Raw genomic sequence first — 230,686 nt, 5'->3', positions numbered from 1 at the left:
ATCTCTAGAGAAACCTACATTTCTGCAAAAGACTTCTACATCTTCCAGAATTGCAGGACACAAGTCCTTAGTTAACTCTACCCATTTGTCATTACGAAGTTGTTCAATTTTAATTTTTTGATATTTTGCCAGTGGATGTTTTTTAGGCATAATAACATTTAGAGATTCTTTCCGGAAAACCTGATAATCCAAACCTTTAAAAACTAGCGGTAAAGTAGTAATTCCAATATCTATATTCCCTTTAAAAAGCGCTTCTTGCACTGATACCACTGTAGAACATTCTATTATTTTAAAAGTGGTTTCAGGAAACTTCAGTTGTAACTTTTGTAATACTGCTATAACCTCACTTGTAGGAGACATTTTAGGGATGCCCAGTTTTAATTGTTTACTTTTTTCACTATTTATCTTGGCACTTTTAATTGTTCTGTCTAGTAAATCTATTACACGACTTACTTCTTTCATTAAATAAGCACCCGCTTCAGTCAATTCAACTTTTCTATTATTAACCCGTTTTACTTTGTCAAAAAGTTCAAAACCCAGCTCGTTTTCCAATTGCTGAATTTGATGTGTTAAGGCCGGTTGAGTAATATTTAATTTTTCAGCAGCTTTACCAAAATGCAATTCTTTTGCAACAACCAGAAACGATTTTAATTTACGTAATTCCATTAATATTGTATTATAAAGATCCTCTAAGAATCAGTTCAAACGGATTTTCGATATGTTCTTTTGAAGAGTTTAACACCAGCTGTGCCGCAGATTTTCCCATTGTAGCAAAATCGGTTGAGATAGTGGTAAGTCCATTCATGATAAATTTCTTGAGAGGTGTTTCATTATAAGAAATTACCCCTACTTGCTCCCCTACCGTTAAATTCAAGGTGATGATTTTATCCAAAATTTTCACTAAATCTTCTTCCATTAAATTAATATATACTTCACCTTCATTTACTTCTTCCTGATCCAGATTATGTACGATTTTATAATTGAAAGCATAACTGTAACAAAAGTTTTTAAACCCTTTTATTATCTCATCTGGAAAATAACTATTGTCAGGAAAAATCAATTTTATGGTATGGTATTTACTCAAAAGGTCTAAAGCTTTACTGAGCGCATTGTAAATATCTTCTTCGAAATTCTCGTAAACTGCACCATAATTTCCCGTAATACCTTCAATTTTTTTACCTACGATAATTAATTTTTCTTTTGGAATTTCTTCAATCAACAATTGATAGCCTTCTGCTTTTTCAATAAAATGGGGAATGATAACATAGTGGGTATAAATACTTTTTTGTTGGTTCAATAATTTTTTGAAAAGACCGTAATCATTATTATAAATATAAAAATCAATAGCTGCTTTTTCGCCCAAAGTCTCTACAAAAGCATCATAAATAATTTTCTTGTGCGCACTCAATTTATTAAACATCAGGAATATTTTCAAATCTTGTGATACATCCGTATTGGCAATAAAGTAGCCTTTTCCATGAAAGGCTTCTAAAATGCCCATTTTTCGTAACTTATTATATCCTTTTTCAATCGTAACCCTAGATATTTCGTATTGAAAACTCAATTCATTGATAGACGGCATCGCATCCCCTTTTTTAAGAATACCTTGCTTAATGGCATTCAAAACTGCGTTGACCAGCTGCTGATACTTTGGAGTGGCAGAAAGCTCATCAATTCTAAGGCTATCAATTTTTGACATTTTTTTCATACGAACTTATTTTTTGTATTTTTAAATGATGAATTCAAATAAATTTCAAATTATTTGGAATCAAATTTATAAGAAGATATTTTTATTCACTTATGAAATACTATTTACAATTAAGTAAACATACTTAATTTCTATTTAAAAGTAAAACCTTAATAAAAGTCGAAATTTAATACATTTATAGTTGAACGCAACAAAATCAATGCTTTTTAACGCATTAATTTGTAAACACTCAAAAAACAACAAGAAATTTTTGAAGTTTTTTATACGGTGGTTGCATTCGGTTCCTTAATCCTTTTTAGATTTTTTCTGAAATCCACCTACAGTTAAGATATCGGTATCATATTATCTATTTTTTACAATATTATATTATAAAATTAAAATAACAAACGAGTGTAAAATCTGAATTTTCCTTAATTTTGTATAAAATAATTTGGGTATGGAAATCAAAATCGAAGCTGTTCAAATTGCGGAGTTCTTCAATATGAAGAAATTTCGTGCCGATTTTCGTGCCGAAATACATTCAGGTTCTACTACTGAAGTATTTTATGCATTGGAAGAAAATGAGCGCTATTTATATGTTTTTGATTATGGTGTTGTGGTCTTCGCCAATTATGATGCGGTAGCCAAAAGTGAATTGATAAGCTTTATAAAAAATTATGCAACAACTTTAGTTGACATCCATTTATCAGAAGAATACCGAATTGAAACTGATGAAAAACTGCAAAAAGTCACCGTAAAAAACAATTATGTAACCGTTCCTCAAATAGACTCTTCTATATTGCGCATTGTGATGCTCAACATTGGCCAATCAGTAGCATTAGACTATTATGAGGTCTTAACTGATGAACTTATTAGTTCCTCTAAACACTACATTCTGGAATTAGAACAACACGGAAAACTCAGTATCTCCAAAACTAATTTGCTCAAATACATAGGCAAAGTGCTGAATGTAAAAAATAGTATTGTCGATAATTTATACATTCTTGACGACCCAAATCTCGTTTGGGACAATGAAGAGCTCAATCTCCTCAACCGTCAACTCAAAGCTAATTTTGATATCAACACCCGCTTCAAAGACCTTGATTATCGCCTGCAAATTGTAGAAAATAACCTAAGACTGTTTACTGATGTATTGAACGTGAGAGAAAGCTCTCGTTTGGAATGGGTAGTTATCATATTAATTGGACTGGAAATTGCAATAGCTTTATTTTTCCATTAAAAAACTAAAATTCATGCAGCAAATTCTCACTTACTTCACACACTAAAATCAAAATATTTCTTTGATTCTTTATTCTATAAACAAAGTCATTTTAGCTATTTTTGCTTTTGAAAGATAAAATAACTAGAGAATAAACTAAATTATACTCTTTTTTAATATCGACCAGCTGCTTTTAAAGCAAGAAATGAGAAAATAGCCCTATAAAACATTAAAATGAAAACCTATTACATTCATAACGGAACTGAAAACAGTGGTCCATTTCTCTTGGACGAATTAAAGGCTAAAAAAATAACAAAAACAACATTAATATGGTTCGAAGGCATGGACGAATGGAAATATGCCGGAGACATTCCTGAATTAAGAAGTATTTTGGCCGTAATACCACCACCTTTGAAAAACATTCCACCTTTGCCAAAAGAAAAGGAAAAAGTAGTAAGTCAAACTATTTTAGGAATGGACAAAAGCATCTTTTTTTGGGCTTGTGGAATTTCAACATTAATTGTTGCAACACTGATTTTCAATACCTATCAAGACAACAGAAGTTTAGAATTAGAAGAGAAAAATAAGCAAACTGAATTTCAAAATCAACAAATTGAAATGCAGCAAAAACAAACGGACGAAGAAAAAATACAAATTGCTATTCAAGAAAAAATAAACAACGATAGACTTTCAAAACAAAAAAAAGATTCTGTAAACAACAGAATATCAGAAATCAAGGAGTTACTTATTGTCAATAATGCCAATTTAGAAGAAGATCAAAATAAATTAATAGATGCTAAGGATTTTAAGTTATTAAGATCCGAAAATGAAAGAGAGGATCAAATTAACTTGATAGAAGATGATATTATCCACTGGCAAAAAGAAATTAAAAAATTAGAAAATGAAGTTGATCGACTGTATTTAGAATTAGAAACAATACATTAATTATTATTTTCCTTTAATACAGATTTCTATAGACAACAAAAAACTCCAAAGCAATGAAGCTTTGGAGTTTTGTTTTTATATACTTTTTTTAATTTTTCAAATTTTCAAAACTTTCTAAATTTTCTAAAGTCAAATTCGAAATCACTGATTTATCTTCTTGCAAAACATCATCATTACAAGCAAATTGATCATTTTTTTTTATCAAAAGCCACGTGTTTTCGTCTTTTGTGTTAAGTTCCACCAATGCAAATTCCCCTTTGAGTTTTTTGCCGTTTAGAATAAAACTAAGGTGTCCTTTCTCAAAATCTGATTTCAACTTTTTTTCAACATTATCCGCACCTTCTTGATCAGCTAAAGTATAGGTTCCATTATCCCAAATCATAACAGTTCCTGCGCCATAATTTCCATCGGGAATAATTCCTTCAAAATCTTTGTAATCATACGGATGATCTTCCACCATAATCGCCAGTCTTTTATCCACAGGATTCATCGATGGCCCTTTGGGTATTACCCAACTTTTCAATACTCCGTCCATTTCCATACGAAAATCATAGTGCAAATGAGATGCAGCGTGTTTTTGTACAACAAAAACTAATTCTGTTATTGATTTTTTAATTACGCTTTCAGGTTCAGCAGTAGTATTAAAATTACGCTTTTGATTGTATTTATTTAAAGATATCATGTTAAATAAAATTAGAGTTAAAATAAATCTAAAAGGCAAGGGATTGATAAACTCGTGAAATAAGTCAACAAACTAAAAAATCATTTAGATTGGGTTCAACTTTTTCCTGTATTCTCGTCTAAATTGCTGTGATTATCACCACCAATACTGTAATTGTTATTCTCTTCATCCTCACTCCCGGTATCTTCCTGATCATCATCAAATTCTGATCCGGGAACGTCTAAATCACTTCCAGATTCATCTTCTTCAAAATCTTTTTGATTCAATTCCCTGACATTATTTATTTCAACCGGCACCTTCTTTTTAGTAATATCTTCTGGGTCAATTTCAATTTCTTTTTGGAACTGGCTATATATATCTTCACTTGGAGGATATAAAAGAGAATCCGGTACTTTATTTTTATCTTTCTTATCCGGTTTCATTTTATTTAAATTTAACTCATCATCTATATTTTCCATATTTATATTTTATTAAACTGACTTACAGAACACTAAGTTAATGATTTTTTAACTAAAATGTATTTTATAAGTAAAAAAAAACACTTACTAGTTCTCATTTTATCTTAAAATATATTTTGAATATTCATTTAAATTTAAAATTTTATAATCTACAAATAATTAATTCCATCCATCGAGAGGAGGCACTATCTGATAAACAAAATTCATTTATTGCTGAATTTCTTAAAATAAAATTAAATAACATTCTTTGGTTTTATAATCAAGCTGGTTTCTGTTAAATTTACAAAAACTTTTTTTTTATATTTCACAAACAACTACAAAATTACACCAATGGAAACCCAAGAAAAAGATCAAAATGAAGTAATGAATCCATTTTTTCAGGTCTATAATACCCCTTATAATGTTCCGCCTTTTGATAAAATAAAAAATGAACATTTTAAACCCGCTATTTTAGAAGGAATTAAACTGCATCAAATACAAATAGATCAAATTACGGATAATACAGATATCCCAACTTTTGAAAATACCATTCTCGCAATGGAAAATGCTGGGGAATTTCTTTTGAAGGTCAATATGGTATTTTCTAATTTGAACGGTGCTAATACAAACGATGACCTTCAAAACATAGCCAAAGAACTGGCTCCCAACTTAGCTGCGCATAACGATAATATCTATTTGAACGAAAAATTATTTTGGAAAGTAAAGTCACTTTGGAATGAAAAAGAAAAACTAAATCTGAATATAGAGCAAGCAAAGGTTTTGGATAATTTGCACAAAGCATTTGTACGAAGTGGAGCAAATTTAGCTGATTCCGACAAAGATAAACTGAGAAAAATAAACGAGGAACTTTCGCTGACTTCGCTAAAATATGGTCAAAATGTTTTAGCTGAAACCAATACATACAAATTGGTTATTGAAGATAAAAACGATTTATCAGGATTACCACAGGAATTAATTACTGCCGCTCTTGCAGATGGAAAATCAAAAGGAAACGAAGGTAAATGGGTTTTTACCTTATCTAATTCCAGCGTAATTCCGTTTTTACAATACAGCGCCAACAGAAGTTTAAGACAGCAAATCTGGGAAGCCTATCAAACTCGTGCCAATCATGATGACGATTTTGATAATAAAGAAAATGCCTTGAAATTAGCGAATCTTCGTGGCGAAAAAGCGCGCCTTCTTGGTTATGAAACGCATGCTCATTATGTTCTTGAGGAAAGCATGGCCAAAACTCCTGAAAATGTTTACAAACTTTTGAATGATTTATGGAAACCTGCTTTAGAAATTGCCAAAACGGAAGCAGCAGACATTCAAGAAATGATGAAAAAAGATGGAATCAATGATGTAGTTCAGCCCTACGATTGGCGATTTTACACTGAAAAAATCCGAAAAGAACGTTTTGATCTGGACGAGCAGGAACTAAAACCCTATTTTAGTTTAGAAAACGTCACAAAAGGTGTTTTTCAAGTTACCAAAAACTTATACGGCTTACAATTCAAACCCTTACAAGAAGTTCCAAAATACCATCAAGAAGTGGATGTTTGGGAAGTTTCAGAGTCAGACGGAACGCTTGTAGGTATTTTATATATGGATTTTTTTCCTCGAAATTCAAAACGTGGCGGTGCCTGGATGACTTCCTACAGAACCCAAAAAACAATTGACGGACTGCGACAAGCTCCAGTGATTTCTATTGTTTGCAATTTTTCTAAACCCACAGAAAATAATCCAGCTTTATTGACTTTTGACGAGGTGACTACTTTTTTCCATGAATTTGGCCACGCTTTACACGGATTATTGTCGAATGTAACCTACCGAAGTTTAGCCGGTACTAACGTGCCAAGAGATTTTGTTGAATTGCCTTCGCAAATTATGGAAAATTGGGCAGGAGAACCAGAAGTTTTAAAATTGTATGCTAAACATTACCAAACAGGAGCAGTCATTCCCGATGATTTGATTAAAAAAATGCAGGAATCCAGCACTTTTGATCAAGGATTTATGACAACAGAATATTTAGCCGCTTCCTTTTTAGACTTAAAGTATCACACTCAAAAGTCTACAATTACCATAGATGCCAATACTTTTGAAAAAAATGCAATGAACGAAATAGGGCTAATACAAGCTATTATTCCAAGATATAGAAGTACGTATTACAATCATATTTTCTCTGGGGGTTATTCGGCTGGATATTACAGCTATATCTGGTCAGGCGTTTTGGATACGGATGCTTTTGAAGTTTTCAAAACAGCCAACTTATTCAATCCTGAAAAAGCAAAATCATTTCGCAAAAACATTTTAGAAAAAGGGGGAACCGAAGAACCAATGGTTTTGTATAAACGTTTTCGCGGTGCAGAACCTAGTGTTGAACCGCTATTGAGAAAACGAGGTTTGGACAGAAAAGAAACCAGCAAATCCTAAAAAAATCCAAAGATTAATTGTTCCAATAAATAAAATATCCTATTCTTAAATTAATTAGAATAGGATATTTTACTTTTTAAACGGTTTTAGTAAACTGTAGCATTTTTTAATTCCCCCAAATTCTATTTTTGAAAACATCAAATGTTTGTCTTAAATGTTGATTAAGCAATAGAAAAATAACGACAATAACCATTAAATAACCAATAACGGTGAAGATTTCCATATTGGACAATAAAACCGATTGTTTTGAAACCGAACTAATGATTTGTTTCATCGCTAATTTATTGGAATCATCTATCGAATAGCCTTTAGCCATAAAACTTCTGGTAATTTGCTCGACACGTATTTGTGTTTCCGGACTTTCGGGAAGGATAAATTGTCTGAATTTTGTAAAATGGGTGTTTTGCAAAAACAATCCTGCGTTTTGAATCATCGCAAAACCCATTATACTTCCCCAAAAACGCCCAGCAACGCCAACAATTCCAGCAAACGGAGCAAAATGTGTAGGAACAGCAGATACGGTGAATAAGACCAACGGAACAAATATTATTCCAACAGCCACACCTTGCAACATATACGGAATCGCAATATCCGAAAAGGAAGCATCCGGCACAAAAAGCAAAGTAAACCAGAAATGAAATACTGCCAAAAGTGAAAATCCTATTATAAAAATATAGCGGGAAGAAACTGATTTAGCCAAAAAGAATCCAGTCAAAATCATTCCAATTATGTTTCCTGTTAAATTTAAATATTGCACATGAGCCACTCTAGAAGGTTCCCAATTCCAAACTACAGCCATCGTACTGTGACAAATATTCAATGTTGCTCTGGCAATATAAAAAACCACTGACAACAACAATCCGGTTCGTAAATTCGCATACCGAAAGACTCGCATATCAAAAGTAGGTCTCTTCACCAGCATTTGTCGGGCGATAAAAAAACCTCCTGTTATTAGTGCAATAATAAGTGCTGCAACAATTTGAGGCGATTCAAACCAATATTTTTTTTGGCCATAAACCACAAAATAACTGCCACACAAAACAGCGGTAAGCACCAAAATAAAACTGGCCCAATCGATTTGATACAACGGAATTTTTTTATGAAAACGATTGTTATTGAAGGTAATCATGACCAAGGCTACACACACAATTTGGAAAAAAGCGGAACCATACGCCATATATTTCCAATCGTAATTCTCTAGTAACCAAACCGCAATATTCATTATAAAAGGAGAAGCCAGCATCAAAGCACCATAATTAAGCGTAAAAGCGATAATTACAGCATTTTTAGACTTAAACCGAGCAATCAAAAACTGTCGCAAAGGTAAAACTGGCAATGCCATCAAGATTCCTTCGGCCATTCGTAACATAATAAACAAAGAAAAATTTTGGGTGTAAGCCGTGAGTATAAATGTTAGCGCAGCTAAGCCATAAATAACCAGAAAATATTTCTTGGTTGGAAAAAACTTAAAAAACCGACTTTCGATAAGAATAGTAGCTAAAAAAGTTCCATAAGTAACACACATGGAAAACTGCAAATCTTCTACTTCTACATCCAAAAAACTTGCCGCATAGGTCACATTAGAAGTATATACTCCCAATAAAACCATGGAATGCAGCATGCAGAAAAAGATAATTGCAATAATAGCCCAATTGGGAACCCAAGATTTAAAAACACTTACTTCTGACATCTGATTATTTGTGTTCGGCGATAACGGTAACATTCATACCGGCTCTAAGAAAGTCCGTTTGTGCATTATTTTCTTTTAATTTTATTCTAACTGGAATTCGTTGTTCTATTTTTATAAAATTACCCGTTGCGTTATCAGGAGGCAATAATGAAAAACGAGCCCCACTGGCTGGCGACAAAGATTCAATTATTCCCACAAAATCTCTTCCGCTTATTGCATCTGCCTTTAGCTCCACTTCTTGTCCAATAGATAAATATTGCAGCTGCGTTTCCTTAAAATTAGCGGTAATCCACTTTTCCTTGCTCACAATAGAAACTAAGGTTTGTCCTTCTTTTATCATCTGTCCTGGTTGCATCATTTTTTTACCCACCCAGCCATCATAAGGCGCCGTAATTACGGTGTAAGAAAGAAACAAAGTCGCATTATCAGCAATCGCTTGTTTGGATTGAATTACTGTCTGAGCTGTTGGAATTTTAGCCGAAGCTTCTGAGGTGTTCAATACTGCTGATTGAATTGTGTTGGCAATTTCCTGATAATGTGCCTGCGCCAACTCGTAATCGGCTTTTACTTTTTCAAGCTGCTGCTCAGTGGCCGCTTCCTGACTTACCAATCCTTTATAGCGATTGTATTCCAGTTTGGTTTTCCAAACTTCCGTTTTTGCAGCTTCTAATTGTGCCTGTCTAACTGAAGTTGTATTAGAAGTTGTTGCGACATTTTTTGCTATCACAATACTATTACTTTTTGCATTTTCAACATCAGCCAATGCCATGTCTAAATGTGCTTTATATTCCCTATTGTCAATTATCAGCAATGTGTCCCCTTTGTGAACAAATTGATTTTCATTATAGCGCACTTCGGTAACATAACCCGTAATTCGAGCCATAATTGGCGTTACATACTGATCCACCTGAGCATCATTAGTTTCTTCGTGATTTTTATTAAAAATATAAAACCAAATCCCTAAAACAATTCCGCCGAGAACCAGCAGACTGGCAATTACGGTGATTAATCTATGAAATGATCGATGCGCTCTTGATGAATTATGAACTTTTACCATATAAATTTGAAACTAAATTATATTAAATTGAAATTATTATTTGTTGAGTAATCCTGCTGTATGAAGCAATTCATACTGTTTCATAACGACATCAATTCTAGTGGAAACTTTGTTGAATTTTGCCTGAAGCAACGCATTATCCGCATCAACCATTTCCGTAATTAAGACCAGCTGATTCAAGTATTTTACTTTTACAATACGGTAATTCTCATTGGCTAAATCCAGTGCTTTTTCCGTAACCGGTAACTTGTCCAGTATTTCCTGATATTGGGTATGATTTCTAAATACTTTATCCACCATCTCATTTTTTACAAGTTCAGATTCATTTTCTTGCAATTCTACTTTTAAATTGGCAACCTGAACTTTGGCTTTATTTTTATACAAACCCGATAAATTATAACTAGCCTCCACTCCTATTTGCCCTATAGTATAGAGATACGGACGATTCAGCGTAAATAACATATAATCAGGATATTTCAGATTATAATTCCCAAAGAAACTCACTTTAGGATAATAGCTTCCTTTGACTATTTTTAACGCTGTTTTTTTAATGTCCACTTCCCTATTTGCGATACGCATTTCTTCGTTTTGAAGCGTCTCTTTAAAATAGAAATCATAATCTTTAAGCGGAGCAATATCAAGCAAACCCGTTGTGTCAATAGCAATTTCTGCTTCTTCGGGCAACTGTAATATTGTTTTTAACTCTTGAAGCGCAATCCTGATATTTTTTTTATTGGTCAATGAATTGAGTTCTCGGTCTGAAAGTTGTAACTCGGAACGTAGCACTTCATTTTTAGTAACCGTTCCAAAGGTTTTAAAAGCTTTCACTTCCTTTAATCGTTCCTGTTCTTCTTTAATGCTTTCGTCAATGATTTTCTGAAGTTCCATCATTTTATAAATTCCCAAAAAAGTTGCTATAACTTGTAATTGAATGTCATTCTGTGTCTTTTCTAGTTTGATTTTGGCAATTTCGTTTTCCTCTTTCGACTTTTTAATTGCATTATTAATTCTATTACCGGCATAAAGCGGCACGTCAAATTTTGTAACTGCATCATATATTACGGTACCAGGTTCTGGCGTATAGGTATGCTTATCCGAGAAAAAACCGCCTTCGTATTCCGTCAAATCTGATAATCGGGAATACATCGCATTAAAATTAACTTCAGGTAAACGAAGATTTTTTGTTTCGGCAATCTCTTTTTCCGAAATATGCTGTTCGATATGAGATTTCTGAATGGTCTTATTATTTTCTTTAGCGATTTTTAAAGCATCATTTAAAGAAATTGCGGTAGCTTGTTGTGCTTGTATTGAAGTGATTCCATGAAAAAAGAGGAATAATAACAATGCATTTTTTGAAAAATTAATTTTCGATTGGCTCCAAAGAACCCATTTTTTAAGAAACATAATATAGATCAAGGATTATGGCGCAAAGTTCCCCAATTTAATTCATGCCTTAAAATCAACTATAGCCAACTATTTATCTATTTCGGACAAATACAAAGCAATAAAATGACTATAACGATTGCAGAAAAGAATGCTACAAAAATTACTTTTTTAATATTTCAATCCCTTTTAAATAATCAGATGGGCGTTGTCCTAAAATTTTGAAAAAAGTATTACTAAATGTTGGAACGCTATTATATCCCACCGCTTGTGCCACTTCATTTACAGAAATTTTTTTTTCGAGTAACAATTCAATTGCTTTTAAAATTCTTCGAATCGTGAAATATTGAATGAATGACATACCTAAATCTTTTTGGAACAAGCGATACAAAGAGCGCTCACTAAACCCAAATCGATTGGCCAAATCAGAGAACAAAATAGGTTCACCCAAGTTTTCATCTAAATAGCTAATGATCTTATTGAGTCTAATATCCTTTGGTAAAGGCAACGATAAAGGTAAATTAGTCAGACAGATTTCTGGCAAAATAGCTTTTATGGCATTGGCAATAGTAAAATTTCTAGTTCCTATTTTCAAATTTCCGTTCCAGCGGTTCGTGAAACGCATCATTTGGAGCAATAAATCATTAATGGGATAAATACCCTCTTTTCCATAAAAGGGATGTTCATTATAATCTATTGGAAAATACAAATTACGCATAATAACATCCTCTGAATTGGGATGAATACTGTGCTTTATCCCACCTGGAATCCAGATAAAATGGCGAGCGGGAAGAAAATACGTTTTGGTTTCAGTGGTAACATAAACAATACCTCCTTCGGAATATAGCATTTGCGCTTTTTCATGCTTATGGGTTGGAATAAATAATTCACCCATCAAATCATGATGGCAATAAATACTTTTTTTATCCGTATCAACCTCTTTTATGTAATATTTTTCTTCTAAAGTTTCAGATGAACCCATGTGACTGAAATGAATATTTTTACGACTTATTACTATATTTATCCAACTCTAAATTTTACTAAAATTGAATAGACAGAAGTCTTATTCTACTAATTAATTTTGGTGTTTTTTTACCAAAAATGCAATTGTGCAGTTGGACAGCATTAGATTTCAAAGTTACAAATACAAAGTTATTGCTGTACAAGAAGTCACTTTATTTTTCAAAAATAAAATGACTTTATGAACCAGTAGATTTACAAAATATTCAGCAAATAAATATTCAGTCCAAAATCCAAAAAGCGATATTTTTCTATTCTATTTTTCTAATTCATACGACATAAATAACTAACTTTGAATAACTTAACTAACATTTATATAAATACAGCTAAACAAGATTCCTAATCTTAAAAATTAAAAATATGAGCGCATTAAAAGACAATGTAATTCCAGGAAATCATGGTCAAATTTTTGGAACAAATGCTATTGAAGAAGTAGATTTGATTTCGATTAAATCGAGCCTATTGCAATTAGGCGGAATAAAAGACGTGCTATTGAACGCTGAAATCTTTCCCAGAGAATTTACCGTACACACCTCAAAAATGGTAGCTATCACTGACATTGAAAACAAAGTAAAATCAGTAGGTTTTCATGCCATTCCAAAAGATTTATTTCAACTTTAATATTTTGGAATAAAAAACCCTTACTATTTTGCTTTTTGCAATTTTCAATAAAATAAAAAAACAACTCCAACGCAATTAATCGCAAACTATTTAAAAAAGACTAAAATGGAAACTAAAAAAACAATTTATCAACTACATGAGGAACATAAAACGTGGCTAAACAAACTTTTGTTTTACAAAGATGAGCTTAAAATTATGGATAAGCGAATTATGGAAGTGGCGGAAAAAAATACTTCTAATGAGGTACGCTCCTTAGCGGATCACTTTAATAACCTGATAGTCATCCAAAAGGAACAAATTGACATCTTAACTCACGAGATTAAAAGTCACGAATTGTTTCTTGAGGCTGCAGTGTTAGATAATCCCAATGCCATTGATAATGAAAAATTTTCTGACCATAAAAAGCATAGAAAAAGTATCGCTGTTTTTGAGAAATTATTTAAAGATTTGAGAGAAGATTTGATCGATTTCTTATCGAAATGGATGTGAGTAGTCTAATTGCAAAAATTAGAAACATATTTTCAAAAAAAGGGTGTTTTCTTCAGCAGTTTTTATTTTCGAATAAATTTAAAATTTTAGCGTTAGGCGTTTCCTTATGAAACACAACTTCAAAATACTTATCGTACTAATGAGAATAGCCAATTAAAAATTTAACCAAAAATTAGTATTCAAAATTTGGTTTTTATTTACCTATATCGTAATATTGCAATATAAATATATAACAATGGGAATTACTAAGTCAGAACATTTCACAGATGAGCAAAACGAATTGGCAATATTGGCGAAAGCCATAGGTCATCCGGCGCGAATTGCCATAATAGAACATCTCATAAAAGTAAACAGTTGTGTATGCGGTGATATCGTAAACGAATTACCATTGGCACAACCTACTGTTTCTCAACACTTGAAGGAGCTTAAAAATGCAGGACTTATTAAAGGTAATTTTGAAGGAAATGCGATTTGTTATTGCCTCAACGAAGAAGGTTTTAATAAAATGAAAGGCTTTTTTCAACATGTCAATTCCTATTTAGAAAACAAGAAAAATCAATGTTGTTAATTTTTAAATTATACAAAAATGAAACTATCAGAAATTAAAAAACAGTTGAGCACGCTAGATAACGTTGCTTTTGAATTGCCAAACGGTAGCTATGTACCAGAGCATTTTCACGTAACTGAAGTGGGTTTAATCACCAAAAACTTTATTGATTGCGGTGGAAAAGTTCGAAAAGAAACCGTAGTAAATTTCCAATTATGGGATGCCAATGACTTTGAACACCGCCTAAAACCACAAAAACTTTTAGACATCATCACACTTTCAGAAAAGGTATTGGGTATTCAAGATTATGAAGTGGAAGTAGAATATCAAGCCGAAACTATTGGAAAATACGACATTGGTTTCAACGGAACAGCATTTACTTTATTAAACAAACAAACCGCTTGTTTAGCACAAGACCAATGTGGCATTCCAGCCGAAAAACAAAAAGTGAAATTATCCGAAATCCCTACGCAATCAAGCTGCTGCACTCCTGGAGGAGGCTGTTGCTAATTTTTTAAAAACTACAATATGACTTTAACCAAAACCATCCTGTTTCCAGAAATTCAAAAAACAATTAGCGCATTAAATTTAGAAAACATAACAGTCGAACGCAAAATCACTTTACAACCGCTTATTGATTTTATTCAAAACAAAGTTACGAACCAACAAGAAGTTAGGTTGAACTTGATTTGTACCCATAATTCCAGAAGAAGCCATTTATCACAAGTTTGGGCACAAACAGCTGCGGCACATTTCAATATAAACAATGTATTTTGTTATTCTGGCGGAACTGAAGCTACAGCATTATTTCCTATGGCTGCCAAAACACTAGAACAATCAGGATTTAAAATCAAGACCATTGCAACAGGAAACAACCCTATTTATGCCATAAAATATGCTGCAAATGAGCATCCTATTATTGGTTTTTCTAAAACTTATGATGATGATTTTAACCCACAAAGCGAATTTGCAGCAATATTGACTTGCTCACAAGCAGATGGTGGTTGCCCATTTATTGCTGGTGCTGAAATGCGTATTCCTATCACATTTGATGATCCAAAAGCATTTGACAACACACCACAACAAGCAGAAAAATATCAAGAACGCAGTTTGCAAATTGCAACCGAGATGTGTTATGTATTCTCCAAAATAAAATCAGAATAATGGCGGCTAAAAAAAGATTAAACTTTCTCGATAGTTACCTTACACTTTGGATATTTCTGGCAATGGCTATTGGTGTTTCTATTGGCTATTTTATACCTTCAAGCAGCGGTTTTATCAATTCTTTTTCAAGCGGGACGACAAATATTCCTCTTGCAATCGGGCTAATATTAATGATGTATCCGCCTTTGACTAAAATTGATTTTTCAAAAATCCCTTTAATGTTTGAAAAACCCAAATTACTGTCGGCTTCTTTTTTAATAACCTGGATTGTCGGGCCGTTTTTAATGTTTTTACTGGCAACATTCTTTTTGAAAGACTATCCGGAATACATGACCGGCTTAATCATAATTGGAATTGCGCCTTGCATTGCAATGGTAATTGTCTGGAATGAATTAGCCGAGGGAAATAGAGAATTAACCGCTGGATTAATTGGAATTAATAGTTTGCTTCAAGTGTTCTTTTTTGGTTTATATGCCTATTTCTATTTAGAAATCATGTTACCCTTATTCGGGATAAAAGGATTGGAATTAAATATTACGGTTGCTCAAATTGCTACAACAGTTGGAATTTATTTAGGGATTCCTTTTGCATTAGCAGTAATTAGCCGCTATGCCATCAAGAAATTCATTGGCGACAAATGGTTCAACCAAAAATTCATACCTTTTGTCTCTCCAATTACATTGATTGCTTTGCTTTTTACAATCGTTGTCATGTTCAGTTTAAAAGGTGAAATGATTGTTGATTTGCCACTGGATGTAATTCGAATTGCCATTCCCCTAGTTATTTTCTTTACCATTATGTTTTTCCTGATGTTTTTTGTTTCAAAAAAAATCGGAGCCAATTATAGAGATGCTGTAGCGCTTTCATTCACAGCATCAGGAAATAATTTCGAACTGGCAATTGCAGTTTCCATTGGTGTTTTCGGTATCAATAGCGGACAGGCATTTGCTGGAGTTATTGGACCATTAGTAGAAGTTCCGGCTTTGATAATTTTAGTGAATGTGGCTTTTTGGTTAAGAAAAAAATACTACCAATCTAAGTAATTTAAAAATAATAAGTACACCGCTTTAAATTAACACAAAGCTCCCAAACACTTTTGGGAGCTTTTTTTTATCCAAATATCATTTTACCTCCCAAATACAGAATGTTTATTTTAATAAAATGGCTCTTTTATTATAAATACCCTATTTAAAACATCCTTTTTTGAATAATTACTAATTAATTTTAAAAACACACAATTAAGTATCTTAATTAAGTATTAATACTTATATTTGCGTAATAATACTTAATTAATGAGATTATGATTAAAGTAATAGTAGTCGGAAACGGCATGGTAGGTTACAAATTTTGTGAAAAATTTATCGCAAAATCAGGACAAGAAGAATATCAAATCACCGTATTTGGAGAAGAACCAAGACGCGCATACGATAGAGTTCACTTGAGTGAATACTTTGCGGGTAAAAGTGCTGACGACTTATCATTATCAACATCAAATTGGTACGAAGAAAACAACATTATTCTAAATACCTCTGAATTAATCACTGATATTAATAGAGATCAAAAAACGATTCATACCCATTTAGAAAAAACACATACTTACGACTACTTAGTTTTAGCAACTGGCTCGGCTGCTTTTGTACCGCCTATTGAAGGTGTTGATAAAGAAGGCGTTTTTGTATACAGAACTATTGAGGATCTGGATGCGATTATGGCTTACGCCAAAAAAATAAAACAAAATGGTGCTACAGAAGCTGCCGTCCTTGGTGGTGGATTGTTAGGACTTGAAGCTGCTAAAGCAGTATATGATTTAGGTTTAAATCCACACGTTGTGGAATTTGCGCCTCGATTGATGCCAAGACAGCTTGACAAAGGGGCGAGTGATATGTTGCAATCAAAAATTGAGGAACTCAATATTAGCATTCACCTGAACAAATCAACACAATATATTGCTGGTGAAGATACCATAACAGGAATGATGTTTGAAGGAGAAAAACTCCTAAAAGTAGACATGTTGGTAATTTCTGCAGGGATTAAACCTCGAGATGAACTAGGAAGAGTTTCCGGACTTGAAGTAGGCGTACGAGGAGGGATTGTTGTAAACAACAAAATGCAATCTTCTGATCCTTATATCTATGCGATCGGAGAAGTAGCACTTTACAATCATATGATATATGGTCTTGTAGCTCCAGGATATGAAATGGCTGACGTAGCTGCTGAACAAATCCTGAAAGGGGCAAAAACGATGAGGGAAACCATCGATATGTCTACACAATTAAAATTAATTGGTGTTGAAGTTGCGAGTTTTGGTGATCCTTTTATAGAAAATGAAGAGGTAACCGCCATTGTTTACGAAAACAAATTCAACGGAATTTACAAAAGAATAAATGTTACCAAAGACGGAAAAACACTTTTAGGCGGGATTTTAGTAGGTGATTCCAGTGATTACAATGCATTATTCCAAATTTACAGCAATGCGATGCCGCTACCTAAAAACCCTGAAGATTTAATTCTTGGTTCACGAGGTGGTGAAACTGCATCTTTTGGAAGCGCAATGGATTTACCTGATACTGCCGTAATCTGTTCTTGTGAAAATGTAACAAAAGGAGCTATTTGCTGCTCTATCATTGATGAAACCTGCACTACTTTTGGAGATGTTGTAAAACATACTAAAGCGACAACAGGTTGCGGTGGATGTAAACCGATGGTAGTTGACCTTGTGAAAGAAACTCAAAAATCATTAGGAAAAGAAGTAAAAGATGTGATTTGCGAGCATTTTGCATACAACAGACAAGAATTATACGACATAGTAAAAATCAATAAATTTACTACCCATGATGAAGTTTTAGGAGTTGTGGGAAAAGGAGATGGATGCGAGGTTTGCAAGCCCCTTGTCTCTTCCATATTCTCCAGTATTTATAATGATACTGCCAATAAACACGTAACAGCACAGGATTCTAATGATAGATTCCTGGCAAATATTCAACGTAACGGAACGTACTCCGTGGTTCCTAGAATAGCAGGTGGAGAAATTACTGCCGACAAACTTATCGTTATAGGTGAAGTTGCAAAAGAATATAATCTTTATACGAAAATTACCGGGGGACAACGAATTGATTTATTTGGAGCTCAACTAAATGATTTACCTAAAATATGGAAAACTCTTATCGATAATGGTTTTGAAAGCGGTCACGCATATGGAAAATCATTACGTACCGTAAAAAGTTGTGTAGGTAATGCTTGGTGCCGCTACGGAATGGATGAAAGTGCCGGTTTTGCTATTGAATTAGAAAATAGATACAAAGGACTTCGTTCTCCTCATAAATTAAAAGGTGGTGTTTCTGCTTGCATCCGCGAATGTGCTGAGGCCAGAGGAAAAGATTTTGGATTAATCGCTGTTGAAGGAGGTTGGAACTTATACATCTGCGGTAACGGCGGAGCTAATCCTAAGCATGCCGTATTACTGGCAGAACAAATTGACAGAGCCACTTGCATCAAATACTTAGACCGTTTCTTAATGTTTTACATCCGTACTGCCGGCCCATTAGTACGTACTTCTACTTGGTTAGAAAAACTGGAAGGTGGATTAGATTACTTAAAAGAAGTGGTTATAGAGGATAGTTTAGGAATTGTAGAAGCATTAGAAACAGAAATGCAAGGCTTAGTGGATACTTTTGAATGCGAATGGAAACAAGCCATTGAAGATCCTGAAATGATGAAACGTTTTAGCCATTTTACCAATTCTGATGAAGCAGACGACAACATTGTTTTTGTGCCATTAAGAGACCAAAAAATGCCTAAATCTTGGTAAGCTTCTGTTTTTAAAACAAATAACTACTACACAAAATACAACTAATTAACTGTTTTCAGCCTATAACTCCTCTCTAAAGAGAGGGATTAAAAGCGAAAAAATTAAAAGATTATTCAAATGGAAAATATTCTAAATCAATACCAAACCGTTTCTCAAAGCGAAGTAAAAATATGGTTCAAGGCAGGAAAAACAACAGATTTTCCAAGTAATGGTGGTGGATGTATCAAATACAAAAACAAGCAGATCGCTATCATAAAATTTGACCGAAGAAACGAATGGTACGCTTGTCAAAACTTATGTCCTCATAAAATGGAAATGGTACTTTCAAGAGGAATGATTGGTTCAGTTGATGAAATTCCTAAAATAGCTTGTCCTATGCACAAGAAAACATTTTCGCTTGTAGACGGATCAAATTTGAATGGTGATGATTTAAAAATTGCAACCTACCCCGTAAAAATTGTAGAAGACGAAGTATTCGTTGGCTTTTTGGAATAATTATGTATCTTTGATTTTAAACATTTCAAATGACAACAACACCATTCCAGAACGCAAGTACATGGATTGATGCAGAGAATGCTCAAGATCCAAACCAGGAAATATACCAATCTACAACCTATCCTAAAGAATTATTATATTCGAATCGAATGTATGAAAGACTAATGGATTTTCATCCAAATGCTTCAGAAGCAATTCAAATCGCCTCTAAAGCACAACATATTTGCCGATGGAAAATAGCAAGAGAATCTTACCCGATGGATCGTGTAGGCTATTTAAAATGGCGCGAAGATTTGAAAAAATTTCATGCTAAAACAACTGCTGCTATTTTAGAAAAAGCAGGTTACACAGAAGAATTTATCGCAAGAGTTTCATTCCTAATCGAAAAAAAATTACTTAAAAAAGACGAGGAAACGCAACTTTTAGAAGATGTTATCTGCTTAGTCTTTCTGGAGTATTATTTAGACCCTTTTGTTCACAAACACGACAGGGAGAAAATGAAAAATATCATTCTGAAAACTTGGAATAAAATGTCTGAAAAAGGACATCAGGAAGCACTAAAAATAAATTTCATTCCTGAAAATCTTGAATTAATAAAAGAAGCTCTTGGACTGTAATTTGACTTCGTTATGAAAAGCAAAGCCAAAGAGTCCGTTGATAAAAGTACTTTCAAAAAATTAAGGCGATTGTATATATTCGCTCTTTTGACTATTGCTATTACAGTAGTATTGAGTCAACTTCTTATTCAATACAACCTTAAAAGGCAGCTTAGTGATTCCCGAATAATAAACATTTCGGGAAAACAAAGAATGTTAAGCCAGAAATTGACTAAAGAAGTTTTAATCTTAAATTTCGTATCTGACAGTACCAAAAGCAAACAAGAAATCTTTCGCATTAATGAAACACTTTCGCTTTGGAAAAACACACATTACAATTTAGAAAAAGGAAATGACAGCCTGGGTTTCCCTAAAGAAAAAAGTGCGAATCTTTTAGCACTATTCACTTCCATAAAACCTCATTTTGATACTATTGTAAGTGCAACCACACAATTTTTAAAAAATAATAAAGAGCATAAAAAGGAAAAAGATAATAACAAATTAGTTCAGACTATCCTTGAAAATGAAGGTGTTTTTCTTTTAAAAATGAACCAAATTGTAAGTGAGTACGACCAGGAAGCACTGGACAAAGTAACACTGCAACGCAAAACAGAATACGTAATATTTGGTTTTACATTATTGATTTTATTTTTAGAATTAATTTTTATTTTTAAGCCTACAAACCAAAAAATAGAAAAGCTAATTTCTAAGCTGCTCCTATCTGAAAAAAAGGCTTTAAAACTGGCCTATAATACGGAGATAATCAGCGAAATAAAGGAAAACTCTGTTAAAGAATTGAAATCACTCAATTATGCCATGGAAAACACATTGCTCTATTGCCGTGTTGCACCAGATGGTTCCCTAATTCATATTGGAGAAAAATTCTCAAAATTACTTCAGTACAACCCCTTTATTTCCGACAAAAAATTCTCGCAAGTATTAACCCCAATAGAAAAAGAACAACATACAATCAATAGGATTCTTGCGGAAAAACAACGCAGTGGCTGGCAAGGAGAACTCAATATTACCAATAGAAAAAGAGAATTACTTTGGCTGGATATATCAATGGTTCCTGTAACCATAAAAAAAGACGAATCCGAATTGTTGATTATCTGTTTTGATATTACCGAACGTAAAAAAGCAGAACAGGAAGTCGAACGATTGAATACCGAAAATGTAACTGATAAAATCAATCAGCAGAAAATAATTTCGAGTAAAATTGTTGAAAATCAAGAAAACGAACAAAATAGAATTGCTAGAGAAATCCACGACGGTATTGGACAAATGCTTACTGGCTTAAAATTCAGTCTCGAAAGCATCAATCTGGATGATAAAGAAAAAGCAGCTCAAAAAATAGAGTACCTGAAAAAATTATCGCTTGACATTATAAAAGGAGTACGAACAGCCACTTTCAACTTGATGCCTCCTGAATTAAGTGACCATGGCATTAATTCTGCTTTGGCTAAACTCGCACAAGAATTATCCAAATTGACTGGGAAAAATATTCTTTTTTATAATAAAACCAATTTTGATCAACGACTGGATTCCTTAATAGAAATCAATATTTACAGACTAACACAAGAAGCGATTAACAACGCTATTAAATATGCTGATTCTACACATATCATAGTTCAATTGTCTCATAGTAATTCTATTTTGAGTATTACCATTGACGATAATGGAAAAGGATTTGATATAAATACAGTCGAGAAAAAGAGAAATAGTGAATCCGGAATGGGATTACTTTTCATGAAGGAACGAATTCAATATATTAATGGTAGGGTTTTTATCAACTCGATTCCAAATGAAGGAACACGCATTACTTTCAATATTCCTATATAATCCTCAGAAATTTACAAAATTCACACTTTTTTCAATTCAAATAAAATAATTTCATTAGAATACGTATCTTAGCCTTAATATTTAGGTTAATATACGTAATAATCAAATTTAAAAATTAAGTAAGTCATGAGTAATACTATTCGAGTTGTTTTGGCAGATGATCATGTATTTGTAAGAGATGGTATCAAATCATTATTAGAAAACGAAGTCAATATAGAAGTTGTAGGAGAAGCCACAGATGGTTTAGAAGCCCTAAAAATAGTAGAAACAACTCAACCTGACTTACTGATATTAGACATTCGTATGCCTAATATGACTGGCATTGAAGTAGTCGAAAAACTAAGAAGTCAAAACAATATGGTTAAAATTGTTATGCTTTCTATGCACGAATCAGAAGAATACGTACTAAAATCTATCAAAGCTGGAGCAGATGGATATTTACTTAAAGGTTCCAGTAAAGAAGAGTTCCTCAAGGCAGTTCATACAGTTGCTAATGGCGGAAAATATTTTAGTGGTGATATTTCTTCTATATTAATTGGTCAGCTTAGTAATCCGGCAGGCACAATAGAAACAAAACAAACATTAGACGAAGAACAGTTGATAACCAAAAGAGAAAAAGAAATTCTTAAACTTTTATTGTCCGGAAAAGGCAATAAAGAAATCGCTGAAGCTTTGGACATTAGTAAACGAACAGCTGAAGTACACCGTTTTAATTTGATGAAAAAATTGAAAGTAAAAAATCTTATGGAACTTTCAAATAAAGCAACTGAATATTCTTTACTCTAATATCCTTTTAAAGATAATTTTTTGCCCCAACCAAAAAAATACGTACTAAATAATATAAAAATACGTATAAATACTTAATTATTATTTAAAACCTGCTTTTTCGCAGGTTTTAAATAAGCTATAATACTTAATTTTGACAAAAAATATAAGTATTATGAAAAATTCAAACTCATTATCCCAATCGCATAAAATTTTGTTTTTAAATACACTTGCATTTACTATATGTTTTGCTTGTTGGACTTTAAATGGTGTTTTAGTTACCTTTTTAGTAGATAATGGTATTTTTAAATGGAGCGTTGTCCAAGTGGGCTGGCTTCTTGGAATTCCAATTCTAACAGGATCTATTATGCGTTTACCAATAGGTATTTTAACTGATAAATTTGGTGGTAAATACGTATTCTCCATATTATTACTCCTCTGCTCTATTCCCTTATTCTTACTTCCATTAGCTGATAGTTTTTTTATGTTTGCCCTTCTAAGCTTTTTGTTTGGTATGGTAGGAACCAGTTTTGCAGTTGGAATTGGATTTACTTCTATTTGGTATCCAAAAGAATGGCAAGGTAGAGCGTTGGGAATTTTTGGAATGGGAAATGCAGGAGCTGCTATCACCACATTCCTTGCCCCTTCCTTATTGAATCATTTTTCAGTAGAAGACCCTCAAAATGGTTGGAAATTATTGCCTGTTATTTACGGTGCAGCCTTGGTAATCATTGGTATTGTTTTCTTGATTTTTACAAAAAATAAAAAAATAGAGAACCAAACAAAAACAGTAACCGATATGCTTCAGTCTTTAAAAAGCGCTAGGGTTTGGAGATTTGGAGCGTATTATTTCTTAGTTTTTGGATGCTTCGTTGCCTATTCCCAATGGTTGTTGCCTAACTTTATGAATGTGTATCAAACCAGTTTAGTTATGGGTGGTTTGTTTGCTACAATGTTTAGTTTACCTTCGGGTGTGATTCGTGCTTTTGGCGGTTATTTATCAGACAAATTTGGTGCCCGAAAAGTGATGTATTGGGTATTATCATCTTCAGTAGTATTAAGTGCTTTGCTGATGGTTCCAAAAATGGATATCACAACTTCAGGTCCAGGTGTTATGGCAGGTAAAAAAGGAACTATAACCGCTGTTACTGAATCGAATGTAACAGTAGGTGATAAAGATTTTCCAATCAATAAAAAGGTTGAAAAAGTAGCCGAAAGTTCTATTTTTCCAACTAAAAATTCTTGGCAAGAAGTCGTTGTTACGCAAAACCAAGATGTTAAGAAAAAAGAATTATTAGCCAAAGGAATTACAGCAATCCATTTTGATGCAAATATGTGGGTATACTTAGTTTTAGTCATCCTGATTGGTATTTCTTGGGGAATTGGAAAAGCAGCCGTTTACAAACACATTCCTGAATATTTCCCGACAGAAGTAGGTGTTGTAGGTGGAATGGTAGGAATGATAGGTGGCCTTGGTGGTTTCTTTGGACCAATTATCTTCGGCTATTTATTGACTGCAACAGGTATTTGGTCAAGCTCTTGGATATTTGTACTTCTGTTTTCAGCAATATGCTTGGTTTGGATGCATTATACAGTAACTAAAATTATGAACGAAAAACAACCTGCTTTATCAAGAGAAATGGAACGTAAAAAATAAAAATATACTTTTTTAAATGGATTATTTGGGTTAAAAAAATTGTTAATAGACACAATAATCACACATTTAAAAAAGAGTAGCAAAACTTTCAATTCCTCTAGAAAGTTTTTACTTTATACACAGGCGTAACACTTTTAATTAAGCTTTATGCCTTGTGTTGAAGCTACAAAAATTAACCGCAAATTCACAGCTTTAAAATCTGTGAATTTGCGGTTTTTGTTTAAAATCGTATTTAAGAAATAATGAAATTAATTTAAGTGTATATTTGAGTTTGATACTAAATGCTTGTGACTTATAAGTTGCGTGTATTTATCAGTTGAACGACAGTTGCCAATAAAACCTTTACTATAACAAACTAATACAAAGGAATGAATTCTAAAAAATATATTATAAAAGGAGATGGATTGCCAAATTGGACAAATCCAATAAGTCACGGAGTCGTAGCAAATAATATGTGTTTTGTTAGCGGACAACTATCGGTAAACGCCGAAGGACAATATGTTTGCGGAACTGCATTAAAAGAAACAGAAATTGCATTTGAAAACTTTTTTGCTGTATTAAAAAATGCTGGATTTGAGAAAGAAGACACTGTATTTATTGACATTGCATTTAGTGATTTAGAAAATTTAACTGAAATAAATCAATTATTCATTAGTTTGTTTCCAGAGAATAGGCGTCCAGCAAGAACTGTTTATGAAGTTCAGAAATTACCATTTGGAGGAAAAATAAAGATTGCAGGAACTGCAGTCAAAGATGTAAAAACAAAATAATGAAAAATTACGGATGGACTACTCTAAGCTCCGCAAAGTGCAAGACTTTGCGCAGCGATAGAGTGATTCCATTCGCAAATAATTTATCTCTTAACGCTATGTTTTAGGTTACATTTTGATCAATCGAATATCAATTTCCCTGTCCACATAATTCCATTCTTCTGTTTTACGAAGTGCTGCTAAAAGATCTTCAAAAGCAGCTGCATCAGCCGGAGCATATTCAAACCAGGTCAAAAAATCAAAAGGTTCACCAATATCTCTTGAATGGAATAACTTCCTGGCAATTGCAGGCAAATATTTCATCCCTATTTGGGTATGCTGCGACTTATTTTCCATTATTTTTCTACGTTCGTCTTGTGCAAGATTCCACCATGCTTCTGATTTTCGGATGGGAATAAATGCAGCTAAAGTAGCTTCGGGTCGACCTAAATCTTCTTGTATAGCAAGTAACTTCTCTTTATCTTCTTTCTCAGTATATCTAAGGTTACTAACAATTCCTTTAAGAGACCAAATTCCTTCATTAGATAAAATTAAGGAACTTGAAACTCTTTTTATGTGAGAAACCGGCTCGATTGATTCTCCTTTCAAAGCAACCATTAAAGTTACTTTCCATTCCCCTGTAGTATCACCTATAAAATCAAAAATTGTAGTATTCATATTGTTTTATTATTACAATTAGCATTTAGTATTTATATAAAAAATCCCTGAAATGGCTCAATATCTCAGGGATTCTTAAATTAACTAAACAAATTAAACTAAACCAAAAAATTAACTTTTATACACCATTCCCATATCTTCGATAGAAAATTTATCGGTTAATAGATGTAATAATTTATCTCTTAACTCTATATATTCGGGCATTTTTACGATTTCGATTTTGTTTCTTGGTCTTGGCAAATGAACCTCAACTATTTCTCTGATAGTGGAAGCCGGACCGTTATTTAGCACCACAATTCTATCCGATAAAAATAAGGCTTCTTCAATATCATGCGTAATCATGATAATTGTTTTGTCTCTGTTATTTAAGTTCCATAATTTCAGTACTTCGAGTTGCATGGAACCTTTGGTTAGGGCATCCAGCGCTCCGAAAGGCTCGTCCAATAATAAAACCCCCGGATTTATTGAAAATGCTCTTGCTATTGCTACTCTTTGTTTCATTCCTCCAGATAATTGTCCTGGCAATTTATCTTTGTGCTCGTATAAATTAACCATTTTAAGGTTCTTCTCTACAATTTCATGTTTCTCTTTTTTAGAACAATTCATTACAGAATCAACTGCTTGAAAAATGTTTTGTTCTACCGTTAACCAAGGCAATAAAGAATAATTTTGAAATACAATTCCACGATCTGGTCCTGGTCCTTTTATTTTTTGATTGTCTAATTCAACCGTTCCGCCTGTTGGCGTAATCATTCCTGCAATAGCATTCATAATGGTAGATTTTCCACATCCTGAATGCCCAATGATGGATACAATTTCTCCTTTTTTGATAGAAAGATTAATATCTCTTACTGCAACATATTTCCCTTTTGGAGTTGGAAACGAAATTTCCAAATCTTTGATTTCTAAATAGCTCATGATCTTTATATTTATATGATTTAATGATAAAAAATTAAATCGATGTTGGTTTATAGTGAATTGCTCGTTTTATGGGTTTGCGTGAGTGATGGCAGTGGAGCTCTTTTATATAATTGTACCGCCTGAAAAGGCCGTTCAATTATATAAAAAGCGGGAACGTACAGCACGACCCGTAGTTTTTACGGAGGGGCACGCCCAGATTATTATGCTTTGTAAGCTACTTTATTTTCGATATAAGTAAATAATTTGTCAAAAAGCAATCCTACAATACCTATGATGATAATGGCTGATATTACTTTTTCTAAGCTTAATGCATTCCAGCTGTCCCAAACAAAGAACCCAATTCCTGCACCACCAGACAACATTTCGCCGGCAACAATTACCAACCATGCAACACTGATACTTAAACGCAATCCTGTAATGATATGTGGCAAACTGTACGGAATTAAAATTTTGGTCAGGTAACGCATTTTGGAAAAACCAAAAGCTTTTGCTACGTTTTTATGGTCTTGCGGAATCGATGCTACCCCAAAAGAGGTATTAATAAGTGTAGACCACAATGAGGTAATGAAAACAATAAATATGGTTGCCATACCAGTATCTTTGAACACAACTAAACCTATAGGAAACCAAGCCAACGGGGAAACAGGTTTTAAAAGCTGAACGATTGGGTAAAAAATTTGTTTACATATTGAACTTGCTCCCATCAATATCCCAATAGGAATAGCGATTAAAGAACCCAATAAAAATCCCATTAGCACTGTTTTTATGGAACTGAATAATTGTAATCCAATTCCTTTATCATTAGGACCATAATCATAAAAAGGATCTCTTACCATTTCATACAAAACAGTCAAAGTAGCTTTTGGACCAGGAAGAGCATCTTTAGTATAATAACTAAGTAAACTCCAAAATCCTGCAAAAACGAACAAACCTAAACTGGCTAATGCCAATGATTTTATTTTTACAAGTGCTATATTAAGGATCAATTTGAATTTAATATTTTCAGATGCTACAGCAGTATTGCTTTCGGTCGAAACGCTATTTACTTGGTCTAAGGCATCAACGGTTAATGTGTTTTTATCAGACATTTTATTAAAATTTAGTTCAATTGTGTGTTTTGTATTCTTTAAAAACCCGCTCTATTTTACTGTAGCCACACACTGGAGTGCATTGCTACAGTAATTAAGGATTCCGTTTATTATAATCTATCTTTTTACAACTTTTAAGTACGCTGCAGGGTTTGATGGGTCAAAAACAGTTTTATCCATTGTAAGAGAAAAAGGTTTCATATCATCATTTGGAATTTTCACTTTCATGCTTTTTGCTACTTCTTCATATAAATCTTGTAATATCAATTTATCAGCAATTGCAGCATAATTAGGAGCTTCTTTCAAATAACCAAATCTTACAAACTGTGCCATAGCCCATATAGCATATGATTTTCTAGGATAGTTTACCATACCCCCTTTGTGAAATAACATGTAATTATTAGTATACACTTCTGTCCCTTGATTGCAACCTAAATTATAATCGCCCATCAATCTGGCTTCAATTACATCAGCCGGAGCGTTTACATAAGGTGCTCTACCAATGATTGCAGCCGCTTTTTTGCGATTTGAAGGATTGTCTAACCAGATACATGCTTCCATAACTGCTTTCATAACTTTAACTAAATCAGCCTTACGTTTAGTGCTAAAATCTTTATTTACCACCAAAGCTTTTTCTGGGTGATCTTTCCAAATATCTTGAGAAGCGATTTGAGTAAAACCTATTCCTTGTTTTACAGCAACGCCACCCCAAGGCTCCCCTACACAAAATCCGTCCATATTACCAACTTTCATATTAGCAACCATTTGTGGAGGAGGAATTGTAATGATTTTTACCGCTTTTTGATTTAAACCTGCAATTGACATCCAGTTACGCAACCATAAATCATGCGTTCCACCAGGGAATGTCATGGCAAAAGTCACTTCTTTTTCGGCTTTTAATTTAGCAGCAACCACCGGTGCTACTTTATTCATTTGCTTGAAGCCTACTTTTCCACAAAAATCATTAGAAAGCGTTATGGCTTGACCGTTCACGTTTAACATCATAGCAATTTTCATTTCAGATCCTGCTTTTCCTCCTACTCCAGTGTACACTGAAAAAGGCATGGTATATAAACAATGTGCTCCGTCTAATTCACCTGTTAGGATTTTGTCACGAACATTTGCCCATGACGATTCTTTGGTTACTACAACCTCAACTCCGTATTTTTTGAACAGCCCTAGTTCCTTAGCCATAACAATTGGCGAACAATCCGTTAAGGGAATAAAACCCAATCGTACTGGATCATTTTGAGCATTTATTGTTGTAAAAGCCGAACCCAATACTACTAACAAGGCTAACGCAACTCTTTTGAAAACCTTTGTTATTTGTTTATTTGAATTTTTCATTTTATTTGTTTTAAAAATTGAATACTATAATTTATTTTTTGGCTAAAAAGTTTGGTTTAATATTTAGCATCACATAAGCAAATTGTGGGCTAAGATCTGGGTTTGTAACATTTTTAACTGCTGCAGATGCCATTGAATTAGTAGCTTTCATAATAGAATATCCCGCTTCTATGTTGATCATTTTAGTCATGTTATATTTAACTACCATATCTACTTCAGTACCTAAATAAGAACTTAATTTTCCTCCAGCGCCATTTGATAATGTATTCGCCGCTTCAAAACCATGAAGATCTAATTGTAAAATAAGGTTGTCTCTCATATTGTATTTAGCTTTGAAGAAGTAGTTTAACAATCCTTGTTTTCCAAAACCATTAGCAGCGTAGAAATAATCCATACTTCCCCAGAATTTGTGAGGTGTTCCGTAAAGTGGGTCAAAACGATTGTTATCAGTTGTAGCAGTAACTGTTTTTGTCCCGTCATCACCAGATAAATAATCAATTCCAGGTCCTACAAATAATTTTCTTCCTACTTGTAATGTTGATGTTACAGAAGCTAGATTAGCACTTATAGATCTTCCGTCTTTGTCATGTCCTCCTTGGTGGTATGCGCTTCCAGTTAGATTGAATTTTCTGGTAACATTAGTATTAAAGTAAAAACCAGTAGTATTGCGACTCCAAACTCCTTCTCCATAAACTTTAGTCGTTACTGCAGGTGTCCCAGAAGTTACAGTAGTATATTTATTAAAGTCATCTTTAAAGAATAAAAACGAAATATCACCAAAAGAAAGTTTCTTTCCTAAATACGCATATTGAAATGATTTATACATCGTACCAATTCCATTTGTACCAGCGCCATAAGCAGTAGGAACTCCGTTGTAAACATTACCAGTGTTCAGTTCTTTATTTTGGTTAAATGCAGCTCCAACATCAGCAATCCAACCTTTATTTGCAAATTTGAATACAATTGCATCATGTCTTCTACCTTGTTGCAACCAATCTAAACCTCCTAATACTTTTTGGTCATCATAAGAAATTTCCTGACGACCTATTTTTAAAGATAAATTTTGAATGCTGCTAATTGTATCGTTTAACATAATCTCTCCCCAAGCCTCGTGCAATAGAATCCCATTATTTGCTTCAGTAGTTGTTCTGTTTATAGAAGAAGCATCCTGACCCCAAACACGTACGTCTTGTAATGCCATAAATACTTTAAATCTATACCCAGTGAATCCTATATTTAATCGTGCTCTTTGAGAATTGAACAAACCGGCTTTTTCTCCATCTTTTTGCAAAGTTCCTTGACCTGCTCTTATTTCGGTTCTCTCTCTAATTTGTCCTGTTGCAGTTAATTGAGCTTTCGCTTCATTATGACTTAAAAATGTTAAGGCGATTCCCAAGAAAATAGATTTTGAAAGATTTACTCTTGAAACTTTTCCAATTTTTAATCCTTGAGCATCCAGTAATGTGGTTTTAAACTTTTGCATAATCATATGTTTTAATTAGTATGAAGCAAATTTACGTAAGTACTAATACTTAGATGCAATATAGAAAACAGATACAAATAGCTTTTTAACACCGTGAAATAGAGAAGTAAGACAGTTTATTAACTGCTAAAAAGCAGTTAATAACACGCATCCCGACTATAGCTTGACTTGAGCAGAATTAAATACGTAGAAAAAAATACGCATTTATAAAATTTGATTGGGTAGTATTTTAATAATTGACTTTTAAAAGTAGCTGAGATCAATTATTTTGTAGAAAAAAAAATAGGAAGAGTAAAAAACATAATAGGTCTAAAAAAACAAAAATCTAAAGGTATTTGTGTTCCTCTATTTCCATTTTTAATTTATCGGTATTAATTAATCCGATTTTCTTGCCAACGGTTTTAATAAGTAATTCTCTTTTCAAGCTTGAAATCACCCGTATTACTTGCTCTTCAGTAGTTCCAGCAAAATCAGCGATTTCTTTTCTGGACAAATCAACTCCTATTACACCATTGGACTGACCAAATTTCCTATCAATATACAACAAGGTATCAATTACTCTTTCTCGTACATTCATATGTGCAATTTTCCGAATATTATTCTCGCTTTTATTCAGTTCTTCTGCATAAAAGAGCATTAAATCAAAGGTTAAATCAGGAACATTATGAAGTATTTCCAGCATATCTTCATTACTAAAATTACATAACACTGTGTTCTCTAAAGCATAAGCTCCGATAAGATAACGCTTGCTGGTACCAAAACCTCTAAAACCTATTGTATCTCCGTCCTTAGTTAATCGCACAATTTGTTCTCTTCCGTTGATACCTGTTTTTACCGTCTTTACCTTTCCTTTGTAAATAAAGTACAAACCTTGAATTGGCGCGCCTTCAATGATAAATTGTTGCGTTTTTTTACAGGTAAAACTGCGTTTTCTATCAATATAATTTTTCATTTGTTCTAAATGAATGTGTTTCTTAATAAAACAATTTTCATTTACACAGGTACTACAAGTAGCTAATTCTTCTTTCATACGAAACTAATATTTGTTTTTAAAAAGCAATATCGCATCATCATTTTTATAAGTATTTCTACTTTGAAACAAGGCGATTTCTTAGGTAAAATTTAAAATCGGTCCCAAATAATTTGGCACTAAATATTTATTTTACCCAAAAATATAAAATAAAATTCAATTAATACGTATTAATACGTAAAAATACTTATTTTTACACTTTCGTAAGATACTAACAGATCATTATACTAAGCTTTCATTATTAATAAAGAAATTCAATAATGCAAAATTCAGAAATCAAAACTACGTGTTCCTATTGTGGAGTAGGATGCGGAATTATAGTAACCAATGATTCTAAAAATGGAGTCACTGTCAAAGGCGATAAAGACCATCCGGTAAACAGAGGTATGCTTTGTTCCAAAGGAATGAACCTACATTACGTAGTCAATGATACTTCCGACCGAATCCTGTATCCAGAAATGCGATGGAGTAAATCCCACCCTATGGAAAGAGTGAGCTGGGATACCGCTCTGGATCGCGCAGCAGCAGTCTTTTCTTCCATCATAAAAAAACACGGCCCGGATAGTGTAGGGTTCTATATTTCCGGACAATGCCTTACTGAAGAATATTACTTGGTTAACAAACTGGTAAAAGGATTTCTGAAAACCAATAATATCGATACCAACTCCCGTTTGTGCATGAGCTCAGCGGTGGCAGGATACAAAAAAACATTTGGTGAAGATTCTGTACCAATCGCTTACGACGATATTGAACTGGCAGATACTTTTTTGATAACCGGAGCCAATCCTGCTTGGTGTCACCCTATTCTTTTTAGAAGATTGGAACAACACAAAGAAAAAAATCCGAAAGTAAAAATTATCGTTGTTGATCCTCGTAAGACGGATTCAGCCTTAGCTGCCGATTTACATTTACAAATCATTCCGGGCACAGATATTATTTTATACCATGCTTTGGCTAAAAGGCTAATCGAAAAAGGATATGCCGACAATGATTTTATTAAAAACCATACTGAAAATTTCAAATTATATAAAGACCTTGTTCTTTCCAGCTCTTTAGAAAAAGCTGCGAAACTTTGTGGCGTCCCCTTGAATGACATCAAATTAGCTGCTGACATCATTGGTAAAGCCAAAGGATTTCTTTCGCTTTGGGCAATGGGACTAAATCAAAGCGCTATTGGCGTAGACAAAAATACCGCATTACTCAACCTTTCTTTACTAACCGGACATATAGGAAAACCAGGATCCGGACCATTTTCATTGACTGGACAACCAAACGCAATGGGCGGCCGTGAAGTAGGCGGAATGGCTAATTTACTTGCTGTTCATAAAGAACTCAATAATCCCATACATCGTAAAGAAGTTGCTGATTTCTGGGGAGTTGATGGGATTTCTGAAAAACCGGGATTAACGGCAACAGAGATGTTTGAAGCTTTAGAATCTGGAAAAATGAAAGCGATTTGGGTTATTTGTACCAATCCGTTAGTGAGTTTACCCGATTCTCGCAGAGTCGAAAAAGCATTGGCAAATGCCAAATTTGTAGTGGTTCAGGATATTTCTCATAACGCTGATACATCAAAATTTGCCGATTTATTATTGCCGGCAGCAGGTTGGTTAGAGAAAGAAGGAACAATGACCAATTCTGAAAGACGAATTTCTTATTTGCCAAAAGGCATCAATGCACCAGGGGAAGCATTACCTGACGTGGAAATTCTGACTCGTTTTGCTAAAAAAATGAATTTTACCGGATTCAATTTCAACAGCACTGAAGATATTTATAAGGAACATTGTCTAATGACAAAAGATACAAACATTGATATTTCCTTTTTAAATTACAATCGTCTAAAAAACGAAGGTACTTTTCAATGGCCCGTACCTGATTATGGACATCCTGGAACACCTCGTTTGTTTACTGATAAAAAATTCTACACGCCTTCACAAAAAGCTATTTTTAATATCCCAACGGCTATTGAAAATACATCACAACAACCTAATAATGAGTTTCCGTTTATCTTAACTACAGGACGTATTCGTGACCAATGGCATACGATGACTAAAACTGGTAAAGTATCCAGATTGATGACGCATATCCCAAGCCCGGTACTTGAAATAAATCCTATTGATGCCTACAAAGCATCTATAAATATTGGAGATATCGTAGTGGTAACCAGTAAAAACGGAACTGTTCGGGTAAAAGCAAAAGTTACTGATACCATTAAAGAAGGGGTTGTTTTCTTACCGATGCACTGGGGAAAACAATTGGAAAATGATTTGAACAGAACCAATAATTTAACCAACACGCTTGTAGATCCTGTATCAAAAGAGCCTGATTTTAAATTCACCACTGTTGCTGTTGAAAAATATATAAAACCTTTCGAAAAAATCGCCGTAGTAGGTGCTGGAGCAGCTGCCTTCCGATTCATTCAAAACTACAGGGAAATCAATACTTCCGATGAAATTATTGTTTTTTCGAATGAGGAAAATCCGTTCTACAACAGGGTTTTACTACCGGAATATGTAACTGCGGAACTTTCTTGGAAACAACTTTTGAAAATAAAAGATGATTCTTTAAGCAAGTTAAATATCACCATGAGATCCGGTGTTTCAATTGACAACATCAACACCAAAGAAAATATAATTCTCGATAGTAATGGCATCACCCATTCTTTTGATTCTTTAATTTTAGCAACCGGAAGTAGGCCTTTTGTTCCTGAAAATGCACAGTTGCATTTGCCTGGACGATTCACTATCAGAAAAAAAGAAGATGCAGACCGATTAAAAAACTATCTGGATAATACTAATTTAACTCCCGAAGAGCAACATGTAGTTATTGTAGGTGGTGGATTATTAGGATTAGAATTGGCCGCAGCCTTAAAACATAAAAAAGTAAAAATCACGATAATTCAAAGGGCTTCCCGTTTAATGGAACGTCAACTAGATAGAATTTCGAGTAAATTACTTGCTGAAGAAGTACAACTACGTGACATTCAAATTTATTTTGATAATGAAGTCAGTACTGTATTCGAAACCGACAATCAAAATGAAATAGAAATCGCCCTGAAAAGTGGTCGAATTATCACTGCCAATGCTATTGTGTATACTATTGGTACCATTCCAAATATAGAAATAGCCAAAGAATCCGGGATTTCCTGCGGACGTGGTGTAAAAGTAAATCAGTATTTACAATCATCGATTCCAAACGTATTCGCCATTGGTGAAATAGCCGAATTCAACAATCAGTTATTCGGAATTACTTCGGCTGCTGAAGAACAAGCGGATGTATTGGCAAATTATATGGCCGGAGATATCAGCAGTTTTTATAAAGGTTCGGTTTTGATGAATATCCTAAAACTGGAAGACATTAATTTATGCAGTATAGGAGAAATCGAAATCCCGGACAATGACGATTCGTATGAAGAAATTGTGTTTGCTGATTTAGGAAAAAGATATTATAAAAAATGTATCGTCAAAAACGACTTATTAGTTGGTGCAATTTTGATGGGGGATAAAAATGAGTTTGCCGAATTCAAAACCATGATTGAAAGCAAAATCGAATTATCTGACAAAAGAAATACCTTGCTTAGAGGAAGTTCGAATACGAAACCAGTAATTGGTAAATTAGTTTGTTCCTGCTCCCAGGTAGGAAGCGGAAATATTGAAGAAGCCATAAAAAGTGGCGTGACCAATTTCACCGAATTATGCAAAACTACTGGTGCCGGATTAGGTTGTGGAAGTTGCAAAACAGAAGTTAAAGAAATTTTAGCAAAAATTAAATAGTTTTTGTTTCAAGTTTAAGGTTTAAATACGAAACCTTAAACTTGAAACCTTAAACTTGAAACTATATAAATTATGGAATTGACAAGACTAATAGTAAAAGGAGGCGTTATTTCACCGGGTGAATTACGTGGAATTGTAAACATGGCTTTAGAACAGGGATTGGAATCTATCTCCTTTGGTTCTCGACAAGATATTATATTCCCTAAAGGTTTTACCCTAATTGAAAAGGAAAAAACAGGTAAGAATCATTTTGTTTATCCCAATGAAAAAAGTGGAAACAACATTGTTTCTTCCTATGTTTCTACTGATATTTTCAGAAATACACCTTGGCTTACCGGAAATAAGTTTTTATATATTCTAGAGCAATTTAAGGAACAACCCAAGTTAAAAGTTAACATCACCGATCCAAAACAACAATTAGTTCCTTTGTTTACGGGACACATCAATTTTATTGCTTCGGACCATGAAGATTATTGGTTTCTATATATTCGTTTGCCTAATTGGGATAAAATGGAAATGTATCCCGTACTGATTTACAGTTGGAATATAGCCGAAGTATATTATGCCATTGAAAAAATACTCGAAGAAGAACCTGATTCTGTCGATATGATTTTTCAATTGCTCAGCGATGCTTTGGACACTAATAACAGAACTATTGACAAACCATTGAACATTCCGTTTTATCCATTTCCGTATTATGAAGGAATGAACCGATTGGGAATTGATCAATATTGGTTGGGATTATACTGGAGAAACAATCTATACGATTTAGATTTTTTGAAAGAAATGTGCGATTTATGTTTTGATTGCAAAATTGGTAAAATATGCATCACACCATGGAAATCTTTTATCGTAAAAGGGATACCAAAAGACAGAAAATTAGATTGGGAAAAATTCTTGGGAAAAAAAGGAATTAACGTGCGTCATTCTTTATTGGAACTCAACTGGCATTTACCGGTTGCGATGGAATGGGCATTAAATCTGAAGACTTTTCTGGTTCGAACGCTGGATCAGTTCGACATTAGTACCTACGGACTTACCTTTGGTTTATCAGAATACAATAGGGACGGACATTATTTCACTTCGATTGTAGTTGAAAAAAATGAACTGCCAAAAGACTTAGAATCCATCAAAATTAGAGATACGTACAATGTTTTGTATGCCAAAAATTTTGACCCCAATACCAAAGACTATATTGTTCATACCCAAGACGTAGATAAACTGGAATTACCAACCATTTTGATTGAATTGAGCCGAAAATATTTTGAGGATTTAGGAAATCAAATTGTTGAAGTACCTACCACAGCCACCAAAAAAGAAAAAGCAGCGCAAGATATTCATCAATGTCCAGAGTGTTTGACGGTTTACAATTCAGAATTCGGAGATGTAATTCAAGGAATTGAAAAAGGGGTTTTATTTAAAGATTTACCGGAAGACTATTGCTGTTCTTTATGCGAATCACCTAAAATAAATTTTATAGCTTTGACAGGAGAAAAACTTAACACGCTATAAAAAAGCTTTTTTACAAACATAAACAATTCATAAAATGAACACTACTTTCAAAACAGTAAGTTCCTCTCATATCACTATTTCTGAGTTAATGTTGCCTTCGCATACTAACTTTAGCGGCAAAATACATGGAGGTTATATTTTATCACTGCTCGATCAAATTGCTTTTGCCTGTGCTTCAAAATTCTCCGGCAATTATTGCGTAACAGCTTCTGTAGACACCGTGAATTTCTTGAAACCTATTGAAGTAGGTGAACTCGTTACTATGAAAGCCAGTGTAAATTACGTGGGAACGAGTTCGATGATTATTGGTATTCGTGTAGAAGCTGAAAATATTCAAACCGGAGTCATAAAACATTGCAATTCTTCCTATTTTACAATGGTTTCCAAAGACAAAGACGGAAAAAATGCCCCTGTTCCCGGATTAATCCTTACGAATCTAAAAGAAGTAAGTCGGTTTCAAAACTGTGTCAAACAAATCGCTCTGAAAAAAGAAAGAGAATACCAAAAGAGCGTTTCTACCTTTGGATCCATCGAAACTATTTTGAGTTTAAATCAATATAATGTAAAAGTGGAGTTGCAGTAGTGACTATTGGTTTTCTAAAATAAAACAACAACATTTTACCTATTAGACAATTTAGCAGAACCCCGTTACAAACGCTATATTTAGTTTTTGTAAGTAGTAGTTTCTCGTTGCATACAAGAACCAGTGGCTGTTTTATTGTAATTTTTGTTTTAATTTTATTTCCATTTTTTCAAGCGTCGCATTACTAATTGCATCAGAAAAATGTCGATGAATATAAATATTTTCAAATTTATTTAAATCACTTATGCTCATTTCACTTTTATCTAACTCGGCGAATTTTATAAATAATCCCGTTTTTCTGTACAAGAATTTAAAATCTTCTATCAATCCCCAAGCGATGAATATTGTTTTGTCAAAGTCGTTTAATAAATTATCTAATTCGATTAAGTGATTTCTATTTTCTTCTGAAATTAAATACTCTAAGAAAATTTTATTATTTGTTTTCGCCATTCCTGTAGTTGGAAATCCAATTAGTTCAACGAATGATATTTTGCTTGATGCTTCGTTGTCAACTTTTAGTTTAGAAAATATTTTATGATATCGTTTTCCGTCACCTTTATAGTTTGGCAGCAAAAAAGGGTGATGTATATTATGCGTTTTCCAAAAAGTTACTCCATCAGTTAAATATTCAGAAACGAAATTGAACATTTCTTTACTTTCTACATCAACTGCCCAATTTGGATCTCTGCCAACAAATAGAATTTTTGCATCAACTGGATTTGCTCCTTGATAATTTCTTTTTGAATAAAGCTCATTTAGTAATTTTGACGGATGCTTTTCGAATATCGATTTTTCCACTTTTTAAGATTTTTATTGCATTAAAAGTCTTGATTTTTCTTCGGTTTAAAAAATTACCGCTAACATATACACGCAACATTAGAGAGCTTTTTTACCTCGCTAATTTATACTATTATATATTACAATGAGCAAATTACCCCATTCTTTCTATTAAAACCCTAAGAGTTAACTTTAATCTCCAGATACTCCGATTTTCTTTTATTTAACCCGTTGGGTGTAATTAATTTTTGATGATAATTTTCGTCATTTCGAGTGATTTTCGATAGAAAATTATATCGAGAACTAGAAAGTTATTATTAAAAACGGTTCTCGATACATTTTTTGTTCCGTTTTACTCCACAAAAAACACTCGAACTGACGTTTTGAATAATTGCACCCAACGGGTTTATTTAATAATTTCCATAAGCTGATTGCATAACGGATAGCAGTTACTGTTATAGTTTTTATCTATTAATAAAATATTTTTGATAAATAAAAATAGCTAAATTAGCATAGGAATTTATAAAACATCTAATCAATCATATTATGGAAAACAACAATTTGGACACATCAGCAGGTAAGTGTCCGTTTTCAGGGGACAGTACTCCAAAACAATCTGCAGGTTCAGGAACCAGAAACAGTGACTGGTGGCCCAATCAATTGAAATTAAGTATTCTTCGCCAACACTCATCCCTAACTAATCCTATGGGTGACGAATTCAATTATGCAGAGGAATTCAAGAGTCTTGATCTGGATGCGGTAAAAAAAGACCTATTTGACTTAATGACTAGTTCTCAAGAATGGTGGCCGGCAGATTATGGTCACTACGGACCCTTTTTTATTCGTATGGCTTGGCATAGTGCAGGAACGTATCGTATTGCTGACGGACGTGGTGGCGCAGGTTTTGGTACCCAACGATTTGCACCGCTAAACAGCTGGCCTGACAATGCCAACCTAGATAAGGCTCGTTTACTATTATGGCCAATCAAACAAAAATATGGTAAGAAAATTTCATGGGCCGACTTGATGATTCTTACTGGAAACTGTGCGCTGGAGTCGATGGGCTTCAAGACCTTTGGTTTCGCTGGCGGCCGCGCCGATGTTTGGGAACCAGCCGAAGATATCTATTGGGGTTCTGAAGGAAAATGGTTGGACGACAAGCGTTATACTGGTGATCGCGAATTAGAAAATCCACTTGCGGCTGTTCAAATGGGGCTTATTTACGTGAATCCTGAGGGACCTAACGGTAACCCTGATCCGTTGGCTTCTGCTCGAGACATTCGGGAGACGTTTGCGCGTATGGCTATGAATGACGAAGAAACAGTAGCGCTTATGGCCGGCGGACACACTTTTGGGAAAACCCATGGTGCTGCCGATCCAAACCAATACGTGGGTCCAGAACCTGCAGCAGCGCCTATTGAGGAGCAAGGTCTTGGTTGGAAAAACACATTTGGTACCGGAAATGGAGAAGATACGATTACCAGTGGTCTTGAAGGTGCTTGGACTACTACGCCTACTAAATGGAGTAACAATTACTTCGAAAACCTTTTCAAATTCGATTGGGAACTATCCAAAAGTCCAGCTGGTGCGCACCAATGGAAACCAAAAGCTGGTGCTGGTTCCGGTACAGTTCCGGATGCTCACAACCCTTCAAAAAGTCATGCACCAACGATGCTAACAGCGGATCTCGCCTTGAGAGTTGATCCTATTTACGAACCCATTTCAAGGTATTTCCACGAGAATCCTGATAAGTTTGCTGATGCATTTGCTCGTGCTTGGTTCAAATTGACGCACCGCGATATGGGACCAATAGCGCGTTACCTTGGTCCGGAAGTCCCTACTGAAGAACTAATTTGGCAAGACCCAATTCCGGCCGTTACCCATCAGCTAATTGATGACAATGCCATTGCTACACTTAAAGCAAAAATACTTGATTCAGGATTATCTGTATCTCAATTAGTCGCTACTGCTTGGGCTTCGGCAGCAACGTTTCGTGGCTCTGATAAACGTGGTGGTGCAAACGGTGCTCGTATTAGATTGGCTCCTCAAAAGGATTGGAAAGTCAACAATCCTGGGCAACTGGCTAAAGTATTGAATACCCTTAGTGAAATCCAAACTGCATTCAACAGTTCTCAGTCTGATAATACATTAGTTTCAATGGCTGACTTAATAGTTTTGGCAGGATGTGCAGGAATTGAGAAAGCTGCAGTAGCTGCAGGTCAGTACGTAAAAGTTCCTTTTACTCCCGGAAGAGCCGATACATCACAAGAACAAACAGATGTGGAATCCTTCGCAGTCCTTGAGCCTGAAGCAGACGGTTTCCGCAATTACGCTAAGACGAAATATACGGTATCTGCCGAAGAAATGCTGGTTGACAAAGCACAATTACTGACCTTGACCACACCAGAAATGACGGTTCTTGTTGGTGGTTTGCGTGTTCTTAATGCCAACTTTGACCAATCACAAAACGGTGTTTTCACGACGCGTCCAGAAGTGCTGACCAACGATTTCTTTGTCAACCTACTCGATTTGGGTACAACTTGGAAAGCGGCTTCAGAAACGGATGATTTGTTTGTAGGCAGTGATCGCAAAACAGGCGGATTAAAGTGGATTGGAACTCGTGTTGATCTTATTTTTGGTTCAAACTCTGAGTTAAGAGCATTAGCTGAAGTTTATGCTAGTGCTGATTCGCAGCAGAAATTCGTAAGTGACTTTATAGCAGCTTGGAACAAAGTGATGAACCTGGATCGTTTCGACTTGGTTTAATTTCAATCTTGCATTATAATACAAAAAGGTGGTCTTAACGGACCACTTTTTTTGTTTCCAAATCACTATTTATAAATCAAAAAAGTGAATCGGTGGCAAATAAATCGCTTTCAAAAAAGAAAGTGAATACCCAAGTAGCATTGCAGTAAATTCGACCTATTTTAAATAAAAAAATGGGTATTTATTTTACAAAAACTGATTGTAAAATAAGTACCCATTTCTACTATAAAAACTTCAATTATCAAGAACTGAAGCCCCAGTAATAAACTTCTTTCTATTTCAAAGCACTGCTATCCACTCTTGACGGTGTATCTTTTCCGTTAATGATACTAGAAGAACTGATGGCAATAGCTTTGATAATTTCAGTCATGTTATCCATATCCAAAGTTTCTATTTCATCACTTGCTTTGTGGTAATTCGGTTCGCTGTCCATTTTAGACGTAGAAATCGTATGTGCAGGAACACCCAGTTTTGCCAGAGTCGCGTTATCGGAACGATAGAATAATTGTTGTTCCGGATAAGGATCCGGATAAAATTTAAACGCTGATCCCTGTAAATTTTTCTGCAATATTTCACCCATATTTGATTTCTCAAAACCAGTAATATAAGCCGAATTTTTACCCCATTTTGATTCGGTTCCAATCATCTCCAAGTTAAACATAGCCATAACTTGATCCGGGTTTAATTGTTTCGAAAAATATTGAGAACCATAACCGCCTATTTCTTCTGCTACAAATGTGGTAAACAATATCGTACGCTCATTATTATTAAGTTTCTTGAAATATTTGGCCAGCATGATTACGGCTGTAGTTCCGGCGGCATCATCATTGGCGCCATTATAAATAGAATCCGTTGCATCATGTTGCTCTCCTTCTGCAGGCGAACCCACACCCAGATGGTCGTAATGTCCAGAAAACACCACATATTCATTGGGTTTGCTTTTGCCTTTCAAAACGCCTACTACGTTATTCAATGCTTTTTTTGTAATGGTATTGATGCCTTCTATTGAAAACTGAGTCGCTTCAGTTGGTCCAAAAACAAACACCACCGTATTTCCTCCAGGACTAGCAGTCATTTGCGGAATGTGTTTCACATTTGGGATTCGGGATTTAAAAGAAGCATCCACAAGAACCAACAGGTTTTTAGCGCTCTGGTAATATTCGTAAAACTTCGGGCCAAATTTATCTCCGGCATTTATTTTTACAACCTGAACATCACTTTTTTCAGTCATAGCCATTTGTGGTTGGTAGGAAAAAGAAACCACATCGTCTTTATCTATCGCTTTACCATCGATTAAAACATTTAAGGAAACATTTTTAGACTCCGTCATAGAAAATTCCTGCTTGAAATCTTTCGCACCGTTAAATGTTTGCAGTCCTATTTTCTTAAATTCAGACTCAATATAAGCGGAAGCCTTATCGATACCGGGAGTAAACGCTCTGCGGCCTTGCATATCATCTGCCGAAAGCACTTTCTCTATCTCGGTAACGTCTTTTATTTTGATAATTTTATTGATGTTCTGCGCCTGCAACATATAGGCCGAGCAAAGTACAACGGCACTTAAAACATTTTTTTTCATAAAGTATATCGTTTAATGACAATAGATGCTACAGTAAGAGTGCAGTATTGAAATTGTGTTACAGTAAAACTACTAAAAAGATTTCAGGACGTGTTTATAATTTGGAGCAGAACGATTGCAGTTTTCAAGAACGAATCCTCCCGCTGTCCGCTGTATCTCGTAGTCCCGACGCTTCGGGACTACGAGGATGCCGCTACCATCAGGGCTAGGAATTACGAACTATTTTCATAATGACATTTTCACAATCTGGTCATTATCAACAACGCTACCGCACGAATCCTTTCGTGTGGTTCGTTGTCGTTAAATACCAAACATTCTAAAAACAACTACATCATCAATTAATCCTTTTTGACCTGAATAATCAATGGCACTACTGTAAACGTAATCTTCTGCTTTATAAACTAGGCCTCCTTCTACAGGATTATTGTGTACATAGTCTATCTTTTGTTGAATAACGGCATTGCTCCACAACTCAATAGGTTGATTATCATGACGCCAAAATTGATAGTGTTTTACATTTGAACTTTTTTCAGCTTCTTTTTTAAAAAAATCCAATAAGAATTCTTTTCTGCTTTCTCTTGGGTTTTCTTGTATACTTTTTACAATTGATTGACTGGTAAACCGTTTTAAATCACCAATCATTAATTCAGGCTTCTGATCCTTTATACTCCTAAAAACTAAATGCACATGATTGCTCATAATACACCAAGCATGAATTTCTAATCCTTTATTTTTTTGACAAAATGCTACACTTTCAAGAAATAAATCTTTGTACTCATTACGAGTAAATACATCTAACCAACCTACAACCGCAAAACTAATAAAGTACAAACCCTCTGGATTATGAAATTTATAATTTCTACTCATAGTTACTGTTTTTTAGATTAATATAGAAAGTTTAGTTTTAATTTACACGAACCACACGAAAGGATTCGTGCGGTAGCGGGGGATAGCGAGGGCAATACTAGTTTGCTTTCCAAATAGTAAATGCTTTTCTCATTTCATCCCAATAGACTTTGTCTGCTATTTTGGGATAGGACGGATGATAAGCATTAATACATAGTTTATCAGAAGAAACCTCATAAAACGCTGTGTTATGAGTACTATCATCAACATATTTTTTTTCTGTATTTGAAATACTCCATCCAATTTTGTCTAAATCTTCAAACTCAAAATACTTAAGTGTATTTCCGAATATTATTATATTAGGGTTTAAATCAGCTATTTGTTTTATAAGATCTTCCTTATTATCATCGTACGCTTTTTTTATATCCACGTCATTAGACAATGAGCTTGCGGGATATTTGTTAATATTGATGTAGGCAATTTTTTTAACAACCTCATAAGCTTCTTCGTTAGCAAATGGCACATTTTGCCACTCAACACTTGGATTCAAAATACCATAAGTTGCATATATCATTTTTCTAAATGTTGGAACAGATAAAGCATTTTTCATATGCCAATCTTCGCGAAAGCCCGCACATACATCTATCTCTTTGTCTTTGTCTTCTTGAGAGACATTTGCTTCTTTCAAAATCCATAGAATTTTACACAATGAACTGTCATATTGATTCTCATCAATTTTTCCATCAATTATTTTTATCATTTAATTTAATTTAATTTACAAGTTTAGTTTTAATTTACACGAACCACACGAAAGGATTCGTGCGGCAGCGGGGAAATAATTCGACCATCAGGGCTAGGAATTACGATTTTTTTTCATAATGACATTTTCAATAGAAACCACACGAAAGGATTCGTGCGGTAGCGGTGAATTATTATTTGCTTAAACCATAGTAATCGGGGAGTCCTACTTGTAGCATTAGATTGAAATATCATTTGTAAATTCTTCATGTAATCCATAATTATTAAAGTCCATTAAAACTTCAATCTGCTGAGGGAATTTTATTATCAAAGTCTGTTCGTCAACTTTGAGCTTAGATTTTACCATTTGTAAAAACTTTGATTCACTTTCTTCAACTTTTCCATCTGCTTGAATAACTCTTAAAAGTATTTCAATAATTAAAAGTTCTTGATGTTCATTTAAGTCGTTCGATACAATTTCCTGCAAATAAAGGTTAATGGCATTTCTCCCATTAACCTTTATATTATCAATATTGACTTTTAAAGGTTCTTCAAAATCGTAGCCCAAAAAATAAATTTCATTAGCTACTATTTTTTTTATTTCAATAACTTCTTCGTCCGCAATATCTCCATCACAAGCCATAGCCATCACAGCTGACTTGAAAAGGAAATTTTTAAAATCTAAATTTTTCATTTTACTTATTTTTAAAGTCCAAAACCAATTCTAGTTGTTGCCTCTTTTTCTGCACCTTTAGGAAGTAGATTTAATAAACCACTATTTATTTCAGACAGTCGTTCCCAATTACTACTCTCAACTGCAAAATTTCCCGCATCTATCAAACTTTTTGATTGCGCTTGGTCGTTCATTCTAGTTTGATTGTTTTTACACCATTGGAAAATATCTGTTAAAAAATCTGGAGTTCTCCAGCGTATGCGGGACATAATGCTACGTATTTCATCTGATTTCTCTTGAATTTTTATTGGACTGTTTGTAGCAAAAAAGATATTTTCCTGAGCCACAATATCATTAAATGTTTTTCTCTCATGGTCATTGCCATTTTCATCTAACATAATTTTACACTCATCTTTTATCTCAAAATAATGTGTTTTTACTTGCTGAATTCTTTTATTTTTTGTTGCACTATCAATTTCTTGAGCGATTTTTCTTTTTTTATCTTCCAATTGGTATCGTTTATCTGTAACGTCATCACTCGTTAAAGATTCTGTTTCAATACTTACGGTTTCCATTTCTTTCTTTAGTTTACTCAAAGTACTTGCCGTCTCATAATCTTCTTTATCTGTAGCTTCTTGTATTTCACTTTCTAACTTTTCCGATAAATCTTCAACTTGTTCTTTTAAAAAATCAACTGGAATATGTCTTTCTTTAGGATTGAAAGTTTGCTTAAATTCTTGGTCTGCCATATTTAGGTAAGCAGATATAGTTAAGTCTCGTGATTCTGAAATAGTAACAGTTATTTCAATATCAGAACCTTTGCTTATATCCCGTTTTAAATTTTTACCAGTAATAAACATAAACCCAATACCTTTATTTGCTTCAGGCAAAGCCAAATGAGACCCTTCTAAAAGATTAACATTTATTACTTCGTCTTCAGTCCCTTTTATTATCGTTTTATTTAAAGGGAATGTAAGTGTTTTTTTTGAAGGTAATATTGTATTTTTCTGAAATATTAATTGCAACCTTGTTTTACCTGGGTTATCATAATCATCAACCTCTAAACAAATATCCTCTGGTATCGGTTGTCCACTAATCCCAAAACCACTATTAATCCCGATTGGTTCAATGTCAGTTGCGATAATATTATTTTGACCATCATATACCACAAGGGAAAAGAAATTAAATGCTCCATCAACTAATGGTAAATCTTCACTGATTCTCTCTGATAATTTTTTTATACCACTATCAAAACCACCGTCTTGCCTTGTAATTCTGTATGATAATCCATCAATTACACCTGTAACTCTCGCAGAAAATAATTCATCCTTTTCTTTTGAAGCTTTGTTGTAAGCAGTTTTTATAGAAATACTTGTTTTAGCTTTGGCATCAGTTTTCTCTAATTCTTTGGCTTTTGTTGCAGAATAATATGCAGCACCAATAGCAACTGCGGTAGTTGGGTCAATTTCACAATTGACTGGAATTTGCAAGACTTCTTCTACACGGCTACGGACGTAAGGAATATATGTAGAACCACCAACCATTAAAGTGAACTGAAGGTCTGATGGATTTAAAGAATTTCTTGTAAGGATTTGTTTAATCATTTCAATTGTTCCATCAATATTTGGTCTTATCAATTCGTTAAATTCGGAACGAGTTATAATAATTTCCATATCAACCTCATTACCATCTTCATCTTCAAATCCATCCACAACAATTTCTGCTGATGTTTTTGATGATAATGTAATTTTCGCTTCTTCAGCTCTACGCAATAATACATAATATTTTGCATTGAATTTACCTGATGCGCTTTTCATATCGTCTTCTAAATTTGAGAAATTAAATTTTTCACAAATTTTCGGAATAACTAATTTCTCCACTATCATATTATCAAAGTCGGCACCACCTAAAAAGTTATCACCTTCATGGTCTAAAACTTTCATTTCGCCGTCTTTTATTTTAATCAAGGCTACGTCAAAAGTTCCCCCTCCTAAATCATAAACCATCCATTGCCCATCCTGCAGCTCTCTTTCTTTCTTCATATTAGCATAAGCCAAACTTGCCGCAATAGGTTCTTGCAATAAAACGACTTGTTTAAATCCTGCTTGTATTCCTGCTTCTTTTGTTGCGTTTGATTGAATGGTATCAAATGATGCTGGAATTGTAATTACAACTGCGTCTAAATTATCGCCAGTATTAACAAAAGTTTTTAGCTCTTTCAAAACTTGAGTTGATAATTCAATAGGTGTTTTGGATTCGTTTATAGATTTTATTTTAAAACTTTCTGATGTACCCATTTTTCTTTTAAAAACACCAACAACACTTTTCGGGTCTTTTTCTAAAAACTCTTTGGCTTTGTTTCCAACCGTAATTTTATCTTTCTTATAAGATACGACTGACGGTAAGGTGTTTCTGCCATAATCTTGGGGATTTGAAAAGATGATAACTTCACCTTTTATAAATTTAGCAATAGCACTATTGGTTGTGCCTAAATCAATTCCGTAATTAATTGTATTTTCCATAATTATTTGAGTCTATTTATTTATGAATATTTTTTGATTGAACTATCACTACCGCTGGCTGTGCAATTATTTTCATAACATTTCCATTTTCTTTGTAAGTGTAAAAAATAATTGGTTTAATTACCTCTACAATTTCAAGATTTTCAATACTTGTACCAGAAATTGTTGCTTCACAGTCAGTTCTAGTATCAGAATAATTTTCACCTAACGGGTTATAAGAAGATAATCCCACATCATTAAAAATACCGTCTTCTAATAAACCATTAATTTTATTAATGTTGCGTTGAATTGAGTTTTCTTCTTTTAGATTTAAAGTCTTTTTTTCAATTTCAAATATTTGATTCATTAAATCAAGGTAAGCCTGAGGAACTTTTACTGTAACTTTTTTTATTTCTTGCATTTGATTTTTTATTTAAGTTTTACGCGCTTGGTTTTGAAAATGACCATCCTTGTTTCATTCTTTCTATTAATAATGGGTGGTTGTATAATGTGGAATCGGATGCCTCTTTTACTCCTTCTTTATTTGATGTTGCGCTTTCCATAAGATTTCCCGCAACAAAGCCAAAAATAAATCCTATAATTCCTCCAATAAAAAAATGTTCATCAATCATAGCACCGATTATCGCACCTAGTACAATTCCTCCAAACAAAAACAAATAATACTTAGTATTCCCATTTGAATGAATCGTACTACAGGACGCACAACGTGGAATATCAACATTCAAATAAGAAAATTGAACTTTTCTTGGAATGTAGCTTCTATAGGTTTCTTTATAAATTGTTTTAATTATTTTACTGCCTTCATTTGGCGCATTCTTGTCACAAAAATGACAAACTAAAACTCCTTTAAATTTTTTTTCAATTTCGAATAGTTCGGCTTGGTCTTGCCTAAATTTTTCACTTACCTCTTCATTTACATTAATTTGTATAGCCAGATTAATAGCAGCTAATGCACTTTTTATATCGCTTTGCTTATTCCATATTGCAATTGATAGGCTTCTAATAGAATAACCTATTTGAGTTCTAATTTCATTTGCAAAAGGAGGTAAAGCATTTAATTCAGTAATATTGAGTATACTATTAATTCTTTCTTGAACTAATATAGAAGTTATTGTTTTGTTGTCAACTTCTGTAATTAATTTTCTTAAATCTAGAAGTAAGTTTGCCCATTTTTTCAGTAATGGCGCATTTTTCGCTTGTTCAATTCTTTCGTCATTTTTCCTTTTTACAATTTTAAAATTGCTTTCAAATGTTGGTTTGTCTAAGCCTCCAATATTTAGTGTTAAGAGGTATTCTAACAAGTCATTTGGAACTTGTGAGTTATCAAAAGCATCCCAAATAGCTAGCTGTAGAAAGTTTATTGACTTTGCAATTTTTAAAATTTGACTTTGAAAGTATAGAGGTAAACTATTTATTACTTGTGAAGGAAAATGTTCTTTTACGATATCTAAAACGTCTTCTATATCTGAATCATCATAGATGCTTTCTTCATTTTTAATATCTTTTGTAATTTCATCTATTTCTGAAATCTTATTTTGAATATTAATTGAAACATTCTTGTAGGCAATATTTATATCCGCATTTGAAATTAAGATAGAAGTATTTAAAATGGCTTTTGTTTGTTCCACACTTTTGTTTTCAAAAGCTGATAATAATGCTTTGTCAAATTTTGGCGCAAAATATGGGCTTATAAATTTTATAAACTCTGGCAGTTTAAAAATACTATCTTGTTTGAAGTTTGTAAAAACTTCATCATTACCATTCACTAAAAAATTATTGAGTTTTTTGTTTGAAGCCAAATACAAATAAAACTCTTTCAAGTCATTATTTGCAAGCTCATCAATTGCTTTTTCACAGTCGCCTTTTGTTAGTTCAAGCCCGCAATATTCAAAATGTCCGTTGTCCGATAAGTCAATGTCGGCAAATAGTTTTCGTTTAGCCTTTTTTACAATTTCATTATCAATACTCGTTGCGTCTCTAGCATTTGATAATCCTAATATTTCAATTGGGTTGATGTATTGCATTTACTTATTCGTTTTATAGTTTTTGACAATTAATTCATTTTCAAAAATAATACCTTCTTAATTGTAAACTTTACGGGAAACCTCATTCACGTTATTTTTTCTACAAAATCCCTAGCCCCGGTAGCAGTGAAAACCCCATGCAGGTAGAAAACCACTTTTTCTGGTGGTGACAGAGCGATCGCAGGAAGCTCCTGCCAGCACCTAGAAAAAGGGTTGGAGACCAAATGGGTTGTAACGAATAACGGACCCGAGTGAAACGAACAGACGAAGTAAATAGCTTCTAAAAAAAAGCGTAGTATTAACCGCCAATAGCAATCATGCTGCGGTTATCTTGATTCAAAGCGGGATTATTTACATCCTCGATAGTAGTCATTCCTGCGCGTACTTTCTTTTTATTTTTAATGGCAAAAGCAATCAAGTCTTCTATCGCTTCGCCATTTCTGAAAGGCGTCAGTAAATCTGTTTCGGAGTTGGAGAACAGACAGTTTTTTATTTTGCCATTGGCCGTAAGGCGAATTCTATTGCAACCCTCACAAAAAGGATTGGTTATCGAACTGATGATACCAAAACTTCCCATGTAGTTTTTTATTTTGAATTCTCTGGCGGTGAAGTTTGTATCGTCTTCTAATTTCTCTACATCCGATTCCTGAAAATGATGTTGTACCTGATCCAGAATCTCCTTTTGAGAAACCATTTTGCTCTTGTCCCACTCATTTCCTGCAAAAGGCATGAATTCTATAAACCGAATCGAAATGGGCAAAAACTGAGTGAGCTTAATAAAATCAATGATTTCATCGTCATTGAATCCTTTAATCAAAACCACATTGACTTTGATTTTGAAATCATTGTTCAGCAACAAATGCAAATTATCAATTACACTCTGAAACTGGTTTCTAAGCGTAATGGAATGGAATTTTGAAGCCACCAAAGTATCTAAACTCAAGTTGATTTTCTTGACGTTAAATTGCTTTAAAACGTCTATATGTTTGTTAATCAGAATTCCGTTTGTAGTGATGGAAATCTCGGTTTGAAGTGAAGCCAGTTTGGCTATAATTTCAGGAAAATCTTTTCTTAACAACGGTTCTCCGCCGGTCAATCTTATTTTGTCAACACCATTATTGACGAATGTTTGGGCGATGGCGTGAATTTCGTCAGCCGTCATCAAGCTCGCTTTTGGACTTAATACAATTCCATCGGCCGGCATGCAATAGGTACAACGCAAATTGCATTTTTCAATTAAGGAAATACGCAAATAGTTGTGTTTACGTCCAAAATCATCCGTTAAAACAGCATTATTTGGTGTCATGATTATTGCCTTTTAAAATATGAAAAACATGCAGCACATGAGGAAATATGGCATCCATAGATTCTTTTGCGCCATTGGTTGAACCCGGCAAAGCCAATACCAAAGAATTTCCTAAAGTTCCTGCAACGGTTCTGGAAAGCATGGAATACGGCATGCGTTCTTGCCCATAATTGCGTATGGCTTCCTCAATGCCCGGAATTCTGGTTTCTAATAACGGTTCCAATGCTTGCGGTGTAACATCTCTTGGCGAAAGCCCGGTTCCACCGGTAAAAATGATCAATTGATTTTCTTTGGCGAAAGCTTTAGTCCGCTCTTGAATCATATCAATTTCATCCGGTATAATTTCGTAATGCGTAGTTTCCACTCCGCTAATTTCCAGTTTCTCGACAATTATTTTACCCGAACGATCTTGTTTATCTCCTGCAAAAATAGAATCGGAACAAACGAAAACCGCCGCTTTAATGGCGGATGGAAATCTATTTTTGAAAGAAGATTTTCCACCTTCTTTATTGATTAATTTAATGGTCGAAATCTCGATATTTTTGTCAATTGGTTTCAGCATATCGTACATCGTAAGTGCCACAATGGAAGCACCGTGCATCGCCTCGACCTCAACTCCGGTTTTGTAAACCGTTTTCACGTTGAAAATAATATCGATGCTTAATTCGTTGATTTCATATTCCACCGATGTAAATTCAATTGGAATAGGATGGCAATCCGGAATCGATAAATGTGTATTTTTCACGGCAAATAACCCGGCAGTTTTAGCCATTTCCAGTACGTTTCCTTTTGGAACCAGATTATTTACAACGGCATCAATAGTTTCTTGCTTGCTAACTATAACTGTTGCCTTTGCGGTTGCGGTTCGGAGCGTACTTATTTTATGTGTGATATCAACCATTTTTATGTGTCTAAAGTTTTAAAGTCAAAAGTTGCAAAGTCAGCCTCTTGAAACAATAAAACCGTTATTTTTTAATTCGTTTGGATTATACTATTTATAGTATTCAAAAAGACTTCAGGCCAATCCACTTTAAGACTTTCGACCTTCGACTTTATGACTTTTATGACTACAAACTGTTTTTCTTCCAAGTAAAAGTACTATTTTCAAAAATTTCTTTACCAAAAATAGGCACATCAGTTTTTATCCAATTCACAATCGTTTCCGTGGCTTCATACACTTGTTTTCTTCTGGTTGCCGAAACAAATACAAACAAACAGATTTCGCCTGATTTCACCGTACCCAAACTGTGATAAATGTGCATGCAAATTAAATCGAATTGCGCGAAAGCTTTCTCTCTAATTGCGTTCAGGGCTTCGTCTGCCATTTCTTCGTAAGCGGTGTAATCAATTGCAGCTACGATTTGCCCATCAATTGCATCGGCTCTCACCTGACCCAAAAAAATATTATGTGCGCCAATAGTGGTTTTCGATTGGTGTTTCGCAATCGACTGCCCTATAAATTCTGAAGAAATTGGTCCTTGAATGAAAACAGTTTTCTTACTCATGATCTTTATTTTTATATTTTAGGAAACAGAAACCGTTACCTTATGCAGCACTACATCCAATGCTTTAGCGCCACCGGTAATACTTTTGGCAGTCTTAAAATTATTATTTCTAAGAATCTCCACTGCCTTTTTACTTCTAATTCCGGATTGACAAAAAACAAATATTTCCGCATTACTATTCAACTGATTTAATGCAGATTCTAAACGATCCAACGGAATTTGAATCCCGTTTTGGATTGTTATTTTTGGATACTCCTCTGAATTTCGAACATCAAGAAAAACAACATTTTTATTATTTATTTGTTCCAATGCAAGAGCAGCACTAATTTCAATTGTTGCAGTTTCTACTGAGCTATATTTATTTTCGAAAGCTACTCTATCGATCGTATTTGTGTCTGTTCTTGAAAACTCAAATTTCTGTTGTTCGTTATTCAACATATTATAAACCAATAATTTTCCAGACAACAACTCCCCTATTCCCAAAACCATTTTCAATACTTCATTTGCCTGAAACATACCGATTATTCCCACCGATATTCCCATAACACCTGCATCATTACAGTTTCTCACTTCGTTATTTTCCTCTGGAAACAAACAGCGGTATGTTGGTCCGTTTTCATAATTAAAAACCGAAACCTGCCCTTCAAATTTATAAATAGAACCGTAAACAAACGGTTTGTTGGTTGCGCAACACGCATCGTTAATCAAATATTTAGTAGTTAGATTATCCGTGGCATCAACCATAATATCATAGTGTTCGAATAATGAAATTGCGTTTTTCGAGTCTAATTTTTCAGTGATTGCATTTATTTTTATCGAAGGATTGAGTCCCAAAGCCATTGCTGCCGCCTCAAGAGCTTTACTTTTTCCCACCGAACTGCTTTTGTAAATCACTTGGCGTTGCAAATTGGTCACTTCGATTCTATCATCGTCAATAATCCCAATTTCCCCTATTCCGGCTGCAGCCAAATAAGGTAAAACAGCCGCACCCAATCCGCCGGCACCAATAATCAAGACTTTGGCTTGTTGCAGTTTTTGTTGCCCATTAATACCTACTTCAGGAAGTATAATTTGTCGGTTGTATCGTGCTGTTTCCATAAATTTAGTCTATTATAATTCCCCTTTAGGGGTTAGGGGTTCTAACCTCCTGCAAATGGTGGTAATAAAGCAACAATATCATTGCTTTTCAGAATATAATTTGCTGTATCCTGTACTATTTTTTGGTTAATTGCAACACTAAAAGAAAGTTGACTCAATTGGTACTTTTGCTCTAATGATGCTAATAATTGATGTAAAGGTAAATCAGAAAAAGAAATTTCTTCTCCTTGACTTTTGGTTTTTTCGGCTATGGCGCCAAAATATTTCACTGCAATCATGCCGTTAAATTTAAGTTTTGAAAAATGAACTCATCTTCTGATAATTCCTCTTGAAAATAAGTCGTTAATTTTGAAGCATTTCGCACCACCTCACCAATCACAATAATTGCAGGAGACGAAAGTTGGTGCTCTTCGACTAATTTCGTGATTGAACTTATGGTTCCAATCACTTTTTTCTGGGTGTCTTTTGTTCCATTTTGAATAATGGCAACAGGCAAATCATCGGTTCTGTTGTTTTTATAAATCGAAATAATTTCGTCCAATTTATTCATTCCCATCAAAATAACGACCGTTGCTGAGGATTGTGATGCCAAAGCCACATCTTTAGACAATTTATGATCCGAAGTAGTTCCGGTAATGACCCAGAAACTTTCGGCAACTCTTCTTTGTGTTAAACTAATTCCATTAGATGCTGGAACACCTAAAGCCGATGAAATTCCGGGAACAATAGCGGTTTCCAAATCAAATTTTTCGGCGAATTCTATTTCTTCGCTCCCTCTTCCAAAAACAAATGGATCACCACCTTTCAATCGAACAACATGACCAAAACGTTTTGCCATCGATACAATCAATTCATTAATTTGATCCTGACTGTAGGCGTGACAACCAAAACGCTTGCCCACAAAAATGATTTCTGCATTCGACGCATATTGCAACAACTCTTCATTTACAAGCGCATCATACAAAACTACATCGGCACTTTCCAGCGCTTTGATAGCTTTTAAAGTAATCAACTCTACATCTCCGGGACCTGCCCCAACGATTGTCAATTTTGGTGTATTTGAATTTTTCATTTTAACTGGGATAAATTGGTATTCAATTCGTTCAACTCGGTAACAGAATTTATATTTTTAAAAAAATCTCTTTTGGCATTCGGAATCGGAATCAATTGATGGTTTACTGTTGAAATGAAGCGCATCATTTTCAATTCATTGCCATCAATTGCCTCTTTTAAAATAGGTAGTATTCTTTTCGAATATATTCCTATTAAAGGATGAATCCGATTCGTATCTTCAAAAACAGAAACATCAAAATTGATACCATGATTTTCAATCAATTCCATGAGTATTTCGGTAGAAATTAATGGAATGTCGCAACTCAATATCAAATTCATCTCTGTTTCCGAATGAACCAGCGCGGTGTATATTCCGCCCAAAGGTCCTTTATCTACTATTATATCTTTTATTTTCTTGTATGCTAAATAATCATAATCGTTTGTATTGGTAATCAACTGAATGTTTTCCGAAATTGGCAAAACCGCTTCAATAATGTGCTCGATAAAAGGTTTATTTTGGTACAACACCAAGCCTTTCTCCGATTGCATTCGGCTGCTTTTTCCTCCACAAAGAATCGATATTTTCATATTTTCTAATATATTGACTAAACAATCAACTTCACGCTCGCTAATAATATTACCGTTGCCAATACATATTTCAACACTTTATTGGAAAAATATCCGCTCCCGTAATAAGCTCCTAATATCCCTCCGAAAACTGCTATTGGAACTAAATAAAAACTTTCTGTTGGAAACGATTTGTCACCCATAAAATAACCTGAAAGTCCTGCAATAGAGTTCACCAGAATAAATAAACTGGAAATAGCTGCTGTTTCTTTTAACGTTGCCCAACCCAGTAATAAAATAATTGGACTCAAAATAACGCCTCCGCCAATACCTAACATTCCGGATAACATCCCTATTCCGAAACCTATTCCCATAGCTAGCGGAATATTTATTTTGGTACTTTCTTTTTCTTTTGAATTAAAAAAACCAAACAATCGCAACGCTGCCAGAATCAATACAATTCCTAACATTATCTTATAAAAACTATTTTCTAATGGAATCATCCCTCCAATAAAAGCAGCCGGTACCGAAGTTATCGCAAAAGGATAAAACAGTCTGGGCTTGAAGAAATCTTTTTTATAATAAAAGAAAAAAGAAATTCCGGAAACAAACAAATTAAGCAATAAAGCAGAAGGTTTCATCACCGAAACTGGGAATGCAAAAATCGCCATCAATGCCAAATATCCCGAAGCACCGCCATGTCCCACACTAGAATACAAGAACGCAACCACCGCTAATAATACGCCGAATACAATCAAAAAATCATTATTTACTATTGACATCTTTACGCTATTAATTAAGTGGTATAACCAGTACTTCCTGATCTTTTTCAATATTTACGGCATCATAGGGCAAACAAATTAAAGCATCTGCTGTTGCAAAAGTATTCAGCATGGCGGAACTTTGACTCTCTAAAACCGTCACTTTTTCATCATCAAAAAACGCTTTCAAGAACAATGTTTTCCCAGTTGTATTTTCAAATTGGGTGGTTATTTTTCGTTTGATTTTTGGCAAATGAACCGCTTCAAAACCCATATTTATTTTTAGTGCCGGATGAACATAAATATAAAAACTGGTCAATGTCGAAGCTGGATTTCCAGGCAAGGCAAAAACTATCGTTTTGTCTTTTTTTCCAAAAAATAATGGTTTTCCAGGCTTTTGATTAATTTTATAAAACAACTCTTCAACTCCATTGGACAAAAGTGCTTCTTTGACAAAATCATAATCTCCAACCGAAATTCCGCCCGAAACAAGCACTACATCAAAAGCAGCAAGACAACTTTTCAAAATTCTTTTTGTCGCTTTCAAATTATCCTTTACCCGGAATGTTTCTATTTTTTTAATCCCGATTCCCTGCAAAGCAGCTTGCAGCATAATCGAGTTACTTTCATAAATCTTTCCTTCAGGTAATTTTTTGCCCACTTTTACCAATTCGTTTCCAGTAACCACAATTGCTACTTTTGGTTTCGCATAAACAGTGATTTCAGTGATTCCTAAACAGGCTAAAAAACCTACAGCTGCGGGAGTAATCACTGTATTTTTTTCAAGTACAAGTTCGTTTTCTTTTATTTGCTCGCCTTTGTTCCTAACATTAGCAAACTGTTGCGGCATTTTTACAATTTCAAGCGTTTGATTTGCAACCGTAGTATGCTCCTGCATCACAACCGTATCCAAATTATCCGGAACATAAGCACCTGTGAATATTCGGATTGCCTCTTCTTTTTTTATTTTTTTATTCGAAAAATCACCGGCTTGTGAAGTACTTACCACATTAAACTGTTGCAATTCACTAAATGCAAACGCATATCCATCCATCGCTGATTGACGGAAAGGCGGCATATCCATTGGAGAATAAATGGCTTCGGCCAAAATAAAACCAAGTGATTTAGCCACTTTAATTTTCCTAATAGGCATCTTGCAACTATTTTCTGCAATAATCGATAAGGCTTGGTCTACTTGTATCATACAAATTCGAATAAAACTAAGTAAAAATACTTATTGCAAATATACGTAAATTTGTGAAATCGAACCAACAATTAACTATAATTACATGCAAAATGAATATAGCACGATTTAAAGCGTTTTATTTATTAAAAAACGAACAAAGCAATACCAAATCTGTAAAATCCGTAAAAAATAAATCCCAAAATCAAGATAGATTTTGGGATTTTATATACGTATTCTATATTTCAATGCTATTCAATAGGTAAAACAAGTGTTGAAGTAACAGCCTCCAAAACTTCAAAAGCAGTTTCTGCCATCTTATTCCCTTTAGTGTCTAAAAGTGGGTTTACTTCCACAACTTCAAAGCAAACTACTTTTTTACTTTCGATAATCTGATTAATAATTCGAATTACTTCATATTGATCAAATCCTTTAGAAACCGGAGTTCCTGTCCCGTAAGAAATCATGTCACAATCCATCGAATCCACATCAAAAGAGACATAAATCATATCACAATGAGACAGTTTAGTCAACGCTTCAGCCACACAGGTTTGAAGCCCTCTATAACGCACTTCATGAACCTTATAATTCCGAATATGCAATTTCTCAATCTGCCTATCTTCGGCTTCTTCAGTATCGCGTACACCAAAATAAATAATGTTTTCAGCTAGGACTTTAGCACCATTACAACCTATATTTTTCATATCCTCCCAATGCTGTTGCGTTTCAAGTGGCACTTTATTATTCTGACAACTTAAATTGTCATCTGCAAGTGCCGCTGATAATGGCATCCCATGAATATTTCCCGAAGGCGAAGTGTAAGGAGAATGCAAATCAGCATGAGCATCAATCCAAACAACTCCTAAAGTCTGTTCCGGATAAGCTGCTTTTATACCGCTTATGGTTCCTAATGCTGAGGAATGATCTCCTGATAAAACGATTGGGAAATAATTTCGTTCCAAATTTTTCTTCACCGCGTGACAAACTCTGGTACACTGCTCTACAACATGCTCGATTCTTTTGGCTGAAGTGCTTCTATTTTTATCATAAATAGATTCGTTATGTGTTTTTACATCTTCAAACTCAAATTGATTAAAATAATCGCTGTTTTGATTAATAGCGGCTATTTCAATAGCATCAATCCCTAAATCTGAACCTCGCGTTCCAGCACCAATATCAGACCTATTTTTGATTAATTTTATTGCTTTTTCCATGATAATTAAATTATCTGAAATCATTTAATGCTCTTTCGATAATTCCTAAACACTCATGAATTTGAGTCTCAGTAATCACTAATGGTGGTGCCAAACGTATTTTATTTCCATGCGTAGGTTTTGCTAACAAACCATATTCACTGAATTTCATACAAATATCCCAAGCTAAATCTGAATCCTCATCACAATTAATAACAATTGCATTAAGCAATCCTTTACCACGTACCAATGTTATCAAAGGGTTTCTAGAAGCGATTTCGGTAAGGCCCGTTCTCAAAATAACACCTAAATAAGCCGCATTTTGTGCTAAATTTTCATCACGAACCACCTCAAGTGCCGCAATAGCTACAGCTGCCGCCACAGGATTTCCTCCAAAAGTAGAACCGTGTTGACCTGGCTTAATTACATTCATAACCGAATCATTTGCTAAAACTGCCGAAACCGGATAAACACCTCCTGAAATAGCCTTCCCTAAAATTAAAATATCTGGTTTTACTTCGGGCTTGTTTTCACATCCTTTTTTACAAGAACATTCTCCACAGGTTGCCAATAATCTTCCGGTACGCGCAATTCCTGTTTGCACCTCATCTGCAATAAACAAAGCATTGTGTTCTTCGCAAAGTGCTTTGGCTTTTGCCAAATAACCGTCGGCAGGAACATAAACTCCGGCTTCTCCCTGAATTGGCTCCACTAAGAAACCAGCAATATTTTTAGTTGATTTTAAAGCAGTTTCCAAGGCTTCAATATCATCATAAGGTATTTTTATAAATCCAGCTGTAAAAGGACCAAAACTTTTACGTGCGTTTTCATCATTCGAAAATGAAATAATTGTAGTTGTTCTTCCGTGAAAGTTATTTTCACAAACAATTATTTGCGCTTGATTTTCAGGAATTCCTTTTACTTCATAAGCCCATTTTCTACAAATTTTCAAAGCAGTTTCAACAGCTTCGGCACCTGTATTCATTGGTAAAACCTTATCAAAATCAAAATATTTAGTTACAAAATCTTCATAAGGTCCTAATTGATCGTTGTAAAAAGCACGGGAAGTCAACGTCAATGTTTGTGCTTGTTTTACCATTGCTCCAACAATTTTTGGATGACAATGCCCTTGGTTTACCGCTGAATAAGCCGACAAGAAATCATAATATTTTTTTCCGTCTACGTCCCAAACATATACGCCTTCTCCTTTTTCTAAAACTACGGGTAAAGGATGGTAATTGTGTGCGCCATACTTATTTTCTTTTTCTATAAATGCTTCAGATTTTGAAGAAAGTGCTTGATGTGATTGTTCCATGACTTGTTATGTATTAATATTTTAAACAAAAATATATAATATTTTTTATTTTACAGCAAAAAATACTAATTTTGACTTAATTTAATGATTTAAAACAAATAATCACTTTTATTTGTACGAAAATAAGTCATTATAAAACAAAGCCAACTGGTTTTCCATTTCAGTCAGATGAAAAAATAATCGTTACTTTTATAAATAATAGAAAATACCTTTTCAATTTAAAATAAATTCCATGGATGCATTAGATGAATTCGATATCAACATCATTAAAGAGTTAGAAAAAGATGGTCGCATGGCATTTTCTGCTATTGCCACTACGCTGAAAATATCCAATACAATGGTTCATCAGCGCGTAAATCGATTGACAGAACAAGGAATTCTGGTCGGAATAAAACCTATTATAAACGAAAAAAAAATTGGGTACGACTGGGCTTCTTTTACTGGCATAACGTTAAATAAAGACCAAGATTCAAACAGAATTATTGAGGAACTAAAGAACATTCCTGAAATCACAGAATGTTATTACGTTACTGGTTCTTTTACGCTCTACATCAAAATAGTAGCTCAGAATCATGAACACATGAGAAAAATCCTTTATGAGAAAATTGATAATATCCCGGGAATTTCAAAAACAGATTCCATTATAGAATTGGGCTGTGCTTTCAAGAGAAATATAACACTATAACTCACCAAATCACTTTTAGCGATTCTTGTTATAAAAAAATCAAAAAGAGCTTGTTTTTTGCAGAAAAATCACAATTTATTTTAGATATTTGTGTAAAAAATAAACCATTATGAAAAATATAACCTTATTCCTTTTAGGAATACTTCTCTATTCTAATAGTTCTTTTGCACAGCTGAAGCCAGTAAAATATAGCGATGCCACTCAGGTTTTAAATGGCTTTCAAATCCAGCCAATGAAAAAAAGCCCTCAAAAACCGGGAATTCTAATTCTTCCCGCTTGGAAAGGAATTGATAAACATGCAAAAACTACAGCCGAAACTTTGGCTAAAATTGGATATTATGCCTTTGTAGCAGATATTTATGGCGCTGGAAATTATCCAAAAGACAATGCAGAAGCAGGCCAAAAAGCTGGATTTTACAAAACAAACTACAAGGAATACCAAAAACGAATTTCATTAGCATTAGAGCAATTGATTAAATCCGGTGCAAATCCTAATAATATTGTGATAATGGGATATTGTTTTGGAGGAACGGGAGCGCTTGAAGCTGCTCGTGCACACCTAAATGTAAAAGGGGTAGTTTCTTTTCATGGGGGATTAGGAAGAGATGCTTCTCGTCCTACTGAACCTATAACTGCTAAAATTTTAGTTTGCCACGGTGCGGATGATCCTTATGAATCCAAAGAAGAAATCACCGCTTTCCAACAAGAAATGAGAGACACAAAAGCCGATTGGCAGATGATTTATTATGCTAATGCCGTTCATTCTTTCACAGATCCTGATGCAGGAAACGACAATTCAAAAGGAGCTGCCTACAATGAAAAAGCGGACAAACGCTCTTTTGAACATTTCAAAATTTTCCTTAATGAAGTTTTGAAAAAATAATTCAGACTCGATTATAAAAAACGTTTTTAGAAAGTAAAATAATTCTTAATAGTTTATAAGCGAGCTCCAATTAATTTACATTAAATAACATGAAAAAAATAACCATATTAAGTTTACTGTTCGTTTTAAACATAAGTTGCACGACTCAAAAAAAGAGTGTAACTGCGGTCGAACCTACAAAATACATGAATACCATCACGGCCAGTGATTTAAAAAAACACCTTTACGTCGTCGCTGCAGATTCTATGGAAGGACGCGAAACAGGCTCTTCAGGTCAGAAAAAAGCAGGTGTTTATCTTATCAATCAATACAAGAAAAACAGCATTCCTTTCCCTAAAGGAGCTACGTCATATTATCAAAAAGTTCCTGCAGAATTCATGAACAAAAAATACGGAGAAAAATTAAGCGATTCAGAGAATATCTGGGCATTCATCGAAGGTTCCGAGAAACCAGAAGAAGTTCTGGTTATTTCAGCTCACTATGACCACGTAGGCATTAAAGATGGTGAAGTCTACAATGGTGCCGATGATGATGGTTCCGGAACAGTAGCTTTACTGGAAATTGCGCAAGCATTCGAAACAGCCAAAAAAGAAGGTCATGGTCCAAAACGTTCTATTATGTTTTTCCACGCAACAGGTGAAGAACATGGATTACATGGTTCCCGATATTACTCAGAAAACCCTTTATTTCCTGTCGCAAACACAATTACCGACATCAACATTGACATGATTGGCCGTCGTGACGAGGCACATGCAAATACAAACAATTATGTATATCTAATAGGCGCAGATCGTTTATCAACTGATTTAGATAACATTTGCACCATTGCAAACGCCAAGTATATCAAAATGGATTTAGATTATAAATTCAACGACCCTAAAGATCCAAACCATTTTTATGAGCGTTCTGACCATTATAATTTTGCCAAACATGGAATTCCGGCTGTATTCCTTTTCAATGGCGTACATGCGGATTACCATCAAAAAACAGATGAAGTTGACAAAATTGAATTTGATGCTTTGGCCAAAAGAACCCAGCTTGCTTTTGTAATCGCTTGGGAATTGGCAAACAGAGAAAATCGCCCTGTAGTCGATAAAAAATAGTTTTAGCATTAGGGCACATCCCGCCGAAAAAAGCGGGTCGGGCTATCCGTTGCAATCTTTTTTGTGATGAAAAATCACAAAAAAGGATTTCCACTGCTATCCCTTGTGCACACCCAATACAATAAGAGCTTTGAAGGAATTCAAAGCTCTTATTCGTTTATATAAAAACAAACTGCTATTCTTTCTTCGAAGTCGCTATAAGCCTATTATTTCTGGACCACTCACTCCAGGAACCAACATACAATTTTGGAATTTCAAGACCTGCATAAGCAATTGACAAAAGTGTATGGCAGGCTGTTACACCGGAACCGCAATGCACGATGACATTTTCAGCTGCCCTATCTCCAAATTCTTTTAAATAATTATTCTTCAATTCCTCCGGCGATAAGAAAAACCCATTGGCATCTAAATTAGTGGTAAAAGGAATATTTATGGCACCCGGAATATGTCCTGCGACTAAATCGATAGGTTCTTTTTCTCCATTGTATCGTTCTTCATCGCGTACATCTACAACCAGAAAATCAGTATCTAGTGCTACTTGATCAACTTCGTGAATATCAGCTAACGGTAATAACCAATTTTCAATTTTATACGGTTCCTTTTTCAATGGGATTTCTATTTTTGAACTTGTGGGAAATCCAGCTTTAATAGCCGCTTGATATCCGCCATCGAGCACCTGAACCTTCTTATGACCAATAGATTTTAGCATCCACCAAAACCGAGCTGCAGCGTTAGAACCATTTTTATCATCATAAACCACTACATGACTTGCAGGAGTTATGCCAAGACTCGTTAAAGTTTCAGAAAATTGTTCAACCGTAGGCAAAGGATGCCTACCTCCTATCGATACATCTGCTTTTATATTGGCTAATTGCGTGTTTAAATCAACATACAATGCGCCTTCTAAATGTTTAGTAACATAATTTTCTTTAGCACCATTTCCATTACTGGCATCAATGATTACTAAATCACTTTCCTGTTTCAGTGCAATTAGTTCATCAGGTTTTATGATTGGTGAAATGTTTTGAGGCATATTTTTAAAATTTTACAATTAGTATAATTATTTTTTCTACTCATATACTACTAAGTTTATATCAGGCACAAACTAAAAAACAACTTATACGTACTGCTAATTTATACTATTATTTACAATCCCCAAAATAGAAATTAAGTCCAAAACAATCAAGATAGATTGCTCTTACAAGATTTACTCCATAAAAAAAGCCCACTTATGTGGACTTTAAAAATATTACTCTTTTAGTTTATCAGTTGACATTCATGATCATTTTAATTTTGAATCTTTATTTAAGCATTCTCATCAAACACGATCTGATCACTGCTATCTATTTTGATTGGTTTGTCAATTGGCAACGTAAAATAGAAAGACGAACCTAAACCTTCCACACTTTCTACCCAAATTTCACCACCATTTTTTTCTAAAAACCCTTTAACTAATAATAAACCAATTCCTGCTCCTTTATTTTCAATCCTAGCTTTAGAAAGAATATTCATCTGCGGCATAAAAAGTTTTTCCTGAATTTCTTTTGACATACCAATACCAGAATCTTTTACCTGCACTATTATTTTATCATCTGCAGTTTTTGCTGAAACCGTAATTTTACCACCTGGAAGTGAATGTTTAATCGCATTTGAAACTATATTTTGAATTACAGACAACAACATCTTTCCATCTGCAAAAACAGCAGTATTCTCGTCAACTTCACAATGAAGATTTATCGTATTTAAAGAAGCTGTATCATTTAAAGTCTCAAAAACTTTTTTTACATACTGAATAAGTTCAATTTTCCTTGGAGAAAAAACCTCTGCTGCATATTTTATTCTTGCCCATTCTACTAAGTAGTCCAGCATATTTAACTCATCTATTGATGCTTTATGAAGGAGTTCCAGCATTTCTCTAACTGTACTTGGATCCATTCTTTCAAAATTCGCTTTCAAATATCCAGTAGTTGCAATTATGCTTGATAAAGGAGTTCTCAAATCGTGGGAAAGTATTGCAAGAACACTTTCTTTATGAGTGTTTAAATCTTCCAATTCTTTTACATAATTTTTTATCGCATCTTCAGATTTTTTTCTTTCTGTTAAGTCACGAAGAATTTTAACATACCCTAACAATTCTCCATCTATTCCAGTTAGCGGGAAAACTAAGCCATAAGCATAAAATACATTTTTATCCTTACAAATATGCCATCGGTTATCAGTTGCGCGTCCTTCTTTTAATGCAGCTTCAATTTCATTTTTAGGAATACCATTCTTTATATCTTCTTCGGTAAAAATTATATCAAAATGTTTTCCTAAAATTTCATCTGTATCCCATCCAAAAATTTTTGCTGCTCCTGAACTCCAACTATTAATTATAAATTCATTATCAAGAGTAAAAATGGAGTAATCTTGTAAACTATCTATAATCTGGCTATAAAATTCAGCAGTTGGGATGTATTTTTTTTTAAGAATTTTTGAATTAATTTGTTCGTCTTCCATTTGATGAATTAAATGATATTTAAAATTTTGAGTACAAAATAGTATTTGAAAATCAGGTATGAATGCACTCAAAGATATACAAAAGGATGACTGCATATTGAAAAATATTCACCGAAAATGAATCTCCCTCTACTACACACTCTATTCCTGTATTAATTCTCCAATTTATGTTTACACTAACTGTTTTATGTTTGCTAAAGAACTATTCGCAGCAGTATTTTATTTAATTTTTCAGAAACATTAATTTGCTTATAAAATCCTAAACGCCTTTTTTAATCTCCACTAATTTATCCTATTAGCTTTCTCTTTAGCAATATTCAAGCCAATTAATAAAACAAGGCAAATCTCACGAAAGTTTATCCCACAAAAAAAGCCTCGAATTTCTTCGAAGCTTTTGCTTTCTGGGTGGGAGACGGGGCTCGAACCCGCGACCCTCGGTACCACAAACCGATGCTCTAACCAACTGAGCTACAACCACCATTTGCTTAGCGGTGGCAAATATACAACATAAGTTTACTTCTGCAAATATTTTTTTTAAAAATTTACATCAATTTTACATCAAATCTCCTAAACTATTGACTGCCAAATGTCTTTCAACTGTAAAACCTTCTCCAACTTCAACCCCCACTAACCTTCCTAAATCCCTAGAACGATAATTCAGACTTTCTAAAAAGTTTTTACTCGTGATTGGAGATTCTGGTTCATTCGAGTTGGGGTCATAAAATTGCGAACGATAAGCCAAAATAGAGTCAATTTTCTTATCAGTAAAACCGGTAATATCAACAACAAAATCAGGTTCTATATTTTTCCACTGTATATAATGATATACTAGTTTAGGTCTCCAGGCAGCTTGATTTTTGCCATCAACTGAGGTTTCTATCTTTCTCAATCCTGATAAAAAACAAGCGTCCGAAACTAATTTACTTCCTTTAGCATGATCAATATGTCGATCATCAACGGCATTACACAATACAATTTCTGGTTGATACTTGCGTATCATTTTTATGATTTCCAATTGGTGTTTTTCATCATTTACAAAAAAACCATCGCGCATTTCCAGATTCTCACGTACAGAAACTCCTAGAATTCTTGCGGCAGCACTCGCTTCTTGATCTCTAATTTCAGCCGAACCTCTCGTACCTAATTCACCACGGGTCAAATCAATAATTCCAACTGTTTTCCCTAATGAGATTTCTTTTAAAATAGTTCCCGCACAACCTAATTCCACATCATCTGGATGCGCACCAAAAGCTAGTATGTCTAATTTCATATTCTTCTTTATTACTATTTTGTTATTTTTTTATTTTTATCTTTAATCAACAATACCTTTTTCATCGTCATTGATTTATTGATGCTTTCACCCCACTCCTTTTCTGGAATACTGTCTTTAGTGATGCCGCAACCCATATATAAATGCGCTTTGGCTTCGGTAACTTCAGTAGCAACCTCAATTTGCATACAGCGTAAATTTACAAACAAATCAGAACTTACAGTATCATTTGCAAAACTGCTGTTTAATTCTCCTAAAAAACCAGTGTAAAAACTCCTGCCGTAATTTTCATTTTCCAAAATAAAAGCTTTCGATTTTTCTTTGGGTAAACCACAAACTGCTGGTGTTGGATGCAACAAATCAATCACTTGATTCAAACTGAAATCGGAATTCAAAACACCCGAAATATCCGTTCTAATATGCCAAATACTTCCTGCTTTGATGCTATACGGTTTAGAAACCAAAACTTCCGAAGCTACGTTTTCAAGTTTAGTCACTATATAATCTGTAACAATTTGTTGTTCTTCTTTTTCTTTATTTTCCCAAATAATCTCTACTAAACCATTGTCTTTCTGTGTTCCCGCCAAAGCGATCGTTTTAAATACATTGTCATTGGCTTTCAATAATTGCTCTGGAGTTGCTCCAAGCCAAATTCCAATTTTTGGATGATAAAAGCAATAAACAAAAGTGGAAGGATACAATTGCACCAAATTCTCAAAAGTTGCTCCTAAATCGAATTCAAACAAATCAACCGTTTCCTTTCGAGACAAAACTACTTTCTTGAATTCGTTATTTTCAATGGCTTGAATTCCTTTGAAAACTAATGCTTCAAATTTTTTTTTTGCTTCTTCATCAAAACCACTAAATTGCTTTTCAGAAACAATCACTTCATTTTTTTCCAAAACAACTGTTACAATCTCTGACTGATTATCAGGAATTAAATAGGTTTGATTACCATCAAAAGAAGCAAAAACAAAGCCTTTCTCTGTAAAATCATTTGCATTATACAATTTATCATTTTGCTGAAAAAGCCCTATAACTGTATCCGAATTAGGCTTACAATACAATACAAAAGGTAAGTTTTGTAAAAATTGATTTTTGGCTTTATCTAAAATCGTGTCCATTATTGGTCTTCACTTTTTCTTTTTGGCAAAACCATATTCGTCAATTTACAAAGTGAAATCAAACTGTCTTTTTCATCTGTAATTCGTATTTCCCATAGATGAATACTCTTCCCTTTGTGCACTATTCTTGCTGTTGCCGTTACCATTCCGTCACGTTTTGCTTTCACATGATTGGCAGAAATTTCTATTCCGCGCACTTCACTATGTTCTGTATTAACAAACAAAAAAGAAGCGGCACTTCCCACACTTTCAGCCAAAGCTACCGAAGCACCTCCGTGTAATAATCCCATAGGTTGATGTACTGATGGATTAACAGGCATAGTGGCTACTAAATAATCTTCACCAGCATCAGTATATTTAATATTCAGAGTTTGCATCAATGTGTTTTCTGAAATTTTATTACAATATTGAAGGATTTTTTCTTTGTCGAATGTCATCTTTTTAGCTTTAAAAATGTAAAATTAAATAAAAGATAAGTTACAAAATAGCAAATGCAATTGTTATTCTAAATTGAAAATTAAAAATCGTTTCTTATCCAAATTAGATTTTACCTATTTTTACAAAAAAACTAACGAAATGCGTCCTTTAACTCTACTTCTTTTTATTGGAATATTGCTTTCTATTTGCGCCTGCCGTTCTGATTTTGAGAGCGTAGCCAGCACAGGCGATTTGGCTTTTTCGAAAGATACTATCTACTTAGACACCGTTTTTGCCAACATCGGCTCCAGTACCTATCGACTTAAAGTGTACAACCACAGTAAAAATGATATTACCATTCCAACCATAAAATTAGGAAAAGGATTGAGTTCTAAATATAGAATGACAGTCGACGGAATGCAAGGAACCAACGGAAAAATATTCAGCAATGTTGACCTTCTTGCTAAAGACAGCTTATATATTTTCATAGAAACCACCGCTACAATTGCTGATACCAATCCAACTGACTTTTTATACACAGACCAAATCCAATTTGATAGTGGTGAAAATTCACAAAAAGTAGAATTAGTGACACTCATTCAGGATGCCGTTTTTCTATATCCAAAACGTTTTGAAGATGGAACTACCGAAACACTTCCTATTGGCGAAGAAAAAATTGATGGTTTTTACCTTGATGAAAATGATGCTGTAAATGGTAATGAATTGCATTTTAAAAACACAAAACCGTATGTCATTTATGGTTATGCAGCAGTTCCTTCTGGAAAAACGGCAATTTTTGATGCAGGCGCAAGAGTTCATTTTCATGCAAATTCCGGTCTTATTGTGTCTAACAATGCGTCAATTCACATAAATGGATCCGCTTCAACGACTGATAAACTGGAGAACGAAGTCATTTTTGAAGGAGATCGATTAGAACCTGAATATTCAGATGTTCCGGGACAATGGGGGGCAATTTGGCTTACGAATGGCAGCACCAATAATCAATTAAATCATGCCACCATCAAAAATGGAACTATCGGATTACTGATTCAAAATAATGACGGAACGACCACAACTATTAAAAATACTCAAATCTACAATTCAGCTAACTATGGTATTTTGGCGCAGACCGCAAAAATTAATGGCGGAAATATGGTCGTCAATAATGCAGGACAAGCGAGTTTAGCTTGTGTTTACGGCGGAAATTACAACTTTACGCATTGTACGTTCAATAACAATTGGAATAGTTCCGAACAAGTGGCGGTTTTGTTGAGCAATTACATTTTAGGTGCAGTTCCGGAAGTAAAAGATTTAACCGAAGCAACATTTAATAATTGTATTATTTACGGTTCTTATTCCAATGAAATGATTTTAAATAAAAAAACAAGCGCAGCTTTTGCATACCAATTCAATAATTGCCTCTTAAAATTTGACAACAGCACTAATCAATTCACGACCAATCCAGACTATCAATTTGAAACGGATGCGACACATTACAACGCAATTATTTTAAATAAAGACCCTAAATTCCTGAAGGTTTCCCTAAACAAATTCAATATTGACTCAACTTCTGCCGCTGTCGCAAAAGGGAATTCGGCATATCTGATTCCGTTGGATATTATGGGCAACATGCGAACTCTACCACCTGATTTAGGAGCATATCAAAACAAACCGTTCCCTAAATAATTTTTCAAAGTCTTTCCTTTTCACATTTGCTCGTACTATTTATTTAAACTAAATTTGCATCGCAATACAACAAACTAAAAAACAATGATCCATTTCTTTGAAAACCAAAGCAAAACTGTTTTTGCAGTGCAAACGCAAAACGAAATTTCGGCTCAAGACATTTCAAAACTCAACTGGCTTTTTGCCAACTCATATAAAATAGAAAAATCCGTACTGACGGATTTTTTTGTTGGTCCTCGCGCCACTATGATAACGCCGTGGAGTACCAATGCAGTGGAAATTACTCAAAACATGGGAATTTCCGGAATCATCCGAATTGAAGAATTTCACAAAGCAACAGCTGATTTTTCTGATTTTGACCCGATGCTTTCGCAAAAATACGCCGAGTTAAATCAAGATATCTTCACTATCAATGTACTCCCGGAAGCAATTTTGGACATTGATGATATTGCAGCCTACAACAAACAAGAAGGATTGTCTTTAAGTCCGGAAGAAGTAGCATATTTAGATAATTTGGCTACCAAATTAGGGAGAAAGCTAACAGATTCTGAGATTTTTGCTTTCTCTCAAGCCAATTCAGAGCATTGTCGCCACAAGATTTTCAACGGAACTTTTGTAATTGATGGTGTTGAAAAAGAAACGTCTCTTTTCAAATTAATCAAAAAAACATCCCAGGAAAACCCTAACGATATTGTTTCGGCTTACAAAGACAACGTAGCTTTTGTAAAAGGACCAAGAGTACAACAATTCGCTCCAAAAAGTGCTGACAAACCTGATTTTTATGAAGTAAAAGAATTTGATTCGGTTATTTCATTAAAAGCAGAAACTCATAATTTTCCAACAACTGTTGAGCCTTTCAATGGAGCAGCAACAGGAGCTGGTGGAGAAATTAGAGATCGTTTGGCTGGTGGCCAAGGTTCTTTGCCAATGGCAGGAACTGCGGTTTATATGACTTCTTATTCTCGTTTGGAAGAAAATCGTCCTTGGGAAGATGCTGTAGCTGAAAGAAAATGGTTGTATCAAACCCCGATGGATATTTTGATAAAAGCCTCCAATGGAGCATCGGATTTTGGAAATAAATTTGGGCAACCGTTGATTACAGGATCAGTTTTAACTTTCGAACACGAAGAAAACAACCGCAAAATTGGTTATGACAAAGTAATTATGCAAGCGGGTGGAATTGGTTACGGAAAACTGGATCAAGCCATCAAACACAAACCACAAGAAGGCGACAAAATCGTTATCCTTGGAGGAGAAAATTATAGAATTGGAATGGGTGGAGCCGCGGTTTCTTCTGCCGATACTGGAGCAATGAGTTCTGGAATCGAGTTGAATGCGGTACAACGTTCGAACCCAGAAATGCAAAAACGTGCTGCGAATGCCATTCGTGGTTTGGTAGAAAGCGACCATAATCCAATTGTTTCCATTCACGATCACGGAGCTGGTGGACACTTAAACTGTCTATCAGAATTGGTGGAAGAAACAGGAGGATTGATTGATTTGGATAAATTGCCAGTGGGTGACCCTACCCTTTCGGCTAAAGAAATTATTGGTAACGAATCCCAAGAAAGAATGGGATTGGTTATTGGCAAAAAGGACATTGATTTACTTCAAAAAATTGCAGATCGTGAGCGTTCTCCAATGTACCAAGTGGGTGATGTTACAGCGGATCACCGTTTCACTTTTGAATCTAAAACTACAGGTCTAAAACCTATGGATTATGCTTTGGAAGATTTCTTCGGAAGCTCACCAAAAACCGTAATGACAGATAAAACTGTAGATTATAACTATCCTGCATTAGAATATAGCGTAAAAAACATTTCTACCTATTTAGAGCAAGTATTACAATTAGAAGCTGTTGCTTGTAAAGACTGGTTGACCAACAAAGTTGACCGTTGTGTAGGTGGAAAAGTTGCCAAACAACAATGTGCTGGACCTTTACAATTACCATTGAACAATTGTGGTGTAATGGCTTTGGATTATCAAGGAATCGAAGGTGTTGCAACATCGATTGGGCACTCTCCTATTGCTTCCTTAATTGATCCTGTGGCAGGAACAAGAACAGCTATTGCTGAATCTTTATCGAATATTGTTTGGGCACCAATAAAAGACGGAATGAAAGGGATTTCTCTTTCTGCTAACTGGATGTGGGCTTGTAAAAACGAAGGCGAAGACGCGCGTTTGTATGCTGCTGTTGAAGCTTGTTCTGAGTTTGCCATTGAATTGGGAATCAATATTCCAACTGGAAAAGATTCACTTTCGATGAAACAAAAATATCCAAACGACGAAGTGATTGCGCCGGGAACAGTAATTATTTCGGCAGGTGGAAATTGTATTGATATTAGAAAAGTAGTAGAACCTGTGTTGCAAAAAGACGGCGGTTCGATTTATTATATCAATTTGTCACAAGATGAATTTAAATTAGGTGGTTCTTCATTGGCACAAACTTTAAACAGTATTGGTAATGAAGCACCAACTATTAAAGATGCTGCTTTCTTCAAAAATGCATTTAATACATTACAAGAATTGATTTTAGACAATCAAATCTTGGCGGGTCACGATATTGGAAGTGGTGGTTTGATTACTACTTTATTAGAAATGTGTTTTGCTGATGTGAATTTAGGAGCTAAAATAGATTTCTCTGTTTTCGAAGAAAAAGATATTATCAAATATTTATTCTCTGAAAACATCGCTGTGGTTTTCCAAGCGAAAGACGATAACACAGTTGAAAATGTATTGAATACCAAAGGCGTTTCGTTCGACAAATTAGGAACAGCTACAAATGAAGCGACTTTAGATTTTGGTCCTTGTAAATTAGATATTGCTAAATACAGAGATATTTGGTTCAAGACTTCCTTCTTATTAGACCAAAAACAATCGAAGAACGGAACGGCTCAAGCACGTTTTGATAATTACAAAAAACAAGCTTTAAACTACACTTTCCCTGCCCATTTTACAGGAAAAGCACCAGTTATTGACAATTCTAAACCAAAACCTAAAGCAGCTATTATCCGTGAAAAAGGAAGTAACTCAGAACGTGAAATGGCAAATGCGATGTACTTAGCTGGTTTTGATGTAAAAGACGTTCACATGACTGATTTGATTTCAGGTCGTGAAACTTTGGAAGACATTCAGTTTATTGGAGCTGTTGGTGGATTCTCTAATTCAGATGTTTTAGGTTCTGCTAAAGGTTGGGCCGGAGCATTTTTATACAATGAAAAAGCAAAAATAGCTTTAGACAATTTCTTTAAGAGAGAAGATACATTGTCAGTTGGAATCTGTAATGGTTGCCAATTGCTAATGGAACTAGAAAAAATAAATCCAGAGCATGAAGTTCATGGAAAATTGCTTCATAACGAAAGTCATAAACACGAAAGTATTTTTACATCAGTAACGGTACAGGAAAACAATTCAGTGATGCTTTCTTCATTAGCAGGAAGTACACTTGGAGTTTGGGTTTCCCATGGTGAAGGAAAATTCAATTTACCATTAGCCGAAGAAAACTATAATATTGTTGGAAAATACGGCTATGATAGTTATCCTGCAAATCCAAATGGTTCTGATTACAACACAGCGATGCTTTGCGACAAAACGGGTCGTCACTTGGTCATGATGCCACACATTGAGCGTTCTACGTTCCAATGGAATTGGGCGTATTACCCAAAAGACAGAGACGATGAAGTTTCGCCTTGGCATGAAGCTTTTGTAAATGCCAGAAAATGGATGGATAAAAAATAATTTTATTTTATAATAGATTTTATAAAAGCGTTCCTGAAAAGGAACGCTTTTTTATTGTATATATTTGGTCAAAACATAATGATATCTTAGATTTGAAAAGAATCCCATTATTATTACAAACCACACCAAATGACAAGATATAAAAATATTTTTATCGCAATAGTAATGCTTTTGACAATAAACATTTTCGCTCAAAAAATCGAAAAAATCACCTCCAAAGACGGGACCCATTACATCACCAAAAACATTGATTATCCTATAACCGGAACCTACCTTTCTAAAGGTGGATCAGAACCCATTGTACAATTAAATCCAGATGGAACCGGTATATTTCAGTTGGATGATTTATCAAAAACAACAATGGTTTGGGGAATGGAGTGTTTTGAAGACGGTACCCCAAAATACCAAAAAGGATTTAATTATGCCGTTTACTCACTTTGGTATAAAAACAAAGAAGCAAATTCAGAAATAGAAGCTAAAGAAGAATGGACTTATGCTCATTTCTCTATTCATTTTGAAAAAAATAAAATGTTCATCTTAGGAGAAAGAAGCAAAGACTATATAAAGTAATCTAGAATAAATGAAGTGCATTTCAGCTTAAAACCTATTGCATAATCTCAATTTAAAGAAAACGATTTCGTAAAATAACGCGATTCTGGTTTAATTTCTATTTAATTTTTTTTGAATACTAATTATTATCATTAATTTTTAATTAATTTGCGATAAAATTCAACCTCAGAATAATGACTTCTATAACAAGACTTTTTGATTTCCCTTATTATCAGCAAGATAAATATACTTCAATTTCAGATGCTTTAGCAACAAAGCAAAACGGGATTTGGATAAAAACTTCTACACAAGAATATATTGCTAAAGCTAACGCAGTATCACGTGCATTGTTGAAATTAGGCGTACAAAAAGACGATAAAATTGCCATCATTTCCTCTAATAACAGAACGGAATGGAATATAATGGATATTGGTGCATTGCAGACAGGTGCACAAACAGTTCCTATATACCCTACCATCTCTGAAGATGATTATGAGTATATCTTAAATCATTCTGGTGCTATTTATTGTTTTGTATCCGATGCTGAAGTCCTTCGAAAAGTAAATTTAATTCGGGATAAAGCACCTTCTGTCAAAGAAGTTTATTCGTTCAACGAAATTGAAGGTTGTAAAAACTGGAATGATTTACTCATTCTTGGCGATGACCACAGCAATCAAAATGAAGTTGAGATCCGTAAAAATAACGTAAAAACCGATGATTTAGCGACTATTATTTATACGTCGGGAACAACTGGAAAACCAAAAGGCGTTATGCTTTCGCATAAGAATATTGTTTCAAATGTTTTGGACAGTGCCTCAAGAATTCCTTTTGAAGCAGGAAAAACTCGCGCTTTAAGCTTCCTTCCTATTTGCCATATTTTTGAAAGAATGATTTTGTATTTATACCAATATTATGGCGTTTCCATCTATTTTGGTGAGTCGATTGAAATGATTGGAGAAAACATTAAAGAAATAAAACCAAACGTAATTACAGCAGTTCCAAGACTGCTCGAGAAAGTGTATGATAAAATATACGCCAAAGGAACTGAATTAACCGGCATCAAAAAGAGACTATTCTTTTGGGCAATTGATTTAGGATTAATCTATGAACCCTATGGAAAAAATGGTTTATGGTATGAGTTCCAACTCAAAATTGCCCGAAAACTGATTTTTAGCAAATGGAAAGAAGGTTTGGGCGGAAACCTAGATTTGATGGTTTCTGGAAGTGCCGCTTTGCAAACCAGATTAGCCAGAATTTTTGCAGCCGCAGAAATCCCAGTAATGGAAGGATACGGATTGACAGAAACCTCACCGGTAATCTCTGTCAATGACATGAGGAATCACGGTTTCAAAGTAGGAACTGTGGGGAAAGTAATTGATAACGTAGAAGTACTAATTGCCGAAGATGGTGAAATCCTTTGTAAAGGACCTAACGTGATGATGGGATATTACAAAGATGAAAAATTGACCAACGAAGTAATTACAAACGGGTATTTCCACACGGGAGACATTGGAATATTTGATGAAGAGGGATTCTTGAAAATTACCGATCGTAAAAAAGAAATGTTCAAAACATCCGGAGGGAAATATATTGCGCCACAATTAATTGAGAATACAATGAAACAATCCCGTTTCATTGAACAAATAATGGTGATTGGTGACGGTCAAAAAATGCCGGCAGCATTTATCCAGCCAAATTTTGATTTCATTAAAGAATGGGCCGTAATTCATGGTATTGATGCGGGAAAAAGTAATGAAGAAATTATCTCAAATGAAAAAGTTATTGCAAGAATTCAGGAAGAGATTGATACTTTAAATGAAAAATTTGGCAATTGGGAGAAAATAAAACGTTTTGAATTGACCCCGGACATTTGGTCTATCGAAGGCGGACAATTAACTCCAACACTGAAACTGAAACGAAAAATCGTAATGGAGAAATATATCGATTTATTTCATAAAATATACGGTTAGCATTTCATAAAATCCATATAAATCATGAAACTAAAAGCTCTAATTTGTTCCGTAATAAGTTTATTCTTTTTTTCTAATTGTCAAGAAAAGGCAAAGGAAGATCCTATAAAAGCAAATTATTTAGATTTCTCGAAACGGGACGACCAGCTCACTGGCGGTATCAAAATGATTCCGATTAAAACACCAAAAGGAACTTTCAAAGTCTGGACAAAAACAGTTGGAAATAATCCAAAAATAAAAGTGTTGCTCCTTCATGGTGGCCCCGGATTGACACATGAACTGTATGAATGTTTTGATGGGTATTTCCCTAACGAAAGCATTGAATATATCTATTACGACCAGTTGGGCTCTTATTACAGCGACCAACCCAAAGACAACACTTTGTGGACTAATGAACGCTTTGTGGAGGAAGTCGAGCAAGTGCGGATTGCTTTGGGTTTAGACAATTCCAATTTTTACCTCATGGGACAATCTTGGGGCGGAATCCTAGCTATGGAATATGCATTGAAATATCAAAAAAACCTAAAAGGCTTGATAATCTCTAATATGATGGCGAGCGCTCAGGAATATAACGCCTACGCAAAAGATGTTCTGGCACCACAAATGGACCCTAAAATCCTAAAGCAGTTGCAGGATATCGAGAAAAACAATGATTTTGAAAATCCAAAATACAGCGAATTATTGTTCAAATATTACTACACAGAACACATTTTAAGAAAACCACTAGAAGAATGGCCGGAATCTATTAACCGATGTTTCAAACACATCAATCCTGATGTCTATGTATTTATGCAAGGCCACAGTGAATTTGGTATCACCGGAAATGCCTCCTTGAAAAATTGGGATGTCAAAGCCAGATTGAAAACCCTTAAGGTTCCTACGTTGAGTATTGGTTCTAAATACGACACAATGGATCCCGAACACATGAAATGGATTGCTCACGAAGTCCAAAACGGACGATTCTTATTTTGTCCTAACGGAAGCCATCTTTCACAATACGATGACCCTAAAAATTATTTCACAGGCGTGATTACGTTTTTAAAAGATGTGGATAATGGTACTTTTAAAAAATCTTAAAAATTTACCTTTAATAACTCTTACTCCTCAATAGTTGAGGATTTTTTTAATATTAAAATAGAAACATCCCGCAACAATTACATTATTTCTTATCACCACAAAAAAATATACACAATTGTTATTTAAGCATTTAGACACAATTTTTTAATATCTTTATTGTATCAACCATAAAATTAAAAAATCATGAATGTGAAAAAATTTTTAGTTTCAGGTATTGCAGGTGGTATAATCAACTTTCTTTTAGGATGGATTCACTACGGAATCCTTTTTAAAAACACATTTCCTTCTAATGGAAATGAAAACATCTCATTTATATTTTTAGGGTGCCTTACTTTTGGATTATTCACAGCCTATATTTTTACAAAATGGACAGGGATTTCAAATTGGATAACCGGTTTTGGTGCTGGTACCATAATTGGATTATTTATAGCCTTATATATGTTTTTTTTGCCAATGCAATGAAACCAACACCTGGTATTACTTTTCAGATTATGGCATTGGATATTGTAATCACTATAGCAATGGCTGCTTTTACCGGAGCAGTTATTGCTCTTGTTAATGAAAAACTAAAATAAATGAAAATTCTTACTAAAAAAATCGTCGTTTTATGTGTGATTTTTTAATTTAGATAAAAAAACCAAAAAATAATTCAACCTATTATGCATGCATAGTATTTTTTTTATTATATTTGAAATCGATATAGTTAGAGATATGAAAGATAAAACAATAGATTATATTTTAAGAGCAACTTGGCAGGCAGTTTCAAGAATGTACAATGAAGAAGCATCTAAATATGGTGCAACCATGGCTACAGGTTTTGCATTGCTGAGTATGGATAAAGACAAAGGCACTCCCTCTACTGCTTTAGGTCCAAAAATGGGTATGGAAGCGACAAGTCTTACCAGAACCTTAAAATCGATGGAAGATAAAGGCTTAATTATCAGGAAGAAAAACCCTTATGACGGTCGCGGTGTATTGATTTACCTCACTGAATTTGGAAAAGAGAAAAGAGAATTGTCAAAAAACACCGTTTTGAAATTCAATGAAACTGTAAAAAACCACATTTCTGAGGAAAAATTGCAACATTTTATTGAAGTGGCTGAAACTATAAACGAATTAATTCAAGATAAAAATATATTTAATCAACAAGAAAACAGTAATGATGACATCGCTAAGATTCAAAACCATTAAAATAATGAAAAATTGCGTTCCAACATTCCTATAAAAAATAAATAAAAACTACTTATGAAACGCATAATTAAAAAAGTTGCGGTAATTGGATCCGGAATAATGGGTTCTGGAATTGCTTGCCATTTTGCAAACATTGGTGTTGAAGTTTTGCTTTTGGACATTGTTCCAAAAGAACTCACGGAAGCTGAAACTAAAAAAGGGCTGACTTTAGAAAATAAAATTGTCAGAAACAGATTGGTGAATGAGCATTTAACAAATTCTCTAAAATCGAAACCATCTCCTATTTACAATCAGAAATTTGCCAGCAGAATTACCACTGGAAATACAACTGATGACATGGCAAAAATTGCAGCTGTTGATTGGATTATTGAGGTTGTAGTGGAACGTTTGGACATCAAGAAAATGGTTTTTGAACAAATCGAAAAATTCAGAAAACCGGGAACTTTAGTAACTTCAAACACGTCTGGAATTCCGATTCACTTTATGAGTGAAGGAAGAAGCGACGATTTCCAGAAACATTTCTGCGGGACACACTTTTTTAACCCTGCGCGTTATTTAAAATTATTCGAAATCATTCCTGGCCCACAGACTTCAACAGAAGTATTGGACTTCCTTACTATATATGGAGAGAAATTCTTGGGTAAAACTTCGGTTGTTGCCAAAGATACTCCGGCGTTTATCGGGAATAGAGTTGGTATTTACGGTATTCAGAGTTTGTTTCATTTGGTAAAAGAATTGGGACTTACTATTGAAGAAGTAGATAAATTGACTGGTCCAGTTATTGGCCGCCCAAAATCGGCTACTTTCAGAACCGTTGACGTAGTTGGATTGGATACTTTGGTACACGTTGCCAATGGAATCTACGAAAACTGCCCGAATGACGAACAACACGAGTTGTTCAAATTACCAGATTTCGTCAACAAAATGATGGAAAACAAATGGCTGGGAAGCAAAACGGGTCAAGGTTTTTATAAAAAAGTAGACAAGGATATCCTTTCTTTGGATTTAGATACTTTAGAATACCGTCCGGCTAAAAGAGCTTCTTTTGCAACTTTAGAACTGACAAAAACGATAGATAAACCAATTAACCGTTTTAAAGTTCTGGTAAAAGGAAAAGACAAAGCAGGAGAATTCTACAGAAAAAGTTTTGCAGGAATGTTTGCTTATGTTTCGAACAGAATTCCTGAAATCTCAGACGAATTATACAAGATTGACGATGCTATGAAAGCCGGTTTTGGATGGGAAAATGGTCCTTTCGAAATTTGGGATGCTATTGGTGTCGAAAAAGGAATCGAAATGATGAAAGCGGAAGGTCTTGAGCCAGCTGCTTGGGTAAATGATATGTTGGCTTCTGGAAGTTCTAGTTTTTACTCTATAAAAGAAGGTGCTACTTTTTTCTACAATATCCCTACAAAATCACACCCGAGCGATAGCGAACTGGCGAAGCAAACTAAAGTTCCAGGTCAGGATTCATTTATCATCTTGAACAACATTCGCGAAAGCAAAAAAGTGTGGAGCAATAGCGGAGCAATCATACAAGATTTAGGAGACGGAATTTTGAATTTAGAATTCCAATCTAAAATGAATACGATTGGTGGCGATGTTTTGGCCGCTATCAATAAAGCGATTGACTTATCTGAAAAAGAATACCAAGGATTGGTTATTGGAAATCAAGCAGCGAATTTCTCTGTTGGTGCCAATATTGGAATGATATTCATGATGGCAGTCGAGCAAGAATACGATGAGTTGAATATGGCCATCAAAATGTTCCAAGATACCATGATGCGTGTACGTTACTCCGGAATCCCTATTGTAGTTGCTCCTCACGGAATGACTTTTGGAGGGGGTTGCGAAATGAGTTTACATGCTGATAAAGTAGTTGCCGCAGCCGAAACCTATATGGGATTAGTGGAGTTTGGTGTTGGAGTAATTCCAGGTGGTGGAGGTTCGAAAGAAATGGCATTGCGTGCATCCGATTTATTCCATAAAAATGACGTGGAGTTGAATGTGTTGCAAGAATATTTCTTGACAATTGCTATGGCAAAAGTGTCTACTTCTGGTTACGAAGCTTTTGATACCGGGCTTTTACAACAAGGAAAAGACATCATTGTGGTAAACAAAGACCGCCAGATTGCCGAAGCGAAGAAACACGCTTTACTTATGGCCGAAGCCGGTTATACACAACCAATACGCAGAAGCGACGTAAAAGTTCTTGGAAAACAAGCTCTTGGAATGTTCCTTGTAGGAACGGACCAGATGGAAGCCGGGAAATACATCTCGGAACACGACAAAAAAATTGCTAACAAACTAGCGTATGTAATGGCGGGTGGAGATTTATCAGAACCAACTTTAGTAACCGAACAATATTTATTGGATTTGGAACGTGAAGCTTTCTTGTCATTGTGTACGGAAAGAAAAACATTGGAAAGAATCCAATTTATGTTAACCAAAGGGAAACCGCTAAGAAACTAAAAAAATGAAAACAGCCTATATAGTTAAAGCATACAGAACAGCCGTGGGGAAAGCTCCAAAAGGCGTGTTCAGATTTAAACGTCCTGATGAATTGGCAGCAGAAACGATTCAGTTTATGATGAATGAGTTGCCTGATTTCGACAAGAAACGTATTGACGACGTGATGGTAGGAAATGCAATGCCCGAAGCGGAACAAGGATTAAACGTGGGACGATTAATCTCTTTAATGGGATTGAAAATCGAAGACGTTCCGGGTGTAACTGTTAACCGTTATTGCGCGTCAGGATTAGAAACAATTGGTATGGCTACAGCCAAAATCCAGTCTGGAATGGCGGATTGTATCATTGCAGGTGGAGCCGAAAGCATGAGTTTTATTCCAATGGGAGGTTACAAGCCTACTCCTGATTATGCTGTTGCAAAAGCTGGAAACGAAGATTACTATTGGGGAATGGGACTAACTGCGGAAGCGGTTGCCCAACAATTCAATGTATCTCGTGCGGACCAAGATGAGTTTGCTTATAACTCACACATGAAAGCCCTAAAAGCGCAAGCCGAAGGTAAATTTGACAAACAAATTGTTCCTATTACTGTGGAACAAACGTTTATCAACGAAAATGGTAAAAAAGAAACTAAATCGTATATCGTAAATAAAGATGAAGGTCCTAGAGCAGGAACGTCTGTAGAAGCTTTGGCAGGTTTAAGACCCGTTTTTGAAGCGAACGGAAGTGTAACTGCAGGAAACTCTTCTCAAATGAGTGATGGAGCAGCATTTGTTCTAATCATGAGCGAAGAAATGGTAAAAGAATTGAACCTTACTCCTATTGCCCGTTTGGTAAACTTCGCATCAGCTGGAGTAGAACCAAGAATCATGGGAATTGGACCGGTAAAAGCGATTCCAAAAGCATTGAAACAAGCGGGATTAACCTTAAACGATATTGATTTAATTGAGTTGAACGAAGCTTTTGCATCACAAGCATTAGCCGTAACAAGAGAACTAAACCTAAATCCAGATATTATTAATGTAAATGGTGGAGCGATTGCATTAGGTCACCCACTGGGTTGTACCGGAGCAAAATTGTCTGTTCAATTATTTGACGAGATGAAACGCAGAGGAAGCAAATACGGAATAGTTTCTATGTGCGTAGGAACCGGTCAAGGTTCAGCAGGGATTTACGAACTTTTATAGTTAAAGAATCTTCACCAATTTTAAGAATTACCTATAGTGATTTTTTTGTCGGAATTGCAATTCGGAGATTTAGATTCTAAATAAAAACATTTTAAAAAATAAAAAAAATGGCAGATACAATTGAAAAAAACGTAACCCGTGGCGGTCAATTTTTGGTTAAAGAAACAAAGTGCGAAGATGTTTTTACTCCTGAAGATTTCTCAGAAGAGCAATTAATGATGCGTGACTCTGTAAAAGAATTTGTAGACAAAGAAATTTGGCCAAATAAAAATCGTTTTGAAAGCAAAGATTATGCTTTTACTGAAGAAAGTATGCGTAAGGCTGGTGAGTTAGGGCTTTTAGGAGTTGCTGTTCCTGAAGCTTATGGAGGGTTAGGAATGGGGTTTGTATCCACTATGTTAGTTTGTGATTATATTTCAGGAGCTACAGGATCATTTTCTACTGCTTTTGGAGCACATACCGGAATTGGTACCATGCCAATTACCTTATATGGAACAGAAGAACAAAAAATGAAATACGTTCCTAAATTAGCTTCTGGTGAATGGTTTGGAGCCTATTGCTTGACAGAACCAGGTGCAGGATCTGATGCCAATTCCGGGAAAACAAAAGCTATTTTATCAGATGATGGAACACATTATAAAATCACAGGACAAAAAATGTGGATTTCGAATGCTGGATTTTGTTCTTTGTTTATCGTTTTTGCCCGTATTGGAGATGACAAAAACATCACTGGGTTTATCCTTGAAAATACAAATGATAACGGAATTTCAATGGGTGAAGAAGAGCACAAATTAGGAATCCGTGCTTCCTCTACTCGTCAAGTTTTCTTCAATGAAACTAAAATTCCGGTTGAAAATATGCTTTCTGAAAGAGGGAATGGTTTCAAAATTGCTATGAATGCTTTGAACGTGGGGCGTATTAAATTAGCAGCAGCTTGTTTAGATGCACAAAGAAGAGTGATTTCTGGCTCTGTAAAATATGCTAATGAAAGAATCCAGTTCAACACCGCTATTTCTCAATTTGGTGCTATTCGTTATAAATTGGCCGAAATGGCTACTAGCTGCTATGCTGGAGAAAGCGCTTCTTACCGTGCTGCAAAAGATATTGAAGATAGAATTATGTCGCGTGAAGCTGAAGGATCATCGCATCAGGAAGCAGAATTAAAAGGGGTTGAGGAATATGCTATTGAATGTTCTATCCTAAAAGTAGCCGTTTCTGAAGATGTACAAAACTGTGCCGACGAAGGTATTCAAATCTTCGGCGGAATGGGATTCTCAGAAGATACTCCAATGGAAAGCGCATGGCGAGATGCTAGAATTGCCCGTATTTACGAAGGAACTAACGAAATCAACAGAATGCTTTCTGTAGGTATGTTGATCAAAAAAGCCATGAAAGGACATGTTGATTTACTTGGACCAGCTTCAAAAGTACAGGAAGAGTTAATGGGCATTCCATCATTTGAAACTCCTGATTATTCTGAATTATTTGCTGAGGAAAAAGAAATGATTGGCAAATTGAAAAAGGCATTCTTAATGGTAGCCGGTGGAGCTGTTCAAAAATATGGTCCGGATTTAGATGCACACCAACAGTTATTAATGGCCGCTTCAGACATCTTAATCGAAATCTATATGGCAGAAAGTACGATCCTTAGAACTGAAAAATTAGCGAAAAAAGAAGGTGAAGCTAAAGTGCAAGAGCAAATTGCCATGGCAAAATTATACTTATACAAAGCGGTAGATATCGTTACTCAAAAAGGGAAAGAAAGCATAATCTCTTTTGCTGAAGGCGATGAACAACGCATGATGCTAATGGGATTACGCCGTTTTACAAAATACACTAACATGCCTAATATTGTTGGCTTAAGAGAAATAATTACTACTAAATTAGTAGCAGAAAACGAGTATTGTTTCTAAGAAATAAAGATAGTTTTTAGTTTATTTATTTGTTAAAAAACCGCCTTGTTCCTGAAAATAAGGCGGTTTTTTTATGGCTAGATAAAATTTAAAATTTATTTAATCTCCTTTTTTTCTATTGGACTTATTTCTCCACTATAGGAAATGGTACTGCGATTATTTGAATTTATCGATAGCGAAGCGCTACCGTCAAAAAAAATGGATATAAATATTGTATATAAATCATTTTGTCCTTTAACTACCGCTTTTATTTGATATGCTTTCTTTTCTTTTTTAAAAGTATATTGTTGTGGTTTTCCTTCAAAATTTAATCCGCCATCACCTCCATACGCAGCACCGTTATAGGCTGTGCCAAAAAAAGGCATTTCACTTTTGATAAAATCCGGTTGGAATTTTAAATAATTGGTATTGGAAGTTAAATCTACATTCCTAAATCCGTGAGGCGAAGCATTCCTTGCTACAAAAACAAATTCTTTAGAATTCATTAAGATTTCAGTCTGTCTTTTTTTTTCCAGTTTACGATCTTCTCTTAACTGTTTTCTAGTTTTTTCCTGAGCAAAACTAATACTAACAACAGTTGAAAATAACAAGACTAAAAATATATTTTTCGTTTTCATGATTTCTACTTATTTTGATTTCTATAACTCCTATAAGTAACTAATAAATAAGCAATAAGACTAAAATAAACAACTAATTTATTTTTTATCGAAACGCATCATGGTAGTATCTCCCATAATAAAATTCAAGGTTTTCCCATCATCGGAAATTGAATAAGAATCAATTTTTTGCAGACTTGACATGTAAACGGATTCACCTTGAATATCCATACACATCATTTTAGTCATTGCAATTGGATCTTTGAAACTGATATTATTTCCATCAACATTTAATTTTCCACTGTATCTATTACAACTAGCATTACCCAAAACTCGATTTTCTTTTAAATCAAAAATGATGTTTGGTTTTTTGTTTGGATATAATCCTCCAAATGAAATTCTTGGCCCCGCAATGTAATTCAATTCCCAAGTTCCATCAAGCGAAGCTGTTTTAGCATTTGAAGTTTTAATTGTATTGCAGGAAATAAATACCATGCATAAAATAGTTAGCGATAAAATTAATTTTCTCATGAGTGTTGTTTTTATTCAAATAAAATATTGAAAAAATAGAATCAATAATGCTGCCAAAACACTACAATTTAGATAAAATAATAGTTGTACAAAAAACCAAATTAGACCATTCCTTACTCGTCCAAAATCAAAATTACAGCAATCTATTTATCAATTTCTGTTACCTCAATTTTAATTTCAACTGCATATTCATTAGGAACAATTTTACCGCCATGTAAGTTGGCATAAACTTTAGTAAATTCAGCACCAAAATATAAAATGATAGCAGAATAATAAACCCATATTAAAATGATAATTACTGAACCAGCAGCCCCGTAAACTGTTGCTACAGTAGAATTCCCTAAATAAAACCCAATTGCAAATTTACCAAACATAAAGAAAAACGACGTAAAACTAGATCCTATTAACGCATCTCTCCACGAGATTTTACCATCAGGAAGTGTTTTAAATATAATTGCAAATAATCCAGTAGTCGTCGCAAATAAAATTAAAATATTTACTATATATAACAAATAGACCGTTAAGTCCGGAAAAGATTGAAACAATCGCTCATTTACAATGTCCATAACTGTATTCACCATCAAACTGACCATCAACAAAAAACCAAGTGAAGCAATCATTGAAAAAGACATCACACGGTTTTTGATAAACTTCATGATACCTTTATTCGGTTTAGCTTTTAATCCCCAAATAAAATTAATGGAGCTTTGTATTTCAGCAAAAACTCCGGAAGCTCCTATCAACAGCATAATACCGCCAAATATTGTAGCAAATGTTATACTGTCAGAAAGTTCTATATTCTTAATCGTTTCCTGAATTTGAATTGCAGCCTCATTTCCAACCATACCATTTATTTGACCGAAAAACCTACCTGTAACAGCTTCTCTTCCGAAGAAAACACTGAAAACAGACATAATAATTATTAATAATGGCGGCAGTGAAAATATTGTATAATAGGACAATGAAGCACTCAATTTTATTGCATTATCATCATCAAATTCACGATAGGTTCGCTTTAATAGATCCCAACTTAAAATGGCTATTTCTTTTTGCTTCATTTTTTTAAATAATTATATTTTCCAAAATAAAATTTAAACTTATTAAACCCCTTTTATTTGATTCTAAAGTACCGAAAATAATTCTTTTTATTTCAATTGCAACTGCAATCAAAACTACAATTAAATTGACTAGGTATTTAAAATGAATCTTACATAATTCCCATTAAACTGAATTATAAAAACTAAATCTTTTATCTACAATACAAAAATTTCTTACCTTTGAAATAAAACATATCATGAAAAAAATATTCTTATCTATTGTGCTAATTATAGTTGTTGTAATAGGTTGCAAAACAAGCAGCGATTCAAGTAATTCAAAAAAACTAAATATTGCTTTTGAAGCTAAAAGTAATAGTACTGTTTCTGGAACTGCAACTTTTGAAGAAAAAAATGGCAAAGTTACTTTCGTCGCAAAATTAGCAGGGCTTAAACCAGGTGAACATGCAATACATATTCATGAGAAATCAGATTGTACTGCAGCAGACGGAAGTTCAGCTGGTGGACATTGGAACCCAACATTCAAAAAACATGGTAAATGGGGCGTTGGTGAATACCACAAAGGTGACATAGGTAATTTTACTGCCGATGAAAAAGGAAATGGAACCATTACATTAACAACTGATGAATGGTGTATCGGTTGTGGAGACGCAACTAAGGATATCCTTGGAAAAGGATTAATAGTCCATCAAGGTACAGATGATTATGTTTCTCAACCCGCTGGTAATGCTGGTGCAAGAGTAGCATGTTCAGCTATTATCAAGTAGTTATAGAAACCCGTTGGGTGCAATTAGATTATTTGTGTTTTAATATTGTTTATTGGTCTTTCAAAAATAAATTTATTAATGAATTGTACCAAAGTTAATGCTGTTATTTTAGCTAAAATTCTTGTTTTAAAACCTTGAAAAGATTTAGCATAATTTCGTCTAATCATAAATTGATCACACAATTGAGAGAATAATGTCTCTATTCTTTTTCTTGATTTTCTAAATATGTAGGGTTGTTTTTTATACCCAATTTGATTGATTCTCATTGGAGTTTCTAATTTTATATTTGCTGTTTCAAACAAATCTAATTGTAATGGTGAAGACAAATAACCTCTATCTCCAAGAAGCACACAATCAGACATTTGATATTTTAAATCTTTTAATAAATGTACATCGTGAACACTTGCTTTTGTAATATCTATTGATTGAAAAACCCCAGAAACAGTACAAACTCCGTGAAGTTTGTAACCATAAAACCAAGAGTTTTGTGATGCACAAAAACCTTTATCTGGCGCAGTCTGAAAATCACCCTTACAAATTTTAATCCTATTATGACGAGCCATTTTACAAATCTCAAGTGGCATACTATCAACAACAAAATAGTTCTCAAATTCTGTGAATTTTGAATATAAATGTTGTCTGATTTCTTCAGCAAAATGGAATAATTTTTTCCTTCTCTTATTATACTGACTTCGTTCAATTAGATTAGAAATTTGTCCATTTTGCAACTGATTAAAAAATGAATTTTCACTGTCAATAGACATAAATTCAGATGTTAAACTTAAAGCAACTACTTCTAAATCAGACATTTTAAACTTTCTTCCAGCTCGAATTTCTGTATTAAATGCAATATTCAAAGAACTTATAACTTCTAAAACTCTAAAATAATTTTTTACTATATTTGACATAGATATTGGTTGTTTGACGACTTCAAGATACTGAATTTCAGTATCTTGACCAATATCTAATCAATATTTTTTACTTCAAATAATTACACCCAACGGGTTTATAGAAATAAAAAAAATCAACTGGAAGATAAAGAGCACCACTATTTTAAAAATAAAGAAGAATGGCGAGATTGGTTGCACCAAAATCATCATTCTTCAAAAGGGGTGTATCTCATTTTTTACAAGGTAAATAGTGAATTTGAAAGTATGCGATGGGAAGAAGCGGTTCAAGTTGCCATTTGTTTTGGGTGAATCGATTCAACTGTAAGAAAAATGGATGAACATCGTAGAAAACAAGTTTTTTCTCCTAGAAAAGATAAAAGCGTTTGGAGTAAACTCAACAAAACGTATATCGAAAAACTCCTGATAGAAAATCAAATGCATGAAAGTGGATTAGCCAAAATTGAAATTGCTAAAAAAAATGGTTCTTGGACTTCATTGGATGCTGTAGAGGATTTGATAATCCCAATAGACCTCCAAATAGCTTTTGAGAAAAATAGTACTGCATTCGAAAACTATAAAAGTTTTAGTCCTTCATACAGAAAAAGTTATCTTTATTGGCTTAACCAAGCAAAAAGAGAAGATACCAGAAACACTAGAATATGTGATATTATAAATCTTTGTTCCCAAAATAAAAAATCGAGAGATTAATATTTTACCACTAAATAATTAAAACTTAACTTAAAATCTTCTACACAACCATAAAAAAACATAGCTTTGTAGCTTCAAATTAAAGTAATGATTAACCCTTCGGCAACAGGTTGGATAGATAAATTTTTTATTGAACAAAAATTTTCAAAAGAAACTGTTTCTAAAACTACTGATTCATTTTATCAAAAAGTTAGAAATACAGGATTTATATACGGTCACATCATTACTCTTGAAACTGTTACTGAAATTGAGACAAAAGGCTGGTTCAAGGAAGAAATTTCGAAAGTTGCTTTATTAAATACTTTATATGATGTTTTTTGTTTGACTAGAGGAGAAATAAGCTCTGAAAAATTCATAAAAGAAGCTGTTACTTTTTATAACCAAATGAACCCTCAAGGATTTAATTTTTTCAAAAAAATACTTCCTAAAAATTCCCTATCCTTAACTCTGGAAAAAATAATTGGTGAGCGTGTACAAACGAATGACACCATCATCAGTAAAAATTTCTCTCATCTCGTTACCAATGCACTTTTATTTATTGACATTGTTGCTTTTCGCCAATATTTAATTAATGGCGAAATTCCTGAAAAATACCTAAAGAAAATTGAAGAGACGATTGTTAACATTGTTACGCTTGCATTAAAAGTTAAGTCTAACAAATCACAATATGATGATTTATTAATTAAACTTTTTGAAGCTTCTATTCGCTATAGCAAATTTTCAAAAGTTTCTGTTCAAACTCTGGAAACACTTCAACTGGATTATTTTACGCATGAATTAGAAAAATATTATTTAATAGACATTGCCGGAATGGCACTGTGGAGTGATGGACTAATTGAAAACAATGAAGCCTATTTTTTACATACATTAGCGGGGACATTATCTATATCAGATGATTTTGTTGATCAAAGTATATATAGCACTAATGGATTCATTAACAAACATAAAAAAGAAATCCCCTATTTTAATTACTCAAATCCCGTCAAACACTTTTACGATCAAACTACTCAAAGCGTTGCAACTTTAGTAAGCCGCAACAAAAGTAGATTGATAAAAGAAATTATTCAAAGCAAAGAATTAATGCTTCTGTTAGCTTATTCTACCCGAAGAGATTTAGATGAAAAAGAAAAGAAAAAAGTAAAAAAACAATTATTGGATATTTGCAAAACCATTCCTTCTTTGACTATATTTTTACTACCGGGTGGAAGCTTATTACTTCCCATCTTAATAAAATTTATCCCTACCCTATTGCCTTCTGCTTTCAATGAAAATCTAGAAGAAATCGAATAAAAAAATCGCCAAAAGCGATTTTTATTATTAGAATTTCAATTGATAAACATCATCCAAATCTTTATCTGAACTGATATTTACATTTAAATCTGTAACAAATCCCGAATTTAATCCATAGGCCCAACCGTGCAAAGTCAATTCCTGTCCATTTTTCCAGGCAGATTGCACGATAGATGTTTTAGCTAAATCAAATACTTGTTCCTTCACATTAATTTCAACAAAAGCATTAAAACGTTCGTTTTCATCAACGATAGAATCTAAATATTCATGATGGAGGCGATAAACATCTTTTATATGACGAATCCAGTTATCAATAATCCCAATAGATTCATTTCCCATAGCTGCTTTTATTCCTCCACAACCATAATGACCGCATACCAGTACATGTTTTACTTTCAAAACATTCACGGCATAATCCAGAACACTCAGCATATTCATATCAGAATGAATCACCATATTAGCAATGTTTCGATGCACAAAAACGTCCCCCGGTTTTGCACCAACAATTTCATTTGCAGGAACCCTGCTATCTGAACAACCTATCCACAATAAAGGTGGCGTTTGCCCTTTGGCTAAATCTGCAAAATAATTCGGATCACTCGCCAGAGAGGTTTCGACCCATTTTTTATTATTGTCTAATATTTTTTTATAAAAATCACTCATAAAGAATTGCTGTCTTAGTTAATTCAAATGTAAAATAAAATTAGTTGGTTTATTTACTTTAAAAAAAATCATTAGCCATAATATTGATTATTTCACATAAGCTTTGATAATGTTACAATTTATTCTAAATTTTTAATAGGTAACCCTGTTTTTTTGTTTTCAATATTTTTATTTTGAACAAATTTTCATCAGAAAAAAAACTTCTTTGTATTATAAATTAAATTGATTGTTTTTATATTTGCATCAGATATTACTATAAACATGACAATTACTCAATTAAAATATGTTTTGGCTGTAGCCGAACATAAAAATTTCACACTTGCAGCCGAAAAATGTTTTGTAACTCAACCTACATTGAGTATGCAAATTCAGAAAATAGAAGAAGAATTAAGTATTCAAATATTTGACAGAACAAAAAAGCCAATTCAGCTTACTGATATTGGACAAAAAATTGTAAATCAGGCGAAGAACATTGTTAATGAAGCTGATAGAATTCAAGATATTGTAGAGCAACAAAAAGGATTTATTGGAGGTGAATTCAGATTAGGAATTATACCAACGATAATGCCTACACTATTACCAATGTTTTTAAATAATTTCATCAAAAAATATCCAAAAGTAAAACTCATAATCGAAGAGTTAAATACAGAAGAAATTATTATAAAACTCAATAATGGCCATCTTGATGCAGCAATTGCCGCAACACCGTTGATGGAGGAAAAAATCAAAGAAATAGTTTTATACTTTGAACCTTTTGTCGCATATATTCCGGAAAATCATCATAATTTTCAAAAAGAAGAAATAGAAGTCTCTGATTTAAACTTAGATGAAATTCTATTATTGCAGGATGGACACTGTTTTCGAGATGGAATATTAAACTTGTGTAAAAATACAGGAGGAAGAAATGAAATCAATCATTTCCAGATTGAAAGCGGAAGTTTTGAAACTTTAATAAAATTAGCAGATGAAGGTTTGGGGACAACATTGCTTCCCTATTTACATACTTTAGATTTGAAAGAATCTGACAAAACAAAACTGCGTCATTTCAAGGAACCAAAACCAGCAAGAGAAGTTAGTTTGATTTTCCCAAAAAGCGAATTAAAAATTCAAATAATCGATGCATTAAGAAGCACAATTGCAGGTGTTATAAAAGGAGCAATTGTTTTTCAAAATGTACAAATTATAAGTCCACTTCAAAAAAAATAAAAAAAGGAACCGAAATTGGTTCCTTTTTTTTTTATGAATTAACGATAAGAAGACATTGTTTTAATTCTGGTTTCCCAATTGTAAAATTTAACAACCATTCTCGCAATTGCTCCATTTCGTATGGTAATAACGTTTTAATTGCTTTCTCCAATTCCTTGCAAAAAAGCATCGGATTAAAACTTACCCTTTCAAGCACTGATTTTGTGTAATCGAACATGATTTTCGACATAATAAATTAAGATTTTGGGGTTATCAAATATTATTAACTTCTGTAAAAGTACATTTTTAAAATAGACGACATAACAAATTAACGTTCTTTTTAGTATTTTATTTTATTTCAAAGAAAGTAGCTATTACACTCAAAATTTCTTTTTTTTCTATTTCTTACTAGCGCGAAACATTTCTCTTTTCCCTGGAGGACCTGCTAATTTCTCAACTGTAAAACCTACTTCTATCATACTTCTTTTCACTACCCCACGCGCAGCATAAGTAACCAATATTCCGCTGGGCTTAAGCGCATTATACATTTTATTAAAAATTTCAGTACTCCACAATTCAGGTTGAACCCGATAACCAAAAGCATCGAAATAAATCAAGTCAAATTTTTCAAAATCATCTATTTCTTCAAAAAACTGCTTCCTTTTCGTTAAAGAAAAATCACCGCTTAGAACAATCTTTTCTTGCCACTTACTTTGATGCATTTTCTCAAAAACGGTACTTTCATTATTGGCATTAAGCTCTTCAACGTAATTCATTGACAAAACTTCCTGAGTTGATATTGGGTAGGCCTCAACACCTGTATAATCTATTGATTGATTCATTTTGGATGCTTCCAAAAAGGTAATAAATGCATTTAATCCTGTTCCAAAACCAATTTCCAAAATTGAAACTTGTCTGTTTTGAAATAAAGACAACCCATTTTTTATAAAAACATGTTGTGCTTCCTGGATTGCTCCGTGTTTAGAATGATAGCATTCATCCCATTCCTGTAAATGAATTGTTGTAGAACCGTCAAGTGTTTTGATTATTTCTCTTTTCAAAATTATAATTTGAAGTTATTTTTTGCTTTATAGTTGTACCAGATGGTCAAATTTAATCAAAACTAAAGTGTAATAGTCTCAAAAAATCTATATTTTTTATAAATTTCATATAAATTGACGCTATTTAATTCCGTTTTTTTAAATATAAACAAATCACAGTTAAATGCTATAATTAATAGAATAATCATAAGCATTTCAGTGATTTTTATTTAATTTTGCAAAGATTAAAGTTCGTTTTATAAAAACCAAAGATTTTTAATGCTCAAGCATATCACTTATAAAAAATAAAAATAAACAATACCTTATTATGAGTACAACTCAAACTAGCAAAATTGAAACAATTAAAGCTCCTACTTCAAAAATAAATGAAGTAGATTTTGAAAACTTAAGCTTTGGTTCTGTTTTTACAGATCATTTATTCGAATGTGATTATAAAAATGGTGAGTGGCAAAAACCAGTCATTAAGCCTTATGCTCCGTTTTTGGTAGATCCATCTACAAGAGTTTTTCATTATGGCCAAGCTATTTTTGAAGGTATGAAAGCATACAAGGATAACAATAATGATATTTGGCTTTTTAGACCTGATGAAAACTATAAACGTTTCAACACTTCAGCTGTAAGAATGGCCATGCCAGAAGTTCCAGAAGATATATTTATGAATGGCTTAAACCAATTATTGCAATTGGATGAAGCTTGGGTAAAAAAAGGAAAAGGAAATTCGATGTACATTAGACCATTTATGATTGCTACAGGAACTGGAGTAATTGCAAATCCGTCTGATGAATATAAATTCATGATTATTTTATCTCCTGTAACAGCTTATTATTCTGGTGATGTAAAAGTACTTATTGCAGAGCATTTTAGTAGAGCTGCAAATGGTGGTATTGGAGCTGCAAAAGCTGCAGGAAATTATGCTGCACAATTTTATCCTACAAACCTAGCTAATAAAGAAGGATTCCAACAAGTAATTTGGACTGATGATGCAACACATACTAAGCTAGAAGAAGCGGGTACAATGAATGTGTTTTTCAGAATCAATGACACTTTATTGACTGCTCCAGTTAGCGAAAGAATTCTAGATGGTGTAACTAGAAAAACCTTGATTGATTTAGCTAAAAGCGAAGGTATAAATGTAGACGTACGTCCCGTTTTAGTTTCTGAACTTGTCGAAGCTTCTAAAAACGGAACGTTGAAAGAAATTTTTGGAGCTGGAACGGCTGCTGTGGTTAGCCCTATTTGCGGATATTCTTATCAGGACGTTTATTATGAATTACCAAAAATTGAAAATCCAATTGCATTACAACTAAAAGATAAATTGACCAATATTCAAAACAAATTGGAAGAAGACACTTTTGGATGGACTGTTAAAGTATAGATTCCAGATTTATCGAAATAAAAAAAGCGATTTTCAATATGAAAATCGCTTTTTTTATTTTAATCAACAAACCCAAACTCTTTATCTTTCCTCTAGTATTTTTGAAAAATCCGGTTTAAAATAATTAGGCCCTTTCATTACTTTTCCATCTTCACGATAAATAGGTTTACCATCTTCGCCTAATTTACTCATATTACTGCGTTGAATTTCATCAAAAACCGCTTCTATTTTATGCTGTAAACCATGTTCTATAATAGTTCCACATAGAATATACATCATATCCCCTAAAGCATCTGCAATTTCTATTAAATCATTGTTTTGAACTGCTTCCAGATATTCTTCATTTTCCTCTTTCATTAAATTATAACGAAGTGTGTGTTTATTTTCTCCTAAATCAGCTGTTGGAATTTCTTTATGACCTATTTTAAATGCAGTATGAAATTCTTTAACGGAGTCTATTTGTTTTTGCATCTTTTTATTTTATTAAATGTAATTGCAAATTAGCAACTATTTCTAAACAATTAACTAAATTTGACCGAAATAATTTAAACTATGTTTAGTCAAGGACAATTAATATTTGCAGGCTGTTTTTTTGTTGCTTTTGTTATTGCAGCAATTTATTCCTACCGAAAAGATTTGGGAATACATAAAGAATATTATAAAGGAAATTACAAAATATTAATAGGTTTCTTAATATTTATTGGACTCCTGTTTATGATAAAAATATTTTTCAAACGTTAAGACCTTTGTCTTTTAGAATAATAAAATGCCTGCTATAAAGTGGGCATTTTTTTTGAGAATTAAACACCGATTCCCGATATTGAATTAAAAAAAATCTAGAAAAACACAATCAACTTGAAAGCACGATTTTATAATTTTTTATTACTTTCAATCCTATATTAATAAAATTTCTAACTTTACAAGATAAACAGCCTATTCATCATGAGAATTTTAAAATATATCTTTCTTTTACTATTACTTAGCTTAGTTGCTTTATCCATTTTCATCGCTACACAAAAAGGAGATTTTACTGTCGAAAGGAGTAAAATCATAAATTCTCCAAAACCAGTAGTATATAATTATGTAAATGATTTTAAAAACTGGCAAGATTTTGGTTCTTGGGCTGTTGAAGATCCTGAAATAAAAATAACTTATCCTCAAAACACGATTGGAAAAGGCGGATCTTATTCTTGGGAAGGAAAAGATGGCAACGGTGATATGAAAACAATTTTTGTAAAAGAAAACGATAGTATTTCACAAAAAATGAATTATAACGGAACTTTATCTGATGTTTTTTGGAGTTTTAAAGATACTGTTGGAGGTACCAAAGTAACTTGGAAAACAAAAGGAACAATGAGTTTTCTTTTCAAAATTTATACTGCTTTTAACGGGGGTGTTGAAAAAATCATAGGTAGCATGTACGAAAAAAGTTTGTCTAACCTTGACAAAACCTTAGATTATGAAATAAATACCTATTCAGTAAAAGTAGATGGATTGGTAAAAAAACCAGAAACATTTTATTTACATCAGACTTTTACCAGTAAAATTGCTAAAGTTGCCAAAAACTTTAAAATCGTTGTCCCAAAAATCATTGCTTTTTGTACAAAAAATGAACTTATAATTACAGGAAAGCCTTTTATAATTTATCACACTTATGACATTGTAAATGAACTTACTAAAATATCTATTTGTGTACCAATTAAAAATCAAATTTATACAAGTGAAGGAAGTGATCTTTACTCGGGAAAATTAGAAGCGTTTGAAGCCGTAAAAACTACTTTAACGGGTGATTATTCCCACATGAATAAAGCTTTGGAAAAAACCACGCAATACCTTAACACTAATCATCTCGAAGCTGACGCTACAGTTTCTCATATTGAAATTTATTCAATCAGTAAAAACGAAGTGAAAAACCCATCAAAATGGGTTACTGAAATTTATTATCCAATAAAACCAAAAGTAGAAGCAATAAAAATTTACAAACCAGCAGTTATAAAAACTGATGAAGCGATAAAAACTGAACCTGCAGTAAATACAGTTCCGGTTACAAAAACAGAACCCATTACAAATACTAAAGCTGCTGTAAAAACGAATCCTGTTGTAAAAACTAAACCTGTAGCACAACCTAAGCCAGTCATAAAAGTGGAACCAATTGTAAAAAAGCCAACTCCTACAAAAAAAGAAGAAGAACAATCTGAATTTTAATTTTTTTTCACTGCTGATTAAACCTATTTGATAAATTCCATTCTAACTGATAAATAATAGCTTTGCAAGAGGAAAAGGAATTCATTCAAAAACTATTGAACCCAAAAACGCAAAACGAAGCGTTTCAACAACTCTTGCAAGATTATCAAAAACCGTTGTACAATCATATTCGTACTATTGTATTAAGTCATGATGATGCTGATGATGTTTTGCAAAACACCTTCATAAAGGTATTTCAACATTTGAAAAACTTTAAAGGCGAAAGCAAACTTTTTTCTTGGATGTATCGTATTGCAACTAATGAAGCGCTAACTTTTTTGAATCAAAAAGCAAAAACAAACGGAATTTCTTCTGAAACATTACAAAACAAAACTATAGATAATCTAAAAGCTGATGTTTTCTTTGATGGAAATGAAATTCAAATAAAACTGCAAAAAGCCATAGCTTTTTTACCTGAAAAGCAACAATTAGTTTTCAAAATGAAATATTTTCAAGAATTAAAATATGAAGAAATCTCAGAAATTTTAGGAACATCTGTAGGCGCTTTAAAAGCATCATATCATCACGCAGTCAAAAAAATTGAAGCATTTGTAACAACAAATTAAACCTTTTGAATTTAATTAAGTCTAATAAATATTATGAAAGCATTTAATTTAGAAAACGACCCAAAAATTGAATCTGGATTTAAAACTCCAGACCATTATTTTGAAAATTTTTCAGCAAAAGTTTTACAACAATTGCCAAAAGAGGAACCAAAAGTAATTTCTATTTTTCAAAAAAGAAAGACTCTAATGATGATTGCAGCCATTTTAGTCTTAGCCTTGATGATTCCAATTTTAAATACGTATTCTACTAAAACCAAAGAATTAGATTCAGCCACTTTAGAAAATTATCTGACCGAACAATCTAATATGACGCAATATGATTTGATCAGTGAATTACAACCTGAAGATATCAATAAAATGAAAACGACCGTAATTATAGAAGACAAGACTGTAGAAGATATATTAGCTACAAACTCTAATTTAGAGCATCTTATATTAGAATAAATATACACCTGAATTCTTTCTATTAAAATTGAATAAAAAATTAAAAAAAAATGAACATTAAAAAATTTTTACCTGTACTCTTTTTACTATTATCCTTTACTTTTTACGCTCAAGGCGAAAGAATGAAAGAAAAAAAGGAGCAAATCAAAGCATTGAAAGTAGCTTTCTTAACCACCGAATTAGATTTAACCACAAGTGAAGCCGAAAAATTTTGGCCAATCTATAACACTTTTGATGACAAACAATTTGAATTGAGACATCAAAAAATGAAAACTTTAATGAATAGGATGGATAATGGCGGTCTTGATAAAATGACCGAAAAAGAAGCTAGTGCTTTTCTAACTCAAATGGAAAGTAACGATGAAGAACTATTTTTTTTACGAAAAAAATTTACCGCTAATCTTAAAGGGATTATTCCAGCGATTAAAATCATAAAACTAAGAAAATCCGAAGAAGATTTCAATAGAAAACTATTGCAACAATACCGTGACAAAGGCCCGAGAAAATAAAATAAAGTTTTATTAATTCAATAATCACACCTTATATAATGGTTCATACTATTAAATAGGGTGTTTTATTTTTTGAAATTTATGCGAACAATTTTATTTTTTCCAGCAGCTATTGCAGTATGATTGTCTAAAAAACGAATTGTAAAAAGACTGCTATCTACCGCTAATTGTCTCCAGGATTTACCACCATCTGATGAGTAACACAAACCGGATGCACCTACTGAAACTAATCCTTTTCCATTGCTATTTGGCACATATTGCACGCAAGAAGTATATCCAAAACCTTTGTTTTCGTCTTGCAGTTTCCATGTTTTACCACCATCAGTTGTAGCTGCTTTATTTCCAAAATTCTGGTTTGGCAATTCATAATTTCCTCCAGCAATAAATCCAATTTTCGAATCGTAAAAATCAGCCGTAAAAATTCCAGTCATGGTTTTTCCTTGAACTATTGGCGTGTCATATACTTTCCAATTATTTCCTTTATCAGATGAATAAAAAACTCTGGCTTTTTTTCCACCCGAAACAATCCAAGTTTTATTTTCTTTAATAACAATATTAGTATTGCTTGCTGCAAAAGCCGCTTCCCCATCTACTATTTTAGGCAACTTAGCTGATGCAATTTTATTCCATGAATTTCCGCCGTCACGAGTAATTATTATTGAAAAAGAATCCTTTATAGGATCTCCGATAGCTATTCCTTCTTTATCGTTCCAAAATTGCATACTATCATAAAAAACTTTTTTGTTATTTTCTTGATACACTAATCGCACTTCTGAGCTGTCTTTAGCAATTTTATATAGTAATGCAGGATTGGAAACGTTTAGAATAAAAACAGCCTCCGAAGTTTGAGCAATACTTCTGAATTCCAACTTTAGATTATCATTACTAATAATGCTTTCTTTTTTTTTATTTTGAGCCAAATCATAAAAACCAAATCTGGAATTATCTGCAGCATACCAAATTTTATTTGTATCAATTAAAATAGCCCTAATACTTATTTTATCTTGAATTAACGTATCGATTTTAACGGCTTTAAAATCCATATTACTTTCAGCAACCTCAATATAACCTACTGTTTTACAAGATACAAACAAAACAAAACTCATCGAAATTAAAAAAAAATTTCTCATTTATATATAAATTTTCAAGGCTAATTTACAATTAAAAATATAAATACAAACTAGCCTCTTTATTTATTGGCACAGTAATTGGATAATCAAAAAATATTAAACTTAATAACATTAATCATGAAAACTAAACTACTCCTTTTAAGTCTATTGACTTCTGTTTTCGCCACACAAATATATGCGCAGGATAGAACTACAGTAAATGCAATGAATACTGAAATTAGTGACAACTTAGATTTACGAGCTGTCGCATCCATTTTTGGAGATTCAAGAGATCTTCAAGATTTTGAAAGACGGTTGAATGATCCAAAACTTCAAATATCAAATTTAGATTTGAATAACGATGATGAAGTTGATTATTTACGAGTAATCGAATCCGTAGAAAACAGAACCCACGTCATTATCATACAAGCAGTTATCGATCAAGATGTATACCAAGATGTAGCTACAATCGATGTTGAGAAAGACAGATACAACAATGTTCATGTACAAGTTGTAGGAGATGTATATATGTATGGTCAAAATTACATTTATGAGCCAGTGTATTACAACACACCGCTTATCTATGCTTCTTTTTGGGCTTCTAACTACCGTCCTTATTATTCAACATGGAATTGGGGATATTATCCTTCTTATTATTATACTTGGAATCCTTTCCCAGTATTCAGATATAGAAACAACATCAACGTTTGCTTGAATGTAAATAACAATTACAATTATGTTAACAATAGAAGAAGCAGTATTGCAATTGAATTATATAGTTCCAGACGTTCCAATGGATATGAAAGACAACATCCAAATTATGCTTTTTCAAGAAGAAATTCACAAGTAACAAATCGTTATGAATTAGATCAAAGAAGAGGATCAAGAAATGTTGGTTTAAGAAATGATAACCGTTATTCTCAAAACAGAATAGGTTCATCAAGAGATTATTCTCAAAACAGGACTAATTCTTCAAGAGAAGCAGGTACACAAAGAACTCAACAAGAAAGAGATTATTCTCAAAACAGAACTAATCCTTCAAGAGAAATAGGTACACAAAGAGCCCAACAACAAAGAGATTATTCTCAAAACAGAGCCAATCCTTCAAATGATGCCGCTCCACAAAGAGCCCAACAACAAAGAGATTATTCACAAAACAGAGCCAATCCTTCAAATGATGCCGCTCCACAAAGAAACCAACAACAACGAGATTATTCACAAAACAGAGCCAATCCTTCAAATGATGCCGCTCCACAAAGAAACCAACAACAAAGAGATTATTCACAAAACAGAGCCAATCCTTCAAATGATGCCGCTCCACAAAGAGCACAACAACAAAGAGATTATTCTCAAAACAGAGCCAATCCTTCAAATGATGCCGCTCCACAAAGAGCACAACAACAAAGAGATTATTCTCAAAACAGAGGAAATTCTTCTACACAAGCAGCTCCACAAAGAATGGAACAACAAAGAGGTAATTCTTCAAGAGAAGCAGCTCCACAAAGAATGGAACAACAAAGAGGAAATTCTTCATCAAGAAATGAAAATAGAAGGTCTTAAAATTCATTCAATTAAATTTAAAAAGCACAGTTGTAACAACTGTGCTTTATTTTGTCATTTTATTAAATAAAGAGCTCTAATTTATTTAAAAAGAGTAAATTTGACAAGTTTTTTAAAAATATTACATGAGCGCATCGCACAAAGACCTGCATACTAAATTAACATTAGGTGGGTTATTAGTTTCATTAGGAATAATTTACGGTGATATTGGAACTTCACCATTATATGTAATGAAAGCCATACTTGGCAATCATATTATTAATGCAGATATCGTTTTAGGTGGTATTTCAGCTGTGTTTTGGACACTTACATTGCAAACTACCATTAAGTATGTAATCATTACGTTAAGTGCTGATAATCATGGAGAAGGTGGGATTTTTGCATTATATGCCTTAGTCAAGAAAACAAAAATTAAATGGCTAATTGTCCCCGCTATTATAGGAGGAAGTGCATTACTCGCTGATGGAATCATAACCCCCCCCATATCCGTATCATCTGCTGTTGAAGGAATTAGAACCTATTACCCTCAAATAAACACAATACCAATTGTAATAGGTATTCTCTTTGTGCTGTTTGCAATCCAACAATTCGGGACAAAATTAGTCGGTAAATTTTTTGCTCCAATGATGCTTATTTGGTTTGGAATGCTTGCTATTTTGGGCTCTATACAAATCGCACAACACACTGAAGTTTTCAAGGCAGTGAACCCATACTACGCTTATCACTTACTATATATTCACCCTGAAGGTTTTTTTGTATTAGGTTTTGTATTTCTTTGTACAACGGGCGCTGAAGCATTATATTCAGATATGGGACATTGCGGTCGAAAAAATATTAGAATTAGCTGGATTTTTGTAAAAACAGCTTTAGTTCTTAATTATTTTGGACAAGCAGCTTATTTAATCCATCACGAAGGAGAAACATTACAAAGTTTAGGTGGAAAAAATGGAAATCCATTCTATCTTATCATGCCGGATTGGTTTCAACCTATAGGAATTATAATCGCTACACTTGCAGCTGTAATTGCATCACAAGCATTAATCAGCGGCTCATTTACATTAATAAATGAAGCGATGCGATTGAACTTTTGGCCAAAAGTAAAAATAAAATATCCTACTGAATTAAAAGGACAATTGTACATTCCGTCAATAAACTGGTTATTATTCTTTGGTTGTGTAGGTATTGTATTGCACTTCGAAGAGTCTGGTAATATGGAGCATGCCTATGGACTGGCAATTATATTATGTATGATAATGACAACCATTTTACTAAATTTTTATTTGATAATGAAAAGAGTAAAATTGTATTTCATCATGCCATTAATTACCATTTATCTAATAATCGAATTTAGTTTTCTAGCAGCCAATATTACAAAATTTGCCGAAGGTGGTTATGTAACACTTTTTATAGCGACACTTTTAATTACTGTAATGACTATTTGGTATTTAGCTAAGAAAATTAACAAGAGCTACACCAAAATTGTTAAGATTGAAGATTACAAAAAAGTACTTGTTGAACTAAGCGCGGATTTATCGATACCAAAATATGCAACGCATTTAGTTTATATGACTAATGCCAGCAGAACTGATGAAATAGAAGAAAAAGTAATGTATTCCATTTTACAAAAAAGACCTAAAAGAGCTGATATTTATTGGTTTGTGCACGTGAATATACTAACTGAACCATACAAAACAGAGTATAAAGTAACCGAAATTGTTAAAGATGATTTGTATCGTGTTGATTTCAATTTAGGTTTTAGAGAGCCTACTAAAATAAACTTGATGTTTAAAGAAGTAATTAAAGACATGGTACAAAAAGGAGAGATGGACATAACCAGTCGCTACGAATCTTTGAACAAAAACAACATTATTGGTGATTTCAAATTTGTATTATCTGAAAAATTCCTTTCAAATGATAGTGATTTAAGATGGCATGAGAAATTAGTAATGAATTCTTATTTCTTTATTAAAAAACTAAGTTTATCCGAAGAAAGAGCATTCGGTCTAGACAGCAGCTCTGTTAAAATAGAAAAATTCCCAATGGTACTTCATCCTCCTGAGAATATTGGTTTAACCAGAGTTAAATAATGATTTTAAAACCTAAATAATTTATAAAAAACACTGTTTTGAAAACAGTGTTTTTTTATGTCAAAAAATTTTAAAACAACATTCATTATTAAAAATATAACATTCAATCAATTAATAGTACCTTTGCACCTCAATTATTTAAAATGAGATTACACAGAAATTTAGTTTATACTACCATCGATGCTTTGAACGCCATATTTAATGAAGGCGAATATGCTGATAAAGTGGTAGCAAGATCCTTAAAAAAAGACAAACGTTGGGGAAGCTCTGACAGAAAATTTGTTGCAGAAACCATCTACGAAATTGTTCGTTGGAAAAGATTATATGCAGAAATAGCCGAAGTAAAAGAACCTTTCGACAGAGACAATCTTTGGAGAATGTTTTCGGTATGGGCAGTTTTAAGAGGCTACCCTATTCCTGACTGGCGTCAGCTGGAAGGAACTCCTGAAAGAAAAATTAAAGGACGTTTTGACGAACTATCCAAAGTAAGAGCTTTGAAAGAATCTATTCCGGACTGGATGGATGAATTAGGAGTTAAAGAATTAGGAGAGAAAGTTTGGGCAACTGAAATAACGGCTCAAAACCAACCTGCTAAGGTAATCCTAAGAGTAAACACACTTAAGACAACTAGAGAAGCACTACGTGCTATTTTGATGGATTTAAACATCGAAACAGAAACATTGAAAAATCAACCTGATGCTTTAGTGCTAAAAGAAAGAGCCAATGTTTTCTTGACTGATGCTTTCAAACAAGGTTTCTTTGAAGTACAAGATGCCAATTCACAATTAGTAGCAGCGTTCCTTGATGTAAAACCTGGAATGCGTGTTGTTGATACATGCGCTGGTGCAGGAGGAAAAACATTGCATATTGCTTCTTTGATGGAAAATAAAGGACAATTAATCGCTATGGATTTGTATGAAAGCAAATTGAAGCAATTAAAAATCAGAGCCAAAAGAGACGGTGCTTTTAATATTGAATACCGCATCATTGATTCTACAAAAATCATCAAAAAACTACACGAAAAAGCAGACCGTGTTTTAATTGACGCACCGTGTAGTGGTTTAGGAGTACTGAAAAGAAATCCGGATGCTAAATGGAAATTAAAACCGGAATTTATTGATAACATCCGCAAAGTACAATCGGAAGTTTTAGAAAGCTATTCTAAAATTGTAAAACCGGGGGGGAAATTAGTATACGCCACTTGTTCTATATTACCTTCAGAAAACCAAGAACAGGTAAAACGCTTTTTAACAACTGACATTGGAAAACAATTCAACTTCATAAAAGACCAAAAAATATTGGCTTCCGAATCTGGTTTTGACGGATTCTACATGGCGTTGTTAGAGCGTAAAGAGAACTCAGAACAGAAAGAAAAAAGAGTACAGAAAGAAATAGAATAGAATATAGATTTAGACTTCAAAATTCACAAAAAAGTCCTCGAAATTCGAGGACTTTTTTTATGCGTATTATCTATATCTTTATTTAATTTTACTATTCTTAATCATTCATTGAGATTAAAAACTCCTCATTATTCTTCGTTTTCTTGAAACGATCATTAATAAAATCCATCGCTTCTACTGGGTTCATATCCGAAAGGTATTTTCTCATAATCCACATTCTTTGCAATGTTTTTTGATCCAATAACATATCGTCTCGTCTTGTACTTGAAGAAGTCAAATCGATAGCCGGGAAAATACGTTTGTTTGCAATTTTTCTATCCAATTGCAATTCCATATTACCAGTACCTTTAAATTCTTCGAAAATAACTTCGTCCATTTTTGAACCAGTTTCAGTCAATGCAGTAGCGATAATACTCAATGAACCTCCGTTTTCTACATTACGGGCAGCTCCAAAGAAACGTTTTGGTTTTTGCAATGCATTTGCATCTACACCTCCACTTAATACTTTACCTGAAGCTGGCTGAACTGTATTGTAAGCTCTCGCCAAACGCGTAATAGAATCTAATAAAATCACAACATCATGACCACATTCCACCAATCGTTTTGCTTTTTCAAGTACAATATTCGCAATTTTCACGTGCTCTTGTGGTTCTCTGTCAAACGTAGAAGCAATTACTTCCCCACGCACACTGCGTTGCATATCTGTAACCTCTTCGGGGCGTTCATCAATCAACAAAACAATTAAATACACTTCAGGATGGTTCGCAGCAATTGCATTGGCAATTTCCTTAAGCAACATGGTTTTACCCGTTTTAGGTTGCGCCACAATCATTCCACGTTGGCCTTTTCCTATTGGTGAAAACAAATCGATAATTCGTGTTGAAATCGTACTTTGCTTCTCCGCCAATTTAAATTTCTCTGAAGGGAAAACAGGCGTTAAATGTTCGAATGAAACTCTATCACGAACCACTTGAGGATCGTGCCCGTTTATTTTTAAAACGCGTACTAATGGGAAAAATTTCTCTCCTTCTTTTGGTGGACGGACCACCCCTTTTACAGTATCTCCAGTTTTAAGACCGAACAATCTGATTTGAGAAGTAGATAAATAAATATCATCTGGTGAAGCCAAATAATTATAATCTGAAGAACGCAAGAAACCATACCCATCAGGCATCATTTCTAAAACACCTTCACTTTCTATAATTCCATCAAATTCAAAATCAGAAGCAGCAAAATTACTTTTCTTATTTTTAAAATTTGGATTTTGATTCCCGTTTTGATTTGGGTTTTGATTTGAGTTTTGATTTGGATTCTGCTTATGTAATTGATTTGGATTTATCTTTTTTACCGGTGCGGCTGGAACTTCCGTTTTATCTTCAGTAGCTACATCTGTAGCTTCTACATTCTCTTTGGTTGCTTCTTTTATTTCTTCCTTATCTTTTTTTAAAGCAATTTTCTTTTCGTAAGCTGATTTATTAAATTTAATAATTTTACCAACTTTTTTCTCTCCATCTACTGGTTGCTCTACAATTGGGCTAACCTCCTCTTGTTTTGGTGTTGGTTCAACTGAAGGAATATTTTCTTCAACTGGAGTACTTATTTCTTTTGCAGTTTCTTCTTTTTCAAAAAGAGTATTTTTTACTACTTTTTGTATTGCTACTTTTTTTACAGGAACGATTCTGGCTCTTTTGGGTTTATCGTCTTCAACATTACTTTCCTTTTTAGAATCTAAAGCTGAATCAACGTTAGTAGCTACTTGATGCTCTAAAATTTGACTAATTAAAGTATCTTTTTTTACACCGTTAAACTTTATGGTTTTAGCTGATTTAGCTATTTCTTGAAGCTCAGATAGCTTCATTTCTTTTAATGCAGAAATATCAAACATGAATGTTCTATGAGTTTAATTATTTTGGAAAATTGTAAAGATAGGTGGTAAACTTTTTTATTTTGAATCAACCGCAGTATGAAGTGCTTACGGTATTGTGATGCAATAATACGAATAAAATTTTATCATACAATAGCATTTATAAAAAAGAAAATATATTTTTGTGGAACAAATTCAAACCATGATACAAAGAATTCAAACCATTTATTTATTTCTTACTTTTGTAGTAACAGGAATTTTACCATTTTTTATTCCTTTATGGTCTATGAATAATGGTACTGATTTTTTATTCATGCAAGATCAAGTTTATGTAATTTTATTTGGTTTAAGCACAACACTTAGCTTAGTGAGTATTGTGTCGTATAAAAAAAGACAAAATCAATTTGTTATTGGCAGATTGAATATAATATTAAATTTAATTTTATTAGGATTGTTTGTATATCGTTCACTAAACTTATCTGGAGAAACACTGGCTGTTTCAGAGAAAGGTATTGGGATGTTTCTTCCGGTAGTTGCTATCGTATTATTAGTCTTGGCTAATAAGGCCATCAAAAAGGATGAAGATCTTGTAAAATCTGTGGATAGATTGAGGTAAACCTATAAACTTAATTTATTAGTGCGAAGAAGACCCGGATGTAACAGTTCGGGTTTTTTTGTGCTTATAAAGACTAAAAATCTTATTAAATAATTCATTATATTTTTATAAATTTGAAACGTAGTAATTTCATTATGAAAACAAAAGTTAGAATCCATTTAGCAGACGATCATCAAATCCTTATCGATGGAATCAGTACTTTACTGCAAACCATTCCTGATTACGAAGTGGTTGGTTATTCATTAAGCGGAGCCACTATTTATGATGACGTTACAAATAATAAAACGGATATTCTTATTTTGGACATCAGTATGCCTGAAAAAGACGGTTTTGAAGTCATTAAAGAGTTTGCTGAAAAAGGTTTTCCCTGCAAGGTTATTATTCTTTCCAGTTATGACGACCTGAAACTGATTAAAGAAATCATGAAACTTGGCGCTAGTGGCTACTTAACTAAACAATGTGCCGGCGAAAATATTGTAGAGGCCATTGAAGCTGTTTCTGCAGGGGAAGAATATTTCTGCCAATATGTTAGAGAAAAAATCTTTAATTCATTTACAAAAAACAATCCAAAACTGAATAAATCAGAACCAATAAAAAACTCCATTTTAACTGAACGCGAATTAGAAATTATCATTTTGATTTCTTTAGAATATAGCGGTAAAGAAATTAGCGAACAACTTTTTATCAGTGTCAATACCGTTGAAACGCACCGCAAGAATATAATGAAAAAATTAGATGCAAAAAACACTATTAGCTTAGTAAAGTATGCGCTTAAAAACAATTTGATTAAGCAATAAAAGCTCTTTTTATGCCTAAAATTAGAATTAACATTGTATTCCTTCTATTATTATTAGTTTTTAACGCTTCTCTTTTTGGCCAAGAAAAAACACCTTCCAAAAAAGAAATCACATTATTAGCAAAAGAAGCTAACAAATACATGAAATCCGGCAATTTCGAAAAATCTCTTGTTAAATCAAGATTTGCTTTACGTTATGCCATAGCTATTAAGGATGATAATCTCATCGCTACTATTTACAACACCATAGCAGCAAATTTTGATGAATTAACAGAATCCGACAAAGCCTTTTTTTACTACAAAAAAGGCTTATTTTATGCCAAAAGAACCAATAATGACGAATTAAAAAACTGGCTCTATAACAATCTTGGGAACATTTATTGCTTTGACAAAAAGCAATATGAAAAAGGAATTATTTGCTACAAAAAATCATTAGAATACAGTCAAAAAATAAATGATTTTGAACAAATTGTTTTTACGAAACTCAACATTACTTGGGCTTATTTTGACATTGGTCAATTTGACAAAGGTTACCCCTATTTAGAATACATAAACAAACACCACCAAAAATATGGTGATGAATCAACAATAGTTGCGCTAAACATGCTTAACGGCATGTATTACAGCTATAAAAACGAACCTAAAAAAGCCAACTTATTTTTTCTAAATGCTATAAAATATGGAACAAATTTAAATGAAAAATCAGATTTATCTTTTTCACATCTGGAATATTCCAAGTTTTTATTAAAAAATAAAGAGTTCAAAAAAGCATATGAAAACCTGGCTCTTTACAACTCGATTACAGCTGAACTTAATTATGAAGAAAAGCTAAAAAAAGTAAATATTACGGGAATTAACCTTGAAATAGATCGCTACAAAAGAGAAATTGACAACATAGAAACCAAATACAAAACCAAACAAAATTTACTAATAGAGACACAAAATAAAAATAGAAAAATTAGCATTATCGTCATTTCATTATTACTTCTAATCATCATTCTTTTTTATTTTTTATTTCAAAATACAAGATTAAAACAAAACAACAAACTGAAAGACTTACAAAGTAAAATTCAAGAAAACATAATCAACGCATCCATCAACGCACAGGAATTAGAAAGAAAAAAAATCGCCTCTTTTTTGCATGATAATATTAGTGCTTTACTATCTTCAGCAGGATTACATTTAAATGTTTTCACTTCACAAAACCTCTACCCGCCCCAAGAAATACTAAAAACAAAAGCTATTCTTGCTGAAGCTCATGATAAAGTTCGCGATTTATCACATGAACTGATGCCCTCACTTTTAGCGCGATTTGGTTTATTTTATGCACTTGAAGATTTATGTGAAAAAAATTCAAATTCTGTAATAGAATTTAAATATTCAAGTTCCGTATCTACAAAAACACGTTATAATGAAGAATTTGAAATGAAAATTTATTTTATCGTCAGTGAACTTTTAAATAATATAATAAAGCATAGTAATGCAAATTCTGCTAAAGTTACTATTCAGGAAAATAATAATCAACTTCAAATCCATGTTTATGACAACGGAAGAGGTTTTGACCATATTCATTTTCATATCCTTGAGGGTTTTGGCCTGAATCAGATACAAGCGAGAATAAACAATTTAAAGGGAGGCATTTCGATTGATTCAAAACAACATACCGGAACTTCAATCTATTTCGTCGTACCTATTGCAATTAAATAAAAATCACCCCTTTTTCTCTATTTCTATAATTTCCAAATCCTTTATTTTATCCCCTTCAATCACAAAACGCAACATGGTACGCACCTGATGAAAACCGCTTTTTCCAGCTGCTCCAGGATTCATATGCAAGAGATTGTGCTTTTTATCAAACATTACTTTTAGAATATGAGAATGCCCGCAAATAAACAATTTTGGAGGATTCGACACTATCTCCGCTTTAATATTGGGATTGTATTTCCCAGGATAACCGCCAATATGCGTAATCCAAACATCCACAGCCTCACACATAAAACGGTTGTGCAAGGGGAATTCTAATCTGGCTTTAGCATCATCAATATTGCCATAAACACCACGCAACGGCTTTAGTTTTTTTATCGCATCGGTTACAGCTAAATCCCCAATATCGCCTGCATGCCAAACTTCATCCGACTGAGCGACGTATTTCAAAATAGTATCATCAATATGACTGTGCGTATCCGAAAGGAGTAATATTTTTTTCAAAACAGGTTTATTAGGAGCTATTTCCTGCTTTTCTCTTCAATCTTTTTATCCGCCAAAAAGGCGAATAAAAAGGATTTTCGTTTCAATCAGGGCTAGGATTTTGTGGTAAAATTAAACATTCGAATTCCAAATAAAAAATCCATTTAAAACTTAACATTTTTTTTGCGCCATAGCAACTTCGTGACACAAAAATTAATAAGTATCTTTGCTACTTTATTTGTGTAAAACTCGATTTCGTTCAGAACAATCTGAAATCTGAAATCTGAAATCTGAAATCTAACCTTGAGGTACTTCATAAAATTAGCATACAACGGAACCCTTTATCATGGCTGGCAATACCAACCTAATGCGGCATCAGTTCAAGAAACAATGAACAAAGCATTTTCAGTATTATTGAATACCGAAATTAATCTTATGGGAGCCGGACGCACAGATACTGGTGTTCACGCCAAGGAAATGTTCGCCCATTTTGATTTTGAAAAACCATTTGATATTCCAAATTTAGTTCACAAACTCAACTCCTACTTGCCCAAAGACATTGTTGTTTATACTATTATTCCCGTTCACGACGAAGCGCACACCCGTTTTGACGCGACTAAAAGAACATATGAATACCATATCAACACGTTTAAAGATGTTTTTTCGCAAGAGCAAAGTTGGTATTTCCATCAAAAATTAGATGTAGATTTAATGAACGAAGCGGCCAAATTATTGTTTAATTTTACTGATTTTCAATGTTTCTCTAAAGTAAATACCGATGTGAATACATTTGACTGCACAATTTTTGAAGCGTATTGGACTCGAGGCACAGCCGAACAGGGCGCAGACAAACAAGAAAATGGCAGCCTTATTTTTACCATTTCGGCAAATCGTTTTTTACGCAACATGGTTCGCGCAATTGTGGGAACATTAGTGAATATAGGATTACACAAGATTACACTAGATGATTTTATTGCCATCATAGAAAGTAAAAACCGAGATAAAGCTGGTTTTTCGGTTCCGGCGCATGGTTTATATTTAACCAAAATAGAATACGATTACATTACGCAATAGCCCAGATTACCTCACTAACTTTTTATTTTTATAGGAGTTCAGTGAATGTAAATATTTGCAATGAAAATCCTTTTATGTTTTTTCTTTAAAACATAAAAGATTGAAACGAATAGCAGGACACGAACAAAGTGAACTGACAAAGTAAATAGCTCCTGAAAACAATTAGGATAAATTAAAAAATATGAAAGCTAAAGCATTTGATACCCGATTATTCAAACGAATATTACAATATACCAAACCGTACCAATTCCGTTTCAATGGCGTGATTATTTTTGCCATATCGCTTTCAGTATTTGCGGCTTTGCGTCCTTACTTATTAAAGCAAACCGTTGATGGTTACATAAAAACCCACGACCAACAAGGATTATTAATGTATGTGATCCTGATGGGAATGGTGCTGTTGATGGAAGTATTTTCGCAGTTTTACTTTGTATATTGGGCAAACTGGCTTGGTCAGGATATCGTGAAAGACATTCGAACAAAACTATTCAAACATTTGTTGAGTTTTAGAATGAAGTATTTTGATTTGGTACCTGTGGGGCAACTCGTAACACGTTCCGTATCAGATATTGAGGCAATTGCCCGAATTTTCAGTCAGGGATTATTTATGATCATCAGTGACCTAATGAAAATGCTTGTTGTACTTCTTTTTATGTTCTACATGAACTGGACACTGACTTGGATTGTAATTGTGGCTATGCCAATTCTGGTTTTCTTCACCCGAATTTTCCAAAAGAAAATGCAAGTCGCATTTGAAGAAGTGCGTACGCAAATTGCCAACATGAACTCCTTTGTTCAAGAACGTGTGACGGGAATGAAAATTGTTCAACTTTTTAACAGAGAAGATATTGAATTTGAAAAATTTAAAAGCATCAATGACAAGCACAACAGAGCTTGGATAAAAACCATTCTTTATAACTCTATCTTCTTCCCTATTGCCGATATTATTTCCTCATTGACGTTAGGATTCATAGTGTTGTATGGTGGAATTAAAATATTAAATGGGGATCATTTCACCACTTTTGGAGATTTGTTTTCTTATACGATGTTCATAGGAATGCTATTCAATCCATTGCGCCAAATTGCGGATAAATTCAACGAAATGCAATTAGGAATGATTGCTGCCAATCGTGTTTTTGATATTTTGGACACTCAAGACCAAATACAAGATACTGGAACAATTGAAGCGCCGATTTTCAAGGGAGATATAAAATTTGAAAATGTTCGTTTTGGTTATATACCTGAAGAATACGTTATCAAAGGAATAAATCTTGAAGTAAATGCAGGTCAAACTATTGCTATCGTGGGTTCTACAGGAGCAGGTAAATCAACAATAATCAACTTGTTAAACCGTTTTTATGAAATCAACAACGGTTCCATTTTTATTGACAATCACAACATTGAACATTATACTTTAAGTTCATTGCGTACGCAAATCGCGGTAGTTTTGCAGGATGTTTTCCTTTTTGCCGATACAATTTTCAATAACATCACCTTGAATAATCCAGTTATCAGCAGAGAACAAGTTTTGGCTGCGGCCAAAAAAATTGGCGTTCATGATTTTATTATGAGTTTGCCTGATAATTATGATTTTGATGTAAAAGAACGTGGTGTTATGCTTTCGTCAGGACAGCGGCAGTTGATTGCTTTTTTGAGAGCGTATGTGAGTAATCCAAGTATTTTAATTTTGGATGAAGCTACTTCATCAATTGATACCTATTCCGAAGAATTGATTCAACGTGCCACTGAAACAATTACTAAAGGCCGAACTTCAATTGTCATTGCTCATAGACTCGCAACTATTGTCAATGCTGATAAAATTGTAGTAATGGATAAAGGATTAATTGTAGAGCAAGGAACACATCAGGAATTAATCAACCTTGAAAATGGGTATTACAAAAACCTGTATGATTCTCAATTTTCGGTAGCTAATTAGTTTTAACGCTAATATTTTTTCCCTTTAGACACAAAGCCGCTTCGTTTTTAAATTCAATTAAAAATTTGTGAATACCTAGCTAAAAAAGGATTCCTGTATTGACAATACTGCAAGCCTTTTTAAAATAAAGATGTTTTTTTGAAATTTTGTTAGTTTATTACTTTATTACATTGAAATTTTCTCAAAACAGAATAAATCCTTAAATTCGCCTCACAATTAATTTAATAAAAAACGGACCTAAAATGAAATGAGCTTTTTGCAAATTCCATTTTAATAACTAAAAATATAAATACTTAAAAAATGAAATGAGTTTTTACGAATTCATTTTTACAAAAATTTAAATATAAAAAACAAAATGACACGAGCGTTAGCGACTGCATTTCACCAATAAAAAACAAATAAAAAACTTTGAAATGAAATACGATATTATAGTTTTAGGAAGTGGCCCAGGCGGTTATGTTACAGCCATTAGAGCATCACAATTAGGCTTTAAAGTAGCCGTGATTGAAAAAGAAAACTTAGGCGGAGTATGCTTGAACTGGGGTTGTATCCCAACAAAAGCGTTACTGAAATCAGCTCAGGTTTTTGATTATCTAAAACACGCTTCTGATTACGGATTGACTGTTTCATCATTTGACAAAGACTTCCCTGCTGTTGTACAACGCAGTCGTAGTGTTGCTGACGGAATGAGCAAAGGAGTTCAATTCTTGATGAAAAAAAATAAAATTGATGTGATTGATGGTTTTGGAAAACTAAAACCAGGAAAAAAAGTTGACGTTACAGACAAGGACAATAAAGTTACTGAATACAGTGCTGACCATATCATTGTTGCAACTGGAGCACGTTCTCGTGAGTTACCAAACTTACCACAAGATGGTGTAAAAGTAATTGGTTACCGTCAAGCAATGACTTTACCAACACAACCAAAATCGATGATTATTGTAGGTTCCGGAGCAATTGGAGTAGAATTTGCACATTTCTACAATTCTATGGGAACTGATGTTACCATTGTAGAATTTATGCCAAATATAGTTCCCGTTGAAGACGAAGACATTTCAAAACAAATGGAGCGTTCTTTGAAAAAAGCAGGAATCAAAATCATGACGAACTCATCAGTAGAACGAATTGATACATCCGGAGCTGGAGTTAAAGCATTTGTAAAAACAGCAAAAGGAGAAGAAGTGCTGGAAGCAGACATCTTGCTTTCTGCAGTTGGAATCAAAACTAACATTGAAAACATAGGGTTAGAAGAAGTTGGTATTGCTACTGACAGAGATAAAATCCTAGTAAATGCATACAATCAAACTAATATTCCTGGATATTACGCTATTGGTGATGTTACACCAGGACAAGCATTAGCGCACGTAGCTTCTGCTGAAGGAATCAACTGTGTAGAGAAAATCGCAGGACTTCACGTAGAACCTATCGATTACGGAAACGTACCAGGCTGTACCTACGCAACTCCTGAAATTGCTTCAGTAGGTTTGACCGAAAAACAAGCGAAAGAAAAAGGATACGAATTGAAAATTGGTAAATTTCCATTCTCAGCTTCAGGAAAAGCAAAAGCTGCCGGAACACCGGATGGTTTTGTAAAAGTAATTTTTGATGCTAAATATGGCGAATGGTTAGGATGTCACATGATTGGAGCTGGAGTTACAGATATGATTGCTGAAGCAGTTGTAGCTCGTAAACTAGAAACCACAGGACATGAAATCTTAAAATCAATTCACCCACACCCAACAATGAGCGAAGCTGTTATGGAAGCTGTTGCTGATGCGTATGGCGAAGTAATCCATTTGTAAATAAACAACACGTAAATACGCATTACAATACGTATTTACATTATTATATAAAATCCGATTTGTGTAAGCAAATCGGATTTTTTTTATGTTTTTTAAACAAATAAAAAATAAGAATATCATTAAAATATATTAATTTTTTAACAAATAAATTAATATAAATTCGTAAATTTGATTTAATATATAGATTTTTTAATAGAAATATGTTAAAAATTTAATAATTTAATTTATTTACTATGAAAACACTACGACAATTCAGTTTAAAGCCGGTATTGATAATTATTTTAATTACTCCTGCTTGCACTCCAAGTTCAGATGATTTGAAAACCGACAATCGATTAAATGGTGTAACTCCAATAGACAAACAAAATAATGTCACTATTGTTGTTACTGGCGGAACTTTGAAAATAGATCTTTATTGCGATTCTGATAGCAATGAAGCGATTAATTTCAATAGGTTTAATTTTAGTTTTGGAGCTAAAAACAAATTAACAGCCACTGACGGTACAACTACTTTTAATGGAACTTGGTCGCTAACTGACACAACGGGCTATATTGATAATTTATCCGAAATAAAATTTGACATTAGTTTTACATATCCAATACATTTTGTGGAAACAATAAACAATTGGGAAATCATTGATCAATCAAAAGGTGATGTAAAATTAAGTGATGTTATTTATGGTAATGGGCAAACAGATTTTTCTATAGTTAGTAAAAATTAAAATCTTGGTTATCTACTGTGATAACGTAAAACAAAACAGTTGCAAAATAACACTTCATACAATTAAAATAATACGCACAACAAAACAGTATTTATTCAGCATCTATTCATTAAAACCTGACACAAAATCAGGATCATAAATAAGGAACTGTTTTTAAACAAATTGTTGCCATTGATAATACTAATAAACCTGTTTTTTATTATTTTAAAGAAGAATAAAAAACAGGTTTATAATGAATTTACTACTCATTGTATTCTATACAAAAAAAAACACACAAAACACTACAAACCAATACATTGACACCACAAAAAGACACCTTAATTCACTATTGAGATGTTTTTTTTTGTAAATTAGTAGCCTTTAAAAACGAGACACTTAAAACGTCTCCATATTCAAAAATTAAACGAATTAGACCGCCAAAACTCATCGTGACTCTAAACCAATTAAATGTTGGTTTAAAAAACTACAAGCTACTACGGACAAACAAGAACACCTATCATCCAGCTATACGATTCTTGTACATGCCGACGCACAACAAAAATAAAACACAAAAAACAGCAACTACTTAAATACTGGCAAAACAAAAGGCCAAACAAGTAGAAAAAAAATTAAAATAATTAGAATTTTAAATTTTAAAAAGATGAAAACAATCAAAATGATTTCAGTGATACTACTCTATGGATTATTCCTACTACAAGGAGCTAGTTTGTATGCACAAAATCCCATGAAAGCATCTCCAAATGTGTATAAAAAAATACTACTTGAAAACGACAAGGTCAGAGTAATGGAGGTTGAGTTCAAGCCAGGAGCGGTAGCTGCATGGCACAGTCATCCTAACCATACTATCTATGCTTTAACCAGCGGAAAAATAGAAATAACTGAAAAAGGAAAAACAGCAACTACAATGGAAATCAACGCAGGTAGCGCCACGTATATGCCTGCAGTAACCCACATGGGCAAAAACGTTGGAACCACCACAATCAAATTAATTGTGACCGAAATTAAACCAATGATGCAAAAAAAGACGAATCCAATGATGGCTCCCACCAAGAAAAAATAACAAGTCCAACTCATTTGGCTAAATAATTCATTTGATTCTATTTTTTGAATACGATTTAAAAACACTAAAATCCGTCTCGTTTTCATAAGACGGATTTTTTATGGGCATGTCCTTGTTGCAGAACTATTGCAAAAAAAACATTGTCTTTATATGCAACAAGTTCAGGCTGTACGCTTCAATCTCCCGAAGAAAAATCGGGAGGATTTCCACTGCCATCCTTCATGCAAATCTACTGTGACGACAACTAAAATTGTCACCATGTAAATTCACAAAGCATCCAACAGACAAATAGTTCTTTTAATAATATATAAGAAAATTTTAATATATTTGAGAATAACTGAATACTGGTGCTTATAAAACAAAGCGACCAAATTTAGGGATGATAAGTCGGACATCGTCAAACTTATATACAAGTTGGCGTTAATAAATGCAAAAAAAATAAAATGGAAATGAAAAAGACTTACATATTAATAATTATAATATTTACACTTTTTGTACAAAATTCATATTGTCAGACAAATGAACTTTACAATGAAATGTTTAAGTGGAAAATATCAATTCCAACTATTTTTGAAAATGTTAATATAGTAGAATCTGAACAATTTAAAGATTCAGGAAAAAAAATGTTTGAAAACTCAACGGGACAAAAAATTGTAAATAAATCAATCAAAATATATTCACTTAAAAACGAAAAATATAATCGTTTTATTGCCAATTATCAACCTACTGATTCAAAAAAAAACTATTCAGAAACTTTTAAGAGCGTTTATGAATTAATGAATGATGCTTTAAAAAAACAAATGCCGACAGCAGAAATAGAGTTTTCAATATCTTCAGAAATGATAGATAAAATTAAATTTGAAACTTGTAATATGAAAATTACTTATCCAAATAAAATGATTGTCAACCTAATCTCTTATAGTACAATCATTAAAGATAAAATTCTGAATGTTCAAATTACTTATGAAAATGAAGAGAAAGGACAATTATTATTAAATGCTTTTAAAAAGTCAAAATTTGATAAATAAATTTTACTATTGGCAAAACTTGCTACAATTGATTTTGGCAATTGGCTTAATTTGAAAATAATTTCACCTTTAAAAGTTTAGTGACAACCGAAAAATAAATGGTAATTTAGTTTCTAAAACTAGAGTAAAACTACTGCGACGTTAGGCTCAATCTAAATCAATATTATGCTAACATTTAATAAAAATTACTTCTGCTTCGCAATACTGATTTTTTTTATTGAAGTCTTGATTGCCCTTTTTGTCCATGACAGTTTTGTCAGACCTTATCTCGGCGATGTTTTGGTTGTTATTTTAATCTATTGCTTTTCAAAATCTTTTTTGAAATTACCCGTTTTAACAGTTGCGCTTTTTGTATTGCTTTTTTCTTTCACTATAGAATTTCTTCAATTTTTACATATTGTTGAAATACTACATTTAGAAAAATCAAAAATTGCTAAAACCATTATTGGAACTTCATTCTCTTGGATTGATTTACTAACCTATATTATTGGAATAGCTATTGTAATTATTATCGAAAAATATTGGCTTAAAAGCGAAACAAAACCAGTAGCTAACAACATATTAAACAAATAGTTATTAGACAAAAACAAAATTGTTAATCCGAACAAATTGACAACGAATTAATAAATTTATTTGAATTTAGAAAAACAGTATCTTTAGCAATATTTTTTTTTAAAACTTCAAAAAAACACGATTCACATGAAATGGAAACTATCATTTTTCTTAATAATAAGTATTAGTATATTAGGTTACAGTCAAAAAATTGATGAGTCTGAATTAATAAAAAAATTACTTGAAAAAGAATCTGCAACATGGAGAGCAGCTGATAGTAAGAGGCATTCAGAATGTTGGTATATTCAGCCCTACAGCAGAATTTTAGTTTCCACTGCAGACGGAACCACTATAGATGTACCTCCAACGGCTATGATCAATACAAATCCAAATTCAATGGGCAAAGGTGGTTATTCCTTAAATACAAACTACAAAATAAGCATCAATGGGAATACTGCTTGGGTAAGCCATGATGAAGAATCTACTTCGAGTGATGGAAAAAAAACTTTTTCTTATGAAATCAGGATGTTAGAGAAAATAAAAGGAGAATGGAAATTAGTAGGACAATCTATTCATATTTATAATCCAAAATAAAATAATTTTATTTACAACTCTCTCATGCAGAGGTTTTAAACTACAATGATAAATTATAAAAAACTCCTTTTTGTCAAACAAAAAGGAGTTTTCATTTCAATAAAAGTCTTTTAATTCTGACTATCAATTCATTAGGACTAAATGGTTTTGTAATAAAATCATCTGCACCAAGTTCAAAAGCCTTAAGCACCGTTTTTTCTAAACCTACTGATGATAATATAATTATTGGAATATTTAATTTTAACTCCACTTTTACTTTATTCACAATATCTAAACCTGAGGCAAAAGGCATTTCTATATCTGAAAGAATCAAATCAGGATTTTCTAAAACTATTTTATCTAATGCATCATTACCGTTTAAGCATGCGATAACTTCATATCCTTCGCGCAGTAACTTAAACTCCATTGTTTTTAACATCATTTCATCATCTTCGGCTATTAATATTTTCATATTTCAATAATTTATTAGGGTTGCAACATATTTTTGAAAACCAACATTTTATAGTTGTAAAAAGCGCATAAGCTTTTCTCAAAAATAACCTTTTTTAAACGCTTTGTAGTATTAATACATCATATATTTATTATGAAATTACTTCATTTATTAAAAATACTATATGTAATACTATATACGTTTTTAAACCCAATTCAGTTTTTAATTAATTACTCTATTTTGGAAAAACCATGTATTGTTTCTAATTCATTAAAAACAAGTTGGCAAATGTGATAAAAATTCTCAACTTCTTCTTTGCGCTTTTGTCCCAAAGGATTTATTTCAATTTCATTTTCAATAATTTCAATACATTTTGATGCTTTTTTTATTCCTAACAAACTAATAGAAGATTTCAATTTATGAATTTCAGCTTTTAAAATTTTAATATCATCAATATCATTTGATATTAGTATTGTTTCTAAAGCTTCCGGTGCATTATGCAGAAATAAGGAAACCATTTTTTGAATAAAGACGGTATCACCGTCAGCAAATTCGTTTAAGTAATTAAAGTTAATTAATTTTTCAGAAGGAAGTTCTAATTCTGGTAAATCAAAACATTTATTATTGTCGTTATTCATTAAATTTTTATGTAATTTTTCAAGCAACACATTAAAATCAAAAGGTTTAGATAAATAATCATTCATTCCATTATCTAAACTTCGTTTTTCTTCTCCTAATGTTGCATGAGCTGTTAGTGCTATTATTGGGATATCTGATTTAGATCCCATGTTCGTTCTTATATATTTAGTAAGTTCAATCCCATCCATTTCTGGCATTTGAATATCCATCAAAATAATATCATAATTATTTAGTTCAATTTTATCAATGGCTATTTTTCCATTATCGGCAATATCAATTTCTTTTTCCCATTTTTCGAATATTTTAATGGCCAGAAGTTGGTTTAACTCATTATCTTCTACTAAGAGTATTTTAATATCTTTCAGAAAATTAGACGATAACGGTTCTTTTTTTGTGTCAATTGGTTCAATAATTCCTTTCAGAGCCTTTTTATATTCCAATAAAAATGAAAACTCACTTCCTCTGGCAACTTCACTTGCCACACTTATTATCCCTCCTTGCAATTCAATAAGCTTACGAGTAATTGTCAGCCCCAAACCGGTACCTCCAAATTTTCTAGTTGTTTCATTTGAAGCCTGATTGAAACTATCGAATATAGAATCTATCTTATCTTTTGGAATACCAATACCTGTATCTACAACTGTAAATCGTAAAAAACAATTTGATTCCGATTCTTTTTCCTGTGAAACTATTAACTCAACATACCCTTTTTCAGTAAATTTTAAAGCATTTCCAACTAAATTAATTAATATTTGAGATAATTTGGTTGAATCACCAATTAAAAAATCATTGATTTGAGGGTCAATTTCGCATAATAATTTTATTCGCTTCTCATTTGAAATTGGAGAAAGCAGTTCAATTACAGCGTTAATTGTTTTTGTCAAGGAAAAATTAACATCTTCAAATGTCATTTTATCAGCATCAATTTTAGAAAAATCAAGAATGTCATTTATAATTGTCAATAAATTATTGCTGGCTCTTTGAATCGCTTCCACACTCTGTTTTTGATTGTAATCTAGAGTTGTACTTTCCAGAATTCTTGTAAATCCAATGATTCCATTCATTGGTGTACGAATCTCATGACTCATATTAGTCAGAAATTGTTCTTTAACTCTAACGGATTGTTCTGCTATATCTTTAGCCTTTATCAATTCTTTCTCAATCCGTTTTTGATCACTAATATCTTGTATGGTTCCTAAAATTTTGAATGGCTCATTGTGTTCATCATTCAAACATTTTATAAACTCATTAATGTATTTAATCGTTCCTTTTTTACCCAATAAACTATGGCTGAACTGAACTTCCGAATTATTTTCTTTTACATAGCTAAGGTTGTTTTCAAAAAGCTCAATATCATCTGCATTCATTAAGCACGATTTCATAAGATCAACAGAAGCAGAAGTATTTTTATCTATTTCAAAAATGTTAAAAACTTCTTCCGAGAAAAAAACTTCTCCATCATTTAGATTTATTTCCCAACTTCCAATTTTTGCCAATTTTTGCGCCTCCAAAAGTCTGTTCGCATTTATTTTTAAAGCTAATTCTGTTTTCTTTCTTTGTATGAGACTTTCATGCAATTTAAGCGCATTTCTGATGCTTTGGGAAACACCATCAGGAGTTAATAATGTTTTGGGAATATAATCTGAAGCACCCCCTAAAATTGCCTGACTCGCAATTTTTTCATCTCCTTGAGAAGTCACAAAAATAACTGGAGTTTCAATGCCTATATCTCTTAGACTTTTTAAAAAAGAAATTCCGTCACTATCAGGCATCATATAGTCCAGAAAAATTAAGTCATAATGAAATGATTTTATCTTTTCAATACCTTCTTTGGCGGAAAAAGCACTTTCTACATCTGCAATAATACCAGAATGAGATATGGAACGAATAATGGTAATTGAATCGACTTTGTCATCATCAATTATTAATATTTTTAAAGCAATAGCCATATAATTTATCTTTTTTCACTTGAAAATTCAATGATATTCCAATAGTCATTAAGTATTGAAAAAAAATCTGTGGTATTTTTACTTTCAAATGGTTTATGCATATATCCAGCTATGTTTAAATCTAAAGCGGCAGCTTTATTTAATTCATTATCAGTTCTTGTCATTACAAACACTAAAGTCGATTTTAAATCTGGGTGGATTCTCATTTTATTCAATAAATGTAACCCGTTGATGCCTTCTGCATTAATATCAATTAGCACGATTTTAGGAATTGGTGATATTTTATTAACTCCTTGTAACATAGACCAAGCCTCTGTGTCATTTTTAGCCAGATGCAGGGTAGATTTAATTCCAATTTCATAAAATGCATTTCTCACATTTTCAAAATAGTCATTACAACTCTCTATTAATAAGATATTTGAACTCACCATGAAATAAATTTACAAAAAAAATTACATTTCACATAATTGCCAAAAATTATTAAGTGTTGAAACAGACACTACAAATTTTTCGAAAGACAATGGTTTTAAAATATATCCGGCTACATTCAAATTATAGGCTTTAATTTTATCACTATCCTCATTTGAAGTTGTCATAACGAAAACTGATATATTTTTCAATTTTTCATTTTCCCTTATATTTTTCAAGAATTCTATTCCATTCATCTTTGGCATATTAATATCCAGAATAATGATTCTTGGCAAAGGAACAATCTTATTATCAAGCATTTCTAATGCTTCAACACCATTACCTGCTACAAAAAGCGGATTTTTAATATTGTTCTTAGAGAATGCTCTTTTTACATTCATTACATCGACCTCATCGTCTTCTACCAATAAAATATTTACTAATCTATGTGTCATAATTTTAATTTATTATTATTCTTATTTGGGCCAATTAAATTTAAAAAGAGAACCATTATTTATAGTCGGTTGATACGTTAAAACTCCTCCAACCATTTTAATTATTTTAGTACTAATTGCTAATCCTGCACCTGTCGAATCTACGACATCTTTCGAATTTACGGTATAAAATATAGAGAAAATTTTTTCTTTTACATCTTCTGGTATTCCTGGTCCATCATCACTAACTTTTATTACATATTGCGTTTCTTCCTCACTTATCTCTACAAATACATTCTTTTTTTCTTTATCATGAAATCGAACCGCATTATCCAGCAGATTGTATAGTACTTTTTGAAGTTTTTTACCCAGAAGAATAGCGTTTTCATTGATGAGATTGTACGACAAATGGAATTCAACCTCTAATTTATTATCGATTGTTTCAATACAATCAGCAACTAATTTAGGAATATTGACTTCATATAATTCCATTTCAGTTCTATTGACTCTAGAAAGTTCCAATAGTGCATTCATCATTTTTTCAAGACGTTCCACTCTATTCTTCAGCAATTTGAAGTTATCTAAAACACCATTGTCAACATGGGTTCCCAAATCTTCTTCTATCCAAGTTGTTATATTTGAAATTGCTCGCATTGGGGTTTTGATATCATGGGAAACTATATAAACAAACTCTTCAAATTCATTTTTAAGGGCAATTAGTTCCTCATGATATTTTTTTTCAGAATCAATCATATTTATTTATTTAGGTACCGTAAAAATAAAACTTGTTCCATTATCATTCTCAGATTCTATATAAATTTCGCCTCCTTTTTCTTCAATTATTTTTTTAACAATAGACAATCCTATACCAGTACTTTCTTTTTTATCACGTGCCTCAATAGTTTGAAAAACTTCAAATACTTTTTTACGGTACTCTTCAGCTATACCAGGGCCATTATCTTTTATGGTAAACTGGTGAAAACCAGGTAACGCTTTATACAAACATTCTATTTTACCAATTGGTTTATCATTATACTTGACTGAATTGCTTATTAGATTACTAAAAACCTGCTGAATCAATATTTTTTCTGTTAGAATAACAGGAAAAGTATCCTCGACAACAATCTCAAATCCTTCAAGTGGAACAATCGAATCAATGATTTGACTCAATACCCTTTTTAAATCAGTTACTTCTTTTTCAATTTTAGTTTTTCCAACTCGGGAATAGTCCAAAACACCATTTATTAAATTTTCCATACGTTGAATACGACCTCGCAATAATTCAAAATTACTACTAACCACTTCCGGCATGTCTGGCATGTCCTCAACAATCCATTCCGAAAGATTATTTATAGCTCTTAGAGGCGCTTTAAGATCATGGGAAACAACATACGCATACTGATCCAATTCTTTATTCTTTTTTTCAAGATCAACTAATGCTCTATTTAAATTTTCTTTGGCTAACTTTTCTTCAGTAATATCCGTACTAATGGCTATATACTGATACGGTTTTCCTTCATCGTTTAAAAAAGGAACAATAGTGGTATTTTCCCAATAAAAAGATCCGTCTTTTGCTCTGTTCTTTACTTCTCCTTTCCAGACATTTCCATTAGATATTGTCCTAAAGACATCTCTTCTAAATTCTATTGAATGATCGCCCGTACTAATAATTTGTTGATCATTGCCTATTAGTTCCTCTTTAGAATATTGAGAAATAGTACAAAAATTCTCGTTAACATATGAGAAAACGCCTTTTTGATTCGTAACAGCTACAATTGCAGATTCATCAAGCGCCGATTTAATATCTCTAATTTCTTTTGTTTTTCTATCTATTTTTTGTTGAGCTAACGTCCTTTCTGTAATATCCTGAATAGTTCCCTGAATCCCGATTATTTTACCACTACTATCCATAAATGGTTTCCCTATACCTACAAGATACTTCAATATTCCATTAGGGAGAAGAATTCTATGATTATAAAACAAATCTGAACCCTTCGTCTTTGTATTTTCAATTTCTTTATCAAGTTTTAACAAATCATCAGGATGTATCCTACTGCGGTATGCTTTAAATAATTCATCTGAAGGTAATTCTTCTAAATCAAAAATTTGATAGTGACCTTTGGACCAAATAAGCTGATTTGTTACTAAATCAAACTTCCAGCTTCCAATTTTTGCTATACTTTGCGATTCGTCTAATAACTTATTGCTTCTAATTAAATTTAGTTCTGCTTCTTTCTCTTTGGTAATATCCTTTGATATACCTAAATAACCTGTTACTTCACCCTGACTATTCTTTATGGCTGTAACTGATAAAACTATTTTAATCAAACTGCCGTCTTTCCTCACGTAAGTCCATTCATTTGAGTCAGCAACTCCTAGTTCTCTAGCTTTTATAACAAATGTGTCATATCCAGGCGTTATTTTAATTCCAAACTCTTTTGTTAAATCTTCCGTTCGTTTAACTACTTCGTCCCATACATGAAAAATAGATGGATTAGTCTTTCCTACAACTTCTTCTGATTTATATCCTAGTAATTTCTCTGCGCCTCTATTGAATTGTTTAATCGTCCCATTTAGACTGGAAGACACTATAGAAAAGTCAGTAGAATTTAGGATTGCCGATAATTCGCTACTTGTTTTAACCAATTCCTCTTTTTGCTGATACTCAAAAGTCATGTCCCTTGCAATGCAATATAAATATCCAGTATCAGGATCTGGGGATGTATTCCAGCTCAATAGAATATAATCTCCATTTTTACAACGATATCGATTTTCAAAACTGACGTTTATTCTTTGTTCAAAAAGTTTCTCTATTTCTCTTAATGTTTTATCTAAATCCTCTGGATGAATAAAATCTATAAGTGGCACTCCTATCAGTTCCTCTGCAGAATATCCTAATACATCTGTAAAAGCAGGATTCACTTTATGAAAAAAGCCATCCACATTTGCAATACAAACTAAATCCTTTGAAAGTTCAATAAAATTCTTAAATTCCCTTTGAGATTTAATCAAATCGGTATTCTTTTTTCGTAAATCCAATAATAAAACCACTTGATGAGCAAGTAATTTTAAAGCATTTTTTTGTTCACTAGTCAATATTCTAGGCTCCGTATCTACAACACAAAGTGACCCTAAATTAAAGCCATTTGCATCCTGAAGTGGTGCTCCTGCATAAAATCTAATATTAGGATTCCCAGTCACTAAAGGATTATCAGCAAATATCTCATTTTCTTTTGCATCATTAACTTCATATATATCATCGCCCATAATTGCATATTGTCAAAAAGATATATCTCTTGAAGTTTCAGCAGCATCTAATCCAACACTAGATTTAAACCACTGTCTTTCTTCATCCAACAAACTGACTAAGGCTATAGGGGTTCCACAAATATAAGAGGCTAATTGAGTGATAGCATCATATTCTTTTTCTGCTAAAGTATCCATTATGGAATACTCTTTAAGCGCTTTTAGTCTTTCGATTTCATTTTCCGGTATAGGATTTTTTTTCATCAATTTGTGGCTTTTTCTTTAATTACAATAGTACAGAATTTATAAGTCTAAACAACTAATTTTACAGTTATACTTACATTATTTATTTAAAACTTAATTATTTGTAGCTCTACAAAAATAATTTATTTATTTCACTATAAATAATTTTCAAACTTAATATTCGCAACTTTTACAATAATTTTTCTTACATAAAAGAGCTACAAATTTTTAATGCTTTGTTTTTAAATTTAATGTGAAAAAGGAACCTAAACATCTTTCACTTTAATTATTTTTTGCAAACAAATAAAAATCACAAAATACTGTAAAACAATCATTTAAATTAAAAATATATTCATTTTTATTCCCTTTGAAATAATTATTTCATTAAATTTACAATATGGGTTTCAAACAATTAGGAAAGCCTACTTTTCTGATTTATACCTAAAAAAATAGTACGCAAATTTCAAACCTACTTTTGAATTAAAAATTTGCTACCTGATTAACAAAAAAAATGCGCCTCAACTATTTTCTATTATTACTGTTTTAACAGGCAAATAATGGTCTGTTTTTATTCTAAAAACATGCGAAATGGCAAAGTACAAACACATCCTTTTTTTTAACCAAATTGGCATCGAAGCCATTAGTAAAGTTGGTGGTAAGAATGCTTCTTTAGGCGAAATGTACAATCAGCTTAATCCAAAAGGCATTAATATTCCTAATGGTTTTACGGTCACGGCTAATGGGTACCGTCTCTTTAGAAAAATGAATAATCTGGAAAAAACATTGAAAGATTTACTACTTTCATTAGATACCAAAGACTATTCAAATCTTTCTTCCATTGGAGAAAAAGCTAGAAATCTAATTTTATCAGCAACAATTCCGGATGAAATTCAGGTCGAAATCGATACTGCATATCAATACCTTAGTAAACAATGTGGCGTAAACAATCTTGATGTAGCTGTACGCAGCAGCGCAACTTCGGAGGATTTACCTACGGCCAGTTTTGCCGGACAAATGCAATCTTTTTTAAATATCAACGGTACAAAACAGTTAATCGACGCCGTTCATCGTTGTTACGTATCCTTATTCACGGACCGCGCCATAAAATACCGACATGACATGGGTTTTGCAAACCTGGACATTGCGATTTCTGTAGGCGTTCAACAAATGGTGCGAAGTGACAAAGCAGCATCTGGTGTAGCATTCACTATTGATCCGGATAGCGGTTTCGATAATACCATAATCATCAATAGTATTTGGGGATTAGGAGAAAATATTGTTCAAGGGACGGTCACACCAGATGAGTGGATTGTCTTTAAACCTACTTTGAACAATTCAGATCTAAATCCTATTCTAAAAAAACAATGTGGACGAAAGGAATTCACTATGATTTATACTGATAAGTCCTCCAATTCATCCGCAGAAAATACAATTAGTAATACCGATACTCCCCTAGAAAAGCAAAACCAGTTTTCGTTGAACGATTCAGAAGTAATTCAACTTGCACAATGGTGTTATACAATTGAAAAACATTACAAAAAACCAATGGATATTGAATGGGCTAAAGACGGCTTGAACAACCAACTTTATATCGTTCAGGCACGTCCGGAAACTGTTCATGGTAAAGCAAATAAGCGCGTTAGAGAAATCTATAAACTAAAAGAGGAAGGAACGATTCTAACACAAGGAATAGCTCTTGGCGATAAAATTGCTTCCGGGAAAGTGCGTATTTTAAATAGTCCGCAAGATGGCCATTTGTTGCAAGATGGAGAAATTATAGTTACTGATTTGACAAATCCCGATTGGGATCCTATCATGAAAAGAGCTTCGGCAATTATTACCAATAAAGGCGGACGTACCAGTCACGCTGCCATTGTAGCACGAGAACTGGGAACGGTAGCAGTAGTAGGTTGCGGCAATGCGACATCAGTACTAAAAAATGGACAGGAAATCACTGTCTCTTGTGCCCAAGGCAAAGAAGGAACTATATATGACGGACTACTGAAATGGGAAATTACAGAACAGGATTTCAGCAAACTTGCGATGCCAAAAACAGATCCCATGCTTATTCTTGCCGATCCCGAAAGAGCATTTGAATTAAGCCATTATCCTAATCAAGGTGTGGGATTAATGCGAATGGAATTTGCTATTTCGAATACCATAAAAATTCATCCGTTGGCATTATGCGAACCTGAAAAAATAACTGATGAAACTATTATTGCCCAAATAGCAACATTAACAAAAGGCTATGATGATCCTAAAAATTATTTCATTGATAAACTAGCCGAAGCCGTCTCTATTGTTGCTGCCGCATTTTATCCAAAAGATGTAATTGTACGAATGAGTGATTTTAAAAGTAATGAATATGCCAACCTCATTGGCGGAAAATATTACGAACCTAAAGAAGAAAATCCCATGATAGGTTTTCGGGGAGCTTCCAGATATTACAGTGATTTTTATCGAAAAGGTTTCGCCTTAGAATGTGAAGCAATGAAAAAAGTACGCAATAAAATGGGACTCCATAATGTAAAACTCATGATTCCTTTTTGCAGAACAGTGGATGAAGGTGAAAAAGTCCTTACTGAAATGGCTAAAAATGGATTAACACAAGGTGTCAACGGATTGGAAGTATATGTAATGATTGAGATTCCAAGTAATGTACTAATGGCCGATGAATTTGCAAAACTATTTGATGGATTTTCTATTGGTTCCAATGATTTGACCCAACTAACATTAGGCTTGGATCGGGATTCAGCATTAGTAAGTTATTTATTTGACGAAGAAAATCCTGCGGTTAAATATTTAATTAAAGAAACCATTCGGGTAGCCAAACGTTTTGAAATAAAAGTGGGTTTGTGCGGTCAAGCACCCAGTGACATCCCGAATTTTGCTAAGTTTTTAGTTAACGAAGGCATTGACAGCATCTCCTTTAATACTGATGCGCTTATAAAAGGCATTGAAAACATTTTGGAAGCAGAAAAGAAAACAAAAAGAAAAATTCTAATGTAAGAGAACTCGATTATGGAAACAACATTCAAGAATAAAGTAGCCATTGTTACTGGCGGTTCATCAGGAATTGGAAGTGCAACTGCACTCGCTTTCGCAAAAAAAGGAGCAAAAGTTGTCATAGTCGATTGGAAAGAAAACGAGGAAATGCTTCACCTTATTAAAGATTCAGGAGGAGAAGCCATTTTTATCAAATGCGATGTTTCAAAAACTGCTGATGTAAAAGCGATGGTTAAAAATACGATTGCTGCATTTGGAAGGTTGGATTATGCTTTCAACAATGCTGGAATTGAAGGAAAGTCAGCTCCTACACAAGATTGCACCGAGGAAAATTGGGATCAAACCATTAGTGTAAACCTAAAAGGAATCTGGCTTTGCATGAAATATGAAATCCCCGAGATATTAAAACAAAGAAAAGGCGTAATTGTCAATTGTGCCTCCGTTGCAGGATTAGTAGGATTTGCCGGTTTACCAGCTTATGTCGCCTCTAAGCATGGTGTAATAGGATTAACCAAAACTGCTGCTTTAGAATGTGCACAACTGGGAATTCGGGTGAATGCTGTTTGTCCTGGAGTAATACAAACTCCCATGATTGATCGCCTTACCGGAAAAACAAAAGAAGCAGTAGAACAGTTCACAGGGCTGGAACCTATTGGTCGTTTTGGTCAACCCGAAGAAATAGCTAATGCGGTCGTTTGGATGTGTTCTGACGAAGCCTCTTTTGTAACCGGGCTCGCAATGGCTGTAGATGGCGGTTTTGTGGCCCAATAATTTCTAAATTTAATTATCACCTCTAAAACACATGAAATATGCATCAATACGAAGTAAACTTAAAGTGGATAGGAAATAGAAAAGGGGTTTTAAGTTCTCCCATTATACCTAAAAATATTGAAGTAGCTATACCCATTGATTTTCCAAAAGGAATGGAAGAAATTTTGTCTTTTGAACTTTTATTTCTTTCCTCAATAAATAGTTCCCTAATGAGCACTTTTTTAGCAATTGCTAAAAATACGAATCTCAAATTTATAAGCTTTGAAAGTAATTCTACTTGCAACGTAGAAACAATTAACAGTAAGCACACTATAACAGAAATAGTCCTGAAACCAAAAGTTGTTATTCCTTTTTTTCAAAAACCAGAACAAGTAAAACATATTTTAAAAATAAGTGAAAAATCCTGTGCAATCGCTAATGATACCAAAACAATAATCCGATTAGAACCAGAAGTAACAGTTGCACTGACTCTTATTTCAAAAGAAGAAAAATATGATTTTCATCAACAATAAAGAAGAGTACCATCTTTGGGATTATGAAAAAGTTCTCGCTTCTTTTTCTTGGGATACAATTGCCCAAGAATTAAATGGGCTTCCTAATGGAAAAGGGCTAAATATCGCTCATGAAGCTATCGATTGTCATGCTCAAAATCAGCTGAAAGATACGGTTGCTTTTCGTTTTATTCAAAAAGACAGGAGTTTTAAAGACCTCACTTATGCTGCATTACAAGTTCAAACCTCAAAATTTGCTAATGTACTTGACAACTTAGGTATAAAAAAAGGAGAACGCATTTTCTCATTAGCCGGAAGAATTCCTGAATTGTACATTACTGCCTTAGGAACGTTGAAATATACGGCTGTATTTTGCCCGTTATTTTCTGTTTTTGGACCTGAGCCCATTTTTCAGAGGCTCAGTAGAGGTGATGCTTCGGTTTTAGTGACAACTTCTATTTTGTTCGAAAAAAAAATAAAACAAGTACTGGAAAGATTGCCTTCGCTTCGTTTTATAATTATCATCGATGCAAAAGAACATATTTCAGATAAAATTTTATCTTTTTCTAAATTGATGCAATCAGCAAAAGAGGAGTTTTCTATTCCAGAAACAAATCCGGAAGATGCCGCTTTACTTCATTTTACAAGCGGAACCACAGGAATGCCAAAAGGCGTTTTACATGTTCATCAAGCTGTACTGACGCACTATATTACCGGAAAATATGTTCTCGATTTTCATCAAGGAGATATCTATTGGTGTACTGCTGATCCGGGTTGGGTTACCGGCACGTCGTATGGGATTATTGCACCATTACTGCATGGAATCACTAGTATTATTGATGAGGAAGAATTTGATGCCGCAAGATGGTATTCCATCCTGGAAGAACATAAAGTAACAACTTGGTACACCGCTCCTACTGCCATCAGGCGATTAATGCGAATGGATATTAAACCTATTACAGCATATCATCTTGAAAAGCTACGGTTAATTTTAAGTGTAGGCGAACCACTTCATGCCGAAGCCGTGATTTGGGGTCAGGAGAATTTTGGTTTCCCTATTCTGGACAATTGGTGGCAAACCGAAACCGGAGGTATCATGATTGCTAATTATCCTTCCATGAAAGTAAAACCAGGCTCGATGGGGAAACCTATGCCCGGAATTGACATTGCGATTGCAACAGTACATGAAAACCAACTAAAAATAATTACAGAGCCTAATATCCAAGGTCATCTAGTTTTAAAAAAAGGATTTCCTTCCTTATTTAGGGCGTATTTGCATGAAGAAGAACGCTATAAAAAATGCTTTATCGGGGACTGGTATCTCAGCGGGGACTTAGCGAAAAAGGATGCTGATGGATATTTCTGGTTTATCGGTCGTGCCGATGATATTATCAAAACTTCAGGACATATGGTAGGGCCTTTTGAAGTTGAAAGTACCTTAATGCGACATCCTGCAGTGGCCGAAGCGGCAGTAATTGGAAAACCTGAACCTACGATTGGTGAGTTAGTAAAAGCATTTGTGGTCTTGAAAACCGGGAAACTGCCCAATGAAGAAACTAAAATGGACATTATGGGTTTCGCCCGAAAAGAAATGGGTCCGGCAGTTGCTCCAAAAGAAATTGAATTTGTCGACAGCATTCCTAAAACTCGAAGTGGGAAAATTTTACGTCGATTACTAAAAGCCCGAGAACTGGGTTTACCGGAAGGAGATATTTCAACATTGGAACAATCCTAGATAATTTAAAAATTGGAAACTGTTTTTTTAATATTATGATGGAAAACTGAAACAATATTCAAACATCAAAGAGGGATTTTTAATTACTTCCTTAAATAATAGACCTCTATCAACTGTTAGGTCTTTTATTGAAGCTGTAAAATCCCAACAAGGTGCCATAATGCTTGAAAGAAAATATGCCGGCGACCTTACTTTCTACTACTATGCCTTTGGAATGTAAAAATACAATTCATTAAAAAAACAGACGATGCATCTTTAGAATAGCCATTACCATCATACATAAGATTTACTAACAAAAAATAATAATTATGGTACAGCCAGCAACAATACCAAGCCAAATGGATGAAAAAAAAGGACTTTTGCTTTTGTATCAAATGCTGCTCATCAGACGCTTTGAGGAAAAAGCTGCTGAACAATATACCAAAGCAAAAATTAGAGGATTCCTGCATTTATATATTGGAGAAGAAGCTGTAGCCGTAGGTATAACCCAAGCATTGACGGATGATGACAATGTATTAAGTACCTATCGTGAACACGGTCACGCATTAGCACGAGGCATTGATGCTGATATTATCATGGCTGAAATGTATGGCAAACAAGAAGGCTGTAGCCGAGGTCGGGGCGGTTCCATGCACTTGTTTGATGCTTCTAAAAAATTTTATGGAGGTAACGCAATTGTCTGCAGTCATCTTCCTTTAGCAGTAGGAATGGCACTGGCTTCTAAAAAACAAAAAAAAGCAACAATTACCTGCTGTTTTTTTGGTGAAGGTGCTGCTGCCGAAGGAGAATTTCACGAAGCATTGAATTTAGCAGCACTATGGAAAGTTCCTGTTTTATTTGTTTGTGAAAACAATCTCTACGCTATGGGAACGGCCTTAAAATACACACATGCAATGACTGAACTGGAAAAAAAAGGAGCCAGTTACGGAATTGAATCAGCAGCAGTCGACGGAATGGATTTGATGGCGGTAGTTGAAGCCGCAAATATAGCTGTCGCAAAAGTAAGAAGCTCGAGCAAGCCCTATTTATTAGTTTGTAATACGTACCGTTTCAGAGCCCATTCCATGTTTGATGCCGAGTTATATCGTGATAAAAAGGAAGTTGAAGAATGGAAAAAAAGAGACCCGATTCCACAATTCGAAAACTATCTTTTGCAAAAAAATTGGATAACTGAAACGGAAATTGCAGCGTTTGAAAGTAAAATAGAAATGAAAATAAAACTCGCAGTAGCTTTTGCGGAAGCAGGAACCTGGGAACATCTGGACCAATTGACAAAATTTGTTTACAGCGAAAGCTAAATTTTGAATGAATACAAAAAAAAAATGCAAATTATGTAGAAATAACCAACTAAAAAATAACATCATGAAAATCAATGCATTTTGCCAAAGTTGTGGTATGCCACTTAGCACTGAGGAAATAAAAGGGACAGAAGAGAATGGTGCAAAAAACAATGATTATTGCAGGTATTGTTATCAGGACGGTGCATTTAAAAATCCAAAAATGAACTTGGACGAAATGAAAGACAAAGTCCAAAATAAAATGGAGAAAATGAAACTTCCCAATTATATGATCCAAAAAGCGGTTACTATTTTACCTGCCTTAAAACGTTGGAAAAGTAAACAAATATAATCCATTTAGTCCATGGAAAATAGTGTAAGGAAAATAAAAATAACCTATCGAGAAGCTCTGAAACAAGGCCTTCGAGAAGCATTGCAAAATGACGATCTCGTTTTTCTGATGGGAGAAGATGTAGGTCGTTATGGCGGTGCATTTGCAGTAAGCAAAGGACTTCTTGAGGAATTTGGAAAAGAACGTATTATGGATGTACCGCTTTCCGAAGCTGGATTTGTAGGAGCCGGAATTGGAGCCGCAATGGCTGGAATGAAACCTATTATTGAAGTCATGACCGTTAATTTCAGTTTACTTGCCATGGATCAAATTGTTAACAATGCAGCTACTTTACAACACATGTCTGGTGGACAATTACACAACCCTGTTGTCATACGAATGGGATGTGGAATCGGGCGGCAATTGGGCGCGCAACATTCCCATAGTTGGGAACCATTTTATGCGCACATACCGGGATTAATTGTTTTATCCATTGGTACGCACGAGGACGCGCGAGGTATGTTACAGTTGGCGCTTCAAAGTCCGGATCCGGTTATTTTATTTGAATACACATCTATGCTTAATCTAGAAAAAGAAATACAGACTAATGTTAAAGCAGTCGCTATCAATAAGGCAAAAGTACTTAGAGAAGGAACTGCAATCACCATCATTACGTATGGAACTGGTGTTTATAAATGTCTGGAAGCAGCAACAGAATTAGCAACTGTAGGAATTGAAGCTGAAGTGATTGATTTACGCACATTACGGCCATTAGATGAAAAAACATTCCTTGATTCAGTGGCCAAAACTCATCGGGTGCTTGTTGTAGAAGATGCATGGCGTTCCGTAAGTATTTCGTCTGAAATTAGTGCCCGAATTATGGAAAAAGCCTTTTATGACTTGGATGCCCCTGTACAACGATTGTGCGGCATAGAAGTTCCTATTCCTTATTCAGCACATCTTGAAGAAGCGGCAATTCCGCAAAGAAATGATATTGTTAATACAGTAAAAAAAATGATACGCCATGATTGAATTTCTAATGCCAAGTTTGGGCGCAGATATGGAAGACGGTACTTTAATAGAATGGAAAAAAAAACAAGGTGATACCGTAAAGCGAGGTGATATTATTGCCGAAGTGGAAACACAGAAAGGCCTTATTGAGATTGAAGTATTTGACGAGGGAATTATAGACCAATTGCTCATTAAAGAAGGAACTAAAGTCCCTGTGGGTACTGTAATGGCTTTAATAAATTCAAGCGAAGTTGAATTGGAAAGCAAAGAAGATCCAAAAATTACTCTGGATGTACCAATAGCGTTACAACCTATAGAGGAAAAGATATTGGAACCAATTAAAATTGAAAAAACAGTAGAAACGATTATCAAAGCGTCTCCATTAGCCAAGAGAATTGCTGAAGACAACAAAATTGATCTTTCTAAAATAAAAGGAACCGGTTCTGATGGAGCTATAACCAAAGAAGATGTTGATAATGCGATTGAAGAACGTGAAAAAATTGAAATCGAAAATACGCAAACACTCCCACAAGAGAAAATTACCAAACCTGGTGAGGCAATTCGGACTGCTGTAGCCGCGGCGATGAGTAAATCTAACCGGGAAATCCCCCATTATTATTTGGAGAAAAAAATCAATCTGACAAATGCATTGGCTTGGTTACAAGTAGCAAACGAGCATCGGGTCATAAAAAAAAGATTGTTGCCCGTTGTATTATTGATTAAAGCAACTGCAAAATCGCTACTTGAATTTCCGGATTTGAATGCTATTTGGGATAATGGTTTACAACTAAAGAAAAATATTAATATTGGTTTTGTGGTTTCGCTTCGCACGGGCGGTATAATTGTCCCGGCTATTCATCAAGTTGACAAGAAAAATGTTGATGAAATCATGGATAGTTTAAGTGATATTATTCCAAGAGCAAGAGCTATGAGATTACGAAGTTCAGAATTGAGCGACTCCACTATAACATTAACGAATATTGGTGATGGAGGAGCCGACTCTGTTTTTGGTGTAATTTATCCGCCACAAGTCGCCATAATTGCTTTTGGAAGTGTACTCGAACAGCCACTTGCCGAGAACGGTATGATAGGCATAGGCTCCTTTGTAAACGTAACATTAGCAGGTGATCATCGTGCTACGGATGGATTAACAGGCAGTCGATTTTTAGTTACCTTAAACAAACATTTGCAAAATCCTGAATTATTATGAGTCCTGAAAATATTAAAAATATAATTTTTCAATTACTTAAAAAAATTGCTCCGGATACAGAACCTTCGGAATTAAAACCCGATGAAAACATCAGAGAAACGCTCAATATCGATTCTTTTGATTCATTGCAATTCATTGTTGCATTAAATGAAAAATTAGGAATTGAAATTCCGGAAGAAGATTATGGAAAAATCACTACCTTATCATCATTAATCTCCTATCTTACAGCAAAAAACAACAAAAATGAAAGTATTAGTTTATAGTATATTGGGCTTTGACAGACCTTTCTTGGAAAGAGCAGCGCACGGTAATCACGAATTTGTTTTTACAGAGCAAACTTTAAATGAAAATACCGTAAATCTTGCCAAAGGCTTTGATGCCGTTTCCCTTTTCACCTCGGATGATGCCTCAGAAACTATAGTAGAAAAACTATATTCCTATGGTGTCAAATACATTGCGCTCCGCTCTGTAGGTTATGACCATGTCGATTTAGCAAGAGCAAAATCACTGGGAATAAAAGTGGCAAACGTACCTGAATATTCACCTTATGCCATTGCTGAACTTGCCGTTGCGCTATTAATGGCTTTAAACAGAAAACTGGTTTTAGGTCAAACGTTAATGCAAATTGGAGATTATCGTTTAGACCATTTAGTGGGTTTTGATTTGCACGGAAAAACAATAGGCATTGTTGGTACTGGAAAAATAGGGGCCGCATTTGCCAGAATCATGCATGGTTTTGGATGTAAAATTTTAGCTTTTGATAAGCAGGAAAACAAAGAACTGATGAGTGCAATCCCAATTTCCTATGTTTCAATCGAGGATTTATGTGCTAATTCTGATGTGATTTCTGTTCATTATTTACTCAACGGGACTACAAATCATTTGTTTAATAAAACCACTTTTTTACAAATGAAAAAAGAAGTTATTTTTATAAATACAGCCCGTGGAGGCATTGTTAACACAGAAGATTTATTGGACGCGATTGAAAACAAAATGATTGGCGCAGCAGGATTGGACGTTTATGAAAAAGAGAAACCTATCTTTTTTCAAGATCATACGGATACTCCTATAAAGGATTCCTTATTTCTAAAACTCCGTTCCTATCCCAATGTAATGATTACTGGACATCAAGGTTTTTTAACAACTGAAGCATTAGAAGGAATTGCCCACACCACTGTTGCAAATTTAAATGCTTGGGCATATAAGGGTATTTCTGAAAATGAAATAAGCTAAAAAAGCACTGTTTATAGCAAATACAAGCTATTGATTTTTATTATTTACACGTTTTTTTCTAATCGTACTAGGGCTAATTGTATTAAAAAATTCAAAAAATGAAAGGATCATTTAAACTCGGAAAAGTAGCTGGTATTGGAATATTTATTCACTGGACATTTTCATTAATTATTCTATTTATCATTTTCATGAACTACAGAGCAGGCCAAAATACCACACAAATAATTTGGTCAGTTGTATTTATTTTATGCATTTTCATTACTGTTTTATTGCACGAATTAGGACATGCATTAGCCGCAAAAAACTACAATATAAAAACAAAGGACATCACCCTTTTACCCATTGGGGGTTTAGCACGGTTAGAAAGAATCCCTGAAAAACCAACAGAAGAATTAATTGTTGCTTTTGCAGGACCATTAGTAAATATTGCTCTGGCATTTATTACGGCACTTTTTATTTCGATTCCTGAAGATACGGGCAAGTTAATGGCTGAACTATCCGATGGCGTTAATGCCAATAATTTCTTTTTGAACTTTTTTTTAGTCAATTTTTGGTTGGCAATTTTCAATTTAATCCCGGCATTCCCTATGGATGGCGGCAGAGTTTTACGGGCTTTATTATCCTTTAAACTTCCTCGAAATGTTGCGACTAGAATCGCCGCTCGTATTGGTCAATTCTTAGCATTATCTTTTATTATTTTAGGCTTTTTCACCTCTCCTTTTTTAATTTTTATAGGCATTTTTGTTATCATAGGCGCACAAATTGAAGCTGATTATACCGAATCAAAATTTATTCTGAAAGGCTTTAAAGTTCAAGATGTGGTTATGAAAGACTATCAGACAATAAATTTAGATGAGAAAATAAAAAAAGCAATAGAATTATTACTGGACAGCCAAAACAAGAATTTTTTAATTACTGAAAATAACATTCCTGTTGGAACACTGAATCGGGATCAAATTATAATGGCACTTTCTAAAAAAGGGGATGACGAATTTATTTATAATGTTATGGATCGAAATTTAATTATCCTCGAAAGCAATTCTCTTTTAGAAAATGTTTTTGAGTTAATTCAACAAAATAAATCAACATTAATGCTCGTTATGGACAACAATGAACTTATAGGAACGGTAGACATTGAGAATATTTTGGAATTTATCCTGATTAATGAGGTTAAAATAAAAAAATCACATGATTAAAAGTAAAATTAGCCTCATTGCTCCTAAAAATCTGGAGCTTGTATATAGTGGCGAAGATTATTTTTCAAGATTGGAAACTATTATCCGTAACTCCCAGATAGAACTTCACATCCAAATGTATCTTTTTGAAATTGATACAACTGGAAAAAGAATTATTACAGCAATAAAAGAAGCAGCTTCTCGAAAAGTTAAAATTTTCATTCTTTTGGATGGTTTGGGATCTTTATCATTCCCTTCTGAAATAATAGATGAACTGAGACGAAGCGGAATACAGATTCGTTTTTTTGCACCATTATTTTCAGCATATACGTTTTATCTTGGCAGAAGATTGCATCAAAAAGTAATCATTGCTGATGCAAAAATTGCACTTATAGGCGGTATAAACATTGCTGATAAATACCACGGAACACATACAGAAGCTCCTTGGCTTGACTACGCAGTACAACTAAATGGTACAATTGCTCAACCACTAGAAGCACTTTGCAGGAACATTTATTTTAAGAAAAAACGCTTAAGCAGCCAAAAAATAAAATCGGTATTTCATGTACAAGAAGATGCCATAGTGAGGATTATACAAAATGACTGGCTAAAGAGAAAAAACGAAATTTGTGATGGATACATCAAATCCATTCGTCATGCCAAAAAAGAAATAATCATCGTGGGAAGTTATTTCCTTCCAGGAATTCGGATCATTAAAGCGCTAAATAAAGCATCCAAAAACAACGTGAAAATTAAATTGATACTAACCGGTATTTCGGATCTACCCATGACGCGGCGGGCAACTTGTTTTCTTTACAGCAAACTGCTGCATTACAATATAGAATTATACGAATGGAACAAATCCGTTTTACACGGAAAATCAGCTGTTATAGATGGCTACTGGACTACTATAGGCTCCTTTAACTTAAACAATTTAAGTTCCTATGGAAGTGTGGAAATGAATGTCGAAATAAATTCAGCGGTATTTTCAAAAATGTATCAATCCCATCTCAATCAAATTATTACTGAGTGCGAGAGCATAACCCTTGAATCACTTAAAATAAAGACCCATTTTTTTTCTAGATTGATTAATTTATTTTCATACATCATCACCCGGCTAATTGAAATAGCTGTCACCTATACCCCATATAAACGTTTTTATTCGTAATCAGTCAATTGTAATTTACAAAAGTTTAAAATCAATTATAACCATACTGAAACTGTTAAAAAAATAATGTTCACAGCAACTATTAATTCAATATTTTTCGTAACTTTATATACTTAATTCACTAAAAATAAACGTTTTAAATATTTTAAAAAGTTAATTTAGAATTTAAAAAAATGGAACCACACCGAATAAAAACAAAAAAAAAAGAGGATTGGATTCAAAAGGATTTCGAAAGTAAAATTCCGAAATTAGACCGTAAAACAGTATTTATTCCAAGTCAGGATGAATTGTTTTTCTAGTTCATTTCTCAAAGAAATTTGTTAGTCTAGGCTAGCGACGGAACCGTGAGTCACTGTTCTGTAATTGAATGCTCTTTCAAGCACCAGGTTTAAAAGATTCTCCGCAGAGCTCCGAACTTTTAAACCGGTATTCTTAATCGGGGTCAGGGACAAAATAGTCCCTGCTCCATTAACGATTTCATCGCTATGGATTTTACACAATACAAAGAAAGCTTTACAGAAGAAGCTCATAAAATGGGCTATATAGAGCAAAACATAGAACATTGTCTGGAGTATGCTGAGGTTTTATTTTCACACGATGTTCCCGTAATTTACAATCCAAGTCATTTATCCCTTCTGTTAGGATATAAAAAGGAATACCTAAAAAAAGTATCCCTTTTTCCACGCTATTTTTATCGTGATTTTGAAATCTTAAAAAAAAATGGAAGCAAACGACTCATTTCAGAGCCACTGCCCAGTTTGAAAGAAATCCAAATCTGGATTCTCAGGAACATTCTTTATAAGGTAGCCATTAGTCCTTTTGCAAAAGCGTATAAACCTAATGTATGCATCCTGGAAAATTTAAGGTTCCATAAAAACCAACCTAAAGTTTTTACATTGGATTTAGAGCATTTCTTTCCATCCATTACAATCGAAAAAGTTGAAAAGGAATTTCGGGAATTAGGTTATTCAAAAATGGTATCCAAACTACTTTCAAGATTATGTACCAAAGACGGCAGTTTGCCGCAAGGAGCCCCAACTAGTCCCTATCTTTCAAATCTAATTTTTAAAGATGCAGATGAAGCTATTTCCGATTATTGCAAACAACACAAAATAAGATATACCCGTTATGCAGATGATTTGAGTTTTTCAGGTGATTTTAATGAAAATAAATTGCTTCATAAAGTGACTGAAGTTATTGAAAAATTAAACTTAAAAATCAATAAAAACAAAACAAAACTCATGATGCCTAATACACGTCAAACAGTTACAGGCATTGTGGTCAATGAAAAACCGCAAGTCGTATTTTACAAACGCAATGATTTAAGACAGGCGATGTATTATATTAAGAAATTTGGTTTTCAAGAACATCGTGAATACAAAGAAATTGATCAAAAGAATTATTTGGAACACTTGTTAGGAAAAATAAATTTTGTTTTACAAATCAATCCAAGAGATACTGAATTTATAAGTTACAAATCTATACTGATTGACTTAAAAAAGAAGCAAGATCAGAAAGAACTCGAAGATGCATTGATCCCTATTTAAAAATTAAAAAAAAATAAAGCTCCAAATTTGGGGCTTTTTCACGTTGTTAAAACAACGAAATAGATCCGATTATAAGCTTATAAAACAATTAAAAACAGTATGCATCAAGATATGGTAAACACTTAAATACTATGAAATCAAATACGCAATTATTTATTGAACTTTGGCATGAAGCCCGAACTCGATTTACAAATCAATTGGAACATTTCACTGAAAATGATTTGAAAAAGAAATTAGCCCCATCTCCTAACAGTCTTGGCTTTTTAATACGCCATATTGGAGATGTAGAATTACTTTTTGCAAAAAATATCTTTGGCAACAGCGAAATAAAAGTTATTGCCAAAACTGTAATTGCGCAAAAAGATACTGGTGAATGGACTAATCTGGATGAATTAAAGGAATATGTTGCATTTTCATTTAAAAGTTTACAATCCATTGTGGAAAAACAATCAGAAACAGATTGGGAAACAACCATAACTACAAAAGAATTTGGTACCAAGACAAAAGCAGAAGCCTTTGGAAGAATTCTATCACATACAACTTACCATTCCGGACAAATGGCTATCATAAATAAATATGGCACTATCCAATTCTAACAAAAACGAAATCAAAAGCTATTAAACATCTAACAAATTAAATTCCGTTTTTGCTTATTATCTACTTATAAAAAAACTCCAAATTACAGCTTTTTAAAAATTATAAATAACTGAAATAAAAGGCATTATTCAATTTTATAAACAAAAAATTGACTAAATTTGATTATAGAAATAAGCCTATTAGTAGGTTGTTTTTAGTACTTCTGGATATTTAAATTAAAGTAAACCCCAGAGACATGAAGATCATGAAAAAAATAATAATCGCAGTTGACAATGATCCCACTTCAGAAAAAATTGCTTTGAATGGTTTTCAACTTGGTCTTCAACTAAAGGCAGAAATTGCGTTGTTGAGCGTTGTTGACTTGACATCACTTATTACGGATGGTGCAGTAACTCCTAAAGAGTTTGCAGACTTCGCCATAAATGATTACAAAAAAAACCAACAAATGCTTGTTGAAACCGTGTTTAAGGATCATAAGGTTTGGACTTTTGTAGAAGAAGGAATACCTTATGAAGTGATTTTGAAAGTGGCCAAAGAATGGGATGCTGATGTAATTGTTTTGGGTACACATGGCAGAACCGGATTTTCGCATTTAATTATGGGCAGCGTCGCTGAAAAAATAATCCGTCATTCTGAAATACCAATATTTATAATACCAATTAAGTCATGATAGAAAAACTTCTTCCCCACAAAACGCGTGCTGAAGAAACAATTAGAAGATCAATTCTAAAAACAGTCAGTTACAGAGCGATTATTTTGATTCTTGATTTTATCTCTATTTATTTATTTACCAGACAAATAAAAATAGCACTCGGTTTTATGATTATAAGTAACATTTATACATCAGTTGCTTATTTTTTCCATGAGAGGATTTGGGATACAATAAAATGGGGAAAAACGAGCCTAAAAAGTTAAAATCAATACAACTTGATCTTTATAATAATTATAAAAACAATCCAGGATGGCATTTATAGACTATTACAAAATCCTTGAAGTGGATAAAAAAGCAACGGAAGCTGATATAAAAAAAGCATATCGCAAAATGGCTCGAAAATACCATCCCGACTTAAATCCAAACGATAAAGAAGCGGAAAGAAAATTTAAGGAAATCAATGAAGCCAACGAAGTGTTGAGCCACGCGGAAAATCGCAAAAAATATGATGAATACGGTGAAAACTGGCAGCATGCTGAACAATATGAACAAGCAAAACAGCAAGGACAGTATTCAAGAGGCGGACAACAAGAAGGTTTTGGAGGATTTAGCGGTGGTGGTGATTTTTCGGATTTCTTTGAATCTATGTTTGGCGGTCGTGCATCAGGAGGTGAAAATCGTGGTCGTAGCGCCCAATTTAAAGGACAGGATTTTAGTACTGAATTGCATCTGAATCTAAAAGATGTTTACACTAGCCATAAACGAACCTTAACAATCAATGGTAAAAACATCCGAATTACAATTCCTGCCGGTGTTGAAAATGGACAACAGATAAAAATAAGCGGTCTTGGAGGAGAAGGATCCGGTGGCGGACCAAAAGGGGATTTATATATCACTTTCGCTATTGAAAACCACACTAATTTTAAGCTGGATAAACACAACTTATACTCCACTGTTGATTTAAATTTATATACCGCCCTATTGGGTGGAGACATTACCGCAGACACATTTGACGGAAAAGTAAAACTTACGGTAAAACCCGGGACTCAAAACGGAACCAAAGTAAAGCTAAAAGGAAAAGGATTTCCCATTTATAAAAAAGAAGGAGAATTTGGAGATTTGTACCTTACCTATCAAATTCAAATTCCCACAAACCTTACCGAAAAAGAAAAAGAATTATTTACAGAACTTGCTAAGTTAAGAAAGACATGAACATAGAAAACCTCATCCCCTTACCTACACTAACCACCCATTACAAAGTAGAAATTGCTTTTTTTAATAATCTAAGCGAAATGGGATTGCTCGAAATAAAAACAATCGAAGAAAAACAATACATTCATCCTGATGCCATTTTTGAAATTGACAAAATGATTCGGATGCATCAGGAATTAGACGTTAATACGCAAGGAATTGATGTTGTATTTAATCTTTTACAAAAAATAGAAGCCTTACAAAACGAACTGACTTCTGTTAAAAACCGATTGCGGTTATACGAAAGTTGATTTTGTACAAAATGCCATCATCGTTTTAAAAAATTATTTCAACTCGCTGACTACAACCAATATTTGATAGTTTTTATGAGCTAAAAGTGTTTCTGAAACTAGTTTTTTTTTAAATTAATTATGGTCGGGCTCTTGCCCATTTTTAATTAATAATACAGTACTCTTCCTTAAATTCTCATTTGTAAAAAGATAAGAACTACCCCATTAGTTGCTTAATTTTACTGTACTTTTTTATAATCCTTTTTTTCTCGACAAACGCATCAAAAAAACAGATTAACAGTACACAAAACCACTGATAATCAATGAAATAATTGTATATTTGAGTAGCCTTTTTTGTATTAAAAATTAATTCATTTACGTATGGATAGTATTTTTAAAATAGCAGAATTATTCAAAAAAATTTTACTTGAAATTAGTGAACTATCCTACTTTGCAGGTCGTTTTTTTAAAGAAGCGTTTAAACGCCCTTCCGAATTCAAAGAATTTATCAGGCAATGTTATTACATGGGAAACCGATCCCTGCTCCTGGTCGCGGTTACAGGATTTATAATAGGTTTAGTATTCACTTTACAATCCAGACCTACACTACAGGAATTTGGTGCCGTTTCCTGGATGCCATCAATGGTGAGTATTTCGATAATACGAGAAATTGGACCTATAATTACGGCTTTGATTTGCGCAGGACGTATCGGTTCCGGTATTGGTGCTGAGTTAGGCTCCATGAGGGTTACTGAACAAATTGATGCGATGGAGGTTTCAGGGACTAACCCCTTCAAATATTTAGTGGTTACAAGGGTTTTAGCCACTACTTTTATGCTTCCTGTCTTGGTTTTCTTTGGAGATTTCATTGCTATTTTTGGTTCCTATTTAGTCGAAAACATAAAAGGAAATGTTTCTTTTTTATTGTATTACAACCAAGTTTTTAATGCATTGGAATTTGGGGATTTAATTCCGGCAACCATTAAAACATTCTTTTTTGGGTTTGCCATAGGATTAGTGGGTTGCTTCAAAGGGTATAATTGTAAAAAAGGAACTGCCGGTGTAGGTTTGGCGGCAAACTCTGCGGTGGTTTTCACTTCTATGCTGCTTTTTATCATTGACTTTATTGCGGTTTTTGTTACTAATATTTTTTATGATTTATAACTGATTATGGATACACCAATACAAAATCAAAAACCCATTATAGAAATCAAAGACTTACGTAAAAGCTATGGTGACAATCATGTTTTGGATGGATTTAATATGGTTTTAAATGAAGGTGAAAATTTGGTTATAATGGGAAAATCAGGTTCCGGAAAATCAGTTATGATAAAATGCTTAATTGGATTAGAACAACCTGATAGTGGATTCATTATGATTATGGGAAAAGATATCAGTTTACTTAACCACGAAGAATTAGATGAACTCAGAACAGAGGTTGGGTTTCTTTTTCAAGGAAGTGCACTTTATGATTCGATGACCGTCAGAGAAAATCTAGAGTTCCCTTTGAGACGTCACACTAAAAAATTCGGGGTCATTAAGGATACAACTCCATTAGTGATGGAAGCATTAGAAAATGTAGGGCTGGCACATACTATAAACTTAATGCCCGAAGAACTTTCAGGAGGAATGAAACGCAGGATAGCTTTAGCCAGAACTTTAATATTACAACCTAGTATAATTTTATATGATGAGCCCACAACTGGATTAGATCCAATAACTGCTAAAGAAATTTTATTGCTGATGATCTCTATCCAGAAAAAATACAATACTTCATCTATTATTATCACGCATGATGTGGATTGTGCCAGAGTAATTTCGAACAGAATGATTTTACTGGTTGATGGTATCAATTATTCCGAAGGGAGTTTTGAGGAATTATCAACCTCAACAGATCCTAAAGTACAAGCATTCTTTAAATAAAAAATAAAAATGGAAAAAACGACATCACAAAAAATACGTCTTGGACTTTTTGTAATAATCGGATTATTAGTTTTCATTCTAGCTGTTTATTTCATTGGCGATAAGCAAAAAATGTTTGGAAAAACGAATCATTTAGAAACAATTTTCGATAATGTAAACGGCTTGCAAATAGGCAACAACGTGCGTTATTCCGGGATAAATGTAGGCACGGTTCGCGGAATTGAAATGATCAATGATTCCACTATTAAAGTTGATATGCTTATTGACAAAGCTATTTTTTTTCACATCCGAAAAAATGCAATTGCCACAATAGGTTCTGATGGATTAGTAGGAAACATGATTATCAATATTATTCCCGGAAAAGGCATGGAAGCATCTGTAAAACCTGGTGATGCGATTCAATCAAAAAGTCGCATTCGTACTGATGACATGCTTAATACACTTGGTCTGACTAATAAAAATGCAGCGCTTCTTACCGCTGATTTACTTAAAATCACAAAGGATATTACTCAAGGAAAAGGAACTGTAGGTTTATTAATCCGGGATTCCATTCTTGCAAATGACCTCAAAGAAACCATGCATTATTTAAAAATCACAGGAAAAGGAACCTCTGAATCCGTAAACAGATTAAATAAACTAATTGCTTCTTTAGATAATAAAGACAATGTGATAGGTGTTTTGAAAGATACGGCTGTCGCCAATAATATAAAAACAATTGTCCGAAACCTAGATGAATCCAGCACTAAAATAGACAACGTAATAACCAATCTTAATTCGACAATTGTAAATATTAAGGAAGGGAAAGGGGCTATTAATTACCTTTCGAATGACCCAAATTTAGTGCAGAAAATAGACTCAACAATGAAAAACGTAAATGAAGCCAGTTTCCGGTTAAATGAAAATATGGAAGCTTTAAAACATAATTTTTTATTTCGGGGCTATTTTAAAAAACAGGAAAAAGCAAAATTGAAAGAGCAGCAAAAATAAGAGTCTGAATCCGTTCCCGATAAACAATCACAAAAAACAAACGCATGGTTACGATAGAAAAACTTGGTATCATACTAAGTCCAACCGAAAGAGTATTTGAAAACGCAGGCGTTTTAAATCCTGGTGTGTACCAAGAGGGAAATACAGTTCATTTTTTATACCGAGCAGTACAAAATGGAAATCTTTCGACTATAGGATATGCGAGAACAGAAGGCCCATTAAAAATAGTAGAACGAAAAGAAAAACCCATTATTATTCAAGACTTTGATTATGAAAAACAAGGAGTCGAAGACACCAGAATTGTAAAAATTGAAGATACTTATTACATAACCTATACCGCTTATGACGGTATCAATGCTATGGGAGCACTGGCGACTTCACAAGATTTGATTCATTTTAAAAAACATGGCATAATTACTCCTCAGGTTAACTATCAAGAATATGAAAGTCATGTAAATTTGTGTAATGCCAATAAATTAAACCCCAAATACCACCAGTATTACAACCTTTTTGAACAAATAGGAATAAAAAATGATGAAACCCGATTACTTCGTGATAAAGATGTAGTCTTGTTTCCAAGAAAAATCAATGGACAATTTGTCCTCCTGCATAGAATCTGGCCCGGAATTCAAATTGTAAAGTTCAACAACTGGGAGGAATTAAACCTATTCTTTTGGGAAAACTACTTACAGAACTTGACCAATCATATTCTTTTAGACCCAAAAGATGCCTACGAAACGAGTTACATTGGAGCCGGAGTACCACCTATAGAAACCCCATACGGATGGCTATTAATTTATCATGGGGTTCACGAAACTACAACTGGTAAAATCTATCATGCAAAGGCAGCTTTATTGCATTTAGAAAAACCTGAAATTGAAATATCCAGATTACCCTATCCCCTTTTCTCTCCTACTAAACAATGGGAAATAGAAGGCGAAGTTAACGATGTTGTTTTCCCAACCGGACATTCATTATTCGGGGATGACCTTTACATATACTATGGTGCCGCTGACAAACATATTGCAGTTGCTAAAATGAATATTAATGAATTACTTCTTGAACTGAGACAACAACCTTAAAAAAAGCGCCATGAAATTCGAAAAGGGAATAAAAATGCTAATTGTAAGTTCCTATCCATCAAGAGAGTGCGGAATAGCAACTTTTTCTAATGACATTGTAAATGCAGTAGAAAATGTCTTTGGAGACACGCTTCCCGTTGAAGTTTGCGCTTTGCAAAACAGCGACCAAAACTTCTCCTACAATTCTGAGGTAACCTATATTTTACCAGTGGATTCATTAGATCATTATAGACTCGTCGCAGAAAAAATAAATGAACGAAATGATATTGGACTCGTTTGTATTCAGCATGAATTTGGCCTTTTTAGAGGCGAATATGGCGATTATATACTCTCTTTCATATTAGCGCTAAACAAACCAATTGTCACTGTTTTTCATACTGTCCTGCCCAATCCAGATGAAAAAAGAAAAAAAATAGTACATGCTATTGCTGATTTATCTGATCGCATTATTGTGCTTACCAAAAATTCGGAAGCAATTTTGACCAGAGATTATCAATTGCCAAAAATAAAAACAATGGTTATTCCTCATGGAAACCATACCGTATTATGGGAACAAAAAGGCAAATTAAAGGACAAATACGATTTCTCCAATAAAATAGTAATGTCCACTTTTGGTTTAATCAGCGAAAACAAAGGCATCGAAACCGTATTACGGGCTTTACCAGAAATTGTCAAGAAAAATCCTGAAGTCATTTATTTAGTAATTGGAAAAACACATCCAGAAATAATTAATCGTGAAGGAGAAAAATACCGTGATAGCCTGAACACTATTGTGCAAGAACTTCATTTAGAGAACAATGTCATTTTTATAAATGAATACCTTCAATTGTGTCAATTACTTGAATTTTTAACTTTATCCGATATTTATTTATTTTCCTCCAAAGATCCAAATCAAACTGTCAGCGGAACCTTTGCTTATGCCATGAGCTGCGGATGCGCTGTTATATCTACCCCTATTCCGCATGCCGTTGAGACTCTTGTAAATGGTAACGGAATTTTATTAAATGAATTTGATCAATCTGAAGAATTCGAAAAAGCAATTTTATACCTCATCGAAAACAAAGAAGAGCGCGTTGCCATGGGAAAAATTGCATTCACATTGGCGCATGCCACAACATGGGAAAATATCGCTATTCAATATCGTTTATTATTTGACCTATTGACGAACCGAGAAGAAGATTTAAGATTTAATTTTCCTCCAATAAAAATAGATCATATTGAGAAACTCACCACTGATTTTGGAATTCTTCAATTCTCAAAATTCAGTACACCAGATCCTGAATCAGGCTATACGCTAGACGATAATGCCAGAGCATTAATCAATATGGTGCTCTACAACAAAGCTTTTCCAGATAAAAACACTTTGAAATTAGCCAATACTTACTTAAACTTTATAGAAGGCATTCAACAAAGCAATGGCTGGTTTGATAATTACAAAAGTTTTGACCATCAATTAACGAAACAAAACGGAGAAGTAAACCTTGAAGATGCTAACGGAAGAGCTTTATGGAGTTTAGGAACCGTAATCTCCCATAGGGAATCCTTGCCCTTAGACATGATTTGTCAGGCCGTCAAATGTTGGGACAAAGCCCTAAAAAGAATTGACAATATTAAATCCCCAAGGGCAATTGCTTACGCCTTAAAGGGTCTGTATTTCTATTATTCTTTTTACAAAGACGATGAAATAAAACCTCATATCCAAAAACTTGCTGATGAACTTTTACACCATTACAACATCAATTCAGCCGAAAATTGGTGCTGGTATGAAGATTACATGACTTATGCTAATAATGTTTTGCCGGAAGCTATGATGTACAGTTATCTGGTTACAAAAAACCCTAAGTACAAAAAAATTGCAGTAATCACCTTTGATTTTCTCCTTTCCCATTATTTCATGAAAGGGCAGTTAAAAGTAATTTCAAACCGAGGTTGGTTCAAAAAAGAAAATGAACGAATTTTCTATGGTGAACAGCCCATAGAAGTAGCAACAACAATAATTGCGCTCGATTTATTTTATGAAGTGACCAAAAACAAAAAGTACAAAGACCAATTAAAACTGGCATTCATCTGGTTTTTAGGAAACAATCATCTGAAACAAATTATGTATAATCCTGAAAACGGCGCTTCTTATGATGGATTAGAGGACAAACACATCAACATCAATCAAGGTGCTGAATCAACTTTATGCTATTTCAAAGCAAGATTGATCATGGAAAAATATTCCGAGAATTGACAACTTTAAAATTCCAATTTGGGCGTGCCCCTGCGTAAAAACTCCGGGTCGTGCTGTACGTTCCCGCTTTTTTCTAAAGGCAAAAAAGCCTTTAGAAAAAGAGCTCCACTACCATCACTCACGCAAAAAAGGGAGCCTCATAACATAAAGCAATGCTTTTATATACTTTTCAATGCTTCAATAAGCAAATCAATATCCGCTTTGGAGTTATAATGACTTAAAGAAATACGCAAACTTGGTTTTTTCAAATCTTCATTCGAAAGCATTTCTGCTAATACATGAGAAGGTTTTACACTTCCGCTTTGACAGGCACTTCCGCGTGAAACTGCAATTCCTTTCATATCTAAATGGAATAAAATCATAGCCGTTTTATCCACAGAAAAAGGTAATAAAACATTCAATATATTGTAAAATCCATCAGCACTTCCATTGATTGCAAAAGTAGGAAATTCAATTTCAAGTTGGGTAATCAAGTAATTTTTCAATTCAGTGATATGATTTCTTTCCATTTCTAAGTTAGTGCAAGAAAGTTCCAGCGCTTTTGCCATTCCCGCAATTTGGTGCAAAGCTTCCGTACCTGCACGCAATCCTTTTTCCTGTTCGCCACCAAAAAACAAAGGTTGCAAACCCGAGTTTTTCCGAATAAAAGCAAACCCAACACCTTTAGGACCATGAAATTTATGGGCACTGGCCACAATAAAATTAACAGGTGTTTTTTGTAAATCAATTACTGTTTTCCCTACGGACTGTACCGTATCAGAATGAAACAAGACATTATGTTCTTGGCAAATGAGTCCAACTTTATCTAAATCCAAGATAGTTCCAGTTTCGTTATTCACATGCATCAGGCTTACCAACGTTTTCTTATCCTGAGAAAGCAGTTCTACTAAATTAGTAATGTCAATTGCACCATTTGGTTTAACAGCCACATAATCAACCTGAATCCCGTATTCGTTTTGCAAAGCTAAAACCGAATATAAAACGGCGTGATGCTCTATTTTACTGGTGATAATTCGTTCAACTTTCAAATCCTTAACAGCCGAACGAAGAATCCAATTATTGGCTTCGGTACCACAGGAAGTGAAAATTATTTCTTGCGCAGTACCATTCAACTGTTTTGCAATTGATTTTCGGGACAGTTCCAAAATACTTTTGGCATTACGGCCAAAACTATGTGTTGACGAAGGATTTCCATAATCTTCCGTCATTATTTTCGTCATTTCTTGAATAACTTCAGAGCGAATTGCCGTTGTAGAAGCGTTATCGAGATATACTTTTTTCATTTTTTGAAATTATAAATTATTTTAAAGCCTCTATTTCTGTAGGTTCGGCATGTACTTTTCTGGAAAAAATCAGCTTTTCATTAAAAACTACTATAGAAACCAAAATAAGAAAATAAGAAAACAATTGAAGATTAGTTACCTGTTCATGGTAATAAAATATGGCCAATAAAAAACCAATAATTGGATTAATATAAATCATAATTCCTACCGCCGACGAATTAATCCCTTTGAGCGCATATAAATTTAAAAACAAAGGAATAATCGTAAAACAAACTACAATGAATACTAAACAGCTATAGAATAGTGATTCTGTTGGTAATACGCCACTATAGTTTGGATAAAAAGGAATCAAAATTAAGGCTGTAAAAACCAACTGAATAGTCAAAACAAGGAATTTATCCAATTCGCTGTTTTTTCGTTGACTCACTAAATACATCGCATAAGTTGCTGCTGTGATAAGGCTATAGAAAATATCTTCAAAATGATTGAACGATAATAAAACACAACTGAAAGCACTTATCATTACTGCAAACCATTGCCATTTACTCAGCTTTTCTTTCAAGATAAAAAAAGCAAATATTGTGGTTAAAATGGGACATATTAAATAGGCTAACGAAGCGGCTTTTACACTGATATGATTCATTACATAAATGAAAACAAACCAGTTTGAGGATAAAAAAACGCCACCTCCAAGTGTCAATACAATAACACTTCTCTTTTGTTTTGCAGTCATACTTTTGAATTGATTCCAATCCTTTTTTAAAACTTTTTTTCTAAAAGAAAGATTGATCAATAACATGGTAACCACACTAAAAAAAACACGGTAAAATAAAATATCCAAAGACGGATAATCATGCAATGGTTTTAACGCTAAACTGAAAAAACCCCATACAAAAAAGGCAGAAAAAGCAGCTAAATAGAATTTGTTGGGTCTCATATTACATATTAAATTGCCACAAAGATAATGATTTCTATTCGCTTTGAATTCTTGCTTATTTTCAATTCAAGAAAACATTTAAAGCAATTTTTAAATCATTAAAAGCCTAAAATGCTGTTAAATTCAATGATTTTGGATAGGAATGTATTTGGAACAAATTAAAAATTCTATTTTTGTTTCAAATACTAAAAATATGAAAAGAGTTGCAAGCCTATTGGTTTTAGCATTGCTGTTCAACAGCTGTGATGATGGAAATTTGACTTTGGAAACTATTGATTTCTCAACTGCCACAACACAAAAATGCACTACCAATAACAATATTATCTATAAACTTAAAGAAAAAGAATCATTGCTTCTTGACATTCCTGAAAGTTCGTTTGTAAACGAACCCAGCTTAGTTGATACCCCTGTACTTTTAGATATCAATACTACAAATAGAGTTGTCTATCGTTTTTATGACGGAACGGTTGCATCACCTACCATTTGTGAATCTATACCGCCAGCAACACCTATTGTAACGGACCAATGGACAGCCATTGCCGGTAAAATTCAAATTTTTACCACTGCTGTAAAAACTACAAATGCAACTGATAACAGTACCAAAATCACAGGTTACAGCCACAATATTGTTTTCAAAAACATCACTTTTGCAAAAAGTAGTGGTACCCAGGTGTATGAAACATTTGCGTTTGGAGATTATGTCACTTCAGCAACTTCATTGCCGTTTGGGTTTGATAAAACATTAGAGCAATGCCCAACATCAAAACAAATTTATGATAATAACAGTAGTGAAGCACTCACATTAGACATTGATCCTACATTAATTGTCAATAGTGCTACTCCTTTAAATACTCCCAGAACTGGACTCATAAGCGCTACTGTAAACAAGCTTACCTATCGATTATTTTCAGGTTTATTGACCTCTAGTTATTTTTGTACAAGTACAGTTCCTACAACTCCTGCGATAAGTGAAGAATGGATTGCTGTGGCTGGAGTTTCAAATGTAAGTGGAATTATTGAAGTCACTACAACCTCTTTTGGAACTGGTTTTAAACATACAATCGTGCTTAAAAATGTTACTATGAAGAAAGGAAATAATGATTTTAAATTAGGAGACAGCTACCTTTACGGAGAACTTTTAACAACAAATTAAAGACAAATAACAGTCTAAAACCAGCATTTTTCAGGCAAAAAAAAGCGTCGAACTTAAGTGTATTTTCAGAAGAAAATGACTTAAATTCGACGCTTTTTTATGTGGTTTAAAAACCTAAAACGGGTATTATTTTGTGCTTTGTTTGATATAAACCTCTGTAGCACCTTGACCGTATTTTTGATAATTACCTTCTTGAAAAGCGATATTATCATACCTACCTAATAAAAAATCAAGCTCAGCTTTTAAGATTCCCTCACCAACACCATGTATAAAAACAATCTTCGGGATGCGATTTCGAATGGCAAATTCAATGTGCCTTTTTGCTGTTTCTGTTTGCAAGGTTAGAATATCATAATTAGACATTCCGCGTTTATTAGGGACTAATTTTTCAATATGTAAATCGAACTCTGGAGCAGTAGTTTCGTGTTTATCTTTACGTTCTTTAACAAAACTTCTAGGTTTAGGAATTTCTTTTTCTTTCGAAATTTCATCTACATTAATTCTTCTAATAGAATCCATTAAATTACTGGAATCGTTTATTTTAAGTAATTCATTGACAAAAAATGTCATCGTAAATCCGTCCTCAGTTTCTATCGTAACCTGTGTGTCTTTCACAGATAATACTACTCCGTTCATGGCTTCATCAAGCACAGAAACCTTATCTCCTTTTTTAAACATTTTCGTCTTCGTTATCTTGATTTTTACTTGGTGTCTTAGCGCTCAATTGCATCATTCCAAACATAAAAACAACAATTGCAACAACCATTACATAAACATTTTTCTCTGCATTCACTTGCTCATATAAAGCTACAATGATCGCAATAACCATTATGGGAATTAAAAACTTTTTCATCTCTTTAAATATCAGTTTCCAAAAGTAATGAATTTAAAATTGCCCCATTTATTATCTCAACCGTTTCTTATTTTTTTGTAAAATTGTAAAAAGAAAAACCATTGAATTTAGATAAATATATGTTCCCTTGTTTAAGCAAAACACTCTTTGGAGTGGAGTGTTTAGGCTGTGGTTTTCAGAGAGGTTTTTTGCTTCTTCTGCAAGGTGATTTTGATGCAGCTTTCAAGATGTATCCCGCCATTTTTACTTCGCTATTATTTCTAGGAATTATAAGTTTAAATTACCTTGACAAACGAAATAATTATCAAAGATATATTATTGGCATAGGTATCCTAAATGGAATATTTATGATAGTTGGTTATTTTTACAAACACTATTAAACAAATGATTTTATTTTTCTGAATTAAAATCTAAACATTAGAAATAAAGAAAATTAAACCCGTTGGATACCATTATTCAAAAGGTAAGTTCAAGTAAATTTTCTAAAAATGCGATTGGCTTTTTTAGAAAATTTGTATCGAGAACCATCTTTAACAAAACGTCAATGGCAGTGTTTATTTTCTGTGGTAAAACGAACCAAAACTTCTCAATGCGCTTTGCACTCGAAGTAACGTGTATCGACAATCTATTTTAATACTACTCTTTAGTTCTCGATATAATTTTCAAATCGAAAATCGAACTGACGAAAATTAAAATCAAAAACCAATTATCCCCGACCGATAAAATTAATTATTAAAAAACACAATTATTATTAAACAAATTAAATCCTCTCTAAGTCATAAAAATTATTATTTTTGAAAGCATAACTAAATAGAATTAATTTACTTCACTAAATTGCATTTAACATTATCTATTAAAAATAAAAGCATAGTACCATCACTTTGATTTCAGCCTTTATGAAAAAAAACGAAATACAAAAAATTCTACTACAAAAAACTGTCTTTTTTATAATTTTCATTTTAGGTATCATTTATCTTTATTTTACCTGGATACGTTTTAAAGATAATAGAGCTCAAAGTGTATTACAAATTGCAAAATCAATTGAAGTATCCTTACCAAGTGAAACTTTAAAAAAACTTGAATTAAATTTATCCGATATTAATAAACCCGAATATCAAGCTCTAAAAAATAGTCTGAAAGCAATAATTAGTGTTAATCACAAAGCGAGATTTGCGTACCTATACACTAAGCAGAATGGAAAAATATATTTCATGGTCGATTCGGAGCCAGAGAATTCTAAAAATTATTCCCCTCCAGGACAAGAATATACTGAAGCTGACGAACCTACTTTCAAAGCCATTAATGACGGAAAAGACATTATCACAGAACCTTCTACTGATAGATGGGGAACTTGGGTTAGCGCTTATATCCCCATAAAAGACAAAGCTACTGGAAAAACCATTGCCGTATATGGCATGGATTTTGACGCAAAATCATGGGATAATTCTTTATTGTTTGAAGTAATGGAATCCAGTTTATTAATACTCCTGTTTTTAACAGCATCACTATTCTTATTTAAAATAATTGATAAGAATAAAATCCTTAATCACGACATTATTCACCGAAAAATAGAAGAAAAAAAATTACAAACCGCTTTGTCCGTCCTTAAAAAAAAGAACGATGAATTAGATCAATTTGCTTACATAGTTTCTCACGACCTCAAAGCTCCCCTGAGAGCTATTTACAGTCTTTCAGAATGGATTATTGAAGATTTGACAAATGTTTCCGAAGAGTCAAACACAAATTTAAAATTATTACAAGGGAGAATTCTAAGGATGGAAAGCCTAATCAATGGTATTCTGGAATATTCCCGAATTGGAACAACAAATATAGAATTAGAAAGAGTCGATTTACATACAATGCTGGAAAAAATAATTGAAAACGAAGTATCCAGTAAAGATTTTGAAGCTAGTATTACCAATAATTTCCCTATTATAAGCACTGAAAAAGTATTAATATATAAGGTTTTTAGTAACTTAATAAGCAATGCGGTAAAACACAACGACAAACCTATTGGAAAAATAGAATGCACCTATGTTTCCCTATCTGATTTTCATCAATTTACTATAAAAGACAATGGCCCTGGAATATCTCAAAAATACCATGAAAAAGTATTTGGTGTTTTTCAAACTATTTTAGCCCGGGATATAAAAGAAAGTACCGGGATCGGGCTGTCGATTGTAAAAAAAATAATTGAAGAAAAATCAGGAAAAATTCATATCGAATCTGACGGGATTTATGGATCCAGTTTTATTTTTACTATTCCAAAAAATTAAATCAAAATAGTATTTTAAATTTTAGTTTTCCTCAAGGAAAAAAGCAGTAAATAAGGCTCTCGATGAATGTTATATTTTTTCTTGAATCTACCTAAAATGTTATCAATCAAGAAAAACATCACTTTCTGATTCAATATGCTAATTTCTTTGTATTAATAGTACCACTGTTTCTAAAAAACGCCTTACTTTTATGCTTTTAAATTAATAATTCAATCCTATAATCGTGACAAAAGATCTGATTATCAAAAACATTAGTGCCTTAAAAAGCCATTTTTCCATCAACTACGGAATAAAAACAAAAACAGAAGCCTTTACTGAAAAATTATTCTACACGCTATTTGATGCTAATGCTCCTCTAGATGAAAGTATAGCTGAACTTGAATTACAATTCAAAGAAATTTCAGCAATTGCTTGTAAAAAACCGCATGCTTTATGCGATTCTAGTTGGGATAAATTCCTTGAAAGCTTACCAATTGTTTTTGAAAAACTAAATCAAGATGCGGCTTACATTTTAGAAAACGACCCTGCTTCAAATAGTATCGAAGAAGTCTATTTAGCATATCCCGGATTCTACGCTATTGCCATATACAGACTAAGCCATGAACTGTATTTGCTAGACCTATTGCTTTTCTCCAGATTAATGAGCGAATACGCACATCGCATTACTGGAACTGACATTCACGCAGGAGCAACTATAGCATCGCCTTTCTTTATCGATCATGCCACCGGAATTGTAATTGGTGAAACGACTGTAATTGAGAAATATGTAAAAATTTACCAAGGAGTCACATTAGGAGCCTTAAGCGTAAGCAAGGATATGAAAAGTTCAAAAAGACATCCTACCGTGGAGAAAAATGTTTGTATTTATGCAAATGCAACAATTCTAGGTGGAGAAACAGTCATTGGTAAAAACAGTATCATTGGAGGAAATGCTTGGGTTACTAAATCTATTCCTGCAAAATCGATGGTACTCAATACTACAACTACAGAAGTAAAAATAAAAGAAATAAATTAGCATGAAGCCACAAAAATTATTAGACCTGATTGGAAATACGCCTTTGGTGGAAACTGTAAATTTGGTTAAAAATAAAAACGTAAAACTTTTATTAAAACTCGAAGGAAACAATCCTGGTGGCAGCGTAAAAGACAGAGCGGCCTACAACATGATTAAATCCGCACTGGAAAGAGGCGATATAAAAAAAGGGGACAAACTTATTGAAGCAACCAGTGGAAATACCGGAATAGCCTTGGCGATGATAGCCCAATTATTTAACATCGAAATTGAATTAATTCTACCTGAAGATTCTACCAAGGAACGCACCCAAACCATGCGTGCTTATGGTGCCACCGTAATTTTAACTCCTGCAGATACTGGAATCATTGGGTCTAGAGATTACGCGGACAAAAAAGTTGCAGAAGGTGGTTATATCATGTTGAATCAGTTTGCAAATGATGACAACTGGAAAGCGCATTACAAAACAACAGGCCCAGAAATATGGAATGACACTGAGGGAACAGTAACTCATTTCGTTTCAGCAATGGGAACTACAGGAACAATTATAGGAACTTCTACTTATCTAAAAGAGAAAAACCCTACAATTCAAATCGTAGGTGCGCAACCAAGTGATGGTTCTCAAATCCCGGGTATCAGGAAATGGCCTCAAGAATATTTACCTAAAATTTTTGATGCCTCAAAAGTAGATACGATCATTGAAGTCTCCGAACAAGAAGCACGAGAAATGACCAAACGTTTAGCCCTTGAAGAAGGTGTTTTTGCAGGAATGAGCAGCGGTGGTTCCGTTGCGGCTGCCTTGAAAATTGCCGAGACTTTAGAATCAGGAGTTATTGTTGCTATTATCTGTGATCGTGGCGATCGTTATTTATCTTCGGATTTATTTGATTAAAAACTAAAGATAGAGTTCAAAAAAATGTTTTTTCATTTTTAACCATTTTAGAAATAAAAAGCCATTTAAATATTGTCTTATTACTTTCCAATGTTGTTGAAATCTACTTTTACTAGATTTTTAAGCAAATCAATATAAAATTTTGTTACCAATGAAAAGCACAATATCACTTTACTTTATTATATTTTCAATACTATTTATGGGAGGAAAAGCGCAAGCACAAGATTGGCCGAATTTAAATAAATACCAAAATGAAAATACAAATCTTAAACCCGCAGAGGCCGGTCAAAAAAGAATTGTATTCATGGGAGATTCCATAACCGAATTTTGGTCTGTTATAGACGGGGAATACTTTGCTACAAAACCCTATATCAATCGGGGAATTAGTGGCCAAACAACCCCTCAAATGCTAGTACGCTTTAGAGCCGATGTTATTACCTTAAAACCAACAGCAGTGGTGATTTTAGCAGGAATAAATGATATTGCAGGAAATACAGGTCCATCGACACTGGATATGATTGCTAATAATATTTTCTCAATGGCCGAATTAGCAAAAGCAAATCATATCAAAGTGATTCTTTGTTCTGTTTTACCAGCTTTTGATTTCTTTTGGAAACCCAACCAAAATCCGGCTGAAAAAGTAATAGCCTTGAATGAAATGATAAAAAATTATGCTGTAGCCAATAACATAATATTCGTCGATTATCATTCAGCTATGGTTGACGGAAGAAAAGGATTACCAATTTCGTATTCTAATGACGGCGTACATCCTAACAAAACAGGCTATGAAGTCATGGCTCCTATACTAGAAAAGGCAATAGCTATCGTTTTATAAAAAAATAATGTCGCTTTAAAAAATACAAAAAATGAACTATCGCAGACTGGGTAAAACAGATTTTGAAATCTCTGAAATATCACTTGGCACTTGGCAAGTAGGTGGAAAATGGGGTTCTCCTTTTAATGATAAAACTGCTGATCAGTTAATCAATACGGCTATTGATAATGGCGTAAATTTTATTGATACTGCAGATGTTTACGAAAATGGATTGAGCGAGACGGCTGTAGGCCGAGTGGTTCGTTCCCGTTCTGAACGTATCTATGTCGCTACCAAATGTGGCCGACACATCAATCCCCATGTGAATGAAGGATACCAGCCTAAGGTGCTACAAAAATTTGTAGAAGACAGCTTGAGAAGAACCGGTTTAGAAACATTGGATTTAATCCAATTGCATTGCCCACCCACCGAAGTATTTTACCGTCCGGAAATTTTTGAAATGTTTGATCGTTTGAAAGAGCAAGGGAAAATTTTAAACCTTGGTGTCAGTGTTGAAAAAGTGGAAGAAGGGCTAAAAGCTATTGAATTCCCAAATGTAACTACCGTACAGATTATTTTCAACCTTTTTCGCCAGCGTCCATCCGAACTCTTTTTCAAAGAAGCATTGAAACGGGATATTGGTATTATAGGCAGAGTTCCGCTAGCAAGCGGGCTTCTGACAGGGAAATTTAATGCTCAAACTACTTTTGACAGCCAAGATCACCGTAATTTTAATCGGAATGGAGCTGCTTTTGACAAAGGAGAAACATTCTCCGGTATTAATTACGAACTAGGCTTAAAAGCCGTCGAAGAATTAAAAGCTTTATTCCCAAATGCAGCAAATCTTGCTCCTATTGCTTTACAATGGATTTTAAGTTTTGATGAAGTAAGTTGTATCATTCCTGGTGCATCAAACGAAAGTCATGTATTGTCTAATTTATCTGTTTACGATTTGCCAAAATTAACCTATGAAAAAACTGCCGCTATGAATGAAATTTATGAGCGTTATATTAAATCTGAAGTACACCAGCTTTGGTAAGCCCATTTTATTAAAACAAAAAAAGCTCGATTAAAATTAAATCGAGCTTTTTTTTATATAAAAATTCCTTTTATGCTAAAGTAGCAGTAGTAGAAATTGCCGCATTCAATAATTTAGATACTGGACAATTTTTCTCAGCTTTTGTAACTAACTGTTGAAAAACATCATCTGTTATTTCTTTCACTTTTGCATTTACAGTTAAATGAGAAGTTATTATAGTTCCTTCTACCAATTCAATATCGCACTTCGTTTCGATGCTTTCAATTTCAAAACCTCCTTCAGTAATATAGGCCGAAAGTTGCATCGTAAAACAACCAGAATGCGCCGCTGCAATCAATTCTTCTGGATTAGTCCCTACTCCTGCTTCAAAACGAGATTTGAATGAATATTGAGTATCCTTCAATGTTGTACTTTGTGTGGTTAGTTTCCCGGCTCCTTCTTTTAATGAACCAATCCAAACTGCAGTTGCATTTCTTTTCATAATTATAAGTTTTATGTTTTCTCAAATTTAGCTCTTTTAAAAAAAAAGTGCTTCGAAAAGTGTTTTATTTAACTAAAATTTAAAATTCTGGTTAATTTATTTTATTTATCAAAAAAGATAGAGAATACAGCTCCTTTGTTTAATCCTTCACTTTTAGCAGAAAGTGTTCCATCGTACTTTTCAACAATTTTTCTACATAAATACAGACCTATACCAGTTGATGGTTCATTAGCTGTTCCTAATCTGCTTCTACTGGTAAATTTTTTAAAAAGTTCTTCGTTATAATTCGGATTGAAACCTATTCCTGAATCAGAAACGACAATAGCCAATTGATCCTCGCTAAAATGAACGCCAACCTTTATTTCACTTTCCGGAAAGGAGAATTTTATTGAATTATCAATTAAATTAACTAAAACCCGAATCAATAAATCTTCATCAATTCTCAACAGAACCTGCTCCACTTCGATAGTGGTAATTAATTCTATTTTTTTATTTATCAGTTTTTGCTTGACTTGCTCTTTTACGCGACCTAAAATAGGTTCAATTTGAACAATTTTAGTATTCATTACTTTTTTTGAAATTTCATCTTCCTCTTTAATCAATTTAATAACTGTTTCTATAAAAACAAGTTGTTGATCCATCGACTGAGCAATCAAATCCGCATATTCATTAATAGTATTCGTTGGATTTTCTTCAACAATAAATTTCGCTAACGTTTTTGAATTCCCTGCAAAATTTCTCAAATCATGCGAAAGCAAATACACTAAATCCTGTTTATCATTAATATATTTTTCATTCCCTCTAATAGATTCCTGTATATTAGCCATTAACAAACCTGCCTCATCTTTAAACTCAGTTGGTAATTGGGGTATCACTCTCGTATTCCTATATGCATCCAATGCTTTTGAGGTCAATTCAATTGGCTTTATTAATTTTTTCAAAACCCATAAGGTAATCCCAGTAGCCAACAAAGTCATGATCAGCGTAAAAACTACAATCGAAAGTGGAGATACTGAATGTTTCGCATATAAAATAAAAAATAACAATCCAATCAATGGAATGTGAATCCCTATGAAAGTAACAAATAGAAATTTATAGGCATAACTATTTTTAAGAAAACCGACTTTTGATAATATACGATACAATTCCATAAACAATGTATTTGTTACTCATGTAAAGATATACGTTAAAAATGACAGTATAAAATTCGTACAATTAATTTTATCTTAATAATGAAAATTTTAAATTAAAATAAATACTTGCCTTTAGAATCTCTGCGCTTAGACTATTACTTTTCCCAATGGCTATATCAATTAAAATTCTTAGTTTTGCAAGCTTCAGTTTGTAATTTGGCTACAGCTTCATCGAAAAACAAAAAAACACAAATACTTACAAATAAAAGTGCTTTTTTAATATAAAATAAAACCTCTCAAATGTTTAATAAATCGAATTTTAAAGAATGGTTTGACCGATATAAATATGCAGAATTAGCGGCTACAAGTTCTGCATTGCTTAGCTCTCAATTCAGCAGAATCCTTAGCGGTTTGACTACAGCCTATTTGATTACGTTTGCGGAATACTTAGCATTTTATGGAATTATAATCGCGCAATCGTATAAAAAGCTGAACAAAAAGAACCAAGAACTGGGACAAAAAACCACTATAAAAGAAACCCTTTTATTGGTTAAAAATTTGGTGTTAGAATTTGGTTATCCCGCTATTTTAGATTTCTTTTTTATCCGTCCGTTCTGTATGTATTGGATGCCAATACTTACCGGAAATTATTTTATAGGAATTATACTGGGTAAAATCACTGCCGATTTATGTTTTTACCTACCCACGATAATTAACTACGAATTAATTAAGAAAAAAGACAATCCTATTTCCTAATTGCTTCATTAGATTTCCCGGATGGAATAGAAAATAAAAACAACGCACCATTTTCAATGTTATCACCAATGCCCTGCCCCCGATTATAGCGAAAAACCCGCTGATCCTAAAGCTTAGGAACTCTAGCCGGTAAAGAGCGACCAGCGGAAGCTCCTTTACCGGCATAGTGTTCCTGCTTGAGGAATTGCGGGTTTGCAGCGGAAAGCGGGATTGGGCCCAAATAAAAAAAAATACCAAAAGTAAAAATATTTCACAATTTGAATTTATAAAACCATTCAAACGCTTATTTTTGCGCTATGGCAAAGAAAAATACAGACAAAGTTGTCTTTCATCAAATAAAAGTCCTTGATGCTGGTGCAAAAGGCGTTTCGGTAGCAAAGGCTCCGGATGGTAAAGTAGTTTTTATCCCGAATGTGGTTCCGGGTGATGTGGTTGATGTGCAGACTTTCAAGAAGCGCAAGGCCTATTACGAAGGAAAAGCAATTCATTTTCATGAATATTCAGAACATCGTGTAGAACCTATTTGCGAGCATTTTGGTGTTTGCGGCGGTTGTAAATGGCAAAATATGAAGTACAGCCAACAATTGTATTACAAGCAAAATGAGGTGAAAAATCATTTGCAACGCATCGGAAAAATAGAACTTCCGGAATTTGAACCGATTCTTGGTTCAGAAAAACAGTTTTTTTACAGAAACAAAATGGAATTTTCGTTTTCGAACAGCCGTTGGTTGACCGAAAAAGAAATTGACAGCACCGAAGATTTAGGAAATAGAAACGCACTTGGTTTTCACATTCCGAAAATGTGGGACAAAATCCTGGACATCAACAAATGTCATTTGCAGGAAGATCCTTCGAATGCGATACGTAATGAAGTGAGAGCTTTTGCGAATGAGCATGGTTTGACTTTCTTTAATCCGAGAGCGCATGAAGGATTATTGAGAACTTTGATGTTGCGTACGGCTTCGACTGGTGAAATTATGGTTTTGATTCAGTTTTTTGAAAATGATAAAGCCAACAGAGAATTACTTCTAGACCATCTTTACGAGAAATTTCCGCAAATTACTTCGCTGCAATATGTGGTGAACAATAAAGCCAACGATACTTTATACGATACTGATATTAAATTATACAAAGGAAGAGATTACATCTTGGAAGAAATGGAAGGTTTGAAATTTAGCATTAATGCCAAATCTTTTTACCAAACCAATTCGGACCAAGCCTATGAATTGTATAAAATAACACGCGATTTCGCTGGTCTTACTGGAAATGAAATCGTTTATGATTTGTACACTGGGACTGGAACTATTGCTCAGTTTGTTTCGAAAAAAGCAAAAAAAGTTATCGGTGTAGAAAGTGTTCCTGATGCGATTAAAGACGCCAAAGCAAATGCGGTGCGCAATGAGATAACCAATTGTGAGTTCTTTGTAGGAGATATGAAAGTGGTGTTCAATGATGATTTCATTGCTCAACACGGTCATCCTGATGTAATTATTACTGATCCGCCAAGAGACGGAATGCACAAAGATGTGATTGAACAAATCATGAAAATTGCTCCTGAAAAAGTAGTTTATGTAAGTTGTAATTCGGCTACACAAGCGCGTGATTTGGCTTTGATGGATGAGAAATACAAAGTGACTCGCGTACGTCCCGTAGATATGTTTCCACAAACGCATCACGTGGAGAATGTTGTACTTTTGGAAAGAAGAAATTAGCATTTAGTGTTCAGTCGAAGTTAGCAGTTGTTGTTATTGAAATTGATTTTTGACATTAACATTGCTTTTATTTAAAAGATTTATGAAAAAATTACTTTTACTTGTATTCGCTATAGCGCTATCCTTCTCAAGTTGTGAGAAAGATGATATTTGCGATGCAAATACTCCTACAACACCCAGACTTGTAATTGCATTTTATGATTACGACAATCCTTCCGTTTTAAAAACCGTGACGAATTTGAAAGTTGTTGGCGCAGGAATGACTGATGGAATTGTTTTTAATGCCACTGCTACAGATGATTCTAAATACCTGACCAGCGGAAGTACGATTTCGATTCCATTGAAAACAAACGAAGATACTACCAGCTATAGTTTTACTTTAAATTATGGAAATACTAATGCTTCTTTCGTTAATCAAGACAATATCAAATTTGATTATACCCGAAAAGAACTATTTGTATCAAGAGCCTGTGGTTTTAAAACGAATTTTATTTTAAATACTACAAATCCTTACACACATACTGACGCTACAATAGCTGATCAAAAATGGATAAAATACATCTCGGTTGAAAAAAGTAATATAGAAAACGAAAATGAAACACACATTAAAATATTTTTTTAGTTTTTGCCTCATGTTGTCTATATTCTTGGCTCAAGCCCAAGAGACTAATGCAACTCAAAAAACAAAAATGGACGGAGTGATTCCTGAAGCTCCAAAACCTATAGTTAAAAAAAACACTACCGAAATAAAAAACGATTCTATCGTAAAAACAGACCGTTATGGTTTTCGTGTTGGTATAGATTTATACAAACTAACGCGAGCTCTTTATGATAAAAACTATAAAGGAATAGAATTAGTAGGAGATTATCGATTGACAAAAAAATATTTCTTGGCGGCCGAAGTTGGAAACGAAAATAAAACAACCGAAGATGACCGATTGAATACCACAGCAAAAGGGACTTATCTAAAAGTGGGTTTTGATTACAACGGTTATGAAAACTGGCTAAACATGGAAAATATCATTTCGATAGGAATGCGATATGGTTTAAGCAGTTTTAGCCAACAATTGAATAGTTATAAAATCTATAATGCCAACCCTTATTTTGGTGAAGTACCAGCAATTACATCAGGCACTAAATACAATGGATTAACCGCGAGCTGGATTGAAGTCGTAGCAGGAGTAAAAGCAAAAGTTTTTAATAATGTGTTTGTGGGCTTTAGCCTTCGTTTGAACGCTTTAGTTTCTAATAAAAAACCAGATAATTTTGACAACCTATATATTCCGGGCTTTAACAGAACTTATAATGGTACTTTTGGAGTAGGATTAAATTATACGGTTACTTATTTTATTCCTTTTTACAAAAAAAAGACCACTACAATAGTACCTATAAAAGTAGAAAATAAGTAATTCCGAAATAGAATAAAAAAAATATCGCAAAGAAGACAATAGTTCTCTTTGCGATATTTTTTTATTTTGACTACTCATAATCTATAAGGCTTTTTAAGCTTAAATGAGCTTACATTTCTTATGTGTTTATAATCTTGAGCAGTTAAGAAATGTCAGTTCATTTAAAAAATCGAGTCATTATTGCCCAATTCTCATAATTATACAACTATCCAATAACCCGAAGTCCTTTGATGAAAATCCACTTCATAAATAATTTTTCTCCGTCTTTCGTTTTCACCGCTTGAAATTTAGGCGACAAAAGCGTTCCAACTGCAAAAGCAGTCAATGGAACCCAATATCCGGTTAAATTAGTATATTGATCTACTATAAATCGGAATGATGTAAATAATATTGCAAAACAACCCAGCTGGAAAAGAAATGCACGTACTTGTAATTTGGTCATTTTATTTATGTCTTAAAATTTTTAAAGTCAAAGGCCGAAAGTGAAAAACTGTTTATTCAACACTATCATTTGTTGCCTGAAACTTAGTTCTCTTGCTACCTTCGTACATTTCGTATTTTACCAATCGTGCTTCTAAACCGGCATTAAAAAGCTTGATTTTTCTCGAAGGTTTTAATCCTACGTATTTCAATGCTTCCAGATTAGCTGTTATAAACCACGCATTTGTACCCGGATAATTTTTCTTCAAGGTATCACCAATACTTTTGTAAAATTCTTCCATGTGAATATCCAATCGCTCATCATACGGCGGATTGAAAACCATCTGTAATTTCCCTTCCGAAGTTTTTTCAGTATCAAAAAAGTTCTGCTCCTCGATAGTAACATACTCATCAAGATTAGCATTTTTGATATTGTCTTTGGCTTTTTGAACGGCACTTGGTGCTTTATCAAATCCTTTTATCGTATAATGAAATTCTCGAATACGTTTCAACAAACTGTCTGAAATAGCATCAAACAAATCATTGTCCCAATCGTTCCATTTTTCGAAAGCAAATTCTTTACGGTTAATATTTGCCGGAATATTACAGGCAATCATCGCCGCCTCGGCTAAGAATGTTCCTGAACCACACATTGGATCCAAGAAATCAGTTTGACCGTCCCAACCTGAAAGCAATAGAATTCCTGCTGCCAAGACTTCGTTTATAGGAGCTATATTAGTAGCGGTTCTATACCCACGTTGGTTCAATGCATTTCCGGAAGTATCCAGTGCGACTGAAACTTGGTCTTTGTCAATATGAATGTTGATTCTTAAATCAGGATGTACTTTATCAATACTTGGCCGTTGTCCGGTTCTTTCTCTGAACTGATCAACGATTGCATCTTTACATTTTTGAGAAACAAATTCCGAGTGATTAAAATATTCTGAATGTACCGTTGTGTCAATCACAAAAGTCTGATTGGCATTCAATAATTTAGACCAATTCATACTCGAAATACCTTTATACAAAGCTTGTTCATTATTTGCCTTGAAAAAATAAATAGGTTTCAGGATTTTCAAAGCCGTACGTAAAGCTAAATTTGCTTTGTACATAAACCCTTTATCTCCTTTAAAGCTAACCATTCTCACCCCTTGCTCTACGTTTTGAGCGCCTAGCATTTGCAATTCTTTTGCTAATATTTCTTCAAAACCAAAAAAGGTTTTGGCAATCATTTTATAATTATTTTCCATTTGCCCCCTTTACCCCCTAAAGGGGGAATTGTTATCGTTATATTCGGCAAAAATACACTAAATTTGCATCAATCAAATTAATTGAAAAAGAATAAATGTCTGCAGCACAAAATCCACCAACTGAAAACGAACTGAAATCAACTGAAAATTGGTACACGTCTTGGTTTGACACTCCGTACTATCACATTCTTTACAAAGAACGAAATTACAGAGAAGCCCAAGTTTTTATGGATAATATTACCCATTACCTTAATCTTCCTGAAAAGGCTAAAGTACTGGATCTAGCTTGTGGCAAAGGCCGTCATTCTATATATTTGAACCAATTAGGGTTTGATGTTCTTGGTGCCGATTTATCTGAAAACAGCATTAATGAAGCTTCTAAAAACACTAATGAAACACTGCATTTCAAAGTTCACGATATGCGCGAAGCTTTTGAAGAAAAATATGATGCCGTTTTCAACTTGTTTACCAGTTTTGGTTATTTCGAAAATGACGAAGACAATCTAACCACATTAAAAGCCATCAAAGAAAGCCTTTCAGAATATGGTTTTGCAGTGATTGATTTTATGAATGTTACTAATGTGCTCGAAACATTAGTTCCCGAAGAAACAAAAACAGTTGAAGGAATCGATTTTCATATCAAACGCTATCTAAAAGACGGTCATATTTACAAAGAAATTGATTTTGAAGACAAAGGTCAAAAATTCCATTTTGTCGAAAAAGTAAAAGCCTTAACCCTTAAAGATTTTGAGGAATTAATGGAAGAAGCCGGAATTTACCTATTGGACATTTTTGGTGATTACAAATTGAAAAAATTCCACAAAACAGATAGTGAACGACTAATCATGATTTTTAAATAGTTGGTGGGTTAATCGGTTAATCGTTTATGTGATTAATCGTAAAAACAAATGATACAGATTAACAAATAAACGGTTAAACAAAAAAATGAATTATCTTTTACCTTTACTTTCCGTACTTATAGGATATATCATCGCATTGGTTTTAAAACCAAAAAACAAAACCAACCTAAAACTATTATTAGCATTTAGCGGCTCTTTTTTACTTTCTTTAACGGTAATGCACTTATTACCAGAAGTCTACGAAAGCGGTAATCCAAAAATTGGAATTTTCATTATGTTGGGAATCTTATTCCAAATCATATTAGAATTTTTCTCCAAAGGTGCTGAACATGGTCACGTTCACGGACATGAAATAATGACCCAAATCCCGTGGTTGCTTTTTATTAGTCTTTGCATTCACGCCTTTCTGGAAGGATTTCCTGTAAGCCATCACCATGATTTAGCGGTGGGAATTGCCATTCATCATTTGCCAATTGCCATAATTTTGACTACTTTTTTTATCAACGCAAGTCTCGATAAAAAAGCAATACTTTTCTTCATGGCAACCTTTGCAATTATGACTCCGTTAGGAACATTTTTGTCTGATTATATGCCTATTTTAAACGAATATTATACTGAAATCACAGCCATTGTAATAGGAATATTATTTCATATTTCATCTACTATCATTTTTGAAACCAGCGAAGGACACAAGTTCAATATCGCCAAAGTTTCAATGATAATTTTTGGAATTGTCTTGGCGTATTTTATATAATTTTATAATTGGGGCGTGACCACAAGGGTCGGGCTATTCGCTGCAATCTTTTTTCTCCCTTCGCTATAGCTACAGGAGTAAAAAGGATTTCCGCTGTTATCCCTCACGCAGAAAAATAAATGTACGGACAACTCGCGAATTGTCCCTTCAAAAAAAAAATATATGACTTTCACAAAAACCACCGAACAATCTTCAAAATACGAACATTTAGAAAAAATGTCCGTTCAAGAATTGCTTTCTAATATCAATAAGGAAGACAAAACCGTACCGCTAGCCGTAGAAAAAGCTTTGCCGCAAATAGAAAATTTAGTGACTGAAATCGTTGCCAAAATAAAATTGGGCGGACGATTATTCTACATTGGCGCAGGGACATCAGGACGATTAGGAATTGTTGATGCATCGGAATGTCCACCTACATTTGGTGTTCCTTTCGATTTAGTAATTGGGATTATTGCCGGTGGCGACACTGCCATTCGCAGAGCAGTAGAAAATGCCGAAGACAACGCAACACAAGCCTGGATTGATTTGAAAGCCTTTGATGTAAATGAAAATGATGTTGTTGTTGGAATAGCTGCATCAGGAACAACTCCATATGTTATTGGAGGATTACAAACTTGTAACGAAAATAATATTACCACAGGAAGTATTTCATGCAATGCAGGAAGTCCGCTTTCCCAAACCGCAAAATTCCCTATAGATGTAGTTGTAGGACCGGAATTTGTAACCGGGAGTTCACGTATGAAAGCCGGTACAGCACAAAAATTAGTACTCAACATGCTCACTACAGCCACCATGATCCAACTAGGGAAAGTAAAAGGAAACAAAATGGTCGACATGCAACTAAGCAATAGCAAACTCGTAGATCGCGGTGTAAAAATGATTATGGGAGAAATTCCTGTAACCTATGAAGAAGGTGCTGCGCTATTAAAAAAACACGGAAGTGTGAGAAAAGCTGTTGATAATTTTAAAAAATAAATAACGATGATTCACCATATCGTAATGTGGAAATTAAAGGATTTTGCACAAGGAAAGAGCAAAGCCGAAAATGCAATTCTTCTAAAAGAGAGACTTGAAGGTTTAAAAAAAGACATTCCTGAAATAGTTGAAATACGGGTAGGATTAAATATTGAAAGTGAATATACAAACTTTGACGCAGTATTACACTCCTACTTTAATTCGTTTGAAACTTTAGAAACATACCAAAATCATCCTATACATAATGTTGTTGCTGATTGGATTGGTGAAATTAGAGATTTGAGGTATTGCGTGGATTATGAATTTTAATTATTAAATTATGGCAACTAACAAAGAACTATTATCCAAAGGAATTAAGTATTTAGCAGGTGCTTTGCCATTACTATTTATAGGACCCGCATTGATTTATAATGCGTTTATGAATGAGCAAAATGTATGGCATTATTTAGTTTTAGCAATAGGAATTATTGCTTGCCTTATCTCCATGTTGCTCATGTATTTAGGATTAAAAACAATTATGAAAAGCTTATTTAACGACTAATGGAAAACCTAATTCACGTTCAAAAAACATTTGAAAAAATCGTTTACACTGATAAGAAAGTAAACAATCGAGAATTTGAAGATTGCATTTTTAAAAACTGTGATTTATCAAATAGTGATTTCTCTTATAGTAGCTTCATGGATTGTGAGTTTATTGATTGTAATCTGGCAATGACCAAATTATCTGGAACAAGCTTAAAAGGAATACAGTTTAGAAACTGCAAATTACTGGGTATTCAGTTTGAAGAATGCGACGATTTCCTATTTAATGTTAATTTTCAGGAATGCGTTTTGGATTATTCATCATTTGCGAATAAGAAAATGCCAAAGACAAAATTCAATTCTTGTTCCTTAAAAGATATAAGTTTTGTTGGAACTAATCTTACGAGTTCCATTTTTGACAATAGTAATTTGGACGGTGCAATTTTTAACAATACGCAACTAGGCGGGGCTGATTTTTCAAAAGCAACTAATTTTAAAATTGATCCTGAATACAATCCCATGAAAAAAGCCAAGTTTTCTACGCAAGGAATCATTGGACTTCTGGACAAATACGATATTAAAATTGTGTAATTATGGAAACAAATGTTGCTTATCTTGAAAGTGCTAAAAAACAGTTTTTCTATTATAAAATACTGGGAGAAAAAGCGATGGAACAACTCGAACCAGACCAACTTTTTCAGGCTATAAATGAAGACACCAATAGTATTGCTACGATTGCAAAACATCTTTCGGGAAATATGCTTTCTCGATGGACTGAGTTCCTGACTAGCGATGGAGAAAAAGAATGGCGCAACCGTGATACCGAATTTGAAAATGATTTAGAATCAAAAGAAGCGCTTTTAATGGCTTGGAATAAAGGTTGGAATTGTTTATTTGATGCTTTAAACGGATTGAAACCAGAACAACTTTCACAAATTATATACATTAGAAATGAGGGTCATACCGTTGTGGAAGCTATCAACAGACAACTGGCACATTATCCGTATCATGTTGGACAAATCGTATTTTATGCCAAACAATTAAAAAATAGTGATTGGAAAAGCTTATCGATTCCTAAAAACAAATCGAATAGTTACAATGCAGAGAAATTTGCAAATGAGAAAAGCATCAAGAATTTTACAGATGCCGAATTAAAACGATTATCGAAATAATTAACACCAAATCGCATTGCCCCAGATGGAAGTGAAAACCCCGCAGGGCTAAAAGTAATTTTTTCTTGACAAAAAAGAGCGACCAACGGAAGCTCCTTCTTTGTCATTAGAAAAAAACTTTTAAACCGAGGAGTTGCAATGAACAGCTGGATTAGGCTAAAAAAAAAAAACCAAGCTCGCTAACGAAATGAAAAAAATAATACTTCTCCTCCCATTCCTGCTACTAATGTCATGCTACAATGTGGAACGCAATTGCAAGGATTTTAAAACTGGAAAATTCAAATTTGAATACGAAGTCAACGGCGTAAAAAAAACAACGGTTTTTGAGCGAAATGACAGTCTGGAAATTGAAACATTTGAAGGAAAAACAGATACAGCTTCAATACGTTGGGTGAATGATTGTGAATATATTTTGCAGAAATTACATCCTAAAAATATGGCTGAAGAAAAAGCTATTGACATGAAAATTTTGACAACATCAAAAAATTCCTATACCTTTGAGTTTGGAATGGTTGGTGTTGACACCAAACAAAAAGGAACTGTCACTAAGATTGCTGACTACTAATTTCAACTTATAACTTACAAATCATAATTAAATAAAATGGAAGTATTTTTAAATCCCGATGCTTGGATTGCCCTATTAACATTGACCTTTTTGGAAATTGTGTTAGGAATAGACAATATTATTTTCATATCGATTGCTACTGGAAAACTACCTGTTGAGCAACGAAAAAGAGCAACCAAAGTAGGAATGTTTCTTGCCATGTTCATGAGAATTGGACTTTTATTTGGAATTAATTTATTGATTCAAATGAAAGAACCTTGGTTTCACATTGATTTAAGTTGGTTTTCGGCTGGAATTACGGGGCAAAGTATTATTCTTTTATTAGGAGGATTGTTTTTGATTTATAAAAGTACGAATGAAATCAGGGAGAAAGTCGATGAAAAAGGACATGAGGAAAAAGAGCTAAGCAAAGCAGCTACAAAATCATTCCAAAATGTTCTTTTGCAAATTATAATGATTGATTTAGTGTTTTCTTTTGATAGTATTTTAACAGCGGTTGGTATGACTAATGGTGTTGAAGGTGCTATTTATATCATGATTACTGCGGTGGTTATTTCAGTTTTAATTATGATGCAGTTTGCCGTTCCTGTTGGGAATTTTGTCAACAAACACCCGTCTATCCAAATTCTGGGATTATCTTTTTTGATTTTAATTGGAATGATGCTACTTACTGAAAGTGCGCATTTATCTAATGCTTTAATCTTTGGAAACCACGTTACACCGGTGCCAAAAGGCTATTTGTATTTTGCAATAACTTTCTCTTTATTAGTGGAAGTATTAAATATGAAAATGAAGAAGAACAAGTAACTTACAACTGTATATTCATGCAAAAGCTCTCTTTTGAGGGCTTTTTTTATGTTGAAATCATGCCAAGTACTGGAATTGTAGCATAGAAAAGATTCAAATTTGATCTTTTTTATTTTTATATATTATTTTATAAATTAACTTCGGTGCTACAAATAAGCGTCATGAAAAATACAATCTCCCATAGAGTTGCAGACTTTTTAAAAAATTTCCCTCCTTTTAACTTTTTGCATCAAAAAGATATCGAAACTCTTTCTGAACAAATATCCATCGTTTATAAAGAAAAGGATAGTGTAATATTTGCCGAAAATGAAGAAACTCACAATTGCTTTTATGTAGTTCATAAAGGAGCTGTAACCCTTCGAAATAGCCAGGAAAATGATATTTTGGATAGGTGTGATGAGGGAGATATTTTTGGGCTGAGGCCACTCATTGCCAATGAAAACTATCAAATGGAAGCACGAACCTATGAAGAAAGTATCCTTTATGCCGTTCCGATAAGCATTTTTAAACCTTATGCATTACAAAACAGAGCTGTAGGTAATTTTTTAATAGAAAGCTTTGCCTCAAATACGCGCACTCCTTATTCCAAAAGTTATAGCGGAAAACTATATGGTGAAACTATAGGAAATGAAACTTTAGATTTTGATAAAAATCTATTGGACATTCAGCCTGTAAAATATTCAAAAAAACTTATAACCTGTTATTCTACAACTACAGCAAAAGAGATTGCTCAAATCATGACTAAAAAAAATGTGGGTGCCATTCTTGTTATAGAAGATAAATTTCCCATTGGTATTATTACAGATAAGGATTTAAGAAACAAAATTGTAACAGGAGAATTTCCTATTACCACAACAGCCGACCTGATAATGACCTCTCCTGTTATTACTTATCCCAAGAAAATGACCATTACCCAAGCTCAAATGGCCATGATGAAAAGCAACATCAGCCATTTATGTCTTACTAAAGATGGTACTGCAAATTCCAAAGCTATTGGAATCCTATCCAAACATGATCTTATGGTAGAACTGGGCAATAATCCAGCAGTGTTGATAAAAGCAGTAAAAAGAGCTAAAAAAGCCAAACAAATAAAGCCCATACGAGCCAGTATTATGCAATTGTTACAAGGATATTTAGACCAAAATATTCCTATGACGCTGACTTCTAAAATAATTACCGAATTAAATGATGTCTGTATTAAGCAAGTAATAGAAATAGCGCTAAAAAAAATGAAAACGCCTCCACCAGTAAAATTTGCATGGTTGGCATTAGGAAGTCAAGGGAGAAGTGAACAGTTGCTACATACTGACCAAGATAATGCCTTAGTCTATGAGGATGTACCAGAAGAATTAAAAGAAGCTACTAAGAGTTATTTTTTAGCATTAGCCACTCATGTCAATAAAGGACTTTTTGAAATTGGCTATGATTATTGCCCTGCCGAAATGATGGCTTCCAATCCAAAATGGTGCCTTAGCCTTGGTGAATGGGAAAGTCTAGTTTACCATTGGATTACAAATCCAGGAAAAAATGAAGTATTATTATCCTTTATCTTTTTTGATTATAGTCTTTCTTATGGAGATAGGGAACTCGTAAATAACCTGTCCGATTTTATTTTTGAAAACATAAAAGCCAATCCTGTATTTTATATTCATTTAGTAAGTGGTGCATTGCAAAGTCCTTCTCCTACTGGATTCTTCAGACAACTTCTTGTCGAACAGGACGGCGCCCACAAAGACTTTTTTGACATAAAAAGACGTGCTTTAATGCCACTGACCGATGCGGCAAGAGTATTGATTCTCTCTCATTCTGTAAAATCAATCAGTAATACTCCTGAACGTTTTGAAAAATTAGCAGAATTAGAACCCCATAACAGGGAGTTGTATTTAGCCTGCTCCTATTCGTACAAAGCATTATTGAAATTCAGGACAAAACAAGGTCTTTTGCATCATGATTCCGGTCAGTTTATTGCCTTGGAAGCACTATCCAAATTAGAAAAAATAAAGCTAAAGAGAACTTTTAAAACTATCAAGGAACTTCAGGAACTTATTACCATCCGATTTAATGCTTCAAACATATTATAATGATGAATTTCTTTGAAAAATGTAAAGCTGTTTTATTAAAATTTTGGAATAAATATGAAATATCGTTTGATGAAGAAATACCAAACACTATTGATGATACGCGTTTTGTTGTATTGGATACAGAAACCACTGGATTTGATTATATCAATGATCGGATACTTTGCATTGGTGCAATCGTTTTACAAAACAATACAATTCCAATTCATGATAGTTTTGAAATTTTTATCCAACAGGAACATTATGATAAAGCCACCGCAAAAATTCATGGGATTTTGAAAGAATTTATCCTAGACAGACCCAATGAATTGCAGGCTTTACAACAGTTTTTAGCATTTTTAGGAAACTCTATAATAATTGCGCATCATACTGTTTTTGACATAACCATGATTAATAATGCATTGGAAAGAAATGGTTTACCAAAATTAACTAACAAGACTTTAGACACGGCGGTACTGTATAAAAAAACGCTGTTAGTTTCACATTTATTGGAGCGTAAAGACAGTTATAGTTTAGATGAGCTTGCAGACAAATTTGATATTTCAAAAAAAGACAGACATACAGCAATGGGAGATGCTTACATTACAGCTATTGCTTTTTTGAAAATTGTAAATAAATTAAGAGCTAAAAAGAAACTTACGCTACAACAGTTATTCAAATGATGAATTCATAAAAAAGCTTTCACCGCAGTGAAAGCTTTTTTTTTATTCTAAAGACATAGTAATTTGGCCATCATCTTCTAATTGAATATCAGCACCTCTGGCATACGTTTGCCCTTTTACTTCTAATTCTTCTGGAATAATTTCCACAGGAACTTCATAAGGCAAGGATTCTAATAGATTAACTTGTTTCAACTTATCGGCGGTTAATTGATTTCCTAAAGCTTTAAATCCTTTTAAAGCGATAAAAGATTCAATATCCACCGTCATATTTTCTTTTTGTACTCCTTTTACTTTCGTAAAAACTAATTCCGCTACAGGACGATAATCAGTAGATACAATTTCGAGATGTGAATTAGCATGTTCCGTGATAAAACTTTCCTCTTTATTTTCGGTTTCAACCAAGAAACGTTTGATATAATACCGTTGTTTTTCACCATCATAGTAGATCGCAGAAATTGGTTTTTGGGGAATCCATTTTTCCAAAACCACCATATCTCCATCAAAATGCGTAGATAATTCAGGCGTAATTACTTTTAATTTCCCAGATTGAGATATAATTAGAATCTTATCGCTTGGTCTGAATTCGCCCAACAACTCACCTCTACCATCTACATTTAGTCTTTGGACAGTATCATCAAACCAAACTTTTCGTGGCAATAAAGTCGAAATCCCTTTTTCTTTCAGTTCAATTTTCTTGATTGGATATTTAGTTACTAAATTCCCTTTAGAAGCACGACCTTTTATGGCTAAACTGGCAAAATCTATATCGAATTTCAATTTTTTAACACTTCCAACCTGACGTAATAATATGGTAATCACCTCAGCTTCCCCATTTGGATTACAAGAGAAATACACTACTTGAGAACCTGCAGTTTCATTGGTTAAATCGTAGGCTTTATCACGAGTAACTCCAGAAACATTGAATCGTTTAATATAAGAAGGACCTGATTTTCCATCACGGTAAATCATATTGTAAATCGTACGCTTATCACTTTTGTCAAAAATTGCAATGTGAATAATATCTTTACCCACAAACGTTTTAGCATCAACTTTGGTAATCATCATTTTACCATCTCGCAGAAAAACAATTACGTCATCAATATCAGAACAATCCGTAACGTATTCGTCTTTTTTCAAGCTTGTACCTACAAATCCCTCTTCTTTATTGACGTATAATTTTGTGTTTCTCAAAACTACTTTGGTAGCTTCGATATCATCAAAAATACGTAGTTCAGTTTGGCGTTCCCGTCCTTTACCGTATTTCTCTTTTAACTTAGTAAAATAGGCAATTGCAAAATCTATCAGATGTTCTAAATTGTGTTTTACCTGTTCAATATCACCTTCAAGCGCTTCAATTTTGTCCTGCGCTTTATTGCTGTCAAATTTAGAAATGCGCATGATTCGAATATCCAATAAACGCAGAATATCTTCTTCGGTAACCGCTCTTTTTAAGTGTTTTGTATGTGGTTTCAAACCATCATCAACGGCTTTAATTACCGTTTCTCGAGTCGTCATTTCTTCAATGTCACGATAGATTTTATTTTCGATAAAAATACGTTCCAAAGAAAGAAAATGCCATTGTTCCTCCAATTCACCCAACTGGATTTCGAGTTCGCTTTTTAAGAGCTGAACGGTTCTATTTGTTGAAATTCTCAACATATCCGAAACACCAATAAACAATGGTTTGTTATCCTCAATCACACAGCCTAATGGAGCTACCGAAGTTTCACAAGCCGTGAAAGCAAACAATGCATCAATTGTTTTATCTGGTGAAACACCTGGAAAAAGGTGAATTAATATCTCTACCTCAGCAGCGGTATTATCCTCAATTTTCTTGATTTTGATTTTCCCTTTATCATTCGCTTTCAAAATACTGTCAATCAAAGTCGTCGTATTAGTCGAAAACGGAATTTGCGAAATTACTAAGGTATTTTTGTCTAACTGTGCAATTTTGGCACGTACACGAACACGTCCACCGCGTAATCCATCATTATAATTGGACACATCAGCAATACCTTGTGTCAAGAAATCAGGATATAAGGTAAATGGTTTTCCTTTTAAAATTTTAATTGACGAATCAATTAGTTCATTAAAATTATGAGGTAAGACTTTAGTCGAAAGCCCCACAGCGATTCCCTCTGCGCCAGAAGCCAATAATAATGGGAATTTTACAGGCAGATTATTAGGCTCTGCACGACGACCATCGTAAGAAACGCCCCAATCCGTAATCTTTGGAGAATACAAAACTTCTAAGGCAAATTTAGACAAACGTGCTTCAATATAACGAGAAGCCGCAGCACCATCTCCCGTTAGGATATTTCCCCAGTTTCCTTGACAATCAATCAATAATTCTTTTTGTCCTATTTGCACCATTGCATCACCAATACTCTGATCTCCGTGTGGGTGATACTGCATGGTGTGCCCTACTACATTAGCTACTTTATTATAACGACCATCATCTAATTCCTTCAAAGAATGCATGATACGACGTTGCACCGGTTTAAAACCATCCTCGATAGCAGGAACGGCACGCTCCAAAATCACATAAGAAGCATAATCCAAAAACCATTCCTTGTACATTCCTGTAACCTTGGTAATAGTATCATTTTCATCTTCTTGATTTTCGTAAAAATGCTGTCCTTCAAAAGATTTTTTATCTACATTAATAATCTCATCCGAATCATTTTCTTCTTGATTTTCATCAATAGAATGATCCTCCGAATTATTTTCTTCGTTTGCTGGAATTATGTTATCGTCTTCTTCGTCTTTCATTTATTTATCCTATAGTAATATTGGAATAATTTCTTTAAATATTTATACTACTCCTTTTCCAAAACATCTAATTCTACCTTCAAATTTTTGATGATAAATTCCTGTCTGTCTGGTGTATTTTTCCCCATATAGAAGGACAATAATTGCTCAATCGAAGTGTTTTTATCCATCATAATTGGGTCAAGACGAATGGTTTCTCCAATAAAATTTTTAAACTCATCCGGAGAGATTTCTCCCAATCCCTTAAATCGAGTGATTTCTGGTTTTGGTTTTAATTTTTCCATTGCCTCTTTTCGCTCTTCTTCAGAATAGCAGTAAATAGTTTCTTTCTTGTTTCGGATTCTAAAAAGTGGAGTTTGTAAAATATACAAATGCCCTTCTTTTATTAATTCAGGGAAAAACTGCAAGAAAAAAGAAATTAACAATAACCTAATGTGCATTCCATCGACATCGGCATCCGTTGCAATTACAATGTTGTTATACCGCAATTTTTCTAGACCATCCTCAATATCAAGTGCTGCTTGTAACAAATTGAATTCTTCATTTTCATAAACAATTTTCTTGCTCATTCCATAGGAATTCAGTGGCTTTCCACGCAAACTAAAAACTGCTTGAGTGTTCACATCACGCGATTTGGTAATCGATCCGGAAGCCGAATCTCCCTCAGTGATAAAAAGGGTACTTTCCAGACTTTTAGGATTCTTGGTATCTGTAAGATGGGCTCTACAATCCCTTAATTTTTTATTATGAAGATTTGCTTTTTTGGCACGATCAGTCGCTAATTTCCTAATACCTGATAATTCTTTTCGCTCTCTTTCGGCTTGAAGAATTTTACGCAATAATGCATCCGCAGTTGCTGTATTTTTGTGTAAATAATTATCTAACTTCGTTTTCACAAAATCATTTACAAAAGTACGAACAGATTGCATTCCTGGTTCTGAACCCATATCAGTCGAACCTAATTTAGTTTTGGTTTGCGACTCAAAAACGGGCTCCATAACCTTGATGCTTACCGCACTTACAATAGATTTTCGCACATCTGAAGCTTCGAAACTTTTATTATAAAACTCTCTAATGGTTTTTACAATTGCTTCCCGATACGCTGCTAAATGCGTTCCTCCTTGTGTGGTATTTTGTCCATTCACGAAAGAATGGTATTCTTCACTATATTGTGTTTTACTATGCGTTAAAGCAATCTCAATATCCTCCCCTTTTAGGTGAATAATTGGATATTCCAAATCATCGGCATGAATGGTTTCTTCCAATAAATCTTTCAGACCATTTTCAGAAAAATATTTTTCGCCATTGAATAAAATGGTCAAGCCATTGTTTAAGTAACAATAGTTTTTAAGCATTTTAATTACATATTCGTATCTGAATTTGTAATTTTTAAAAATCGCTTCATCTGGAATAAAACTAACCTTAGTTCCTTTTCGTTTGGTTGTATCTATAATGTCTTCTTCAAGAACTAGATTTCCAGCAGAAAATTCGGCAGCTTTTTGTTTTTCGTCTCGAACGGATTCTACACGGAAGTAATTTGACAAAGCATTAACAGCTTTTGTCCCTACTCCATTTAAACCAACGGATTTCTTAAATGCCAAAGAATCATATTTTCCCCCGGTATTCATTTTGGAAACTACATCAATCACTTTTCCTAATGGAATTCCACGACCATAATCCCTTACAGTAACCGTTTTATCTTTAATAGTCACCTCAATTGTCTTACCAGCCCCCATGACGAATTCATCGATACAGTTATCGAGTACTTCTTTTAGAAGAATGTAAATACCATCATCTGGAGAGGAACCATCGCCTAGTTTCCCAATATACATTCCGGGACGCATGCGAATATGCTCTTTCCAGTCGAGCGACCGAATATTATCTTCGGTATATTGATTTTGATCGGACATTGTAAATTTTGTGGATTTTGTGCTAATGTAGTGTAATTCGATAAAATTTAAAATAGGAAGCCATCAAAGTTATTAAGAATGATATTGACACCGGATTTTAGAATTTAGATTGCAGATTTTTGATTTCAGATTGGCTTCTAAATATTGAAATTGATTTTTAAAATTGTAATTTAAATTCCTTTTATAATCTCCCTAAGTTGTGTATCTAATTCGGGATTTGAAATTTCCCCTTTTTCTACATCAAAATTAGCATCAAAGCTAGGCAAGGAAAATGTTGCTTTTATAACTGCACCATAACGAGGAAAGGCATTTTTTGCAATTTCTAATACTGACGCCCCACCTCTGCCACCTGGTGAAGTAGCCATAAGCAGCATTGGTTTCTTCTGAAAAACTTCTCCAGTAATCCTGGAACACCAATCAAATACATTTTTGAAAGCTGCTGAATAATTTGCATTATTTTCAGCAAGGGAAACTACCAAAATATCAGCAGTGGCAATTTTAGCCAAGAATGCTTTGGCAAGTGCGTGCTGACCGATTTCTTTTTCGATATCTACGGTAAATATTGGCATTTGAAAATCATTTAAATCCAACACTTCTACTTGGGAATTTTCAAAAAGATTTGCTGCGTAAGTTGCTAATTTTTTATTAATTGAGTTTTTGCTGGGGCTACCGCCAAAAGCGATTATTTTCATGATACTTTATTTTTACTAAAAGTACTAAAAATAAAATAGTGACAAAATAATTAACCTCAGATTTACCGAAATCGAATTTACCCCAGATTAAAACGGAAAACTGGATTAGGTTCATAAAAAAAGTCGAAAGCTATAGTAACTTTCGACTTTATGAATTTGAATTAAGACTTTTACTTAGACATTAAAACGGAAATGCATCACATCACCATCTTTAACGATATATTCTTTTCCTTCTACTTTGAATTTCCCTGCTTCTTTACACTTAGCCTCTGATCCGTATTGAACGAAATCTTCATAAGCAATAACTTCGGCACGTATAAATCCTTTTTCGAAATCAGTATGAATCACTCCTGCTGCTTGTGGAGCGGTTGAACCAATATTTATAGTCCAGGCACGAACTTCTTTCACTCCCGCAGTAAAATACGTTTGTTGTTTCAATAATTTATATGCCGCACGAATCAATACCGAAGCTCCAGGCTCAGTCAATCCCATATCTTCTAGGAAAACCTGACGCTCTTCATAGCTTTCTAATTCAGTAATATCAGCTTCCGCACCTACAGAAAGAATAATTACCTCTGCATCTTCATCTTTAACTAATTCCCGAACCTGATCTACATATTTATTTCCGCTAACTGCTGAATTTTCATCTACATTACAAACATATAAAACTGGTTTTGCAGTAATCAATTGAAAACCTTCCATTAAGACTTCTTCATCATTGTTTTGTGGAGTTACAGTTCTGGCAGATTTTGCTTGAAGCAAAGTTTCTCTAATTCTGTCTAAAAGCGCTTTTTCGGTTTGTGCTTCTTTATTTCCTGTTTTAGCAGCACGATTTACTTTTTCCAAACGTTTTTCAACGTTTTCTAAATCTTTCAACTGCAATTCGATATCAATCGTTTCTTTATCACGTATTGGATTTACATTCCCGTCAACGTGAACAATATTATCATTGTCAAAACAACGTAAAACATGAATAATGGCATTACATTCTCTTATATTTCCAAGAAATTGATTTCCTAATCCTTCCCCTTTACTAGCCCCTTTTACTAATCCTGCAATATCAACGATATCAACAGTTGCCATTTGTACGCGTTCTGGTTTTACCAATTCTTCCAATTTTTCAATTCTTGGATCTGGTACATTTACAACCCCTATATTCGGTTCAATAGTACAAAAAGGAAAGTTAGCACTTTGTGCTTTTGCATTAGATAAACAATTGAATAATGTTGATTTTCCAACATTAGGTAATCCTACAATTCCTGCTTTCATATGTAGATAATATTTTATTTTTACTATAACATGACATCATCAATCTTACTATTTTATATACTTATAAAACACGAAAATTTAGGTCTGTTTTTTATTTTCTTATAACGGAATTCCGTCATTTTTCTGGTCTTTACTTTAAAAGTTTGCAAATATAATATTTTAATAAATGTAAGGTGATATAATCAGAACATTAATTGTCAACCAAAGCATTTAAACAAATAGAATTTCATATTTAAAATCAAATAAATTATTTCATGAATAATTTTACTACCAAATTTTAAATAATTAGCACAATTTTATAAAATTCTGAACGACATACTAATATTTTGTTAAAAAAAAATTATATTGCAACCGATTTCAAACCAAACAAAAACCAAAAACAACAATTTATGAAAAAATTTGCATTATTATTATTCCTACTGAACGTCACGATTCTTTTTGCACAAAAAGAAATCTCTGGTGTCGTAAAAGACAATGCCGGTGCTGCATTACCAGGTGTTAACATTATCGAAAAAGGAACTAACAACGGTGTCTCAACTGATATCGACGGAGCTTACAAAATTAAAGTTAAAGAAGGGGCTACTTTAGTTTTTAGCTATGTAGGTTTCAATAAAGTAGAAAAAGCAGCTACAAGCGCTACAATAAACGTAGTATTAGCTGAAGAAGGCGGACAAAATCTTCAAGAAGTTGTAGTTACAGGAACAAGAACTGCTCCCAGAAGTAACACAACAACAGCACTTCCCATTGATGTGTTGTCTTCAAAAGATTTGACTTCAACAGGGCAAGCAACTTTTGACAAAGCCTTACAATACAAAATCCCGTCGTTTAACACAGTTCAAACACCTGTTAACGATGCAACTTCATTACTTGATCCTTATGAAATTAGAAATATGGGACCAAGCAGAACTTTAATCCTTATCAACGGGAAACGTAAAAACTTAAGTTCTTTACTATATGTACAAACGTCTCCAGGACGTGGTGAAACAGGAGCAGATATTTCTGCAATACCTACAGACGCAATCGAAAGAGTTGAAATCCTTCGTGATGGTGCATCTGCACAATACGGTTCTGATGCGATTGCAGGGGTAATGAATATTATCTTAAAAAAGAATACTAACGGTGGATCTGTTACTGTAAGAAGCGGAATTACTTCTGAAGGTGATGGAGAAATGATAGGTGTAAGTTTAAACAACGGTTCTACTGTAGGAGACAAAGGATTTGTAAACTATACTGTAGATTTCTCAAAAGTTAATTTATCTAACAGACCAGGCAAAGTTGATGCTGCAGGAGATGCAGGAGATTTTGGAGCTTCTCTTTCAGATGTTCAAGCTTTTCTTGCAAAAAAACCAGATGCAGGAAACATAAATGGCTCTCCTGAAACTGCTGCCGCTAAATTCTTAGTTAATGGTGGAAGCGAATTAAGCGAAACTTCTCAAATCTATTACAACGCAGCTTATGTTTACAAAAAAGTAAACTCATTTGCTAACTACAGAACCCCTTACTGGAGAACATTATCTGATTATCCTTTCTTAAAAGATTTCTTTGGAAATGGAACACCAACCTCTTATTTAGGTTATGTACCTACATTTACTGGAGATTTAAATGATTACAATGGTACATTAGGATACAAATCAACAAAAAATGATTGGAATACGGATGCAAGTATCACTGTAGGTGGAAATACACAAACTTATACCGTTGAGAACTCTTTCAACAGATCTGGTATTCAAGATGCTGATGGAAATAACGTTTACTTAGAAAACAGCCCAATCGCATTTAAACCAGGAGGAACTTCTTTCAACCATATTGTAGGTAACTTAGATATCTCTAAAGTATTATCAGAGAAAGTAAGTATTGGTTTTGGTTCAGAGATTAGAACAGAAACTTTTGAAGTTACTGAAGGAGACAAAGCTTCTTGGGATGGAATTGGAGCAGATTCATTTGCTGGTAACAGACCTGAAAATTCAGGAAAATGGAACCGTTATAATTTAGGTGCTTATTTTGATGTTGCATATGATGTTACTAAAGATTTCTTAGTAAACGGAACTGTACGTTACGAGGATTATAGCGATTTTGGAGGAGCTACAGTTTGGAAATTAAGTTCAAGATATAAATTTGCTGATGACAAAATTACAATAAGAGGTTCTCTTTCAACAGGATTCAGAGCACCAACATTGCACCAGATTTATACTCAAAAATCACAATACTCATTTGTACCTGGACAAGGAATTCAAGTAAGTGGTATTATAAACAATGTTTCTCCACAAGCTCGTCAATTGGGAATCAAACCATTAGATGCTGAAAAATCAACTAATATTACTGTAGGAATTGGAGCAAAACCAAGTAAAAACTTTAATTTCACAATCGATTATTACAACATTAAAGTTGAGGACAGAATTGTTTTAGGAGATAAAGTAGAAACTCAATTTGGTACAGTTGCCTGGTTTGAAAATTCATTTGACTCAAGAACATCCGGTTTAGATGTGGTTGCTAACTACAGTAACATCATGTTAGGAACAGGAAAATTAGGATTCAATTTATCAGGAAACGTTACTTTTCAAAATGAAAGAATCTCTCCTGTAAAAAGCGGTAATTTTGGACAAACACTAGAATCATTAATGTTTACTTCTAGACCCGACACTAAATGGATTTTAGGAGCTAATTACAAAATAGGAAAATTTGATTTCTCACTTAACAACACTTATTTTGGAAAAACTACATTTAATCAAGATGGTTTAAATGCTAATTTAAAAACAGAGTTTATTCCAAAAATCGTTACTGATTTAGGAATTAATTTCTCTGCTACAGACAAATTGACTTTAGCTCTGAATGTAAATAATTTATTAAATATTTTACCAGAATGGAAATTCGTAGCTGAAAATGCTGCTGGAACAACACTTTTAAATGATCCTGCACAAGTTAAAAATCAATTCAATTTGATTACTTTCAACGGTCGTTATGCAAATACTACTTATGATGGATCACACTTTAGTCAATTAGGAACTATGTTCAATTTATCTTTGAACTATAAATTCTAATTTGATTTTGAATAATTTAAAAGGGCTGTCGAGAGATAGCCCTTTTTTTATTTGGTTTATTTTTCATAAATTTAGTACTTTATATAACTATCATGACAAATCTTTATGACGGAAAAATGGCCGCAATTTTTGATGCCATGTACCAAACCTTCATTGATTATGATGAAGAATACCAATTCTACAACCATTTAATTAAAGAAAATAACTGCACATCCATAATGGAACTTGGCAGTGGCACCGGTAATCTTGCTAAAAGATTTCAGCAAAACAATCAAGAATATATTGGCATGGATTATAGCCATAGCATGATTACAATTGCCAAAGAAAGAAATAAGAGCTGTACTTTCATTCATGGAGACATGAGGCAATTCGAATTGGAAAAACCAGTCGATTCAATACTGATTACAGGTCGTTCCACTAGCTATTTAATAACAAATGACGATGTAAACAGTACTTTTGATTCTATTCATAAAAACCTCAATCAAGATGGAATTGTTATTTTTGATTTTATAGACGCCAATAGGTTTATTCCGTTTGTAAAAGAAAATCAAGTTATAATTCACAAAGCGGAATATGATGGAATACTGTATTATAGAAACAGCAACTGGAAAACAACTCTTTCAGATAATTTCATGTTAGAGTGGACTGCACAATATTACACCTTAAGAAATAATGACAAAGAAATAATTGCCGACGATTTTTCTACATTACGAGTATTTACCTTAAATGAAATACAATTATTTTTATATTTAAATAATTTTGAAATCATTAAAACAATCGACAGAAAAACATATGCTTATGATACTTATGTAATTGTTGCCAAAAAAAAATCCTGAGACACTAACTCAGGATTTTTTTTATAAGAATTTGCAAACTATTCGTTATGCAAAAAAGATTGTCTATTTAGTAATGTTTCTTCGGTCTCAACGTGATTATCATCAGGAATACAACAATCTACAGGACATACCGCAGCACATTGTGGTTCGTCATGAAAACCTTTACACTCGGTACACTTTCCTGGAACGATGTAATACACTTCATCAGAAATAGGAGTTTGCGCTTCATCAGAATCAACTTCTGTACCATCAGGTAAAATCACTTTCCCTTTAAGTTTTGTTCCATCTTTATATCTCCAATCATCAGCTCCTTCATATATTGCTGTATTTGGACATTCTGGTTCGCAAGCACCACAATTGATACATTCATCTGTTATTATAATTGCCATATTTAATAGTCTTAAGGTTTGAAAGTGTAAAGTCCTAAAGCTTAAAATATATCAAAATCTTTTGATTTGACAACTTTTTGACTTTCGACTTTATTATGCTTATTTTTGTGCAAAATTACAATCAAAACTATTCATATCCAAGTTACTTATGTTACAAAACGAAAAAAAACGAAGTTTTATCGAATTAGGAAAGTTTTTAAGTCAATTTTCAGAAAATAATACTTCTAAGAATTCAACTGTTTTACATAACGATGTATTTTTTGATGATTTTATCGCGTTGATAAAATTATCACAATCTCATAATGGATGGTATACGCCTGAACAAGTTTATTTTTCTATTCAATCTTGGGCTGAAGCACTAACAGAAGAAAATTTAAATCAATGGCTTTCTACCTATGATTTTCAAATAAACACACCTAAAAACATTGCATTAATTCTTGCCGGAAATATACCGCTGGTTGGGTTTCATGATTTTTTGTCGGTATTAATAACAGGACATAATGTACTAGTAAAAACATCCTCGAATGACCAACATTTATTGCCTTTTTTAGCTAAATATATTATAGCCGTTGACTCTGATCTGGCTAATAAAATCACTTTTGTAGAAGGTAAATTAGAAAATTTTGATGCCGTAATAGCAACTGGAAGCAATAATACAGCCCGTTATTTTGAATATTACTTTAAAGACAAACCTTCCATAATACGAAAAAGTAGGAATTCAATTGCTGTTTTGAATGGAAATGAAACTAAAGAACAATTAAGCGCTTTAGGTGAAGATATATTCCGATATTTCGGCTTAGGTTGTCGTAATGTTTCTAAAATTTTTGTCCCAAAAGGATATATTTTTGATGGTTTTTTTGAAGCTATATTTGAGTATCAAGACGTTATCCATTACGAAAAATACGCTAACAATTATGATTACAATAAAGCCGTTTTCCTGATGAGTAATTTTAAATTATTGGATAATGGATTCTTGACCATAAAAGAAGATAAAAGTCATGCCTCCCCAATTTCTAGTGTGTTTTATGAATTTTACGATGATATCACTGATTTACAAATACGATTACAATCTGAAAGTGAGCAAATTCAGTGTATTGTAAGTGATAACATTATAGAAAACAGCATTGATTTTGGACAAACCCAAAAACCTAAATTATGGAATTACGCAGATAACGTGGATACTATTTCGTTTTTGTTAACAATATAGTCTAAAATTGTTTAATTTTTTCGAATTATTTAACGCTTTTTAAACTCCTATTACCGAAATTTGCACTTTAATTTTTTGGACTTAAACTACACCATGAAAAAACACAACTACAGCGCAGGACCTTGTATTTTACCACAAGAAGTTTTTGAAAAATCAGCTCAAGCTATTTTAAATTTCAACAATTCTGGTTTATCCATTTTAGAAATTTCGCACAGAAGCAAAGACTTCGTTGCCGTTATGGATGAAGCAAGAGCTCTTGTTATTGAACTTTTAGGCCTTGAAGGCAAAGGATATCAAGCTTTATTTCTTGCTGGCGGAGCTAGTTTAGAATTTATTATGGCTCCTTATAACTTGATGAAAGAAGGTGGAAAATCTGCTTATCTTGATTCAGGAACATGGGCATCAGCAGCTATAAAAGAAGCAAAACTTTTTGGTGATACTGTTATTGTCGCTTCATCAAAAGAAGAAAATTACAATCATATTCCAAAAGGATACACAGTACCTTCAGATGCTGATTATTTCCACTGCACAAGTAACAATACTATTTTTGGTACACAAATGAAGGAATTCCCGTCACTTGATATGCCAATTGTATGTGATATGAGTTCTGATATATTTTCAAGAGAATTAGATTTTTCTAAATTTGATTTGATTTATGCAGGAGCTCAAAAAAATATGGGTCCGGCAGGAACTACTTTGGTTGTTGTGAAAGAGGAAATTTTAGGTAAAAATGGCAGAATAATCCCAAGCATGTTGGATTACGCTAAACATATCAAAGCAGAAAGTATGTATAATACGCCACCTGTTTTCCCTGTTTACGCATCTTTATTAACTTTGCAATGGTTGAAAAACCTTGGAGGTGTGGCTGCAATTGAAAAAATAAATAATGCTAAAGCAGCATTACTTTATGGAGAAATTGACAGAAACCCATTATTCAAAGGAGCTGCAGCTGTTGAAGATCGTTCTAACATGAATGCTACTTTCTTATTGAATGATGCTGCTCATGCAGAAACATTTGATGCAATGTGGAAAGCGGCAGGAATATCTGGTTTACCAGGACACCGTTCAGTAGGTGGTTACAGAGCTTCTATGTACAATGCGCTTCCGTTAGAAAGCGTTCAGGTATTAGTAGATGTAATGGCAGCATTGGAAGCTAAAGTTTAGTTTTCAGTTTTACAAAAAACACCAATTGAATTCTGGATACCTAGCCCCGATTGAAATGTAAATCCTTTTATGTTTTTTCTTTAAAAACATAAAAGATTGCAATGGAAAGCGGGAAATAGCTCCAGAAAAATAAAATAATAAATTAAATATGAGGATAGGATTGCTTCATTCCTCGCAATGACATAAAAAATGAAAGTATTAGCCAATGACGGAATTTCTAAAAGTGGAATTCTAGCTTTAGAAAAAGGTGGATTTGAAGTTATAACTACAAAAGTAGCGCAAGAACAAGTGGCTAATTTTGTAAATGAAAACAATGTAAGCGTTGTTTTGGTGCGTAGTGCTACCAAAGTTCGTAAAGACATTATTGACGCTTGCCCAGGATTAAAAATTATTGGTCGTGGTGGTGTAGGTATGGATAATATTGATGTGGACTATGCTAAAAGCAAAGGAATTCACGTAATCAATACTCCAGCTTCTTCATCAGAATCAGTTGCAGAATTAGTTTTTGCACATTTATTTTCTGGTGTACGTTTTTTACATGATTCTAACAGAAATATGCCTCTTGAAGGAGATACAAACTTTGAAGGTTTGAAAAAAGCATATGCAAACGGAATCGAATTAAGAGGAAAAACTCTTGGTGTTGTAGGAATTGGACGTATTGGTCAAGCTACTGCTAAAATGGCATTAGGTTTAGGCATGAAAGTGATTGCTGCTGATATGTTTATCCCACAAGTTGATGTAAAAGTTGAATTTTTTGACGGTCAATCAATCACAACAACTATCGTTTCTCAATCATTGGAATCTTTATTCAAAGAAGCTGATTTCATAACATTACACGTTCCTGCTCAAGATGGCTACATCATTAATGAGGCAGCATTAGCAATAATGAAAGACGGAGTAGGTATTGTAAACTGTGCTCGTGGAGGTGTTATTGATGAAGTTGCATTAGTAAAAGCATTAGACAGCGGAAAAGTATTGTTTGCTGGATTAGATGTTTTTGAAAACGAACCAACTCCAGAAATGACTATTTTGATGAATCATAAAATCTCAATGACTCCTCATATTGGAGCTGCAACAGGAGAAGCACAAGATAGAATTGGTACTGAATTAGCTTCACAAATTATCAGTATATTAGGCTAGTAATTTTGTATTAAATAGTAAAAAGGGATTCATTAACTGGTGTTTAATGAATCCTTTTTTTTATTAAATTTGATTTCTAATCTAAATCAAATGACATGTTTGAACAATTAACACAATTAGCACAACAGTTTGGTGTCGAATCCGTTGTTAAAAATAACGCTATTCCAAACGAGCATAATGAAGCTGTAATGACTGAAGCCAGCAGTTCTATTTTTTCCGGATTACAAAAAATAGTTTCAGAAGGTGGAGCTGACCAGCTTGCAGGTTTATTTCAAGGAAACAACGCGCAAGACAGTTCAAATCCTGTGGTTCAAAAATTAACAGAGCAACTTACTGGAAGTCTGGGAGAAAAATTTGGTATAAATAATGAAACTGCCTCTAGTGTAGCGGGAAGCTTAATTCCTCAAATTTTAGGTTCGTTAGTCAATAAAGCCAAAAATCCAAATGATTCCAGTTTTCAAATTTCTGATATTATTGAAGCTATTTCTGGTAATAGCGGACAAAATGCTGGGATTATGGATGCTATTACAAAATATGGTGGTCAATTTGGCTTAGACCAAAATGCAGACGGTAAAGTAGATATAAGTGATGCTATGTCAGCAGTAACCCAAAAAGGTGGCGGACTAGGAAGCATACTTGGTAAGCTCTTTGGAAAATAATAGAAATAGAACTATTTATATAAAATCATTTACTCTTAGTAGTTGATTTTTTTTTATTAAAACACTGATAACTAACCTTTTATTTTTGTAACTTTAATATTCATATTTTTTATCATGAAAAATAGTATTTATATATTAGCAATTATTTTGGTTTCTCTTTTTAGTTGTAAAACTCCTAAACCTTCTTTTTCTAAAACTGATAAAACAATCCCGACGCAAAGTGACACCGTAAGAATTGCCAATGATGAACTTAAATACGAAGTAGTAATAATTGACCCCGGTTTTAGCACTTGGCTTAATTCAAGAGCCTACCCCAGAGACTATTATTCTCAAAGCTATTTAGAAAGCAAAAATCAATTATACATAAGCGAATGGAACAGCCGCGTTTTACAACCACAGCTCTACGATCCTAATCTATACGAAATGCAAATTAGTTATGATTCAAATATTAATTATGGATACGAAGTAAATTATCTAATTTATAATTACTTTATTTATTTTCAAAATACCTACAAACAAAAATTATTTGGTGTAGTTCCTCCAAGATAATGTCACTATATTTGTAATCATTATAAATAAAGATGAGCGATTTAAAAAAACGTTGGGGAATTGAAACCAATTTCCAACTTACAATTATATTTATTGTTTTTGCAATCACGGGTTCTGCATCGGCTTGGTTATCAAAACCTTTTTGTTTTTGGTTGGGAATTACAAAATCAGACTTAGGTCATTGGTTTACACCCGTCCGATTATTATTAATATTCCCAATATATCAAGTACTTTTAGTCTTAATAGGATTTATTTTCGGACAATTCAAATTCTTTTGGGCATTCGAAAAGAAGATGCTAAAACGAATGGGATTAAGATTTCTTTTTAAAGAATAAAAAAAACACCTCCGTTAAGAAGCGTTTTTGTTTTTTATATAATAATTATAAATCCATGTCAAGGTAAAAGTGGGAATTATATCTGAAAACGGTAATATTTCTTCTAAAAAAGTAACCACTCCACCTACTTTACCAACACTTCCTTTATACATCGTTGTTATCAAATAGCCAGCAATTGGTGCCCAAACCACATCAGAAAATTCTCCAACGAAAGGAACGGTAAACGATAACATCCCAATTCCGTCAAATAATAAACCCAGAAAAAGATTTCTACTTTTATTATCAGTTTCTATAGCTTGTACTTTTTCCATAATTATTTTTTAGAATTGTTTATTATAAAAACATACAAATCTAATGCCAATTAATGCTTGAGTTTGTCTTTAAATATTTTCTTTAATTTGTCGATTTTTGGTGTAATTACATAACTGCAATACCCTTGTAATTTATTCTCATTGTAATAATTCTTATGGTAATCCTCTGCTTCATAGAATACTGTAGCCGATGAAACTGCGGTAACAATTGGCTCTCCAAAAGTACTTTCTTTAGTCATTAAGTGAATATACGCTTCGGCTAAATCTTTCTGATTTTCATTATTATAAAATATTTCACTACGATATTGCGTACCAATATCGTTACCCTGACGGTTCAAAGTAGTAGGATCATGTGTTGCAAAAAATATTTCTAACAATTCACCATAACTTATTTTATTAGGATCAAAAGTAATTTGAATCGCCTCAGCGTGACCAGTATCGCCATTACAAATGGCTGCGTAAGTAGGATTAATTGTTTGTCCGCCTATATAACCTGAAACCACTGCTTTCACTCCATTCAATTCTAAAAAAACTGCTTCAGTACACCAAAAACACCCACCGGCAAAAGTGGCAACTTCCATTCCTTGTTCCATTTACCTATATTTTATTCGTTAACAAAAAATCTAAATTTTGATTATTACAACCAATTATCTAAACCCAAATTTAATCTAATATTAGGAATTGATTAATCCATATTAACTAAAGTTTATAATTTGTGAAAGGAAAATATATTGTGAACCATTTAATAATCATTAAAATCTTTGTTTCTTTGTGAAAATAGTTTCAAAATGATAAAAGTCAAAAATCTACATAAATATTACGATCAACTACATGTGTTGAAAGGAGTCGATTTACACATTCAAAAAGGGGAGATTGTCTCTATCGTGGGTGCTTCGGGTGCAGGAAAAACAACTCTTTTACAGATTCTTGGAACTTTAGACAAACCAACCATTGAAAGCGGAATCGAATTACGAATTAATGATGAAGATATTCTGACTATGAACGACAAAAATCTGTCCAAATTCAGAAATATAAATTTAGGTTTCATATTCCAATTTCATCAATTATTACCTGAATTTACGGCGTTAGAAAATGTTTGTATTCCCGCTTTTATTGCCAATAAATCCAAAGTAGAAACAGAAATAGAAGCCGAAAAACTCCTAACCTACCTTGGTCTGTCCCATCGTATGAACCACAAACCCAATGAACTTTCGGGCGGTGAACAACAACGTGTGGCTGTCGCAAGGGCCTTAATCAACAAACCCGCAATAATTTTTGCTGATGAACCATCAGGAAATCTCGATACTGCATCTGCTGAAAACCTACACCAATTATTTTTCAAATTGCGTGATGAATTGGGACAAACTTTCGTGATTGTTACTCACAATGAAGACCTTGCCAATATGGCCGATAGAAAATTAGTAATGGTTGATGGATTAATTAGTAATTAAAGACAAAAGTTTTAGGTTTAAAGTTCATGGAGACTAAGAACCGCTTTAAGGATTAAACTTTAAACAAAAAATGAATTCTTCAGAACTCAAATCATTTCTTGACGAAAAAGTCATACAGTACAACACACTCGAATTCATAGAAAGTGACCCAGTACAAATTCCGCATTTATTCTCGCAAAAAGAAGATATCGAAATTGCAGGTTTTCTTAGTGCTACAATCGCTTGGGGAAATCGCAAAATGATTATCAAAAACTCCCATAAAATGTTGGATTTAATGGGAAATGCTCCTTATGATTTTGTTATGTCACATACCGAAAATGATTTGGAACGACTAGAAGCTTTTGTTCATAGAACATTTAACGGACAGGATTTTGCAAGTTTTATCACAAGCTTAAAAAATATTTATCAAAACCATAATGGCTTAGAATCCGTATATGCTAAGAACCAAGAGTTAAAAACTATGCAAAACAGCATCTCGGAATTCAAAAAGACATTCTTCGAAATTCCACATCAGTACAGAACCGAAAAACATATTTCAGATCCCTTGAATAATTCTGCAGCAAAACGAATCAACATGTTTTTGCGCTGGATGGTGCGTCAAGACAACAAAGGAGTCGATTTTGGAATCTGGAAAAGTATTTCACCTGCTTCATTATCCTGCCCTCTGGATGTGCATTCCGGCAATGTAGCTCGAAAATTAGGATTGCTTACAAGGAAACAAAACGACGGAAAAGCTGTAGCGGAATTAGACACAAAACTTCGTGAATTCGATGCAGCTGATCCAGTGAAATATGATTTTGCTTTATTTGGACTAGGCGTTTTCGAAGGATTTTAAATCATTATTTAACATCATAATAGCTTACAAAATAATCACTTATTTAATTTATATTTGCATCAAAATGTAGTAAAAATTAACTATTTTTGACATCATTACTATTTCAAATGTTAATGTGATAACTTTAATTATAGAATGAATTTAACACTGCCCAATTTAATACATTTTATTTTACTCTTTTTGATTTTTGTTTTTTTGATTTTAATCTTTATCTTAATTACAAATCGACTAAGATATGAATCCTATAAGGCTAGAAAAAAATCATCCAAAACAAAAATTGATATTTTTTTAACTTCAATTTTATTCTCCGATTTAAATGAAGATGAAATCAAATCAGAAATTAATCAATTTAAGAAAACAATTCCGTTCAAAGAAAAATGGTGTAAAAAAATTATTTTAAACGAAATTATTAATTTGAATGAAAACTTAAAAGGAGAAATAACAAAAAACATTCATTTGATTTACGAAGAATTTGATTTATTCATTTACAGCCTCATGTTCCTAAATAACAGAAAATGGTATGTAAAAAGTCTTGGTATATATCAATTTCAAACATTAGAATATATTAAAGCCGAAAGGTATATAAAACCTTATTTAAATCACAAAAACAAAAGATTAGTTTTGAATGCTTATTTTGGACTCATTTCTTTAGCATCTGATAACTTAGAATTATTAGGTGAATACCCCAATTCAATATCAATGAAAAGTGAAATAAAGATAATGGACATTCTTTATTCTAAAAAACCTCCAATGCCAACTAATCTAAAAGATTGGATTGACTCCAAAAATCCTTCCGTTGTGAAACTTGGTATAAAATTTATGGTCTTTTACAATTATTTAAAAGAGACTCAGCCCATCTTAAACTTACTACAATCAGAAGACAAAACCATTAGACATGAAGTTATTGTTGCTGTAAATGACTTATTAATAATTGGAGCCGAACAGGTTTTAATTGATCAATTTGACAAAGAAGAAAAAACAAATAAAATTGAAATATTAAAATCTTTAAGCGCAATAGGAACTCAAAAAACAGAAAAATTCATTAGTGATTTATTAATTAATTCTATTGATAAGGATCTAAAATTAGAAGGCGTTTATACATTGAACAAGATAAATCCAAATTATCTTGAAAATGCTTTTGCAGAAAATCTAGAAATAAGAAAAATGGCAAACCATGTAAAAGATCCTTACATATGATATTTAAATACATTTTAAACTATTACGAAACGTTCGTCGCCTTTTTTTCAGTATCCTATATAATTTTTTATATGTTTTTGGCATTTCTATCTTATAGAGCCATAAAAAAACACATTAATACTAAATACTTTATTCACGATGACATTCTAGCAAAGTCAAATCACGTTATTGGTGTATCGGTCGTTGCACCCGCTTTTAATGAAGGTGCAAATGTTGTTTATAATGTAAAATCACTCCTATCCCTAACCTATCCGAAATTTGAAGTTGTAATCGTAAACGACGGTAGTACTGATGATACTTTGGAAAAACTTATAAATGAATTTGAGCTGGTAAAAGTAGATTTTTATTACCAAGAGAAAATTGAAACAAAACCGATAAGAGCGCATTATAAATCTACCAATCCTTTATATTCAAAACTGTTAGTAGTCGATAAAGAAAACGGGAAAAGTAAAGCCGATGCATCGAATGCCGGCATTAATTCTACAAAATACCCTTTGTTCCTTTGTACTGATGTAGATTGTATATTAAAAAATGACACTATAATAAAACTTGCTAAACCGTTTATGGAAAGCCAGAAAAGAATTATAGCAACAGGTGCGGGTATCCGAATTTCAAACTCCTGCGAAGTTAAAGATGGATTTCTTGTAAAAGTACATTTTCCCAGCGGATGGTATCCTCGATTTCAAGAGTTAGAATATGTTCGTGCATTCCTTTTTGGAAGAATGGCTTGGAGCCAAATTAACGGCTTACTATTAGTTTCTGGCGGATTAGGAATGTTTGACAAAGAAATTGCTATTGCAGCCGGTGGTTATTGGCATAAATCATTGGGAGAAGATATGGAACTCATCACCCGAATGAGAAAGCATATGTATGATAATAAACTTGCTTTTGCAATAAAATACATTCCGGAATCGTTATGCTGGACTGAAGTACCTGCAACAAAAAAAGTATTGATAACACAACGTGTAAGATGGGCAAGAGGTTTAATTCAAACTCTTTATCTACATAAAAACCTCTTTTTTAATCCAAAATACGGAAAAACTGGTTTTCTAATTTTTCCGTATTTTTTCGCTTTTGAATTCTTAGTCCCAATATTAGAATTTTTAGGTGTTATCGTTTTAATTATATGCTTTATTTTTTTAAATATTAACTATATCTATTTCTTATACCTGACTTTGGCAGTTTATTTATTCTATCTTATTATTACTGTAATCTCTATATTATTAGACGACCGTCTTTATAAAAATTATGCAAATATTAGAGAGATCATAACACTTCTTTTTATGGCAATGATTGAACCAATATTCTATCATCCTGTAAATGTTTATGCTTCATTAAAAGGATATTTACACTTTATTCTACAAAAAGAACAATCATGGGGAAATATGCAACGAATAGGTTTTAACACCACAAAGAAATAAAATTGATAAAAAGAACCATGAAAATAGTATCCCGTTATTTTTAAATTTGAGTAACGTTTAACATTTTAATATTGGCAAAAAACAAGAACACACTCTCTATTTAATTCAAATAGATATAGAGTAACCTTCGAATTTAGAATATAAATACTGGAATATGTTTGTAGAGCATTTTAAAATATATTTAACCCTAACTTTCCTAATGCTTCTCGGATTTACTACTATGGCTCAATCTGATATCATTATTAAAAATAAAATTAGTAACGAAAATGCAATTCTTGTACTTTCTGAAAGTGCAAAACCTGCTGCAGTAATTTTAAAAACATATTTAGACAAAGCTTTTTCGAATCCATTTTTAATTCAATTTGAAAACGGAAAGAATGAAATCAATTCAAAAATAATTCTCAAAATATCAAATAAAGAAAACCAGTTACCTCAGAACACCTTTACAATCAAAAGTGACGAAAACAATATTTACCTAATTGCCACAACCGAAAAATACCTACGTTATGGTGTTTATACTTTATTAGAAATTTGGGGGTTTAGAAAATTTACGTCAAAGGATTGTTATATACCAAAACTAGAACAGGTTACTTACCCTAAAAACACAGAAAAAAATCATAAACCTTCTTTTGAATATAGAGCATTATTCTATCTTGATGCTTATGATGATGCTTTTAGAGACTGGCATAAGTTAGATTGGCATTTAGACGATTTTGGTCTTTGGGGCCATTCTTTTGACAAACTTTTGCCTCCTAAAGAATATTTAAAAACGGAACCAAAATTTTTCGCATTGTACGACGGCGAACGTAGAGGTGAATCTTTATGCATGACCAATGATACCGTTGTTTCAATTATAACTCAAAGGATAGAAGAAATCATCCAGAAAACACCTAATGCACAATTTTATTCCATTAGTCAAAATGATGATGTAATCTACTGTGAATGTACTGAATGTAAATTATTAAATGAAAAACATGGAGGTCCTCAAGGCTCATTATATTATTTTTTAAATAAAATTGCTTCCCATTTCCCTAACAATAAAATTGCAACATTAGCTTATTTACACACCTATAAACCTCCAGTTAATATAAAAATAGAGCCGAATATTTATACCATATTTTGCCCAATTGATTTAAATCGTGGAACATCAATTATTAATGAAAATAAAAGCAAAACTGTTATAAAAACATTACAAAATTGGAATGAAACAACCTCTCATTTGTATCTATGGGATTATACGGTTCAATTCTCTAACTATATATCACCTTTTCCTAACTTGCATACTTTTGCTGACAACATTAAACTTTTCAAGCAAAACAATGTACAAGGATTATTTGTTCAAGGATATGCTGATATTCCTGGAGATTTTTCAGAATTAAGGCAATATCTTTTATCAAAATTATTGTGGGATACTGAAATAGATATTGAAAGCACTACAGATGATTTTTTAAGAGGATTTTATGGAAATGCCGCTCCTTTAATAAAAGAGTACTTAGCTCTTTTGACATCTAATCAACAAAAAGGAAATCAATATCTTGATATTTATTCAGGGCCTATACAATGTAGAAATACATTTTTATCCCCTGAAGCGATGAATCAATATGATAAATTAATTAACGAGGCTTTAATAGCAGTGCATAATGACACTGTATTGATTTCTAGAATTACAAAGCTAAGATTGGCCCTTGAATATGTCTATTTTGAGCAATCAAAATTCTATGGAAAAGATCAACATGGTATGTTTTTTATCAATGATAAAGGGTTTAAAGAAGTTAAAAAAGGATTAAATGAAAGGGTTAAAGAGTTTTCTGAATCCTGCAAAGAATATGGAATTTATGAATTAAGTGAAGGTGGATTATCTCCAGATGAATATTATAACGAATGGATCGAAATCACAAAAAACACTACTAATCATCTTGGAGAAAGTATAAAAATCAATTTTATAACACCTCCAACTGAGGAATTTTCAGGAAAAGGAACTTATGGACTTATTGATGGGAACAGAGGCTATAAAAATTTCAATAGCAATTGGATTGGATGGTATGGAACCAATCCTGAAATTGAATTGATAACCGATAATTTAGAATTTTGTAGAATTCGAATCAATTTTCTTGATTATCAGAGACATTGGATTTTTACGCCTGAAAAAATTACTGTTTATGGATTTAAAAATGAAAAATGGCATCTTATAATTGACAAAAGTTTAGAAACTTTAAAAGAAAACGAGTCAATTAAAACACAGAATTGGGAATTGACAGATAAAAACTTTAGTACGTTTACAAAGTTAAAACTGATAATTCAAAACCAACAAGAATTACCTTTTTGGAGACAAAGAAAGTTTAAAAAGCCAATGGTAATGTTAGATGAAATCGAACTTTATAAAAAATAAATTACTCAAATATGCACACTGGAAAAAAAATATTAATTGTTGAAGACGATGAATTGATGATAAAAATCCTCCAATTTATTCTTAAAAAAGAAGGATATCACACATCTGTAGCAAAAGACGGATTGAACGCAATAGAAAGAATCCCAGTAATTATGCCTGATATGGTAATCACTGATATTATGATTCCTTTTAGATCAGGTCTGGAGGTGATAAGTTATGTTAAGGAAAAATATAAAAACACACCCATAATAGTTATTTCATCACTTGGAAAAGAAGAAGGAACTGTTGTTGAAGCCTTCAAACTTGGTGCTGATGATTTTGTTCCAAAACCTTTCAACCCAAACGAATTAATAGTTAGAGTAAAACGATTACTTACTATATAATTAGTATTAAATAAAAATAATACTACAAAAAAACCATTATAAGTCTTGGTTTGCATTCAAATCTCAACATTCCTTTCAAAAAGACTATCTTTGCACAAAATTTAAGCAAATGAGTACTTTCGAACAATTCAATCTCCCTAAATCTGTACAAAAAGCAATAGATGATTTAGGTTTTACTTCCCCAACTCCCATCCAAGAAAAAACTTTTTCTGTGATAATGTCTGGTCGTGATATGATGGGAATTGCACAAACTGGTACAGGTAAAACATTTGCATACCTATTACCTTTATTAAAATTATATAAATTTACTCCTGGACATACTCCTAAAATAGTAATTCTGGTTCCTACGCGTGAGCTTGTAGTGCAAGTAGTGGAAGAAGTTGAGAAATTGACAAAATACATGTCGGTTCGAACTATTGGAATTTTTGGTGGCGTAAATATTAATACTCAAAAAACAACCGTTTATCAAGGCTGTGACATACTAGTGGGAACTCCGGGAAGAATCATGGATTTAACACTGGATAATGTAATTCGTTTTGAAGAAATGCAAAAACTGGTTATTGATGAATTTGATGAGATGCTAAATTTAGGTTTCCGTACTCAATTGACGGCTATCTTGGCCATGATGCCTAAAAAACGCCAAAACATCCTATTTTCAGCAACAATGACTGATGAAGTAGATGCAATTTTGAATGACTATTTTGATTATCCGGAAGAAGTAACACTTTCAGCATCTGGAACTCCATTGGAAAACATCAAACAAATAACCTATAATGTTCCTAATTTCAATACCAAAGTAAATCTTTTAAAGCACCTTTTAGAATCTGATGAAGACATGAGCCGTGTTTTGGTATTTGTCAATAATAAGAAGATTTCGGATATGCTGCACGAAAGAATCGAAGAAGAATTTGAAGGTCAGTTTGGAGTAATTCACTCGAATAAATCTCAAAATTACCGTTTAAGCACGATGGCTTCTTTCCAAGAAGGAAATTTACGCGGCTTGATTACCACAGATATTATGGCAAGGGGTTTGGATATTTCTAATATTACCCATGTTGTAAACTTTGAAATGCCTGAAATGCCAGAGTTATACATGCACAGAATTGGTAGAACCGGTCGTGCAGATGCGACAGGAACTGCTATCAGTCTTATCGCTCCTCGTGAAGAAGAATTCAAAGTAGAAGTAGAAGTACTTATGAATATGGAATTAGCAACCGAGCCTTTCCCTGAAACAGTTGAAGTTTCATCAAAATTAATCGAACCTGAAAAAGACAGACAACCGATTAAGTTTTTGATGAAAAAAGTCAAATTAGAAGGAGATGGCGCTTTTCAAGAGAAAAGTAAAAAGAATAAAAAAGTCAACTTGGGTGGTCCTGGTGTAACCAAGAAAAAAACACATGGATCTGTAAATAGAAACATGCTAAAAACCAGAGATAAAAAGAGAAAAGACAAGAATAAATAATACTAAAAAAGGCTAAAATGAAAATCATTTTAGCCTTTTTTTTATCAATATTTATAATCAAATTAATTCTTTGTGAAAACCAAACAAACCGGAGAACATAAAGCGATTCTTTTTCCAGTATCAGTAAGTGCTCCCGAAGTTAGATTTCTTTTAAAAATCACAACATCATTTGTATATTGATGTCCTACCAAAAGAAACTTTCCTGTTGGATCAATCACAAAGTTTCGAGGCCCTTTTCCTAAAGTACTCATTTGCCCTTTAGACACTAATTTTCCGTTTTTTAGAATTTTAAAGATTGAAATCGTATTTGCTTCACCTCTATTTGTTGCGTATAAAAATTTTCCGTCAGGCGAGATATGAATATCAGCTGAACTGAAAGTTCCTTTAAAATCTTTTGCTAAAATGGTAGTTTCGTCTATTTTTTTTAATATTCCGTTTGAATAACTAAAAACGGTTAGAGCACCGTCTAATTCTTGCAATAAGTAAACAAATTTTCCATCATTGCTAAACGTTAAATGTCTTGGACCACTTCCTGATTTTACTGAAATACTATCTTTAATTTTTAAAACTTCATTTGCAGCGTTTGAATTATATTGGTATGAATACACTTTATCAGTACCTAAATCATTAGATAAAACAAACTTTCTATCTGGAGAAAAATGAACCATGTGCACGTGAGGAGCTTCTTGTCTTTGTGCATTAATTCCTTTTCCGTAGTGTTGAATGACTTGTTTTGCTTCGGCGATACTTCCATCACTTTTCTTCGCAAAAACTGAAATATTCCCACCGGAATAATTGGCTACAATTACATTTTTATCATCATTGATAATATAACAAGGATCAGCTCCTTTGGAACTTTGATTGTTTAAAAAACTTAATTTTCCGCTTGAAGGAGTATAACCGAAAGAACTTACTGTACTTTCAGCTCCATTTTCATTTACTGAATAAACATAATTATTATTCTTTGAAACCGTTAAATAACTTGGATTTACAACATTTTCAGTGGCACTTTTAAGATTAAAACTTCCTGTATTAGTATCAAAATCATAGGTGTAAATTCCTTTACTTTCACAGCCTTTGGTATAGGTTCCAATCAGCAAATTGAATTTATTTTTTTGTGCTTGCACGCTTGTTAAAATGAAAATTAAAAGAAGAACGACATACGAATTTTTCATGTTTTTAAATTTTATTGAAAAGCTAAAATACATAAATATTTTAGAATCAATGCCAATTGTTTGTTCCTATGAAAAATAATAACAACATCTCCCAAAACTGTCAACAAATTTGTATTTTTGATTTATAAAATTCAATGAACCCATTGGAAATAAAACTTAGTGAAGTAACCTTGAAATAAAAATGCATTTTAAACATCCCGAAATTCTATACTTTCTATTTTTATTGATTGTACCAATTTTGGTTCATTTATTCCAATTACGCCGTTTCAAAAAAGAATATTTTACTAATGTTCGTTTCTTAAAAACACTTTCCATTCAAACAAGAAAAAGCTCTAAAATCAAAAAATGGCTGCTTCTCACCTGTCGTTTATTATTACTTATTTCTATTGTTATAGCATTTGCACAACCCTTTTTTGATTCAAAAGACAGTAAAAACGCCAGTAATGAATTGTATATTATTTTAGACAATTCCTTTAGTATGCAAGCCAAAGGAAAAAAAGGGGAATTACTTAAACGTGCTGTTCAGGAATTACTGGAAGAAACTCCGGAAAATGTTAATTTTTCTTTGCTAACCAATTCAGATAATTATTGGAATACGGATATAAAGTCAATTCGAAGTTCTTTGCAAAACCTTAAATACAGTGCTGTGCCTTTTCAGTTGAGCACTATAATGGCCAAAATAAAAGCACATAAATCCGCATTTAAAAAAGATATTATTATCATTACGGATGCAGTAGACCTTGATGAAAAGCAATTAAGAAATAGCGAAGCAACAGATTCTCCCCAATTCATAATCCCCAAAGCAGAACAAAAAAACAACATTTCCATAGATAGCGTTTTTATCAATAAAACTCTCGACAATTTCTATGAAATTAGCGTTCAATTATCCGGTTATGGCGAAGATTTCAATCCAATTCCAATCTCTTTATATAATGACAGCAAACTCATTGCAAAGACGATAGTAACTTTAGACTCAAAGAAAAAAAGTATCAATTTCACTATTCCAAAACAAGCCTTTCATGGTTATGTGGCTATTGTTGACAATGGTTTGAGTTATGATAACACTTTATTTTTTAGCATTTCAAAAACGAAGAAAACGAATATAATAAGCATTGGTGAACCAGAAAAAAGCAATTTTCTTTCCCGGATTTATACAACTGAAGAATTCAATTTCAATAACTATACTTTAAGTTCACTGGATTATAACAAACTAGAAGAGCAAAATACGATTGTTTTAAATGAATTGGATGAAATTCCACAAGCGTTGCAAACCACTTTAAAATCTTTTGTGGAAAAAGGAGGGAATTTAATCCTGATTCCTTCGTCAGTCGCTTCGATTGCTAATTTAAATTCCTTTTTAATGAATTTTGGAAATATAAAATTCAACTCATTAGAAAACAAAGAAAAGCTGATTACTAAAATCAATTTCAATCACCCTATATTCAATACTGTTTTTGAAAATAGAGTTACTAATTTTCAATATCCCAAAACAAAAAGCTCGTTTGCTTTATCCAGTTCAAGTCCAGCCGCTTTATCTTATGAGGACCAAAGTGCTTTCCTAACTTCATTAACAAATTCTGTTAGTGCAGTTTCAATTTTCTCGGCACCAATCAATACGATAAATTCAAATTTCCAACAATCACCATTAATTGTACCCGTTTTTTATAAAATGGCGATGAACAATCAAAACAATGGCATCAATGCTTTAGTGATAGGAAATAATAAACCCCATTTAACTGAAGTTTCTTTAAACAAAGATGATATTTTGACCGTTAAAAATGCTGAGGAACAATTTATTCCTATCCAACAAATTTTGAATACTAAAGTGAAACTGACTTTTAACGATTATCCGGAACAAGCTGGAAATTACTGTATTTACAATAAAAAAGAATGGTTAGAAAATATCAGTTTTAATTACAACAGAACCGAAAGTAATTTGGCTGCTGCCAATGAAAATCTCCTTTCTGATTATAAAAAAGCTGAATCCATAACATCATTTTTTGACACTTTACAAACTGACAGAACTGATAATCAAATTTGGAAATGGTTTGTTATCTTTGCACTGTTATTACTACTAACCGAAATGGCAATTATTCGGTTCGTGAAGTAAAGCCAAATTTCAAATAATTAAACAATCATTATGAATATAATCATCAGAGAAGCAAAAATTATCGATTCGAAAAGTCCTTTTCATAATAAGACAGTAGATATTTTAATTGTTGATGGTTTTATAAAAAAAATCGGAAATTCACTTCCAAATTTAGAAAAAGCGGATGAATTAAGTTTGGATAATTTACATGTATCCCAAGGCTGGTTTGACAGTAGTGTTTCGCTTGGAGAACCTGGTTTTGAAGACCGAGAAACAATTTCAAACGGACTTAATGTAGCTGCCAAAAGTGGTTTCACAGCAATTGCATTACAACCTAACTCCTTCCCTATTATTGACAATCAATCCCAAGTGAATTTTGTGGTAAACAAAGCACATGGATTTGCTACACAACTTTTCCCTATTGGTGCTTTGACAAAAGGAAGCGAAGGAAAAGATATGGCTGAATTGTATGACATGAAAAAAGCTGGTGCTATTGCTTTTGGAGATTATACTAAAAGTTTAAACAATGCTAATTTGCTGAAAATAGCCTTACAATACGTACAAGATTTTGATGGATTAGTTATTGCATTTGCTCAAGACGAAAACATAAAAGGAAATGGAGTAGCCAATGAAGGGGTTGTTTCTACCCGATTGGGTTTGAAAGGAATTCCAAATCTTGGGGAAGAATTACAAATTGCAAGAAATTTATTTCTATTAGAATACACCGGAGGAAAATTACACATTCCAACCATTTCAACTAAAAAATCAGTACAATTAATCAAAGAGGCTAAAGCAAATGGATTAAATGTAACGTGTAGTGTTGCTGTGCATAATTTGGTTTTAACGGATGAAAAGCTAGAAGAATTTGACACAAGAGCTAAAGTTTCACCACCATTAAGAACAGAAACGGATAGAAAAGCACTATTGAAAGGGATAAAAGACGGAACGATTGATATGATTACTTCTGACCACAATCCAATTGACATTGAACATAAAAAAATGGAGTTTGATACTGCTAAAAATGGCACAATCGGTTTAGAAAGCGCTTTTGGTGCTTTGATGACAGTACTATCGTTAGAAACTGTAATAGAGAAATTAACATCCGGAAAAACAACTTTTGGCATCGATATACAAACTATTAATGAAGGCTCAAAAGCGAACATTACCTTATTCAACCCGGAACCAAAAGGTATTTTTACTAAATCATCAATTCTATCTAAATCGAAAAACTCTGCTTTTCTGGGAACAGAAATTAAAGGAAAAGTTCATGGAATTGTAAATCAAGGACAACTAATTTTAGCTTAAATAAAAAGTCTCACAAAAATTCAAAGTGAGAAAAAACAAAAAACATGAATAACACTATCGAAGCAGGGAAAACTGCTGCAATTACAAGCTATATCCTAGGAATTGGTGTATTTATAGCAATGTCTATGAATTCCGAAGACAAAAACACCTTCGCTTCATTCCATATTCGTCAAGGATTGGGACTCACTTTAACCTTCATCTCATTGGGATTAATCATCAGCAATTTTGACAGCTTAATGATTTCTGCCCCAATGTGGATTTTTGTATTTGTTTTATGGTCTTATGGCATTACCAGCGCTATAAAAGGCGAAACAAAACCAGTTCCTTTACTAGGTACTTATTTCCAAAAATGGCTTTCAAATATATCATAATCAAATGAATTTATCTTTAGAATATAAAATACGAGAACCTAAAATAAAATTAGACAAAAACCCGCTTTTGCTTTTATTACATGGTTACGGCAGCAATGAGGAGGACTTATTTTCGTTTGCAACTGAATTGCCTGATGAATATTACATTATTTCAGCAAGAGCTCCATACAGTATGCAATACGGTGCTTATGCTTGGTATGCCATCAATTTTGACGCTGATGAAAATAAATTTTCAGATCACGAACAGGCAAAGATTTCAAGGAATTTAATTGCTCAATTTATTGATGAATTAATTCAAACCTATCCAATAGATGCTAAAAACGTGACCTTAATTGGCTTCAGCCAAGGTTCGATTTTAAGTTATGCAATCGCCTTATCCCATCCTGATAAAGTACAAAGGGTAGTTGCATTGAGCGGCTATATTAGCGAACCTATTTTGGAAGAAAATTATCTACGAAACGATTTTACAAAACTTAAGATATTTCATTCACATGGAACTGTTGATCAGGTAATCCCTGTAGAATGGGCCCGAAAAACAAAACCATTTCTGGAAAAACTAGGCATTAATTCTACCTATAAAGAATATCCTGTAGGACATGGTGTAGCGCCGCAAAATTTTTATGACTTTAAAAATTGGCTAGAAAATAACTAAATTTATTTTCCTGTATATTTAATATCATTTCCTTTTTTCAAAACATACCCTTTCCAAGGAATCAATTGCCAATCATCTTTAACCCATGGTTGGCCTTCGTTTTTACGGACTAAAATAATTGACTTTCTTTCTGTGTCTAAAAACAGTTCGGCTTTGTTTCCACTATTGGTTTCAAAAATCACAAAAGAAGATGTGGTTACTAGCTTATCATCTTGACCATAATGATCTAAACGCGCCCCGATTTCAAAAATTCGAACACATTCATTTCTTAATACTGACCAAGTATATCCTGCAGATGCTTTGCATCCATACTCATCGACATCACCACCAACTATAGGTATTATTGGGTTTTTATTAGTTTCTCTAGCGGAATTAATTTGCGTTGTGCAAGAAGAGACAATAACTATAATTAAAACTATCAATAGCTTTTTCTTCATTATTTCTGATATAACAGCGATTGATTTACTTCAAAAGAAATAGTATCATCAGCATTCACAAAATATTTCAAGAATACTTCACCCCAAATTTCACCATCACTAAAATCAGCAATAATCCATCGGTGATTTAGAATTCTGACTTTATTTATAATAAATTTATTGGTACCAATTTGATCTTGACCAACATAAGGATTCCCTTTTGGATTTGAATTATAGTCCAATAATTTTTCTGTAACAACAGGAATTAATTTTTCATATTGAATTATCTTTCCTGAATTAGAAGACTCAAAATAATTTTGTGCATTTTCATTATTTGCTAAAGAAAAATAGTTGGCATCCGCTAGTTTATTTTTAAGCGAATTCAAGCTATCTTTCAACTTTGTAGTTACTTTTTTATATCGATCCTGTTCAAAAGTTACCTCCTTGCTCAAGAACATATAAGTATAAATATTCATAAGTATAGCAAGAATAAGAGCGTAAAGAAATAATGATTTTTTCATTTTTAAGATTAATTAAATTGTAATTTGTAGATTATCGTAAGCTAGGAAAACATTTTTCGGGAGTCTTTTTTGAACTTCTTCATGAAAACCAAGAATATGGCTGATGTGTGTAATATAGGCTTTTTCGGGCTGAACCAAAGTTATAAAATCTAATGCTTCCTGTAAATTAAAGTGCGCAATATGGGACTCTTCACGCAAAGCATTTATAACTAGCACTTTTAAATTTTTTAGTTTTTCGATTTCGATTTCTTCAATTGTTTTCACATCTGTCAAATAGGCAAAATCATCGATTCTATATCCAAAAACCTGAAGTCCTGCATGCATCACATCTATAGGAACAGCCATTTTATTGCCAATGGAAAAAGGTTGGTTATTAACCACCTCAATTGTTCTTACTGAAGGTGCGCCAGGATATCTGTTTACGGTTTCAAAAACATAATCGAAACGTCTTTTTAGATTATCAATTACCCTTTGGTGCGCATAAATAGGAATCTCACCTTGCTTAAAATTAAAGGGACGAATATCATCCAAACCAGCCGTATGATCCGAATGTTCGTGAGTAAATAGGATTCCATCAACCTTTTGGCAATTTGAACAAAGCATTTGCTGTCTAAAATCAGGTCCGCAATCGATTACGTATGAATGATTTTCCCATGAAAGCCAAACTGAAACACGAAGTCTTTTATCCTTAAAATCAGTGCTTTTGCATACTGGATGATCACTCCCAATGATTGGAATTCCTTGTGATGTGCCGGTGCCTAAAAAATATACCTTCAACTCTATGATTTTTTTTTACAAAAATAGGGTTAATTCTCTTTCATTAGAAACCTATTTAACTAACTTTGTAACATATTAGCCATATTTAAAATAAAATGGGTACTGAAATAAAACTAAAAGGTGACAAAGTCATCGAGCAAATTCCTTCCATAAAAGATAAAGCACTCCGTATCAATTTAAATGAAAATATTTACGGAACCTTCGCAGAAATTGGTGCTGGTCAAGAAACTGTAAGACATTTTTTTAGATCTGGAGGCTCTTCTGGTACTATAGCAAAGGCAATGTCTGCCTATGACAAAGATTTCAGTGATGCTGTTTACGGTATAGAAGGAGATGGACGTTATGTAACAGAAAGTCGACTTAAAAAAATGCTGACTTTTGAAGGGGAATTAATTGAAGAACGATTAAGCAGAGAAAAACATCCTAATAAAATGTTTTTTAGTTATGCTAATACTGTAGCTACGATAGATTTTGCCAAACAATTTAAAGGTCATGGCTGGGTAGGTATTAGATATCAAATTGAACCAGACGAAGCTTACAACGAAATAATTCTACACATTCGATTCAAAGAAACCGATGCTAGATTACAACAAGAAACCCTCGGTATTCTTGGTGTAAACTTAATATATGGTGCTTATTATAAATACAATGATCCTAAACGTTTATTACGCTATTTATATGACCACTTAGATAAAGATCAGCTAGAAATAGATACCATCAATTTTTCTGGTCCCCGTTTTGCTGATGTAGATAATCGTTTGATGAGTTTACAATTAGTAAAAAACGGCATGACTGATGCGGTTATGTTTGATCCTGAAGGCAAAAACATACTTCCTGCTGCTATTCTTTACAAAAAAAACATACTCGCTTTAAGAGGAAGTTTTCGTCCCGTTACAAAAGTTAATATGGACATGTATGAGAAATCATTAAAAATGTTCCTTGAAGAAAATAAAGTCGAAAAAGAAAATACGCTTGTAATTTTTGAAATCACTTTGTCTAATTTACGCTCGGATGGTGAAATTGACGAAAGAGACTTCATGGACAGAGCTGAATTACTTTGTTCTCTTGGACAAACAGTAATGATTTCTAATTTCCAGGAATACTACAAAGTAGTTGAATATTTTGCCAATTATACTAAAGCCAGAATGGGATTAGCCATGGGAGTAAATAACTTGGTTGATATATTTGACGAGAAATACTACCGCCATTTAAGTGGTGGAATCCTGGAAGCTTTTGGAAAATTATTTTATCGCGATATGAAAGTATTCTTATATCCAATGATAGGAGAAAACGGCGAAGTTATTACATCAGATACTTTAAAAGTCCATCCAAGAATGAAAGAGCTATACAAGTTCTTCAAATTTAACGGTAAAGTAGTTGACATTAATGACTATGATCCTGAAAACCTAGAAGTTTTCTCTCGTGAAGTTCTAAAAATGATCAGTCATGGAAAAGCGGGATGGGAAAACATGCTTCCTTCAGGTATTGCAGAAATTATTAAAGAGCATCATCTTTTTGGGTATGCCCCAAGTAATGTTTTAAATGAAAATAATAACTAATATTCAGATTTCATATTGAAGTCGTAATAAAGAAAAAAGCCAAGTAAAGTATTTAATTACTTTCTTGGCTTTTTCGCTGAAATATAAAAACTTATTTCAATATCTGCGCAGCATGTGCTTTGGTTTTTACATCAGAGATTACCTCATCAATAATTCCGTTTTCGTCGATTACAAATGTGGTTCTATGAATACCATCGTATTCTTTTCCCATGAATTTTTTAGGTCCCCAAACTCCAAAAGCCTGAATTACGGATTTATCTTCATCAGCCAATAAGGGGAAAGGGAAATCATATTTCTCCTTGAACTTTGCTTGAGCTTTTTGCGGATCAGCGCTTACACCAAGAAGTTCATAATTATTAGCTTTAAAACGTTCAAAATTATCTCTTAAATCACAGGCCTCAGCGGTACATCCGGGTGTATTCGCTTTTGGATAAAAGAAAACAACTAATTTTTTACCTTTATAATCAGCTAATTGATGTGATTTTCCATCTTGATCAAGAGCAGAAAAATTAGGCGCTTTATCTCCTTTTTTAAGTGTTGTCATTATTTATATTTTTATTTGTTTGAATTGAAATTGAATTTTGTTATTGAGATTGAAATTGTTTTTCTTTACAAATCAAATTTAATGAATAATGAATAAACTGGAACGTGTAACTTTTGTTATAAATACGTTAAAAGAATTGTATCCAACGATTCCTATTCCGTTAGACCATAAAGATCCTTATACTTTACTGATAGCCGTTTTGCTTTCGGCACAATGCACTGATGTTCGCGTGAATCAAATTACGCCATTGCTTTTTGCAAAAGCTGATAATCCGTATGATATGATTAAAATGTCAGTGGAAGAAATAAAGGAAATTATACGTCCTTGTGGCTTATCGCCAATGAAATCAAAGGGAATTCATGGTTTATCCCATATTCTGATTGATAAACACGGTGGGGAAGTACCACAAAGTTTTGAATTTTTAGAAGAATTACCGGCTGTAGGACATAAAACGGCAAGTGTGGTTATGTCTCAGGCTTTTGGTGTTCCAGCTTTTCCTGTTGATACGCACATTCATCGATTAATGTATCGATGGAATTTGACTAATGGAAAAAATGTAGCTCAAACGGAAAAAGATGCTAAACGTATTTTTCCAGAGGAATTATGGAATAGTCTGCACTTAGAAATCATTTGGTATGGACGGGAATATTCGCCAGCGCGTGGTTGGGATTTAGAGAAAGATATAATCACCAAAACGATTGGAAGAAAATCAGTTTTAGACGATTATTATAAAAAGCATCCCGTTTCTAAATAAAAAATTGCACTAATTTCAATAAATTAGTGCAATTTAATAATTCAAGTCCTAAAATCCGACTTAATTTTTTTTAATACGTTAACACTGCATACTAAATACAGACTGCTTTTAATTCGCTATAATTTCGAAATTTTTATCTTCTATTTTTATTACGCTTAACGCTTTTGAATAATTCAATAAAAAAGAAACAACTTCTTTCTCGGGCTTCATCTTCTTAGTAACTAATGATTTTTTGAAGTAAATTTTTGCCATATTGTAATAAATTTGTTTTATATTACAACGAAGCAAGTTTCTTTTTATTGTTAATTAGTCAAAACAATTTGATGTTTATCAATAACTTTTCTCATATTCATTAACGCATAACGCATTCTACCCAAAGCAGTATTTATACTTACACCTGTTACTTCGGAAATTTCTTTAAAACTCATGTCCTGATACATTCGCATGACCAAAACCTCTTTTTGGTCAATTGGAAGTTCTTCAATAAGTTTTTTTAAATCCATTTCGACTTGTTCCGCAATTAGTTTATTTTCTATAGTAAGAGAGTCATCGGACATTATTGAAAAAATAGAAAACTCTTCAGTTTCTCTGAACATCGGCATTTTTTTATTTTTTCGATAATGATCCACAATAAGATTATGAGAAATTCTCATTACCCATGGCAGAAACTTTCCTTCTTCATTATAGGAATTTGATTTAAGGGTTCTTATTACCTTAATAAAGGTATCTTGAAAAATATCATTCGAAATATCTCTATCAGAGATTTTTGAATATATAAAACCATAAATTTTCGATTCGTGTCTTTTGATTAATGAAGCTAAGGCATCTTCATTACCTGCTACATAATCCTGAACCAATAATGCATCTGGAAGTTGTGTATTAGCCATAGTTATACTTTTTAGTTTTTAATTAAAATGGAGATTTTTCTTTAAAAAGTAGTTTTATACTATAGGCTAATTATTAATTATGATTATTATATTTTTCAAATTTAGCAAATAATTATTTTAACAAACAAGTTAAGTTAAGTAAAATTAACATAACAACTATAAAAATGTTAAAATATACACATAGTTTTTACATTTCAGTAACAGAGTTAATAATTAAGTAGTATAAATATTACTTAATATTCAAATAAGCTTTATTTAAATATATGAAAATACGACTAAAAAATAATCATTTAACAAGAAATTTTATGCCATAAAAAACAGATTACGTTATTGTTTTTGGTAGTAGTATTAAAAAAAATCAAATACTTTATTGATAGACCTTTATATAATCTACCACAAAATTTTGCGGAAAAATAGTATCATCAACTTTAGGTCCTCCAAAATTCCCTCCAATAGCCATATTAATAATAAAATAAAACGGTTGATTGAAAGGCCAAGTATTCTCATCTTTATTGACCGGATTGAAAGTATAAACTAATAGGTCATCTACATAAAAGTCCATTTTATCCTTTGACCAATCTATCGCAAACACATGAAAACCTTTTTCAATATCCGGAAATTTTGTTTTCTTGGTATTAATGCTATTTCCATGACTATCTTGCGTATGCAAAGTGGTAAAAACCATATGCGGTTCCCTGCCGATATATTCTAAGATATCAATTTCACCACTTTTAGGCCAACCAACTTCACTAATATTAGAACCTAACATCCAAAAAGCTGGCCATATACCATAACCAACCGGTAATTTAGCTCTTGCTTCAAAACGGCCATATTGAAACTCTTTCTTGCTTTTTGTCGTTATTCGTGTTGAAGTGTATTGATTCCCTTCTTTCTTAGCTGTGATAACCAGTTTACCGTTGACCAATTTATGATTTTTATCCGTGTACAGTTGTCTTTCGTTATTTCCCCAACCACAATTAGGACAGCCATCACCGATTTCAATATTCCAGTATTCTTTGTTTAAAGTCTTCCCGTTAAAATTTTCCTCCCAAACCAGTTTCCTTTTTGTTTGTTGTGCTAAACAAAAATTCCCTATCAACAATAGTATTAAAATTTTCTTCATTTTGATTTAATTAGAATATTGAAAATTACTCTGAATAGTTTTTGCGGAACTTCCGCCTACAAATACATTAAAATCTCCTGGTTCAGCCTCCCATTTTAATTTGGCAGTAAAGAATTCAATTGTTTTCTCATCAATCGTAAAAGTAACTTCTTTAATTTCATTAGGCTGCAATTCTATCATTTCAAAGCCTTTAAGTTCTTTAATCGGGCGCGTTATACTTCCAATTAAATCACGAATATACAATTGAACCACTTCTTTCCCTGAAACCTTTCCTGCATTTTTTACTTTAATTGAAACTTCAATTTTTCCGTTTTTCGAAAAAGAACTATTGCTTAATTTCAAATCAGAATATTCGAATTTTGAGTAACTCAATCCGTAACCAAATGGATATAATGGTGTATTTTTTTCATCAATGTAATGTGACCAAAAAACACTTTCTGGTTCATTCATAACTGGTCTTCCCGTATTTTTATAATTGTAATAAATAGGAACCTGTCCCACATTTCTAGGAAAAGTCATTGGTAATTTCCCGCTTGGATTATAATCTCCGTACAAAACTTGTGCAATGGCATTACCGCTTTGCGTTCCTAATTGCCAAGCTTCTACAATAGCCGGAATATTTTCATCAGCCCATGGAATTGCTAACGGACGACCATTATTTAAAACCAAAACAATATTAGGATTAACAGTATAAATAGCTTCTAATAATTCCTGTTGTACACCAGGCAAACCTAAATCAGCTCTACTCCTGCCTTCTCCGGATTGTAATCCGTGTTCACCAAGTACCATCACCACTACATCGGCTTTTTTTGCAACGGCAATTGCTTCTGCAAAACCACTCTTGTCCGTCATGTTGATTTTAGTCTTCCAAATAAATTGTGTTCTACCTACTGCTACATCTGCTCCCTTTGCATAAGTCAATTGGTTTCCTTTATACTTTTGCAATCCTTCCAGAACTGAAACGGCAGAATTATCGTCGGCCGCTATTCTCCAACTTCCTAATGGACTAGTTTTATCATTAGCTAATGCGCCAATTAACGCGATTTTTTGCCCTGTTTTTTTAAGTGGAAGTAATTCCTTTTCATTTTTTAGCAAGACAATTGATTTTTTTGCCATATCCAAAACACCTTGTTGGAATTCAGCTTTTCCAACAGTTTCTTTCTCGCGGGATTCATCACAATATTTATATGGATTATCAAATAACCCCAACTCAAATTTTACTTTCAAAATTCTTTTTGCAGCATCATCAATAACAATTTCTTTTACTTTTCCTTCCTTAACCAATGTAACCAAATGCTCTACATAAGCACTGGATTCCATATCCATGTCTGATCCAGCATTGATTGCTATTTCAGCTGCTTGTTTGCTGTCTTTAGCGTAACCGTGTGAAATCATTTCGTTTATAGAACCCCAGTCCGAAACAACAAAACCATCAAATTTCCAGTCGCCTTTTAATATTTGTCTTTGCAAATAAGGGCTTCCAGTTGCGGGAATTCCATTCAATTCATTAAAGGAATTCATAAAAGTCCGCACTCCGGCATCAACAGCTGCCTTAAAAGGTGGAAAAATAGTATTCTGTAAAGTAGTTTCACTCACGTCGACTGTATTGTAATCTCTTCCTGCTTCCGCAAAAGCATAACCTGCGAAATGTTTGGCACAAGCCAAAATAGTATTAGTAGCGGCTAAATCATCGCCTTGAAAACCTTTTACACGGGCTACTGCAATTTTACTTCCTAAATATGGATCTTCACCTGCACCCTCCATAACTCTTCCCCAACGGGCATCGCGAGCAATATCAACCATGGGTGCAAAAGTCCAATTTAACCCAACTGCGGCAGCTTCCTCGGCTGCAATTGCGGCGGATTTTCTAATCGCTTCCATGTCCCAACTTGCAGATTCTGCTAATGGAATTGGACTGATGGTTTTATAGCCATGAATGACATCAAAACCAAAAAGCAAAGGAATTCCCAATCGGGTTCCTTCAACAGCGATTTTTTGCAACGCTTTTACATCTTTAACCCCCTTTACATTAAGCATAGAACCCACTAATCCCTTTTTGAGGTCATCATATTTTTTTGCTGCTTGACCTTCTTTTGGAGATGGTCCAGTAATATCCCAAAACCCATTGTATTGGTTAAGCTGTCCTACTTTTTCAGCTAAAGTCATTAGCTTCAAAACGGAATCAGCTCTTCTTTCCAAAACATTTTCTTTAGAAAAAGCACTTAAGGGTTGGTTAATTTTTTTACTACAACTAAAAATAGTAATGGTTATAATTGCAAACGATGTATATACAAACGTATTCTTCATTAGTTTGATTTTTTATTAAATTATTAAAAAACACGAAGGCCAGTAAAAGAACTGACCTTCTTGTTTTCACAATTTATAATTAATTTATTGATATACTCTCACATAATCAATCTCCATAGAAGATTGTGTAAAGGCAGAGTCAATGGCACCTCCAAAAGTTCCACCCATTGCAACGTTTAAAATTAAGAAAAAATCTTTATTAAAAGGCAAAGAACTCGTATTTAATACCGTATGAAACAGTTTGTCATCTACATAAATATTAACTGAGGCAGGACTCCAAATGGCTTTGTACACATGAAACTCCGTAGCAGAGTTTGTAATTGTTGTAGTCTTTCCATCTGCACTGCCTCCAGAATGCCCAGGATAATGAAGCGTTCCATAAATAACATTAGGCTGATTTCCTTTTTGTTCCATTATGTCTATTTCTCCGCAACCTGGCCATGAATTTGTTGCGTAATCCTGACCCAACATCCAAATAGCCGGCCATGTTCCTGCTCCAGCAGGTAATTTAGCTCTAACTTCAATTTTACCGTATGTAAATTCAAATTTATTTTCAGATTTCAATCTTGTAGAAGTAAAACCTGACCCTACTTTTTTAGCCGTTATTTTTAAATTTCCACCTTGGACAATTACATTCTCTGCTACATTGGTATACGTTTGCTCTTCACTATTTCCCCAACCACCGGCACCAAGGTCATAGGCCCATTTAGCAGAATCTGGTGCACCATCAACATCAAACTCGTCAGACCATTTCAAAACAGTATAGTCTACAGCCGGAGTTGTTGTTCCTCCTGGAGGAGTAGTCGTAAATACATGATACCACGCTAAAAACGTATTTCCAGGCATTACTGCTCTTACTACCATACGATTCTCAGTAATTGATAAGATTTCATAAGAACTAGCTCCCACAAAATAGCCCATAAAACCACCATCAGTAATATTTATCATTGTACCTCTGGTTTGAGTAAGATGATCTGGATTCATAGTCACAAAAGACTCTGAAGGACTTAGCGTAGCAATTTTATCACCTGCTGTATTTAAGTCATAACAGGCATCATCACCACCTTTAATGGCACCATTGTAAAATGTAGAGCCTTGGTTGTCTAAATTAAATTTTAATTGGTCTCCTGCCAAAGAAAAAGTCATAACACTATTGTATAAGCATGTAGCTGATTTTTCATTAGGAGCTGCTGCATAAAAATCTGGGTAATAATTTTTTGTTCCAAAAACAGGATCAGACCACGGAACATTTGGACCAACTCCTAAATGTCCTTTTTCTGTTTGTGCCCAATACCATTTTTTAGAAGTTCCTCCCGTTAAAAACTTTACAGCTTCCTCATCTTTAAAACTACTAAAAACAGTCACTTCAAGAGTAGTGTTAGAGGTAATACCGGCTTTACCAGAAGCCAAAACTGTTACTGTGTAAGTGTTGACACCCGGCTTAGTAAATGTTTTTACAAAATTTCCGCTAGGAGCATTTGTTGAAGTTCCATCACTAAAAACATATTTGTACGAAATAGCATTATCTGCAACAGTAGTAAATTTTATTTTCCCAGATCCATCTCCGTTTGGAGCAAGGGCTGTTTTACCTAAAATTTCGGCAGTAACCTTAAGATTTGATGGCGTATCTATTGTACCAAAAGAGAAATTATCTTCCTGACAATTTACCATCAAAAGAAGGACAAAAATGGATACTATATTTATTATTATTTTTTTCATTTTCAGTTTTTTTAATTGGATTGTTTAATGTCATCAAAGTAATAGGTATCACCAGTACCGTTAACTCCAAAATCAGGAAAAAGAATTACCCTATCGTAAGGAATACTTGTACTGAATACTCCATAAGTAGTAAGATCAAATGTCAATGTTTGCCAAGCATTAGCAACTGTTGTTAGCGCCTGAACTTCGACAAAAACAGTTGGATTTCCATTACCGTCTTTTGGTGATTTAGAATTTTCAATTTTCAATAATATTTTCGAACCCACTTTAGGCGACCAGACATTTACAGATACTTTTGTACCTTTTGAAAAGTCAATCGCGCTATCTAAATTTAGACTGGCACCTGCCCAAACCTGAGCGCCTGCCGTTTTTGTAATTTCAACAGCCTTGTTCGATAAATTAATTCCTGTTTTTTTAGGATTATTAACTACAGCTGCCGGAATTCCTGCATAATTTGCATCTCCAAAACCAATCCAAGGATATGTTAACAAACTAGATTCAAAATCTAATGGTAATACAGTTGATTGCGTCGGGTCTTTATAAAAATAAATATTATCAATAAATACTGTGCCTGCAGCCCAAGGCGTCCCTACAAATTTTAATTGGAAGATATCAGCAACTGTCAATCCTTGACTTGTAAATGCTGAAATTGGTATATCAATACTCGTCCATTGATTAGCAGTAAGGTCTTTGGTAACTGGTTTTTCACCATTTGATTTACTAATCAGAGAAGTTTCAATTTTTGCTACATCTGCAGTCCAAACATCCATATGAAGGTACTTCATACCAGAAACATTGATTGTAACACCATCAGCCAACTGAATTCCTTGGTAGCTCAATTTAATGTATTGCAACATTTTATCTCCATTTATATCAGCTTCAGCCCAGCTACTGCCTTGACCTCCTTGCCCCCAATCTGGAAAATAATTTGTTCCTGCTACATTACTGTATTTGGCACTGTAAATAGAAATCACATCTGATGCTATTCTATTTGCCGGTTCTGGCGCAGATGCAGTTGGTTTATTAATAGCCGTAACTTTAAAATCTACCGTATACTGAGTCGTTTTGATGGCAGCACTTTTGGATACTATTCGTATGGTGTATGTACCGGCATCTTTATAAACATAAGATATTGACTCTCCATTGTTGACTGCTATAGGATCTGTTTTACCAGGTTCACCAAAATACACATCATAAAACAATGCAAAATCTGCTGTAGCTTTAACATTCACTTTTTTTGAAGTTACTAAGTCGTTTTCTATTAAAACGACTAAATTTTCAGGTGATCTGAAAGAAACTACAACCTCCTGAACAACTTCGGTTCGCTTTCCATTGATTGTAGTTCCTATTATTTTTGCTTGGTAAACTCCTTCGGCATATTTATGTGTGGTAGTTTCTCCAGGATTAACATAGGCCGGTGCAACGGTAGCATCTCCAAAATAAATTTCATATCGAGTAACTCCCTCACCTCGTGGCAAAAAAGTTACATTTCCTGAATTATTTTGTGTCACTGTAGTCAAAGCTGAAATATTTGTTGGTGCACCTACTGCATCCAAATTGACTTCATTACTGTCGCTAGAACACCCCAAAAGGATTGTTAAAGCAAAAAGACTTATTATTAATTTTAATTTTTTCATAATACTGTTTTTTAATATCCAGGGTTTTGTTGCCAATTTCCGTTTGAGAATTGAATTTCTTCGATTGGAATAGGGAATAATTCATTTTTTCCAACTTTAAATCCTTCAATTTCTTGTGCTGCTTTTCCAATTCTCACTAAATCGAAGAAACGATGACCTTCGCCAACTAATTCTATCCTTCTTTCGGCCCATATAAAATCAGTTAATGCATCTCCAGATGAAGTTATTCTGTGGTTTTGATCTCCAAATGCTCTATCGCGTACCTGATTTAAATAACCTCTTGCCTTTGCATCGTCAATTTTTCCTCGGTTATAAGCTTCGGCAGCCATCAAAAGAACATCAGCATAACGTATGGCTCTATAATTATTAGGATTAGTCAAATTTCTGTCCCCTTGAGCATTTGCATTTCGTATTCTTGGAATATATTTTCTATTATAATATCCGGTATGCTCGTTCCCTTTGCTAAATGTTGCTCCTGTACTTGCAGCCCAAGCTTCAATATCCAAAATCGCCACTGCTTTTCTATTATCTCCTGCTTCAAAAGCATTTACAATTTTTTGAGTAGGAACGTTAAAGCTAAAACCTGATGTAAATAAGGTTCCTGTGTAATCTCTTGGTCCATTGAAACCTATAGCGATATTACCTTCACTACATTGGAAACATCCAAAACCAGCACCTTCAACATCTGTATATTGCACTTCAAAAACAGATTCTGCTCCGTTTTCTCCAGCATCTTCAAAAATTGAATTATAGTCTGTTACTAATGAATAAGAAGAGGTTGAAATCAAACTTTCAAAAGTAGTTGCTGCTTGTGCAAATTTGTTTTGGTACAAATAGGCTTTCCCAAGTAATGCTAAAGCAGCCCCCTTAGTAGCTCTCCCTTTTTGTGAAGCAACTGGAGCTAAATTCTGAGATGCATAAATTAAATCTGCTTCGATTGAAGCATATACATCAGCAACTGAAGAGCGTGGAATTGTTTTTTCCTCTCCAAGTTTGAATCGGGCATCTCCTTTCATTGGAATTCCACCAAACCATTTTACCAATTCAAACTGGTAATACGCTCTAAGAAAACGAGCTTCAGCAATAACTTGGCTTTTGCCTTCAAAATCTATTTTATCTTTAAATTCAAGAACATAATTAGCTCTTTGAACTCCTGCAAACATCCAATCCCATAAATTTTTAAGTTGGGCATTGACCGGAGTATGAATCATATCGTCAATTTGCTGATATCCTATAACATCAGTTGCATTTCCTCCTCCCGCAAGTGTATTATCAGAGGCAATTTCTCCCATCAAAGAATTGATAAAAGTGGATTGCAACATATCATAAGCTGCAATTAGCGCATTGTCATAATCAGTTTTAGAATTAAAATAATTCTCAGAATCGATAGAATAAACTGGATCGCGATTAACAAATTCATCCGTACAGGAAATAAATACTGTAGAAAAAATTGTGATGCTTGCTAGTGTAATAAATATGTACTTTTTCATTTTAATTCAAATTAAAAATTAATGTTTAAACCTAACAAATAGGTTCTTGGGATAGGGTAAAAACCATAATCGATTCCACCACCAATTGGCGCTCCGTTTGAAGCTCCCGGATCATACCCTTTATATTTTGTGAAAGTGTACAAGTTATTTACTCCCGTGTATAGTCTTAATTTAGTTATTCCTGCTTTTTCAGAATATTTTGAATTCAGTGTATATCCTAATTGTATATTCTGTATTCTTAAATAGGAGGCATCTTCAACAAAGTAATTAGAGAAAACAGTATTTGCCGTTGAACTTGTCGTAACTCTTGGAACTGAATTACTAGTTCCTGCTCCGGTCCATCTGTCTAAAACATATCTAAAATGATTTGCATCAGTAACATCTCTTTCATAATTTCTTACCATATCATTTCCAACAGATGCAAATGTGTATGCAGAAAAATCGAGGTTTTTATAATTTAATTGTAAGTTGAAACCCATTGTAGCATTTGGAATTGGATCACCAATATTAGTTCTGTCTTTTACATCAATTACTCCGTCTCCATTTACATCAACGTAACGTATATCACCTGGTGAAGCATTTGCGCCCAAGGCTATTTGAGAAGGATGTGCATCAACTTCTGTTTGATTTTGAAAAATTCCATCTGTTTTATATCCATAAAAATAACCTATTGGTTGCCCTACTTCCATTCTTGATGGCGCTAGTTGGCCTACGCCAAAAGATCCTCCTTCAATAAATCCTGTTCCGTTGTTTACTTCTAACACTTTATTTTTCAAAAGAGTTACATTATACCCTACACTCATAGAGAAATATTCAGATATTTTTTCTTTGTAGTCTATTGAAAATTCAACTCCAGAGTTCCTTACCGTCCCCGCGTTAACTGTTGGAGCACTTGCTCCAGGAGCAGAAGTTCCATTGATTCCTGAAACTGGAATATTCGGGATTAATAAATCTTTTCTAGTGTCAATAAAATAATCGGTTACGATTGAAAGTTTATTATTTAATAATTTCATGTCTAAACCAACATCAAATTTCTTTGCCTCTTCCCATTTCAAATCTGGATTAGGAATTTGTCCTGTGGCAGTCCCATTGACTAAAACCCCATTAAAAACATAGGTTGCTTCTCCGGATAATAAACCAACATAGCCGTTGTTAGGAATTTGATCGTTACCCAAAGTCCCATAACTTCCTCTCAATTTTAAGAAATTTATAAATTTTGAATCTCCATAGAAACCTTCGTCAGAAAGCACCCAACCTGCAGTAAAAGACGGAAAATAACCTACTTTATTCCCTGGACCAAATTTTGTTGAAGCATCACGTCTTAACATTGCAGAGAAAAGATATTTCCCTTTGTAATCATATTGCATTCTTCCGAAGTAGGAAAGTCTTCTTTCATCATAACCATAAGAACTATTCGTTTTAACATTTAATATTCCCGTTGTCAAGGAAATATCAGCATAATCCCAAGAGTTATTTGGCACATCATATCCCGTTGCAAACAAACCATTGCCCCATTCTTTGAAAATTGTATTACCAATAGTTGCCACAAAATTGTGGTTTTCAGCAATTTTTTTAGTGTAGGTTCCAAAAACGTCAAATGAATAATTATTGTCATTTACAGCTCCTTGAGAAACAGAACTTCTTGCTACATCAAATACTTTTCCACCATAATTAACTTGTTTAGCAAAACTTCTTGATTTACTGTTAGAAGTATTGAATCCCATGTTACTGGAAACTACAAATCCTTTAAAAAGTTTATACTCTAAACCAAAATTTCCATTTAATTTTTTGAAATTATAATCGTTGTAAGTATTTGCAATCTGAGCCAATGGATTGATAATTTCTATCCCTAAACCTGTAGTAGGAGCTAAGGTAAAATCCCCATTAGCATCATAAGGACTAAGAGTTGAAGGAATATTCAGTGCATTAAAAAGAACTGAAGCTAAGCCATTCTCGTTCAAAGATTTTCTATCAAAATAAGTATAGATAACATTTGTTTTTAATTTCAATTTATCAGTTACGTCCGCTCCTAAAGATATTCTGGCCGTATTTCTTAAAAAACCTGATTTACTTTGACCTACAATTCCTTCTTGATCTAAATGAGACCCACTTACTGCATAAGTAACTTTGTCTGAACCACCAGAAATTGACATATCATGGCTAATAATAGGAACTCCTGTACTGAAAACTTCATTCTGCCAATTCGTCCCTTTTCCAAAACCTGTTGCATTGGGGTAAGGAAGTGCTTTTCCGCCATTAGCATAACTTTCATTTAATAATAAAGCATATTCGGTTGCATTCAATGTTGGTAGAGTTCTGGAAGTTTCCTGAAATCCAGTATACGAATTTATCGATATTTTAGCTTTAGCATTCTTTTTCCCTGATTTAGTAGTGATTAAAATAACGCCATTAGCACCAATAGTTCCATAAATAGCAGCTTGAGCGTCTTTTAAGACAGTAATCGATTCTACATCATTAGGATTTAACAAACTCAATTCACCAACATATCCATCTATAATAGTGGTTGGTCTATTTTCACCATTTGTAGCAATACCTCTAATACGTATGTCTAATGCTGCACCAGGAGCTCCTGAAGTTGTTGTTACATTTACTCCAGAAACGGTTCCTTGTAAAGCTTGTTCAATTTTTACAGGTTTCAGAATTTCTAACGTTTTACTGTCAACAACTGAAACAGCACCAGTAACTTCTCTTTTCTTTTGACTACCATAACCTATTACAACAACTTCATCTAAAACTTTAGAATCTGCTTGCAATGAGATTGTAATATTTGTAGTACTTGATGTAACTTTATATTCAAAATTTTTAAATCCTAAATAAGAAAAAACTAGCGTCGATCCAGATGAAATTCCTTTTAGGGAAAATTTACCATCCATATCTGTTGCTGTTCCTTTAGTAGTATTCTTAATTTGAATATTAACACTAGGTATTGGTAAACCAGAACCTGCTTCTTTTACAACACCTCCTACATCATACCCCTGGGCATGAGCAAAAGCCGAGAGAAAAAGAAAAATAATTAATAGATAGTTTGACTTCATAATTTATGTTTTTTGTGAAATATAAATTTAGAAGTAAGAAGTAATAATAAATTAAAAGTAACCTCAACAAAAAACATACACTGCAAAAAAAAGCGTGTTAATTTTATAATAGTTAAAAAAAGGCAAGAATTTAGGATAAAATTAAGAGTATCGTATTTCCTTTAAATTATAAAAAAAAGTAACGAAAACGTAAATGTTGTGGCAATGTATAGTTATTCTCTTATGGTTTATGAAAAACTATACAGCCAAAATATACTCAACAAGACCTTGTTCATGCGACAAATCCATCTTTTTACGCAAACGATATCTTTTTATTTCAACACTACGTACTGAAATATTCAATAATGGAGCTACTTCTTTTGAAGAAAGATTCAGCCTCAAATAAGCACAAAGTCTCAAGTCGTTTGGAGTCAATAAAGGATGCGCTATTTTTATTTTCTTTAGAAAGTCTTTATCTGCGTTATCAAAAGCTTCCTTAAAAACACTCCAAGTATCATCCTCAGTAATGTTTTTATTAATGGTAGATATAACTGATTTAATATTTCGGTTTCCATCATCAGTAGTTTTCTTTAAATCCTCTTTGATAAAGGCTAACAATTCATTTTTACTATTTAAACTCATTGTAGAAACAGCTAATTCTCTGCTTTTAGTATCCACATCCTGAGAAAGCTGCTCGTTCCTTACTCTCATTATCTCTTGCTCATTTTCGAGCTCTTTAATTTCCAATAAAAGATTATTTTCCTCAATGAGTTTTTCTTTTTGTTTTTGGTAATAATCTTTATAGGTTTTGTGTATAAATCGTGCTAAAACAAGACTCAAAATTATATATATCAAAATAGCCAAATTTGTTTCATACCAAGGTTTTAGTATCGAAAAGGAATAAGTGGCAGTATTTTCCAGAACTGAATTTGAAAATTTAGACCTCACTTTAAACACATAATCTCCTGGAGGTAAGTTTTTAAAATTTACAGTTGTCTTTGCACTCCATTCACTCCAATCATCTTGAAATCCTTCCAACAAATACTGATATTCAGCATTAATGTATTTATTAAATTCTGGAACCGTATAATTGAATGTTATATTATTTTGATCATATTTAAAAGTTCCTGCTTCCTGAATAGAAGTATCTTGAGAACTTTCATTCAACTTATTTATTGCAATATTTGAGATAGAAACCTTATAATTTTTAAAACTCAAATCATTAATATTCATGGTATAATACCCATCAGTCGTTCCAATAAGATAATCAGAATTTGAGATTTGAGTTATATTTTCAAATCCCGACATGGAATTAGTCAAAGAAGCAGGAATAGGAATTACGTTTTGTTTTAGTTGGTTACTCAATTTGCTTAATGAGAAATAATGAATATAATTTTTAGAAAACAACCATATTTTATTCGAATTATCAACTATCAATTTACCTGATGTATATTCATCTTTTTCAAAAACTGAACTCAACAAACTATCCTTTACAAATTGTTTTGTTTTATTATTCAACTTGAAAATACCGTCTTTACAGGCATAGTAAATCGTATTATTAAATTTTGTTAAGCTGGCGTTTTTCCCTTTTTTTGGCTGTTCATACGTAGTAAAAGGCTCAGTTTTCATCAATTTATCATCCAATAGTAATCTAAAAACCCCTTTGTATTCATGACTCACATATACCTCAAATGAATTAGTAATTTCAAAATATCTTGCAGAATAATCAAACCCAGTTATTTTATTTCTAAAACGCCACTGATTATTAACCTTTTCTAATACTGAAATTCCAGAATAATTTCCTTGAAGCAAAAGGTCTTTCCTGTTAGGGACAGTTTCAAATTTCCAAGTGCCTGATTTTGGAAATATATTTCTTGCAGTAACATTTTCTATAACAAATGTCCCTGAATCATGACCACAAAACAACGTCCCTTCGTATTCAAATAAAGACCAAACTTGACCTTTTGTACCATTTATAAATTTAAACCCTTCGTCGCTTTGATAATCTTTATAAAACAATCCTTGGTTTGTTCCAATATATACTTTTCCATTAAACAATTTAGAAGTATATACTGTTCCTAAAATGCCGGTATCATCAACATAGTTTTTAATAGGTGACTGAAGATTTATACAATTAATACCGTTATCCAGACCTACCCATAGATTTTTATCTGCATCTTCAAAAAGAGATAAAGCAGTATTATTACTCAATCCTTTATTTTGAGAAATATGATACTTCATTTTACCTTCTTTTGTCAATATATAAATACCATTGGATACTGTACCAATAGCGAAGCTTCCATCAGAAAGTAATTGACTGCTGTAAACACTATTAGCCATCATCTCCAAATCAGCATCAGTTGAGAACTTAGAGAGATTTGTTTCTATTAGTTTATAGAAACCATTCAATTGCGTTTGAATTAGTAGCCCTTCATCGGTACCAAAGACATTGACAATTCTATTACTTTTTAAAATTGGATTATTAGAAACCAATCGGGCTTTTCCACTTTCAATTTCAAAAAGACCTTCGTTAATAGTTTGAAAATATATCGAGTTTTTGGTTCTGAAAGATTTGGTAATTTTATTATTAGGTGCAATTATTTTAAAATTCCTTGTTTTGGTATCATATATATATATTCTGTCCAATGATTGAAAAATCACCCATTGATCGTAATTTAATATGTTCCAAAACTGTTCATCATCTAAAATATATTTTTTTATAGTATTACTAAGGGAAGTATATTTTAGCTTGCCATTGGCCAGCCTGTTCCAAAAACCAAATTCCATATAACTACCTGTGTAGACTTTATTTCCAATAACTTTTACGGAACGTAATATGGTTTCGTTTGGTGATGGATACAATTCCCAATAAGATCCATTGAACTCTAAAAGTCCTTCATTATTAGCAAAGAAAACATAATGTTGTTGGTCTTGTGATATCATCCAATTTTGATTCCCTGCTCCATAACTAGTTGGCGCATATTTTACAATTGGAGGTAACTCTTGTGAAAAAACAGAGGAACATATCAAAAAGACTACAATACAAAATTTGCTTCTCATTTGGAAAATGGTATTAATTCATTGTAAAACTAGAACTAAAAAGATAAAATTTTTATCAAAATAAAATATTTTAACTATACAATCATAAAAAACAATATTATGTGCTTACTTTTCAAATTCAAACTCATTTTTACTAACTTAAATTTGTGATTTGTTCAACCCCATTTCTCCGATGAAAATTGATTACTTTTGTGAAAATTAATTGTTTTTATGCAAGTTGACCTTTCTAAATTAGATCCTAAGAAAAATATTATTATCAAAGGCGCACAAGTACATAACTTGAAAAATGTAGATGTTGCGATTCCTCGAAATAAATTAGTTGTGATTACCGGGCTTTCGGGTTCTGGAAAATCAAGTTTAGCATTTGATACTTTATATGCCGAAGGGCAACGCCGTTATGTAGAAAGTTTATCCTCGTATGCGCGTCAGTTTCTTGGCCGTTTAGACAAACCAAAAGTAGAATATATAAAAGGAATCGCGCCTGCAATTGCTATTGAACAAAAAGTAAACACAACAAATGCCCGTTCTACAGTAGGAACTTCAACAGAAATTTACGATTATATAAAATTACTTTTTGCTAGAATCGGTAGAACATATTCTCCGGTTTCTGGACGAGAAGTCAAGAAAAATACGGTTACTGATGTGGTTACCGATGTAAAAAGTTTTGACATTGACAGCAAATGGTTACTTCTCGCTCCTATTCAATTAGAAGAAGGCAGGAAACTAGAAGACAAATTAAAAGTGCTTTTACAACAAGGATTTGCCAGAATCTTAGTTAATAATGAAATGGTTCGTTTAGACGACTTACCGGAATCACTAGATAAAAAAGAAATCTTTTTAATAATTGACCGAATTGTAGTAAAAGAGGAAGAAGAGTTCTATAATCGCCTTGCCGATGCGGTACAGACTGCCTTTTTTGAAGGAAAAGGAATTTGTCATTTGCAAGAATTAAATTCAGATAAAAGATATTCTTATTCCAATAATTTTGAACTCGATGGGATCACCTTCTTGGAACCAAATGTTCATTTATTCAGTTTTAATAATCCTTATGGGGCTTGTCCTGTATGCGAAGGTTATGGTAATATAATAGGAATTGATGCCGAATTAGTAGTTCCTAACACCACTTTATCGGTATTTGAGAATGCAATTTTCCCATGGAGAGGTGATAGTATGAGCTGGTTTCGAGATGAATTAGTAAATAATGCTTATAAATTTGATTTTCCTATTCACAAACCTTTTTATCAGTTATCAGAAGATCAAAAAGAATTAATTTGGAATGGAAACAACTATTTCCAAGGTTTGAATGATTTCTTTAAAGAATTAGAAGAAAAAAATTATAAAATTCAAAACCGTGTGATGCTTTCTCGTTACCGCGGAAAAACTAAATGTCATTCTTGTAAAGGAAAACGCTTGCGAATAGAAGCTTCTTACGTAAAAATTAATAACAAAACCGTTTCGGATTTAGTTGATTTACCTATTAAACATTTGGTTACTTTTTTTGAAAGTATTGACTTAGATGTTTATGAAATACAAATTGCAAAACGACTATTATTGGAAATCAATAATAGATTATCGTTTTTAACCGAAGTTGGATTGGATTATCTTACTTTAAATAGAAATTCAGCAACACTTTCCGGTGGTGAATCGCAACGTATCAATTTAGCAACCTCATTAGGAAGCAGCTTAGTTGGTTCCATGTATATCTTGGACGAACCCAGTATTGGTTTACACCCAAAAGATACGGAACGATTGATAAAAGTATTATTATCGTTACGAGATTTAGGCAATACTGTAATTGTGGTCGAACATGATGAAGACATTATGAAAGCAGCTGATATGATTATAGATATTGGTCCTGAGGCAGGAACTTTAGGTGGGAATTTAGTCGCTCAGGGTACTTATGATGAAATCCTAAAATCGACTTCACTTACAGCAAAATACCTCAATGGAGATTTAGAAATTTCCGTTCCTAAAAAACGAAGACCTTTCAAGAATTTTATAGAAATAAAAGGTGCTAGAGAAAACAATCTGCAAAATATTGATGTCACTTTTCCTTTGGACGTCTTGACAGTAATAACGGGAGTTTCAGGAAGTGGAAAAAGTACGCTTGTAAAGAAAATTTTGTTTCCTGCTATGCAAAAAAAACTCGAAAATACAGGCGAAAAAGCGGGTCAATTTACGGAAATGACGGGTTCCTTTTCCCAAATCAAACATATTGAATACGTAGATCAAAACCCAATTGGAAGGAGTTCCCGTTCTAATCCAGTAACTTATATAAAGGCTTACGACGACATCAGGGAATTATATGCCAAGGAAAAATTATCAAAAATAAGAGGCTATCAAGCTAAACATTTTTCTTTCAATGTTGATGGAGGAAGGTGTGAAACCTGTAAAGGAGAAGGTTCTATTAATGTAGAAATGGTTTTTATGGCTGATGTACAGTTGCCTTGTGAAACCTGTAGCGGAAAACGATTTAAGAAAGAAGTCTTAGAAGTTGCTTTTGAGGGTAAAAATATAAACGATATCCTTACTATGACTATTGATGATGCAATTGCGTTTTTCATAGCTAATAAACAAGCTAAAATTACTCAAAAACTACAACCTTTACAAGATGTTGGTTTGGGATATGTACAATTAGGACAATCGTCTTCTACTCTTTCCGGCGGCGAGGCACAACGTATAAAACTAGCTTCATTTTTAGTAAAAGGAGCTACAAAGGACAAAGCTCTTTTTGTTTTTGACGAACCTACAACGGGATTGCATTTTCATGACATTAAGAAACTAATGACTTCATTTGATGCTTTGATAGAAAAAGGCCATTCAATTATTGTAATTGAACATAATCTTGATCTTATAAAATGTGCGGACTGGATTATTGACTTAGGACCTGAAGGAGGAGAAAACGGAGGCCAGTTATTAGCTGTAGGAACGCCCGAAGAAATTGTAAAATTAAAAAAATCAATTACTGGAATATACCTAAAGGAAAAATTATAAAAATCTATTCCGAATAGCATTTTTCCTCAAAGGTATTGCCATCCTCATCGATTGCTACCAATATCTTTTTTTCTTTAGAAGTTACATAAGTCAAATAAACCCAAGCTATAGACCATAATCCTAAAGTCAGACAAAAAAGTAAAAAATTGAAAGTATGATCTACTTCTTTTCCGCCTTTTGATAAAACTGCAAAAGGTAATTTATCATTTCTTTCTGTAACAATAAATCCATCATGAATTTTATTAGCAATGATATTTGAAAATTTTTGTAAATTTTCTTCGTTAGTCATATGGTTAATTTTCATAATTTTTCTTTTTATTATTAGCCAATTAATCCTTTATACTTCCAATTAATTAATTCAAATAATTAATTCAAAATTAAGAGTTCAATCTAATTTGCACAATACCCACTTTTAGTGATATTTGCCCAAAAACTAAACCCCGAAATTTCATATTTTAACTATCAAAACACAAGACAAATGTATTTTAAAAAAGGTGTTGAAACATTATAAAATATTTGGGTAAACTTATAAAATTCACAGTATTTAAAACTAAATCCTTTCTAAATTAGAAAATTAGTAACGTGAAAGTTTTGCGGAAAATGGAAAAATTGTAATAAAAGGCTTAAAAAGCAAAAAAATAATTCAAGTATGATCTGGTTAATCTTATAAAAAAATACTACCCGCAGATTGCTAATTCTGTATTCAAATCATTTATATACTGAAGAGTTTCCTTCTATTGAATCGTTTATTTTAAAACAAAAAGAAATCTTGGCTTATTATATATTTATTTTTAACTTTTTCAAAACAGTATCAAGAACTTGATTAATTTCAGCTGAAACAACAAATTTATAATTAAGATAAACGTATAAAACCGTAACCAAAAGAGATTTTAATCCTATGGCAATAATTGGATTTAAAGGAAATTCCCAAAAATAAAACAACAAAAACAAAGCAAAAGTAATTGCCATAGAATGTACTGTTTGGTCCGTGAATGGAAACAGATTCAACCGTTTGACCACAAAGAGTAATTTAGCTAAACTATACAACGTAATTGATAATAAAGTGGCAAATGCAGATCCGATAATTCCATATATTGGAATAAAAATCATATTCAATCCCACTGTCAAAATCACTAAAAAAACACCTAAAAACAATACGGCTCTATAGTATTTTGTATTAAATATTATCGCATTATTATTGCCTAGCATCAAATCAAAATATTTAGAAATTCCAATCATAAAAACAACCAAAATACCGCCACTATATTCTTTTGGCACCATTTCATACAATTGATTGATATTGACAAAAATGCATAACATTACAAAACCACCCACAATTTGCAAATTAATTGATGTTTTTTTATACAAACTATTGAGTTCGTCGTGTTTATTCTCATGCATTAGCTTTGCCGTAATGGGATAAACTATTTGATGCATGGCACGACTAGGAACTGAAATGACTAAAGCTATATAAGTAGCAACCGAATAATAGGCAATATTCTCGATCTTCATATACTGATTCAAAATGATTTTGTCGCCATCTAAAAGTAAATTAGCTACACTCCCAGATAAAATAATATAAAAAGTATATTCCATTATCCCTTTTACATTGTGGGGAATTGAGAATTGAAAAACTGGTCTTTTTATATAAAATGCATACAGCATGGTAACAATAAAAGCTAAAAAATAAAGACCCGCCGTGATGTAAACAAAATCAACAACAGTTATCCAACGAAAGTAAACCCCAACCAATACAAATAAAGAAAATAAACGCAGACCAACTTCCTTTATAAAATTGCCAAAAACAGAAAACATATGCACTCTTGCCCAAGCATAAAATATTTCAAAATAGGCCATACACAAGCCTGTAAAAGGGATAAGCCAAATAAAATCTTTAACGACAGCATTTTTCTTAGAAATAAAAAATGAAATCTCATCAAAGAAAAAGAATCCAATTATTCCCAAGGGAATACACATTAATAATGGAAATAATATTGTAAAAGACAGGAATTGTGACCGTTCTTCCTCAGTTTCATATTGTGCATAAAACTTCACCAGGGTGTTTTGCATTCCGATCGCAAATAAAGGCATAATAACATTTGCAGCCGAAAGAACATAATTCGTCAACGCATAATAGGTGGCTC

At 33.3% G+C, this 230,686-nt stretch carries 211 protein-coding genes and 1 tRNA gene (2 of these 212 only partly in view); 124 read left to right on the top strand and 88 right to left on the bottom strand.

The window, feature by feature from the left end; translation table 11 throughout:
* Both T410_RS10450 and T410_RS10445 read right to left on the bottom strand, forming a co-directional pair.
* Positions 1-666 carry the 5' portion of a LysR family transcriptional regulator gene (locus T410_RS10450; protein WP_035671388.1) on the bottom strand. Its footprint begins 225 nt before the window's first position, so only the first 666 of its 891 coding nucleotides appear in the window; the start codon lies at positions 664-666; the stop codon falls past the left edge of the window.
* Positions 667-676: 10 nt separating this feature from the next.
* A complete protein-coding gene (locus tag T410_RS10445) occupies positions 677-1,708 on the bottom strand; it encodes a GntR family transcriptional regulator (RefSeq protein ID WP_035671386.1) in 1,032 nt (343 codons plus the stop codon).
* A 436-nt stretch (positions 1,709-2,144) separates the two neighbouring features.
* On the opposite strand from T410_RS10445, the gene T410_RS16735 reads away from it, so the two are divergent.
* Both T410_RS16735 and T410_RS10435 read left to right on the top strand, forming a co-directional pair.
* Positions 2,145-2,927, top strand: coding sequence for an RMD1 family protein (locus T410_RS16735; RefSeq protein ID WP_202963245.1), 783 nt, complete (start codon positions 2,145-2,147; stop codon positions 2,925-2,927).
* Positions 2,928-3,140: 213 nt separating this feature from the next.
* Entirely contained in the window at positions 3,141-3,851 is a 711-nt protein-coding gene (locus tag T410_RS10435; protein ID WP_035671383.1) for a DUF4339 domain-containing protein, read from the top strand.
* 88 nt (positions 3,852-3,939) lie between these two features.
* Here T410_RS10435 and T410_RS10430 read toward each other — a convergent pair whose 3' ends face one another.
* Both T410_RS10430 and T410_RS10425 read right to left on the bottom strand, forming a co-directional pair.
* Positions 3,940-4,533, bottom strand: coding sequence for a DNA polymerase ligase N-terminal domain-containing protein (locus T410_RS10430; protein WP_238567365.1), 594 nt, complete (start codon positions 4,531-4,533; stop codon positions 3,940-3,942).
* A gap of 95 nt (positions 4,534-4,628) precedes the next feature.
* Positions 4,629-4,991 (bottom strand): hypothetical protein, encoded by a 363-nt coding sequence (locus T410_RS10425; protein WP_035671380.1) that lies wholly within the window; start codon positions 4,989-4,991, stop codon positions 4,629-4,631.
* Positions 4,992-5,321: 330 nt separating this feature from the next.
* On the opposite strand from T410_RS10425, the gene T410_RS10420 reads away from it, so the two are divergent.
* Positions 5,322-7,406, top strand: a complete 2,085-nt coding sequence (locus T410_RS10420; RefSeq protein ID WP_051929387.1) for a M3 family metallopeptidase — start codon at positions 5,322-5,324, stop codon at positions 7,404-7,406.
* A 106-nt stretch (positions 7,407-7,512) separates the two neighbouring features.
* Here T410_RS10420 and T410_RS10415 read toward each other — a convergent pair whose 3' ends face one another.
* The 4 genes from T410_RS10415 to T410_RS10400 all read right to left on the bottom strand — a co-directional run bounded on the left by T410_RS10415 (position 7,513) and on the right by T410_RS10400 (position 12,518).
* Positions 7,513-9,096 carry an MFS transporter gene (locus T410_RS10415; protein WP_035671378.1) on the bottom strand — a complete coding sequence of 528 codons (1,584 nt, stop codon included), beginning with the start codon at positions 9,094-9,096 and terminating at the stop codon, positions 7,513-7,515.
* Between the two features lie 4 nt (positions 9,097-9,100).
* On the bottom strand, positions 9,101-10,153 hold the full coding sequence (locus tag T410_RS10410; RefSeq protein ID WP_035671376.1) for an HlyD family secretion protein: 1,053 nt from the start codon (positions 10,151-10,153) through the stop codon (positions 9,101-9,103).
* Between the two features lie 36 nt (positions 10,154-10,189).
* Positions 10,190-11,557: a TolC family protein gene (locus tag T410_RS10405; RefSeq protein WP_035671374.1), complete on the bottom strand. Its 1,368-nt coding sequence runs from the start codon at positions 11,555-11,557 to the stop codon at positions 10,190-10,192.
* A 142-nt stretch (positions 11,558-11,699) separates the two neighbouring features.
* Positions 11,700-12,518 carry an AraC family transcriptional regulator gene (locus T410_RS10400; protein WP_035671371.1) on the bottom strand — a complete coding sequence of 273 codons (819 nt, stop codon included), beginning with the start codon at positions 12,516-12,518 and terminating at the stop codon, positions 11,700-11,702.
* Positions 12,519-12,916: 398 nt separating this feature from the next.
* Between T410_RS10400 and T410_RS10395 the strand changes: the two genes are divergently transcribed.
* From T410_RS10395 to T410_RS10335, 13 genes are all read left to right on the top strand, one after another.
* Positions 12,917-13,177 (top strand): hypothetical protein, encoded by a 261-nt coding sequence (locus T410_RS10395; protein WP_035671368.1) that lies wholly within the window; start codon positions 12,917-12,919, stop codon positions 13,175-13,177.
* Positions 13,178-13,282: 105 nt separating this feature from the next.
* Positions 13,283-13,666, top strand: coding sequence for a hypothetical protein (locus tag T410_RS10390; RefSeq protein WP_035671366.1), 384 nt, complete (start codon positions 13,283-13,285; stop codon positions 13,664-13,666).
* Positions 13,667-13,901: 235 nt separating this feature from the next.
* A complete protein-coding gene (locus T410_RS10385; protein WP_035671364.1) occupies positions 13,902-14,234 on the top strand; it encodes a helix-turn-helix transcriptional regulator in 333 nt (110 codons plus the stop codon).
* 18 nt (positions 14,235-14,252) lie between these two features.
* On the top strand, positions 14,253-14,723 hold the full coding sequence (locus T410_RS10380; RefSeq protein WP_035671362.1) for a DUF6428 family protein: 471 nt from the start codon (positions 14,253-14,255) through the stop codon (positions 14,721-14,723).
* A gap of 18 nt (positions 14,724-14,741) precedes the next feature.
* The gene (locus tag T410_RS10375) at positions 14,742-15,377 is read left to right on the top strand and encodes a low molecular weight phosphatase family protein (protein WP_193743739.1); all 636 of its coding nucleotides are present in this window, start codon (positions 14,742-14,744) and stop codon (positions 15,375-15,377) included.
* Complete coding sequence (arsB, locus tag T410_RS10370; RefSeq protein WP_035674355.1) at positions 15,377-16,420, top strand: ACR3 family arsenite efflux transporter; 1,044 nt, start codon at positions 15,377-15,379, stop codon at positions 16,418-16,420. Before T410_RS10375 ends, arsB begins: the two co-directional genes overlap by 1 nt.
* 257 nt (positions 16,421-16,677) lie before the next feature.
* Positions 16,678-19,185 (top strand): nitrite reductase large subunit NirB, encoded by a 2,508-nt coding sequence (gene nirB, locus T410_RS10365; protein ID WP_035671359.1) that lies wholly within the window; start codon positions 16,678-16,680, stop codon positions 19,183-19,185.
* 117 nt (positions 19,186-19,302) lie between these two features.
* The gene (gene nirD, locus T410_RS10360; protein WP_035671356.1) at positions 19,303-19,680 is read left to right on the top strand and encodes a nitrite reductase small subunit NirD; all 378 of its coding nucleotides are present in this window, start codon (positions 19,303-19,305) and stop codon (positions 19,678-19,680) included.
* Positions 19,681-19,709: 29 nt separating this feature from the next.
* Positions 19,710-20,297, top strand: coding sequence for a DUF4202 domain-containing protein (locus T410_RS10355; protein ID WP_035671354.1), 588 nt, complete (start codon positions 19,710-19,712; stop codon positions 20,295-20,297).
* Positions 20,298-20,309: 12 nt separating this feature from the next.
* Complete coding sequence (locus tag T410_RS10350) at positions 20,310-22,118, top strand: ATP-binding protein (RefSeq protein ID WP_035671351.1); 1,809 nt, start codon at positions 20,310-20,312, stop codon at positions 22,116-22,118.
* Positions 22,119-22,244: 126 nt separating this feature from the next.
* Positions 22,245-22,904 carry a response regulator transcription factor gene (locus T410_RS10345; RefSeq protein WP_035671349.1) on the top strand — a complete coding sequence of 220 codons (660 nt, stop codon included), beginning with the start codon at positions 22,245-22,247 and terminating at the stop codon, positions 22,902-22,904.
* Positions 22,905-23,058: 154 nt separating this feature from the next.
* Entirely contained in the window at positions 23,059-24,540 is a 1,482-nt protein-coding gene (locus tag T410_RS10340; RefSeq protein WP_035671345.1) for a nitrate/nitrite transporter, read from the top strand.
* 368 nt (positions 24,541-24,908) lie between these two features.
* Positions 24,909-25,310: a RidA family protein gene (locus T410_RS10335; RefSeq protein ID WP_035671343.1), complete on the top strand. Its 402-nt coding sequence runs from the start codon at positions 24,909-24,911 to the stop codon at positions 25,308-25,310.
* Between the two features lie 108 nt (positions 25,311-25,418).
* Here T410_RS10335 and T410_RS10330 read toward each other — a convergent pair whose 3' ends face one another.
* The 6 genes from T410_RS10330 to T410_RS10305 all read right to left on the bottom strand — a co-directional run bounded on the left by T410_RS10330 (position 25,419) and on the right by T410_RS10305 (position 31,836).
* The gene (locus T410_RS10330; RefSeq protein WP_035671341.1) at positions 25,419-25,967 is read right to left on the bottom strand and encodes a chlorite dismutase family protein; all 549 of its coding nucleotides are present in this window, start codon (positions 25,965-25,967) and stop codon (positions 25,419-25,421) included.
* 111 nt (positions 25,968-26,078) lie between these two features.
* Positions 26,079-26,885: an ABC transporter ATP-binding protein gene (locus tag T410_RS10325; protein WP_035671338.1), complete on the bottom strand. Its 807-nt coding sequence runs from the start codon at positions 26,883-26,885 to the stop codon at positions 26,079-26,081.
* 203 nt (positions 26,886-27,088) lie between these two features.
* Positions 27,089-27,976 (bottom strand): nitrate ABC transporter permease, encoded by an 888-nt coding sequence (gene ntrB / locus T410_RS10320; RefSeq protein WP_081897828.1) that lies wholly within the window; start codon positions 27,974-27,976, stop codon positions 27,089-27,091.
* A gap of 117 nt (positions 27,977-28,093) precedes the next feature.
* Complete coding sequence (locus tag T410_RS10315; RefSeq protein WP_035671335.1) at positions 28,094-29,323, bottom strand: CmpA/NrtA family ABC transporter substrate-binding protein; 1,230 nt, start codon at positions 29,321-29,323, stop codon at positions 28,094-28,096.
* Between the two features lie 31 nt (positions 29,324-29,354).
* Positions 29,355-30,806 (bottom strand): alginate export family protein, encoded by a 1,452-nt coding sequence (locus T410_RS10310; RefSeq protein WP_081897827.1) that lies wholly within the window; start codon positions 30,804-30,806, stop codon positions 29,355-29,357.
* Positions 30,807-31,131: 325 nt separating this feature from the next.
* On the bottom strand, positions 31,132-31,836 hold the full coding sequence (locus T410_RS10305) for a Crp/Fnr family transcriptional regulator (protein ID WP_035671333.1): 705 nt from the start codon (positions 31,834-31,836) through the stop codon (positions 31,132-31,134).
* A 260-nt stretch (positions 31,837-32,096) separates the two neighbouring features.
* Here T410_RS10305 and T410_RS10300 point away from each other — a divergent pair, with 260 nt between their 5' ends.
* The 3 genes from T410_RS10300 (at position 32,097) to T410_RS10290 (ending at position 37,704) form a co-directional block, all read left to right on the top strand.
* Positions 32,097-35,609 (top strand): nitrate reductase, encoded by a 3,513-nt coding sequence (locus T410_RS10300; RefSeq protein ID WP_035671331.1) that lies wholly within the window; start codon positions 32,097-32,099, stop codon positions 35,607-35,609.
* A gap of 72 nt (positions 35,610-35,681) precedes the next feature.
* The gene (locus tag T410_RS10295) at positions 35,682-37,121 is read left to right on the top strand and encodes a rubredoxin (protein WP_035671327.1); all 1,440 of its coding nucleotides are present in this window, start codon (positions 35,682-35,684) and stop codon (positions 37,119-37,121) included.
* A gap of 34 nt (positions 37,122-37,155) precedes the next feature.
* Entirely contained in the window at positions 37,156-37,704 is a 549-nt protein-coding gene (locus tag T410_RS10290; protein ID WP_035671324.1) for an acyl-CoA thioesterase, read from the top strand.
* A gap of 132 nt (positions 37,705-37,836) precedes the next feature.
* Here T410_RS10290 and T410_RS10285 read toward each other — a convergent pair whose 3' ends face one another.
* Entirely contained in the window at positions 37,837-38,502 is a 666-nt protein-coding gene (locus T410_RS10285) for a hypothetical protein (protein ID WP_035671322.1), read from the bottom strand.
* Positions 38,503-39,027: 525 nt separating this feature from the next.
* Between T410_RS10285 and katG the strand changes: the two genes are divergently transcribed.
* A complete protein-coding gene (gene katG / locus T410_RS10280) occupies positions 39,028-41,247 on the top strand; it encodes a catalase/peroxidase HPI (RefSeq protein WP_035671319.1) in 2,220 nt (739 codons plus the stop codon).
* Between the two features lie 274 nt (positions 41,248-41,521).
* Here the strand turns inward: katG and T410_RS10275 are convergent, their stop codons facing one another.
* The 18 genes from T410_RS10275 to rocD form a co-directional block, all read right to left on the bottom strand.
* The gene (locus T410_RS10275; protein ID WP_035671317.1) at positions 41,522-42,826 is read right to left on the bottom strand and encodes a M28 family metallopeptidase; all 1,305 of its coding nucleotides are present in this window, start codon (positions 42,824-42,826) and stop codon (positions 41,522-41,524) included.
* Positions 42,827-43,126: 300 nt separating this feature from the next.
* The gene (locus tag T410_RS10270; protein WP_035671316.1) at positions 43,127-43,693 is read right to left on the bottom strand and encodes a transposase; all 567 of its coding nucleotides are present in this window, start codon (positions 43,691-43,693) and stop codon (positions 43,127-43,129) included.
* Between the two features lie 97 nt (positions 43,694-43,790).
* Entirely contained in the window at positions 43,791-44,432 is a 642-nt protein-coding gene (locus T410_RS10265; protein ID WP_035671313.1) for a hypothetical protein, read from the bottom strand.
* A 216-nt stretch (positions 44,433-44,648) separates the two neighbouring features.
* Positions 44,649-45,104, bottom strand: coding sequence for a TerB family tellurite resistance protein (locus T410_RS10260; protein WP_035671310.1), 456 nt, complete (start codon positions 45,102-45,104; stop codon positions 44,649-44,651).
* A gap of 11 nt (positions 45,105-45,115) precedes the next feature.
* Complete coding sequence (locus tag T410_RS10255) at positions 45,116-47,605, bottom strand: Hsp70 family protein (RefSeq protein ID WP_035671308.1); 2,490 nt, start codon at positions 47,603-47,605, stop codon at positions 45,116-45,118.
* 16 nt (positions 47,606-47,621) lie between these two features.
* Entirely contained in the window at positions 47,622-48,005 is a 384-nt protein-coding gene (locus tag T410_RS10250) for a hypothetical protein (protein ID WP_035671306.1), read from the bottom strand.
* A gap of 19 nt (positions 48,006-48,024) precedes the next feature.
* The gene (locus T410_RS10245) at positions 48,025-49,629 is read right to left on the bottom strand and encodes a hypothetical protein (RefSeq protein ID WP_035671304.1); all 1,605 of its coding nucleotides are present in this window, start codon (positions 49,627-49,629) and stop codon (positions 48,025-48,027) included.
* A gap of 298 nt (positions 49,630-49,927) precedes the next feature.
* A complete protein-coding gene (moaA, locus tag T410_RS10240) occupies positions 49,928-50,935 on the bottom strand; it encodes a GTP 3',8-cyclase MoaA (RefSeq protein ID WP_035671301.1) in 1,008 nt (335 codons plus the stop codon).
* Positions 50,922-51,836, bottom strand: coding sequence for a bifunctional molybdenum cofactor biosynthesis protein MoaC/MoaB (gene moaCB, locus T410_RS10235; protein ID WP_035671299.1), 915 nt, complete (start codon positions 51,834-51,836; stop codon positions 50,922-50,924). Before moaCB ends, moaA begins: the two co-directional genes overlap by 14 nt.
* A gap of 166 nt (positions 51,837-52,002) precedes the next feature.
* Positions 52,003-52,440 carry a molybdenum cofactor biosynthesis protein MoaE gene (locus T410_RS10230; RefSeq protein ID WP_035671297.1) on the bottom strand — a complete coding sequence of 146 codons (438 nt, stop codon included), beginning with the start codon at positions 52,438-52,440 and terminating at the stop codon, positions 52,003-52,005.
* A gap of 18 nt (positions 52,441-52,458) precedes the next feature.
* Positions 52,459-53,538, bottom strand: a complete 1,080-nt coding sequence (moeB, locus tag T410_RS10225) for a HesA/MoeB/ThiF family protein (protein WP_035671295.1) — start codon at positions 53,536-53,538, stop codon at positions 52,459-52,461.
* A gap of 41 nt (positions 53,539-53,579) precedes the next feature.
* Positions 53,580-53,816 carry a MoaD/ThiS family protein gene (locus tag T410_RS10220; protein ID WP_035671292.1) on the bottom strand — a complete coding sequence of 79 codons (237 nt, stop codon included), beginning with the start codon at positions 53,814-53,816 and terminating at the stop codon, positions 53,580-53,582.
* Positions 53,813-54,610, bottom strand: coding sequence for a uroporphyrinogen-III C-methyltransferase (cobA, locus tag T410_RS10215; protein ID WP_035671287.1), 798 nt, complete (start codon positions 54,608-54,610; stop codon positions 53,813-53,815). Before cobA ends, T410_RS10220 begins: the two co-directional genes overlap by 4 nt.
* Positions 54,607-55,179: a molybdenum cofactor guanylyltransferase gene (locus T410_RS10210; RefSeq protein ID WP_035671284.1), complete on the bottom strand. Its 573-nt coding sequence runs from the start codon at positions 55,177-55,179 to the stop codon at positions 54,607-54,609. Before T410_RS10210 ends, cobA begins: the two co-directional genes overlap by 4 nt.
* Positions 55,180-55,196: 17 nt before the next feature.
* The gene (locus T410_RS10205; protein ID WP_035671281.1) at positions 55,197-55,940 is read right to left on the bottom strand and encodes a sulfite exporter TauE/SafE family protein; all 744 of its coding nucleotides are present in this window, start codon (positions 55,938-55,940) and stop codon (positions 55,197-55,199) included.
* Between the two features lie 10 nt (positions 55,941-55,950).
* On the bottom strand, positions 55,951-57,123 hold the full coding sequence (gene glp / locus T410_RS10200) for a gephyrin-like molybdotransferase Glp (RefSeq protein WP_035671278.1): 1,173 nt from the start codon (positions 57,121-57,123) through the stop codon (positions 55,951-55,953).
* 230 nt (positions 57,124-57,353) lie between these two features.
* Positions 57,354-58,340, bottom strand: coding sequence for an arginase (locus T410_RS10195; RefSeq protein WP_238567364.1), 987 nt, complete (start codon positions 58,338-58,340; stop codon positions 57,354-57,356).
* Positions 58,327-59,610 (bottom strand): ornithine--oxo-acid transaminase, encoded by a 1,284-nt coding sequence (rocD, locus tag T410_RS10190; RefSeq protein ID WP_035671275.1) that lies wholly within the window; start codon positions 59,608-59,610, stop codon positions 58,327-58,329. The genes T410_RS10195 and rocD overlap by 14 nt, the downstream gene beginning before the upstream one ends.
* 232 nt (positions 59,611-59,842) lie before the next feature.
* On the opposite strand from rocD, the gene T410_RS10185 reads away from it, so the two are divergent.
* From T410_RS10185 to T410_RS10175, 3 genes are all read left to right on the top strand, one after another.
* Complete coding sequence (locus T410_RS10185; RefSeq protein WP_035671273.1) at positions 59,843-60,295, top strand: Lrp/AsnC family transcriptional regulator; 453 nt, start codon at positions 59,843-59,845, stop codon at positions 60,293-60,295.
* 109 nt (positions 60,296-60,404) lie between these two features.
* Positions 60,405-61,178: a dienelactone hydrolase family protein gene (locus T410_RS10180; RefSeq protein WP_035671272.1), complete on the top strand. Its 774-nt coding sequence runs from the start codon at positions 60,405-60,407 to the stop codon at positions 61,176-61,178.
* Between the two features lie 89 nt (positions 61,179-61,267).
* Positions 61,268-62,281: a M28 family peptidase gene (locus T410_RS10175; protein WP_035671271.1), complete on the top strand. Its 1,014-nt coding sequence runs from the start codon at positions 61,268-61,270 to the stop codon at positions 62,279-62,281.
* Positions 62,282-62,456: 175 nt separating this feature from the next.
* Here the strand turns inward: T410_RS10175 and T410_RS10170 are convergent, their stop codons facing one another.
* From T410_RS10170 to T410_RS10145, 6 genes are all read right to left on the bottom strand, one after another.
* Complete coding sequence (locus tag T410_RS10170; protein ID WP_035671268.1) at positions 62,457-63,314, bottom strand: sulfurtransferase; 858 nt, start codon at positions 63,312-63,314, stop codon at positions 62,457-62,459.
* A 272-nt stretch (positions 63,315-63,586) separates the two neighbouring features.
* On the bottom strand, positions 63,587-64,780 hold the full coding sequence (locus T410_RS10165; protein WP_035671265.1) for a PAS domain-containing sensor histidine kinase: 1,194 nt from the start codon (positions 64,778-64,780) through the stop codon (positions 63,587-63,589).
* 403 nt (positions 64,781-65,183) lie between these two features.
* Positions 65,184-65,259 (bottom strand) — tRNA-His (locus T410_RS10160).
* 74 nt (positions 65,260-65,333) lie between these two features.
* Positions 65,334-66,050, bottom strand: coding sequence for a bacillithiol biosynthesis deacetylase BshB1 (gene bshB1 / locus T410_RS10155; RefSeq protein ID WP_035671262.1), 717 nt, complete (start codon positions 66,048-66,050; stop codon positions 65,334-65,336).
* Between the two features lie 14 nt (positions 66,051-66,064).
* Positions 66,065-67,174: a chorismate-binding protein gene (locus T410_RS10150; RefSeq protein WP_035671260.1), complete on the bottom strand. Its 1,110-nt coding sequence runs from the start codon at positions 67,172-67,174 to the stop codon at positions 66,065-66,067.
* The gene (locus tag T410_RS10145) at positions 67,174-67,611 is read right to left on the bottom strand and encodes a PaaI family thioesterase (protein WP_035671258.1); all 438 of its coding nucleotides are present in this window, start codon (positions 67,609-67,611) and stop codon (positions 67,174-67,176) included. Before T410_RS10145 ends, T410_RS10150 begins: the two co-directional genes overlap by 1 nt.
* A 139-nt stretch (positions 67,612-67,750) precedes the next feature.
* Here T410_RS10145 and T410_RS10140 point away from each other — a divergent pair, with 139 nt between their 5' ends.
* The 10 genes from T410_RS10140 (at position 67,751) to T410_RS10095 (ending at position 83,373) form a co-directional block, all read left to right on the top strand.
* A complete protein-coding gene (locus T410_RS10140) occupies positions 67,751-69,277 on the top strand; it encodes a hypothetical protein (protein ID WP_035674343.1) in 1,527 nt (508 codons plus the stop codon).
* Between the two features lie 84 nt (positions 69,278-69,361).
* Complete coding sequence (purL, locus tag T410_RS10135; protein ID WP_035671255.1) at positions 69,362-73,015, top strand: phosphoribosylformylglycinamidine synthase; 3,654 nt, start codon at positions 69,362-69,364, stop codon at positions 73,013-73,015.
* A gap of 129 nt (positions 73,016-73,144) precedes the next feature.
* Positions 73,145-73,585 (top strand): hypothetical protein, encoded by a 441-nt coding sequence (locus tag T410_RS10130; protein ID WP_035671252.1) that lies wholly within the window; start codon positions 73,145-73,147, stop codon positions 73,583-73,585.
* Positions 73,586-73,758: 173 nt separating this feature from the next.
* Positions 73,759-75,534 carry a long-chain fatty acid--CoA ligase gene (locus T410_RS10125; protein WP_035671249.1) on the top strand — a complete coding sequence of 592 codons (1,776 nt, stop codon included), beginning with the start codon at positions 73,759-73,761 and terminating at the stop codon, positions 75,532-75,534.
* 24 nt (positions 75,535-75,558) lie between these two features.
* Complete coding sequence (locus T410_RS10120; RefSeq protein WP_035671247.1) at positions 75,559-76,611, top strand: proline iminopeptidase-family hydrolase; 1,053 nt, start codon at positions 75,559-75,561, stop codon at positions 76,609-76,611.
* Between the two features lie 183 nt (positions 76,612-76,794).
* Positions 76,795-77,073, top strand: a complete 279-nt coding sequence (locus T410_RS10115; protein WP_035671244.1) for a hypothetical protein — start codon at positions 76,795-76,797, stop codon at positions 77,071-77,073.
* Positions 77,074-77,322: 249 nt separating this feature from the next.
* Positions 77,323-77,802 carry a MarR family winged helix-turn-helix transcriptional regulator gene (locus T410_RS10110; protein WP_035671241.1) on the top strand — a complete coding sequence of 160 codons (480 nt, stop codon included), beginning with the start codon at positions 77,323-77,325 and terminating at the stop codon, positions 77,800-77,802.
* A gap of 54 nt (positions 77,803-77,856) precedes the next feature.
* A complete protein-coding gene (locus T410_RS10105) occupies positions 77,857-80,274 on the top strand; it encodes a 3-hydroxyacyl-CoA dehydrogenase/enoyl-CoA hydratase family protein (protein WP_035671238.1) in 2,418 nt (805 codons plus the stop codon).
* 4 nt (positions 80,275-80,278) lie between these two features.
* Positions 80,279-81,460 carry an acetyl-CoA C-acyltransferase gene (locus T410_RS10100; protein WP_035671235.1) on the top strand — a complete coding sequence of 394 codons (1,182 nt, stop codon included), beginning with the start codon at positions 80,279-80,281 and terminating at the stop codon, positions 81,458-81,460.
* A 107-nt stretch (positions 81,461-81,567) separates the two neighbouring features.
* A complete protein-coding gene (locus T410_RS10095) occupies positions 81,568-83,373 on the top strand; it encodes an acyl-CoA dehydrogenase family protein (protein WP_035671233.1) in 1,806 nt (601 codons plus the stop codon).
* A gap of 95 nt (positions 83,374-83,468) precedes the next feature.
* On the opposite strand, the gene T410_RS10090 is transcribed toward T410_RS10095, so the two are convergent.
* From T410_RS10090 to T410_RS10080, 3 genes are all read right to left on the bottom strand, one after another.
* Positions 83,469-83,990, bottom strand: coding sequence for a DUF4251 domain-containing protein (locus T410_RS10090; RefSeq protein ID WP_035671231.1), 522 nt, complete (start codon positions 83,988-83,990; stop codon positions 83,469-83,471).
* A gap of 78 nt (positions 83,991-84,068) precedes the next feature.
* Positions 84,069-84,500, bottom strand: coding sequence for an META domain-containing protein (locus T410_RS10085; RefSeq protein ID WP_035671229.1), 432 nt, complete (start codon positions 84,498-84,500; stop codon positions 84,069-84,071).
* A 143-nt stretch (positions 84,501-84,643) separates the two neighbouring features.
* Complete coding sequence (locus T410_RS10080; RefSeq protein ID WP_035671226.1) at positions 84,644-85,558, bottom strand: YihY/virulence factor BrkB family protein; 915 nt, start codon at positions 85,556-85,558, stop codon at positions 84,644-84,646.
* A 236-nt stretch (positions 85,559-85,794) separates the two neighbouring features.
* On the opposite strand from T410_RS10080, the gene T410_RS10075 reads away from it, so the two are divergent.
* Entirely contained in the window at positions 85,795-86,322 is a 528-nt protein-coding gene (locus tag T410_RS10075; RefSeq protein ID WP_035671223.1) for a superoxide dismutase family protein, read from the top strand.
* A 23-nt stretch (positions 86,323-86,345) separates the two neighbouring features.
* Here T410_RS10075 and T410_RS10070 read toward each other — a convergent pair whose 3' ends face one another.
* The gene (locus T410_RS10070) at positions 86,346-87,131 is read right to left on the bottom strand and encodes an IS982 family transposase (RefSeq protein ID WP_369793036.1); all 786 of its coding nucleotides are present in this window, start codon (positions 87,129-87,131) and stop codon (positions 86,346-86,348) included.
* A 411-nt stretch (positions 87,132-87,542) separates the two neighbouring features.
* Here T410_RS10070 and T410_RS10065 point away from each other — a divergent pair, with 411 nt between their 5' ends.
* Entirely contained in the window at positions 87,543-87,920 is a 378-nt protein-coding gene (locus T410_RS10065; RefSeq protein WP_369793024.1) for a YdeI family protein, read from the top strand.
* Between the two features lie 87 nt (positions 87,921-88,007).
* Positions 88,008-89,210, top strand: a complete 1,203-nt coding sequence (locus tag T410_RS10060; RefSeq protein ID WP_035671220.1) for an LETM1-related biofilm-associated protein — start codon at positions 88,008-88,010, stop codon at positions 89,208-89,210.
* A gap of 27 nt (positions 89,211-89,237) precedes the next feature.
* On the opposite strand, the gene can is transcribed toward T410_RS10060, so the two are convergent.
* Positions 89,238-89,873 carry a carbonate dehydratase gene (gene can, locus T410_RS10055; protein ID WP_035671217.1) on the bottom strand — a complete coding sequence of 212 codons (636 nt, stop codon included), beginning with the start codon at positions 89,871-89,873 and terminating at the stop codon, positions 89,238-89,240.
* Between the two features lie 261 nt (positions 89,874-90,134).
* On the opposite strand from can, the gene T410_RS10050 reads away from it, so the two are divergent.
* Positions 90,135-91,079 carry a LysR substrate-binding domain-containing protein gene (locus T410_RS10050; RefSeq protein ID WP_035671214.1) on the top strand — a complete coding sequence of 315 codons (945 nt, stop codon included), beginning with the start codon at positions 90,135-90,137 and terminating at the stop codon, positions 91,077-91,079.
* A 31-nt stretch (positions 91,080-91,110) separates the two neighbouring features.
* Here the strand turns inward: T410_RS10050 and T410_RS10045 are convergent, their stop codons facing one another.
* Together T410_RS10045 and mnmD are read right to left on the bottom strand one after the other, a co-directional pair.
* Complete coding sequence (locus tag T410_RS10045; protein WP_035671211.1) at positions 91,111-91,308, bottom strand: hypothetical protein; 198 nt, start codon at positions 91,306-91,308, stop codon at positions 91,111-91,113.
* Positions 91,309-91,456: 148 nt separating this feature from the next.
* Complete coding sequence (gene mnmD, locus T410_RS10040) at positions 91,457-92,119, bottom strand: tRNA (5-methylaminomethyl-2-thiouridine)(34)-methyltransferase MnmD (RefSeq protein WP_035671208.1); 663 nt, start codon at positions 92,117-92,119, stop codon at positions 91,457-91,459.
* 307 nt (positions 92,120-92,426) lie between these two features.
* Here mnmD and T410_RS10035 point away from each other — a divergent pair, with 307 nt between their 5' ends.
* Entirely contained in the window at positions 92,427-93,494 is a 1,068-nt protein-coding gene (locus tag T410_RS10035; RefSeq protein WP_035671206.1) for a branched-chain amino acid aminotransferase, read from the top strand.
* Between the two features lie 81 nt (positions 93,495-93,575).
* Here the strand turns inward: T410_RS10035 and T410_RS10030 are convergent, their stop codons facing one another.
* Entirely contained in the window at positions 93,576-93,965 is a 390-nt protein-coding gene (locus T410_RS10030) for a nucleoside triphosphate pyrophosphohydrolase family protein (protein WP_035671205.1), read from the bottom strand.
* A 471-nt stretch (positions 93,966-94,436) separates the two neighbouring features.
* Between T410_RS10030 and T410_RS10020 the strand changes: the two genes are divergently transcribed.
* The 4 genes from T410_RS10020 (at position 94,437) to T410_RS10005 (ending at position 97,257) form a co-directional block, all read left to right on the top strand.
* Complete coding sequence (locus tag T410_RS10020) at positions 94,437-95,699, top strand: GyrI-like domain-containing protein (RefSeq protein ID WP_035671200.1); 1,263 nt, start codon at positions 94,437-94,439, stop codon at positions 95,697-95,699.
* Between the two features lie 62 nt (positions 95,700-95,761).
* The gene (locus T410_RS10015) at positions 95,762-96,304 is read left to right on the top strand and encodes an RNA polymerase sigma factor (RefSeq protein ID WP_035671197.1); all 543 of its coding nucleotides are present in this window, start codon (positions 95,762-95,764) and stop codon (positions 96,302-96,304) included.
* A gap of 33 nt (positions 96,305-96,337) precedes the next feature.
* Positions 96,338-96,748, top strand: coding sequence for a hypothetical protein (locus T410_RS10010; RefSeq protein WP_035671194.1), 411 nt, complete (start codon positions 96,338-96,340; stop codon positions 96,746-96,748).
* 50 nt (positions 96,749-96,798) lie between these two features.
* Entirely contained in the window at positions 96,799-97,257 is a 459-nt protein-coding gene (locus T410_RS10005; RefSeq protein ID WP_035671191.1) for a hypothetical protein, read from the top strand.
* Between the two features lie 65 nt (positions 97,258-97,322).
* Here T410_RS10005 and T410_RS10000 read toward each other — a convergent pair whose 3' ends face one another.
* Positions 97,323-98,387: an oxidoreductase gene (locus T410_RS10000; RefSeq protein WP_035671188.1), complete on the bottom strand. Its 1,065-nt coding sequence runs from the start codon at positions 98,385-98,387 to the stop codon at positions 97,323-97,325.
* 117 nt (positions 98,388-98,504) lie between these two features.
* Between T410_RS10000 and T410_RS09995 the strand changes: the two genes are divergently transcribed.
* From T410_RS09995 to T410_RS09985, 3 genes are all read left to right on the top strand, one after another.
* Positions 98,505-99,926, top strand: coding sequence for a hypothetical protein (locus T410_RS09995; protein WP_035671185.1), 1,422 nt, complete (start codon positions 98,505-98,507; stop codon positions 99,924-99,926).
* A gap of 125 nt (positions 99,927-100,051) precedes the next feature.
* Positions 100,052-102,013 carry a KUP/HAK/KT family potassium transporter gene (locus tag T410_RS09990; RefSeq protein ID WP_035671183.1) on the top strand — a complete coding sequence of 654 codons (1,962 nt, stop codon included), beginning with the start codon at positions 100,052-100,054 and terminating at the stop codon, positions 102,011-102,013.
* A 143-nt stretch (positions 102,014-102,156) separates the two neighbouring features.
* A complete protein-coding gene (locus T410_RS09985) occupies positions 102,157-103,413 on the top strand; it encodes an RsmB/NOP family class I SAM-dependent RNA methyltransferase (RefSeq protein WP_035671180.1) in 1,257 nt (418 codons plus the stop codon).
* Between the two features lie 97 nt (positions 103,414-103,510).
* Here the strand turns inward: T410_RS09985 and rho are convergent, their stop codons facing one another.
* A complete protein-coding gene (gene rho / locus T410_RS09980) occupies positions 103,511-105,298 on the bottom strand; it encodes a transcription termination factor Rho (RefSeq protein ID WP_035671177.1) in 1,788 nt (595 codons plus the stop codon).
* 181 nt (positions 105,299-105,479) lie between these two features.
* Here rho and T410_RS09975 point away from each other — a divergent pair, with 181 nt between their 5' ends.
* From T410_RS09975 to T410_RS09965, 3 genes are all read left to right on the top strand, one after another.
* Entirely contained in the window at positions 105,480-105,893 is a 414-nt protein-coding gene (locus T410_RS09975) for a DUF4293 domain-containing protein (RefSeq protein ID WP_035671174.1), read from the top strand.
* 134 nt (positions 105,894-106,027) lie between these two features.
* Entirely contained in the window at positions 106,028-106,690 is a 663-nt protein-coding gene (locus T410_RS09970) for a response regulator transcription factor (RefSeq protein ID WP_035671171.1), read from the top strand.
* Between the two features lie 11 nt (positions 106,691-106,701).
* Complete coding sequence (locus T410_RS09965) at positions 106,702-108,396, top strand: ATP-binding protein (protein WP_035671168.1); 1,695 nt, start codon at positions 106,702-106,704, stop codon at positions 108,394-108,396.
* 3 nt (positions 108,397-108,399) lie between these two features.
* On the opposite strand, the gene T410_RS09960 is transcribed toward T410_RS09965, so the two are convergent.
* Positions 108,400-108,897: a metallophosphoesterase gene (locus tag T410_RS09960; RefSeq protein WP_035671166.1), complete on the bottom strand. Its 498-nt coding sequence runs from the start codon at positions 108,895-108,897 to the stop codon at positions 108,400-108,402.
* A 282-nt stretch (positions 108,898-109,179) separates the two neighbouring features.
* Between T410_RS09960 and truA the strand changes: the two genes are divergently transcribed.
* The 8 genes from truA to T410_RS09920 all read left to right on the top strand — a co-directional run bounded on the left by truA (position 109,180) and on the right by T410_RS09920 (position 117,644).
* The gene (truA, locus tag T410_RS09955) at positions 109,180-109,950 is read left to right on the top strand and encodes a tRNA pseudouridine(38-40) synthase TruA (RefSeq protein ID WP_035671165.1); all 771 of its coding nucleotides are present in this window, start codon (positions 109,180-109,182) and stop codon (positions 109,948-109,950) included.
* A 181-nt stretch (positions 109,951-110,131) separates the two neighbouring features.
* Entirely contained in the window at positions 110,132-111,886 is a 1,755-nt protein-coding gene (locus tag T410_RS09950; protein WP_035671162.1) for an ABC transporter ATP-binding protein, read from the top strand.
* Positions 111,887-112,299: 413 nt separating this feature from the next.
* A complete protein-coding gene (lpdA, locus tag T410_RS09945) occupies positions 112,300-113,688 on the top strand; it encodes a dihydrolipoyl dehydrogenase (RefSeq protein ID WP_035671160.1) in 1,389 nt (462 codons plus the stop codon).
* Positions 113,689-113,921: 233 nt separating this feature from the next.
* Positions 113,922-114,410 carry a hypothetical protein gene (locus T410_RS09940; RefSeq protein WP_035671158.1) on the top strand — a complete coding sequence of 163 codons (489 nt, stop codon included), beginning with the start codon at positions 113,922-113,924 and terminating at the stop codon, positions 114,408-114,410.
* A 640-nt stretch (positions 114,411-115,050) separates the two neighbouring features.
* Positions 115,051-115,470, top strand: a complete 420-nt coding sequence (locus T410_RS09935; RefSeq protein ID WP_035671156.1) for a cupin domain-containing protein — start codon at positions 115,051-115,053, stop codon at positions 115,468-115,470.
* A 449-nt stretch (positions 115,471-115,919) separates the two neighbouring features.
* Positions 115,920-116,498, top strand: a complete 579-nt coding sequence (locus tag T410_RS09930) for a hypothetical protein (protein ID WP_152556950.1) — start codon at positions 115,920-115,922, stop codon at positions 116,496-116,498.
* A 165-nt stretch (positions 116,499-116,663) separates the two neighbouring features.
* Complete coding sequence (locus T410_RS09925; RefSeq protein ID WP_035671154.1) at positions 116,664-117,071, top strand: DUF2809 domain-containing protein; 408 nt, start codon at positions 116,664-116,666, stop codon at positions 117,069-117,071.
* A gap of 126 nt (positions 117,072-117,197) precedes the next feature.
* Entirely contained in the window at positions 117,198-117,644 is a 447-nt protein-coding gene (locus T410_RS09920; RefSeq protein ID WP_035671152.1) for an endo-arabinase, read from the top strand.
* 91 nt (positions 117,645-117,735) lie between these two features.
* Here T410_RS09920 and T410_RS09915 read toward each other — a convergent pair whose 3' ends face one another.
* The 7 genes from T410_RS09915 to T410_RS17230 all read right to left on the bottom strand — a co-directional run bounded on the left by T410_RS09915 (position 117,736) and on the right by T410_RS17230 (position 124,948).
* A complete protein-coding gene (locus tag T410_RS09915) occupies positions 117,736-118,095 on the bottom strand; it encodes a response regulator transcription factor (RefSeq protein WP_035671149.1) in 360 nt (119 codons plus the stop codon).
* A gap of 209 nt (positions 118,096-118,304) precedes the next feature.
* Positions 118,305-120,662 (bottom strand): response regulator, encoded by a 2,358-nt coding sequence (locus tag T410_RS09910; protein ID WP_035671147.1) that lies wholly within the window; start codon positions 120,660-120,662, stop codon positions 118,305-118,307.
* Positions 120,663-120,667: 5 nt separating this feature from the next.
* A complete protein-coding gene (locus tag T410_RS09905) occupies positions 120,668-121,093 on the bottom strand; it encodes a response regulator (protein ID WP_035671145.1) in 426 nt (141 codons plus the stop codon).
* Positions 121,094-121,114: 21 nt separating this feature from the next.
* Positions 121,115-121,525: a response regulator gene (locus T410_RS09900; RefSeq protein WP_035671142.1), complete on the bottom strand. Its 411-nt coding sequence runs from the start codon at positions 121,523-121,525 to the stop codon at positions 121,115-121,117.
* Positions 121,526-121,546: 21 nt separating this feature from the next.
* Complete coding sequence (locus T410_RS09895) at positions 121,547-122,257, bottom strand: ATP-binding protein (protein ID WP_035671139.1); 711 nt, start codon at positions 122,255-122,257, stop codon at positions 121,547-121,549.
* A 6-nt stretch (positions 122,258-122,263) separates the two neighbouring features.
* Positions 122,264-124,771, bottom strand: coding sequence for a PAS domain S-box protein (locus T410_RS16485; RefSeq protein WP_238567363.1), 2,508 nt, complete (start codon positions 124,769-124,771; stop codon positions 122,264-122,266).
* A 12-nt stretch (positions 124,772-124,783) separates the two neighbouring features.
* Positions 124,784-124,948, bottom strand: a complete 165-nt coding sequence (locus T410_RS17230) for a hypothetical protein (RefSeq protein WP_238567362.1) — start codon at positions 124,946-124,948, stop codon at positions 124,784-124,786.
* 633 nt (positions 124,949-125,581) lie between these two features.
* On the opposite strand from T410_RS17230, the gene ppsA reads away from it, so the two are divergent.
* The 24 genes from ppsA to T410_RS09770 all read left to right on the top strand — a co-directional run bounded on the left by ppsA (position 125,582) and on the right by T410_RS09770 (position 148,903).
* Entirely contained in the window at positions 125,582-128,002 is a 2,421-nt protein-coding gene (ppsA, locus tag T410_RS09880) for a phosphoenolpyruvate synthase (RefSeq protein ID WP_035671137.1), read from the top strand.
* Between the two features lie 12 nt (positions 128,003-128,014).
* The gene (locus T410_RS09875; RefSeq protein WP_035671135.1) at positions 128,015-128,770 is read left to right on the top strand and encodes an SDR family oxidoreductase; all 756 of its coding nucleotides are present in this window, start codon (positions 128,015-128,017) and stop codon (positions 128,768-128,770) included.
* 38 nt (positions 128,771-128,808) lie between these two features.
* The gene (locus tag T410_RS09870; RefSeq protein ID WP_051929385.1) at positions 128,809-129,282 is read left to right on the top strand and encodes an OsmC family protein; all 474 of its coding nucleotides are present in this window, start codon (positions 128,809-128,811) and stop codon (positions 129,280-129,282) included.
* Positions 129,263-130,996 carry an acetate--CoA ligase gene (acsA, locus tag T410_RS09865; RefSeq protein WP_035671132.1) on the top strand — a complete coding sequence of 578 codons (1,734 nt, stop codon included), beginning with the start codon at positions 129,263-129,265 and terminating at the stop codon, positions 130,994-130,996. The genes T410_RS09870 and acsA overlap by 20 nt, the downstream gene beginning before the upstream one ends.
* A 308-nt stretch (positions 130,997-131,304) precedes the next feature.
* Entirely contained in the window at positions 131,305-132,294 is a 990-nt protein-coding gene (pdhA, locus tag T410_RS09860; protein WP_035671129.1) for a pyruvate dehydrogenase (acetyl-transferring) E1 component subunit alpha, read from the top strand.
* A 64-nt stretch (positions 132,295-132,358) separates the two neighbouring features.
* Positions 132,359-132,625, top strand: a complete 267-nt coding sequence (locus tag T410_RS09855) for a zinc ribbon domain-containing protein (RefSeq protein ID WP_035674335.1) — start codon at positions 132,359-132,361, stop codon at positions 132,623-132,625.
* 12 nt (positions 132,626-132,637) lie between these two features.
* Positions 132,638-133,636: an alpha-ketoacid dehydrogenase subunit beta gene (locus tag T410_RS09850; protein ID WP_035671126.1), complete on the top strand. Its 999-nt coding sequence runs from the start codon at positions 132,638-132,640 to the stop codon at positions 133,634-133,636.
* Complete coding sequence (locus T410_RS09845) at positions 133,629-134,825, top strand: dihydrolipoamide acetyltransferase family protein (RefSeq protein WP_035671123.1); 1,197 nt, start codon at positions 133,629-133,631, stop codon at positions 134,823-134,825. The genes T410_RS09850 and T410_RS09845 overlap by 8 nt, the downstream gene beginning before the upstream one ends.
* Positions 134,822-135,088: an acyl carrier protein gene (locus tag T410_RS09840; RefSeq protein WP_035671120.1), complete on the top strand. Its 267-nt coding sequence runs from the start codon at positions 134,822-134,824 to the stop codon at positions 135,086-135,088. Before T410_RS09845 ends, T410_RS09840 begins: the two co-directional genes overlap by 4 nt.
* Positions 135,069-136,058 (top strand): 2-hydroxyacid dehydrogenase, encoded by a 990-nt coding sequence (locus T410_RS09835; protein WP_035671117.1) that lies wholly within the window; start codon positions 135,069-135,071, stop codon positions 136,056-136,058. Before T410_RS09840 ends, T410_RS09835 begins: the two co-directional genes overlap by 20 nt.
* 98 nt (positions 136,059-136,156) lie before the next feature.
* Positions 136,157-137,254: a site-2 protease family protein gene (locus T410_RS09830; protein ID WP_035671115.1), complete on the top strand. Its 1,098-nt coding sequence runs from the start codon at positions 136,157-136,159 to the stop codon at positions 137,252-137,254.
* Positions 137,247-138,401, top strand: coding sequence for a phosphatidylserine/phosphatidylglycerophosphate/cardiolipin synthase family protein (locus T410_RS09825; RefSeq protein WP_035671112.1), 1,155 nt, complete (start codon positions 137,247-137,249; stop codon positions 138,399-138,401). The genes T410_RS09830 and T410_RS09825 overlap by 8 nt, the downstream gene beginning before the upstream one ends.
* A 173-nt stretch (positions 138,402-138,574) precedes the next feature.
* A complete protein-coding gene (locus T410_RS17305) occupies positions 138,575-138,700 on the top strand; it encodes a hypothetical protein (RefSeq protein ID WP_255360750.1) in 126 nt (41 codons plus the stop codon).
* 186 nt (positions 138,701-138,886) lie between these two features.
* Positions 138,887-139,948, top strand: a complete 1,062-nt coding sequence (locus T410_RS09820) for a reverse transcriptase domain-containing protein (protein ID WP_051929384.1) — start codon at positions 138,887-138,889, stop codon at positions 139,946-139,948.
* A gap of 131 nt (positions 139,949-140,079) precedes the next feature.
* Positions 140,080-140,544 carry a DinB family protein gene (locus T410_RS09815; RefSeq protein ID WP_035671109.1) on the top strand — a complete coding sequence of 155 codons (465 nt, stop codon included), beginning with the start codon at positions 140,080-140,082 and terminating at the stop codon, positions 140,542-140,544.
* Positions 140,545-140,789: 245 nt separating this feature from the next.
* On the top strand, positions 140,790-141,215 hold the full coding sequence (locus T410_RS09810; protein WP_202963244.1) for a universal stress protein: 426 nt from the start codon (positions 140,790-140,792) through the stop codon (positions 141,213-141,215).
* A complete protein-coding gene (locus T410_RS17340; protein ID WP_035671106.1) occupies positions 141,212-141,460 on the top strand; it encodes a DUF2061 domain-containing protein in 249 nt (82 codons plus the stop codon). The genes T410_RS09810 and T410_RS17340 overlap by 4 nt, the downstream gene beginning before the upstream one ends.
* A gap of 46 nt (positions 141,461-141,506) precedes the next feature.
* A complete protein-coding gene (locus T410_RS09800; RefSeq protein WP_035671105.1) occupies positions 141,507-142,409 on the top strand; it encodes a DnaJ C-terminal domain-containing protein in 903 nt (300 codons plus the stop codon).
* Entirely contained in the window at positions 142,406-142,699 is a 294-nt protein-coding gene (locus tag T410_RS09795; protein ID WP_035671103.1) for a chaperone modulator CbpM, read from the top strand. Before T410_RS09800 ends, T410_RS09795 begins: the two co-directional genes overlap by 4 nt.
* A gap of 360 nt (positions 142,700-143,059) precedes the next feature.
* Complete coding sequence (locus T410_RS09790; protein WP_035671101.1) at positions 143,060-143,842, top strand: ABC transporter permease; 783 nt, start codon at positions 143,060-143,062, stop codon at positions 143,840-143,842.
* Between the two features lie 6 nt (positions 143,843-143,848).
* Entirely contained in the window at positions 143,849-144,601 is a 753-nt protein-coding gene (locus tag T410_RS09785; protein ID WP_035671098.1) for an ABC transporter ATP-binding protein, read from the top strand.
* Between the two features lie 9 nt (positions 144,602-144,610).
* The gene (locus T410_RS09780; protein WP_035671095.1) at positions 144,611-145,588 is read left to right on the top strand and encodes an MlaD family protein; all 978 of its coding nucleotides are present in this window, start codon (positions 144,611-144,613) and stop codon (positions 145,586-145,588) included.
* 44 nt (positions 145,589-145,632) lie between these two features.
* Positions 145,633-146,670, top strand: a complete 1,038-nt coding sequence (locus T410_RS09775; RefSeq protein WP_035671092.1) for a pesticidal protein Cry7Aa — start codon at positions 145,633-145,635, stop codon at positions 146,668-146,670.
* A gap of 10 nt (positions 146,671-146,680) precedes the next feature.
* Positions 146,681-148,903 carry a glycosyltransferase gene (locus T410_RS09770; RefSeq protein ID WP_035671089.1) on the top strand — a complete coding sequence of 741 codons (2,223 nt, stop codon included), beginning with the start codon at positions 146,681-146,683 and terminating at the stop codon, positions 148,901-148,903.
* 158 nt (positions 148,904-149,061) lie between these two features.
* Here T410_RS09770 and T410_RS09765 read toward each other — a convergent pair whose 3' ends face one another.
* Together T410_RS09765 and T410_RS09760 are read right to left on the bottom strand one after the other, a co-directional pair.
* Positions 149,062-150,186: a cysteine desulfurase family protein gene (locus tag T410_RS09765; protein WP_035671087.1), complete on the bottom strand. Its 1,125-nt coding sequence runs from the start codon at positions 150,184-150,186 to the stop codon at positions 149,062-149,064.
* A gap of 16 nt (positions 150,187-150,202) precedes the next feature.
* Positions 150,203-151,123 carry an EamA family transporter gene (locus T410_RS09760; RefSeq protein WP_035671084.1) on the bottom strand — a complete coding sequence of 307 codons (921 nt, stop codon included), beginning with the start codon at positions 151,121-151,123 and terminating at the stop codon, positions 150,203-150,205.
* A gap of 193 nt (positions 151,124-151,316) precedes the next feature.
* On the opposite strand from T410_RS09760, the gene T410_RS09755 reads away from it, so the two are divergent.
* Positions 151,317-152,276, top strand: a complete 960-nt coding sequence (locus T410_RS09755) for a hypothetical protein (protein ID WP_152556949.1) — start codon at positions 151,317-151,319, stop codon at positions 152,274-152,276.
* 126 nt (positions 152,277-152,402) lie between these two features.
* Here the strand turns inward: T410_RS09755 and T410_RS09750 are convergent, their stop codons facing one another.
* Positions 152,403-152,954: a Smr/MutS family protein gene (locus tag T410_RS09750; RefSeq protein WP_035671080.1), complete on the bottom strand. Its 552-nt coding sequence runs from the start codon at positions 152,952-152,954 to the stop codon at positions 152,403-152,405.
* Complete coding sequence (locus T410_RS09745; protein WP_035671077.1) at positions 152,947-153,129, bottom strand: hypothetical protein; 183 nt, start codon at positions 153,127-153,129, stop codon at positions 152,947-152,949. The genes T410_RS09750 and T410_RS09745 overlap by 8 nt, the downstream gene beginning before the upstream one ends.
* A gap of 101 nt (positions 153,130-153,230) precedes the next feature.
* On the opposite strand from T410_RS09745, the gene T410_RS09740 reads away from it, so the two are divergent.
* The 6 genes from T410_RS09740 (at position 153,231) to T410_RS09715 (ending at position 159,162) form a co-directional block, all read left to right on the top strand.
* The gene (locus T410_RS09740) at positions 153,231-153,509 is read left to right on the top strand and encodes a DUF2752 domain-containing protein (RefSeq protein ID WP_035671073.1); all 279 of its coding nucleotides are present in this window, start codon (positions 153,231-153,233) and stop codon (positions 153,507-153,509) included.
* An 831-nt stretch (positions 153,510-154,340) separates the two neighbouring features.
* Positions 154,341-155,405 (top strand): ATP-binding protein, encoded by a 1,065-nt coding sequence (locus T410_RS16480; protein ID WP_238567361.1) that lies wholly within the window; start codon positions 154,341-154,343, stop codon positions 155,403-155,405.
* Between the two features lie 223 nt (positions 155,406-155,628).
* Positions 155,629-156,420, top strand: a complete 792-nt coding sequence (gene epsC / locus T410_RS09730) for a serine O-acetyltransferase EpsC (protein WP_035671070.1) — start codon at positions 155,629-155,631, stop codon at positions 156,418-156,420.
* Between the two features lies 1 nt (position 156,421).
* Entirely contained in the window at positions 156,422-157,309 is an 888-nt protein-coding gene (gene cysM, locus T410_RS09725) for a cysteine synthase CysM (protein ID WP_035671068.1), read from the top strand.
* A 151-nt stretch (positions 157,310-157,460) separates the two neighbouring features.
* Positions 157,461-158,144, top strand: coding sequence for an SGNH/GDSL hydrolase family protein (locus T410_RS09720; RefSeq protein WP_035671065.1), 684 nt, complete (start codon positions 157,461-157,463; stop codon positions 158,142-158,144).
* 31 nt (positions 158,145-158,175) lie between these two features.
* Complete coding sequence (locus T410_RS09715) at positions 158,176-159,162, top strand: aldo/keto reductase (RefSeq protein ID WP_035671062.1); 987 nt, start codon at positions 158,176-158,178, stop codon at positions 159,160-159,162.
* A 70-nt stretch (positions 159,163-159,232) separates the two neighbouring features.
* Here T410_RS09715 and T410_RS09710 read toward each other — a convergent pair whose 3' ends face one another.
* Positions 159,233-159,643 carry an OsmC family peroxiredoxin gene (locus tag T410_RS09710; protein WP_035671061.1) on the bottom strand — a complete coding sequence of 137 codons (411 nt, stop codon included), beginning with the start codon at positions 159,641-159,643 and terminating at the stop codon, positions 159,233-159,235.
* A 101-nt stretch (positions 159,644-159,744) separates the two neighbouring features.
* Positions 159,745-160,794, bottom strand: coding sequence for a sensor histidine kinase KdpD (locus T410_RS09705; protein WP_035671060.1), 1,050 nt, complete (start codon positions 160,792-160,794; stop codon positions 159,745-159,747).
* Between the two features lie 282 nt (positions 160,795-161,076).
* Here T410_RS09705 and T410_RS09700 point away from each other — a divergent pair, with 282 nt between their 5' ends.
* The 4 genes from T410_RS09700 to T410_RS09685 all read left to right on the top strand — a co-directional run bounded on the left by T410_RS09700 (position 161,077) and on the right by T410_RS09685 (position 164,653).
* Entirely contained in the window at positions 161,077-161,532 is a 456-nt protein-coding gene (locus T410_RS09700) for a hypothetical protein (protein WP_035671058.1), read from the top strand.
* Between the two features lie 296 nt (positions 161,533-161,828).
* Positions 161,829-163,244 (top strand): 23S rRNA (uracil(1939)-C(5))-methyltransferase RlmD, encoded by a 1,416-nt coding sequence (gene rlmD, locus T410_RS09695; RefSeq protein ID WP_035671055.1) that lies wholly within the window; start codon positions 161,829-161,831, stop codon positions 163,242-163,244.
* 82 nt (positions 163,245-163,326) lie between these two features.
* Entirely contained in the window at positions 163,327-163,866 is a 540-nt protein-coding gene (locus T410_RS09690) for a DUF6452 family protein (RefSeq protein ID WP_035671051.1), read from the top strand.
* Positions 163,838-164,653, top strand: coding sequence for a DUF6048 family protein (locus T410_RS09685; RefSeq protein WP_035671049.1), 816 nt, complete (start codon positions 163,838-163,840; stop codon positions 164,651-164,653). Before T410_RS09690 ends, T410_RS09685 begins: the two co-directional genes overlap by 29 nt.
* 205 nt (positions 164,654-164,858) lie before the next feature.
* On the opposite strand, the gene T410_RS09680 is transcribed toward T410_RS09685, so the two are convergent.
* Together T410_RS09680 and T410_RS09675 are read right to left on the bottom strand one after the other, a co-directional pair.
* Positions 164,859-165,095 carry a hypothetical protein gene (locus tag T410_RS09680; RefSeq protein ID WP_035671046.1) on the bottom strand — a complete coding sequence of 79 codons (237 nt, stop codon included), beginning with the start codon at positions 165,093-165,095 and terminating at the stop codon, positions 164,859-164,861.
* 52 nt (positions 165,096-165,147) lie between these two features.
* A complete protein-coding gene (locus T410_RS09675) occupies positions 165,148-166,323 on the bottom strand; it encodes a class I SAM-dependent RNA methyltransferase (protein ID WP_035671043.1) in 1,176 nt (391 codons plus the stop codon).
* A gap of 95 nt (positions 166,324-166,418) precedes the next feature.
* Between T410_RS09675 and T410_RS09670 the strand changes: the two genes are divergently transcribed.
* The 11 genes from T410_RS09670 to T410_RS09620 all read left to right on the top strand — a co-directional run bounded on the left by T410_RS09670 (position 166,419) and on the right by T410_RS09620 (position 174,718).
* Entirely contained in the window at positions 166,419-167,183 is a 765-nt protein-coding gene (locus T410_RS09670; protein ID WP_035671039.1) for a bifunctional 2-polyprenyl-6-hydroxyphenol methylase/3-demethylubiquinol 3-O-methyltransferase UbiG, read from the top strand.
* Positions 167,184-167,268: 85 nt separating this feature from the next.
* Complete coding sequence (locus tag T410_RS09665; protein ID WP_035671037.1) at positions 167,269-167,937, top strand: ZIP family metal transporter; 669 nt, start codon at positions 167,269-167,271, stop codon at positions 167,935-167,937.
* 162 nt (positions 167,938-168,099) lie between these two features.
* Positions 168,100-168,912, top strand: coding sequence for an N-acetylmuramic acid 6-phosphate etherase (gene murQ / locus T410_RS09660; RefSeq protein WP_035671034.1), 813 nt, complete (start codon positions 168,100-168,102; stop codon positions 168,910-168,912).
* Between the two features lie 6 nt (positions 168,913-168,918).
* Complete coding sequence (locus T410_RS09655; protein ID WP_035671031.1) at positions 168,919-169,221, top strand: Dabb family protein; 303 nt, start codon at positions 168,919-168,921, stop codon at positions 169,219-169,221.
* A 10-nt stretch (positions 169,222-169,231) separates the two neighbouring features.
* Complete coding sequence (locus T410_RS09650) at positions 169,232-169,453, top strand: DUF6095 family protein (RefSeq protein WP_035671029.1); 222 nt, start codon at positions 169,232-169,234, stop codon at positions 169,451-169,453.
* A complete protein-coding gene (locus T410_RS09645) occupies positions 169,453-170,025 on the top strand; it encodes a pentapeptide repeat-containing protein (RefSeq protein ID WP_035671026.1) in 573 nt (190 codons plus the stop codon). Before T410_RS09650 ends, T410_RS09645 begins: the two co-directional genes overlap by 1 nt.
* Positions 170,026-170,027: 2 nt before the next feature.
* Entirely contained in the window at positions 170,028-170,606 is a 579-nt protein-coding gene (locus T410_RS09640) for a DUF1572 family protein (RefSeq protein WP_035671023.1), read from the top strand.
* A 187-nt stretch (positions 170,607-170,793) separates the two neighbouring features.
* A complete protein-coding gene (locus T410_RS09635; RefSeq protein ID WP_035671020.1) occupies positions 170,794-171,171 on the top strand; it encodes a hypothetical protein in 378 nt (125 codons plus the stop codon).
* A gap of 36 nt (positions 171,172-171,207) precedes the next feature.
* Positions 171,208-171,978 carry a TerC family protein gene (locus T410_RS09630; RefSeq protein ID WP_035671018.1) on the top strand — a complete coding sequence of 257 codons (771 nt, stop codon included), beginning with the start codon at positions 171,208-171,210 and terminating at the stop codon, positions 171,976-171,978.
* 161 nt (positions 171,979-172,139) lie between these two features.
* Positions 172,140-174,059: a DUF294 nucleotidyltransferase-like domain-containing protein gene (locus T410_RS09625; RefSeq protein ID WP_035671017.1), complete on the top strand. Its 1,920-nt coding sequence runs from the start codon at positions 172,140-172,142 to the stop codon at positions 174,057-174,059.
* Complete coding sequence (locus tag T410_RS09620; RefSeq protein ID WP_035671016.1) at positions 174,059-174,718, top strand: PolC-type DNA polymerase III; 660 nt, start codon at positions 174,059-174,061, stop codon at positions 174,716-174,718. The genes T410_RS09625 and T410_RS09620 overlap by 1 nt, the downstream gene beginning before the upstream one ends.
* A 42-nt stretch (positions 174,719-174,760) precedes the next feature.
* Here the strand turns inward: T410_RS09620 and T410_RS09615 are convergent, their stop codons facing one another.
* The 4 genes from T410_RS09615 to ychF form a co-directional block, all read right to left on the bottom strand.
* Complete coding sequence (locus T410_RS09615; RefSeq protein WP_035671014.1) at positions 174,761-177,490, bottom strand: DNA gyrase/topoisomerase IV subunit A; 2,730 nt, start codon at positions 177,488-177,490, stop codon at positions 174,761-174,763.
* 47 nt (positions 177,491-177,537) lie between these two features.
* A complete protein-coding gene (locus tag T410_RS09610; protein WP_035671012.1) occupies positions 177,538-179,400 on the bottom strand; it encodes a DNA topoisomerase IV subunit B in 1,863 nt (620 codons plus the stop codon).
* A gap of 170 nt (positions 179,401-179,570) precedes the next feature.
* On the bottom strand, positions 179,571-180,092 hold the full coding sequence (locus tag T410_RS09605; protein WP_035671010.1) for an NADPH-dependent FMN reductase: 522 nt from the start codon (positions 180,090-180,092) through the stop codon (positions 179,571-179,573).
* A 174-nt stretch (positions 180,093-180,266) separates the two neighbouring features.
* The gene (gene ychF / locus T410_RS09600) at positions 180,267-181,361 is read right to left on the bottom strand and encodes a redox-regulated ATPase YchF (RefSeq protein WP_035671007.1); all 1,095 of its coding nucleotides are present in this window, start codon (positions 181,359-181,361) and stop codon (positions 180,267-180,269) included.
* Between the two features lie 389 nt (positions 181,362-181,750).
* Here ychF and T410_RS09595 point away from each other — a divergent pair, with 389 nt between their 5' ends.
* Positions 181,751-184,399 carry a TonB-dependent receptor gene (locus T410_RS09595; protein ID WP_035674328.1) on the top strand — a complete coding sequence of 883 codons (2,649 nt, stop codon included), beginning with the start codon at positions 181,751-181,753 and terminating at the stop codon, positions 184,397-184,399.
* Positions 184,400-184,491: 92 nt separating this feature from the next.
* Positions 184,492-185,235: a class I SAM-dependent methyltransferase gene (locus tag T410_RS09590; protein ID WP_035671004.1), complete on the top strand. Its 744-nt coding sequence runs from the start codon at positions 184,492-184,494 to the stop codon at positions 185,233-185,235.
* 38 nt (positions 185,236-185,273) lie between these two features.
* Here the strand turns inward: T410_RS09590 and T410_RS09585 are convergent, their stop codons facing one another.
* Positions 185,274-185,624, bottom strand: coding sequence for a 4Fe-4S dicluster domain-containing protein (locus tag T410_RS09585; RefSeq protein ID WP_035671001.1), 351 nt, complete (start codon positions 185,622-185,624; stop codon positions 185,274-185,276).
* A gap of 148 nt (positions 185,625-185,772) precedes the next feature.
* Here T410_RS09585 and T410_RS09580 point away from each other — a divergent pair, with 148 nt between their 5' ends.
* The 6 genes from T410_RS09580 (at position 185,773) to T410_RS09555 (ending at position 190,678) form a co-directional block, all read left to right on the top strand.
* Positions 185,773-186,831, top strand: a complete 1,059-nt coding sequence (locus T410_RS09580) for an acyl-CoA reductase (RefSeq protein ID WP_035670998.1) — start codon at positions 185,773-185,775, stop codon at positions 186,829-186,831.
* 93 nt (positions 186,832-186,924) lie between these two features.
* On the top strand, positions 186,925-187,995 hold the full coding sequence (gene serC, locus T410_RS09575) for a 3-phosphoserine/phosphohydroxythreonine transaminase (RefSeq protein WP_035670995.1): 1,071 nt from the start codon (positions 186,925-186,927) through the stop codon (positions 187,993-187,995).
* A gap of 189 nt (positions 187,996-188,184) precedes the next feature.
* Positions 188,185-189,135 (top strand): D-2-hydroxyacid dehydrogenase, encoded by a 951-nt coding sequence (locus T410_RS09570; RefSeq protein WP_035670992.1) that lies wholly within the window; start codon positions 188,185-188,187, stop codon positions 189,133-189,135.
* 95 nt (positions 189,136-189,230) lie between these two features.
* Positions 189,231-189,794, top strand: coding sequence for a DUF937 domain-containing protein (locus T410_RS09565; RefSeq protein ID WP_035670991.1), 564 nt, complete (start codon positions 189,231-189,233; stop codon positions 189,792-189,794).
* A 114-nt stretch (positions 189,795-189,908) separates the two neighbouring features.
* The gene (locus tag T410_RS09560) at positions 189,909-190,343 is read left to right on the top strand and encodes a DUF6146 family protein (RefSeq protein ID WP_035670989.1); all 435 of its coding nucleotides are present in this window, start codon (positions 189,909-189,911) and stop codon (positions 190,341-190,343) included.
* Positions 190,344-190,375: 32 nt separating this feature from the next.
* Positions 190,376-190,678: a DUF6787 family protein gene (locus T410_RS09555; protein WP_035670986.1), complete on the top strand. Its 303-nt coding sequence runs from the start codon at positions 190,376-190,378 to the stop codon at positions 190,676-190,678.
* A 14-nt stretch (positions 190,679-190,692) separates the two neighbouring features.
* Here T410_RS09555 and T410_RS09550 read toward each other — a convergent pair whose 3' ends face one another.
* A complete protein-coding gene (locus tag T410_RS09550; protein WP_035670984.1) occupies positions 190,693-190,989 on the bottom strand; it encodes a hypothetical protein in 297 nt (98 codons plus the stop codon).
* A gap of 50 nt (positions 190,990-191,039) precedes the next feature.
* On the bottom strand, positions 191,040-191,582 hold the full coding sequence (gene msrA, locus T410_RS09545) for a peptide-methionine (S)-S-oxide reductase MsrA (RefSeq protein WP_035670982.1): 543 nt from the start codon (positions 191,580-191,582) through the stop codon (positions 191,040-191,042).
* 195 nt (positions 191,583-191,777) lie between these two features.
* On the opposite strand from msrA, the gene T410_RS09540 reads away from it, so the two are divergent.
* The 7 genes from T410_RS09540 (at position 191,778) to T410_RS09510 (ending at position 200,127) form a co-directional block, all read left to right on the top strand.
* Complete coding sequence (locus T410_RS09540; protein WP_035670980.1) at positions 191,778-192,440, top strand: ABC transporter ATP-binding protein; 663 nt, start codon at positions 191,778-191,780, stop codon at positions 192,438-192,440.
* Positions 192,441-192,510: 70 nt separating this feature from the next.
* Complete coding sequence (locus T410_RS09535) at positions 192,511-193,275, top strand: TIGR02757 family protein (RefSeq protein ID WP_035670978.1); 765 nt, start codon at positions 192,511-192,513, stop codon at positions 193,273-193,275.
* Between the two features lie 195 nt (positions 193,276-193,470).
* Positions 193,471-194,472 carry a hypothetical protein gene (locus tag T410_RS09530; RefSeq protein ID WP_152556948.1) on the top strand — a complete coding sequence of 334 codons (1,002 nt, stop codon included), beginning with the start codon at positions 193,471-193,473 and terminating at the stop codon, positions 194,470-194,472.
* Between the two features lie 71 nt (positions 194,473-194,543).
* Positions 194,544-195,893, top strand: a complete 1,350-nt coding sequence (locus T410_RS09525) for a glycosyltransferase family 2 protein (RefSeq protein ID WP_238567360.1) — start codon at positions 194,544-194,546, stop codon at positions 195,891-195,893.
* Positions 195,894-196,047: 154 nt separating this feature from the next.
* Entirely contained in the window at positions 196,048-198,282 is a 2,235-nt protein-coding gene (locus T410_RS09520) for a DUF4838 domain-containing protein (protein WP_238567359.1), read from the top strand.
* A gap of 11 nt (positions 198,283-198,293) precedes the next feature.
* The gene (locus T410_RS09515) at positions 198,294-198,665 is read left to right on the top strand and encodes a response regulator transcription factor (RefSeq protein WP_035670967.1); all 372 of its coding nucleotides are present in this window, start codon (positions 198,294-198,296) and stop codon (positions 198,663-198,665) included.
* A 109-nt stretch (positions 198,666-198,774) separates the two neighbouring features.
* Positions 198,775-200,127, top strand: a complete 1,353-nt coding sequence (locus T410_RS09510; protein ID WP_035670966.1) for a DEAD/DEAH box helicase — start codon at positions 198,775-198,777, stop codon at positions 200,125-200,127.
* 62 nt (positions 200,128-200,189) lie between these two features.
* Here T410_RS09510 and T410_RS09505 read toward each other — a convergent pair whose 3' ends face one another.
* Positions 200,190-201,302 carry a lactonase family protein gene (locus tag T410_RS09505; RefSeq protein ID WP_035670965.1) on the bottom strand — a complete coding sequence of 371 codons (1,113 nt, stop codon included), beginning with the start codon at positions 201,300-201,302 and terminating at the stop codon, positions 200,190-200,192.
* A 181-nt stretch (positions 201,303-201,483) separates the two neighbouring features.
* On the opposite strand from T410_RS09505, the gene T410_RS09500 reads away from it, so the two are divergent.
* From T410_RS09500 to T410_RS09485, 4 genes are read left to right on the top strand one after another with little or no spacing between them, the layout of a single operon-like run.
* The gene (locus T410_RS09500; RefSeq protein ID WP_035670964.1) at positions 201,484-203,412 is read left to right on the top strand and encodes a BatA and WFA domain-containing protein; all 1,929 of its coding nucleotides are present in this window, start codon (positions 201,484-201,486) and stop codon (positions 203,410-203,412) included.
* 30 nt (positions 203,413-203,442) lie between these two features.
* The gene (locus T410_RS09495) at positions 203,443-204,696 is read left to right on the top strand and encodes a dihydroorotase family protein (protein ID WP_035670961.1); all 1,254 of its coding nucleotides are present in this window, start codon (positions 203,443-203,445) and stop codon (positions 204,694-204,696) included.
* 44 nt (positions 204,697-204,740) lie between these two features.
* The gene (locus tag T410_RS09490; RefSeq protein WP_035670957.1) at positions 204,741-205,067 is read left to right on the top strand and encodes a hypothetical protein; all 327 of its coding nucleotides are present in this window, start codon (positions 204,741-204,743) and stop codon (positions 205,065-205,067) included.
* A 4-nt stretch (positions 205,068-205,071) separates the two neighbouring features.
* Entirely contained in the window at positions 205,072-205,719 is a 648-nt protein-coding gene (locus T410_RS09485) for an alpha/beta hydrolase (protein WP_035670954.1), read from the top strand.
* Between the two features lie 2 nt (positions 205,720-205,721).
* On the opposite strand, the gene T410_RS09480 is transcribed toward T410_RS09485, so the two are convergent.
* From T410_RS09480 to T410_RS09470, 3 genes are read right to left on the bottom strand one after another with little or no spacing between them, the layout of a single operon-like run.
* Positions 205,722-206,156, bottom strand: coding sequence for a hypothetical protein (locus T410_RS09480; protein ID WP_035670952.1), 435 nt, complete (start codon positions 206,154-206,156; stop codon positions 205,722-205,724).
* Entirely contained in the window at positions 206,156-206,656 is a 501-nt protein-coding gene (locus T410_RS09475; RefSeq protein ID WP_035670950.1) for a hypothetical protein, read from the bottom strand. The genes T410_RS09480 and T410_RS09475 overlap by 1 nt, the downstream gene beginning before the upstream one ends.
* Before the next feature lie 12 nt (positions 206,657-206,668).
* Positions 206,669-207,433 carry an MBL fold metallo-hydrolase gene (locus T410_RS09470; protein ID WP_035670947.1) on the bottom strand — a complete coding sequence of 255 codons (765 nt, stop codon included), beginning with the start codon at positions 207,431-207,433 and terminating at the stop codon, positions 206,669-206,671.
* A 95-nt stretch (positions 207,434-207,528) separates the two neighbouring features.
* Here T410_RS09470 and T410_RS09465 point away from each other — a divergent pair, with 95 nt between their 5' ends.
* A complete protein-coding gene (locus T410_RS09465) occupies positions 207,529-208,992 on the top strand; it encodes a TonB-dependent receptor (protein ID WP_035670945.1) in 1,464 nt (487 codons plus the stop codon).
* 91 nt (positions 208,993-209,083) lie between these two features.
* On the opposite strand, the gene bcp is transcribed toward T410_RS09465, so the two are convergent.
* Positions 209,084-209,536, bottom strand: a complete 453-nt coding sequence (gene bcp, locus T410_RS09460) for a thioredoxin-dependent thiol peroxidase (RefSeq protein ID WP_035670943.1) — start codon at positions 209,534-209,536, stop codon at positions 209,084-209,086.
* An 88-nt stretch (positions 209,537-209,624) separates the two neighbouring features.
* On the opposite strand from bcp, the gene nth reads away from it, so the two are divergent.
* Positions 209,625-210,290 (top strand): endonuclease III, encoded by a 666-nt coding sequence (nth, locus tag T410_RS09455; RefSeq protein WP_035670941.1) that lies wholly within the window; start codon positions 209,625-209,627, stop codon positions 210,288-210,290.
* Between the two features lie 108 nt (positions 210,291-210,398).
* Here the strand turns inward: nth and T410_RS17070 are convergent, their stop codons facing one another.
* The 9 genes from T410_RS17070 to T410_RS09415 all read right to left on the bottom strand — a co-directional run bounded on the left by T410_RS17070 (position 210,399) and on the right by T410_RS09415 (position 225,548).
* A complete protein-coding gene (locus tag T410_RS17070) occupies positions 210,399-210,542 on the bottom strand; it encodes a hypothetical protein (RefSeq protein ID WP_193743738.1) in 144 nt (47 codons plus the stop codon).
* 50 nt (positions 210,543-210,592) lie between these two features.
* Positions 210,593-211,177 carry an RNA polymerase sigma factor gene (locus T410_RS09450; protein ID WP_035670938.1) on the bottom strand — a complete coding sequence of 195 codons (585 nt, stop codon included), beginning with the start codon at positions 211,175-211,177 and terminating at the stop codon, positions 210,593-210,595.
* A gap of 367 nt (positions 211,178-211,544) precedes the next feature.
* Complete coding sequence (locus T410_RS09445; RefSeq protein WP_035670936.1) at positions 211,545-212,300, bottom strand: family 16 glycosylhydrolase; 756 nt, start codon at positions 212,298-212,300, stop codon at positions 211,545-211,547.
* Positions 212,301-212,306: 6 nt separating this feature from the next.
* Positions 212,307-214,607 carry a beta-glucosidase BglX gene (gene bglX / locus T410_RS09440; protein ID WP_035670933.1) on the bottom strand — a complete coding sequence of 767 codons (2,301 nt, stop codon included), beginning with the start codon at positions 214,605-214,607 and terminating at the stop codon, positions 212,307-212,309.
* 84 nt (positions 214,608-214,691) lie between these two features.
* Positions 214,692-216,326 carry a family 16 glycosylhydrolase gene (locus tag T410_RS09435; protein WP_035670930.1) on the bottom strand — a complete coding sequence of 545 codons (1,635 nt, stop codon included), beginning with the start codon at positions 216,324-216,326 and terminating at the stop codon, positions 214,692-214,694.
* 11 nt (positions 216,327-216,337) lie between these two features.
* Positions 216,338-217,963 carry a hypothetical protein gene (locus T410_RS09430; protein WP_035670927.1) on the bottom strand — a complete coding sequence of 542 codons (1,626 nt, stop codon included), beginning with the start codon at positions 217,961-217,963 and terminating at the stop codon, positions 216,338-216,340.
* 11 nt (positions 217,964-217,974) lie between these two features.
* Entirely contained in the window at positions 217,975-219,453 is a 1,479-nt protein-coding gene (locus T410_RS09425; RefSeq protein WP_035670923.1) for a RagB/SusD family nutrient uptake outer membrane protein, read from the bottom strand.
* An 11-nt stretch (positions 219,454-219,464) separates the two neighbouring features.
* Entirely contained in the window at positions 219,465-222,509 is a 3,045-nt protein-coding gene (locus T410_RS09420; protein WP_035670921.1) for a TonB-dependent receptor, read from the bottom strand.
* A 237-nt stretch (positions 222,510-222,746) separates the two neighbouring features.
* Positions 222,747-225,548, bottom strand: coding sequence for a triple tyrosine motif-containing protein (locus T410_RS09415; RefSeq protein ID WP_035670919.1), 2,802 nt, complete (start codon positions 225,546-225,548; stop codon positions 222,747-222,749).
* Positions 225,549-225,758: 210 nt separating this feature from the next.
* On the opposite strand from T410_RS09415, the gene uvrA reads away from it, so the two are divergent.
* Positions 225,759-228,542 (top strand): excinuclease ABC subunit UvrA, encoded by a 2,784-nt coding sequence (gene uvrA / locus T410_RS09410; protein WP_035670916.1) that lies wholly within the window; start codon positions 225,759-225,761, stop codon positions 228,540-228,542.
* Positions 228,543-228,546: 4 nt separating this feature from the next.
* Here the strand turns inward: uvrA and T410_RS09405 are convergent, their stop codons facing one another.
* Positions 228,547-228,846 carry a hypothetical protein gene (locus T410_RS09405; RefSeq protein WP_035670914.1) on the bottom strand — a complete coding sequence of 100 codons (300 nt, stop codon included), beginning with the start codon at positions 228,844-228,846 and terminating at the stop codon, positions 228,547-228,549.
* Between the two features lie 473 nt (positions 228,847-229,319).
* Positions 229,320-230,686 carry the 3' portion of a lipopolysaccharide biosynthesis protein gene (locus tag T410_RS09400; protein WP_035670911.1) on the bottom strand. 103 nt of this gene lie beyond the right edge of the window, so only the last 1,367 of its 1,470 coding nucleotides appear in the window; its start codon lies off the right edge, out of view; the stop codon is at positions 229,320-229,322.

The organism is Flavobacterium sp. 83 (genome assembly GCF_000744835.1).
In the GTDB taxonomy this organism is placed as follows: domain Bacteria; phylum Bacteroidota; class Bacteroidia; order Flavobacteriales; family Flavobacteriaceae; genus Flavobacterium.
This window is presented reverse-complemented; position numbering and strand designations above follow the sequence as displayed.

Coding starts and splice junctions, on each gene's coding strand:
- T410_RS10445 (WP_035671386.1), bottom strand. CDS start 1,708: ATGAAAAAAATGTCAAAAATTGATAGCCTTAGAATTGATGAGCTTTCT.
- T410_RS16735 (WP_202963245.1), top strand. CDS start 2,145: ATGGAAATCAAAATCGAAGCTGTTCAAATTGCGGAGTTCTTCAATATG.
- T410_RS10435 (WP_035671383.1), top strand. CDS start 3,141: ATGAAAACCTATTACATTCATAACGGAACTGAAAACAGTGGTCCATTT.
- T410_RS10430 (WP_238567365.1), bottom strand. CDS start 4,533: ATGATATCTTTAAATAAATACAATCAAAAGCGTAATTTTAATACTACT.
- T410_RS10425 (WP_035671380.1), bottom strand. CDS start 4,991: ATGGAAAATATAGATGATGAGTTAAATTTAAATAAAATGAAACCGGAT.
- T410_RS10420 (WP_051929387.1), top strand. CDS start 5,322: ATGGAAACCCAAGAAAAAGATCAAAATGAAGTAATGAATCCATTTTTT.
- T410_RS10415 (WP_035671378.1), bottom strand. CDS start 9,096: ATGTCAGAAGTAAGTGTTTTTAAATCTTGGGTTCCCAATTGGGCTATT.
- T410_RS10410 (WP_035671376.1), bottom strand. CDS start 10,153: ATGGTAAAAGTTCATAATTCATCAAGAGCGCATCGATCATTTCATAGA.
- T410_RS10405 (WP_035671374.1), bottom strand. CDS start 11,557: ATGTTTCTTAAAAAATGGGTTCTTTGGAGCCAATCGAAAATTAATTTT.
- T410_RS10400 (WP_035671371.1), bottom strand. CDS start 12,518: ATGGGTTCATCTGAAACTTTAGAAGAAAAATATTACATAAAAGAGGTT.
- T410_RS10395 (WP_035671368.1), top strand. CDS start 12,917: ATGAGCGCATTAAAAGACAATGTAATTCCAGGAAATCATGGTCAAATT.
- T410_RS10390 (WP_035671366.1), top strand. CDS start 13,283: ATGGAAACTAAAAAAACAATTTATCAACTACATGAGGAACATAAAACG.
- T410_RS10385 (WP_035671364.1), top strand. CDS start 13,902: ATGGGAATTACTAAGTCAGAACATTTCACAGATGAGCAAAACGAATTG.
- T410_RS10380 (WP_035671362.1), top strand. CDS start 14,253: ATGAAACTATCAGAAATTAAAAAACAGTTGAGCACGCTAGATAACGTT.
- T410_RS10375 (WP_193743739.1), top strand. CDS start 14,742: ATGACTTTAACCAAAACCATCCTGTTTCCAGAAATTCAAAAAACAATT.
- arsB (WP_035674355.1), top strand. CDS start 15,377: ATGGCGGCTAAAAAAAGATTAAACTTTCTCGATAGTTACCTTACACTT.
- nirB (WP_035671359.1), top strand. CDS start 16,678: ATGATTAAAGTAATAGTAGTCGGAAACGGCATGGTAGGTTACAAATTT.
- nirD (WP_035671356.1), top strand. CDS start 19,303: ATGGAAAATATTCTAAATCAATACCAAACCGTTTCTCAAAGCGAAGTA.
- T410_RS10355 (WP_035671354.1), top strand. CDS start 19,710: ATGACAACAACACCATTCCAGAACGCAAGTACATGGATTGATGCAGAG.
- T410_RS10350 (WP_035671351.1), top strand. CDS start 20,310: ATGAAAAGCAAAGCCAAAGAGTCCGTTGATAAAAGTACTTTCAAAAAA.
- T410_RS10345 (WP_035671349.1), top strand. CDS start 22,245: ATGAGTAATACTATTCGAGTTGTTTTGGCAGATGATCATGTATTTGTA.
- T410_RS10340 (WP_035671345.1), top strand. CDS start 23,059: ATGAAAAATTCAAACTCATTATCCCAATCGCATAAAATTTTGTTTTTA.
- T410_RS10335 (WP_035671343.1), top strand. CDS start 24,909: ATGAATTCTAAAAAATATATTATAAAAGGAGATGGATTGCCAAATTGG.
- T410_RS10330 (WP_035671341.1), bottom strand. CDS start 25,967: ATGAATACTACAATTTTTGATTTTATAGGTGATACTACAGGGGAATGG.
- T410_RS10325 (WP_035671338.1), bottom strand. CDS start 26,885: ATGAGCTATTTAGAAATCAAAGATTTGGAAATTTCGTTTCCAACTCCA.
- ntrB (WP_081897828.1), bottom strand. CDS start 27,976: ATGTCTGATAAAAACACATTAACCGTTGATGCCTTAGACCAAGTAAAT.
- T410_RS10315 (WP_035671335.1), bottom strand. CDS start 29,323: ATGAAAAATTCAAATAAACAAATAACAAAGGTTTTCAAAAGAGTTGCG.
- T410_RS10310 (WP_081897827.1), bottom strand. CDS start 30,806: ATGCAAAAGTTTAAAACCACATTACTGGATGCTCAAGGATTAAAAATT.
- T410_RS10305 (WP_035671333.1), bottom strand. CDS start 31,836: ATGAAAGAAGAATTAGCTACTTGTAGTACCTGTGTAAATGAAAATTGT.
- T410_RS10300 (WP_035671331.1), top strand. CDS start 32,097: ATGCAAAATTCAGAAATCAAAACTACGTGTTCCTATTGTGGAGTAGGA.
- T410_RS10295 (WP_035671327.1), top strand. CDS start 35,682: ATGGAATTGACAAGACTAATAGTAAAAGGAGGCGTTATTTCACCGGGT.
- T410_RS10290 (WP_035671324.1), top strand. CDS start 37,156: ATGAACACTACTTTCAAAACAGTAAGTTCCTCTCATATCACTATTTCT.
- katG (WP_035671319.1), top strand. CDS start 39,028: ATGGAAAACAACAATTTGGACACATCAGCAGGTAAGTGTCCGTTTTCA.
- T410_RS10275 (WP_035671317.1), bottom strand. CDS start 42,826: ATGAAAAAAAATGTTTTAAGTGCCGTTGTACTTTGCTCGGCCTATATG.
- T410_RS10270 (WP_035671316.1), bottom strand. CDS start 43,693: ATGAGTAGAAATTATAAATTTCATAATCCAGAGGGTTTGTACTTTATT.
- T410_RS10265 (WP_035671313.1), bottom strand. CDS start 44,432: ATGATAAAAATAATTGATGGAAAAATTGATGAGAATCAATATGACAGT.
- T410_RS10260 (WP_035671310.1), bottom strand. CDS start 45,104: ATGAAAAATTTAGATTTTAAAAATTTCCTTTTCAAGTCAGCTGTGATG.
- T410_RS10255 (WP_035671308.1), bottom strand. CDS start 47,605: ATGGAAAATACAATTAATTACGGAATTGATTTAGGCACAACCAATAGT.
- T410_RS10250 (WP_035671306.1), bottom strand. CDS start 48,005: ATGCAAGAAATAAAAAAAGTTACAGTAAAAGTTCCTCAGGCTTACCTT.
- T410_RS10245 (WP_035671304.1), bottom strand. CDS start 49,629: ATGCAATACATCAACCCAATTGAAATATTAGGATTATCAAATGCTAGA.
- moaA (WP_035671301.1), bottom strand. CDS start 50,935: ATGACACCAAATAATGCTGTTTTAACGGATGATTTTGGACGTAAACAC.
- moaCB (WP_035671299.1), bottom strand. CDS start 51,836: ATGGTTGATATCACACATAAAATAAGTACGCTCCGAACCGCAACCGCA.
- T410_RS10230 (WP_035671297.1), bottom strand. CDS start 52,440: ATGAGTAAGAAAACTGTTTTCATTCAAGGACCAATTTCTTCAGAATTT.
- moeB (WP_035671295.1), bottom strand. CDS start 53,538: ATGGAAACAGCACGATACAACCGACAAATTATACTTCCTGAAGTAGGT.
- T410_RS10220 (WP_035671292.1), bottom strand. CDS start 53,816: ATGATTGCAGTGAAATATTTTGGCGCCATAGCCGAAAAAACCAAAAGT.
- cobA (WP_035671287.1), bottom strand. CDS start 54,610: ATGAAAAATTCAAATACACCAAAATTGACAATCGTTGGGGCAGGTCCC.
- T410_RS10210 (WP_035671284.1), bottom strand. CDS start 55,179: ATGAAAATATCGATTCTTTGTGGAGGAAAAAGCAGCCGAATGCAATCG.
- T410_RS10205 (WP_035671281.1), bottom strand. CDS start 55,940: ATGTCAATAGTAAATAATGATTTTTTGATTGTATTCGGCGTATTATTA.
- glp (WP_035671278.1), bottom strand. CDS start 57,123: ATGATACAAGTAGACCAAGCCTTATCGATTATTGCAGAAAATAGTTGC.
- T410_RS10195 (WP_238567364.1), bottom strand. CDS start 58,340: ATGATTTCAGATAATTTAATTATCATGGAAAAAGCAATAAAATTAATC.
- rocD (WP_035671275.1), bottom strand. CDS start 59,610: ATGGAACAATCACATCAAGCACTTTCTTCAAAATCTGAAGCATTTATA.
- T410_RS10185 (WP_035671273.1), top strand. CDS start 59,843: ATGGATGCATTAGATGAATTCGATATCAACATCATTAAAGAGTTAGAA.
- T410_RS10180 (WP_035671272.1), top strand. CDS start 60,405: ATGAAAAATATAACCTTATTCCTTTTAGGAATACTTCTCTATTCTAAT.
- T410_RS10175 (WP_035671271.1), top strand. CDS start 61,268: ATGAAAAAAATAACCATATTAAGTTTACTGTTCGTTTTAAACATAAGT.
- T410_RS10170 (WP_035671268.1), bottom strand. CDS start 63,314: ATGCCTCAAAACATTTCACCAATCATAAAACCTGATGAACTAATTGCA.
- T410_RS10165 (WP_035671265.1), bottom strand. CDS start 64,780: ATGGAAGACGAACAAATTAATTCAAAAATTCTTAAAAAAAAATACATC.
- bshB1 (WP_035671262.1), bottom strand. CDS start 66,050: ATGAAATTAGACATACTAGCTTTTGGTGCGCATCCAGATGATGTGGAA.
- T410_RS10150 (WP_035671260.1), bottom strand. CDS start 67,174: ATGGACACGATTTTAGATAAAGCCAAAAATCAATTTTTACAAAACTTA.
- T410_RS10145 (WP_035671258.1), bottom strand. CDS start 67,611: ATGACATTCGACAAAGAAAAAATCCTTCAATATTGTAATAAAATTTCA.
- T410_RS10140 (WP_035674343.1), top strand. CDS start 67,751: ATGCGTCCTTTAACTCTACTTCTTTTTATTGGAATATTGCTTTCTATT.
- purL (WP_035671255.1), top strand. CDS start 69,362: ATGATCCATTTCTTTGAAAACCAAAGCAAAACTGTTTTTGCAGTGCAA.
- T410_RS10130 (WP_035671252.1), top strand. CDS start 73,145: ATGACAAGATATAAAAATATTTTTATCGCAATAGTAATGCTTTTGACA.
- T410_RS10125 (WP_035671249.1), top strand. CDS start 73,759: ATGACTTCTATAACAAGACTTTTTGATTTCCCTTATTATCAGCAAGAT.
- T410_RS10120 (WP_035671247.1), top strand. CDS start 75,559: ATGAAACTAAAAGCTCTAATTTGTTCCGTAATAAGTTTATTCTTTTTT.
- T410_RS10115 (WP_035671244.1), top strand. CDS start 76,795: ATGAATGTGAAAAAATTTTTAGTTTCAGGTATTGCAGGTGGTATAATC.
- T410_RS10110 (WP_035671241.1), top strand. CDS start 77,323: ATGAAAGATAAAACAATAGATTATATTTTAAGAGCAACTTGGCAGGCA.
- T410_RS10105 (WP_035671238.1), top strand. CDS start 77,857: ATGAAACGCATAATTAAAAAAGTTGCGGTAATTGGATCCGGAATAATG.
- T410_RS10100 (WP_035671235.1), top strand. CDS start 80,279: ATGAAAACAGCCTATATAGTTAAAGCATACAGAACAGCCGTGGGGAAA.
- T410_RS10095 (WP_035671233.1), top strand. CDS start 81,568: ATGGCAGATACAATTGAAAAAAACGTAACCCGTGGCGGTCAATTTTTG.
- T410_RS10090 (WP_035671231.1), bottom strand. CDS start 83,990: ATGAAAACGAAAAATATATTTTTAGTCTTGTTATTTTCAACTGTTGTT.
- T410_RS10085 (WP_035671229.1), bottom strand. CDS start 84,500: ATGAGAAAATTAATTTTATCGCTAACTATTTTATGCATGGTATTTATT.
- T410_RS10080 (WP_035671226.1), bottom strand. CDS start 85,558: ATGAAGCAAAAAGAAATAGCCATTTTAAGTTGGGATCTATTAAAGCGA.
- T410_RS10075 (WP_035671223.1), top strand. CDS start 85,795: ATGAAAAAAATATTCTTATCTATTGTGCTAATTATAGTTGTTGTAATA.
- T410_RS10070 (WP_369793036.1), bottom strand. CDS start 87,131: ATGTCTGATTTAGAAGTAGTTGCTTTAAGTTTAACATCTGAATTTATG.
- T410_RS10065 (WP_369793024.1), top strand. CDS start 87,543: ATGGATGAACATCGTAGAAAACAAGTTTTTTCTCCTAGAAAAGATAAA.
- T410_RS10060 (WP_035671220.1), top strand. CDS start 88,008: ATGATTAACCCTTCGGCAACAGGTTGGATAGATAAATTTTTTATTGAA.
- can (WP_035671217.1), bottom strand. CDS start 89,873: ATGAGTGATTTTTATAAAAAAATATTAGACAATAATAAAAAATGGGTC.
- T410_RS10050 (WP_035671214.1), top strand. CDS start 90,135: ATGACAATTACTCAATTAAAATATGTTTTGGCTGTAGCCGAACATAAA.
- T410_RS10045 (WP_035671211.1), bottom strand. CDS start 91,308: ATGTCGAAAATCATGTTCGATTACACAAAATCAGTGCTTGAAAGGGTA.
- T410_RS10035 (WP_035671206.1), top strand. CDS start 92,427: ATGAGTACAACTCAAACTAGCAAAATTGAAACAATTAAAGCTCCTACT.
- T410_RS10030 (WP_035671205.1), bottom strand. CDS start 93,965: ATGCAAAAACAAATAGACTCCGTTAAAGAATTTCATACTGCATTTAAA.
- T410_RS10020 (WP_035671200.1), top strand. CDS start 94,437: ATGAGAATTTTAAAATATATCTTTCTTTTACTATTACTTAGCTTAGTT.
- T410_RS10010 (WP_035671194.1), top strand. CDS start 96,338: ATGAAAGCATTTAATTTAGAAAACGACCCAAAAATTGAATCTGGATTT.
- T410_RS10005 (WP_035671191.1), top strand. CDS start 96,799: ATGAACATTAAAAAATTTTTACCTGTACTCTTTTTACTATTATCCTTT.
- T410_RS10000 (WP_035671188.1), bottom strand. CDS start 98,387: ATGAGAAATTTTTTTTTAATTTCGATGAGTTTTGTTTTGTTTGTATCT.
- T410_RS09995 (WP_035671185.1), top strand. CDS start 98,505: ATGAAAACTAAACTACTCCTTTTAAGTCTATTGACTTCTGTTTTCGCC.
- T410_RS09990 (WP_035671183.1), top strand. CDS start 100,052: ATGAGCGCATCGCACAAAGACCTGCATACTAAATTAACATTAGGTGGG.
- T410_RS09985 (WP_035671180.1), top strand. CDS start 102,157: ATGAGATTACACAGAAATTTAGTTTATACTACCATCGATGCTTTGAAC.
- rho (WP_035671177.1), bottom strand. CDS start 105,298: ATGTTTGATATTTCTGCATTAAAAGAAATGAAGCTATCTGAGCTTCAA.
- T410_RS09975 (WP_035671174.1), top strand. CDS start 105,480: ATGATACAAAGAATTCAAACCATTTATTTATTTCTTACTTTTGTAGTA.
- T410_RS09970 (WP_035671171.1), top strand. CDS start 106,028: ATGAAAACAAAAGTTAGAATCCATTTAGCAGACGATCATCAAATCCTT.
- T410_RS09965 (WP_035671168.1), top strand. CDS start 106,702: ATGCCTAAAATTAGAATTAACATTGTATTCCTTCTATTATTATTAGTT.
- T410_RS09950 (WP_035671162.1), top strand. CDS start 110,132: ATGAAAGCTAAAGCATTTGATACCCGATTATTCAAACGAATATTACAA.
- lpdA (WP_035671160.1), top strand. CDS start 112,300: ATGAAATACGATATTATAGTTTTAGGAAGTGGCCCAGGCGGTTATGTT.
- T410_RS09940 (WP_035671158.1), top strand. CDS start 113,922: ATGAAAACACTACGACAATTCAGTTTAAAGCCGGTATTGATAATTATT.
- T410_RS09935 (WP_035671156.1), top strand. CDS start 115,051: ATGAAAACAATCAAAATGATTTCAGTGATACTACTCTATGGATTATTC.
- T410_RS09930 (WP_152556950.1), top strand. CDS start 115,920: ATGAAAAAGACTTACATATTAATAATTATAATATTTACACTTTTTGTA.
- T410_RS09925 (WP_035671154.1), top strand. CDS start 116,664: ATGCTAACATTTAATAAAAATTACTTCTGCTTCGCAATACTGATTTTT.
- T410_RS09920 (WP_035671152.1), top strand. CDS start 117,198: ATGAAATGGAAACTATCATTTTTCTTAATAATAAGTATTAGTATATTA.
- T410_RS09915 (WP_035671149.1), bottom strand. CDS start 118,095: ATGAAAATATTAATAGCCGAAGATGATGAAATGATGTTAAAAACAATG.
- T410_RS09910 (WP_035671147.1), bottom strand. CDS start 120,662: ATGGCTATTGCTTTAAAAATATTAATAATTGATGATGACAAAGTCGAT.
- T410_RS09905 (WP_035671145.1), bottom strand. CDS start 121,093: ATGGTGAGTTCAAATATCTTATTAATAGAGAGTTGTAATGACTATTTT.
- T410_RS09900 (WP_035671142.1), bottom strand. CDS start 121,525: ATGACACATAGATTAGTAAATATTTTATTGGTAGAAGACGATGAGGTC.
- T410_RS09895 (WP_035671139.1), bottom strand. CDS start 122,257: ATGATTGATTCTGAAAAAAAATATCATGAGGAACTAATTGCCCTTAAA.
- T410_RS16485 (WP_238567363.1), bottom strand. CDS start 124,771: ATGGGCGATGATATATATGAAGTTAATGATGCAAAAGAAAATGAGATA.
- T410_RS17230 (WP_238567362.1), bottom strand. CDS start 124,948: ATGGATACTTTAGCAGAAAAAGAATATGATGCTATCACTCAATTAGCC.
- ppsA (WP_035671137.1), top strand. CDS start 125,582: ATGGCAAAGTACAAACACATCCTTTTTTTTAACCAAATTGGCATCGAA.
- T410_RS09875 (WP_035671135.1), top strand. CDS start 128,015: ATGGAAACAACATTCAAGAATAAAGTAGCCATTGTTACTGGCGGTTCA.
- T410_RS09870 (WP_051929385.1), top strand. CDS start 128,809: ATGCATCAATACGAAGTAAACTTAAAGTGGATAGGAAATAGAAAAGGG.
- acsA (WP_035671132.1), top strand. CDS start 129,263: ATGATTTTCATCAACAATAAAGAAGAGTACCATCTTTGGGATTATGAA.
- pdhA (WP_035671129.1), top strand. CDS start 131,305: ATGGTACAGCCAGCAACAATACCAAGCCAAATGGATGAAAAAAAAGGA.
- T410_RS09855 (WP_035674335.1), top strand. CDS start 132,359: ATGAAAATCAATGCATTTTGCCAAAGTTGTGGTATGCCACTTAGCACT.
- T410_RS09850 (WP_035671126.1), top strand. CDS start 132,638: ATGGAAAATAGTGTAAGGAAAATAAAAATAACCTATCGAGAAGCTCTG.
- T410_RS09845 (WP_035671123.1), top strand. CDS start 133,629: ATGATTGAATTTCTAATGCCAAGTTTGGGCGCAGATATGGAAGACGGT.
- T410_RS09840 (WP_035671120.1), top strand. CDS start 134,822: ATGAGTCCTGAAAATATTAAAAATATAATTTTTCAATTACTTAAAAAA.
- T410_RS09835 (WP_035671117.1), top strand. CDS start 135,069: ATGAAAGTATTAGTTTATAGTATATTGGGCTTTGACAGACCTTTCTTG.
- T410_RS09830 (WP_035671115.1), top strand. CDS start 136,157: ATGAAAGGATCATTTAAACTCGGAAAAGTAGCTGGTATTGGAATATTT.
- T410_RS09825 (WP_035671112.1), top strand. CDS start 137,247: ATGATTAAAAGTAAAATTAGCCTCATTGCTCCTAAAAATCTGGAGCTT.
- T410_RS17305 (WP_255360750.1), top strand. CDS start 138,575: ATGGAACCACACCGAATAAAAACAAAAAAAAAAGAGGATTGGATTCAA.
- T410_RS09820 (WP_051929384.1), top strand. CDS start 138,887: ATGGATTTTACACAATACAAAGAAAGCTTTACAGAAGAAGCTCATAAA.
- T410_RS09815 (WP_035671109.1), top strand. CDS start 140,080: ATGAAATCAAATACGCAATTATTTATTGAACTTTGGCATGAAGCCCGA.
- T410_RS09810 (WP_202963244.1), top strand. CDS start 140,790: ATGAAAAAAATAATAATCGCAGTTGACAATGATCCCACTTCAGAAAAA.
- T410_RS17340 (WP_035671106.1), top strand. CDS start 141,212: ATGATAGAAAAACTTCTTCCCCACAAAACGCGTGCTGAAGAAACAATT.
- T410_RS09800 (WP_035671105.1), top strand. CDS start 141,507: ATGGCATTTATAGACTATTACAAAATCCTTGAAGTGGATAAAAAAGCA.
- T410_RS09795 (WP_035671103.1), top strand. CDS start 142,406: ATGAACATAGAAAACCTCATCCCCTTACCTACACTAACCACCCATTAC.
- T410_RS09790 (WP_035671101.1), top strand. CDS start 143,060: ATGGATAGTATTTTTAAAATAGCAGAATTATTCAAAAAAATTTTACTT.
- T410_RS09785 (WP_035671098.1), top strand. CDS start 143,849: ATGGATACACCAATACAAAATCAAAAACCCATTATAGAAATCAAAGAC.
- T410_RS09780 (WP_035671095.1), top strand. CDS start 144,611: ATGGAAAAAACGACATCACAAAAAATACGTCTTGGACTTTTTGTAATA.
- T410_RS09775 (WP_035671092.1), top strand. CDS start 145,633: ATGGTTACGATAGAAAAACTTGGTATCATACTAAGTCCAACCGAAAGA.
- T410_RS09770 (WP_035671089.1), top strand. CDS start 146,681: ATGAAATTCGAAAAGGGAATAAAAATGCTAATTGTAAGTTCCTATCCA.
- T410_RS09765 (WP_035671087.1), bottom strand. CDS start 150,186: ATGAAAAAAGTATATCTCGATAACGCTTCTACAACGGCAATTCGCTCT.
- T410_RS09760 (WP_035671084.1), bottom strand. CDS start 151,123: ATGAGACCCAACAAATTCTATTTAGCTGCTTTTTCTGCCTTTTTTGTA.
- T410_RS09755 (WP_152556949.1), top strand. CDS start 151,317: ATGAAAAGAGTTGCAAGCCTATTGGTTTTAGCATTGCTGTTCAACAGC.
- T410_RS09750 (WP_035671080.1), bottom strand. CDS start 152,954: ATGTTTAAAAAAGGAGATAAGGTTTCTGTGCTTGATGAAGCCATGAAC.
- T410_RS09745 (WP_035671077.1), bottom strand. CDS start 153,129: ATGAAAAAGTTTTTAATTCCCATAATGGTTATTGCGATCATTGTAGCT.
- T410_RS16480 (WP_238567361.1), top strand. CDS start 154,341: ATGGTCGATTCGGAGCCAGAGAATTCTAAAAATTATTCCCCTCCAGGA.
- cysM (WP_035671068.1), top strand. CDS start 156,422: ATGAAGCCACAAAAATTATTAGACCTGATTGGAAATACGCCTTTGGTG.
- T410_RS09720 (WP_035671065.1), top strand. CDS start 157,461: ATGAAAAGCACAATATCACTTTACTTTATTATATTTTCAATACTATTT.
- T410_RS09715 (WP_035671062.1), top strand. CDS start 158,176: ATGAACTATCGCAGACTGGGTAAAACAGATTTTGAAATCTCTGAAATA.
- T410_RS09710 (WP_035671061.1), bottom strand. CDS start 159,643: ATGAAAAGAAATGCAACTGCAGTTTGGATTGGTTCATTAAAAGAAGGA.
- T410_RS09705 (WP_035671060.1), bottom strand. CDS start 160,794: ATGGAATTGTATCGTATATTATCAAAAGTCGGTTTTCTTAAAAATAGT.
- T410_RS09700 (WP_035671058.1), top strand. CDS start 161,077: ATGTTTAATAAATCGAATTTTAAAGAATGGTTTGACCGATATAAATAT.
- rlmD (WP_035671055.1), top strand. CDS start 161,829: ATGGCAAAGAAAAATACAGACAAAGTTGTCTTTCATCAAATAAAAGTC.
- T410_RS09690 (WP_035671051.1), top strand. CDS start 163,327: ATGAAAAAATTACTTTTACTTGTATTCGCTATAGCGCTATCCTTCTCA.
- T410_RS09685 (WP_035671049.1), top strand. CDS start 163,838: ATGAAACACACATTAAAATATTTTTTTAGTTTTTGCCTCATGTTGTCT.
- T410_RS09680 (WP_035671046.1), bottom strand. CDS start 165,095: ATGACCAAATTACAAGTACGTGCATTTCTTTTCCAGCTGGGTTGTTTT.
- T410_RS09675 (WP_035671043.1), bottom strand. CDS start 166,323: ATGGAAAATAATTATAAAATGATTGCCAAAACCTTTTTTGGTTTTGAA.
- T410_RS09670 (WP_035671039.1), top strand. CDS start 166,419: ATGTCTGCAGCACAAAATCCACCAACTGAAAACGAACTGAAATCAACT.
- T410_RS09665 (WP_035671037.1), top strand. CDS start 167,269: ATGAATTATCTTTTACCTTTACTTTCCGTACTTATAGGATATATCATC.
- murQ (WP_035671034.1), top strand. CDS start 168,100: ATGACTTTCACAAAAACCACCGAACAATCTTCAAAATACGAACATTTA.
- T410_RS09655 (WP_035671031.1), top strand. CDS start 168,919: ATGATTCACCATATCGTAATGTGGAAATTAAAGGATTTTGCACAAGGA.
- T410_RS09650 (WP_035671029.1), top strand. CDS start 169,232: ATGGCAACTAACAAAGAACTATTATCCAAAGGAATTAAGTATTTAGCA.
- T410_RS09645 (WP_035671026.1), top strand. CDS start 169,453: ATGGAAAACCTAATTCACGTTCAAAAAACATTTGAAAAAATCGTTTAC.
- T410_RS09640 (WP_035671023.1), top strand. CDS start 170,028: ATGGAAACAAATGTTGCTTATCTTGAAAGTGCTAAAAAACAGTTTTTC.
- T410_RS09635 (WP_035671020.1), top strand. CDS start 170,794: ATGAAAAAAATAATACTTCTCCTCCCATTCCTGCTACTAATGTCATGC.
- T410_RS09630 (WP_035671018.1), top strand. CDS start 171,208: ATGGAAGTATTTTTAAATCCCGATGCTTGGATTGCCCTATTAACATTG.
- T410_RS09625 (WP_035671017.1), top strand. CDS start 172,140: ATGAAAAATACAATCTCCCATAGAGTTGCAGACTTTTTAAAAAATTTC.
- T410_RS09620 (WP_035671016.1), top strand. CDS start 174,059: ATGATGAATTTCTTTGAAAAATGTAAAGCTGTTTTATTAAAATTTTGG.
- T410_RS09615 (WP_035671014.1), bottom strand. CDS start 177,490: ATGAAAGACGAAGAAGACGATAACATAATTCCAGCAAACGAAGAAAAT.
- T410_RS09610 (WP_035671012.1), bottom strand. CDS start 179,400: ATGTCCGATCAAAATCAATATACCGAAGATAATATTCGGTCGCTCGAC.
- T410_RS09605 (WP_035671010.1), bottom strand. CDS start 180,092: ATGAAAATAATCGCTTTTGGCGGTAGCCCCAGCAAAAACTCAATTAAT.
- ychF (WP_035671007.1), bottom strand. CDS start 181,361: ATGAAAGCAGGAATTGTAGGATTACCTAATGTTGGAAAATCAACATTA.
- T410_RS09595 (WP_035674328.1), top strand. CDS start 181,751: ATGAAAAAATTTGCATTATTATTATTCCTACTGAACGTCACGATTCTT.
- T410_RS09590 (WP_035671004.1), top strand. CDS start 184,492: ATGACAAATCTTTATGACGGAAAAATGGCCGCAATTTTTGATGCCATG.
- T410_RS09585 (WP_035671001.1), bottom strand. CDS start 185,624: ATGGCAATTATAATAACAGATGAATGTATCAATTGTGGTGCTTGCGAA.
- T410_RS09580 (WP_035670998.1), top strand. CDS start 185,773: ATGTTACAAAACGAAAAAAAACGAAGTTTTATCGAATTAGGAAAGTTT.
- serC (WP_035670995.1), top strand. CDS start 186,925: ATGAAAAAACACAACTACAGCGCAGGACCTTGTATTTTACCACAAGAA.
- T410_RS09570 (WP_035670992.1), top strand. CDS start 188,185: ATGAAAGTATTAGCCAATGACGGAATTTCTAAAAGTGGAATTCTAGCT.
- T410_RS09565 (WP_035670991.1), top strand. CDS start 189,231: ATGTTTGAACAATTAACACAATTAGCACAACAGTTTGGTGTCGAATCC.
- T410_RS09560 (WP_035670989.1), top strand. CDS start 189,909: ATGAAAAATAGTATTTATATATTAGCAATTATTTTGGTTTCTCTTTTT.
- T410_RS09555 (WP_035670986.1), top strand. CDS start 190,376: ATGAGCGATTTAAAAAAACGTTGGGGAATTGAAACCAATTTCCAACTT.
- T410_RS09550 (WP_035670984.1), bottom strand. CDS start 190,989: ATGGAAAAAGTACAAGCTATAGAAACTGATAATAAAAGTAGAAATCTT.
- msrA (WP_035670982.1), bottom strand. CDS start 191,582: ATGGAACAAGGAATGGAAGTTGCCACTTTTGCCGGTGGGTGTTTTTGG.
- T410_RS09540 (WP_035670980.1), top strand. CDS start 191,778: ATGATAAAAGTCAAAAATCTACATAAATATTACGATCAACTACATGTG.
- T410_RS09535 (WP_035670978.1), top strand. CDS start 192,511: ATGAATTCTTCAGAACTCAAATCATTTCTTGACGAAAAAGTCATACAG.
- T410_RS09525 (WP_238567360.1), top strand. CDS start 194,544: ATGTTTTTGGCATTTCTATCTTATAGAGCCATAAAAAAACACATTAAT.
- T410_RS09520 (WP_238567359.1), top strand. CDS start 196,048: ATGTTTGTAGAGCATTTTAAAATATATTTAACCCTAACTTTCCTAATG.
- T410_RS09515 (WP_035670967.1), top strand. CDS start 198,294: ATGCACACTGGAAAAAAAATATTAATTGTTGAAGACGATGAATTGATG.
- T410_RS09510 (WP_035670966.1), top strand. CDS start 198,775: ATGAGTACTTTCGAACAATTCAATCTCCCTAAATCTGTACAAAAAGCA.
- T410_RS09505 (WP_035670965.1), bottom strand. CDS start 201,302: ATGAAAAATTCGTATGTCGTTCTTCTTTTAATTTTCATTTTAACAAGC.
- T410_RS09500 (WP_035670964.1), top strand. CDS start 201,484: ATGCATTTTAAACATCCCGAAATTCTATACTTTCTATTTTTATTGATT.
- T410_RS09495 (WP_035670961.1), top strand. CDS start 203,443: ATGAATATAATCATCAGAGAAGCAAAAATTATCGATTCGAAAAGTCCT.
- T410_RS09490 (WP_035670957.1), top strand. CDS start 204,741: ATGAATAACACTATCGAAGCAGGGAAAACTGCTGCAATTACAAGCTAT.
- T410_RS09485 (WP_035670954.1), top strand. CDS start 205,072: ATGAATTTATCTTTAGAATATAAAATACGAGAACCTAAAATAAAATTA.
- T410_RS09480 (WP_035670952.1), bottom strand. CDS start 206,156: ATGAAGAAAAAGCTATTGATAGTTTTAATTATAGTTATTGTCTCTTCT.
- T410_RS09475 (WP_035670950.1), bottom strand. CDS start 206,656: ATGAAAAAATCATTATTTCTTTACGCTCTTATTCTTGCTATACTTATG.
- T410_RS09465 (WP_035670945.1), top strand. CDS start 207,529: ATGGGTACTGAAATAAAACTAAAAGGTGACAAAGTCATCGAGCAAATT.
- bcp (WP_035670943.1), bottom strand. CDS start 209,536: ATGACAACACTTAAAAAAGGAGATAAAGCGCCTAATTTTTCTGCTCTT.
- nth (WP_035670941.1), top strand. CDS start 209,625: ATGAATAAACTGGAACGTGTAACTTTTGTTATAAATACGTTAAAAGAA.
- T410_RS17070 (WP_193743738.1), bottom strand. CDS start 210,542: ATGGCAAAAATTTACTTCAAAAAATCATTAGTTACTAAGAAGATGAAG.
- T410_RS09450 (WP_035670938.1), bottom strand. CDS start 211,177: ATGGCTAATACACAACTTCCAGATGCATTATTGGTTCAGGATTATGTA.
- T410_RS09445 (WP_035670936.1), bottom strand. CDS start 212,300: ATGAAGAAAATTTTAATACTATTGTTGATAGGGAATTTTTGTTTAGCA.
- bglX (WP_035670933.1), bottom strand. CDS start 214,607: ATGAAGAATACGTTTGTATATACATCGTTTGCAATTATAACCATTACT.
- T410_RS09435 (WP_035670930.1), bottom strand. CDS start 216,326: ATGAAAAAAATAATAATAAATATAGTATCCATTTTTGTCCTTCTTTTG.
- T410_RS09430 (WP_035670927.1), bottom strand. CDS start 217,963: ATGAAAAAATTAAAATTAATAATAAGTCTTTTTGCTTTAACAATCCTT.
- T410_RS09425 (WP_035670923.1), bottom strand. CDS start 219,453: ATGAAAAAGTACATATTTATTACACTAGCAAGCATCACAATTTTTTCT.
- T410_RS09420 (WP_035670921.1), bottom strand. CDS start 222,509: ATGAAGTCAAACTATCTATTAATTATTTTTCTTTTTCTCTCGGCTTTT.
- T410_RS09415 (WP_035670919.1), bottom strand. CDS start 225,548: ATGAGAAGCAAATTTTGTATTGTAGTCTTTTTGATATGTTCCTCTGTT.
- uvrA (WP_035670916.1), top strand. CDS start 225,759: ATGCAAGTTGACCTTTCTAAATTAGATCCTAAGAAAAATATTATTATC.
- T410_RS09405 (WP_035670914.1), bottom strand. CDS start 228,846: ATGAAAATTAACCATATGACTAACGAAGAAAATTTACAAAAATTTTCA.